The organism is Trichocoleus desertorum AS-A10 (assembly GCF_039962155.1).
In the GTDB taxonomy this organism is placed as follows: Bacteria; Cyanobacteriota; Cyanobacteriia; order FACHB-46; family FACHB-46; genus Trichocoleus.
On record NZ_JAMPKN010000007.1, the window covers coordinates 1 to 230,686 of the forward strand.

Here is a 230,686-nt window from a genome sequence, read left to right on the forward strand (position 1 = left end):
GCGCTGCACTTCTTCTTGGGTGCATGGCCAGTGATTGGCATCTGGTTCACGTCCTTGGGCATCAGCACGATGGCGTTCAACCTGAACGGGTTCAACTTCAACCAGTCGATCATCGACTCCCAGGGTCAAGTGATTGGCACTTGGGCCGACGTGCTGAACCGTGCAAACTTGGGAATGGAAGTGATGCACGAGCGCAACGCTCACAACTTCCCCCTTGACCTAGCTGCGGGCGAAGCTGCTCCTGTAGCGCTGAGCGCTCCTAGCATTCACTCCTAACAAAAACTCAAGTGGTAGAGTGAGACTCGCCACTTGAGCTAAAACATCACTTGATCGCTATAAAAAGCGCTCTCCACACAGAGGGCGCTTTTTTCATTAGTCTAGAAATAGAAGTATGTGACGTGCAAGAGGGGGCCTGGAAGGGGTGAGTGCCTTTTGCGCCCTAAGCTTCACTCACAAGCGATCGCCAGAATTTTTGTGAGTCGAGCAACTTCAACCGTTATGATTTGAGCTTGGATGAATTTAGGAGGCAGTCCCACGGTTTACGCACGTCCCTTAGCTCGCTTAATTGAGCAATTACAGCGCTTACCAGGTGTGGGGCCTAAAACCGCGCAACGGCTCGCTTTACATATTCTCAAACGCCCAGAAACCGAGGTTCAAGCGCTGGCTCAAGCTTTGATGGAAGCCAAGCAACAAATTGGCCTGTGTTCTGTCTGTTTTCACCTGTCGGCTGAACCTGTTTGTGAAATTTGTCGCACCGCGAATCGCGATCGCACCACACTTTGCGTTGTTGCCGATTCACGAGATGTAATTGCAATTGAAAAAACACGAGAATATCGCGGTAAATATCACGTGTTAGGAGGTTTAATTTCACCAATGGATGGAATTGGTCCTGACCAACTCTATATCCATCAACTGGTCCGGCGAGTCAGCCAAGAGAAAGTTCAAGAGGTTATTCTAGCCATTAGCCCTAGTATTGAGGGTGAAACTACCACCCTGTATGTCGGCCAGCTATTAAAGCCGTTTACAAAAGTGACTCGAATTGCCTTTGGCTTGCCGATGGGGGGCGATTTGGAGTATGCCGATGAGGTGACATTGGCAAGAGCACTAGAAGGCCGACGAGAGTTGGACTAGAACGTAAGTTTATGGCGCTAAAACGGTAGGCGAGGGGCGATCGCCTGCCATAAACTACTTCAACTTTTGCTTGATGAAGGTAACAATCTGCGTTAGTTGTTTCTTCAGGCCATCGATTTCTGCCTGCATCTTGGCAATCTTCTCATTGAGTGCCTGAATTTCTGCCGCCGATGCCCCTGACTCGGCAGGTGCTGCGGTTGCTGTAGTGGCTGCGGGCGTGGCTACGGTTGGAGCGGCTGCTTGTACCCGTGGCAGTTTTGCTTTGGCCATTGAGGCTTTAATCGCTTCAATGAGCTCCTTCTGCTCGAAAGGCTTTTCAATAAACTCGAAAAACTCAAAGGGCTCAGGGATTTTCTCGGTTACTTCTTCCCGACGCCCTGACATCACTACTAGGGGAATGCTCTGTAAGTCTGATTGGTTCTGAATCTGTTGAAAGACTTCCCAACCGCTCATTCGTGGTAGCAGGAAATCTAGCATGATCAGGTTTGGCCGTTCTTGCCGGATTAAGTTGAGACCTTCAACCCCATCTTTGGCTTCGAGAACTTCAAAGTTACCTTTGGGTAACATGTCTCGCACTCGCATCCGAATGACTCTGCTGTCATCAATAACTAGGATCTTGTGACTTGCCACAACTGACTCCTTAGGGGGTGATTCAAGGTTTAGTGAAGATTTAGATTATTATTTCTCGACCGTCCTGCTGTTTGATCCTGTTGGAGGATAACCTCGGGTGAAGAATTAATCAATGCACAGTGTAGTAGAGAAAATTGGTATACATCACTCAAGTGATGTTGAGTATAGGCATAGTGGTAATTCTATGACACCATAAACCAGCGTAGCTTCTGCAAGTGAAATTACTCTAATTTCAGTTGAGTGAGACTCCTGTTTGGTGGTGTTGGCATAGGATAGGCATTCTAATATGCCCAAAATTTCCTCAGAATTGATCTCAAAGCGATCGCACTACCGTTAGATTTGGGTAGATTGCGTTTTGGTTCGTGCCGCTATTATCAGTGACGGGAAAGGTCAAAATTGCAGTTTCGACAACAAGTTCTAGAATTTGTGATTAGACCTCTTTAATTACCCGACTGCTGGCTTGAGCCATCTAACGTTTTATGCCTTCCGAAATAGAGCCAACCCTACAGCCAAGTTTGACGAACGCATCTACTGCGGCTCGTCGTTCTGAGATTATCAGCATGCCGGAATGGCTCCGGCGACCTGTGGGTAAGGCGAGTGAGATTTCTACGGTTCAGAAGATTATTAAGCAGCGGCAAATTCATACGATTTGCGAAGAGGGGCGCTGCCCGAATCGAGGAGAGTGTTACGCCCAGAAGACAGCAACCTTCCTGCTGATGGGGCCTATCTGTACTCGTGCCTGTGGTTTTTGTCAGGTAGATAAAGGCCATGCTCCCATGCCGCTTGACCCTGATGAACCGGAAAAAATTGCTGAATCAGTTAATTTACTGGGGTTGGAATACGTAGTGCTGACTTCAGTCGCGCGCGATGACTTGGCCGATCAGGGAGCGGGTTGGTTTGCGGCTACGATGGCGGCAATTCGCGCAACGAACCCGAACACTCAGATTGAAGTGCTGACACCTGATTTTTGGGGTGGGCGAGCGACTGATCTGGAGGCAGCAGAGATGCAACGACAGCGGATTGCGACCGTGGTAGCAGCTCAGCCTGCTTGCTTCAATCACAACATTGAGACGGTGAAGCGTTTACAAGGTCCAGTGCGACGCGGTGCCAAGTATGAGCGATCGCTACAAGTGCTACAAGTGGTGAAACAGCTCAACCCCCAGATTCCTACCAAGTCTGGCTTAATGTTGGGGCATGGGGAGACCGAGTCAGAGGTAATAGAGGCTATGCAAGATTTACGCGCGGTAGCTTGCGATCGCCTCACTCTGGGGCAATACATGCGCCCATCATTGGAACACTTGCCTGTCCAGAAATATTGGACACCCGCAGAATTTGAGCACCTAGGCGCGGTTGCGCGTGCAATGGGCTTTTCTCATGTGCGTTCTGGTCCCTTAGTGCGTAGCTCCTACCACGCTGGGGAAGCGGTTTAGTCAGTTGGTGAGGTTGCAGCGGGCTCTTCCGTGGGATTGAGAAAATTTTCGCCAAAGCAAAATAAAATCTGCCTACTGGCGCGTGTGCTCGACCTAGCCTCTTTGGTATTTCTGTTTAGTAGAGTTACACAAGGAGCTTGTTTATGAGTGCTCAAGCAGTGAAATCATCGGTTAAAACCAAAGCAGTTGTGGATGAGTCTAAGCCCCCTTATCCCTACCGCACCATTGTTAGCTTGATTCTCTTAGCTGGCAATTTCCTGGTTGCAGCTATTTACTTCCATGCCATCAACCCATAATGACCTGAGACTTCTGCTTTGGTCTGCTTGGTTAAGCGCTAGTGTTACTCAAATCGTGCCTTTAAATAAGCCTTGTGGCCGCACGAGTAGCACTAGCACCATGATCAATAAAGCTACTCCCAGCTTGTATTCAGTGGGTAACCAGTAGGTGCTGACTTCCTGCGCCACTCCGATAATTAAAGCGCCCGCGATCGCGCCGTAGGGATTGCCAATTCCGCCCAAAATGACTGCCGCAAACATAGGCAAAATAAGAAACCAGCCCATGTTGGGACGTACTGCGGTAATCAGGCCATACATGCCACCACCTAGGGCCGTAAGACTACCAGCAATCACCCAAGTCCAGATTACGACTTGGTCTACGTTAATACCTGACACCCGCGCTAAATCGATGTCATCCGCTACAGCCCGCATCGCTTTACCAATTTTGGTGTTTTGTAAGAGATAATGCAGACCCAAAATCACCAAAATTGCTAACCCAACCACAATCAAGCGGTAGTAAGCAATTCGGATACCCAACAGGTTAACGGCAGAGGCGACTGGCAGATCGTAGTTTTGATTCCCACCGCCCCAGAACAAAATAATGCCGTTGCGAAGAAATAGAGCTAGACCGATGGAAATGATGATGAGGGTGGTAGAGGAAGCTCGGCGATCGCGCATGGGCGACCACAGCAGTTTTTCGGTAAGCAACACTGCCAAAATAGTCCCGACCACACCCAGGATTACAGCCAGCCAAATATTTATACCAAAACCGTTGGCTAAGAGCGTCAGGTAAGCTCCTAGCGTGAGGAAATCACCGTGGGCAAAGTTCGCTAAGCGCAAAATGCCATAGGTGAGTGTGAGACCGACAGCTGCCAGAGCAATAATGGAGCCGACTGCAATGCCATTCACAATGAGTTGAGCCAACTGCTGACTGAGGAGCTGACCCGACAGCTGAGCCAATAAATCCATAGTTTTGGTAACCGTCACATGTTCTATCGCTCTGATTGTCCCTAAACCAGAGCTGTTTGGAAAGCCAACTCAACCATCAATCTGAGTTGAGCCAACTCCTTTGTTTAATAGAATCCTTGGAGCACCTACCTAGCGCGGAATAATAGGGCGATCGCAGATATAGGCAGAGACAATCATGAGACTGCGAAATTCTCGATTACTCTTATTTACCAGTTTCCTAACGCTGTTTTGTGGCGGTGGGGCGTTACTTTTCTTTTTGTATTTCGGAACAGCCTTAAGCCAGGAAGACGACACACCAGACATTTTAAGATCTGCTTTGCAGATGGAGCTAACTCATGCTGATATTACGGCGGTAAAGTCCAACCCAAAACGCTTGTTGGTTCGCTCCTTCTCTGCTTTAAAGACCCATCTAGAGCAACGAGGTTGGACTTGGGTAGACCAAATGGGATCGCTTGTCGTCTACCGCCAAGCAGCTCAGCAGCTAAATGCGAATTGCGCTATGTACTCCCGAAGCTACATGATCTGTGATCTAAGCGAAGTTCCGTAGAGGTTTCAAGCTTCAGCCAAGTAGCATCTGTGAATCCCATCCTCACTCTTACCAACGGCTGTAAGGATGCTTCGCTAAACTGGCGTTGAAGTAACGGGGATCGTGGGAGACTTCTTCTCCAGCCCAATCGGGCAAGGTAATAGCTTGGTTCGTATCGCTCAGTTCGACTTCCGCCACCATTAACCCTTGATTTTCTCCCGCAAACTCATCCACTTCCCAAACCAAGTTGTCCCAAGCAACTCTATGGCGAGTTTTTTCAATTAGAGGCGGCTCACAAAGCTGATCCAGCATCGCTTCCGCGTCAGCTAGCGGAATGCTGTACTCAAACTCCGAGCGAGAATAGCCGACTGTGGGGCCTTTGATCGTGATGAACCCGCGATCGCCCGCAACTCGGATTCGCACAGTCTTACTGGCACTGGAAAAGATGTAACCCTGTCGATAGCGGGTGCTGCTGAGCAACGTGGGATCAGAGCGCTGCTGAAATTGCTGCCACTCCTCTGGTTTAACGAGAAATTTACGCTCGATTTCAGTAGCCATTAGCCAGATAGTTGTTGATTGAGGTAGAGAAAAGCCTCAACTTCCGCTGGTGTGGGTTGAGCCGCGATCGCCCCTGGTCGTGTAGTGGTTAAAGCGCCGACTGCACTGGCGTAGGTCACGACTTTTTTAGCTGTTTCGGGATCGCTGAGGCTTTGCAACCCATTCTGAGCGACTTGGTGCAGAAAACCAGCAACAAAGCTGTCACCTGCGCCTGTGGTGTCTTCTGATTCCACGTCAAAGGCCTTTAAGTGACCTTCATTGCCGCCCAAGTAGTAGGCGCAGCCTTTGGCTCCAGCCGTCACCAACACACTCTCGGTATTGCCTAGGCGATGGGCGATCGCGCCGGGATCAGCGGTACCAAACAACCACTCCGCCTCCTCATCCGCGAGCTTGAGAAAATCAACTCGCTTGAGTAAATCTTGAATGATGGCAGGTGCAATTTCTGGATCAGGCCAGAACATGGGTCGCCAGTTCACATCCACTAATGTCTTGACGTAATGCTGCTCGGCTAACTGTAAAGCTCGCTCTATGGCGGCTCGGCTCTCTGGGTAGGCTAACTCCAATGTACCTAATACCAAGAAGTCGGCTGACTCAAACAAGTCCACTGGCAGTTGGTCAGCTTGCAGGTGAGTATCGGCAAATTCTGCGGTGTCTAAATCTCCAAACCCAGAAAAAATGCGGTCGCCTGTCTCTGAGCGCAACACATAAACTTGGCGCGTAGGAGCCGTAGGATGACGCTGCACCCCTTTGGTATCTACACCCACAGTTTGCAACAGTTGGACTAAATTTGCTCCTGGCTCATCTTGACCCACACAGCCAACGAACCCAGCACTTGTGCCGAGCTTGACCAGTGCACAAGCAACGTTTGCTGGAGCCCCACCAGGATAGGGAGTCCAAGACTCTACCTGCTCTAGCGATCGCCCTGGTTGATTCGCCAAACAGTCAAACAAAACTTCGCCAAGACAGAGAACCCGCGGGTGAACCACACCAACACTCCTTCTCAACTTTTCCCAACCGATCAAATGCCGCCCTAAGGTGACGTCTCTTAGTTACATTGCCGTTTTTTAGCAATTAAAACCGCAATTTCGCTAAGTTAGGGTCTTATACAGACAGCAGACCCCAGATTCAGGACTTAACTCAGGAACTTGTAGGCTCAGAAGTTACCCTAGATGCCTACCATCATAGGGTTGAATGCCAACTTTCTGACTTCTAGGCATTACTCATTGGCTTCTTGAAGCTGAGCTGCTACTCGCTCCCCAAATTCTGAATCTGTATTAGCCAAACCCAATAATTGCAGATATTCAGTTTTAGTTAATCCCGCCGTCGCAATAATTGCTAGAGCTTCGGTTTCAATTTCTCGTTGGACTCGCAGCGACTCCGATTCGGTTTCGGCTCCCTGGAGTTCCCCTTCTCGCCGTTCAATGAGATCCAGCACTTGTAAAAAGGCATGAACGAATTGGTTTACCTTCTCAGACGGAATATCGTTAGAGTCTAGGTTGCTATGGCTGGAAGCAGGTTGTTCTGGAGAGAGTTCTACACTGATTGGAGCTGTGGGCAACGATTGCGCCCAAGCGATCGCCGGGCTACTCCAAACCGCCACAAACAAGCCAGCTACCACCAGTAGAGCTAGCAATTTAGCGCACCAAGAGTTTAGTGAAAATTCGACCGAGCGGGACAAGGGCATTTAACGAAAAACCGCAGTCTAAGCAACGGTTCCAACTAGGCTAGGCGTTAAGGACTCTGCTAAAGATGGCTCACTTTCGGCCCAAGGTGAACGCAAGCTAATCCAAAGGACGTAGCGCTGGTCTGTAGGGGCCGTATTGCGATCGCTAACGCAAGTAATGACCGTTTGGATACCTTGTTGAGCGAGGGCACAGCCTAAGCTGTAGGCATGGTTACGCCGCTGGAGACTGAAAGTTCGAAAGTGACGAAACAATTCGCTTTGGTAACGCATGCCATCATGCATGACGTTCTTGTACCAAAATTTGAAGTATGACGAACTCTGTTGCTCAATGACGACCAGTGGTTGCAGCATAGCGACGGTACTCCTCAATCGAGAATGTGGCGTTTGGCAGAGGATTTAAAGATTTTTTGAAATTTAGCGAAACTGCAAGCCTAGGGTCTACTTCCTAGGACTCTGACTGCGCTTCAGGTAAATCGACTCGAATAAATCTCGAATAATTACTGTCAAGACAGCTCAGAACACACATACGTTTTGAGCTGGTAGTCTCAGTTTCTCAATCGGTCAATTGAAAAATTGGAATAGCGACTACTGCTCTAGCCAATTCATCAGGATCAGGGAATGCACCTCGCGGAAGTGACGTTCCAGGGGGAGGAAGAAAGCAGAGTAGCGATTTAATCACTACGCAAGCAACCAAAACAGGAACTTGCTGAGTTCCTATTCCGAATTACCTCATCTAGAGTAAAAGAACGTCGGAAAACACCAATGTATCGATGGATACAACTATGTTTTCTTTACTAGAAATTCAAGCTTCTTCAGGCGATCGCGGTAAAACTTTGAGGAAGCTTTATGATTATTGACTATTTTCGGCTTTGCTCTCTGCTTACACCCGATTTATAGATTTCGGGCCATCCGCTCAAAATCTAGCGATGAAACCCGCTGAACCTGGGGTGTTTGCCAAAATTGCCTCTAGAATTAAAGTGAGGGATAAGTAAATATACACGGATAGGAATAGTTTATGTCTGGTGTCGAGTCTCAGAACCACGGAGTCCTCTCAGACCGAGAGTTGCAAGTAATTGAACTAGTGGCTGCTGGCTTGACTAATCAGGAGATTGCAGAAAAGTTGGCAATTAGCAAGCGCACAGTTGATAACCATATCAGTAATATTTTGACTAAGACTGCTACAGAGAACCGTGTGGCGTTGGTAATGTGGGCGTTGCAGTGGGGTAAGGTCTGCCTGAATGACGTGAACTGTTGCGTTTTGCCTTCTGCCAATGACGAAGTGATCTCTTAAGCGTAAGTTTAGATTGAGTTCAGATCATGATGCAAACTGCTAATAACCAACAGTTGCGCTACGAATTCTACAATCCCACCTTACCTTTGGCTGTGTATCGCGAAGTTGTGGCCCACTTACATCAAGTTAGTGGGGTGAAAGCGGGACTGCTACCACAACCAGCCAAAGATTTTGACTATACCTACAGTCAAGTGGGTGGCTTGTGGCTAGAGTATCCGTTAGAGGCTGACCAACCTGAGCTGAGCCAAGGAATGCGACGACGGATTGATCAGATTTTGGCCTACTATAGCGATCGCTATGGTGCTTGGAAAGCCCAGCAAGATTAACGATCTTTTTGTAATTGGAACCTGAGTGGGAATGGGCGCGATTCAAGCATTACGCGGAACCCGTGATATTCTGCCGGATGAAGTTAAGTACTGGCAACAAATAGAATCAGTAGCCCGGACGATTCTCAGTCGAGCTGCTTATCAGGAAATTCGCACCCCGATCTTCGAGCAAACGGAGTTGTTTGAGCGGGGCATTGGCGAAGCCACGGATGTGGTGGGCAAGGAAATGTACACCTTCAAGGATCGTGGCGATCGCTCAACGACGCTGCGACCGGAAGGCACGGCTGGGACAGTGCGCTCATTTATTGAACACAGTCTGCACGCGCAAGGCGGGGTGCAACGTCTCTGGTACACCGGACCCATGTTTCGCTACGAACGTCCTGGAGCAGGACGACAGCGGCAATTTTACCAGCTAGGTGTGGAAGTTCTAGGCAGCGCTGATCCACGAGCAGATGTAGAGGCAATCGCGATCGCGACCAACTTGCTACAAACCCTGGGTCTGCAAAATCTAAATTTAGATCTCAATTCTCTAGGCACTCCTGAAGATAGACAGCAGTACCGCGATGCCTTAGTTACCTACTTAACCCCTTACAAGAGTGATTTAGACCTCGATTCTCAAGATCGTCTAAGCCGTAATCCTTTACGAATTCTAGACAGTAAGGATCAGCGAACTCAGGCAATCGTCCAACAGGCTCCCAATATTCTGAATTTTCTTGGTGCAGATTCTAGAAGTCGCTTTGAGAAGGTACAGCAACTGCTAAGTGATCTAGGAATCGCTTATAAAGTCAATCCTCGATTAGTACGCGGTCTTGATTATTACTCTCATATTGCTTTTGAAATTCAATCTGACCAATTAGGTTCCCAAGCGACGGTGTGTGGTGGGGGTCGCTATGATGGGTTGGTTTCGCAGTTGGGTGGTCCTAATACACCAGCGGTTGGTTGGGCGATCGGGCTAGAGCGTTTAGTGTTGCTGCTACAGCAACTAAGCGCTGCCCCTCCATCAATACTAGATTTCTACTTAGTGTCACGGGGCGATCGCGCCGAAGCTCAAGCTTTAGTTTTGGCCCAGAAACTGCGTCAGACTGGCTTTGCGGTGGAACTAGACCTAAGTGGTAGTGCCTTTGGTAAGCAGCTGAAGCGGGCCGATCGCAGTGGTGCTTTGGCTTGTCTAATTTTGGGTGACGCAGAAGCAGAGAACCAAACTATTCAAATCAAGTGGTTGGTTTCCGGTGAACAACAAGCGATCGCACAGACGGAGTTAATTAGCAGCTATCAGCAGTTGCAGCAGCGCATCACGGAGTTTCGTGCCCAAGAACCAGCTAAGGCGGCTCAGTAGCTAACTCGCAAAAAGTTAATCACGTTTTAACGAAGTTTATAAGGGTGCTGATTTGGCGATCGGTACCCTTCGCTGTAGACATTAGTAATGTAATTTCTATGCGGCTTTCTATGCGGCCTGCCTAACTGCACAATTCAAGTTCGGTTTACGGGTGCCCAAGGCAGTAGCTTGAAAGAAGCTGGCTTGAGGAAGAGCCAACTGATAAATAAAAAGGTAGCCGTCAAGAGCTGCGTTAGGTCAACAGCAGAGAGGGAGCCATCTGCAAGAGAAGCAATGCTTCTGTCAGTAATGCCAAATAACCAACATGAAACTCCTAGGAGCCAAATGCCATTCCTGAGAGTGTTCAAGGAATCGTCTGAAGGACGTCCGCTATCCATGATTGAGGCCGTTTCCTAACTAACTGGGTGAAACATCGGCGCTACTGCTTGAGGATGACTAGACTACCTCGGAGCCGTTGTTACTTTCATGTTAAGAAATGTTTTGAATACTTGCCATAGATCCAAGGATATACATTCGATTTGCCAACTGGATAACTATGGTGCTATATGTCGCGATCCCAAATGGGGTGAAATTCCTTGAGACTCCAACCCTGGTGGAGTTTCAAGGTGAACAGAAATTAGGATAAAATTTGCGTCGGTTCAACTTCAGTAGATTTGTCAAATTCCCATGCCTGGGAAACAGAAACTGAATGGATATTGCAATTGATTTTGGGACTAGCAACACAGTTGTCGCTCGTTGGAATCGTGCTACGCAACAGCCGGAAACCCTTGCCTTACCTGGCTTATCACTGCGGCTAGGGCAAAACCCACCCCTCATTCCTAGCCTGCTCTATGTAGAAGATGCAGCGAAGCCAGAGGTAGTGTTAGGACAAGCTGTGCGCGATCGCGGCCTCGACCTCAGCAGCGACCCTCGATTTTTTCGCAATTTCAAGCGGGGGATTGGGGCAACCATTCAGGGGTTCGTTCCAGAACTGGATGGTCAGCAAGTCACCTTCGAGCGAGCAGGCACTTGGTTTCTGACTCAAATCATTGAAGAACTCAAAACCAGTTATCCAGAAGTGAAAGAATCGCTGGTGTTCACAGTGCCAGTCGATAGTTTTGAAATCTATCGCAACTGGTTAGGGCAAATCTGCCAGTCGCTACAAATTGAGCAAGTCCGCATGCTGGATGAACCAACAGCAGCAGCCCTCGGTTATGGTCTGGCGGATCAAGAAATTCTGTTAGTGGTTGACTTTGGTGGCGGCACTCTAGACCTCTCCCTAGTGCGTTTAGATTTAGGCCGACAAGCCAACAGCAAGCCTTTGGGCTTCATTTTGCAGTGGGGCCAGAAATCTTTGGCTGACAGTACCAGTCAACGACCCAAAACCGCTCGTGTTCTAGCTAAAGCAGGACAGAATCTGGGCGGAGCTGATATTGATCACTGGTTGGTCGATTATTTTGCGGCTACGCAAGGGTTAGCGGCGACACCTCTCACTACCCGTTTAGCAGAGCGCCTAAAAATTCAGCTATCACTTCAATCCCAAGCCAATGAGGTTTACTTTAACGACGAAACTTTTGAAAGCTACGAACTAGCGCTTGATCGCGATCGCTTTGAGTTGATTTTGCAGGAGCATGAGTTCTTCGATCGCCTAGATGACAGTATGACTCAGGTGTTGCGCCAAGCTAGACAGCAGGGCATCGAAATTGAAGATATCAGCGGTGTGTTGTTGGTAGGAGGAACCGCGCAAATTCCCGCAGTTCAAACTTGGGTCCAGCAATATTTTGATGTTGCCAAAATCCGCTCTTCTAAACCATTTGAGGCGATCGCTCAAGGCGCGTTGCAGTTGAATCAAGGCGTGGAGCTGAAGGATTTTCTCTACCACAGCTATGGAGTGCGCTACTGGGACCGCCGCCAAAATTGCCACAACTGGCATCCCATCGTGAAATCAGGCCAACCCTATCCCATGACCGACCCTATAGAACTGGTGCTGGGGGCTTCTGTGGAGGGCCAACCTAGCATCGAACTAATTTTGGGCGAAATGGGGGCTGAGTCAGGCGGTACAGAAGTGTACTTTGATGGCGATCGCCTCGTGACTCGCAGCTTAGCTAGTGGTCAAACTCAAGTGCAACCGCTGAATGACCGGGAGGGTGCCCGCACCATTGCACAACTCACACCGCCCGGATATCCAGGCAGCGATCGCATCAAGGTTCTGTTTCAAGTCGATGCCCAGCGTTTTCTGCGGATGACAGTCGAAGATTTATTGATGAATCAAACTTTGCTTGATGATCAACCCGTCGTTCAACTCAGCTAACTCAGTTAACTCGGTAGACTTCAAGAGTGCACTACGACCGGAGTACCTACCGTGGCCCAGTCAAAGAGCCAATTGGCATGATTTACGGCCACATTGACACAGCCATGACTTACGGGTGTGCCGAAGCGGTGGTGCCAATAAGCGCCATGAATAGCGTAGTTGCCAGAGTAATACATCGTGTAGGGCACATCAGAAATATCGTAATCGCTGCCTCGCATCCGGGCTTGGCGATGCTTCGTTTGGATGGCAAAGGCACCTGTACGGGTTGGCGTTGAGGACTTACCTGTAGAAACAATGATGGCATAAACCGGAGTTTGGCCCTCCCAAGCAATCAAGCGCTGGGATGAGAGGTCAATTTCAATCCACCGACGGTCCGACTGACGCAACGTTTGCATCTTTTGCCCCAGTGGACTGACTTCTTGAGCGGAGACCCTAGTAGTCCAGATGGATTCTGGCCCCAATACTGCTAATGCTAGTGCAGTACTCAACCAAATCTGGCTCCAACGTCGCTGCCGCTTTGAACGGGTCATGCTACCCATCGTTCTGACCTCCTAGCCAACGAGAGGAATGTTTGTGATGTTGCTGATGCACCTTGATTGGCTATTTTCTATATTCACCATAAATCATGATTCACCATAAATCATGAAATAGAGACATTTGCAACTTGCTGGCAAAGAATTCTTGCTTGTTGGGCGATCGCTAGCCAATTCTCTGCTTGAATTGCTGCTGCTGGAAATAAATTACCCGATAATCCCACGGCGATCGCTCCTGCGGCCAAAAAGTCTTTGGCATTCTCAACGGTGACACCGCCAGTCGGGATCAGGGGAATTTGCCCGAGTGGCCCTTGCAAATTACGGATATAAGTAGCGCCCCCCACTGCCTGCACCGGAAAAACTTTGACGCTACTAGCTCCTGCTTGCCAAGCTGTGACGATTTCCGTAGGCGACAAAGCTCCCGGCACAATGGGCACACCTTGCTGCAAAGCGAGCTGAATCAAGCCAAAATCCACATGCGGGGTAAACAAAAACTGTGCTCCTGCTGCGATCGCCGATTGTAACTGCGCCCGAGTTAGCAAAGTGCCTGTGCCAACTAAACAGTTAGGTAACTCTGAGCGTAGGGATGCAATCAATTCGGGGGCGCGATCGCTATTCCAAGTAATTTCGATTAATCGCATCCCTCCCATTGCGACTGCCCGCGCCATCTGTTGACCTACCTCAAAGGTAGGGGCACGAATGACCGCGATCGCTCGCTCTTGTTTTAGGGTGGACAACCAAAAAGACTCAGACATATTTACTGTTAATTCAACTGAAACAAATGCCACGGGCCGTAGATTTCTAAGATTGCCTAAGTTTTATTGAATTTAACGAATACTCACCCTTACGACGTACCAATTTGTGTCGAAAAGTTATCTTAATCACTATTTCTAAATAAAGCCCTTTTAGCGTGGCTAACCTTTTGTGCACCTGAATCTTGGCTTTTAGCTTTGTTTTTGCGATGAACAATTTTACTCAGTTCTTAGAAAAAACAGCTTATTTTAAGTCAGCCATCTGGGAGATGCAGCTTAGCTATTATCTTTCTAATCTGGTGGGTGAATGGAAGTCGTTTTAAACATTACTTAGGAGCACCCTATGGCTCTCACAAAACTTGAAAGCTATTACCCAGATTACAAAGATCATAACAACGGCGATGACATCAAATCTTTAGATGTTTATGCCCAAAATGACAAGGTTGGCTCAGTCAAAGACGTTTTAGTAGATGAGCGTGATGGTAAGTTCCGCTATCTCGTCGTTGATACCGGCTTTTGGGTACTAGGTAAGAAAGTATTGCTTCCCATTGGCTTGGCTCAAATCGACTACACGCAGCGTCGCGTTAACGTCAGCACCCTGACTAAGGAACAAGTCGAAAACTTGCCAGAGTTCACTGACGAACTCAAAATCGACCAAGACTACGAAGAAAACGTTCGGGGAGTCTATCGCCCGACGGCAACTGGTACAACTGGCACTGCCAGTACTGCTGCTAGCACCGCTACCACTGCTAGCACTGCGGGCAAGGTACCTTTTAACCGCGACACCTACGACTACAAGCAAGATGCTGCGCTATACGACCTGAACGAGCGTGACCATCAAACTCTACGGTTATACGAAGAGCGCTTGATCACTAACAAACAGCGCCAGAAGACTGGGGAAGTGACAGTTGGTAAGCACGTTGAAACCGAAACTGCTCGAGTTTCCGTACCTGTAGAGAAAGAGCGAATCGTGATTGAGCGCACCACTCCAACTGGGGCAGGCACTCCTGTTGCTCCTGGGGATGCAGCTTTCCAAGAAGGCACTGTAGCTCACGTCGATCTCTATGAAGAAAGAGCTGACGTACATAAGGAAGCCTTTGTACGCGAGCAGGTCAACATCCGTAAGGAAGTAGATCATGAGACGGTAACTGCTGAAGAGCAGATCCGCCGTGAAGAGTTAGACATTGACGATGCAGGCCGCGGCATCATCGACAAAGGCACCACCAATCGCGATCGCCGCTAAACCATCCTGAATCTTTAGGCCTCTCATAGGTCATTAATCAGATTCAGTCTGCTTCAGTCTACAAAGTGCAGGGAGGGTTAACCTGCCTGCACTTTTCAGTACTCTCGCGATCGCCTCCTTCCCAAAGAACTCATGAAGCGAAATGAGGCGATCGCTACTATTAACCCCTTTAGGAGCAACTCTATGGCTCTTTATAAACTTGACGATTATTACCCTAACTACCGTCAAGAACTTTTTGATGGTAATGATGTCAAAGGGCTAGATGTCTATACCGAGAGTGATGAGAAAGTTGGCAGTATTCACAACGTTTTAGTAGATGACGAAGGTCACTTCCGCTATCTCGTTGTAGACACAGGTTTTTGGGTTTTTGGCAAAAAGGTTTTGCTGCCAGTAGGCCGTTTCCGGAGCGATCCCCAAGCTCAACGCATCTACACAATTGGCTTAACCAAGCAACAAGCAGAAAACTTGCCAGAGTACCACGACAATCTAGTCGTAGATTATGACTACGAAGAGCGCGTACGAGGTGTTTATCGGCCTGCCAGTTTAGATGCCTCGACTCCCCTAGAAGCTTCGGCTCCGCTTGAGGCCTCCCTGCCTTTAGAGAACACTTACGCTCAAGGCACTACCTATCGGACCGCTAGTGCCGCTCCAATCGAGCGGTCTGCTCCTGTAGAAAGGCCTGCGGCGGCTAGTCCTCGTCCAGCTTATGACTATCGCCAAGAACCCGCTCTCTACAACATGAATGAGCGGGATCACCAAACCATTCAGCTCTATGAAGAGCGATTGGTTGCTAACAAGCATCGTCGCAAAGCTGGAGAAGTTGCTGTTGGTAAGCATGTCGAAACTGAAACGGCTAGAGTGGCAGTGCCCGTTGAGCGCGAACGAATCGTCATTGAGCGCACCAACCCGACTAATCTAGGGACCTCGGTAACGCCAGGCACCGCTGACTTCCGCGAAGGTGAGATTGCCCGCATGGAAGTTTACGAAGAAACTGCGGACGTGCATAAGGAAGCTTTTGTAAGAGAACAGGTCAACATTCGCAAGGAAGTTGAGCGCGATACTGTCACCGCAGAAGATCAAATTCGTCGCGAAGAACTAGATATCGATACCCAAGGTCGTCCCATCCGGGATAACCGCCCAGGCAGCTCTCCTCGCGATCGCCGCTAAACTAACCGCTTCTCATGACTTACTCATGACCTAGATGGATAACTCATCTCATGGAAGCGCTAATCAAACGGTGCAGGTAGAGCAACCTCAGCTCTGCCTGCATTTTTTCACCCGACTGTTTCTACTGCATCACATTAGATTTTGGGGTTGATTGGGTTGAACAAACCCGACCAACACAACCCTAACCAGTAACTATTTAAGCGGGTGTCTTATGAGTAACTCCCTATTTCCAGATCACTCCACCTCTGATAAAAAACAAGCCCGTCTGGATACTTTGGTGACCAAGGTACGTGACAAGCTGAAGAACTTTGCTGTTAAAGACCAGCATGGTGAGTTAGTTGGTGAAGTGCGAGATGTGCAGCTTACAGCCGACCGCCAGCTTCAGTTTTTGGTTTCTTTACCAGACGCGCATAAGGGCTTTCGTCTGGTTTTGCTGACTAGCAAGTCTATTCACAGTATTGATTCTCCAAACCGCTCAGTGTTGACTCACTTGAGCGCGGCGCAGATGGCTCAACTACCCGAATCTTCGCTACCTGCCACTGGAGAGGCCGCATCTTCAACGCTACCCTCCAAGCCTGTGACATTACCTTTCGAGTCCAGTAGCCAACTTAACTCTCAACAAAGTTCTAATTCAACTTCAAATCCTATGGAAAGTTTCACTGACTCCACCCCAACTTCAAACTCAACTCCTCTACCACTCCAGAACTCGTTGGAGTTCGATCGCGTGAATGATGCAGCGATTCCTCATGTAGTGGAAGAAGAAGCAATTCGCTTGTTGGAAGAGCGCCTGGTTGTAGACCGAAGCAAGCATAAAATTGGCGAGGTAATTGTTCGCAAAGCCATTGAAACTCAAATTGTGGAAGTCCCGGTACGCCGCGAAAAGCTGATCGTGGAGCAAATCAGCCCGGAACATCGGCAACTGGCAGAAATTGATTTGAGCCAGGGCGACCTCACAGCGGTGGAACTAGCCAATGCAATGGCTACCGATAGTCAGCAGGGTGTGGTGCGGGGCGAGTTTGCCTCTCCTGGTGCAGCGAGTCAGTTCCTCGATGCGATCGCTAAAACTCACCGTCATGGGTGCGAAAAAATTCAAGTTGAAATCGTCTTATCCGATCCGAATTTGCAAGAAACTTACGCGAATTGGTTGGCGCAATACGCCGCTCATTAATCTCAAACCATAAAAAATCAAACAATAAAAAGAGTCGAGGTTCAAACCTGAGAATTTCAGGACTGACCTCGACTCTATAATTTTAAGGAGGGTTAACCTTTTCGGATCGATGCTTGGATTTACGCGATCGCTGCGATCTTAACGTCGTTGTTGCCTAGCAATTCTTGCAGCTCTTCCGCGTCCACCGTCTCTTTCTCAACCAACATATCTGCTAGCAGATCCAAGACGTGACGGTTTTCGATCAAAACTGACTTAGAGCGACGATACGCTTGCTCAACTAAGTTACGCACTTCATCGTCAATCGTGGCAGCCGTTTCTTCCGAGAAGTCTCGCTCAGCAGCAATGTCGCGTCCCAGGAACATATTGCCTTGCTGACGACCCAATGCCACAGGACCGAGGCGATCGCTCATCCCGAAGCGAGTTACCATTTGTCGAGCTACACGCGCTACTTGTTGCAAGTCGCTGGCTGCACCAGTAGTGACTTCTTCTTCACCAAAGATGATTTCTTCGGCAATGCGGCCACCGAGGGCTACTGCCATCTGGTTTTGCAGATAGGAGCGGCTGTAGAGACCAGAGTCCATGCGATCTTCGCTGGGGGTGAACCAAGTTAAACCACCTGCACGACCACGAGGGATAATGCTAATTTTTTGTACGGGGTCATAGTCAGGCATCAGCGCACCAACGAGGGCGTGACCTGCTTCGTGGTAAGCCACCAATTGCTTGCGCTTCTCGCTCATAACGCGGTCCTTCTTCTCTGGACCTGCCAAGACGCGATCGATCGCATCGTTGACTTCATCCATCGAAATTTCGGTCAAGTTGCGACGAGCCGCTAGAATTGCCGCTTCATTTAGCAGGTTAGATAGGTCAGCACCCGTAAACCCAGGAGTACGACGCGCAATCCGGTCTAAGTCCACATCCTTCGCTAATGTTTTGCCACGAGCATGCACCCGCAAAATTTCTGAACGACCCGCAAAATCAGGGCGATCGACTACGACTTGACGGTCAAAACGACCCGGACGCAAGAGAGCGGCGTCTAATACGTCGGGACGGTTGGTAGCAGCAATCACGATGATGCCAGTGTTGCCTTCAAAACCATCCATTTCGGTCAGCAACTGGTTGAGGGTTTGTTCCCGCTCATCGTTGCCGCCACCTAGACCAGCACCCCGCTGCCGACCCACGGCATCAATTTCATCGATAAAGACGATACAGGGAGCATTAGCTTTAGCTTGCTCGAACAGGTCACGGACGCGAGACGCACCCACGCCTACGAACATCTCCACGAACTCAGAACCAGAGATGGAGAAGAAGGGCACGCCTGCTTCACCCGCTACCGCGCGAGCTAGCAAAGTTTTACCTGTTCCTGGAGGGCCGACTAGCAGCACACCTTTAGGAATCTTGGCTCCAACCGCAGTAAAGCGATCGGCGTTTTTGAGGAAATCTACAACTTCATTTAGTTCTAGTTTTGCCTGGTCAATCCCTGCCACGTCACCAAAGGTTACCTGGGTTTGAGGTTCCATTTGGACTCTAGCTTTGGATTTACCAAAATTCATCGCTTGGCTACCGGGGCCATTCTGAGCCCGACGCAGCAAGAAGAATAAACCAACCAGCAATAACACTGGGAAGAATAGGCTGCTCAATGCCTTGAGCCAGAAACCATCATCGGTTTGGGGCAGAACTGAAATATCTACATTATTTTTAGTTAGCGTATCGATCAGCTCAGGATCGCTGGGCAGATTGACCAGTACCTTGCTACCGTCTTGAGCCGTGACTAAGGCTCTAGAGCGATCGGAGCTGAGACTAACTTTTTCTACTCGATTACCTTCAACTTCTTGAATAAACTGACTGTATCGCCACGTCTCCCGACTCTGGGGCTGCTTGTCAAAAAGTGCAGTTGCTAAAGCAACGACCACAATTGCTAGAAGCGCGTACAGTCCCGCATTTCTCCACCGTTTGTTCACTGAGGTCAATCCTCCTAGTTGTAAGTTGCGGGGACTTTTTTCAAAATTGTTTGTGTTAACTAATATTAACCTAATTTCAGAAACAGGTTAACAGTCAGCTCTAGAAAAGCCCCCGCAATTGCTGAAAACCTTGATGAAAGGGGTCGTAGGCAAGTTGAGAGTCGCGTCTCAGAATCCCGTGGATTGGCACAACTTCGACCACACTGTTACAGTAGGCGATCGCCTCAAACTCCATGACCAAATCTAGACACCAGGGTTCTTCTCGTATTGTCCTATTCTGGCTCATCAACCAGGAAATGAGCTGCGATCGCATCAGTCCAGGCAAAATTCCTGCCTTTAGGGGGGGAGTCCACCACTCGCCATCCAGCCATCCCCAGAGATTGCCTGTACTGGTTTCTAGCCAATCCCCCTGCTGATTCACCAAAATTGATTCTTGCGCTCCTTTTTGCATGGCGCTTTGCCGAGCTAGCCAAGTTGGGAGATAGTTACCTGTTTTATGCACTGGCAGCGATCGCTGAAACCGAGAAGACTCCGCCAACCAAGCCACAATTCCTTGCCGTTGCCAGTCCCCTAAATTTGGTGGCAGCGATCGCCCCGTAATCCATTCCCGCCCATCGGAAAACAGTGTAATGCGGAGAACGGGAAAATAAGGAACTAAAGCTTCGGCTCCTTGGCGCACTCGTTTCCAATCTGGAGTCTGCCAGTCGAGCGCTCGCAAACTCCGCTTCAATCGCTGACAGTGCCCTGCCCAATTGGTTAACGGTGCTTCTAAAGACTGGGAGTAAACCCGCAACGTCGTAAACACAGTTGCACCATAGAGCAACCCCGGTTCATCTACAGGCAACGTCAGTGAGCCTGCACAAACTAGCTCCCCAGCGTACCAGAAAAATTGCGAATTCGAGTTAAGCACCGGAAAGCCTGACCCTAGTTGGAGAAAAGCCAGACAAATCTTACAGTTCCGAGTGAACTGGGAGCAACGGTTTTAGAGGTGCTTGACTAATCTTGACTAATCTCGTGCGGGAGGCCTGATCCTTGATCTTCCATCTGGCCCTGTGATGACGTCTCCGCCTAAAGCACGAATCCGTTTCACTGCAATTTGACGGGTGCGATCATCTGTAGCGTTACCCAAAACCTGCGACCACGCTGCTACCTGAGCAAATTTGCTTCTAGGGTTCCGAGCTAAAAATTGGGAAGTTCGCCGTGAGAAGGTAGCAATACTTTGGCTCTCTGGATCTGCATAAGTACTAGCCCACTCTGCTGCCATTGCAAAAGATTGCTGAGCTGCCTTAGCATCTCCTAGAAATAACAGTTCATCAATGCCTTTGTAGCGCCAAACATAGTATGACTTTGGTGGCGCTTTAGGAGAAAGTTGCTTGAGGCTTTGGTTCATCAAGGTAACAGAGCGTTCGGGCATTGCTGCATAGAGAGATGTACTGCCAGAGAGAAAAAAGTAACCATCCAAGAAGTAAGGGTCACGGCTTAAAACGACTTCGAAATATTCTGGACTTAATTCGTAACCAGTTTTCTCGCGGGCTTCATCATCGCCAAAATATTGCAGAAAATTTAGAAACACCCAATCTGCCAACAAATTACTGAATCCAAACGTTGGCAGCTTTTCGAGTAGATTGAGGCGTAACTTCTCCGCAGCAAGCTCCCGTTCTAGAACTGCTACAGGAGCAGTACTGGTTTTAGTACTAATCTTCCTCAGTTGCGGCAGTTGGGTCGCCCCAATCAAAGCGGCACAGGCTAATGCGACTAGAGAAGGACCAATTAGCTGGCCCCAGGCTTGCCGAGAAAACACCATCACTTGTCCTAAGTTACAACCTCAACTACCGGATTCAGTTCCTAGGCGACTGAAAAACTCGCCAGGGCGATCGCTTGAGCCAAATTCTAGGGCATTCTTAGAATCAAATTACTCTAATATTCATATCGAGCGATCGCCCCCACGCTTGTCTACCTAGTTTGCCCCCTTTGCGAGTACCTATGAGTACCCATCCACCAGAGCTCATTATTGAAGCAGGTCGTACAGAAAGTCAGTATTGGAAAGATCTCTGGCGATACCGAGAGTTATTTTACTTCCTGGCTTGGCGAGACATCCTTGTCCGTTATAAGCAAACCGTAATTGGGATCGCTTGGGCTTTGATCCGCCCCTTCCTCACGATGATTGTGTTTACCATCGTTTTTGGTAATTTGGCTAAGCTGCCGTCTGGCGGTGCCCCCTACCCAATTTTAGTCTTTGCCGCGATGTTGCCTTGGCAGTTCTTTGCAAGCGCTCTAGGGGAATGTAGCAATAGCCTCATTGTTAATTCCAATCTGATTTCTAAAGTCTACTTTCCTCGGCTGATTGTGCCTTCCAGTGCCGTGATTGTCAGCTTCGTAGACTTTCTGATTTCTGGCATGATTTTGCTGGCCTTAATGGTCTGGTTCAACTTTGTCCCAGACTGGCGAATCTTAACTTTGCCACTATTTATTCTGTTAGCCTTTGCTGCTGCAATGGGATCAGGCTTGTGGCTAGCAGCTTTGAATGTGAAGTACCGCGACTTCCGCTATATTGTGCCGTTCATCGTGCAATTCGGCCTATATATCTCCCCCGTAGGCTTTAGCAGCAGCATTGTGCCACCGCAATGGCGTTTGATCTACTCCATCAACCCAATGGTAGGTGTTATTGATGGCTTTCGTTGGGCAATCTTAGGAGGTGAGGCTCAGTTGTATTGGCCAGGATTTATCCTCTCAACAGGTTTAGTTGCGCTACTGCTACTAACTGGTATTTGGTACTTCCGCCAAACCGAACGTACATTTGCAGATGTAATTTAAGCAGGAATGACGGGTGTGTCTGATACGGTCATTCGAGTTGAAAATTTAGGCAAGAAATATATCATTGGCCACCAGCCGCAGGGGCGATCGCGCTACACAGCCCTCCGAGATGTGCTGGCAGATGCCGCCAAGTCAGTAGGGCGTCGAATACTCAATCCTTTTTCTCAACAACTTCCTTCACCCGCAAGAGAAGAGTTTTGGGCACTCAAGGACGTGTCCTTTGAAATTAAGCAGGGCGATCGTGTCGGTATTATTGGTCGCAATGGTGCTGGAAAATCAACACTACTAAAACTCCTCAGCCGTATTACGGAACCTACAACAGGTCGTATTTCCGTCAAAGGCCGTGTTGCCAGTTTGTTAGAAGTAGGAACAGGCTTCCATCCTGAACTAACAGGTCGTGAGAACATCTATCTCAACGGTGCCATTCTAGGCATGAACAAAGCTGAAATTCATCGCAAATTCGATGAAATTGTAAACTTTGCCGAAGTTGAAAAGTTTTTGGATACTCCTGTTAAATATTACTCTTCTGGGATGTATGTTCGTCTAGCCTTCGCCGTCGCAGCCCATTTAGATACTGAAATTTTGATAGTAGATGAAGTCTTAGCGGTTGGTGATGCTAAGTTTCAGAAAAAATGCTTGAGCAAGATAGGGGAAGTGACACAAGAGGGGAAAACAGTTTTATTTGTTAGCCATCAAATGTCGGCTATTGAGAACCTCTGCTCTCAAGCCTTTGTGCTTAATTCAGGAGGAATTGTTTTTTCTGGAAATACTAAATCTGCGGTCGCTTATTACTTAAAGGACTTAGAAGAATATACACAAGAAATTAAAATTACCAGTATTAAACGTTCTGGCACTGGAGAGCTTAGAATCACTGGATTTTCTTTGGAAAACACTTACGGAGAACGTTTGCTTGCAGCTGCTTCTGGCAATGATTTAGTTTTAGCTTTTCATTATGAATTAATAGATGAAAAACCGTTGAGGGATGTCAGCTTTGGGTTCTCTATACATAGTTCCTTTGGAGAGACTATAACTATTCTTTACAGTGACTATATTGGAACCACTTTCAGTGTCTTACCTTTGAAAGGGAAGATAAAGTGTGTTATCCAAGATTTTCCATTTTCAGCGGGTAGATATTTAGTAGGAGCACGAGTCGTTGCTAATAATATAGAACTGGATTGGCCCCAGGATTATATTGGTTACATCGATGTTGAATCTGGGGACTTTTATAAAACTGGTAGCTTTGGTCATAGTGGCACTGGGCCAGTTTTAATTCGAGGCAATTGGCTAGTGGAATCAACTAGGGAGGTAGTTCATCAATGAAAATCTCTAAGTTGAGGAACAATTGGGAGCTATACAGAAGAAACTTTTCTACTTTATATAAGTTCATAACCTCTCCCGAAATACATGCCTACTCAAGGCGATTCTATTCCCAAGAGGGAGAAGATATGATTCTAGCTCGGTTATTTAAAGATCAAATAACAGGCTTTTATGTAGATGTTGGAGCTCATCATCCTCAGCGATTTTCCAATACTTATTATTTTTACTTGCAGGGTTGGCGAGGAATTAATATTGATGCTATGCCTGGAAGTATGGATCTTTTCAAAATGTTACGGCCGCAGGATATTAATATTGAGGTAGCTATATCTGATATTTCACAATTTTCAACATACTATATATTTAATGAGCCTGCTCTTAATACTTTTTCAGAGACATTGGCCAATGAATACAGCACTATACAAGAATATGAAATTCTTGAAACAAGACAAATTAAAACAGAGAAACTCTCTAGCCTACTAGAAAAGTATTTGGAACCCAATCAAGAAATTGATTTTATGAGTATAGATGTCGAGGGTTTGGATTACAAAGTTTTATCATCGAATGACTGGGCAAGATTTAAACCAAAAGCAATTGTTGTAGAGGCTCTCTCAGAATCCCTCTCAAAACCTGATGAGCAAAGAATTTCAACTCTCTTGAGTCAAAATGGTTACACTTTGAAATCTACACTAATTAACAGCATGATTTTTACTAGAAAGGATTAATTCTTTTTACTTAAAGGTTAAAGTAATAACATATAAAGATCTCTCAAAAAAGCCCTTTTCTTCTCTAAGGCTTAACTAGATATAGACCTTTTTAAGGGTACTAATATTGATATTTGAAAATCTTATAGAGCTTTTTGCCTAAGTCTAAGCAACTTGTATAAATCATGTCAAGCGATCTGAATTATGTGTGGAGTAATAGGCAGCTTCAATCGATTTCAACTTCAGAGTCATTACTTGGATGAAGCGGTCCGATGTTTGAGTCATCGGGGCCCGGATGATCAAGGGGTTTGGCAAGATGAGTACGTCAAGCTAGGTCATACACGTCTCTCTATCCTGGATTTAAGTCCTTCAGGACATCAGCCCATGACATCTCAAGATGGGCGCTACTGTATCTCCTTTAATGGAGAAATCTATAACTATCTTGAGCTCAAGCAAGAACTCATTGCTTTAGGCCATGTCTTTAACGGTCATTCTGATACGGAAGTTCTCTTAGCTGCTTTTGCCCAGTGGAACACTACCTGCTTAGATCGATTAAGAGGTATGTTTGCGTTTGCTATATGGGATCAACAGGCCCAAAGCCTATTTTTAGGGCGCGATCGCTTTGGCGAAAAACCGCTTTATTACTGGTATAACGAAGAGAGTTTTTACTTCGCCTCTGAACTCAAAGCTCTGCTGCCGCTGCTGCCAACTGTGCCAGAGTTAGACCCAGTTTCAATCGATCTGTATTTTCACTACCAATATGTACCAGAACCCCGCACTCCCCTCAAGGGAGTTCACAAGCTACCTGCGGCTCACTATTTGAAAGTTTCTCGCCAAAACTGGGAATTTGCACCTCAGATTTACTGGTCTTTAGAGCAGATTTCTCCAGTAACAGGCAATCCCGCAACCCTGATTCGTCAGGAGCTAGAAAAATCTATTGAGCTAGTACTACGATCGGATTTGCCGATTGGAGTGGCGCTAAGTGGGGGCATTGATTCAAGTGCGATCGCAGCTCTAGCGGCTCCTAAATATCGAGACACGCTGCAGGCTTTTAGCGTTGGCTACCCTGGTCGCCCAGCCTATGACGAGCGGAACCAGGCTGAAGCACTAGCTACATCGCTCAAGCTGCCTTTTCACGACGTTGAGCTAACCACCGAAGCCCTAGTCGATTTTTTCCCCAGTCTGATTGCGGCTGTAGATGAGCCAATTGCCGACATTGCTGCCTATGGTCACTATTCTGTGATGCAGCTGGCTGCAAGTCGAGGTGTTAAAGTCATGCTCAGCGGCATCGGAGGTGACGAGCTATTTTGGGGCTACTCCTGGGTCGCTCGTGCCGCCCGCATTAGCAAACTGAAATATGATTACATACAAGCTCCCCAATGGCGAGCAAGGGGAATTGAGGTACTACAGAAAGTCTTTCAACATTCCTTCTATCAGAAGTTGGGACGAAGTCAAAAGGTGCCCGGCTATCTCCAGCAATGGCTGCAGCCAGGCATTGATCTGAGCCAGATGACGCTGTCTCCCCCAGAACGAGCCGTTTTTTATGAGCTTTCTCCTGATTTTGTAGAGGCGTTGGCCTATCGGCCTCACCTGTTTACCCAGTCTTTGTGGGAGCAAGTTCCCCTAGGCAATCCCTATGGGCTCTTTCCACTGGAACCGCCCACTGCTCTAGACATTCCTAACCAAATCTCTCAAACACTCTTTCAAACATGGCTGGTTTCAAACTGTTTGTCCCTTAGCGATCGGGTGAGCATGGCTTGCTCCGTTGAAGCTCGCTTACCGCTATTAGATAAAGAGCTAGCTGAGTTAGTCATTGGCCTGCGCAAGAACCAGCCCGATCACCGGCTGCCTGCAAAAGCTTGGCTCAAGGCAGCCCTTCGGGGGATAGTACCCGATGAGGTGTTAAATCGACCCAAGCGAGGGTTTCAGCCTCCCGTACAGGAGTGGATGCGTGCCGTCGTTCAAGAGAATTTGGAGAGCCTTAAGACAGGCTACCTAGTAAAGCTCAACATCCTCTCAAGCAGCTTCATTCAAAGCCTAACAGCCGAATTCTCCGCTCAAAGCAAACACACGTTTATGCTCTATAAAGCCGTTGTTTTAGAAACTTGGTACAGACAAATTGTTTTAAGCAGCCAACCAATTCCCTGCATTTAATTTAAACTCTGGCACCGGCAGCTAGAACCTCCTAAATTATGTCTAGCATCTCAGCTCGTAAGACTTATGCCCTGCTCCGCTCCTGTTGTCTTTCTTATTTTTCGCCGCCTGGAGTTAACTGCACGCGTCTTTGAGCAGATCAAAGCAGCCCAGCCCAGCAAGCTGCTGGTTGTCGCAGATGGTCCACGCAGTGAAGCAGAACGGACACTGTGTGACCAAACAAGAGCAGTTACTGAGCAGATAGATTGGGAATGCGAAGTTTTCCGCAATTATTCTGAGGAAAACTTGGGCTGCTGTAGACGGGTGGCATCAGGATTAACATGGGCCTTTGAGCAGGTAGAGGAAGCTATCATTCTAGAGGATGACTGCCTACCCCATCCTGACTTTTTCGGTTTTTGCCAGACGCTATTGAATTACTACCGCGATGACGACAGAGTTTGGGTTATCAGCGGCAACAATTTTCAGAATGGGCAATGGCGCGGTGACGGCAGTTACTACTTCTCCAAATACAACCACTGCTGGGGCTGGGCAACTTGGAGAAAGGCTTGGCAACATTGGGAGTTTAACCCTAAGAAGTGGCTTGAGTTTCGAGATTCAGGGTTGATGCAGTTTGTTTGTGAAAGTTCTCGCGAGTCCGCTTACTGGACCGAGATATTTAACACCCTTTTCTTGGAAAACAAACTTAATTCCTGGGCTTATCCCTGGATGTTTACCTGCTGGATGCAAAGCGGGTTGTCAATATTGCCTAACGTTAATTTGGTCTCAAACATTGGATTTGAGGCAAATGCTACTCATACACAGAGTGACAGCAGCTTGGCCAATCTATCAGCTGGAGAATTAGAGAGGATAAGTCACCCCACTTTTATACTGCAAGATAAGAGTGCAGATTTATACACCTTTAGCCAGTGTTACCAGCCGCATCAGGGAAAATTGAATCTTCTTTTAAAGAGGCTGAAATCCCAGGCGGCACTCTTGGGCAAACTAGCGCGGTAGATTAATGAAACCCCAACATAGAGTTTGGCATGACTAGAGCCTTGAGCATCATTAGCAAAGCTCTACGTAAGGTGGCAGATAGGCTAGATAGAGGAGCAGCAAAAGCTTCCCAAGGTGTTAGGGTGCATGCCTCTGCAAAACTGAACATAGGCAGTCTAAAGCTTAAACCGGGCTGCCAACTAACAGTTGGGGATCAAAGCCAGGTATTGGCTGCTGTCATCTTTGACAGAGAAAATGCCAGCATAACCATTGGACATCGATCATTCGTTAACGGCGTTCTTATCTCGGCGGAGTCTATAGACATTGGGAATGATGTCCTAGTTTCCTGGAACGTTACGGTTGTCGATCATGACTCCCATGCGATCGCATTTTCCCAGCGATCTCAAGATGCTGTGAACTGGCTAACCTTTCAGAAGGATTGGGCACCTGTTAAGATTGCGCCTGTCAAAATTTGTGACAAAGCCTGGATTGGCTTTAATTCAATTATTCTTAAGGGCATCACTATTGGAGAGGGAGCCATCATCGGGGCAGGCTCAGTGGTCACTAAAGACGTACGGGCTTGGACAATCGTTGCTGGCAATCCGGCGCGGGTGATTCGGGAGATTGCAGAACATGAGCGATAAATTACTCACCTGGGAAGAAGCAGTTCGGTGGCTCAGAAGGCAACCCGATCAGCAAGCTCTTGTGCAGCATTGCTATTATGATGACCCTCTGCAGTCAGCAGCAGAGCGCTTCAGCAATAGCCAAGAGTGGCAGGCGTTGGCCCAACTGCTTAAGGCTCATATTCCCGGCAGCGTTTTAGATTTGGGTGCAGGCAGAGGTATTTCTAGCTATGCATTCGCCAAGGCAGGCTGCTCCGTCATTGCTCTAGAGCCCGACTCCAGCAATCTAGTTGGGGTTGGAGCCATTCAATCCTTAATTCAAAGCAGCCGTTTACCCATTCAAATTGTTCAGAACTATGGAGAGACTCTGCCCTTTGATGACAATACGTTTGATATTGTCTATGGCCGTGCCGTTCTCCATCATGCCAAAGCGTTAAATCAGCTTTGTCAGGAAAGCGCTAGGGTGCTCAAGCCAGGAGGTGTATTCATTGCCACCCGTGAGCATGTGCTCTCAAAAAAGAGCGATTTGCAGCAGTTCTTAGCTGCGCATCCCCTGCATTTCCTCTATGGCGGGGAAGATGCCTATTTGCTGAGAGAGTACAAAGCCGCAGTCAAAGCCGCAGGGCTCAAGCTGCTCAGGACAATGGGTCCTTTAGAGAGCGTTATTAACTACAGCCCTATGACAACAGCCGAGTTTCAGGTGCAGATTGCTGCTACGCTTAGCCGTCTTGTGGGAAGTTCGTTAGGCCAACGGCTCGCCCAGCAGTACTCCGTACAAAAGGCTTATGGGCGGTACCAATCGCTGCGATCGCATACCCCCGGACGCCTTTACTCGTTTCTAGCCGTAAAGCCATGAGACCCAAGACCCAAAGCGTTCTAATCACTGGAGTAGCAGGCTTCATTGGCCGCTATGTTAGCCGCTACTTTGCTCAACAGGGCTGGACCGTCATTGGCACTGACAACGCACCACCTGAGAATGCGCCCTTGGCCAACCTCAAAACCTATCAACCTTTGCACCTTCCTAATGAATCGCTCAAAGAGCTGATTCAGAAATACCAACCTCAAGTCTTGATTCACTGTGCGGGCAGAGCCTCAGTTGGTCTTTCTGTTACCGATCCTGTTGCAGATTTTCATGGCAATACTGTTCTGACTTTTGAAGTGCTCAATACACTTCGCCTGTACGCCCTTGACTGCAAATTCATATTCCTCTCCAGTGCAGCAGTCTACGGCAATCCAGAATCTTTACCAGTTAGCGAAAGCCAACTGCTTGCCCCTCTGTCACCCTATGGCTTTCACAAGCTTCAAGGAGAGCAACTCTGTCTGGAATTCAATAAAATCTATGGCTTACCTACTACCAGCGTGCGTATCTTTTCTGCCTATGGTCCTGGCTTGAGACGTCAGGTTATGTGGGATATCTGCTACAAGGCAACCATTCGAAAGAGTGTATGCCTTCAAGGAACAGGACAGGAAAGTCGCGATTTTATTCACGCCCTAGATATTGCTAAAGCTTTGATGCTGATTGCATTATGGGCTCCTATGCAGGGTGAATCTTACAACTTAGCAACCGGGCGAGAAGTCACCATTCTAGAGCTATCTTCTCTACTGCTGGAGGCTCTAGAGTACAACGACTCATCACAGTTTGATGGCATTGTGCCGATTGGCAATCCACTCAACTGGCAGGCCGACATCTCAAAACTTCAGGCTCTAAGCTTTGTTCCTTCCGTCCAACTAGAGCAGGGCGTCAAAATCTTTGCTAACTGGTGCCGAGCGGAGCTAGTCGGTGTATGAATCAACCTTTCAGGATTGGCTTAATTTATCAGGGCGGACGGAACTGGATCGGCGGGTCAATGTACGTCAAAAATATTATCCTAGCGTTGGCTAGTTTACCCAATTCGGTAAAGTCAACCTTTGACATATGCCTACTCAATAACGATGCGCTCGATGCAGCAACTCGGCAAGAGATTGAACCATATGTCAGTCAATTCTATGACTTAGATCGGGAAGTCAAGCCAGTTACTCTGAAGAATCGCCTGATCTGGAAGGTGCAGAAGGAAATCTTGCGGCAGTCAAATCCTCCCTTTCATCCTGTGACGAAGAAAAGAAAAATTGACTTTCTATATCCGACCTCTTCTCCTACGAGAGAACCTTTTGCTTTCCGCAGCTGCCCCTGGATACCCGACTTTCAGCACAAATATTTACCTCATCTGTTTTCAGAGACTGAGATCAAAAGGCGCGATCGCGAATATAGTGAGATTGCTCGTCGTAGCACTAGAGTTGTTCTTAGCAGCAAGACGGCGGAGAGTGACTTCAGGAAGTTTTTTCCGACTTCAAAAACAATAACTGAGGTTCTTCACTTTAGAACGTCTCCTGCCTCAGACTGGTTTATCTCACATCCAGAAGAGATCCAGAAAAAATACTGGTTGCCGGAGAGATTCTTCCTACTTAGTGGACAATTTTGGCAGCACAAGAATCATTTGGTTGTTCTTGAGGCATTGAAAGTATTGCACTCTCAAGGGGTTTATCCAACCATCGTCTGCACAGGTCATATTTATGACGACCGCAAACCTGAATACTCAGATCTCATTCTTCAAACTATCCATACCTACGACTTAGCGCAGCAGTTTCTAGTATTGGGTCTAATTTCTCGCAGCGACCAGATACAGCTAATGCGGCGTTCTATTGCCGTCCTTCAGCCCTCCCTCTTTGAAGGTTGGAGCACAGTTGTGGAAGATGCCCGATGCTTAGGCAAGCCAATGATTCTCTCTAACTTTCCTGTTCACATTGAGCAAAATCCACCCGAGTCTATCTACTTTGAAAGAAACAGCCCTGAGGATTTGGCAGATGCTCTAGCCAAAAGTTGGCAAATACTCGCACCTGGGCCCGACTTGCAGCAAGAACAGGTAGCCAAGATTAAAAATCAAGAGGAAATACAGTCCTTTGGCTATCGTTTTCTTGAAATAGCCCAAGGTAAAGCTAAGCCATCTTCATAATACTTGCGTCGGCTTTAAGTCTTAAGTTCTGCCTATTTAACGGCACGGTCTAAACCTTATCGAGCCTTGTTCACTTATGCAAAGTACATATGGAAATTATTAAAAACTTACTAAAAAAAGCTAGATTGGCTAAATATCAAGATCCTCTCTCTCTTGAAGCTGCGCTACAGCGATCATTCTCTAGAGGAACGCAGGTTCAAACTATTATCGATGTTGGAGCCTCCAACGGCTCTTGGTCAAAGACTGCCAGACAATTTTTCCCCCATACATTTTGCCATCTGATCGAAGCGAACTCATTTCACCAGCCTGCCCTACAAGCACTTAAAGCCAGTTGGAAGCAAGTTGACTTTACCCTTGCTGCTGCTGGCGATCGCAATGGAGAGATTTTTTTTGACGGCAGTGATCCCTTTGGTGGTTTGGCCTCTCACCAAGCGACGAATGCAGACAACATAACGGTACCTGTTGTCACTGTTGATCATATCCGTCATCTCAATGGATTGGAGCCTCCCTTTTGCCTAAAGTTAGACACCCATGGATTTGAAGTTCCTATATTTGAAGGTGCTAAGGAAACGCTGAAGGAGACTAGCTTAATTGTTGTTGAGACTTATAACTTCAAAATCGCCCCGGATAGCCTGCGCTTTCATGAGATGTGCCAATATCTTGAGGAGAAAGGATTTAGATGTGTTGACATGTGTGAGCCTATGTTTAGACCCAAAGATCAAACACTATGGCAATTTGATTTATTCTTTGAGCCAGCCTCTGATTCTAAATTTCTAGACAACATATGGGCTTAGGCATCAGTTGAGGTTCTTTTGTTTTAGAAAAATTTATGAATTAACAATAGTTTAATGTTGATGAGCAGCTCGTCTGAAATACCTAAACTTTCGATTGTCACCCCTTCCTTTAACCAGTCTCAATATATAGAGGAAACAATTGACAGCGTGCTGTCTCAAAATCATTCAAATCTAGAATATATCATCATAGATGGGGGCTCTACTGACGGCAGTTGGGACATCATTAAAAAATATGAGGAAAGTCTACACTATTGTTTTAGCGGCTCTGACCACGGGCAGTATGACGCTATAAATAACGGCTTTCAGCACAGCACAGGCGACATTATGGCCTGGTTGAACTCAGACGATATGTACACTCCCTGGGCTTTTCAGGTTGTTAGTGAAATTTTTAGCACACTGCCTCAAGTTGAGTGGCTAACTACTCTTTGCCCTATTATCTGGAATGATTCTGGGACTGCCACCTACTGTGGACATCGCGGCGGTTACAACCGCATCGGCTTTATGGGAGGTGAATATATCCCTGATACTCAATGGTTTGCTCTAGGGTCCATTCAGCAAGAATCTGTATTTTGGAGGCGATCGCTTTGGGACAAAGCAGGTGGAAAGCTTAACTTAGAGTATCCACTCGCCTCTGACTTTGAGCTTTGGGCCAGGTTTTACCAGCATGCTGACCTATATACAGTTGATGTACCTCTCGGCGGCTTTCGTCTACATGGCGACCAGAGATCAATCAATCAGGCCCAACAGTATGCCCAAGAAGTTCGGAAAATTTTAGCAGCTTACGGAGGTCATCCAGCCAACGCTTTCCAAGGAGCTTTCAGAAAAGTTGTAAAAGACTATATCAGGCTACCTCATAGCGTGAGGAAACTGGCCGTAAAACTCAGTCTAAAGGCCCCTCACCATCTTTGTGTTTACTCCTACACCGAAAAAAGTTGGAGAGTTGAGCATCTATGATTACCGATCAGTCTAATCAGAAGTCTGGCCACTCCTGTTCCTATATCATCATCCCAGTCTATAACCGTAAGGCAACAACCCTCAAATGCTTGGAAACCCTTGACAGCAGTGGCGATTTGAAACGCTGTTCTGTGGTGGTCGTTGATGATGCCTCTACCGATGGCACCTCAGAAGCTATTAGAGCCCGTTTCCCGGAAGTGACTGTTCTATTAACAAAGGGCCACTTATGGTGGACAGGCGCGATTAAAAAAGGCATGGAATATGCTTATAGCGAGGGGGCTGCGCATTTTATTTGGCTCAACGACGATACTCTGCCATCTCAAGAGGCAATCAAGCTCCTTCTGACAGCTGCTTTACATCCCAACAGCAAAAAGCTTGTAAGCGCCCAGTGTTACCAAAACTCAGATTTTGCGACGCCAACCTATGGAGGCCGCAGAAGAAAGCGGTTTGCACTGCAGTTTCTACTAGCTCGTAGAGGAGAAACGATCGAGGCAGACGTTTTAAGCGGAAATTTGGTTTGCTTGCCTCGCTCAGTGGTTGATGATATAGGCTATCCACCTAGCGAACAAGCACCTCAAACCTGGGCAGATGTCGTTTATACCTGGAAGGCCAAGCAATCAGGATATCGTATAGAAGTGTTGGGAGAGGCTATTGCGGTGTGCCCTGAAAATGAACTGGAGGAGGGTTGGGCGTCAAGCTCAATACCGATGATGAAGCGTTGGGCAATGCTCAATACACCAAAATCTAGCATCTATCCTCCAGCCTACTGGCTTTACTGCAAAAGTCTCTACGGTCCGCTAGGGTTTGTGCCTTTTGTGCGAGTCTATGTGAATCTAATAGTTTTTACGATTCTGCGCTTTTTTCTTCCTCTTAAGCTGTTAAAGGCACTCAAGAAATTTAAAAATAGCTACATAAGCTAAATCCCACCAAACTTGATAGTGGCCATGATAAATATCAGTCATCAATAGGATTAAAATACAATTGACTTTCCATGTTTTACTTCATAACTGTTAACTATTGGTCCCAGGCACTTGTAAAAAACCTAATCCGATCCATCAGTGACAGCATTAAAAGTAGCTATCGCATAATAATTGTCAATAACTCTCCTGAAGAAACATCAGTAAAGAACTTAAGCAATGAGATTATAAAAATCATTGAGCCAGGCACCAATTTAGGCTTTGGGAAAGCCTGCAACCTTGGTATTAAGTATGTCTATAGCGTCGATAAAAATGCAATTATTTGGTTGATCAATCCTGACACAACTGTGGATTTTGGTGCAGACGACTACGTTAAAGCTTGCCTGAAGGGTGAGCCTTTCACTGCAATTTTAGGAACGCAAGTTCGAGATACAAGAAATCAAACTTGGTTTGGCACTGGCGAATTCAACAAATGGAACGGACGGCTCTATCATAGAACCGCTTCAACGAGTCAGTCAGTGCAATCCACTGGAACCAGTCCCTGTACTTGGGTATCAGGATGCAGCTTAATTATCAACCTGTCTCAGTTTGATAATTACCCTAGCTTTGATCCGCATTTCTTCCTGTATGCTGAAGATGCTGATTTCTGTGTCAGCTATGGTCAAAAGGGATATCGGATTGTGGTAACTGATAAAGCCCTAGTAACTCACCAAGTTTCTGCTATTATCGGTAGAAATAAAAGTTTTATGTATGAGCATTATACGTTTGGAAGACTCTTCTTTCTAAAGAAGCATGCGGCTCCTACGGGCTTTGCCTTGTATGTTGCTTATTTGTTGATAGTTATAGCAATTTCAGGCTCTCTAGGTTCTGAGAATGCCTTAGGCAGATGGTGTGGACTAAAGAGATTTTACCGCAACAGAAATTTTAACTTAGATTGGGCTGATAGTAACCAGAAGATTGCCTCGTACAATCATCTTAAGTAAGCAGGTTTTTTCTATCTAGCAGGTGAATCGCTTTCATAGAAGTTAGGGATTTCATGCAATGAAGCTGCTCTATACCTTAACCACTTATCCACCTGCTATTGGCGGAGCCCAGCTACACCAGCATCTATTGGCACAGCGGCTCCAGTCTCACCACGAGATTACGGTGGTTAGCTTTTGGAGTCAGAACCGCACTGATTGGCTGTTAGGAACTACTGTGAGAGCGCATTCGTGTCCCTATGATTACGTAATCGATCACATTCCTGTCTATCGGATGGGTTTCACATGGGCAGACAAGGTGCAAATGCTTCCCTGGCTGCCACTCTACTATCCCCTCATGGGTGTGGCCTTACCCCCCATTGCCCAGGTCGTTGCCAACCAACTCAATCCCTTTGCAAAAGACGCTGATCTAATTCACAACGTTCGGATTGGCCGAGAGGGACTGACCTACGCCTCTTGGAAAACTGCGCGACAGCGTGACATTCCCTTTGTGCTGACCCCGGTTCACCATCCTCGCTGGGTAGGCTGGCGCTACCGAGCTTACAACAAGCTTTACCGACAAGCCGATGCAGTCATTACCCTAACTCTCTCAGAAAAGCGAACCTTGATTTCCCTTGGTGTACAGGAGGATCGTATTTATGTGACTGGTCACGCGCCCATCTTGGCTCCTGAAGCTGATGGCCATCGATTTCGCCAGCAATATGGCATAGAGGAGCCGATTGTGCTGTTTTTGGGGCAGTTCTACAATTACAAAGGATATCGACAGGTCCTGGATGCAGCTCCTCTAGTTTGGCAGCACTATCCTGACACTCACTTTTTTTTCATTGGTCCCCCTGTTAAGCAATCTGAACAATTTTTTGCGGAAGATTCAGATCCTCGAATTCATAGATTGGGAGCGGTCACCCAGATGGAGAAAACAGATGCTCTCGCAGCTTGCAACTTGCTTTGTGTACCTTCCATGCAAGAAAGTTTTGGTGGTGTATACACCGAAGCCTGGAGCTTTAGCAAGCCTGTAGTCGGCGGACGCATTCCTGCTATTGCTGATGTAGTTACCGAAGGGCAAGATGGATTTCTGGTTAATCAACAACCGGAGGAGATCGCCGACCGCATTTGCTATCTGCTAACTTATCCAGATAAAGCAGCAGCAATGGGCCAAGCTGGAAAAGCTAAGGTCGAAGCTCAATTCACTTGGCCTAAGCTAGCGGAGAAGACCATCAAGATCTACCAAGCCGTATGCAGCCGTTAACCTGTTCTTCGGCCTGCTAGGATTGTCCTATAGAATCTGAAGAACCTGCTGTGGACTATCTGCCCTGCACCTCCAGAAGCATTATTGGTGTGCGCGTTGACAGTACTAGCTATCACGATGCTTGCAAGCGCATCCAAGCTTGGGCCGAAGCTCGAAACTCTTGCTACATCGTTGCCGCCAATGTTCATGTGGTGATGACGGCTTATTGGCAGGGACAGTACCAAAAAATCATTAATCAGGCGGTTCTGGTAACTCCAGATGGCATGCCGCTGGTCTGGGCTTTGCGATTGCTAGGAGTTAGAGGTCAAACCAGAGTTTACGGCCCAGATTTGATGTTGGCTTGGTGCGATCGTGCCGCTCGGTTGAAGATCCCTATCTATTTGTATGGTGGCACTGAGCCAATGCTGGATAAGTTGCAGTACAAACTGACTCAACAATTTCCGAGTTTGGCGATCGCAGGTAGCTATGCGCCTCCTTTTCGAGTTCTAACTCCAGAAGAGGAAAAGTCAGATGTTCAGCGAATTAATGACTCTGGAGCTGCTGTCGTTTTTGTGGGCTTGGGCTGTCCTAAACAGGAAGAATGGATGGCCCGTCAGCAAGGCAAAGTTGCTGCTGTAATGATTGGTGTAGGAGCGGCTTTTAGTTTCCATAGTGGCGAAGTGGCTCAGGCACCCCGCTGGATGATGAATGTAGGGTTGGAGTGGCTATACCGATTTTCTCAAGAGCCAAAACGTTTGTGGCAGCGCTACTGTATCAATAATCCTAGTTTCGTCATCTTATTCAGTTTACAGTTAGTACAGCGCTGCTTGCGATTGAAATAATTGATTTTTTGTTGCTGTTAAGGTTAAACAATTGTTCCGAAGTGACCAATCTAATCTATAGATTGAATCTTTTAGATATTTACCATATTCATCTTGTAATACTTACGCTAAATATAATTTGGAAAAGTTTTAAGACAGCTTGCTTGAAACTCTAAATTGCAATATAAGCTATACAATTAATTTTGGCGACATCATTTGATTCATTTATGAGTGTATTATGAACAACCAAACACTGGGTACTTACACTTTTTTGATGGAGCAATCACCGACTCCTATCTATCAACGTATCATTGATAACTTAGAAGGTGTTTTGACGCAACTAGGAAATAAAGTCATTATTTCTTGTTCAAGTAATTTTAGAGACCAGTCAGACTACTTACGGCATATTTCTTCCCAAAAAATAGATTACTGCATTATTACGAATAGCCCTTCTATGATTGCCTCATATTATGAGGCTCTTGAAGCTTTCATGTTTGAGTTAGTCGATACACCCGTTATATTTATTCATCATGACAGTATATTTAGTGATTTGCATAAGCCTGAAAAGATAAAGTTGAAGCTGGAAGCTTTTTATAGGATGAGAGCCAAAAGCTTTCACTTTTGTATTGAATATTATAATTTCTTAGATCTTAAGGCTTTAGAAATTGAGAACGTATACCTGATTAATCACGCTTCCGAATTTGAATACGTTAAACCTTCTGAAAACCATCTTTATGACGTTTCCTTCGTAGGCCATATATTGCCGGAACTAGGAAATGCCCTAGGAGAGACTCAGTACTCCTACCTGCTCAAGGCTGACTTTTGGAACCGTCTAGTTCAGCTAGATACAAAGCTTGAGCAATCAGCTATATCCTTTGCAAAACGTGTAGGTTTTACTCAGGATAAAATTATTGATTTTTTGGGCGCAAAGTATCTATACATTTCTATGCTTCATTCAAACTCTTCATTTTGTTTCCGTGGGGAAATAGTTAAGCGAATAGAAAATGCAAATGTCCATGTTTTTGGGGGAGATCCTGCTTATCTTAATGGCGTGGCATTGACCAGAAAAATTCAAAATCCAAATATTTTTTACCATCCTGCTACAAGAAATTATTCTGATACTAGGTATATATATGCAAATTCTAAAATCAACCTTAATATTACATCCTTACAGTTTGATGATGCAGTAATTAATCGAGTCGTAGATATCGCTTCTGTAGGTGGATTCATACTAACTGACTGGAAATCCAAATTGAAGTCTCTGACATCTGTTCATGAAGAAATTTCCTTTAAGACAATTGATGAACTTAATTATAAAGTTGGCTATTATCTGACACATGAAAAAGAACGTTTAGAAGTTGCAGAGAAGCTTCATCAGGATATAATCGGCAGTTGTAATTATTATCATATAATTACCTTTATACTTTCAAAAATTAGCTCTATGACAGAGGCTCAAGGAAAGGCACTCCGATTGGATTTAGGGTGTGGTATTTGGAAAACAAAGGGTTTTGTTGGAGTCGACCTTTATGATGGACCAGAAGTAGACATTATTGCTGACTTAAATAGACGCTTCCCATTCCCAGATAATAGTGTGGAGGAAATTAAAGCACACGATGTTATCGAGCATTTGAAAGACAATATTCATAGTATGAGTGAAATTTGGAGAATCTGCAAACCATCTGCAAAAGTAGACATTCGTGTGCCGTCAACGGATGGGCGAGGAGCTTTTCAAGACCCAACACACATAAGCTTCTGGAATCTTAACTCTTTTAAATACTACTGTGTAGAGTTTCCTGCCTATATTGAACTTTGCAGAAGTTATGGATTTCAAGGTGCATTTAAAGTTGTGAACCTTACAGAGGAAGAGTCCCCAGATCAAGTTCTTCATGTAAGAGCTGTGTTGGAAGCTGTCAAAGATACTGATGAGCAATCAATTTTAGAAAGAAATGTTGTTGACTGGAATTTAAAGGAAATAAATTTAGTAATTTTTCCGGATTGGGATAAATCTGAAGAGGTCTTGGCTCAAGAACTAGGTGCTGTGATTAGGTCTGTCGCAACTCATGCGGATAGAAGTTTGATTTCACTTTTGATACATACTGGAAACCTAGTTAGTGAAGATGCAGAACTAATGCTGGCAGCTATAATAATGGAACTCTTTTTGCAAGAAGAGATAGACATTGCTGAAGGGCCAGAAATCTCTTTTTTTGAAAAGTTGAATCAGCTAGAAAAAAAGACTCTAGAAGAAAAAACTTACTTTCGAATTCCTCTGAATAATGAAGCTCAGTATTCGATTTTGTCAAGTGGGTTAGACCTAATTAATCTTCCCACTGTTGACCTGAGCATTCTTCATCATAAACGAGTAATTTTTCTGGGAGCAGACACATGGAGTTTTCAATAAAAAGTTCTTTCCCTTATATTGACTGATTTAAATTAACTAATAATAAGAGGTTAAGCGTAGTTAGGTTAAGATTAAGCCTCACTGCGGAACAATACCGTATGTTATTAAAATTGGTGGCTACCCAGCATGTCCAAGCGAATGAAAAATCGTGCCGAAGCCTTGCTCTAGATCATTGGAGACAGACAACTAGGCAAATCGCTGAGGCTTTTGGTTGGCAGGTGACGATGATGTATAACTATCTACCACTTATGGAAGTAGAGTTAAGGTGAATTGTGGCATCTCCTTCGTGGTGGTTTCCATCATGGTTTTAGGTTGGCAGTTGTTACAACACTGGCTGCGAGTTAAATAATTGAGTTTTTATTCTTGTCAGGTTTGTGTGGATTTTGCGGAATACTGAATGAAGTTGCTGCTTCATCATTCCTTCAAAATAAGAATGAGATGGGGATCGCTGAAGCACTTCTTGCTGCATCTCCGCAATCTGTTTGTAATGCAATGATTGACTTTTCTGGCAGAGTTTCTAAGAATTCCAAGCTAGATATCCGTGCTCCTGGCAAGCTGAACTTGTCACATCTTCTGGGTTGGCAAGGGTATCGAATGCTGACACTCCTGCTCAGCGATGTCTTAGCCTTAGGGATGGCTTGGCGGATTGCGGCCCATCTTAACCAATTTTATTCACCCTTACCACCAGAGTTAGATTGGTGGAGTTGGTTAGGTTTACCAAGTTTATTCTGGTTATTTGCTGCGGCAACGTTGCTATTTTTTGGGTACGGAGGTCTGTACTCTTCGGCAACGCAATGGAAAAACTATCTTAGAGCGGGCAAGTTGGTGAGCATGGTTTATTTGCTCTCCCTAGTGATCGGCTATTTTTATGACCCCAAGCTAGATCCACCGCGATCGCTATTCTTTACAGCTTGGTTTGGTAGCGTCGGTTTAGTGATTGGGTTTCGGCTCTTATCAACTTTAATTTTGCGCCAGTTTGAGCAAAGCCAGTCCCCAACTCCTGTTTTTTTAATTGCTCCAGGCGATCGCCTCTCTGTTTTAGCCAAAGTGTTAGAACAACGTCTAAACTTGCAGGCACAGAAATCATCTCCCTATCGCGTTGTGGGAGCTGCACTAGCAACCACTGCTCATGCTCCGACGACCCTACAGACAATTTTGGCATCCAAGGCTAAGGAAGTTTTGGTCGAGAATTTACCGGACACTGCACTAGCCTCCACTCTCTACTGGCAGCTACGTCATCAGGGCATTACCCTGCGCTTACTGCCTTCCAGTGTGGATATGTTGCACCGTCGTGGTTTACCCGAGATTTTTGCAGGCTTACCCACTTTGCGAGTGGAACCACACTTCTTGAGCAGTTTAGAGTATGGCTTAAAGCGCTGGATGGATGTCATTGGGGCTTTGTCAGGAGTGATTCTGCTGTCGCCTCTTTTTCTAGCAGTGGCGATCGCGATCAAGCTGTCTTCCCCAGGCCCCATCTTTTTTCAGCAAGAGCGCATGGGGTTGCATGGCAAAGTCTTTCATATGTGGAAGTTCCGCACGATGGTGACTGATGCTGAAGCATTACAAGCTCAATTGGAAGCGTGCAATGAAATCAAAGGCGGAGTCATGTTCAAAATTAGGCATGACCCTCGGATTACTCGCATTGGTTGCTTCTTGAGATCCACGAGTATCGATGAATTGCCCCAACTCTTTAACGTTTTGCTGGGCCAGATGAGCTTGGTTGGTCCTCGTCCCTTACCCCTCCGAGACGTGCAGCGCTTTGACACTTGGCATCACATCCGACATCAAGTTTTGCCTGGGATTACGGGATTGTGGCAAGTTTCGGGACGCTCTGACATTGCTGATTTTGGCGATGCGGTGCGTCTAGATCTTTACTACATTGATAACTGGTCGCTCAACCTCGACCTCGACATTTTGGTTGAAACTTGCCGCATTGTTTTGTTTGGTAAAGGTGCCTACTAAACTCTCTATACAAGCCCATGACTGGCGATCGCTCCCTGATTAAAAAAGACCTGTCCGAAACCCCCCACCCCAATTCTAAAGGTTCACTTTTAGGATTCTTAGTCGCCTGTTTCTACGTACTCTTTACATTGCTTCCTGACAGCAATACCTTAGTGGTTTCGTGGCCTTGGGTGTTTCTTTGGCAAGTGGGTCTAGCTTGTCTGCCACTATGGTTCTTGTGGATGGTTTGGCATCGACAGGAATGGCTTGGGTTGGGTGACGGCCTAGATGCGATCGCGGGTCTCACTGTGGTTGGACTAGTCGCCTCAGCTACGGTCGCTGAATTTCCCGTCCAAGCTCGTTGGTACGCTTGGGCCGCTTTGTGCTTTTTGGCTGGCTTGTATGCGCTCAACTATAAAGTTCAGACTCCTCGCGATCGCTACCATCTATTAGTGGGGCAGGGATACTTAAATCTAACCTTCATCATTGTAAGTTTAGGCTTATGGCTGACTCAAACCATCCTACCAGAGCTAAATCGGCTACAAACACTCCGTCAGTCAGGGGCTGATCTTTCGCTGAACCTCTCAACATTAGAGTTGCGAAATTGGGCTCCTATCGGTCATCCCAACTATGTAGCAGGCTATCTCCTTCTTGCATTACCCCTTCTAGTAGCCCTGAGCATTCTGCAAACTGGAGGACAACGCTGGCTTTGGTTAGTAGGAGTAGGGCTGGGATTGATTACGCTTTACACCACAGGTTCGCGCGGTGGTTGGTTAGGACTCACAGCGCTTTGCGTAGTCGGCTTTGTTTTACTACTATTCCGTAGTTCTTTACCCCGTCTTTGGCTAGGGTTGGGAAGTCTTTTGATGCTGACTTTTTTGAGCCTCTCAGCGCTTACCAATGAACGTCTCAAAACTGCAATGACTGCAATCCTCAGCGGTCAACTCAGTGGCGATTTTGCCTACCGGATGATTACTGCTGTGACAGGTTGGCGGATGGGAATCGCTCACCCGGTCTTGGGATCTGGTCCTGGCAGCGTCCCAATTATTTATCAGCAATATCGCCCGGGCTGGGCAGGCAGAGAAGCAGAGCTAACCTATCAACTCCACAGTACTCCAGTTCAAATTTGGGCTGAGTTAGGTTTATGGGGTATGGGCACAAGTTTAATAGCGCTCGTCCTCCTTACTTACTTAAGCATTCGTTGGGTGGGTAAAATCTCATCTCACTCCACTGTTAGTCAACACACAGATCAAGTTTTTGTTTGGAGTATTCTCGCAAGTCTTTCTGGCTATGGGATCAGTAGCTTGACTGACTACCAGCTAGATAATGTTTGTATCAGTGGTACTCTAATTCTTTTTATCGCTATCCTTGCCGCTGTTTTTTGCGAGACTTTTGCTGAAAAACCAGTTATCAACCTGCCTAGATTTCGAGTTACGAGACGAATGGCTCAAGGAGGTAGTTATATAGGGTTAGGGCTACTTCTCGTGATCAGTATTTGGCTAATTCCGATTCATCGAGCTTGGCAGTTGTCAAGCCAAGGCTTTATCGCTCTTAGCCGAGAAAACATACCTGGTTTTGTTCAACGCCTCAGTCAAGCAGCTGCTTTGGCACCTTGGGAATCGTATTATTCTTATCAGTTGGGGTGGAACTTAGGGAATTTGAGTCTGCAAACCAATGATCTCCAGCAGCAAAGCCAACTTCAAAGAGATGGGATTGCTTGGTTTCAGAAAGGAATTCAGGCTTCTCCATACCAAGAATTTGGGCATACCAACCTAGCTTGGCTTTTGTTGAATCAAGACCCTCAAGCAGCAACCCAGGAGTTTGTTCGCTCTGCTCAGCTTGTGCCTGCTAAACGAGGAGTGTTTTATGGATTGGGGCTCAGTTTATTAGCACAAGGCAAAGTTGATTTGGCGACAGAAGCAGTAGCCTTGGAAGCACTGCGCGATCCGTTACTCATTACTAGCCCGGTTTGGCGCTCGCCTACCCTCCAACCTCTCTACGTACCCATGCTGGATCGTGTCACAGCAAAATGTACAGAGCTGTTACAAACTCCTACTCAGCCAGAAACAATTCGCGCCTACTGCCATCAACTGCGCGGCGGTCTGAATTGGTGGCGAGGTAACCTGAAAGCAGCGCATACAGATTGGGATACCCACGGCACTCTTCTCAGTCAAGTTATCCTGCAACTAGCGGAAGGCAAAACCGTAGACGCACAATTACAAGCCTTGCCTAATTCACCAGGTAAATTGGCGATCGCTGCTTGGCTTACTCCTGATAAACGTCACTCTCTCCTAAAACAAGCTTGGCTTAATGTAGAACAATCTGCTCCTCCCCTCGAAATCCTTCAAGCTCTGACTACCAACATGGCTCGCTCAGCCACCTTTGATCAGTGGCTCAAACAAATTTCTCCGAATCGTCAATACCGTCGGACTCGGACTGGGTTTGGAGTCTTAAGCCGACACATTGATGGCCCTGCACCTACTGATTTCATGAGCGTCGTAGAGAATGAACTTATGACTAGATTTTTCAATCAGTTATTACCATCTCTAGTTTATGAACCCACCTTCGATTTAGCAGTTACAGAGTGGCATGATACTCTCTTGAATAAAGCTACAAGTTAAGCATCAGCTTGAATCCTATTTGGTCGCAACAATATTTAAGCTGATCAGAGTGTCGAGAACTCGCAATTTACTACAGTCGTTAAACAGGTTGAATTCTGAAAGTTGCTCATATTCTTGAAATCCAGCTTCCTCTAGATACAAAGCTAAAGTCTCTGCATCAAAACCCACCTTGTGCACATCATAAGCATTGAGTTGTCCTCCAAACATAATTCTCATTATATGGTGGCGTTCTAAAGCAGTTAGATTTGGATGCAAGTATAGCCAGCATAAAGCCTTTAAATCAGGTACGCTAATTAAAAGTTTTCCGCTTGGTTTTAGCACCCGAAACCATTCCTTCAAAGTACTGCGGAGTTCGTTGTTGAGATTATAATGAAAGTGTTCCAAAACATGGCTAGCATAAATAGCTTCAATGGAATTGTCTTCGAACGCTCCTAAACTAGAAGCATCAGCAATATAGTCAACTTCAGGGCGAGGTTCGATATCTAAGATTTTCCAATCAGGATGAGACTCTGTGCCTCCTATATGCAATCTTAACGATGTCATAATTTTGCAATTCTCATAAGAACCAATACATATTCTTAGCAAGGATATTAGTCATGAATTCTTAAATCAAAGTAAAAAATTGCAAATCTCCTCTCTTTTATTGACCACTAGTGGATGCAAGACGCAATATTTTTATCCAAATCAAATAAGTAGTCTATTCTTTATTTAATACTTGTCTAGGGATCGAGGTTCTTAAATGCCAGTCTTTCTTTCTAGTTTAAAGAAAAAAGGTCATTTGGAGCAAATACATTTGACCTTAGGTGTTATTGGTTCCCGTAAAGTAAGGGGACAGGATGACTTTGGTAGCCAGAGCTGGAACATCTTTGCTCCCAGTTTAACCATTTATGGATTTGATGCAGATGAAGATGCCTGCATTACAGCTAATACTGATCTTGAGCAGCGCCAAATCAATTGGAAAGAAAAACATTTTCCTTTAGCCCTTTCAAACCTCAAAAGTGAATCTACTCTATACGTAACTAAAAGCCTTGAGTCGAGTTCTCTATATGAACCCAACACAACTTATTTGCAAAGATTTTTTCAGCTTTCCGAGCTGCTTGAAGTTGCCTTCACTATAGAGGTTGAGACAACTACCCTAGATAGTTTCTGTCAGTCAGAACAGGTGGAACAGATCGATTTTTTGCAAATTGATGCTCAAGGTGCAGAGCTACCCATCTTACAAGGTTCTCTTCAGATTCTGCAAAATAGTGTTCTGGCTATTCATACAGAGGTTAGTTTTTCCCCTATTTACCTCAATCAACCTTTGTTTGCTGATGTTGATTTCTATCTTAGAGATAAAGGTTTCACATTATTTGATCTTTCGGCTGCCTATTATAAGCGATCGCGATCGCCCATAGCCCCAAGAACGCGCCCTGGACAATTAATCTGGGGAGAGTGTATTTATTTCCGAGACTTCCTTGGAGGCCGTAGCCCTCATCTAAATCAACCGGAGAATCTCTTGAAACTAGCTTGCATTGCTGATATTCTTGACTTTCCTGACTACACTCTGGAAATTTTAGAATATTTGACATTGCAATATGGTAGAAACTCAGACTACAACTTTGCAGATAGTATTGTCGAAAGCTTAGCCCAGATTCCTGAGCTTCTACAACAAGGGTTGGAGATTCTTCCTGTCATTACTAATGTTAAAGAATACCTCAGCCAGGAAAGCCTTAACTTGATACGCACAAGGGAGATTTAGTACCCCGGTTTTAGTCTAGTCCTGTGGTAGCTAGCAGCCTTTAAAGAGAGTGACCTTCAAGGTATGCTACCCAAATTTGCTCATAGGCAGTCTCCATATCACGAGTAAATTGTTTGGCATTCCACAGGGGAGAGGTTTGCCTAGATTGTTTGAGCCGCCAAGCAATTTGTTGTCGTAATGCGGCATCACTCCCCAATCGGATTCCCCACTCTATGTATTCTTCATCGCTCCACGCCAGCCCTTCAGTTACACCCACGTTCATCATCATTGTGTAACTATTACGACTTACAAATTGTTGTCCAACTCGTGTAACTAAGGGGATTCCCATCCAAAGAGTTTCTAAAGTCGTTGTAGCACCGTTGTAGGGATAAGTATCTAGGACAACATCTGCAATTTCCAAGTTGGCTCGATGGACTGCTTCTGCTGATACTTCTGGTAAGAAGCGCAAGCGATCGCAATCTACCCCTTCTTCTTCAGCAATTTGATCGAAGAAATTTTTGATTGACTTTTCATCTGATAATCCTTTAACAAGGAAATAGCTGTTAGGCACCTGCTTTAAAATTTTCATTTGCAGTCGTACCGTATCCGGGTGACGCTTATGTCCCTTCTGAGCGCTCAAATACACAACTGCATCATTTGGTATATCTAGCTGATCGCGCCGCAATGTAGGGATGCCAACTTCGAACCCATCCACTGCAACATAAGTTTGGGGTAAGCGCAAGATTTTTTCAGAATAGTATTCCTGAGCAGCTTGAGGCAAGACGTATGGATCAGCGATGAAGTAGTCAACTGCTGGTATCCCCGATGCATCCCAGCCTAACCACGTCACCTGGACAGGGGCTGGTCTCAGAGCCATTACTGCGCTAGTGATATCAACTGTAATACTGTCTAAATCAATTAGAATGTCGATTTTATCTTGATGAATTTGCTCAGCAATTTCTTGCCAGTTAATCCCTAGATAGCGTGCTTGATGTGCTTTGTCAGAAAACCACTTTTGTGTAAATAAATCCTCTTTGGGCTGATTTATATAGTAAGTGTAGATTTGAAAACGATCAGAACTATGATGTTGAAAAAGCCACCGAGCTAGCCAACCAACAGAATGCCGCTTCATATATGCAGAAATATAGCCAATCCTTAACGGTCTGGGGAATTCTTGGGGAGAGGAGCCTAGTTTTGCATAGCGTTGATGAAAGTGTTCAACTAATTCATGAGTAGGTTGTTGTAGTTTGAGTTGACAGAGACTACCAATTTGATTGTGAAACCAGCGGTTCTTCTGAGGATCGTCTTGCAAATAAGGAAAAAAGAACGTGGATGTAAAAAGGTTAGTTCCTTCATTAGGACTAAGCTCATCCGGTTGTTGAATTAATTTAGAAAGAAGTTCTTGATGGTGATCAAATACCTTGTAAGCTTCCTGCCAAGCAGCTCCAGCACTTAAAAGACCTCTTAGGAGTAAGTAGCTTCCATTAATTTGTCCTAGTAAGGATTGAGCTAATTCACAAAAGCGCTTTGCTGTTTCTATCCCTTTTTCGTAATCACCTAATTTCTGATAAAAAGCAGATAGAGGCCCTAAAGGCTGAAGACTATTAGGATTTAGCCGTACGCATAGCTCTGCCAAGTAGATAGCTGTTTGTATTTGTCCCAGAGAGTACCCGATTTTAATAGCAGATGATATCAACACGTCGATTAAAGGTTGTGCGTCGTCTGATATAGGAGGCTTATGGGCCAGTATGAAGCAAGCTTCAGCGAACTGTAGAGTAGCAGGATGGATGGGCTCATAGTCCAGAGTAGCTGCAAGTGTATTTAGTAATAGAGATAAATCGAGAGTAATAGACTGTTCTGACTTCAACAAGCTAAGGAGTTGAAGAGACTCTAAATCATCTCCTACAGATTTATTCAGCTCAATTTCAAGTTGAACAATTTTGAGAAGATTATCGATATTAGTTGGGACAATTTCACGAATATGTTGGCGAAGTACCCAAGCTAATTCGTAATTCTCTAACGTCTCTTGCCTTTCTGCTTCTATTTGTAAAACTTGTAATAGCTCGGCAGTCCAAGCTTCTACTTGCTCTGGCTCTGCTTCTATCATTGGTACAAACCAACTAGCTTGAGCTTCTTCTTCTTTTCCTTGGAGAAGTAGCACCAGTCCTAAATACCAGTAGCTCGACCTTTCACTCGGTTCTGCTTCAATCGCTTGCTCATATAAGTTTAGAGCGTGACTATACTTAGCTCGGAGGAGATACTGGTAAGCTTGCTGCTGCAAAGATACTGTAGTCATAGAAGTATAGTCAGAGGACATAAGATTTTTGAAAGACCTTAAAAAGGTATTTTTGATGAAAAGGTTGTAATTCAAAATAAAAAAGAGTGGACAAATAATTCGTCCACTCTCAATAAAGGTATCACTTAAAGCTTTAGCAGCTAGAATAATGATTTAACTTAGCTTTTTAGCTTTGAGTGATTTTAGATAACCTACTTGGTATCAATAGGCTTAAAGTCTGTAGCACAAGTGTGAGTGGCAGTTGCTTGAGTGTTGGTAGGTTGGCTAGCTAGAGGCTTAGTGGACTCGCACAAAATAGCTAAGGTGGTAGCTTCGCTAGTAGATGTCACTGTACCTAACCACACTTGACCATTGTAGTGTCTGAGGGCTTTCTTGGTTGCAAGAGGTGTGCCAAACTGGTTGACAGCAGTGTTAGGGTTGTCAAGAGTTACGACGTAGCTGTAGTTGGTAGTTTGGGTTTGAATACCAAGACCCAACACGTCAACGCTAGAGCCAAATTCACTGTTTTCTAGGTAATAAGCTTGTTGAGCCCGGTTCATGGAACCAACATACTGCTTGGCTTCAGACTGCTTCGCTTTGTTAGCTTGGTTCAAGAAGGAAGGCAGAGCAATAGCAGACAGAATACCGATGATGATGATAACGACAAGAAGTTCAATAAGGGTGAAACCTTGATCTTCTTTCTTTTGAGCTAGGTGTTGTAGGAATTTAGCTTGAAATTCAGTCTTCATTGATTTGTCTCCTTGAGGTGCGGTGCGCAGTGGGTTCTAACTCCTGAATTTAATTTACCCAGGCAGATCAACTTTCATATCATCCATCTCTAAAAACTTTTGGCCACACGTTTTTCATTCCGTGACTAAGGCAGTTCCAAAAGGACATATAGGTAAATCTCTAAGCTGATGAGCAATTGCTTGACTTCCTCAAAGGCTGTTTTCGTGCTCACGGGTTCTAAGGTGATTGCGCTTACAGGCCGTACGGTCTGCCAACGCTCAACCAAAGACATAAAAGGTTTAGGTCCCTCCCAGAGGGGCAATAGGCAAGTAGCCATATGGTTGTCAATGGTAATGGGGGTGAGCGCAGGTAGAGAAATCAGTTGACTAATCTCAAAAGGTCGGCAGGAGTTTGCGCAGGCAACTAGTTTTTCTTTGGCTAGCGGTGTTTTGAGCTGCGGATGTAGGTGTACTTGAGCCTGCTGCCAATCTGTAGGGCTCCACTCGTTGACGGGCACATAATCCTGCTCTTGGTTGGGGTGAGCGCACCAGAAATCTAACAAGCGGTGAACAGGGTTTAATAGTTCAAATAGGTGCAGCTGTTCTTCCAAGGAAGCGTCGGGTAAACTCATAGCCAAAAATGCTGGTAGATTTTCCGGGTCTTGAAATAAATCCATCAATTCCCAGTGCCGCCAGTTCACCATACTGACAAATTCTAAATTGGCAGCTTCAAGAGCCGCAAAAAGCTCCTTAACGGTAGAGCCTTTGTCGCCTTGCATCAGAAAGTTAACTCGTACTCTCTCGGCATCGGTTTCGAAGTAGGGTTTCCATACGAGCATTTTTAGGTAAACATCACTCTTCAGCGATCGCATCATTTCTCGGAGCAGCTCCACCTCTAGCTCGCCTGGGGCTTCGTCCATCAACCCCATCATTTTGAAGACCTTCTGGGCTCGGAAGTAAAACTCTCGCTGTAAAGAGCTATGTAAGTTTGCACGAATGATTCCATCCGGTTTAAGCACCGACTGCATGGCTTTTAGCCCAGCTACTGGGTCGGGCAGTAGATACAAAACCTCATCGCAGTTGATGTAGTCAAACTGAAGGTTTAAGCTTGGCAACTCTTCAGCCGCTAGAGTATGGAACTCTAAGGTTTCAAATCCGTGGTAGCGCGATCGCTGGCGAGCCAAATCTAATGATTTCTCGGACATATCGATGCCGATAACTTTGGCTCCTGGATTCGCTTCAGCGAGTGTCAGCGACGTGTAGCCGCTACCACAGCCCACATCTAGAATTAATTTCTCTTTTGTATCAATAATTTGATGGTTTCTTAAGTAAAACGAAGTTACCAAGTTGTGGAGGTATAAACTGTTGGCATCTCCTTTAGGCGAGATTTCCAGGGGTAGCTCTGGATAGGGAGTTGTCTCCCATTGCTGGCGAATTTTCTCGCGTTCAGATTCATGGTTATCCATATAAAAATCCTTGCTTGTCTTCTCAGTGATAGACCAAGGCTGGGGGCTATCCATAGTTCAGTGCCATTGTTCTCACCTTACCTAAAAGAACGGGAGAATCAATCAGTTTGCGAAGATTCTCGCTTTAAGCACTCCTGCCTTTCGTACAAGGCGTACGAAAGGCAGCCCATTCTTTCTTTAAGGCCGAGTTCCTATTTGTGTATTCCATGAGCAGCCCATCAATTCCATCTGAGCCTCTGCTCTCGCTGTGCATGATCGTCAAAAATGAACAGCAAAATCTGCCTCGCTGCTTAAACAGTGTGCGATCGCATGTCGATGAAATGATTGTGGTCGATACAGGCTCTGAGGACGGTACGATTGCGATTGCCCAGCAGTATGGTGCTCAGATCCAGCATTTTCAATGGTGTGATGATTTTGCTGCGGCCCGGAATTTTGCGATCGCTCAAGCCTCAGGTCAATGGATTCTCATGTTAGATGCCGACGAAGAACTAGTTTTGGAGTCGGATCATTGGCGTGAAGAGTTGAGCCTAGAGCGCCTACAGACTTTAGCCTACTGGATTGCTCTCACAGACATCCATCAAGATATAACTGATTTACCTACTTTAAGGCTATTTCGTAATTCATCAGACTTAAAGTATGTGGGTCGCTACCATGAGCAATTGGTATACCGTGAGCAGCTTATTCCTACCCATCTCATCAAAAAATTACAGTCGCTCAAAATCCTCCACTACGGCTACGAAGAGGAATTACTTTTACAAAAAAATATCAACCGCGATATTCCTCTGCTAGAGCGGGTTCGGCAACAAGAAACGCTCAGCTTGTTATTGCTGATGACTCTAGCGGATACCTATGTCCGAACTGAGCAAGTGGAAAAAGCCAGGGAATGTTGGTCGGAAGCTTTTGAGCGAATTTCTCCTAACCTTTTATCAGGAATGTTGCCGGAGGAAACCGTTCGCCTGCCAGCCCTGTTGTTTACGTTGGGTTTAGACTTGCTGCATGAGCAAGAAGACTATGAAACAACGATGTTGGTTTGTCGGCGCGGTTTGGAATGGTTTCCCACCTATCCACCTTTGAATCACTTAACAGGTTCCTTGTTTAAGCAATTAGGGTTTTCTGTGGCCGCGATCGCCTACTTTGAGAAGTGTCTACAAATGGGCCGAGATGGTACTTATTTTCAACAAGAACCGTTTGATTTGCGCTTTTTAGGCGTGTGGCCTGCGCACGATTTAGGACTGACTTATATGGAGATGAATCAAATTTCAGAAGCGATCGCCGCTTTTGAACTGGCTCTTTCGTTTGAAGCCGATTATTCTCCAGTCCAGGCAGATCTAGAAGCAGCACTGCAGAAACTACACCAAAGCTGAACGAAGCCAGCAGCTTAGTAGCGTAGCACTCAGCCTAGGAATTGTTGAGTCGCAGACTCATGACTAGATCTTTATCCATAAATCGTTATACTGAGTTATGTGTAGTCGTTATGAGTTTGTCTAGACCCTATGACAAATCCAACTGTTGAAAATTTGGTCATTATTGGCTCTGGCCCTGCGGGATATACGGCTGCTATTTATGCTGCAAGAGCGAATCTGAAGCCGTTTGTGTTTGAAGGCTTCCAGGCCGGGGGGCTACCAGGTGGGCAGTTGATGACAACCACTGAGGTGGAAAACTTCCCTGGCTTTCCGGAAGGCATTACAGGACCGCAGTTGATGGACCGGATGAAGGCCCAAGCTGTGCGTTGGGGAGCGGAATTGGTGACTGAGGACGTAGTGTCTGTGGATTTCAGCCAGCGTCCGTTTGTGGTGCGATCAGAGGAGCGGGAAGTCAAGGCGCACAGTATTGTAATTGCGACAGGTGCGACAGCGAAGCGGTTGGGATTACCTTGCGAACATCAGTTTTGGAGCCGTGGAATTTCTGCTTGTGCCATCTGCGATGGAGCAACGCCAATTTTCCGGTCGGCAGAGTTGGCTGTTGTAGGTGGTGGTGATTCGGCAGCAGAAGAGGCTGTGTATTTGACCAAGTATGGGTCTCATGTGCATCTATTAGTACGCGGTGAAAAGATGCGTGCTAGTAAGGCTATGCAAGATCGCGTGCTGAAAAATTCCAAGATTACGGTTCACTGGAACACAGATATTCTGGATGTGTTTGGCGAAGAAAACCACATGAAAGGGGTGCACCTACGCAACAAAAAGACAGGTGAAGCCAGTGAGCTGCATGTGCGTGGTTTGTTCTACGCGATCGGTCATACCCCAAATACGTCTTTGTTTAAGGGACAACTAGAACTTGATGATGTTGGTTACGTTGTGACGAAGCCTGGTTCTGTAGAAACGAGCATTGAAGGTGTGTTTGCTGCTGGTGATGTCCAGGATCATGAATATCGACAAGCGATCACGGCAGCGGGCACGGGTTGTATGGCGGCTATGCTAGCGGAGCGTTGGCTATCGACTCAGGGCTTGGTGCAAGAATTTCACCAAACAGAAGCATCGGAAAAACCGGAAGCTGAGCAAGCTGCTAGAAAGTCGGAAGCTGAGCAAGAGTCTGAATTTAGCGTGGGTGCAACTCGTCATCAAGGTGGGTATGCACTCCGGAAGCTTTACCACGAGAGCGATCGCCTGATTGTCGTGAAATACGCTTCTCCCAATTGTGGACCTTGCCACACCTTGAAACCCATCTTGAACAAGCTGGTGGATGAGTTTGAGGAAAAAATTCACTTTGTCGAGATTGATGTGGAGCAAGACCCAGATATTGCTGAGGCAGCGGGCGTTATGGGTACGCCGACGATTCAGTTCTTTAAGGACAAAGACAAGGTTGCTGAGCTGAAGGGCGTGAAGCAGAAGAGCGAGTATCGCCAATTGATTAGTAGCAATCTGTAGTAGCAACTTCTAACTAATCCGGATCAGCAAGAGGGAACTGAGCTTGGTAGATTAGATCAGCCTATCGCGATCGCTGGCTTCACTAATTTTATGGCCTCTACTAAGCTCTGGTTACCTCGTTTCCGATTTGCCGAACGACCCAGCCTTTCTATGCGAATGATGGGGGTTGGGCTTGTAATTACGATTCTCTTTATTCTGGTGGCGCTGCTTTCGCCTATGTTTCAGGCTTGGGGCTGGCTCCAGAATCCCACAGACTCTTTAATTAACCCGATTCACGAACCGCCTGCGCTGAGTCATTGGTTTGGCACGACTCGCCAAGGCTATGATGTTTTTTCTCGAACCTTATTTGGCAGTCAAGCGGCATTGCAAGTGGTGATCTTAGCGACTGCTTTGAGCTTAGTCATAGGAGTGCCGCTAGGTCTAGTAAGCGGATATCTAGGCGGTAGGCTCGATCGCATCCTCCTATTTTTAATGGATACGATCTATACGCTGCCAGGGCTCTTGCTTTCGGTAACGTTGGCGTTTGCGGTGGGACGAGGGGTTCTCAATGCGGCGATCGCTCTGAGTATTTCTTATGTACCGCAATATTATCGGGTGGTGCGAAACCATACGGTTTCTGTGAAAACGGAGTTATTTATTGAAGCGGCTCAAGCAATGGGCGCTTCCACTTGGACAGTACTGTCGCGTTACTTGCTGCTCAATGTGATTCAAAGTGTGCCAGTGCTATTTACGCTGAATGCGGCGGACGCAATCTTGACGCTAGGCGGTTTGGGGTTTTTGGGGTTAGGACTGCCCGAAGAGGTGCCAGAGTGGGGGCATGACTTGCGCCAAGCTTTAGACGCGCTGCCTACCGGAATTTGGTGGACTGCTTTTTTCCCTGGTATGGCAATGACTTTAATGGTAGTGGGGTTGTCTTTGCTAGGAGAAGGGTTGAATGAGTTTGTCAACCCGTTACTACGGCGAGAAAACTGGAACCGGAAAGCGGCTGAGTAAGCGTGTATTGATTAACTAGTCAGCTCGCTGAATATGCCAGATGCCACTCAAGACTTCATTATTTATAACCGCTATTTGCTTCACGCTGGTTGCAGCGGTGAGTGGTAGTTTGCGAGCAAACTCTGGTCCACTCTGGCGTTCGTCTGGTGTTGCAGCGAGTGTTGTGACTGGCTCTGGTCCTGCTGCTCAGGCTGAGGTATCTAGCGATCGCTCCCTGAATCGCGCTGCTCATTCTGATGAATCTGTTCAGGAGACCCTCAATCAAAGATTCTCGGTCGAGAACTCACGAGTAAGAATGCAGCAAATCGACGCAGCTTTGACGAGTTTTCGGCAACTAACAGAAACTAGTCAAAAAAACTTGGGACAAGCAGGGGTTGCTGGGGTAGGCAATACAGATTGGGAAACTCAGAATTTAGGCTTTCACAATTGGGTGGGTGCGGTAGAAGGAACTATTCTGAAGCAGAATGCCCGAATTGCTCAATTAGAACTAGAGCTGGCGCAGCAGCAACATGCTGATAAGAAGATTACCAAAGCCGAACTGACGCAGAAAGCTGTGAATGCTCAAAAAGCGGCGCAAGAGTTTGATCAATTCTGGAAGTCCTTTAGCATTGCTGACTAGGGACGCTGTACGATCGTAGACCTTCACCTCGTCAGTTACCGCAGCATTAGTTAGAAGTATGGGGACAACACCCGATGTTTCAGCCCAGCCCCTAGCACCTCAGGTCTTAGGCATTGACTTAGGTGGTTCGGCGATTAAACTAGGTCGCTTTAGCCATGATGGTACTTGTTTGCAAGCCATGACTGTGCCGACTCCTCAACCTGCTCATCCAGAGGCTGTTTTAGCGGCAATGGTTGAGGCGATCGCTCAGCTTGATCCAGATGAGACTTGTTTGGCAATTGGCGTCGGAACCCCAGGACCTGCCGATCGCCGAGGCCGCATTGCCAGGATTGCAATTAATTTACCCGGTTGGCAAGATATTCCGGTAGCAGATTGGCTAGAAGCAAAAACCGGGCGACCAACGGTAATTGCCAATGATGCCAATTGCGCTGGGCTGGGGGAAGCTTGGTTAGGGGCAGGTCAGCAGTTTCAGAACTTAATTTTACTAACCCTGGGCACAGGCGTTGGGGGGGCGATTATTTTCAATGGTCAACTCTTTACAGGTCCAGATGGAGCTGCGGGTGAGTTGGGTCTGATTACTCTAAGGCCAGACGGTCCAGCTTGTAACAGTGGCAATCACGGTTCCTTAGAGCAATATGCCTCAGTGCAAGCGATTCGGCGACAGACTGGGCTAGAACCTATTGAGCTGGGATTGAAAGCGCAAGCAGGCGATCGCGATGCTTTGGCGTTTTGGCAAGAATATGGCCGAGATTTGGGAGCGGGCTTAACCAGCCTGATCTACGTTCTAGCGCCCGAAGCAGTAGTGATTGGTGGCGGAATTAGCGCCAGCGCTGAGTTTTTCTTGCCAGCAGTCCAAGCAGAAATTCAGCGACGAGTTTTGCCGAGTTCTCGGGGGAACTTGCAGTTATTAAAAGCTCAACTAGGCAATCGCGCTGGGATGGTAGGAGCGGCGAAACTGGCGTGGCAGTTAATTGGTGCTTTTAACAGTTAGCGATTCTGAATTAATTAAGCGACACCATTTTTGTGGGGGGTAGGTCTTGTACCTGCTCACCGTACGAAGGGCACCCACAAGAGATGCCCCTACCAGTGATACCCATTCATAAAAGCTAAGTGTCAACGACTACTTAAGGTAAGGTGTGCCCAGTGGATTTTTCCACGTAATCCATGACTTGCTGGAAAGCTTCGGGATGACCTTGCTGGTTCAAAATCATGTGGGTTCCCCCTTCTGGCAAGTAAAAGGACAACCTACCATTAGGGGTAAAAGCAAAAGCACTGACACGTTCGAGGTCAACTACATAAACGTTCCTCTCGTAATTAATTTTGACCCAATACCCCACAGCACTCCTCACTAAGATTGAAAGGGTTTTAGTCTGGAGCTTACGGTTGACTTAGGCTAGGCTCTAGCGATCGCGTAGCCTCACCTGCGTAGGTAGTTGCAGCTTGAATGAATCCCTTAAATAAAGGGTGAGGGGTACTAGGGCGCGACTGAAATTCGGGATGAAACTGAGTTGCCAAGAAGAACGGATGACCTGGCAGTTCCACAATTTCTACCAAGCGTCCGTCGGGTGAGGCACCACTGATGATATAGCCAGTTTCTAAGAACAAATTACGGTAGGCGTTATTGAATTCATAGCGATGGCGATGCCGCTCGTAAATCACTTCTTCGCCATAGAGGCCAAATGCGATCGTATTGGGCGCGATCCGGCAAGGATATAAACCTAGCCGCATTGTGCCGCCTAAATCGACCACATCTTGCTGTTCTGGCAACAAGTTAATCACGGGGTTTTTAGCGTTGGGAGCAAACTCAGCACTATTCGCATCCTCAAGGCCAGCTGTGTGTCGCGCCCACTCGATCACAGAACACTGCATCCCTAGGCACAAGCCAAAGAAGGGAATTTTCTTTTCGCGGGCGTACTGAATGGCACTGATTTTGCCGTCTACACCCCGTACTCCAAAGCCACCGGGGACAATGATGCCGTCAATATCTTGCAGATAGCTTTCGGCTCCGTAAGCTTCGATGTCCTCGGAGTTAATCCAGCGTAGATTCAGGTCTGCTCCTTGGGCGATCGCGCCATGCCGCAGCGCTTCAACGACAGAGAGATAGGCGTCGGTAAGCCGAACATATTTACCCACGATCGCAATGTTGACCGATTGACTTGGACGATACAAGCGATCGACTAGGGTTTGCCATTGAGTTAAATCAGGTTGCCGCTGTTCTAGATGCAAAAGATCTAGCGCCTGCTGAGCTAAGCCTTCTCGCTCCAAAATCAGTGGGACTTCGTAGATGCTTCTGGCATCTGGCGAGGTAATGACACATTCAACAGGAACGTCACAGAACTCAGATAACTTGTCCTTAAGACCAGGATGCAAGGGGCGATCGCAGCGACAAACCAAAATATCCGGTTGAATCCCAATCGAGCGGAGTTCTTTCACCGAATGTTGCGTCGGCTTGGTTTTCATCTCCCCTGCCGCCGGAATCCAAGGCATCAGCGTGACGTGCATGTACAGCACATTCTGCCGTCCCACGGCTTTCCGAAATTGCCGAATTGCTTCTAGAAAGGGCAGCGACTCAATATCTCCAACGGTGCCACCAATCTCAGTGATCACCACATCTGGATTGGTGTTTTTTGCAACTCGTAAGATGCGCTCTTTGATCTCGTTCGTAATGTGCGGAATGACTTGGACTGTACCGCCCATGTAGTCGCCCCGGCGCTCTTTATTCAGCACGGCTTGGTAAATAGAACCAGTGGTGACACTATTGAGGCGAGACATGGAAGTGTCTGTAAAGCGCTCGTAGTGTCCCAAGTCTAAGTCGGTTTCCGCACCATCTTCGGTCACAAACACCTCACCATGCTGGAAAGGGCTCATGGTGCCAGGGTCAACGTTAATATAAGGGTCTAACTTGAGGATGGAAACGGAGTAGTCGCGAGACTTCAGCAATCGACCCAGGCTCGCTGCCACGATGCCTTTGCCAATACTAGAGACTACACCACCCGTCACGAATACAAACTTAGTCATAAAATTCTAGGAGCACAGCCTTCTGGAGAGCCACCCGTCAATTGTGCCACAGGCATGGCAGACCGCGTGGGAAGGGGAGTATTTTTTTGTACATCAAGCGAACTTTCGCACTAAAGCTGAAAGGGGCGATCGCTGCACCCAAACCGCTCATCCTGTAATTCGACCTCGATAAAATCTCCACACCCCAATGAGTTGCCGTTAGGCTTGCTGTGGAGCAAACTAGTTAAACCGTATCCAGCAGTACTGACGTTAAGTAGTAAGCCATGAAATTCTATTTCTTGGGCATAGCTTTTTCAGAGCTTACTGTTACTACGAACATTTATGAGAACAGCACTTAAAGGGCATTGGAACCTAACTTCTGAGTGGCTGAAATTATTTCTCATAACTTTATTAATACTCGGCATCTTCTTCAGATTGGTTAATCTTGGCCAAAAAGTCTACTGGTATGATGAGACTTTTACTTCTTTACGAATTTCTGGATATACAGAGGCTGAAATAGTCCAGCAATTTGCCGATGGCCGTGAAGTTAGCGCTGAAGATTTACAAAAGTATCAGCGCCCCAACAGTGAAAAAGGCTTAGTCGATGCGATCAAATCTTTAGCAATAGAAGACCCTCAGCATGTGCCACTGTACTATGTGATGGCACGATTCTGGATGCAGTTATTTGGAAATTCATTGGCAGTAGCACGAAGTTTGCCAGCCCTGATTAGTCTACTGGCTTTTCCTACAATCTATTGGTTGTGTCTAGAACTATTTAAGTCACCCTTAACAGGCTGGATGGCGGTTGCATTAATTGCTGTCTCACCTTTTCACTTATTGTTTGCTCAAGAGTCGAGAGAGTATAGTCTATGGACAGTGGCCACATTACTCTCAAGTGCAGTTTTGTTATGGGCGAATCGAGTTGGCACTAGGGTAAGTTGGGGAGCTTATGCAGCGACAGTAGCGTTTGGGTTTTATTCACATTTATCTTTTGCGTTAGTGGCGATCGCGCATGGATTCTACATATTTATAGTTGAAAGATTTCGGTTCAGCAAAAATTTAATTGGTTATGTGCTGGCCTCTTTATTAGGATTTTCGGCTTTTTTGCCTTGGCTACCTGTCGTTATCAACAGTGCCGATCGCCTACCCCAGTTACTAGCGAAAAACGGAGCAAAACCTTTATCATTTTTCCTGGAACGCTGGACGATTAATATTAGCTCTGTTTTTGTGGACATCAACTTTCCTCATCGAGGAAAACGCTTGCTGATGGCAGCAATTTTGATTTTAATCTTATATTCAATCTACTTTCTGGGGCAAAAAGCTACAAGGAAAGCTTTTTTGTTTGTGCTTCTACTAATTGGTGTGACAGCGGTATTTCTAATAGCACCAGATTTTATCAATCAATCTTTTAGATCGATTACTAGTCGTTACATGATTCCTTGTTATTTGGGGATTCAAATAGCAGTTGCTCATCTATTTGCGACTCAAATTACTTCTGTCTCTAGTTCTATGACTGGTTCGATGCAGAGGCAGAAATTATGGCGATTAGGGCTGGCCGCGTTGCTGTCAGGTGGGGTTCTATCCTGTATCCTGATTGCTCAGTCGGAAACTTGGTGGAATAAGGGATCTAGCTATCATAATCCGCAGATTGCCAGAATTCTAAATCAAGCTAGTCAACCCCTGGTCATTAGCAACGCTAGAACTGGGGAAATTCTGTCGTTGAGCCATTTACTGGCTCCAGAAGTGCGACTCAGAATCCAACCTGCTTGCCACACTTGTAGCTCCAATTCTCTGGTATCCGACCCCAACCGTCTACTGAATATTCCTGAAGGCTTTGAAAGTGTGTTCCTGTTCAAACCTTCGAAAAAGTTACGGAATATTTTTGAGGAAAAGTACAAGCTGGAGTCTATTCATAAAAGTAACGATCTGTGGCGATTGGAAAAAATTTGAACTCAAGTGGAGCGATACTGCTCTGCCTTCGTACAGTTTGTCGTTATTCCAACAAAAAGAGCGGGAGTGGTAACTGTTTCTAGGACAGCCTTTCACTCCCGCTCTCCTCACCCTGGTAATAAGGGTGAACCGAATTACATCCCAATCGCTGTAGGGAATTTGTGATTCAGGCTCAGGTCTTTAACTTGAGTAAGCGTCCATTGGTAAGCAAGAGCAAACCAAGTTGCGATCGCCGTAGGCATTGTCAATCCGAGCGACTGCAGGCCAGAACTTGTTTTCGCGAGTCCAAGTGGTGGGGTAAGCGCCTCGTTCGCGAGGGTAAGGTTTGTCCCATTCTGCCGTCATTAGGGCAGCCGCCGTGTGAGGGGCATTCTTGAGCAGGTTGTTCTGTCGATCGACTTGACCCGCCTCAATTTCGGCAATTTCAGCTCGGATGGCAATCATGGCATCACAGAAGCGATCGAGTTCTTGCTTCGACTCACTCTCGGTTGGCTCGACCATAATCGTGCCTGGGACTGGCCAAGAGACGGTCGGTGGGTGGAAGCCGTAATCAATCAAGCGTTTGGCAATGTCATCGACTTCGATGTCAGCCGTTCTCTTGAACTGCCGCAAATCCAAAATGCACTCGTGAGCCACTAAGCCGTTTTTGCCTTTGTACAGCCCTGGGTAGTAAGGCTCTAAGCGTTTGGCAATGTAGTTGGCATTGAGAATGGCAACTTGAGTCGCTTTGGTAAGACCAGTGCCGCCCATCAAGGCAATGTACATCCAAGAAATTGGTAGAATACTGGGGCTTCCCCATGGCGCTGAGGCGATCGCCCCAATGCCTTGCTCACTACCAATGGGCACAACGGCATGTCCTGGCAAGAAAGGCACCAAATGTGGCATCACACCAATTGGTCCCATACCAGGTCCGCCGCCGCCGTGGGGAATACAGAAGGTTTTGTGCAAGTTTAGGTGACAAACATCGGCCCCATAGTCACCCGGACGACACAGGCCAACTTGAGCGTTCATGTTGGCTCCATCCAGATAAACCTGTCCGCCATTGGCATGGGCGATCGCACAGATTTCTCGAATCGATTCTTCAAATACTCCGTGAGTGGAGGGGTAAGTCACCATGAGCGCAGCTAAGTTTTCTTGATGCTGCTCTGCCTTGGCTTTGAGGTCAGCTACATCGATGTTGCCATCGCGATCGCAAGCCACCGGAACCACTTTCATTCCTGCCATCACCGCACTGGCGGGATTGGTGCCATGCGCCGACTGCGGAATCAAGCAAATATGACGGTGAAAATCGCCGCGTTGCTCGTGGTATTGGCGAATCACCAGTAACCCCGCATATTCTCCTTGCGAGCCCGCATTGGGTTGCAGCGAAATGCCTGCAAAGCCTGTAATTTCGGCTAGCCATTGCTCCAATTGTTGGAAAAGAGTTTGATAGCCCTGGGTTTGTTCTAGCGGCGCGAAGGGATGAATCTGACCAAACTCAGGCCAAGTCACGGGGATCATTTCTGCTGTGGCATTCAACTTCATCGTGCAGGAACCGAGAGGGATCATGGCTGTGGTCAGCGACAAATCCTTAGATTGCAGGCGATAAATGTAGCGCAGCAGCTCAGTTTCAGAATGGTATTGGCTGAAAACTGGGTGAGTGAGATAGGTGCTAGTACGAGCAAAGCGATCGCTGAATTCAACCTTGGCTTCTGTGGCTAACTCTTCCGGGGTGAAGTGAGGAGTTTGGTCGCCTGCAAAAACTTTGAATAGCGCCAGCAAATCATCGGCTGATGTCGTCTCATCTAGAGAAACACCGATGGTATGAATATCAATCAGACGTAGATTGATTCGATGGGCGCTGGCCCGTTCCACAATGTCTAAGGCTCGTTTTTCGGCTATATCCACACGTAAGGTATCGAAATAGGGTGCAGACCCCAGTTGATACCCTAACCGACTCAATCCTTCTGCCAGAGTCACGGTTAAATGATGAATGCGTTGAGCAATGCGCTGTAAGCCACTAGGACCATGATAAACAGCATACATACTAGCAATGACTGCCAGTAGCACCTGGGCCGTACAAATGTTGCTGGTAGCTTTATCCCGACGGATGTGTTGCTCTCGCGTTTGTAGCGCTAAGCGTAAAGCAGGCTGACCTTGAGCATCCTTAGACACACCCACCAATCGCCCAGGAATTTGCCGCTTATAAGTGTCTTTGGTAGCGAAGTAAGCAGCGTGAGGTCCCCCATAACCTAGCGGCACGCCAAAGCGTTGGGTGCTCCCCACCACGATGTCTGCCCCAAATTCTCCTGGTGGCTTGAGGAGCGTCAAGCTCAGAAGATCCGCCGCGACTGTCACGAGTGCTTTAGCTTGGTGGGCGCGCTGAACAAAGTCCTGGTAGTCGTAAATTGCGCCATCGGTGGCAGGGTATTGCAGGAGTGCCCCAAAAATCGGCTGGTCGAAGGCAAAGGTTTGATGGTTGCCTACCAAAATTTCAATGCCTAGCGCCCGCGCCCTTGTCTTCACGACTTCGATAGTTTGGGGATGGCAAGCCTCTGACACCCAAAATGCCTGCTCATCTCCCTTCGCTAGCCCGTAGCTCATCGTCATTGCTTCTGCGGCTGCCGTACCTTCATCCAGCAGTGAAGCGTTGGCAATCTCCATACCTGTCAAGTCAATCACCATTGTTTGGAAGTTGAGCAGAGCTTCCAGGCGACCTTGAGCAATTTCGGGTTGGTAAGGGGTGTATTGGGTATACCAGCCGGGATTTTCGAGAATGTTGCGCTGAATTACAGGTGGGGTAATGCAGCCGTAGTAGCCCATGCCAATAAACGAGCGAAATACTTGATTTTCTGAGGCGATCGCTTTTAGCTCTTGCAGCAATTCATATTCACTGCGTCCCTCCTCTAGTTGCAGTGGTTGCTGGAGCCGAATTCCTGGGGGTACAGCCTTGTCAATCAGGGCTTCTAAGCTAGAAAAACCCAATTCGGAAAGCATTTGATCCACTTTCGCCGCACTGGGACCAAGATGGCGGTCTACAAATTCGTCTGTTAGGGGTAGTCCCCCCTGAATTTGGGTAGGCTGAGCCGCGTGAGCACCACCATTGGTTCTTGGCATCTGAGATCCATTTACGGTTGCTTTAGAAACGGTCACGGGGTCGATCGCGGCTAGGGGGTCAGATTTAGAATGGCTCAATCCAGTTGCACCTTGCTCGTAGGTAGAAGGCTCGGACATGAAAGACTCTGGCATGAAACGTAGGGACACAAGAAGGTCATTTCTGACCATTTTGCAATAGTTTGCAATGGATAGTTGACCCTGATTTCACCAGAGTGAGCTTGTGTCTCTTCTATTCTTGCTCAGCAAACTTGACTATGCAGGGTCCAGAAGCGATCGCTTCTGCCAAGCCTTCAGAAGTCTTCCAGTAAATTATGCGCCTTCGACTTGTTGGCGGTATTCTTCAGCCGTCAGGACTTCATCTAGTTCTTCTGACTCATCAATCCGAATCTTCAGCAGCCAACCTTCACCATAGGGATCTTCTGCAACTTGTTCCGGCGCATCCACCATTGCTGTGTTGCGCTCAATTACAGTCCCTGTCACCGGAGCATTGAGGTCTTCGACAGCCTTGACTGACTCCACCGTACCAAAGGTTTCGCCTTTGACCAGCTTGTCACCAATCTCAGGTAGCTCTAGAAATACAATGTCACCCAGTTGATCGACGGCAAAGGCGCTAATCCCAATCGTAGCGATATCGCCATCTAGGCGCACGTACTCATGGCTGTCTAGGTACTTTAGATCATCAGGATATTCAAAGGCCATACCAATTCCTCACCGGATATGTCACTACACTTCCAATAAGCTTGCAAGATTTAGTCGGTTCTGACAATGTCTTGGAGCCTATTTGGGCATAGTAGGAAGTATTCTTGCGGGTCTTACCGCCTTGCATCTCTCCACGTTAGTCCTCAATGAAGTCAAAAACACTCAAACGGCTGGTATTGGGTGAGTTTTCAGTTAAGCGTTTCGTCCGCTCCACCCTGTTGATTTATGCGGTTCTATGCTTTTACGCCTTCTTTTTGACCGATCGCCAAATTTTTCAACCGCAACCCGCTAGCTACCAGGATACCCAAACGACTCTGAAGCTGAAAACCGCCGATAATGTCTTAATTTCAGCGATTTATCTGCCCAATCCTCAGGCCCAGTACACCATTCTCTACAGTCATGGCAACGCCGAAGATTTAGGGGATATTGAGGCAACGCTGACCATGATTCACGAAGCTGGTTTTGCCGTGTTTGCTTACGATTACCGAGGCTATGGCACCAGCCAAGGTCAGCCTTCCGAGCAACATGCTTACCAAGATGCCGATGCTGCCTATACCTATCTGACCCAAAAGCTCAAAGTCCCAGCGAATCGGGTTATTGCTTTAGGTCGCTCAGTTGGAGGTGGTGTTGCCGTTGATTTAGCGACTCGTAAACCTCTGGCTGGCTTGATTGTGGAAAGCTCTTTTGTCACTGCTTTTCGCGTGGTTACTCGCGTTCCAATTGTCCCGTTCGACAAACTTGCCAATATTGCCAAAATTCGCCGCATCCAATGCCCAATTTTGATTGTGCATGGCACTGCCGATGAAATCATCCCGTTTCAGCATGGAGAGCAGCTATTTCAGGCAGCGCGCGCTCCTAAGCAAAGTTTTTGGGTCGAGGATGCTAACCATGACGACCTAGTAGAGGTGGCTGGCCCGAGATATGCCCAGCAGTTACAAGCATTTGCTCAATTGGTAAAAAATTCGGAGGCAACATCCAAGTAGGAGAAAGTGATCGCTCCCCAATCCTGAGTTAAGAGAAGCGATCGCCGTGATTCTTAAATGTTTGGGGCCAGTTAGACCGTAATCGCTGAGTCAGTCTGAGCGGCTCCCACGGCACCGGAGTAAACCAAGCCCCGATGGGTATCAAGAGTCAAAATCGCGCCATCCCGAATAATTTCGGTCGCATTCTTGACCCCAACAATCACGGGTACCCCTAAGCGTAAACCAATCACTGCGGCGTGGCTGGTCAAACTATCGTCTTCAGTGATGATCCCAGCAGCTTTGCGAATCATCTCCACATAATCAACACTGGTGCAGGAGGTGACTAAAATGTCGCCCGGATTGAAGTTGCTGACTTCATTACTCGCGTGAGCTACTCGTGCCCGCCCACTAACTGAGCCTTGACCAATGCCAATTCCTTTGCCCAAGACAGCCGTTACCACTTCCACCTTAATTAGGTCGGTGGAACCAGATACCCCTTGCAGGGTACCAGCAGTCATAACTACCAAATTACCTTCAGAGAGCAGCTCTTTCTCTTGAGCGACGTTGAGCGCGGCCTGGAAGGTTTGCCCAGTAGAAGGTAAGTCCAGAACTAGCAGGGGTTTGACGCCCCAAACTAGTTGCAACTGTCGTGCCACATCGACATGAGGGGTAACGGCCAAAATGGGGGTATGAGGCCGAAATTTAGAAACGTTGCGAGCTGTGGCTCCCGTTTTGGTCAGCGTCATAATCGCAGAGGCATTTAGCTGTTCGGCAATGCGAGCGACTGCTTGGCTAATCGCATTGGGGATCGATCGCCCGTCACTGTCGAGGTTGCGACGAATCTGCTCTTGCTCGGTACGAATCGCAATCCGGGCCATCGTTGCCACCGCTTCAATAGCATACTTACCAACTGCGGTTTCGTTCGACAGCATAACGGCATCTGTACCATCCAGAATGGCGTTGGCTACGTCCGAAATCTCAGCGCGAGTGGGACGTGGATTGTTCACCATGCTGTCTAGCATCTGGGTAGCGGTGATTACTGGAATGCCCAACCGATTCGCTGTGGCAATCAGCCGCTTTTGCAAAATGGGGACATCTTCGGCAGGTAGCTCTACGCCTAAATCACCCCGCGCCACCATCACGCCATCACAGAGGCAAAGAACATCTTCCATCTGCTCAATGGCTTCGTGCTTCTCAATCTTGGCGATTACCGGGACTTGCTTGCCTGCGTTGGAAATTAATTCTTTGATTTCCAACACATCCTGAGGATTCCGGACAAAACTGAGGGCGATCCAATCAACTCCTTGATCAAGCCCAAACATCAAATCTTTACGGTCTTTATCGGTCAATGCCTTGATCGACAGATAAACTCCTGGAAAATTAACGCCTTTGTTGTTAGAAAGGACGCCACCGACTACAACTTCGCAATGCAATTCTTTGCGATCGCGGTCTACTTTCTCGACTCGCATTTCCACTTTGCCGTCGTCGAGCAGAATAGTGGCACCTTCAGGCACTTCCTCGGCTAGTGGCTCGTACGTCACAGAGCTGATTTCATGGGTGCCAGGAACAGCGTGACTAGTCAATGTGAAGCGATCGCCGCGCTTAAGAGTAATAGAACCGTCTTCAAAGCGGCCTAAACGAATTTTGGGTCCTTGGAGATCTTGCAAAATTCCGACAGGTTGATTCAGCTCAAAAGAAATCTGCCGAATCAGCCGAATGCTGCGTTGATGATCTTCATGCGTCCCATGAGAAAAGTTAAGACGCAGAGTGGTTGCACCCGCTTCAATCAGGGCGCGTAGAACTTCTGGGCTACTAGTGGCGGGGCCAATCGTTGCGACGATTTTTGTCCGACGCGGAGAGTTACGCAGTTGCATGGATTCCAAGAAGGTAAAAATAGACTGAAGGAGACCCTACCGCTGATGTCCTCAGGATACTGGCTTAGCGGTGACTTGCTGCACTTTCCAGCCTAGGCATGGAATGAAATCCCGAAGTGAGGTGCAACAAGAAAATAACTCTAAACTATCAATAGTCGCATGCGTTGATAGCAGAGAGTTAACGGTTGAGAAAAATGCTGTTGCCTCTTGGCAAGGCGGCAACAGGGATACTACCACGTTTGGCTAGTCCCTTTTGCAAAAACCTGCAAGGGCAAGCGACAGAATCTTTAGGTGCCTTCAGTCTCTAGGGTGGGTTCCATCAGGTTTAGTAGGTTAGTTGTTCGGTGCGCTAAAACTATTAATTTGCAAAACCTACCCTGTTTTAATTTTTACCTAACGAAAATTGGCTGGATTGAGGCGAAGATTGTTGCGAGTAGACATACCTTGACCTAGCTTGCTGCCTGTTCCACCATCAGCGGGATCAAGGAAGGGCCGCAAGTTGATGTTGCTAGAGCGCTCCTGCCGCCCGCCTAGAAGCGAGACACCTAAGTTAACCAATTCGTCCAGCTTTTCACCTCCTCGGCTACTGCCACCTATAGAACTATTGCCTACACGGCTGCTACCTACAAACGTGTTAGCTGCTTGAGTTTGTTGGCCGCTGTCAGCAATTGTCAAGTTTTGGAAGACGCGATCGCGAGTCGTCAGCGGGTCTTGATTCGGCGGGACTGTCAGAACGATGCGACAAGTTGAATTTTTCTCGGTGGTAACACAAACTGTGTTGTAGTTATTTTCCACCGCTGTTCGCATTTCCTGTAGGCCATCAGGACGGTAGAGTTCTAAACGGCGACTGATTTCTTGACAACGAGCTTGAGGAGTCCAACCACCGCCTAGTTGGCTGGGTGTAGCCCAGGGATAGGATTCGCTAGGACGGCTCTCTGGGTGATAAACCACCGTGTACTGGCCGTTGAGCATTTCACAAGTAAAGCGGGGTCTATTTGCCACTCTAGTTTGAGTAGAGCCGCTACTTGGGTTTGTCGTAGGTTTTGTCGTAGGTGTAGACTCCGAATTTTCAGGCTCTGTTTGTACTTGAATATCCTCTGATGCTGATCCGGAACTGATAGGTGTGGCAGCGATCGCGCTACTAGCCATACCTGCAAGCAAACCACCACCCAAGAGCACCGCAACTCCTGTAGCCACACTTGTAGCCTTAAAAGTGACAAACGTTAGCTTGAAACGACCTTGAGCATCACCTTGCGATTGTAATAACACCATAACCAAAGCCTCTTCAGAGTGAATGACAACTCATCACCGCAACACCACCCCTGATGTAACAAAGCCCTGATGCACCTGATACGATAGAGCACTCCTACAACCCTGATAACCTTCAGACCTAGCATTTACATCGGAAGATCCGCCAACCTAGGAGGGTGATTTCACCGAGTCTTCATTGAAGTTGGGTTTCTGCTGAAGTGTTTAAAGCTGAGGTTGTCAGGCAACGTCCGTGAACTTCTGAGGTTAAACTGCTCTTGTCACTCTAAAATTGGCTCAAATTATTTAATTTGACGCTACTGTTAGCGCAGCTCTGATTAGATGAGCTAGTTTCACAAAACTTTATTATTCAGCATTCGTATCGTATACTACGCGAGGATGACCAACAAGGAGTATTGATAACGATGTCGGAGGCAGTAAAGCCCCTGACAGTGCCGAAGGAGTTAATGGGTCCTCCGGGTCAATTTAACCCGACGCTGCTAATGTTCCTGGCAGCGGTAGCCATAGAAATCCTATCGATACTGGGTTACTGGTGTTGGGAATGGCTTGACTGGTGCTGCTTTAGCATGACTGTCATTGCTCTACATATGGTGGGGACGGTGATTCATGATGCATCCCACAATGTGGCACATCGCAATCGCATCATCAATGCCGTCATGGGACATGGTAGTGCCTTAATGCTGGGTTTTTCTTTCCCAGTCTTTACGCGCGTGCACATGCAGCACCATGCCAATGTGAATGATCCAGACAATGACCCCGATCACTTTGTTTCGACCGGGGGGCCGCTCTGGTTTATTGCGGCTCGTTTCATGTACCACGAAATTTTCTTTTTCCGCCGTCGGTTATGGCGGAAGTCCGAGTTATTGGAGTGGTTTCTCGCTCGCCTAGCCGTCGGTGCTCTAATTTACACAGCCTGCCAGCACGACTTTCTGGGCTACATTTTCAATTTTTGGTTTGTGCCTCTGGCAGTTGTAGGCTTAGCTCTGGGCCTATTCTTTGACTATTTGCCCCACCGACCTTTTCAGGAGCGCGATCGTTGGAAGAACGCTAGAGTCTATCCCAACCGGATTCTGAACCTGCTGATTATGGGTCAGAACTACCATCTGATCCATCATCTGTGGCCTTCTATTCCCTGGTACAACTATCAGCCGGCTTACTATGCCACTCAGCCTTTGTTAGACGCTAAGGGTTGCCACCAATCACTGGGTTTATCAGAGACTAAAGACTTTTGGCACTTTGTGTACGATGTCTTCCTAGGCATTCGTTTTCATCGCCCGCGATCGCTGGAGTCTTCAGAGGTAAACACTCCTATAAGCCAAGCTAGCCCAGCCAACAGTAGCTTAGAGGTAGCTCAGGGCTTGGAAGTTCACAGTTGACCAGTCCAGTTAAACCCGGCTTAAACCACTAAAAAAGGGAGCAAGACTTAACTCTGCTCCCTTTTTTAGTGATTAAACTTAGTTAACGATGAGACTTAACGACGGGCGATGCCAAGCCTGTTTGAGCCAAGATCCAATCGGGTCTTAAGCTTTTGGCTTGACGCAGATAGGGATGATAGATTTCGACGTGCGGATTCGGAGTGTTGAAATGAATCAGGAAGCGAATGCAACGCTCCAAACTGCCTTCAACGTGCATTTGTTGCACATCTAGCAAAGGGACATTCTGCCAACGGGGACGATCACGCGCTACTGAAGCCGGAAAGATGGCGTCCAAGTCGCGGGTAACTGAGAACGTCGCACTGATAATTTCTTCTGGATCGAGTTGATTATGAGCTTCTAGCTCATCTAACAGCTCAGCGACTGCTTCTCGAATTGCCTCAGCCGTATTTTCTGAGGCAGTTGTTGCACCACGAATTGCCCGAACTCTCCATTCCACGCCATCATCCTCCGTCATGTGATTAAACCAAGGTTCATCAAGTTGAATTTTTATGGCTCAGATTATCTAACCTGAGCGATCGCAACGATAACTGAAAATCTTGACAATGCGAGCCAATGTTAACAAAATCTAGGATTTTCAAGGCGTTAAATTGTCAATTTTGGGCGATTTGTCGGTTAGGGTCGGTAAAGCCACAGAGGTAGACCACTGGTAGACAATTCAAACTCCATCCAATCAAGACCAGCCCTGACTCCTGAGCGAGTTTGACTCGTACTAGGAACAACACGACTCCAGAAGGGCTTGCGTTCTTCCAAGTTGTAGCAACGAGTTTTTTCTGGATCAAGACCTGCAAGCTCCGCTGCCCAACGACGAGCATCTTCTTCGGTTCCTAGGCGATCTACAAGCCCTAGTTCTTGGGCTTGCTCACCTGTGAAAACTCTCCCATCCGCAAAGCTTTTAACTGTATCCACCGCCAGCTTACGGGCGTCAGCCACAGTCTGTACAAACTGTAGGTAGCTTGTGTCAATCAACGATTGCAAAATGTGAGCTTCTGGCTCTGTCAGCTCTCGGTCAAAAGCCAAAATATCTTTGTAGGGACCAGATTTAATTACTTTGAAGGAAACGCCTACTTTTTCTAGAAGACGTTCTAAGTTATTGCCCCGGAGAATTACCCCAATGCTGCCAGTGATGGTACCCGGATTGGCGACAATGTAATTTGCGCCCATGCCGATATAAACGCCACCTGATGCAGAAATATTGCCGAAGCTGGCAACAATTTTGATTTTTTCGCTCAGGCGTTTGAGCGCACTGTAGATTTCTTGGGAGTCTCCGACAGTGCCACCAGGGCTATCAATTCGTAGGAGCAGAGCGGGAAATTCTCTTTCTTCTACGGTTTTGAGAGCTTCTAAAACTCGCTTGCGTGTCGCTCCTGCGATCGCTCCTGAGACTTCAATGCGAGCAATTTGTTTTCGAGACCGAGGCTTGAAAGGCCAAATCATGAGTAATTGAGAACCAGTACGAAATGATGTCAGTCAATTTTGAGGCAGAGACCGACTCAGACTGGAATGACAGCCCAAGTTTTCAGCTTTCCTCAAGCAGCTGAAGCTGACCAGCAGGTTAAAAGTGTTGCACTGTTAGCTGGAGTGGTCTGACTCCTAGTGTGCCTTAATTCTTAGACGATTGGATTGAAAGTATTGGGGTTGCTACTGCTAGGGCACTAGGATTCTGCTGGATCCAGAAACCTGATCTGTTGCTCAGAATCAGCCGTTTGCTCAAACTTCGGTACCGCAGTAGTAAAACGAGTATGTTTAAATAAGTTACTTAACATAAATATATAACTCAGTACAATTGATTAAAGCTGTACTTCAAGCTGTAGCTCAGTTTTCTCAATCACTCAGCATCCTAGATGAGATTAGGATGCGGGCCTAAGGTTTAGTATTTGGCACCGCCCAGTCCTTCCCGGAGTTATTGCATGCACCTAAGACCCTCTGAATCAAAGTTACCCGTAGCACCACTCCTCTTGATTGCGCCCTTTTTTCTCTGGGGCACGGCGATGGTAGCGATGAAAGGAGTCATTCCGCAGACTGCCCCTATGTTTTTAGCAGGGGTGCGCTTGGTGCCTGCGGGGATGATGATTTTAGTGGTTGCAGCGATGATGCAACGACCGCAACCACGGGGTTGGGCGGCTTGGCTCGGAATTCTGAGTTTTGCCTTGGTGGATGGAGCTTTATTTCAAGGCTTTTTAGCAGAAGGATTGACTCGTACCACTGCCGGTTTAGGGTCAGTCATGATTGACTCTCAACCTTTAGCTGTGTCTCTGCTGGCCTGTTGGCTGTTTGGCGAACACATTGGCTTGTGGGGTTGGCTCGGTTTAGGCTTAGGCGTGCTGGGTATTAGCTTGCTAGGGCTACCCGATGAATGGATTTGGGGATTACTGCAAGGGCATTTTGCGATCGCTTCCTTCCCTTCAGCCCCAGAACTACTACAGCAACTGTTCCAGAATGGCGAATGGTTGATGCTTTTAGCGGCTCTGTCTATGGCCGTAGGCACCGTCATGGCTCGCTTAGTCTTTCGCTATGCTGATCCGGTCACAGCCACTGGGTGGCATATGATATTGGGAGGTCTGCCACTTTTTGCGTTTTCATCGCTGTGGGAGTCTGAGCAGTGGGTGCATCTCGACTTTTCTGGGTGGATGGCATTGAGCTACTCCACTGTCTTTGGTAGTGCGATCGCTTATGGCTTGTTCTTTTACTTTGCCTCTAGCGGTAGCCTAACCAGCTTGAGCGCTTTGACATTTCTGACACCTGTGTTTGCCCTACTGTTTGGTAATTTATTCCTAGCAGAAGTCCTCAGCCCTTTGCAGTGGTTTGGGGTTGGTCTGACCTTGGTTAGCATTTATCTGATCAATCAGCGTGAGGCGATCGCCCGGAAGCTTCAGGGTGCTACTGCATCAGAATCGATGTCCCTACTTGAGGAAACTGCCGCTCCAACTGTAGAACTATTACCGCAATCTGGCGGTATTATCAGCGATGTTACGAGGGTGCCTCTGCAAATTACCGACGCGGAATCTAAAATTTTGCAGCAATAGTGCGACTAACCCAGGTTATTTATAGATCATGTCCTGTTTTTAGAAGGCTTTTTGATTCCGTAAAACTAAGGAATCTTTTGAAGGCCCATGAGAGTCAAAGCCGCTATGTTAATTTGCCACAATCGCACTCTCGCCGCTTGCCCTGGTTGTAGTCTTTAAGCCTTGGGTTTATTTATGACGCTCTACCGCTCCACTTTACTCCTGCTTACCTGTGTCACTTTCTTCGGTGTCATCCCTGAGCCAGCAAGGAGTTACACGGGAGTCCGCTCTAGGGCATCTGCACCTGAGGCTCTTGGCCCTCTCTTACTCGCCAGCTCACTTAACTTAGCCCAATCCCCACCTATCGAGGGTGCTTCAGCCAGTGCATCCACAACTGCTAGCTCGTCGCCTAGCAGCATTACGCCTGGCACAACGCTGCAACCTGGTGCTCAAGGACCAGCGGTGAAACAGTTGCAAACCACCCTGAAGCTTTTAGGCTACTTTGATGGCGCTGCCGATGGAACTTACAGCCCGAGTACTGAGACTGCTGTTTTAAATTTTCAAAAAGCGATTGGTCTCAGTCCAGATGGGGTTGCAGGTCCAAGCACGCTCTCTCGCCTACAAGAGTTACAGAGCGCTAAAACTGAGGCTCCGAAAACAACTCCAACCCCCGCTCAAGAGGCTAAATCTGCTGGACCGCAACGGAGTTGGTTAGGTTGGTTGGTGGGTGTAATCGCGATCGCAGCCATTGGAACTGGAATTTTATATTCACTGCTAAGGGCGAGCGGCCAGTCGAAACAACCAAAGACTTTAGCAGGTCGTGATTCTTCCCCTCCTAACTTACCTGGAGCAGACACTAATCCTGTAGAGCCGTCAGTTTCTAGTCCTCATACTCCTGCCCTAGAGGTGAGCAGCAATGGCCACAGTGTTCCGGCGATCGCGGTTGATGGCAAGCAGTCCGAGGCATCTAGTGAAACCTCTAATTCTGAGTCGTTACCTGTCCGAGAAACCACACGACTAGCCAAAATCAATATTGTCGAGGAACTAGTTAAGGATCTACGCAGCCCAGATCCTGCTAAGCGGCGGAAGGCCATTTGGGAACTGGGGCAGCGGGGCGATACTCAGGCGGTACAGCCGTTAGTCGACTTAATGATTGACTCTGACTCTAAGCAACGCAGCTTAATTTTGGCTTCCTTGTCGGAGATTGGCGTACGGACCCTGAAGCCGATGAATCGAGCTTTAGCGATTTCCTTGCAAGATGAAAATCCAGAAGTACGGAAAAATGCGATCCGCGACATCACCCGGATTTATGATCTGGTCGGCCAGATTAGCCAACTACTGCGTCATGCGACAGAAGATCCGGATGCAGAAGTGCAAGAGACAGCACGTTGGGCACTCAATCAAGTGAACCGGATTAAGACGATTGCGAATGTGGAGAACGTCCCAGCGCTGAAAAATTCTGTGAGCCCACCGGAAAGCTTACCTGAGAGTCTCTCCGATCCATAAAAGCTCTCTTGATGATCTGGTTGGCCAGGATTAATTTGTTCTTCTCATCAATACTCAATGGGTGTAATTACTTCCCTAGATAGTCCACTCAAACTTTTGTTTGTTTCTACTTCCGTGGGGCCTTTAGGGTCTGGTTTAGGCGGTGGGGTTGAGCTAACGTTGCACAACATTGCTCAAGAACTGATGAGCCGGGGCCACTCGTTGCAGATTCTTGCCCCTACAGGTTCTTGCTTGCGGACGCTGCCGATCATTGAAATTGCCGGAGAGTTGCAGACCACTGCTCAAACTCAGTTGAGAACTGACCCCATCGTGATGCCAGGTGCAGCGGTGCTGGCCAATATGTGGGATTATGCTCGTCGAGTTGCGCCAGATTACGACTTGTTGGTGAATTTTGCCTACGATTGGCTGCCCTTTTACTTAACTCCGTTTTTTCCACGTCCGATCGCGCATTTGGTGAGTATGGGTTCGCTTACTGATGCGATGGACCAAATTATTGAACAAGTAGCAAGGCAATTTCCTCGCACGATCGGAGTACACAGCCAAGCTCAAGCGGCCACGTTTTCCTTTGCAAGCCACTGTCGTTGTTTGGGTAATGGATTTGATTTGTCTCTGTATCAATTCTGTGGAGAACCCCAGCCTTGGCTAGGGTGGGTTGGGCGAATTGCTCCCGAAAAAGGTTTGGAAGATGCGATCGCGGCGGCTCAAGAGACAGGCATGCTGCTGAAGATTTTGGGTGCGATGCAAGATTCTACTTATTGGCAACAACTTTGCCAAAGCTATCCCCATGCTCCAGTTGAGTACTTAGGATTTCTCCCAACCATTGAGTTGCAGCAGGTTTTACGGCAGTGCCGCGCTTTGCTAGTTACACCCCGCTGGGTAGAGGCATTTGGCAATGTGGCGATCGAGGCTTTAGCCTGTGGTGTTCCGGTGATTGCCTATCGACGGGGTGGGCCAGCGGAAATAGTCAAAGATGGCAAGACGGGTTGGCTAGTAGAACCAGATAGTGTGCCTGGTTTAGTGGCGGCGATCGCCAAAATTGACCAAATCGATCGGGCGACCTGTCGCCAACAAGCTGAGGCGGAGTTTTCACAAGCGGCAATGGGCGATCGCATGGAAGAATGGTTTGCAGACATTCTGGGAATAACACTGAGGCCAGCATGAACTGCCAACTTCCACCTTTCCTCAAACCGGGCGATCGCTTGCGGGTGATTGCCCCTAGCGGCACCTTGCGAGAATTGAATGCCTTTCAGCAAGGGCTAGAAATTTGGCGATCGCGTGGCTATGAGGTAGAACTTACCCCTGGTTTTGACGCTCGGTGGGGATATTTGGCAGGAGATGATCGTAACCGTCGTCAGCAGTTAGAAACCGCGCTGAAAGATCCGGATTGTAAAGGAATTCTCTGCGCCAGAGGGGGGTATGGGGGGGCGCGCCTATTAGAAGATTGGCATTGGCCACCAACGCCACCTAAATGGCTGATTGGCTTCTCCGACATCACTAGCTTGCTCTGGAGCCTAAGCCAACAAGAAGTTTCTGGAGTTCATGGCCCTTTACTGACGACGCTGGCTGCTGAACCAGATTGGTCTATTGAGCGTTTGTTTAGCTGGGTGGAAGGACGTAATTCTCTCGCTCCTCTACAAGGCCAAGGTTGGGGAGGAGGACAAGCTAGGGGCATTCTGCTGCCTGCCAATTTGACGGTTGCAACTCACTTGCTGCATACACCGCACCAACCGCAGTTGGCAGGTGTCATCTTAGCCTTCGAGGATGTTTCGGAAGCGCCCTACCGGATTGATCGGATGCTGACGCAATGGCGCTTAAGTGGGGCGTTTCAAGCAGTACGGGCGATCGCATTGGGGCGCTTTAGCCAGTGCCAACCCCCTGCTAATGTGCCTAGCTTTAGCGTCGAAGAGGTGTTGCACGATCGCCTCAGCGACCTTAACATTCCCATTGTTTCTGACCTGCCCTTTGGTCACGATGGCCCCAATGCTGCATTGCCAGTCGGTAGACTCGTCACCCTGGACGGTGATCAAGGACAGTTAAAGTTTGAGTAAAGTTAGGGTTTGAGTAAAGACCGAGGCTAGCTGGATCGTCTAGAAGCTGGACATTAAGTGATTAACCACTCCAGTTTGCTGAGTGTCGCTTTGTTGTTTAAGGGTGCTGCGGGCTTGACTTAGCACTACCTTGGCTTCCATAAACTTGCCCTGCTGAATCAACACTTGGCTCCAGCCTAGGTAAGGAGCGGCTAATTGCGGATCGGCTTCAATCGCTTGACCAAAGGCAGCGACCGCTTCGGAATTTTTGCCCTGTTTTGCTAGTAAAGCTCCTTTGGCTGTGTAGGCTTCAGCGTAGTTCGGCTTGGTCTCAATGGCTTGCTCAAAAGCTGCTAGAGCTTCTGGCAATTGACCTGCGGCTCGTAACGAAAAGCCCTGCTCTAGCAGATCAGCTGCTTGAAGTTTGCTGGCAGGCGCTTTGTTGGCAATCCCAAAGCCGTAGGCAGAGGCGGCGATCGCTGCGGTTAAACCAATGGCGATCGGAAACTTAAACCACCATGAATTAGAAACTGGCATTGCTTTTACTCAGTGTTTTTGCGCTTATTTATGTTAAAAAAATTACTTAAGATGCCCCTTGGCCGTAATTTGACTCTATCAAAGCCAGAAACACTGAAGAGACCCGAGAACCAATCTTTTTGGAGTCTTTATAGACAGAGGAGTAAAAGCATTAAAAGCATCAAGGAAGTGTAATCTAACCAAGATTCGGCCTCTGTACACTGAGCTGATAGGTTATCTATAACCCGGTTTTGGCACTGGGCAAATCCAAGACCCGCTTTCGCGAAATAGTTGGATTAACGAATCGAAAATTGTTGTAAACCTACAGGTAACAAAAAACCTGCCTGATACTAGAACCAGACAGGCCATTGAATAGTTAACGAATCGATTAACGAGTTCTATTCGGCGGTTTCGGTTTGCTCGGATAAACGTTGCAGCGAGATCCTAGCCGACTCGGAAACGTGAGGATGGCTGTCTTTCTCTAGAAACTTCAAAGCTGAGACACTTTTAGGACTTGGGAGATGACCTAACGCTTCAGCGAGGCGTTGGCGAACTAGCCAGTCTTCGGATTGAGCAAACCGCAGAATCTTGTCTACTGCCTCTACGGCTTTAATTTCACCTAGGGCCGCGATCGCCGCTTGTTGCACCACAATCTCATAGCTATCTAGCGCCTGAACCAACACATCATAAGCTCGGTGATCCTTCAAGTTGCCTAAAGAGACCGCTGCACTAAAGCGCACGAGCCAATCTGTATCTTCATAAAAAGCTCGAGACAACGGCTCCAACGCTCGAGGATCGGCTAAATAACCTAAGGCTCCAGCCGCATCAGCCCGAATGCCATAATCTGGGTCGTTCTCTAGCAGGCGGATCAAGATGGGGTAGCACTCTTCGGTAGGTTTGATGCCTAAGGCAAACACGGCCATTGAGCGGATTTGTAAGTTTTCATCGTCCAGGACTTTTTTAATCAGGGGTACTGCCTCAGCCGCTGAAACTCCCCGCAAAGAAGCCAAAGCCAACATGCGATCGCGTGAGTTTTCGCTTTCTAGCTGGCTGGCAATTTGTTCTAGATGAGAATGAGTCATATACTTTAATCTTGCTATATTACAAATTTTTACACTTTATCCCTTGCTTAAGGGAGTGTTGATTTCACTCCATCCAGTTAAACAAAAGTAGAAAATGCTGAAAAGCTTCTGAGGTAGTAGTTCGCAGAAACTTTAGAGGCCAACCATGACAATATTATCCGTATTAAGTTTTATAAAAAATATAAAAAATTGACTATAAAAACTTAAAAATTTCTTCAGTAATCAAAAAACTTGAGGCCACTAATAAAGATTGCCTCGCTTTTCCCAACTGCTGGAATTGGAAAGGCGAGGCAACGACATGAGCGGAGAGGGAACCAATATCGCTAGGGTCTTTGAGTCGCGATCGCTAAACGTGCTCCCGGAACGCGACGCAAGCGATCCATCACCTGCACAACTTGGCCATGCCTGACGTTTTCGTCTGCGTTCAAAACTACGATCGACTCTTGGCCAGAGGGAATCAGGTTGCGTACCCCTACCTCTAAAGCATCTAACGGAATCGCTTGGCGGTTGAGGGCAATTTGGCCTTGCGGGTCAATCGTGATTGTGATGCGAGTTGAGCTTTGGGACTGAGCAGTTGCCGCTTTGGGAAGATTGACAGGTAATCCTTGAGAACTGGTCAGATAAAGCGATGAGAGGATGAAAAAGGTCAAAATGGCGAAGATCACATCGATCATCGGCACGATGTTAATCTGTGGCGGCACATCCGGTTCAGAGGGTAGACGCATCAGTTCCTCTCGCTGGTAACGACGTTAGAGCCATTGTAGCGGTGCTACCGCGGTCTACGAGGCTTCGACTGCATCCGGGACTGCCTCTACAGTATGTCGGGGTTGGCCTGGTAAGGCGGCGATCATCGCATCTAACACTTTGGCCACTGGAATAATTTCTAGATCAATATCAGGAACGGTTTGCCCTTTAGGAATGATGGCGCGTTTGAATCCCAGTTTGGCGGCTTCCTTCAGGCGCAGCTCAATCTGCGAGACTGGGCGAATTTGCCCGCCTAAGCCTACTTCCCCAATTAAGACAGTTTTGGCATCGACGACGCGATCGCGGAAACTGGCAGCGACGGCAACAGCTACACCCAAATCAGCCGCAGGCTCGCCGACATTGAGGCCACCCGACGAAGCGACGTATGCATCTAGTTTAGAGAGGGGAATGCCAACTCGCTTCTCTAAAACTGCCAAAATTTGCAACAAGCGGTTGTACTCAATGCCTGTGGTGGAGCGGCGAGGAGAGCTATAGCTGGTGGGACTAACCAACGCTTGGAGTTCTACGACGATGGGGCGGGTGCCTTCGCAAGCCACAATCGTAGCGGTGCCAGGCGCAACCTCTTCTCGATTGCCTAAAAACAGCTCGGATGGATTGGAAACTTCTGCTAATCCCCGATCGGCCATTTCAAAGACACCTAGCTCATGAGTTGCCCCAAAGCGGTTTTTTACCGAGCGCAATAGGCGGTGGCTAGCAAAGCGATCGCCCTCAAAATACAGCACCGTATCAACTAAGTGCTCCAATACCTTAGGCCCCGCGATCGCCCCCTCTTTCGTGACGTGCCCCACAATAAACAGCGTAATGTGCTCGCGCTTAGCCACATGCATCAAAGCTGAGGTGCATTCGCGCACTTGCGATACGGACCCCGGAGCAGAGCCTAGAGCTGAATAGTAGAGCGCTTGAATGCTATCAATCACTGCCACTGTCGGTTTTAAGGATTCCAACTCTGCCAGAACGGTTTCTAGATCTGTTTCTGGCAAAACATATAAGTTTGGCCCCGGATCTCCCGTCGCTGCGGCAGCTTCTTCCGCTGAACGTTGCTGCAACTGCACAGGGGGCTGCTTGCCAATGCCTAATCGGTGCGATCGCAGCTTCACTTGCTGCCCAGACTCCTCTGCACAAACATAGAGCACTCGATGCTGAGAACCGAGCTGATTAGCGACCTGTAGTAACAAGGTGGATTTACCAATCCCTGGATCTCCGCCAATTAAGACCAAAGAACCAGGTACAATCCCGCCCCCTAACACGCGATCTAACTCTGTATAGCCAGAAGAAACACGCGCTTGCGGATGATCAGAAATTTGCTCAAAGGTGAGGGATGAGCGAGCCTGCACAGATGTAGTTGAAGAGGCACGTTTTTTACCATTGAGGCGAGCGGTAGCAGTCAAACCAATCGGAGTGGCAGCAGCAGGGTTAGATTTAACGACCTGCTCTTCTAAAGAGTTCCAAGCATGACACGATGGGCACTTCCCAAAATACTGCGGGGATTCGGCAGCACATTGGTTGCAAACATAGTGGGATCGAGTTTTGGGCATTACTTAACTATTCTTAAATACTCTCAAAGACGGATTAATTGTTAAGAAAAACCGAAAGGCAATAATGATGAGAGTTTCAGCGGCATTCAACCGTCTAAATAGGGTACTATCTTAATGATAAAGTACTAAAAATTAACTATCAGAAATCCTACTTACAGGAGCGTTGGATAAGTTGGAAAATCACAAAGAAAAGATACTAGTAGTTGATGACGAAGCCAGTATCCGCCGCATCTTAGAAACTCGGCTTTCGATGATTGGCTATGATGTCGTCACCGCTGCTGATGGTGAAGAAGCTTTAGACACATTTCGCAATGCTTCACCTGATCTGGTTGTTTTAGATGTAATGATGCCGAAGCTAGATGGCTACGGTGTATGTCAGGAGCTTCGTAAGGAGTCCGATGTGCCGATCATTATGCTAACAGCCTTAGGTGATGTCGCCGATCGCATTACTGGGCTAGAGCTGGGTGCGGATGATTATGTGGTGAAGCCCTTTTCACCCAAAGAGTTAGAAGCTCGAATCCGCTCGGTGCTGCGTCGGGTAGAGAAGACGGGCACTTCAGGGATTCCTAGCTCTGGCGTGATCCACGTCAATGCTCTGCGCATCGATACCAACAAGCGCCAAGTTTACAAAGGTGACGAGCGGATTCGGCTGACTGGGATGGAATTCAGTCTTTTAGAACTACTGGTGAGTCGTTCTGGAGAACCCTTCTCTCGTTCAGAAATTTTGCAGGAAGTTTGGGGCTACACACCTGAGCGCCACGTAGATACCAGGGTTGTAGATGTTCACATTTCTCGCCTGCGGGCCAAGTTGGAAGATGATCCCAGCAATCCTGAATTGATCCTGACTGCACGCGGCACTGGCTATCTATTCCAGCGGATTGTTGAGCCTGGTGCAGATGAGTAAGGCTCAGTTCATCGCTGTTGATCAGATCTAACTACGCCCGCTTACTTTTCTACTCTTTCCTGCTGCATCGGTTTGACTCACTGTGGCTGGTTGGATGCGTACCAACTACTTTTCGGCTAGGCTCCAAGCAAGGGCTTAGCCGCCTGGTAAAGCAGTAGACGCGATCGCTCAGCCTTGACAGCTACAGCTTGAGTGGCATAATTTTGGCGAATCTTTGCACTTCCGCAAAATTTGTTGAAGTGACTGAGTAGACTGTTAGTAATTGAAGATGGCGTAGAAGCCATCTGATAAAATTTGTAAGGTTTCTATAACTTTGATCAATGGGACCAACTCGGGCACGGATCGCAATCGATGCTATGGGCGGGGACCACGCCCCTGCTGAAATAGTCGCTGGAGCGCTGCGAGCGCAAGAAGAACTCGGTATTGAAGCTTTGCTAGTAGGTGACCCTGACCAAATTCAGGCTTACCTCAAGCAACATAATAGCTCTGCTCATCTGGAAATCATTCCATCCGAAGGCACAATCGAGATGAATGAGGAGCCATTGGGTGCCCTAAAGCGGAAGCCTAAGGCATCTATTAATGTGGCAATGGATTTGGTTAAGCAGAAGCGAGCTGACGCAGTGGTTTCTGCGGGGCACTCAGGGGCAGCAATGGCGGCAGCATTACTGCGCTTGGGGCGGTTGCGTGGCATTGATCGACCTGCGATCGGAGCTGTGTTGCCAACCCTAGTGGCTGGAAAACCAGTGCTGATTCTAGATGTTGGTGCCAATGTCGACTGTCGCCCGAAGTTTTTAGAGCAGTTTGCCCAGATGGGCACTATCTACAGCCAGTATGTTCTGGGTGTTTCAACTCCCAAAGTTGGCTTGCTCAATATTGGTGAAGAACCTTGCAAGGGCAATGACCAAGCTGTTCGCACCCATCAAATGTTGCAAGACAACCCCAAAATTCCCTTTGTCGGCAATGCTGAGGGCCGCGATGTTCTATCAGGTCAGTTTGATGTGATCGTCTGCGATGGCTTTGTCGGTAACATTCTGCTGAAATTTGCTGAGGCAGTGGGTGAAGTTGCTTTGCAAATTCTGCGAGAGGAATTGCCGCAAGGTCTGAATGGCAAGTTGGGTGTCACGCTATTAAAGCCGAATCTTAAGCGCATTAAGCAGCGGATGGACCACGCAGAGCATGGGGGCGGTCTGCTTCTGGGTGTAGATGGTGTTTGCATTATCAGTCATGGTAGCTCTCAAGCGCCTTCTATCTTTAATGCGGTGCGACTAGCGAAGGAAGCTGTTGATCATCAAGTTTTAGATCGGATTCAGTCGTGTTATGGAAGAAAGACTGCCCCTGCAAGTGAGGGAGAGTAGTCGTGTTGCCATCTGGAATTGCGATTACTGGGAGTGGGTCAGCTGCTCCCAAAACTGTTTTAGATAATGCAGGGTTGAGCCAGGTCGTAGAAACCTCAGATGAGTGGATTGCCACTCGGACGGGAATTCGGGAACGAAAACTGGCTAGCCCCCAAGTTTCTCTGGCTGCGATCGCGACTGAGGCGGCTCAAAACGCGATCGCCATGGCAGGAATTACAACGGCTGACCTCGACCTGATCATTCTGGCGACTTCGACTCCAGACGACTTATTTGGCACCGCTAGCAAAATTCAAGCGGAACTGGGCGCTACCAAAGCAGTCGCTTTTGATTTGACTGCGGCTTGCTCTGGTTTCGTGTTTGGCTTGGTGACTGCGGCCCAATTTATTCGTACTGGCGTTTACAAAAACGTCTTGTTGATTGGGGCAGATATGTTGTCCCGCTGGGTCGATTGGTCCGATCGCCGCACTTGTGTGCTGTTTGGGGATGGCGCAGGTGCGGTAGTCATCCAAGCCAATGAGAGCGATCGCCTGCTGGGATTTGAAATTTGCAGCGATGGCACCCAGAATAGTTCACTCAATTTGAGTTACCAACCTCGGCCTCAAGAACTCCTGCCTGGGGTGACAGTGGGTCTAGGCTCCTATCAACCCGTGACCATGAACGGGCAGGAAGTGTACCGCTTTGCGGTCAAGCGAGTTCCAGAAGTCATCGAAAAAGCCCTCTACCGAGCAGAACTCAGCGTTGATCGAATTGACTGGTTGCTATTGCATCAGGCGAATCAACGCATTCTCGATGCCGTGTCCCAACGGCTAAAGGTGCCTGCTGAGAAAGTGATTAGCAACTTGGCTCGGTACGGGAATACTTCTGCTGCTTCTATTCCCATTGCCCTAGATGAAGTAGTGCGGCAAGGTCAAATTAAACCTGGAGACGTAATTGCAGCTTCTGGCTTTGGGGCTGGGCTGACCTGGGGAGCGGCAATTTTCCAGTGGAGCCGATAAGTGATAAAGTTTGAATCTTGATCCGCTGATATCAACTAGACATGACAAAGACGGCATGGGTGTTTCCTGGACAGGGGTCTCAGGCAATTGGGATGGGGGTAGATCTGCTAGAGCTACCCGAAGCAAAAACCAAGTTTGAGCAAGCAGAACAGATCTTGGGTTGGTCGGTTTCGGCAGTCTGTCAAAGTGAAGAAGACAAGCTATCGCGCACCCTCTATACCCAGCCTTGTCTTTATGTTGTGGAAAGCATTTTAGTTGACTTGATGCAAGCGAGAGGTCAACAAGCTGATTTGGTGGCAGGGCATAGCTTAGGCGAGTATGTCGCACTTTACGCAGCTAAAGCTTTTGATTTTGAGTCTGGACTGCGCTTGGTGAAGCGTCGAGCCGAACTGATGGATAGTGCCTCTGATGGCATGATGGCGGCTGTGATCGGCTTCGATCGCGAGCAATTAGAACATCAAATTGCGCAAACTGCTGATGTGGTCTTAGCCAATGACAACAATGCAGGCCAAGTCGTGATTTCTGGCACTCCAGCTGGGGTTGAAGCCGTTCTATCTCAAATTAAAGCGAAACGCATGGTTCGCCTCAATGTGTCAGGCGCATTTCACTCGCCCTTGATGGCAGAGGCGGCGGCAGAATTCCAGCAAGTCTTAGAAACTGTGAGTTTTGCTGATGCTCAGATCCCAGTCTTGTCGAATGTAGAACCTACCCCAGCGATCGCGGCTACTGAACTCAAGCAGCGCTTAGTGCGACAAATGACCGGATCGGTACGTTGGCGAGAAATTTCTCTGCGTTTACCAGAAGAAGGAATTGGCCGAGTTGTAGAAATCGGACCCGGTAAAGTCCTAACTGGTTTAATTAAACGCACCGCTCCTGATTTAGCCCTAGAGAACGTCAGCACTGCTGCTGATCTCCCCAGCTAAGTGAGTAGCAAACCAACACTGATGGGCAAAAGCCGCGAACCTCGAATTAGCCTCTTCCTCTACCACCTATTCAAGTGGTCGGTGGTCAGCCCTATGCTGCATAGCTATTTCCGCGGACGAATTTATGGGGCAGAGCATGTACCCCACCAAGGGCCACTCGTGATCGTCAGCAATCATGCTAGCGACTTCGACCCGCCCATTGTGTCTTGCTGTGTCCGCCGACCCGTGGCTTACATGGCAAAAGAGGAACTATTTCAGGTGCCCGTGCTCAAGCAAGCGATTCGGCTCTACGGAGCTTACCCAGTCAAGCGAGGCTCAGCAGATCGGAGTGCCATTCGGGAGGCTATGGCTGCTTTAGATCAGGGCTGGGCCGCAGGTATTTTTCTGCAAGGCACGCGCACCGTGGACGGTCGTATCCCTAGTCCTAAACTGGGAGCAGCGTTGATTGCGGCTAAAACTCAAGCTCCATTACTGCCTGTAAGCTTATGGGGTACACAAGCCATTATCCGTAAAGGCTCAGCAACACCTCGACCTGTACCGTTGACAATTCGGATTGGACAGCCAATTCCACCGCCGCGATCGACAGAGCGAGAAGAACTAGAAGCTGTGACTCAGCAATGTGTTGAGGTGATTCATGCCATGCACGATTTAGGGCGATAAATCCCAATACCCTTTAGAGCAACGAACTACCACCAAAGAGAGTTTGCGAGTAGCTAAGGACACCATGAAAATAGGCATGGTTCTAAGCTTCCTCACCGAATAACACCTATCACAAACTCTTGGCTTGTTGCCTGTTGTAAATATGAATGAACGACCTGCCAGAGATTTCTGGGACCGACTGAATAATGTGGCACTCGTTCGCTTTTTATTACTATTTGCATCTGGCTGGGCTTTGGTACAGCTACTAGCGTATTTCGAGACTGTAATTGTCACATTTACCCTAGCAGCAGTTTTGGCATTGTTACTTAACTATCCAGTGCGGTGGTTACAACGGTTTTTGCCGCGCGGTTTAGCTATTGGTTTAGTGTTTATTTCTAGTTTGGTTCTGTTTAGTGGGCTGGCAGTAACGGTAGGTTTTACTTTAGCGTCTCAGGCTCAAGAGTTAGTTGACAGAATTTCGGAAGTCCTCAACTCTTTAATTCCCTTGACTGAACGCATTGAACGGTTTCTACGCGATCGCAATATTCCAATTCAGCTCAATGAGATTCAAAGACAGTTTCAAACCCAGTTCTTGTCGGAAGTTGGAACAAGTATTGGTTTGGGACTGGCGGCATTAGGCGTATTTTTTTCTAATTTTATTAATTTCATCCTAATTACAGTCGTTGCCTTTTTCATGTTGCTAGATGGCAGACGGCTTTGGCAATTGTTAATGAAACTGGTGCCTGTTCATCTGCGCTCTCGGTTCACGCTAGTTGTGCAACGTAAGTTCTTAGGTTTTTTTCGTGGGCAGTTTTTGCTCACTGTATTTCTGACCACCACTAGCTTTTTAGTGTTTTTAATTTTACAGGTTCCGTTTGCTTTGCTTTTAGCCATGATGGTCGGGATTCTGGATACGATTCCGGGGATCGGAGCGACCTTAGGCGTGGCGTTGGTTTCGCTAATTGTTTTGTCTCAGAGTGCCTGGTTGGCGCTACAAGTCTTAGTGGCTTCAGTTGTTTTGCAACAAGTTCAAGATAACTTTATTGCCCCACGAGTGATGCAAGAGTCACTCAATATCAATCCTGTGATCGTCTTTTTTGCATTGCTCGTAGGAGCAAGAGTGGCAGGTCTGTTAGGAATTTTTTTGGCGATTCCTATTGCTGCTGTCTTAGTGAGCTTATTTGAAATTGATGAAATGAAAGCGGAACCCGCTGAAAAAGTGTTACAGGAGCAAGTGCTCCAAGAAGACACGTTACAAGAAGACACGCTAAAATGAGCCGAGTTTAAGAGGTCGTGGTCAATGTCAGGTTTGGACAGTGTTAGAGCAGATTTAGCAGAGATGCTGGATGAGGCAGAGTGGAATTGGTTGATGCCTCATGCTCAGCGAGATGTGCTGCTGGTTGTGGCTCCAGGATTGAGCTTGTTAGATGTAGGAGTGGCGATCGCCAGTGATAATGTAGCCGAAGTGCAGAGCTGGATTCAGCAGAACTTATTGGCTAAACCAACTGCAACTCAATTATCTGACTGGAACAGCGACCAGGAGAAACGCTTTAGCGCCTTGATTGTGCGGCCCTATGTTTTAGTTCAAGAGCTATCTATCCCTTCTGATACTCCTGAGGTTAAGGGAAGTTATTAATCGCTGGCTCAGGGGCCTCAGATGTATTGAGGAGCTGGCTGAGACGCGAGCCTGTCCGACCTGTCGCAACCCAAAGTATGGCTCTAGCTCCATCCCGCACAGCTTTTTCCAACGATTCTGGCGATCGCCCAGAGGGGACAGATACCGGCTTAAAATCAATTCCCCGACTACCTAAAACAATTTCACCAATCACTTGGGCTCGGCGCATATGGTAGTCAGAGGTAATCAGGTAAACGCTGTCAATCCCTTCCGCCTTGAATTTATCGACCAAGGTTGTGAAGTTGGTGACAGTATCAACGGCTTCGCGATCGATAATTACGCGATTGGGTGCAATTCCTGCCTCAGCAAAGGCCCACTCTGTATATTCTGGATTGCTGCCACTTGAAATCCAGACTGATATTTGAGGATGTTCCCGCGCAAATTCAGCCGCAAATACTTCCCGCTCCGGAGCACCACCTAGGACTAGCACCGCTTGGGGCTGCCGGAAGTAACTTCTAATTTCTCGGTACCCTAACCACAAGACAGCAGGAAGTAACAGCATCAACCACGGAAATGACTTGCGGCGAGACTGAGACTTTTTTGAGCGTTTGCCTTGCTGTGCTCTAGGATAGATAGCTTCCCTCGACTGCATACTTAAAATCGTAAATAGTGTAACCTGGAGCCCCTAGGTCGTTCCTAGCACGACAGCGAGTGATTCCCCAGTAAAAGAGTACCCTCAAATTTAAGCAAACTTGTGGAGAATCGCTCTTTTATGGTGAAATTCTATGCTTTCTGCCAACTCTGACGCACCACTCCTTAGCATGGTTCACCCCAATTAGCGAATGCTCAGGAAAAGGAGTTCAATTTCATGGGCGATCGCTGACTGAGATTAGTACCCTGAAGAGACAGTACCCGACAGATTCAGTGGCAGGAATTTAGCCGCATTGGAGGTTCTATGGCCAGCTACTCATTCCCAGATGATTTTACTTGGGGCGTAGCCACTGCCTCTTACCAAATTGAGGGGGCAGTTGCAGAAGATGGCCGAAAACCCAGTGTTTGGGATACCTTCAGTGCGACTCCGGGACGTGTTCTAAACCGAGATACAGGCGAAAGTGCCTGTGAGCATTACCATCGTTACAAAGAAGATATTGCCTTAATGGCCCAATTGGGAATTAAGCATTACCGCTTCAGCATCGCTTGGCCTCGGATTGTGCCGACTGGTATAGGTCCCGTGAACGAAGCAGGCATCGATTTTTACAAGCGTTTAGTTGATTGTCTCCAGGAACATGGCATCACACCTCACGCCACCCTGTTTCATTGGGATAGCCCCCAAGCTTTAGAAGACCGCTTTGGATCTTGGCAAAGCCGAGAAATGGCCCACGCCTATGCTGACTATGTGAGCGTAGTAGTCAGTCGTTTAGGCGATCGCATTACCCACTGGATGACGATCAACGAGATTTCTTGCTTTACCCACATGGGCTACGCAGTTAACCAAATCCCAGTTCATGCCCCAGGAACGACCGTCAAAACGCTAAAAGAAGTTTGGCAAACCTCTCACCATGCCATATTGGCTCATGGGTTGGGTTGTCAAGCGATTCGGGCAGCTTCTCCTGGGCCTTGCTCCGTGGCTTTGGTGGACAACTTCACAACCACCGTTCCCTTAATCGAGTCGCCAGAGCACATTGCTGCTGCCCAAAAAGCATTTGGCTCTCTCCTGTCCAACGGTGGAATTATTTTTCCAGTTTTAACTGGAGCGTACAACCCAGATTTATTGGAAAAACTCGGTGCTGATGCTCCAGATATTCAAGATGGCGATCTGGAAAATATTCACCAACCTTTAGATGCGATCGGCCTCAATATCTACTTCGGTAGCTACGTCCAAGCGTCTGACAATCAACAAGGGTATGAAGTTCTCGAATTCCCTGCTGGTTATCCTCGGATGCACATGCCTTGGCTACATATCGTACCGGAAAGTATTTATTGGAGCATTCGCCACCTCAGCGAAACTCTAGGCAGACCTGACTTGCCCGTTTTTATTACCGAGAATGGGTGTGCAGCTCAAGACGAATTGCGACCCGATGGCACTGTGATCGATAGCGATCGCATTATGTATCTGCGGCAACACCTCAAGTCGGCTCAGAGAGCGATTAGTGAAGGCTACCCACTTGAAGGGTACTTTCTATGGACGTTCATGGATAACTTTGAGTGGGCTTGGGGCTACGATCGCCGCTTCGGGATTGTTTATACCGACTACCCCACCCAAGCCCGGATTCCTAAGGCTAGCTACCATTGGTATAGCGAGTGTATTCGGCAAAACCGCGTTGTGTAGTCTTCAACCAGGGAAGCAAAACTTCAATGCATGTGACTATTAACAGCAACAGACTTTGCATTGAACTTAACTTCTGGGAAAAACTCTGGGCTTTGCAGTTCAATTACACTTGGCAAATTCCTCTTGATCACATCGAGCGAGTTACCACAACCGCGCCTTCGAGTAATTGGAAAACACTCATCTGGAAAGAAGTAAAGCTACCTGGAACTTTTGTGCCAGGTGTAATTAAGGCTGGGACTTATTACACAGATCAGGGTCGGGAGTTTTGGTATGTCACAGATGACAAAAACTATTTAATTCTCGACCTAAAAAATGAGTTTTACCAAAAAGTGATTTTGACTGTAGAACAAAATCAACTTTTGGCAGAGCAATTGAATTCAGAGCGCTAACGGTTGAGCTTATTTCTCCTAAGTCTTTGATGAGTTCGTTGGCAGCAAGTAAGGCAGTAATAGTACAGAGATTGCCAATCATGCCTTGGTAACATTTAGCTCGCGAAAGCTTTAAAGCTTGTTCTAGCTTGAGTTCGGTTCTCAACCTCTGGCAGTTTTTGCTTTACACAAACTTCATCAAATATCGCTAAAAATACATCGTTAGTTTAAACAGAGATTAAATAAGTCAAGCCAAATTAAGTAGAGATTAAATTAAAATTAACCTTTGCTTAACCGTTTCTAAAGCTGGAATTTCTGATTAAAGGTTGCTCTTCTACCATGTTTTTTCCTGCATTAGCCTCTATCTGAAGTGGGAGAAATATCTCTGTTTTGTCCTTATCTCATTAGGGTGGATAACTTTTTCTGCTAACTTGCTGAGTCCACGCTTCGAAGGTACCGAGCAACCATGATTTCTATCTCCTCTAGAAAAGTTGTTAAATTTCTAGCTTTTGTTGTCCTAGGCTTGCTTTCCTTCAGTCTGTTAGGGCAACTTTCCAAGGTTCTATGGGGTGGCGATCGCCAGTGGATTACGTCGTTGGCTCATATCTTTGATCTAGATCGAGAAAAAAATCTGCCTAGTTTGTATTCGGCGGCAACGCTATTTATTTGCGCTTTTCTGCTAGCGTTCATTACTTGGGTTAAGCGTCAAAATCGCGATCGCTATGTTTGGCATTGGGGATTTCTGTCTTGTATTTTTCTCTTCCTCGGTGCTGACGAATGGACTAGTATTCATGAAAAAACCATTGAACCGCTTAGAGCTTTGCTCGGTAACAATGGTGGTGGAGTTCTACACTTTGCTTGGGTCGTTCCCGGTGCCGTTTTTGTGGGCGTTATCGCGATCGCCTATCTCAAGTTTTTGACCGATTTGCCTCCTCGCACCAAGCGACTGGTTTTGCTCGCAGGCACGCTCTACGTTGCTGGTACTTTAGGCATGGAAATGATAGACGGGGCCTATGCCAACCAGTATGGGACGCGCATTTGGGGGACGCAAGGCTTAAGACTTAGCCTGGAGGCAGGAGTCTATACGCTAATGATGACCTGCGAAGAAGCTCTAGAGATGGTGGGGGTACTAATTTTTATCTATACACTGCTCTCTTACCTGGGGGATTGCATTCAGGAAGTCCGCATCCGGATCGATGCTGACAGAAATCCAGTTTTGTCTGATCTGGTTGTTGATGCAGCAATGCCGAATAGAGGACGAGCTTAAAGAAGCTAGAGGCCTCGTAGGTATTGATATAGCAACCCAATCACAATTGCGGGTTGTTCCAACTGTGGCAACACGCCTGCGTCTGAAATCACTTGAAAAGCTTGCACTGCTTTGGGGTTCAGTTGCGCTAAACGCTGCCCTAGACTAACACTTGTAAATTGGGCTTGCTCCCCCCACACCATACAAGTTGGTACAGTGAGCTGGCCTAAATATTGACCTAAGTCGAAATAGAGATCACCGCGTAAAAAAGCCAGTGCTGCATATTCAGCATTGGGTTGCTGAGCTGAAGCTAAGTAAGCGGCCACCATTTCTGTAGAAACCCGCTCTAGCCGAGCGAAAAGAAATCGCTCTAGAAAGTTCCGTACTGCCACTTCATTTGTCGCTCCTACTGTGTAAATGAGGCTATCCAGTAGGGGCGTGCGGATTAATTGCAGAGGGAGGCGACGGCCTGCGCTCTGCCCAAAGTCATCAAATCCAGCGGGGCAGACCAGAAAGAGCGATCGCAAGAGATGGGGCTGTTGAATGGCTAAGCGAATCGCGATCGCCCCTGTAAGGGAAGCAGCCACCACACAGACAGGTTGCTCAGATACCTGTTGCAGAAACTCCCCTAAAGTTGTTAAATAATCAGCCACTTGGTAATCTCGCACCGGATGGGCGGATTGTCCCCAACCTATTAAGTCTGGCGCAATAATTCGGTGAGTAGTAGCAAAAGCGGCATAAACCTTAGACCACTCATAAGCGGAAGCTCCACCTCCAAAGCTGTGTAAAAAAACGAGTGGTGGTAACTCATCGCTATTGGCTGGAAACCAAGATTCTGGCCTGTGGGATTGAGTGTAGTAGGCGATCGAACCTAAAGAGGTTTGAACTACACTTTGCCGAAAACCCGGAGGTTGAAACTGGAGCATATCTTGTCATGCTTAGTACCTTCACTCCTAAGGATATGAAACAAACTCTCACTCTGATAACGGCGATCGCGCTTTCTCTAACCAGCACTGTTTCTGTTCGTGCTGCTTTGCCCGATCAAGAAACCTACGATTTTGTTACCGAGCGCTACAGCTTATTGCTAGAAGACACAAGAAGCGGCTGTAGCAACTATGCCAATCCTGCCACTCTGTCTCAAGCATCAGACAACTCACCCCTGCTGACTGTGAGAGTTCTTCAAATGCGCGGAGAAGTTGGCGGTTCCCTGTGTAACGGGGTCTTTGAGTTCAAGCAGTTGAATGTGAATTGCCAAACAGCAGAGGTCATGTACCGTGACCTAATCGGCTCACCTGCTAATTGGACCGAGCAACCCTACCAAAATGAAGATCTGGCGAATAAGGTTTGTTCGCTACTTTAATGAGTGGAGACAAAATTGCTCCATACACTTGAGAGAATTGTTGAAAAAGCAGTATGGCCCCTAGAAACTCCACGTCATGGGATGCAAGCCGATTTCTAAAAACGTTGGCCTACTTTGATGTCATTCCTCTTTTTAGTTGCTTACAACGACTGTTCAAAGGGCAAACTCAGCATCCGATCAATTCCCCAACTGGAGCAAAGCGCATGGGTGTGGTTTTAGTAGCAGGCGCAACCAGCGCTCTGGGGCAGCAAGTCGTTCAGCGGTTACTCGCGCAAGGGTATCAAGTGCGATCGCTCGTACCCAATTTATCGCAAGGGCAAGAAATTTTGGGTGGGGAGGCAGACTTGATCGTGGCAGACGTCACCCAACCCGACACGCTAACTTCGAAGACTTTGGGTAGTATTGACGCGATCCTTTATTGTCCTGATACTGCCCTACTATCTGCTGGCATCAATGCCCAGAGCCCAACCGCATTTTTCGATGTACAAAATTTGGCACAAGCTGCTGCCCGTGTCCTGAGCCAGCCTGGAGAAAATACCCTTTTTGATTTCACCTACCCCTCCGCGAATCTAAAAGAGCTTTGGGGCGCGGTTGATGATGTGGTGATGGGCGGAGTGAGCCAAAGCGAGGTGCGCCTCAGCGACAGCAGTGCCTTATTTATGGGCAATGTCTCAACTGCTAACTCTGGCGGATTTGCTTCCATCCGCACTCGTAACTTCTCATCCGCGATCGCTCTAGGCAATTACCAAGGCATCAAGCTACGAGTCAAGGGCGATGGCAACCGCTATAAGTTTCTGCTGCGAACTGAGGAAAAATGGGATGGTGTGGCTTATTCCCATTCCTTTGATACTGTTTCTAATCAATGGATGGACGTTGAAATTCCTTTCAGTGCTTTAGTTCCTGTCTTCCGGGCTAAAACTGTACCCAACGATGGTCCGATCGACCCCAACCGGATCTGTTCCTGCCAATTTATGTTGAGCAAGTTTGAGTACGACGGAGCGCTGAACCCTCAGTTCACTCCTGGCCCCTTTCAGCTCGAAATTGCCTCTGTCAAAGCTTACGGCGGACCCACCCTACCTCAGTTTGTTTTGTTTAGCGTCGCTACCTCTCCCCAGCCAGATCAATCAGAGAGTGATTCAACCTCGTTTTCAGAGGACGAAGAACGGGTGCGATCGAGTGGGATTCCACACACGATCATTCGTCTCCACCAATCAACAGAATTAACAGGCGATCGCTCTTTAGAGACAGTCAGCTCAAAAAATATTGCCGAGTTGTGCGTACAGGTTTTAGCACAACCCGAAGCCTGCAATCGTACTTTTGAAAAAGCGGTGAATTGAGGGTGATATTGAGAGGGCGATCGCACTAACAGGTAAGGTAAGGATCAGAATCCGTTGATTAAAGCATCCTGAACCCTAATGCAACCCCTGCCAGAGCTGACAGTTGAAGCAGCGCACAAAATCCTTCAAGCCTTTACTTGTATCGAGCAAGGCGCTACCGAGTCCCTACCCTCAAATGCTCTAGTTCGGCAAGCGCTCCTATTCGTGACGAATCTTTGCGACTATCAGATGGTCGGTATTTGTGCTGATAACCTGACTCAGGGTTTAGCTGCTCTCAAGAGTTATTTGCCAGCCTTGGGCTACAACGCAGACGAAGTAACAGTGGACTCGATCGAGGGGCCAACTTACATCAAATTCAACTCTAAAACAGGCTTATGCTATGCCAGCCCTTACCCAGGCTCTCATCGCGGAGTTTTGGTTTCCTGCCAGTCGGCTCTGAGTAATGGCATCAATGAAACCTATGGGCACTTACCCTTAGATTTATTCCTAGAAGCTTCGTGAGTTTCTAAAGTATCGCTTTACGCAAAGCCCGACGCTGCTCCATTGAAAGCGCTGCTACCACCTGCCCAGGGTCAGAAGATTCAAACAACTTCACTAGATCCCAGAGTTCTTCATCTTCACCTTGAGAACTAAGGGGAGCTAAGACTTCATCAGCTTCAGGATGCCGACACACCCCTCCATCACAGTTAAGCCCCAGTTGATGCCAGTAATGAGTCGGAACGCCCCAACCCCGCTGACCAAAATGCTCGTGATTCAACAATTGAGATTCTAAATATGCCTTGGGAGACGCATAATACTTCTGCTCCCGTGGGTAAGGCACAGTGAAGCAGCCAAAAGCTTTCCGATACTCTTCTGAATCAAGTATGGTGGTCACGAACTGACCCACTCCTTGCTTCATCAAAATATCGCAATAAAGTTGGATTTCTTCTTGATTCATGGGAGCGCGGCCCATGAACTTTTTGAAGCACCAATCTAAGAACTTGAGATTAGAAGCGTGGTGATAAAAAGCTTGCAGAAAAACTTCTGAATGACCTAATTCTTTGAGAAACCGTCTCACTCCGATCTTATCTTTCAAGAAATTTTTCTCAATTTGAGCCAGACTCTGACGCTCGTAGGCATAGGGCTGTCGCTCTAGCACTTGGCGATAAATTTGAGTCAAAGCAAAGCGACGCTCTTCTTGAGAAGAGTGGCGGCTGACAGTAATTGGCTGAACTTGGTTCATTGTGGGTCTCCCGTAAAGGTATTGAGGTGAAATACCTGAATCGGGCATATGGAGTTAGGAAAGCTTTGTGGTTAAGCGTGGGACTGAAGTGATTGCAGCACAATATCGAGGTAGGGGCGTACCAAACTACCACTAGCAGGAGACAAACCGCTAGTAATGGCTTCTTGTAAAGCGCGATAGGCGATCATGCATTGGCTAGTTTTGCGGTGGGCTAGCAAAATTGTGTCGAGCCAAGACATCATTTGTTCTTTAAAGAAAACTTCATCGTCTCGCAGAATTGAGACAGCAATATAGCGCAAAACCTCGGTCATGTCGTACTTACAGCGCTGACCATGTTGCTGAATAATTTCTGGGTAAGCTTGAGCTAACTTACGTAGGGATTGTAGAACCAGCTTGTCGCTTTGATCTCGCAACTGCTGATAGGTTTCTAAACGGACTTTGTAACTTTGAAGATATTGTTCTAGCGGGTCCAACTCGCGAGAGCTGAGATAGCGACCATCCGCTTCCAAAATATTTTTTTCAAGCGTGTGATTGAGAGTATGCATCATGGTTCGGCGCTGAACTAGGTCACTTTAGAAGCACTGCTTCTTCAGACTGCCCTGACACAATAACTAGCTCAACAGATTGCAGTGATTCTTAATACAATCTTTTTGCCGCTTGTACATAGTGTAAGAATCGCGGGTTGAGAGGTTGGCCTGCATCAAGAGACCATGCAGGTTTACTGAAGAACAAGTTAGCCTAGGGGTAGGTAAGTGCTTGGAATCAACCATCAACAGACAGGTCAGCCAAAGCAATGAATTGGATTTTAAGTTTAGTTGGAAAGGCCCTAGGGATCGCATTGCTCTTTAGCGGTGGCACCGTTTCTACTGCCATCTTGTTAGGTATTGCTGCGAGTCATGCTACAGGGGGGATTCTAGCGCTGCTCTCTATGTTGCTGGTTTTCTTTGGCTTAGCACCTGCCTTGATTGGCGCTGGCTTGCTGTTTCTAGGTGCGTCGGCGAAACGCCGGCTGATCCGAGAGCGATTTTTTCAAACTTTGCACATTAAGCAAGGCCGATTATCTTTGTTAGATTTTTCAGCGGCAGCTCGTTTGGAACCTGCGATCGCTCGTCGGCATTTAGACGGCTGGGCTAGAGAGTTTGATGCGACGTTTGAAGTGAGTGATGAAGGCGAAATCTACTATGTATTTGCTGGCGTTTCACCCTCGTTCTATAACCGTGACCCACTCCCTTCGCTCAATTACTGGGTTCGGCGGCTAGAAGAAATTTTCTAGACCTAAAATTGGCCTAACGCTGGCTCAGAAGTTTTAGTGCTTGGGTTCGTGGCCGCATCTCTGACAGGCCACTACGCATTGAAATATCCTGGGCTAGCAATTAGATAAACTTATCTAGTCACCACCTAAAAGAAAAGTATTTTTCTAGGCTGTAAGTTGCTTGGGATCATTTACTTGTAAGCCTTTCAGGTAAACCTACTTGTGGATTTTCAAGTCGGCGATCGCATCTTTGGGCCTTATGGGTTAATATCTTTAACTAAGCCCAAGGTTACAAATTGATTGCTGTGTTCTTCATATTTTGTTACAAAAGGTGAAGAGCTGTTTCAATTGAGAACCTGCATGTTTGGCGGTCTTTCTGGTTTGACAACTCCTCCCGGCTCAGGCACCGACTTTGGTGAGCGTATGCTCAACACGGTTGCCAGCCAAAGTATTCGTCATCTGTTTACCCAGAGCGAATCAGTGGAGGTTGCTGTCCGTTGCTTCCCTTCCAGCAAACTCCTCCAGGGCAGCATTGACAGCTTCAAGATGAGCGGTCGTGGCCTCATCATCCGCAAGGATTTTTGGGTCGAGGAAATGTCATTTGAGACGGATGCAGTTTCAATTGATTTTGGGTCAATTTTGGGTGGCAAAATTCGTTTAAAGCAGTCAACCCAAGCTGTGGCTCAAGTCACCTTGACCGAAGACGGCATCAACCAAGCGTTTCAGTCTGAGCTGGTACAAAAGCGTCTGCAAAATCTCACCATGCCGGAACTAACCAACCTGTCTGGGGGAGAGCCAGTTTCATTTCGCGAAGTGCAGCTACAATTGCTGCCCGATAATCAAGTCAAAATCTTGGCTAAAACTGATTTACCTAACTGTGATGCTGTTCCAGTTAGTATGACTGCAACCCTTGACGTGGAAAGACGGCGACGGATTTTGTTTCAAAATTCTCAGTTTGAGCCAGAGGCGGTGGATGAATCTTTACGCGCTATCTCTGAAATTTTGACTAAAGCTTTTGCTCAAGTTTTGAATGAAATGGTTGATCTCGATCGCTTCAACTTAGATGGGGTGATGATGCGGATCAATCGTTTGGAGACTCAAGGCAAAAAGCTGATTTTTAGTGGTTATGCTCAGATCGATCGCTTCCCAGGCAACGGTTAGTGGCTTTTGAGTTGGGAGTCTAAAGGCGAGCGATCGCGTCTCGAACTCAAGTCTGAACTGGTAAGCTGTTCAAGGTGAACTTGTTTCTCTTCTTGAAGCTGATTTGGCATGGCATTCGCGAACTTATTTATCTTAGGCGGCGTTGTAATGTGGCCATTGTTGGGATTTTCGATCCTGGCAGTGGCTTTGATTTTGGAGCGAGCTGCCTTTTGGTTCCGGATTACCCAACGGCAAGACCGTGTAGTGCGCGAAGCGCTGAGCTTATACAAGCGCAGCCCTCAAGCGGCATTTCAGAGACTAGAGCAGAATGCTGATCTGCCCATCACTCGCATTTTTTTGACTGCGATGGAACTAGAGCAGCCCTCACCAGAGGAATTTCGCTTGGCTTTAGAAAGTGCGGCCCAAGCAGAGCTACCCTTGCTCAAGCGCTTTAATACCATCTTTGAGACCATCATTAGCATTGCACCCCTCCTAGGCTTGCTGGGGACCATTTTGGGCTTGATTGGCTCTTTTGCCTCGTTGCGGGTCGGAGATTTGGGGGGTACTAATGCCACTGGGGTAACGGCTGGCATTAGTGAAGCCTTGATTTCTACTGCCTCTGGATTAATTGTGGCTATCTTTACGCTGCTATTTGCCAATACGTTCCGAGGGTTATATCAACGGCAAATTGCACTCATTCAAGAATACGGCGGGCAGTTGGAATTGTTGTATCGCCGCCGCTATGAGCGAGATGACTTGCCCTATGCTTCTTCTTGAGCTGCGATCGCTCCACTGTTGAAGCTTGAGAACAGGATTTAGCGGGAGTAGGGGGTATTCACCCTGGAGACGGCTAAACTTCCGTGGCCTTAGAGCCGGGTGGCCAACTGACCTCGCCTTTCGGTAACTGGGCTTGCAGATGCACGGTGAAAACGGTGCCTACTCCGACTTGAGATTTGAAGCTGATACTGCCGTCATGCATTTCAACGAGCTGGCGTGTCAAAGCTAGTCCTAACCCAGTTCCTTCGTGCTTACGGTTTAAGGCGCTGTCAATTTGCTGGAAAGCTTCAAACAGCAAGTGATGCTTGTCTGCCGCAATACCAATGCCTGTATCTTCTACCTCGATGGTGACTATATTGCCATCGCACCGCAGCCGCAACCAAACTTGGCCGCCTGAGGGGGTGAACTTGATAGCATTTGATAACAGATTCAAGAGAATTTGTTTAACTCTGCGCTGATCTCCTACAAAGCGATCGCATTTTTGTAGACCTACTAAATCAGTTGTCAAAACTAATTTTTGACCCTGTGCCTTTTCACTTAAAGAGGCAACACTTTGTTCGGCCACTTCTTGCAGGGAAAAGCGACTGATTTGTAGAGAAGCTTTGCCCGCTTCAATTTTGGATAAATCTAAAATATCGTTAATTAATTGCAGTAAGTGAGTACCGCTGTTGTGAATAATGCCTAGATACTCACTTTGCTTAGGAGTTAACGAACCAAAGAGCCGATTCAGTAGTGCAGAAGACATGCCAATCACTGAAGTGAGAGGCGTACGCAGCTCGTGGCTCATGGTCGCCAAAAACTCACTTTTAGCCTGACTGGCTTTACAAGCAGCAGCTAAAGCGTCTTGAAGTTGTTCGGTTCGCTCTGATAGCGCTTGGCGAGTTTCAATCAGCTCGGTGATGTCCCGTGAAGTGCCAAGTAGGCCATAAACTTCGCCATCTGGTTTTTTGAGGGGCACTTTGAAGGTGTCTAGATGACGCATTCCGCTCGGAAAGACAATGGTTTCTTGCGTGTGCAGCGTCCGACCAGATTGAAATACTTGCAAATTTTGTTCAGCAAAATGGTTGAGCAAGTTGCTAGGTAGACAACCAAAAATTGATTGGCCCTGAATATTTTGGCGGTCTTCGTAACCAATGGACTTGGCAAATGCATGATTGCAAAACGATAAAGTCATGCCCTCCCGGTGCATGACAAAAATGTGATCGGGTAGAGCATCAAAGAAGTATTCTAGCTCTGCGGTTCGTTGGGCAACCTGCGCTTCTAAAGTTTGGTTGTGTTGCTGAATCTGTTGGTAAAGGGTGGCTTGGTGAATGGCGATCGCTAGTTGATCCGCCACGGTCGTTAGCAGTTCCACTTCTGACTCATGCCAGTAGCGTGGGTAGTGGTCCTGGCGGAACGAAATGCAGCCCCAGAGCTTTTGGTGATAATGAATCGGCACCATTAACCAAGCTCCGGAAACCTGAGTCGGTGGCTTTTCTGGATGCCAGGGTCGGAGGGTACGGGCGTCGCTGACTTGTACCGTTTGCAGGTTACGTAGGCGAGCGGAGTGAGGATGAATGGGGGCAAAAACCGTGGCATCCACGGTGGAGGATGCTTCTGGCTGCAACCGATACTCCGTTTGCACTTGCCAGTCTTGAGGGTCTTCAAGATATTGAAAAATGCTACAGCAATCAACTACCACCAGTTGCCCCAACTCCATCACTACTGTTTCAAAAATATGAGACAGGTCTAGTGAGGCTCGAATTTGGGCTACGAGGCGATTGACTAGAGCCGCTCGTTGTACTCGTTCTTCGGCTTGTTGGTAAACCAAAGCTTGATAGAGCACTTGCTCAATTTGGTGAATCACCATGTGGAGCAAATACATTTCTTCGGGTTGCCAAATGCGATCGCGCTCCCATTGCTCAATGCAAAGAAACCCTCCTACCCATTTATCGGCGTGCTTCGGGTGAGATTGGGTCCAACTGGAGAGCGCTGCTCTAGCAACTCCAGACTCGCGAATTTCCGTATGCTCCGCTAGCAGAGGAAATTCATCAGATACCCAAGTGCTCAGGTGGTGATGCTTGTGGATGAGCTGCTCTACGGTTGCCCAATCGGGATAATGGGTGTGGCGGTCCCCAGTCAGCAGTTCGGGCGATCGCGCGATCGCACCCCAGATGACACGCTGATCTTTAGCGCTATAAAAAGCAATCAGGCAACGACTAACATTAAAAATTGTCCGAATTACTTCAGCAGAGCGGCGCAGAATCGTTTGCGGCTCTAAGGAACTGCTACTGACATGCAACAGTTCATGCAGAAGTTTTTCCTGCTGCAACCAATGAGGTTGTTGATAGATAGTTTTGGTATTGGGCCGAGCGACCACAGCTTGGGAGTTTGGACTCATGCTGTGATTGGTTGAGGTTAGTGCTTGAGGCGTTGCACCATTGGCTTCTAGGGCCATCAGCAGCCTTAATGTAATCTCACTTTGCAGCTCTGGGGCATTGCTCTGGGCTACCCAGCTAGCGATCGCCGCATCAAAAGCAGGTGCGATCGCCGCTACCGTCGAGGTCTGGAGTTGTAAATGGGTACAAAACTTGCTGATTTCGCTTGAGTCGTAAATCAGCTCAATTTCATACAAAGGCTCTAAGTCTGCACGGTTAGCTTCTAAAGGTAGAGAGCACCCTGCTTGAAACAAAATGCTGAAGCGATCGCTGATACCCAAGATGAAAACTAACGGGGTCTGAGAGGGCGACTGACGAGTTTCGAGGTGAGTTGGCAAGTGCGCTAGGTCTAAGTGGCAGGCAAGCCAACCATTGGAGCTTTCCTCTCCACCGACCCGGGTTGATTGAAGTTGACTTCTGCCCTCTGGCTTGAACTTAAAATAACTATTGGGGTGGGTTGCAGGAGGTTGTAGCGAGCTTAACTCAGCGCCAGTTCTTAGATCCAAACCTAGCTGGCAGGGTGTTACTTGAGGATTTTGAGAACTAAAAAGTACTAGGTGCAGATCCGGTAACGCTGTTAAAAACTCCAGCAATGCGGAGCCCAGGGCCACACAGGAAGACTGCTTCAACGCATACTTATTATTCATTGTAAAAACAACATAGCCTGTGTCTAAAATGGGCAACTTGACGGAGATGCTGACGATAAAGATGACTCATAAAATCTTGCGGTTAGAGTAGCAGGGAGATAAAACTCACTGGTTGGGCTACTCTAAACTTGGTAGATTCTTAAACTTAATCAATAGCGTTATAGGGTAGGCAGGCTCAGCTTTAATCTAAAGTTTTCCTGCCATAGGTGATGTATCAATTTATATCAAGCTCTAACCCAATGCTGTTTGTAACTTTTTTGACCCGCATTTCTCCTGTAGAAATTGTTCCCTATAACTAGAGAGATACAACGGCTACCAGTTGAAGGACTCAAGCTGAATTGAGTTTGGGGTAAAAGTTTGAGAGCGAAGACTCGATCTCTGAAGGATAGATAAGCCAGGCTCGTTTCACAGGTTGGATCAGAGTTTTTACTAGAGGCGACAATTCACTAATTTCTTGCAATCCAGCGGCGGTTTGTAACCTAATGCCCCGTTGGTAGATAGTGTAACCACGGCTACAGGCAACACGAATTCCAGCATAGTGAGTTGCGCTAAAACCGGCTTGAGCTAGCCAAATCGATACTTGCTGCATCAAATGTTCTTGCTCATTTACATTCAAGCTAGAAATATCTAGAGCTTTCAAGAGATCGCGATCGAGAAAACGGCGACACAAATCCGCTAACACCGGATCAACGCAGTGCTGCCAACGCTGCAGGTGGTAAGTCAGCACACCATCATCGGCTGCCAGGTAATGGGCCAGCGGTAACGGCTTCACTGGAGCCCCTAAGAGAGAACTACCTTCTCCAGGAAGCTTTGATTGAGTTAGCCAAGCCATGACCGTATCATCTGCTGGGATACCACCTAAAGCAAATTGCTCACAGGCGCGTCTAAAAGCTTGCTCCAATACCCAAGTTGCGGCAATATTTTTGGGATGGTTGTAAACCTGGGCGTACATGAAATAGCGCACGATCAAATAATGCTCGATCGCAGCCATACCTTTACGAGCGACCACCAACTGCTGACTTACCGGGTCGTAGCTCAGCGCCATTAAAATGCGATCGAGGTCGAGCTTGCCGTAGGAAGCGCCTGTGAAGTAACTATCTCGCATTAGGTAGTCGAGGCGATCGCAGTCAAGCTGACTGGAAACTAACTGCCAGACAAAAGGAACCGGATATTTCTTTAAGTAGACCTGCTCTAGGGTATCCACCAAGCTGGGGTCAAAGTGGTCTAAAAGTTGACGGACGGGTGTAGATTCTCGCAGAATCCGTCTTGTCCAAGCTTCATGGTGATTACCAAAAATTTCTTCGCTGGTGTGGCTAAATGGTCCATGCCCAATGTCATGTAGCAGAGCTGCACACAAAACAATGGGGCGGTGCGGCTGCACTTGGGGGTAGCGTTTGGCAATGCGATCGAACACCCGCCGCGCGATCGCCATCACGCCCAAAGAATGGGTAAAGCGAGAACCTTCTGCTCCGTGAAAGGTGAGGCTGGCAGGACCAAGCTGACGAATGCGCCGCAACCGCTGAAAGGCAGGCGTATCGATTAGGCGAATCAGTAAAGCTTCGGTTGGATCACTGTTATCCAACGCGATCGCCCCATGCAAGGGGTCATGATACGTGCGACTGGAATTAGGCAGCACCCGCTAGCACAGAAGGCTGGGTGAGTAATTCGACCGCTGCTTGATACTGTTGGTCCTGCTCCGTAGCAACTTGCTCGCGGGTAATGGCTTCTAAAGGTACCAGCCGATCAGGCGTAATGCCTAGCTTATTGATGTCATGGTGGTTGGGAGTTTCATACTTCGCCACCGTTACCGCTAAGCCAGAACCATCTGAGAGTTCAAAGAGTGACTGAATTAAACCTTTGCCAAACGTTTTTTCGCCGACTAACTCAGCGCGGCCATTGTCCTGCAACGCCCCTGCTAGAATCTCACTTGCGCTCGCGGTACCTTGATTCACCAACACGACCAGCGGATCTTGGGTCAGGGCGGGGCCGTTCGCTTCAAAACTGTCTTGAATGCCTTGGCGATTCACGGTGTAGACAATAGTGCCAGAGTCTAGCCACAAGCGGGCAATTTCCACCCCAGCTTGCAGCAGGCCCCCAGGATTATTGCGGAGGTCGAGAATGTAGCCCTCGGCTCCTTGATTCTCCAAACGATGCACAGCTTTGGCTAGCTCAACGGTAGCGTTGGCGTTGAACTGATTCAGGCGAATATAACCAATGGTGGGACGGTCACGAAACTCACGCAACTGGGCATAAACCGGATTAATCGCAATGCGATCGCGCACCACCTGAATATCTAACTCAGGCTCCCCCTCTCGGGCCACAGTCAAAACCACACGACTGCCAATGGGACCGCGCATTTTCTCGGCAGCTTCATCCAAAGTCAACTTAGCTGTAGGAACGCCATCAATGCGCGAGATGCGGTCGGCAGGGCGGATGCCAGCTTGCTCGGCTGGAGAACTTTCAAGCGGCGCAATGACTTTTAACTCACTCGTCTCTGGATCGAGCGCAATCTGCAAGCCAACTCCAGTTAACTCGCCAGAAGTATTGGTTTGTAAGCTGCGGTATTGATCGGGTCGCAACAGCCGAGTGAAGGGGTCGTTCAAGCTAGCCAGCATTTGCTGAATCGTTTCATAGGCAGCTTCCCGGTTGTTGAGTGGACGGCTGAGGACTTGCTGACGTAGCGATCGCCAGTTTTGATGATTGAAAGACTCATCGACATAAGAGCGATTGACGATCCGCCAAACTTCATTCACCAACCGCTGCTCCTCTGTGAAAGCCCAAGCTGGAGTAGACCAGCTCAAAGCCACCACAATCGGCAATATCAGCAATAACCCAACCCTAGCGATCCACTTTTTTTGCATGACACCGAATCTTAGTTCACTAGATCCCTAACTTCTTGAGTTGCCTCAGCATGAAATCCTCTTCTGGTCTATGTTACATTTTTTGTAGACTCCTGTGAGTTAGCCCATCCATTTAGGCCAAATTAGCTCAAAGAATTGCCGTCTGAGTCCCTGTTGGAGAAGCTTCACTCAAGCAACGAGCTAATAGAAGTTCAGTAGGTAATCTGCAAGCTTTTTGACAGCGTACTAGGATGGATAGAACATTTGAACTCAATAAGCTCAGACTAGATCAGACCAGAATCTGGCTCTCTAAACTTGTTGAGAGTCTCTTAGAGAACTCTTTGGATCAGTAGCTTACTCCAGCCGACCCCCCAAGATTCTCCTTCTTCTGAGAGACTAGAAAGGTCACAAACAGCAATACATTTTCAGGAATTCTTGCTTCATGTTTACCAAGCAGGTAACCGACTCAAAAGTCTACAACTGGTTTGAGGAACGTCTGGAAATCCAGGGACTCGCTGATGATGTCAGCAGCAAATATGTGCCTCCCCACGTCAACATCTTCTATTGTCTAGGTGGCATTACCCTGACTTGCTTCCTAATCCAGTTTGCAACTGGGTTTGCAATGACGTTTTACTACAAGCCAACCGTAACTGATGCTTTTACGTCAGTTCAGTACCTGATGACAGAGGTCAACTTTGGTTGGCTCATCCGTTCCATCCACCGCTGGTCTGCCAGCATGATGGTGCTGATGATGATTTTGCACGTCTTCCGGGTTTACCTCACCGGTGGTTTCAAAAAGCCTCGTGAGTTGACTTGGGTAACTGGTGTAATTTTGGCCGTAATCACCGTTTCCTTTGGTGTAACTGGCTACTCACTGCCTTGGGACCAAGTCGGTTATTGGGCTGTCAAGATCGTTTCTGGTGTTCCTGAAGCAATCCCAGTCGTAGGCCCCTTTATCGTTGAATTACTTCGCGGTAGTAGCAGTGTGGGTCAAGCAACTTTGACTCGCTATTATAGCTTGCACACCTTCGTTCTGCCTTGGTTGATTGCAGTCTTCATGCTGCTGCACTTCCTCATGATCCGTAAGCAAGGCATTTCCGGTCCTTTGTAAGCAATTCACTGGAAGCAGCCCATAGGCAGTCTTCAGAGTTTGCTCAGAGCACTTATACTAGGCTATTACATATAGCTCAAGTCTAATTGCTGTCTCGTTCTCTACCTGCTGACTTCAGAATAAAGGAGAGCACTTTTACATCATGGCAACGATTAAAAAACCGGATCTCAGCGATCCACAGCTTCGCGCCAAACTTGCCAAGGGGATGGGCCATAACTATTATGGTGAACCCGCTTGGCCTAATGACCTGCTTTACATCTTCCCAGTTGTAATTGCGGGCACGATCGCTCTTTGCGTCGGTTTGGCAGTTCTAGACCCAGCTTTGGTGGGTGAGCCTGCTAATCCCTTTGCCACTCCCTTGGAAATTTTGCCTGAGTGGTATCTCTACCCTGTCTTCCAAATCCTGCGCATTCTTCCTAACAAGTTGTTGGGGATTGTGTGCATGGGGGCAATTCCTCTAGGTCTAATGCTTGTTCCTTTCATTGAGAACGTGAACAAGTTCCAAAACCCCTTCCGTCGTCCAGTGGCTACCACCCTCTTTTTGTTTGGGACTCTGGTAACTCTGTGGTTGGGAATTGGTGCAACTTTCCCTATCGACAAGTCCCTAACTTTGGGTCTGTTCTAAGAGAGCTGAAGAGTTCAACTCAACGCCTGCTTGTGCTTCCGTAGTGCCAATTGTCGTACTACTGAAGCACTTAAGCAGGCGTTAGTTTTTATGTGAAGCTCTGGGCTGAATCCTGCCCCCGATTCGCAAAGATTAGATTAATCTACTGGCTGTCGTTCCCATTCCAACCTGTTATTTGTTAGGATTTGGCAGCAATCTTAAGTTATTACAAAATACTAAGCGAACTGATTATTAATCACTATCAATTGTTCTAGGCTCCTAGCCCTAAAAATTTGGGTGCGAAAACTGCAAATATTTCTGGGGAGCGGAGTAATTTGCTCCGGTAATAATCGATGACTGGAACTTACCATTCACCTGATGTACTGGCAGTCAAGCGTGAAGTTAGAGCTACAAAATTGGACCCTATTACGACTAAAAGTGCTCGTTACGTATTTGTATTCTTAGAGATTTTTGCCTGCGAAGGTGGCATCCAATCCTACGTCAAAGATGTATTGAAGTCTTACGTAACTTTGGTGGAGCCATCAGACCGAAAAATCGCTGTCCCTTACAAGGCAGATGTATTTTTACTGCGGGATGGGCCAGAATGCCACAATCCTTTAGAATCTAGTCCGATCAATTTTCACTATTTCAAAACTCGTCCCCCTGCTCTAGGACGCCTTAAATTAGCTGCTCAGTTGTTGGCTTCTCTACTGCGCGATCGCCCTGAGCGAGTTTTTTGCGGCCATATCAACCTCGCCCCCATGCTCCAGGCGCTATGTCAACCGCTAGGGATTCCTTACACTGTCTTGACCTATGGCAAAGAATTTTGGGTCAAGTTGCCACAGCATGAGCAAAAGGCTCTACAGCAGGCAGCTAGTATTTGGACAATTAGCCGCTATAGCCGCGATCGTGCCTGTGAGGTCAATGGGCTAGACCCACAGCTAGTCAAGTTGCTTCCCTGTATTGTTGATGGCGATGCCTTTACCCCTGGCCCTAAAAACCCAGCTTTAGTCGAAAAGTATGATTTGGCTGGAGCCAAAGTGCTGATGACTGTGGCTCGACTTTGGGCAGGCGATCGATATAAAGGGGTGGATGTAACGATTCAAGCTCTGCCTGCGATCGCTCAAGCCTTTCCGCAGGTGAAGTACCTAGTGATTGGTCGGGGTGATGACCAGCCCCGATTGGCCCAATTAGCTCAAGATTTAGGGGTGGCAGATCGAGTCGTGTTTGCGGGCTTTGTCCCGACTGAAGAGCTAGTTGAGCATTACCGCTTAGCTGATGCCTACGTCATGCCGTCCCAGGAAGGCTTTGGCATAGTCTACCTAGAGGCGATGGCTTGTGGAGTACCTGTGGTGGCAGGAGATGCAGACGGTTCCGCCGATCCGCTACAAGATGGCAAACTCGGCTGGCAAGTGCCTCGGCGCGACTCAGGGGCAGTAGCAGCGGCCTGTATTGAAATTTTACGCAACACTGAGGATGCTGAGGGTAAACCAAGCGATCGCCGCTGTGACGGAGCTTGGTTGCGCCAAGAAGCTTTATCTTTGTTTGGCGCTGAGGCGCTGACCCAGCAATTAAAACAATTACTGAGTTCGACAATAGGGGAGTCAACAAAGCTATCCTAAAAAAAGCAAGAATTTGTTGCCTCTAGGAGCTTGCTGTGAATCAAGACAGCCTCAGAAGTTTTCAGTTAACCCTCGCCGGTGCAAGTCGCTGGCTCATGTTCCTAGCTTTGCTCTGGCTGCTAGGATTAGCGGGTTTGGGCTGGCTGGTTAAGTCATTTCTGCTTGTGGTTGGTTTTATTTGCTTAGCGCCAATCATTGCGTTTTTAGGCTTTCGCTGGTGGCTGAAGCGCAACTTAGTCCAAGCTCAATGCCCCGTTTGTGGCTCTGAGGTGGCGGGCATCAACCAGACCCAGATTGAGTGTGCTAGTTGTGGGGAAGCACTTAAGGTAGAGAAAGGCCATTTAAGCCGTCTGACGCCACCGGGAACCATTGATGTGCAAGCTATTGAAGTGCCAGCCCAACCCATTGACCGTTAGCTGAAGGACATTTTTTCAACGCGATCGCCTAACTACCCATCTCAATCAAAAAAGTGGACAGTTCTGAAAGAAGAACCATCCACTTTTTTGTTTAAGTCACTAGCGGTTTAGGCTTTTGTTAGTTGGGAGCCTGAGAAATGGAAAGTCGGTAAGCATGCTGTCCTTGGCCGCGATCGCCAACGTAAACAGAGTAGGTGCCAGGAGACCAAAAACCTGAGATTTGTGCTGGCTTCTGGGAATAAGTATCTGCTAAAGAACAGAATCGTCCCCCCGGACCATCAATCAACAAGGTGGGTTGCCCTTCACTTTGCACTGCAAAACGCAGGTAAGGAACAGCCTGGGTCACTTGAATTACCTGACTGGGGGTATTACTGACATAGCCACAATCGCTACTTTTAGCTCCGCCCGATGTGCCTGTTAGCACTTGAGGGTCAGGCTGAAACCCTGGAGCAACAGGTAAAGGTTTACTCTGAGCTGAACCAGCAACTGTCAAAGCCACCACCAGGGCTGTAGGAACAGCAAGCCAATATTTGTACGTCTTCATCTTGCTCACCCCTCAAAAAGTGCGGAGTGCTCCTAATTCCAGTATCCGCAATTTCCGGCGAATTGCGGAACTGTATGTTCATGTTTCTAGATTGTCACAGAACTTTTTATTGCTGAGGCAGCTAAAGCCCTACACAACCAATTACCGATCGACTATGTGGAGTGGCGATACTGTTCTAGGAGTTGTGGGATGTGGTCATAGCCATCGACCCCGATCACGGAAGCAATTTGACGGCGGTATTGTTCTAAAGCTGCTTGAAACCCTGCTTCCCCCATTTGTCCCTGCAAAATCATTAGCAGTCCGGCGGGTTGCCGCCACTCACTAGAGGCAATTTGCTCTAGAAGATACATGCCCAAACAGCCACTATAAACAGATTTTTCTAAGTTTTGCAGACGGTAGTAGGCTTCAGCTAAGTGAGCTAAGTTGCGAGCTTGTAAATAGACATCCCCAGAAAACTGCGCCGCTTGAATCCCACCTTCTAGGTAAGCGATCGCTATTTGTGATTGATCTAAGACAATATGAGCGATCCCCAAGCTGCTGAGACAGAGGGCTTGGCTTTGGCGATCGCCTAACCGTTCAGATAATTTCAAGCCTTGCTGTAAATAATCAATCGCACTTTCGTAGGTTTCAGGTTCAACTTGTTCTAACTGCTGCGCTTGTAGCACTTCGCTGTAACCCAAGTTAGCTAAAGCATTCGCCTCACCCAAGCGATCCCCAGCCTGACGACTCAGAATCAAGGCCCGCTGACTGTAGTTGATCGCTTCGGCATAATTTTTCTCCGATACGCAAGCCCGACTGAGGTGGTTGAAGTTGGCAATTTCACAGGGGCGATCGCCTGCTGTCCGCGCCAGCTCCAAAGCTTGCTGATGAAAATTTTGCGCCCGGTCATATTGACCTTGCGCCCGGAAAGAATAGCCGAGTAAGGTCAGGATTCTGGCTTTTTCCTGAGTGCCTTCCGCTCGCCGTAATGGTTCATCTAGGTAGTTCAGGGCATCTCGTAAATAGTTGCCAGCAAAGGAAGCAAAAATGCCACCGTAAAGTGGGAAGTACTCACGTTGCGCAAAGGTTCGCAGGATTTGCAGTGTGCTCTGAAAGGCTGCATTGGCAAAGCGATCGCCTAAACCTACGCCCATTTGGGACCACAGGACGGCGAATGCCAGAAACGTCGAGATGGAGAGCTTGGACCCGACTTTGGAATCGTAGACCAACTTGTCAAACCACGTCACCAAACCTTGCTGTAAACCGCGCAGAATCACCGTGAGTTCAACCCAATCTTCGAGGTCCACGGTTTGATGTCTACCCCACTCAGCCGCCGATTGCTCATGAGCAAGGGCTTGGAATAAAGATTGAGGCATGGGACTGCCAACTTGTTTAGCCCACAGTGCCCAAGGACCACGCTGACCTGGCACACCTTCAAACCCTAACTGCCCTTGGTTTTGGTCGTAAATCCAGCCCACCAAATGGTCTTCTAAACGACGCCAGGCGGCGATTCCGCGCCCAATGCCTGTCGCTAGTTGCTCAATCTGCTGCTGAGAGTCAGTCTCGGTGATGGTAGCGGCTTGCTGCTGTAACGCTTTAGCAAGCTGTTGCCACTGCTGTAGCGTCACGATTTGCCCCCGATTGGGATCGGTGACTTGAATCAAGGTTGTTAAGCGCTGCTCAGGCTCAGCCGCTACGACTTGACGCACTGCGGTCGTGAGCATTTCTGTCGCTTGGTTTTGCTCTTGCCAACGTTCCCACTCGCCTTGGATCGTTTGTAAGGCTCTCAGGACACGGTTGGCCTTAGCGAGTTTTAGCTCATCGGTTTGGATTTCGACTTGGCGTTGAGCGGCAGTGAGGCGATCGCCCAAACAACGCTCAAAGATCTCCCCCGTCCCGGCACTCACCTCTTGCAATAGCATTTGGTAAACCTGCTCTTTAGAGCGGATTTTGCCCTTGAGTGTGGTTTCGACAATGCGATCGATGAGTTCTAGATAGCGACTAGCTAGTGGAGTAGCACCACTCACAGGATCAGCCATAGAATTTAAACGCTTTTAGAGAATTTTCAGTTACCTTACCGAGAGTCTAGCTAAGCACAATCTTTTTTATTTTTTCTTATAAACTGAGCGTGCTTGGGCGACTTCTCTTCGCTACAATCGCAGACACAACAGTAGATTTACTGAGTCCGCTGCTGTTCCTCACCATTTTCGCGATCGCTGCTGAAATTCAGCCTGGGAATTTAGCTGAACTTCTACGGCATGAGTTGGTTTTAGGACAAGGATTTGTCCTACTTTACCAGGGTAGCTTTTTTGGTAGGGCTGCTTGCGCAAGTCTAGTCACTAGTTGGTGGATCGCACTGATGAGCTATGACTTAACACCGCGATCGCCTTCATACACCTAATCTCAGCTTGACGCAGTCTCTACGCGGGTAGAGACCTCCTACCCAAGAATTACAAGAACCAATAGACTGCATAACTAGTGACGGGGAGTTTTTGAAGATGGCGAGCCCAACTGTGAGGAGAAGCACCAATCGCTCTCAATCAATGCTACCTAGTTGGCGCTTCAAACGGTTGCCCTTACTACCTCGACGCTGTGGAGCTTGGCTCATTGAGGTTTCTCTAGTTGTGGCTAGTGCTTGGGTGCCGTTCAGCTTAGGGGAATATGCCAGGCTCCATTCTGCCAGTGAGCCAGTGCCACTCAATCCCTTCGTCGCTCAAGCTGAAGCGACGATCGCCCAAACCCTAGCAATTCCAGTGGGTGATCGCGATCGCACAGTTCCTCCCCTGACAAATTTGCTGTGGTCTGGTGCTGTGGTGGCTCCATTTGTGGTGGCGGGGCTAAACCTGTACTCACTCACTAAGACGGGTAAAACTCAACCCAAGCGATGGTTTGCCGTCAAGGTAGTGACGGCTACGGGAGCGCCTCCCGGTTTGGTGCGAGCGATAGTACGAGAAGGCATTGGGCGCTGGGGCTTGCCGCTGGGGCTTGCTTACACGATCTGGCGCTACAGTGGGGCGTTTCCAGATCTCAGCATTTTGTTGGGGTTAGCTAGTTTTCTAGTATTAAGTGAAAACTTTAGTGCCCGCTTCAACTCGCGGCGGCGGGCTTGGCACGATCGCTTAAGCGGTACCACTGTAATCGACGCAGCCCAACCCACTTCGATCTATAGCGACCATGTACAGGTATTGCGACGTGACCGCCAAGCTTGGGCAGAATCTCAGTGGAGTGAGGAAGATGCGGCGATCGCGGCCATTGTGTTGACACCAGAAAAAGGCTGGCGGGGGCAAGGGTTGTGGTACTGGATGCGTCAACATCCTGGCATGACCCTGCTGATCGTGTCGCTCTCTAGCATAGCGTTGGTACTCGGCACCTTCGTGGGCACCCAAGTTTATGTGCAAAGCCAAGCCAATCGCCGGGAGTTTAAGCAGCAGGATAATCAAGTCTTTCTAGCGTTGGTGAGTAAGCTGACCCCCACCTCTCCTGGTGCACCAGACGAGCGGCAAGGAGCAATTTTAGCGCTAGGTACGGTGAATGACTCACGGGCAGTGCCGCTCTTGGTGGATTTGTTGGGACAAGAAGACAAACCCACCCTGATTGATGCGATTCAGCAAGCTTTAGTCAGTAGTGGTCCCGATGCTCTGCCTTACCTGCAACGACTGAATCAATCTTTGAAGACTGATTTGGAGTCACTGCGCTACGGCAATAACGAAAAAGAATATAAGTTGTTGGCCTTGAGACGGCGGGCGACTCAACGAGCGATCGCTAAATTGCTAACAATCTACAGCGGTCAAGTGCATGCTGCCGATTTGAATCGGGTAGACCTAGGTCGCGTCGCTGAAGGGGCAGCTCAATTTACACTCGTGTTGGATCAAATCGATTTATCAGGGGTCCAACTGAAAAGTGCCATTTTGGCAGGCGCGAGTTTGCAAGGCAGTCGATTCTATGGAGCGGGCGAAGATGAGCGCTGGGGAACCTTTGATGATTGGGTTACCGATTTAAGTGGGGCTGAACTCAAAGATGCCAACTTAACCGGAGCCTTCTTAGGCAATGCTTTGATGGAGCGTACAAATTTAATTCGGGCTATTCTTAACAAAGCGGATCTCTCAAAGGCTCGTCTGTCGAAATCGAACCTCAGTAGTGCCAAACTGGTTGCTGCTAATTTTCGCCAAGCTATCTTGAATCATGCCAGCCTTACAGGTGCGGATCTAGGAAATGCTGACTTCTCCGAAGCAAATTTGCAAGCTGCTCGATTGGGTCAAGCTAGTGCGACTGCCACAAAATTTCAGTTGGCTAACTTAGTGCGATCGGAGTGGCAAGGAGCCGATTTGACTGGGTCAGACTTTAGCCAAGCTAACCTCCAGTATGCGGATCTAAGCTCGACCCAACTGGCAGAGGCTAATTTCAAAAATGCGCAATTACAGCATGTCAGTTTCCGCAACGCAGATCTCAATCAGGTAGATTTACGCGGGGCCAATGTTATGGGAGCAGACTTCCAAGGGGCGATTTTTACACCTTCCTCCTCTAAACCTTCTAGCCAGTTCATTCAATTAGCACCTATTGCTTCGCAGTCTGGTCTGTTTAAAGGTGTTAATTTTGTCGATGCTAAAAATTTGAATCCTACTCAGATTGCCTATATTTGCGCTCAAGGCGGTCGTCATCCTCAGTGCCAATAGGGTGTCTCTCTGTTTTGTAAGTGGCGCGGGTGAAACCCGTGTCCTACAAAACAAAATGCAAAACCTGGGCTAATCAGTCAATCAGCTAGATTATTGCGCTGCTTGGGTGAAAATAAGTAACAAGATGCCTGGTTTAAAACTAGGAATTTGCTTGAATAGACCTGAGGGTGAATCAGCCTAGATGAAGGGCTGACGGCTGAAGTTGAATTGAGCGAGACAAATCAATCAATGCTACTGGTAGTGAGGAGTTGGCAATGAAGAGTCTTAAGCGCCTGTCGCAAAGTAAAAGTTGGGCTGGGTTGGCTACGGCGATCGCTCTAGGGGGCGCTGTTGTAGCGACAGGAGTTGAAGGTCTCGCCCCATCCGCAGCATCGGCACAGGCTGCCTATGGGAGTTATGTTGGCGTTGGTCCCTCGATTGGTCTCACCGATGGCTCTATAAACGAAGACAGCGAAAATGCTTTGGTCATTGCCGCGCGTTACAAGCTGCTGAAGTTGCCAATTTCTCTCAGAGCCCAAGCCTTGATTCTGAATGACAACACGGCGATCGTGCCTACCGTGTCCTACGACATCCCGCTGAGCTGGCAAGCGGATGCCTATATTGGGGCGGGATATTCCTTCTCAGAGGGCGACTCTACTTCGCCTCTAGGCAATCAAGATGCCTTTGCTATTCAACCAGGCATTGACTACGCTCTGCCCAACAGCAAACTCGTGGTGTTTGGCAACGCCATTATTGCCTTTGATGCTTACCGGGAGAGTGGTGGAACAGCGGTCTCTGTGCAAGGTGGAGTCGGATATCGATTTTAATTCCAGCGACTAGAAGCTAGGAGTCGGAAGCCAGGAGCCAGAATTTAGGTGGTTCTTGGCTTCTTCATCAAGGTAGTCATGGTAGCCAAAGAGATCTAGAAATAAAGCTATTCTTCGGCGATCGCCTTTTCTGGGGTAGTTTGATCAGGGTTTAGCATGCCACTCTGAATCACAAGTTGGGGCCAGACCAAGATAAAGAAACCCATCCAAGCCAGAATTGGCACTGCGACGAGGCAGGTGAACCAAATGGTGTGGGCGAGGAACCAACTGCCCGCAATAATGGTAATGCCCGTGAGCAAAATGGACCAAGGTTGGCACCACCAGGGTTTATAGGACCAAGGACTGATTTGAGAAGATTCGGACAAAATCTGACGCGATCGCTCCAGAACTCAACAGGGGTTATATAAAGAAACTGTGTTTTAGAAAGCACATTACTTTGAGTACAATGCTAAAACAAACATGACTAGAGTGTGGCTACTGCTCTAGTGATGGAAGGGGTACTGGACCATTCTGCAACTGTGTCTTCTGGCGATCGCCATGCCTCACCGCAACTTTGATTCTTTCCGAACTCAGCATTTGTCTGACCTGGAGTGGCCTGCTAATCCTGAACTGCAAGGCCAAATTACAGAATTGCAGAACTCCTATAGCTCCCACTATAAGTTGCTGAATGTAAATGCTTGGGCGATCGCGAAAACAATGGACAAGTTCTATCCAGGTTTTTGGAATCGCTTCATGGCAAATCGGCAAGTAGCGTTGCAGCAATTTCTGGAGCAGAAGCGCCAGCAAGCAGCTCAGGATGCAGCTTCTACACCGCCCTCTGCCAGCTTGGAAATTCCAGAAACTTCTAAATAGGTAAGGTGAGCATTGCCCACCCTACAAAACGATTTGAATAGCTTCTAAAAGCTGGCTCTAAGAGCGAGAAGCTGCCAAATTTAAGGGTTGATCCAGCTTGATTAAGATGAACTCGCTATCATCCGGTTTGCCTGGAGTCCGACCCGCACTAAAGGGATAGTTGTTGTCGTTGATCACCAAGAGCGTATTGGCGTCAATCGGTAACACGTCTTCGATCGTCACGAACGGGAAAGTAAACCGACCGTTCACAGTGCCATTACCACCCAGACCTTGAGGGTCAGAAATGTTGAGCAAATCTACGAGTAAATCCTTTTTGACAAAGCCAGCCTCGTCTTGCTGCCGCAAATCTACTTTGTAGAGACGCTTGAACTGGGCAGGATCACTAAAGTTGGGATTGTTAGGATCACCTTGGCGATTGTCCCGTTCAATCACAATAAACTCGGAGTCGTTAATGGCGGTAAAGTCGCCGATCGCATGATTGGGGTTTTCTAGCCGATAACCAAAAACTTTTCCGCTATAGCGCTTGCTGGCTAGGTCAAACTCATGAATCAGGAGGCGATCGCGCTGGGGGTCGCTGACCACAGGTTTTTCTAGCAAAGCGTAGAGCTTGGTGCCACTGGTATTCAGGGCCATGCCCTCAAAACCACCAGAGCGGGGCAAATTTGCCGCCGTAACCCGTTCTTGATCGGTAGGTAGGTTGGCGAAGGCAGGATTGTCAGGCGATTGAATGAAGGGGCGATCGCCGAGTTTGAGGAAGTTGGGTAGGGGAATGGGTGGTTCTAAAAGTTGACCATTGGCGCTGGTATGCAACAAATAAGGCCCAAATTCATCTCCAAACCAATAAGTTCCGTCACTCACCCGACGAAATGCCTCCAGATCAAAATCAGCTCCCGTTAATAGGCGACGCGATTTGATTGTTGCTGCAACTGGAATTCCTTGCGGTTGGCTGGGGGCGATGCTGCCCGGATAAATGTTTTGCTCCGCCACAATAGGGAAGCCAGTTTGGTTGCGGCGATCGCTAAGCGAGATAAAGCTTTGACGACTAAACTGGCTTAACCGCCCACCAGTTTTTAGGTTGACCGGAAAGACATGCCCAGAAGCAAAGTCGGGTTCAACAGCATAAAAGCGCAGGGGGTAATCTGGAGAATTAGCCTTGGCCCCATAACCGTTGTCTGACAGAACCAAAAAGGTGCCTGGTTTCGGTCCGGGCAGCACCGCAGAAAAACCTTGGACAGGTAGTTTCTCCACAAACGGCACCGAAACTTCATTCGTCGCGCTAATTAGCTGCCCAGAAGTGGGGCCAGGCGCAAAGGTATTGGCTGGCAGAACGGCACGTCCTACCAACTCTACGGCGATCGCAGGCACATATAGGCCTAAAGCGTAGAGGGTACTGACGACCGAAAAAATTGCCGTCAGTCCTGCAATGGAGACTCGTAACTTGGAATGGTGGGTTGAGCTTACAGCCTTGTTTGCGTTCATCGTCAGCAGTTGAGGTGTGGATAGTGCAACCATTAGCACTCAAAACTTACTGATGATGGGTTAAGGGAACCCTTGCCCAGCCGTTAAGATGTCCTTAAAAAAGGCTGATTTCATGAAAGATTGCTGGGAAAACTGCTACTCGCTGTCTTTAGCAACTACTTGAGGTAAACCCATACTGTAGTTAAGCACACGGCTCTCTAGGTTGTAGCTGATTTCTCCCTTCTTCACGAGCGATCGCACAAAGTGCTCCAAGTCTGAACCAATGCGACGCAGGTTATAGTCGGTTAAGTCCTCCCCTTCATTCGCAGCAACCAGCTCATCAAACTTGCGATATACCTGTTGCAAGGCAGCGTCATTCCATACAAACTCGTTGTCTGGGTCAACATCCAGAGTCAAAACGCCATCAGCAGGATTCAGTTCAGTGCCTTTCACTTCCGCAGTAAAGATGTGGATGTGGCGGGTTGTAGACTTGAGTAGCATAGGAAATGTTACGGTCTATTGAGTGTATTGACTCATTCTAAACTACGACCATGAAACTCCTGTTTATTCGTCATGCTCAGTCTGTGGGAAACATAGAACGGCGGATGCAGGGGCATGGTGAGTTTGAGCTTTCGGCCAACGGCAAAATCCAAGCGGGGAAGCTGGCTCAGCGTTTACTCGAAGAGTCTTGGTGGCCTTCCGCAGTCTATAGCAGTCCCCTAAAGCGGGCGGTACAAACCACCGAAATTTTGGTAAATCACTTTGTTACGGCTCCTTTGCCTGCTGCCGTCAGTGACCTAATCGATAGTGAAGATACTTCCCAAGTGAGCGTAGCCACAGGCTCTCAAAAACCCTGTACCTTCCAAGTCTCTTACGCTGATGAGCTGACAGAGTTTCAGAATGGCATTTTTCAAGGCTTAACTTGGATGGAGGCAAAGACGCGATACCCAGAGTTTTGCCGCACCTTAGAAACCTCGCCCGATTGGATTCAAATTCCCGAAGCCGAATCGCTACAAGAAGCTCGCGATCGCGCCCATGAATTCATTCAAAAGTTACTGGCCCAACATCAGGACTCCGACCAGATTTGGATTGTGACTCACAGTTGGATTTTGCAGCATTTGATCGCGGAGTTGATGGGTTGCGATCGCTCTTGGCGCTTACATGCCCGCAACACTGCCTTGTTTGAATTTTGGCTCGACCGATCGCGTTGGCACCTGCAAGACCAAAACCGTTTTAATACCGATCTCTGGCAAGTACGCCGCTTTAATGATTGCCGCCATCTCGCCTCTTGAAGCCTCAACAGTGACGCGATAAAGTCTCTGTCAAGACAGGTTTTTAACTAAGGTTTTTGAGTAGTTTCAATCCGCCTCAAGGTACAGTATTGTGAGCAGGGAACCTGGATGACTGCGGCTAAAGTTCAGGATTTTTATTTCGACCGCTGAGCGCACAATGGTAGATTCAATTGAAAATATTACCAAGCAAGCCCGCCAAGGCAGCGTGGCAGCGATTATTCAAGTTTTGAATGATAAGCTGGCAGATTCTGGTGTCAGAACCAGAGCCATTTTTGAGGATGGCGTGCTACAGCTTTTGTGCGAAGCTGCAGATGTCGATCAGCTAGAGCAATCTACCTTAGTTGAACGGGTGCGTCAGATTCTGGAGTCGATTTCACCGCGTAATATTCGCCGCGTCAAAATTAACAGCCGCATTGTGCGTGAGCAACAACTGTTATGGCTCGAAGAAATTAATCGCGACCCCGAAAATCAATTGCTTTGGTCGCAGGAAATTACTCTAACTCGACCTAACCTGTTCAAGCAGTTCATGGAGGATTTGCAGAGCCAGCAAGCGGAACAAGCGGCTGGTATGCCAAAAACTCCTTCTCCTCGCCAAGTCCGGGAGCAACGCCAATTCAAGCGAGGCGTGGTGGGCGGCACCTTAGCGAGTTTACTCTTGTTGCTGCTGGGTTGGGGTGCCTACAGTTGGTTTGGGCCGAAGTTGCAGGACAATAGCCAAGCAACTACAACTTCATCCCCAGAACCCGCCGAATCTCCTGAATCTAGCTCCGCTTCACCGACTCCAGCTAGTTCACCCGCACCTGCTACTAACTCTGCTGCTGCGATCGCGCCTAGTCCTTCTCCAGTTGCCCCGGCTAGCCCTAGCCCCAGTCCTCAAGCTGCGATCGCTCCCACTACTGCACCAACTTCTGCTGACCCTTTCGCCGATGCAGTGAGGCTCGCCGAACAAACTGCTAGCGATGGTAAAGCCGCTCAATCCTCAGCCGACTGGCTAGCTCTAGCCGCAAAATGGCAGCAAGCCTCTGACCTAATGGGCCAAGTAACTACCCAAGACAAGCGCTACAGCATCGCCCAAGATCGTACCGCCGTCTATCAACGCTTTAGCGAAGCTGCCTTGCAAGAAGCCAAAAAGAAACAAGGTCAAGCTGCTAGCAATTCCTCAGCTCCATAGCTGTAGGACCTATACAACTCGGTTAAGTAAGCTGGTTTATTGTCCCTTCTGTGTAAGAATTTGCGCCAATAGGTCTGGTGCAATCCGGAATCCAGCTTTATTGGTTAGGTCATCAATTACAGGCTGCAAAGACTGGAGTTCACCTATTTGCTTGGCTCGTAGCAGAACTCCCAGAATACCTGTTACTTTCAAACCTAATGATTTAGCAACTTTCCTACCTTCACGTTCATCCAATAGTAGCCAGTCTGCCTGAAGTTCAATAGCAAGAGCGATCGCTTCGGATTCTCCTTGGTCCAAAGTTTGATTGAGTAGTTGAATAAGGGTTTGGTTACCTACACTTTGAGTTCGAATCCATCCAGCTGAAATCGCTTCTCGAATGTTCTGAGAACCAGGCCGCTCCTCATTAATCTTTAACTCGTCAAGTACAACCTCTGGAATTAGAATTTCATCAAACTGGTGATGCAGAAGGATGAGCTGATTGACAATAGCTAAATTCAAAATTGGTGAAGTGTTACTCACTACGGGCATAGGTCAAATCGTCGTCTAATTCCTCAGAGCTATAGTGACGAAAGACTCTACGTTGTGCAAGCAATTGCCCAAATTCGTATTTATCTAGCTGGGCTAATTCCCGTGCTTTGCCAAAGGATAAAACATTCTGGGTGTAAAGAGCGATCGCTAATTCTTGTAGCAATTCCTGTTCAATCCGCTGCTCCGGTAGACGAATGGCTTGCAGAATGGAATCAGAAATTGAGATTTGTAGTCCCATCTACTTAAAGGTTGGTTGAGCTTCACCGACTACTACTATAGTAGATGGTACTCTCAGCAACCTCAGGCTAAGCCAAGATGCACTGGTGCTGGAGTGCTTGGTTTAGCAGGACGCGATACTCTTTTTGCTTGATGATGTAAGCTCCGAACCGCTCTAGGTGGGGGTTCATCATTTGGGCATCGAAGAAGACGAATTGGCGCGATCGCAAGCGTTCTACCAGCTTCACCAGTGCCACCTTCGAGCCATCGGGGATGTGGAAAAACATCGACTCGCCAATGAAAGCGCCACCGATGACGATGCCTAAAATTCCACCTGCTAAGCGATCGCCCTGCCAAGTCTCAAAGCTGTGTGCCCAACCTGCGGTGTGTAGCGCTTGGTAGATTTCTTTGAGTTGCGGGGAAATCCAAGTGGTTTCACGATCGGCACAGCCTTCTACCACTGCGGTAAAGTCTCGGTTCACCGCTACGGTAAAGCGCTCTTGATTCAAGACTCGTTGCAGCGATCGCGGATACCGAAACCGTTCATCTAGAGGAATCAGCGTGCGTTGACGGCTAGAATACCAATCCAACGCGCCCGACTCATCGGCCATCAAGAAATAGCCCTGAGCGTATCCCTGAACAATAGTGGGAACATCAAAGGGTAAGGATTTCGACGCCATCCTCAGTTACAGCTATGGTGTGCTCAAATTGGGCGGATAGCTTGCGGTCTTTGGTCACTGCCGTCCAATTGTCATCCAATACTTCGACTTCCCAAGTGCCTTCATTGATCATGGGTTCAATCGTGAACACCATGCCTGCTCGCAGCTTCTTGCCTGTGCCTCGCTTGCCGTAGTGAGGGATGAAAGGCTCAGTATGAAAGACGCGGTGGACTCCATGCCCTGTGAAGTCTTGAACCACCGAAAAACCTTCTGCTTCGGCATACTCCTGAATCGCGGCCCCAATGTCTCCGACTCGCGCATCTGGCTTAACTTCAGCAATGCCTCTTCTTAAAGATTCCTCGGTCACTTCCACCAACTTTTTCGCTAGAGGTGACGGTTGACCCACAAAGTAGGTTCTAGAAGTATCTCCATAAAAACCATCCACGATCGGCGTGACATCAATGTTGATGATGTCGCCTTCCTTCAAAATTTGCTTGGCGTTGGGGATACCGTGACAAACCACATGGTTAACGCTGGTACAGATTGACTTAGGAAAGCCATGATAACCCAGGGGAGCACTCTTAGCTCCGTGTGCTTGGGTCCAACGTTCTGCTTCGTCATTAATTTCTAAAGTACTAATGCCTGGTCTTACCAGCGGTTCTAAATGGCTCAGCAACTCAGATGCAAAGCGTCCAGCCTGACGCATTTTGTCTATTTCGCGATGCGAAAGCAGTACCAGCGGTTCTTTTCCCATTATCTTGAATCCCCCTTGTGTCTTGGCCGTACTATTTCACCAGATTAATTTTGCTAGTTGGGTTAAACATAACCCTGCAAATCTAGTTTGATGAAGCCGATCTGAATGGTTGTTGCAGTTTGTTCAGAGGCTCTAATCCGGCGTTGGGGTAGCGGTATAGTGGTTAGAGAAACCCTCTGTTTCCAAGAAGCATCCTAGTTAAGCTGAGCTAGCTTTCCTCTAGACTGCCTTCAAACAGTTGTCAATTTGCTAGGTCAATGGCCGAACCAATTCCCCCCATCACCCTGCCTCCTGCCGAAAACCCCCAGCAGGAAGGAGAATGGCTAAAAAGCGTTTTATGTCAGTGGCTAGACCACGAATTTATTCCTGAAGCAATTAACCAGCAGATCGCTGAGAGAGCCACTCAAGTTTTTGTTCGCCAACGGATGGAAGGCGAAAATGACTTAGGGTCACTCGTGATTGCCATCGTCACCGAAATGCAAGCCTTTGATTTTTCTAAAAGCTTTTTCAGCGAGTTTGCTGTAGCCAATGCAGTCAGCGACCTGCTCTTAGATAGCTTGGGAATCGATCGCTGCTGTGGTCAGTGATCGGAGTAGTCACTGAGTGAATTTTGGATTTCGGATTTTGGATCGCAAATGATTGACTAATCCAAAACCTAAAATCCAAAATCTGTTTACCAGCTAGACTTAACCACTCCGGGCAGCAGACCTTGGTGGGCCATTTCCCGGAATACGTGGCGAGACAAGCCAAAGTCACTGTAGTAGCCTCTAGGACGACCGGTCACCCAGCAGCGATTCCGCAAGCGAGTGGGGGCGCTGTTACGAGGCAACTGTTGGATTTGACGGTGAATTTCAAGTTTTGCTTGTTGGGAAGTTGCTTGGGCAAATTGTTCTTGTAGCTCTTCCCGTTTTTGAGCGTACTTGTCAACCAACTTCTGGCGACGCTTTTCCCGCTCAATCATGCTTTTCTTAGCCATGAATTGCCTGGTTTCTCTCAAATAAAGACAGCATTTTCTATTCTATCTGATTCAACAGACCCTGATCTACCCCCATGTCGATTAATCAGATTTGTGGGGCTGTGAGTAAGGGCGGTTGCAAAGCTGCTATATCCACCTTGTTTGGATCAGCGGAGGGGCAGAGGTCGGCTAGAAGGCAGCGATCGCAAGCAGGGTTACGAGCATTGCAAACCGCCCGCCCGTGATAAATGATCCGAATCGACCAATTTTCCCAATCTGGTTGTGGCAGCAGCTTAATCAAGTCCCGCTCAATATGAATGGGGTCCGTGTGCTTGGTGAGGCCTAAGCGTTGAGTCAGCCGCTTGACATGAGTATCGACCGTCACCCCCACATGAATCCCGTAGGCATGGGCTAATACCACATTCGCTGTTTTACGAGCCACACCTGGGAGTTTCAGCAAATCTTCCATCAACTTAGGCACTTGACCATTAAATTCAGTCTGAATCAAATAGCAAGCTGCCCGAATATTTTTGGCTTTGTTGCGGTAGAACCCGGTCGATCGCACTAAAGTTTCCAAGTCTAGTGGGTCAGCAGCAGCAAGTGCCGCAGCATCTGGAAAGCGGCGAAACAATTCTGGAGTAACCTGATTGACTCGTTCATCGGTGCATTGGGCCGAAAGAATTGTCGCCACCAGGAGTTGGACAGGAGTTTCGTAGTTAAGGGTGCAAGGGGCTTCTGGATAGAGTCGCTTCAAACGAATCAGGATTTCCAAAGCCCGTTGCTTTTTGGCAGACAGTTTTCGCGTAATGCTCATGGCATAGCAGAAGGAGCAGTAGATTCAGCCTGCTGATCTAAGGTTGAAACAACTTTTGTACAGGTTCTAGATTGACCGTATCGCGAATAATCAAGAAAATGCCCAAGCCCAACAAGAGCATCAAACCCGTTTGCATGACCCCATCTTGAATTTTGGTCGGTAGAGGTTTGCCCCGTAGCCCCTCGATTGCGAGAAAGGCCAACTGACCACCATCTAAAGCAGGTAAGGGCAAAATGTTGATAATGGCCAGGTTAACGCTGATCAGCGCCGCAAACTGGAATAAACTAGCGGCATCAGAACGAGCAATATTAGCTCCTAGAGCTACGATCGCCACTGGACCAGAAACCTGCTCAGCCGTTTCACCAAAGTTACTAATTAACTGACCAAAGCCTTGGACTGTCAGAACCACGATGCGCTGAAATTCATTGGCACCTGTGCTGAAGGCTTCCAAAATGTTGCTAGCTCGACGGCGCTTTACCTCGGCGTTTTGAGCCAGTTGCACCCCAATACGGCCTTTGCCTTCTGGGCCTAAGTCAGGCTTGACGCTGAGAGACAACGTTTCATCACCGCGTTGCACGGTAAGAGGCAGGGCTTCATTCGGGTGAGTTTGAATCTCTTCCATCAAGATCTGGATCGCTTGCTTGGAAGCACCTAATTCCCGATTGTTAACACTCAGGACGATGTCTCCAGATTTGATGCCTGCCTTTGTTGCGGCTGAACTAACCTCGGCGGCAACCTTGGGCACGATGACACCAGGTTGGTAGTTAAACTCTGGAGTGCCAACTGCGGCGACCTGACCAACAAGCAGGAAGTAGGCAAAAATTAAATTAGCAATTACGCCAGCGCTAATCACGATCGCCCGATCGAGCACGGGGCGATTTCGCAGTAGATTCGGATCTTCAGGGGGAATTTCGCTTTCTGGATCATCATCAGGAAAGCCAACGAACCCCCCTAATGGGAAAGCGCGAATGGCATATTCAGTTTCTGGCCCTTGATATTTCCACAGAACGGGGCCAAACCCTAAGGAAAAGCGATTCACGTGGATGCCTTGAGCCCGCGCTGCGGTGAAGTGACCCAACTCATGGACCACAATCAAGAGTGCTAAGACTGCGATCGCCGCCAAAACTGACATAGATTTAAGATCCGAAAAACGTCTGTTAGATATCTTTACTATTCTAAGATGCCTGAATCGTTGACGCCGACTCCATCTTAGAGAACCTCTCGCCGGAGGTAGGGTTGTAACACTTCAGGTAGACGGACTGTACCGTCTGGTTGCTGGTAATTTTCCAGAACCGCAGCCATCGTCCGACCGACTGCTAATCCAGAACCATTCAAGGTGTGAACCAGTTGGGTGCCCTTTTGCCCAGCTTCTTTAAAGCGAATATTGCCGCGTCGGGCTTGGAAATCTAGGAAGTTAGAACAGCTAGAAATTTCACGATATTTACCCGAAGCTGGCAACCAAACTTCCAGGTCGTAGCACTTGGCTGCGCCAAACCCTAAGTCCCCAGTGCAAAGCTCAATGACTCGATAAGGTAGCTTCAGCGCTTGCAAAATCGCTTCGGCATTTTGCACCAAAGCTTGATGTTCTTGCTCTGAGGTGCTGGGATGCACCAGCTTGACCAACTCCACTTTGTTAAATTGGTGCAGACGGATTAAGCCACGTGTGTCCCGACCATAGCTGCCTGCTTCTCGGCGAAAACAAGGCGTATAAGCACAGTGATGAATGGGTAACTGTTCTGCTGCCAGAATTTCATCGCGGTACAGATTGGTCACAGGAACTTCGGCTGTGGGAGCTAGCCAAAGATCATCTGACTCGCACTTGAAACTCTCTTCAGCAAATTTGGGCAATTGTCCTGTAGCAGTCAGCGATTCGCTATTAATCAAGAATGGCGGAATCACCTCTAGATAACCTGCCTCAGTTTGGCGATCGAGCATGAACTGAATCAAAGCTCGCTCCAATGCTGCTCCTGCACCGATAAGAGTCACAAATCGACTTTGCGCTACTTTAGTCGATCGCTCGGTGTTGAGAATGCCGAGTTTTTCACCAATTTCCCAGTGAGGCAAAATATTGGGGTTTTGCGGCTTGTATTCATCGCCCCAACGCCGCACCTCAACGTTTTCTTCCTCGCTCTGACCTACAGGGGTAGAGTCGCTGGGCAAGTTGGGTAGAGTCAGGAGCAACGCCTCAATCTGAGCTTTCAGTTCTTTTTCCTGTGGCTCTAAATTGCTGAGTTTGACCTTGATTTGGTTGCCTTCTTCCCGCAATTCTTGAATTTCTGGGCCTTTAGGGTCACTGCCCGATTTAATCTTTTGGCCGACGAGTTTCCCAATCTCGTTACCACGAGCTTGAAGTTGCGATCGCTCCTTCTCAATTTCCCGCTGTTGTTGATCCAATTGCAGAATCGGCTGAATGTCAAAATTGCCCGATCGGCGGTTCAGGCGTTCTTGGACTGCTTGTGGATTTTCCCGGATCTGCTTCAGATCAAGCACAAATCTTCCTCAAAATCTTGATTAATACTTCGGCAATAGATCAAGATATACCGTTTATTGAGCTTCTCTTTAAGTTTTGTGGGGCTTGACGGTTCCCTTGTCTCGCAGCAAACCTCTCCCCAAACCCTCTCCTTGAGGAGAGGGGCTCTGAACCTTGCTCCCCTTCTCTAGCAGGGAAGGGCTGGGGGTTAGGTCTCAAGATTAAGGCACGTCAAACGGAATCAACGCTTCTTCTGGGACATAGCTGTGGTAGCGGCCCCCATCTGAGAGCACTAATACCACCCTTAGCGACCAGTCTGGTTTGGCGGGTAAGTCTGCCCAAGGTACTGCCAGCTCTAAGCACTTGTCAATTCTGACTTGGGCGCGGCTGGGACGGGGATGCCATTGGTAATGCTCTCCCGCTTGCTGAAACCAAATGGATTCGGTTGCTAAGTTGATGCTGAGATGGTCGTGAAATAGATAATTCAAGGGCGCTTCGTCGGGCAGGTCCGCGATCGGCACTGGGCTGTTGTGCATGGTTTGGTTGGTGTAGAACCACAATAAATTCAGTTCTGGCGATCGCCCAATTCCCGCCTGCATCCCTGCCTGAAAGTCTAGACGTAGGTAAAAGTTTAAGTGATCAACTCCATACCAAAGCCGCTGCATCGGGCTGCTACGGTGCATGGTGCCTCTGGCTCCCCCTACCTCAATGCGACCTGCTTTATCCCAATCCTGCTCATCTCCACGTCCATCAATCACTGGATGGATAAACCCTTGAGGACGGTGGTCTCCCTTCGCTTCATGAACCTCAATGGGACGGTACAAGTGGGACGGTACTGGCTCGTTCAGGGCTTGATAGATAGCGCACAAGTGTTCGCGGAAGAGTTGGTCAAAAATGGCATCTTGGTTGGAAGAGTGCCCTTCACCAAACCACCAAAACCAATCGGAGCCTTCAGCGGCGTAAAGCGCTTCCCAAGCGGCAGGATTGCTTTCTTCAGTGGCTTCGGGGTGGTTAGCTAGTGCTTGGCGGGCTTCGGTGAGCAGATCCCAGGCCCGATTTTTCGCCGGATCGCCAATCCAAGTTGTGAAGCTACCGTCTACCCAAGAACCGCTGTGGAGTTGAGCCGCTGGTATGGTTTCCGTCGGTGGGAATTTCTCGACAAACTCAGAAACCGTGACCAACTTAATATCTTGATCGTTACTGAGGGTTTGATAGAAAGCTTCTAAGAACGGTTTGCCATCTTGTTGATAAAACTCCCAGCAGTTTTCGCCGTCTAACGCAATCGTGACAAGCCAAGGCTGTTCCAGAGCGGTGCTGCCACTGGATTGGCGTTTCTTCAGCGATCGCGCGATCGCCTCCAAGTGCCCCACCAAATCAGCGGCGGCCCGCTTCGGCTCCATGGCGCTGTAAGTAAACCCAATCAAGTCAGACAAACGGTGATCTCTGAATACGATCGCCAAGTCACCATTTGGAGTTTCTAGGCGATACGGTCGGTACAAGAGTTCTGGCTCATGGACGTTACCCAGACCGTCGCGATGGAAGAAATGCTTCAGCGTCCAGCCCAACACCGCTTCATCGGAGCACAACCAGTTAAATCCTTGTTTCGCCACATGTGGCAAGATTTCTGGGCTCACTGACTGCTCCGAGGGCCATAGACCCCGGGGTGCCTGCCCAAAGCGATCGAGATACATATCCCAAGATTTCTGCAAATGGCGCGGAATGTCCTCTGCCCACTGAAACCGCTGTTCTGGCAATTTCATATTAGGAATCGCCACTCGCCCAGCGTTGGTATCAGCCAGCAGCGGCAGAATCGGGTGGGTGTAGGGCGAAGTCGTCACTTCTAGCTGCCCTGTCTCCTGCATGGCCCGGTGCTGCGGAATAATGCGGCTGAGAATCTCGCGCTGCTTGGAGTAAATGCGCTGGCGATCGCCAATCGTAAAGTTGCGGCCCTGCTTTAGCCACTGCTCAATCTCGGGGTCATCCCAGAACAGGGGATCTATCCAGGCTAAGTTGTGCCAAGCTAGCAGGTCGCTATAGTCTTGCAAGTTCCAGTTTTCTAAGCACCATGCCTCCCCTCGGTCCTGCCGCTGACCGTATAGCTCAGCATAGCGAGGATGTGGATCGATCAAGGTATGGTGGTTGGCATCAAAGAAATGCCCCACAATAAATTCTTTTTGCTCTCGCGTCAGTTGCTCTGTGGGCAACAAAGCAACTGAAAGATAAGGGTCGAATGCTTGTCCCGCTACGTAGTCTTCAATTTGCAGGATCAAAGACGGCACCAAATTGACCGTTTGATGCAGCTTGGGGTAACGCTCTAGTAACAACACCAGATCCAAATAATCTTTTGTACCGTGCAATCGCACCCAAGGCAGACGGTACTGACCCGCCACGCGCGATTTGTACAACGGCTGGTGCTGATGCCAGATAAAAGCGACGTAGAGAGGATAAGTCATAGGAATTGTGAAGGAGCTCTTACCATAAAAAATAAACAGGAAAGATGGACTTACCTTCCCTGTTTAATCACTTTATGCACAGTGTAAAAAAACGGTTGATGTCAGTAACGTTTCCTTACATGACCTGTTCAACGTCAGCAATTTCTGGAATAAATTCCCGCAAGCGCCGCTCAATGCCCATGCGAAGCGTCATTGTAGAACTGGGGCAAGAGCCACAAGCGCCTTGGAGCCGTAGTTTGACTACTGGTCCATCAATATCTACAAGTTCGACGTTGCCGCCATCCGAGATCAAGTAGGGACGCAGTTCATCCAGTACTTTTTCTACGTTTTCTGAGGTTAACGCTAGAGTTTCAGCCATAGTTTCCCTTTCGCAGTCTGTCAATTGCAGCGATATTGATCCTAGGTTTATCCTAACGCTACAAAGGTAAAGACCGCACGGGAGCTTCTGGCTCCAGCAGAGAATGTTTAGCTTATTGCGGTAATCGCTCTACCAAGAGGTCTACCGACTCATTTAATGAAGTAGTAGTGCTCATAATCGGCTCTTGAAATAGAGGCACGTCAAAAGTAACCGTTGAGCCTAATCCTTCACCCAAACTGTAGAAGTTGACCACGCCACCCATTGCCTCGACCAAGCGTTGCGAGATGGCGAGCCCTAAACCTGTACCGCCATATTGACGAGTTCGGGAACCATCTACCTGGCTAAAGGATTGGAACAATTTATCTTGTTTGTCGAGAGAAACGCCAATGCCTGTGTCGGCCACTCGGATTTTCACCATTCCAGGCCGCTCATTGTTCTGTACAGTAACTTTCTTCTTCACCACTTCAGCGCTGATCGTGATGCCGCCTTCATGGGTGAATTTAATGGCATTTCCCACTAAATTCAGCATCACTTGCAGCAAGCGCTGATAGTTACCCTCCAAAATAATTTGGTCGTAAGTAGGGGGCAAATTGATTTCAAAATTTAAGTTTTTCTGTTGGGCTTGAATTTGTCTTTGGGAAAAGTTTTCCACTGCGGACAAGAGTTCGTTGAGGTTGACAGGGCTTAACTCTAGCTGCATCTTGCCAGCCTCGATTCTGGCAATGTCAAGGATGTCATTGATCAGCTGCATGAGATGAATAGCACAGTCGTAAGCTTCTTCGATAAACTCGTGCTGCTCTTCTGGGCTGTCGACCATGTCATCCATCACCAGCTTGAGGAAGCCGATCATGCCATTCAGCGGAGTGCGGAGTTCGTGGGATGTATTGGCCAAGAACTCACTTTTAAGACGCGATGCTTCTTCAGCTTGCTGGCTAGCTTCTTCTAACTCGCGATGTTTCTGGACTAAATCTTCGTTGACTTTTTGGAGTTGGTTGGCTAAGGTCTGACTCGCGGTAAATAGAGTGGCGTGGGCGATCGCGGTTCCCACTTGGTCGGCCAGCTCTCTCACTAGGTCAATTTCAGCTTCGCTCCACATCCGAGGGCGATCGCACTGGTACAAGCAAATCAAGCCGTTGGGTTGATCTTGGTAGCAGGTAGCAACCATCAAAATTGATTGCTTCGGCCCCTCCAGAACTTGCGCCGTGGAACCGTTACTTGAGTGATTTCCTTCCTGACCGCTGTAAGCGCCATTGAAAATATGCATCGTATTGGCGCTTTGCTCGAGCAAAATCGGCTCCAGTAGAGTCAGCGCCTGTCTGACATGGACTTCCTCAGCAATTTTTAGGGTCTGCCCTTGCATGGAGGGAGCCTGATCCTGACAAAATTCTGCCACCACCTTGACAGCAGAATTGCCACTTTCGTAGGGACAGATAATGCAGCGGCTGACGCCTAAAGCTTTACCCAAACCATTAACGGTTTGCTGCCAAATCGTCTCTAAGTCAAGGGTGCGCCGGATGTTCCAAGCAATTTGGGTGAGTAGTTTTTGATAGCGATCTGAATTAGGAGCTTCATGGCGGGGGAAATCTGCTTCAACGGCAACTCCTTGATCCCGACCAGAGGTGGATAGTCGTCTACCCATGACCAAGGCTGTTGTAGCGATGCCGCTGGGAGTAAGGATAGGACTAACAATCAAGTCGAAGAGTAGGTATTGATCGCCGAAGCGAAAGGGATAGGTAAAGCGATCGGGAGTTAAATAGTCTAAGACTCGTCGCACCCGTCCTAGATAAGGATTGAGCGCTGCTGGGCCAAACCCTTCTCCGAGGCCATGACCTACCAGTTGATCTGGTGTAAGTCCAAAGTGTTCAGCTTCCTGCCAATAAAACGAAAGGTATTCCCCTGTAACCGTTTGGGTAAATACCAACTCAGACCCTAATCCCTGCAAGTATTCAGGGTTATCAGTAGCAGGTACTAATTCTGTCAGTTCCGTTAATGAAAATTTAGAGTCGGCGGAAGAGGTCATTAGTATAGGATGCGAAACTGCGAAGGGTGCGAATAGAGAAGCACTACGTTAGGCTTAATTTCTTTCAGCTTAGTGAGGCTTCGCGATCGCCTAGAAGGACAGAGTAGATGCAACCAAGCAAATGTCTAGAACCCAAGAAACCGTTCGCTATATTCAGGAAAACTGCTATGAGTAGTAGAACTTGGCTGGCCCTGACTGGCCTAGGCACTGATATACAAGCAGTTATCCCAGTTCGGCAGTTTAATTAACCTTCAAGGTTTGAGGTGAGCCGCTAGATCAATCATTCCACTCGCCTCTGGGGGGCACCGGAGGATTTCTAGGCAGGGTTCGAGATAGTTCGTAGTCCGAGGAAGATTCTCCCCTCAACCACTGCCGTACTGCTGTCTCAATCACCTTACTAGGATCGCTGGTGAGATGTTGAATTTGATCAAGCAATTCTGGGTCTAAATGAATTGCAATCTCAACCTTATCCGATGGTCGTGGGGAAGGGCTAGCCTGCTCACTCATAAGTAATGACAGAGATCTTCAGTGGATCAAATGCGAAGAGACTGGGAAGGCGGCAACGGTTTTTAAGTAGTTTCGCCCTCAAGCAACACCCAAAACGTTTTTTGAAGGATCAAAAATACATCTGAGTCATAAAAAAATCTAGACACAGGAATTGAGTTCCTACGTGCATTGTACATGCTGCCCTCTAATCCCGCGGCATATCTGCATTCAACCTCGGCGATCTAGCTCTGTTTGAGGCTGGGTCGAGCTAAGCTAGCTTTGTAAGAGCTGTGCCTGTCGTGGCTGTTTGAGCCTAGAGTCCTTGCGCTTGCAGACCGAGGATTGTGTCAAAATGCATTACAGAGCCTTCTAAATCCGCCCCTAATTTGCCCTGGCTTTGGGCTAATTCACAAAGCTGAAATTGTTTCTTAGTCATCTTCATCCTGCCTGTTAATTGAGCCAGCTATATGACCGACGTGCCCGTTTCTCGCATTCGTAATTTTTCGATCATTGCCCATATTGACCACGGAAAATCTACCCTCGCGGATCGCCTGCTACAAACAACTGGCACTGTTAGTGATCGGGATATGAAGGCCCAGTTTCTAGACAATATGGATCTAGAGCGCGAGCGGGGGATCACTATCAAGCTCCAAGCAGCGCGGATGAACTACAAGGCTCGTGATGGCGAGCAGTATGTCCTTAATTTGATTGATACACCAGGGCACGTAGATTTCTCTTATGAGGTGTCGCGATCGCTCGCAGCTTGTGAAGGCGCGTTGTTGGTAGTCGACGCCTCGCAGGGTGTAGAGGCGCAAACGCTAGCCAACGTCTATTTAGCTTTAGAACATAATCTAGAAATTATTCCAGTCCTGAACAAAATTGATTTGCCTGGTGCCGACCCGGAGCGGGTCAAGCAAGAAATTGAAGAGGTCGTGGGTCTCGACTGTAGTGGGGCTATTTTGGCCTCGGCTAAAGAAGGACTGGGCATTAATGAAATTTTGGAGTCGATCGTCCACTTGGTGCCCCCGCCGAAGGACACCATTAACGATCGCTTGCGAGCCTTGATTTTTGACAGTTACTACGATAGCTACCGGGGTGTGGTCGTTTATTTCCGAGTCATGGATGGCACGGTGAAAAAAGGCGATCGCATTCGGCTGATGGCCTCGAAAAAAGAGTACCAAATTGACGAACTAGGCGTACTTTCGCCCACCCAAGTCCAAGTGGATGAGCTGCATGCTGGCGAGGTAGGCTACCTAGCAGCGGCAATCAAAGCGGTTGAAGATGCGCGGGTCGGTGACACAATTACCCAAGCCAATGCCTTGGCAGCCGAGCCGCTCCCAGGCTATACAGAAGCCAAGCCGATGGTGTTCTGCGGCATGTTCCCCGTAGACGCCGATCAGTACGAGGATTTGCGGGAAGCCCTGGAAAAACTCAAGCTCAATGATGCAGCGCTTTACTACGAACCGGAAACCTCTAGCGCGATGGGCTTTGGGTTTCGTTGTGGTTTCCTCGGCCTGTTGCACATGGAAATTGTGCAAGAACGGTTGGAGCGAGAATACAACCTGAATTTGATTATTACGGCTCCCTCGGTGATCTATCGAGTCACGACTATGAAAGGCGAAGTGACTCTCGTAGACAATCCGAGTCGTTTACCGGGCCCTCAAGAGCGCGAGAAAATTGAAGAGCCTTACGTCCAAGTAGACATGATTACGCCGGAGGAGTACGTCGGTACCCTGATGGAGTTGAGTCAGACCCGACGGGGGGTATTCAAAGATATGAAATACCTCACTAAAGGCCGTACAACGCTGATTTATGAGTTGCCTTTGGCTGAGGTAGTGACCGACTTCTTTGATCAGATGAAGTCGCGATCGCGCGGTTACGCCAGCATGGAATACCACTTAATTGACTATCAGGAAAATCCGCTGGTGCGCCTAGACATCATGATTAACGGCGATCCAGTAGACTCATTGGCTACGATTGTTCACCGCGACAAAGCTTATGGAGTGGGTCGCGTGTTGGTCGAAAAGCTTAAAGAACTAATTCCTCGCCACCAGTTCAAGATTCCTCTACAGGCAGCCATTGGCTCCAAAGTCATTGCCAGCGAAAGTATCCCAGCGTTACGCAAGGACGTACTGGCTAAATGCTATGGCGGTGACATTAGCCGGAAGAAGAAGCTGCTGCAAAAGCAAGCCAAGGGTAAAAAGCGCATGAAGGCCATCGGTACCGTAGATGTGCCCCAAGAGGCGTTTATGGCTGTCTTGCGCCTGGATCAGTCCTAATTTGGGCTTTGGGCGGCATTACTGAGGTTAGTTCGCCTCGCAAATAAATTTACTTGCATTTGTACTTGCCGTTGGCAGCACTCCCACTCGAAAGCACCTTGCGGGGAAACTACTGAGTGGGAGTATTTTTTGCAAGCCACACGTAACTCGTGATTGATGTAACGCTTACTGGCGGAATTTTCATCAGCGTCAGCAGGCTCAGGAATTCAAGTTAAAGTCTGATTACATCTGAGCTGTGCTCAAGACTCCTATTTTGGTCAATTCAGCATCTTCCGATTGACATATTTGATATTAAATTTATTCTGATTCTTAGATTATTTACTGGCTAATGCTGAGGCTCTTCAAGCCTAGAGGGCACTAGAGCGATCGCTCCTGAACAGACATTCTCAGCATTTTGGCATTGACTTACTTGGTCTCCGGTAAGGCTAAACTAGGCTAATTTTCATCATTTCAGGGTTGCTATTAAGTTTTGGTGAATTCTACGGTTTTAGATCTGACTCCACCCAAAATTTCTGTTAGTTTTCTAAACAAATCAGTACAAATACGGCAACGCTAGACAGTCCAAAAATCAGAGGTTAACTTAGAGGACAGCTTTCCTCCAAAGAGCTAATCCAACAGCTTAGAAACCTTGAATCGGCCCTAACGTCCGTTTTCCAGTTGACTCAGGATTGGGTTGTAAAATAATTCAACCCTCTTCAAATATCTGTAGCTTCAAACTATGAGAATTTTAGTCACAGGTGGTGCTGGATTTATTGGTTCACATCTCATAGATCGATTGATGACAGAGGGACACGAAGTCCTTTGCATCGATAACTTCTATACGGGACATAAACGGAATTTGCTGAAATGGCTAAATCATCCCTATTTTGAGTTGATTCGCCATGACATCACCGAACCTATTTCCCTGGAAGTGGACCAGATTTATCACCTAGCCTGTCCAGCCTCGCCAGTGCACTATCAGTACAATCCAGTCAAAACCATCAAAACTAATGTGATGGGCACTTTGAATATGCTGGGCTTGGCTAAACGAGTCAAAGCGAGATTTTTCCTCGCTTCTACTTCTGAGGTTTATGGTGATCCAGAGCAGCATCCTCAAACTGAGGAATACCGAGGGAATGTCAACCCTATTGGTATTCGTAGCTGCTACGACGAGGGTAAACGGGTTGCAGAAACCCTAGCTTTTGATTACCACCGCCAAAATGATGTTGAAGTTCGCGTGGCTCGAATCTTCAATACCTACGGCCCCAGAATGCTAGAAAACGACGGTCGGGTTGTCAGTAACTTTGTTGTTCAAGCTCTGCGAGGAGTTCCCCTGACTGTTTATGGGGATGGCTCTCAAACTCGAAGCTTTTGCTACGTCTCAGATTTAGTAGACGGTTTCATCCGTTTAATGAACGGTGAGCATACTGGTCCTGTAAATTTGGGGAATCCTGATGAGTACACCATCTTGCAACTGGCTCAAGCCGTGCAACAAATGGTAGCTCCAGACGTGGCAATTCGATTTGAACCGTTACCCCAGGACGATCCCCGTCGCCGTAAGCCCGACATCACCAAAGCTAAAACTTGGCTGGGATGGCAGCCGACTGTTCCCTTACAGGATGGCTTGCGGTTAACTGTAGAAGATTTTCGGACTCGGATTACAAGCCCAAATCCAGATAGTAATCCGTCCGTCAACGATTTAACTGGCTCTCCTGCCATGTTGAAAACGTTCTAAAGCGTTCCCTGCCTCGTTCTGATTTCCTGACCTTTCACCTTCATTTGCCCCTTTTCGAGGACTCACCCTATGCGCGTTTGTGTCATTGGTACTGGATACGTTGGCCTAGTAACTGGAGTCTGCTTGGCTCACATTGGACATGATGTGATCTGCGTTGATAACAACGAAGAGAAAGTCAAACTGATGCAGGCTGGTCAATCTCCCATCTTTGAACCGGGGCTGTCAGAGTTGATGCAGTCTTCAATTCAGCGTGGAAAGATTCAATTCACAACTGACTTGGGTGCAGGTGTTAACCACGGCGAAGTACTCTTCATTGCAGTGGGTACACCTCCACTACCAACCGGCGAAAGTGATACTCGCTATGTAGAAGCAGTAGCTCGCGGCATCGGTAGCCATCTCAACGGCGGCTACAAGGTGATTGTGAACAAGTCCACCGTACCGATCGGCTCAGGTGACTGGGTCAGAATGATTGTGCTCGATGGGATTGCTGAGCGTCAGCAAACTTTGGTCGGCGCTGGCGGTGCAATAGCTGAAGAAAGCCTCGGTGCTCAGTTCGATGTAGTCAGCAACCCTGAATTCTTGCGGGAAGGTTCGGCTGTATACGACACCTTCAACCCTGACCGGATTGTTTTGGGCAGCAACAGCTCTAAAGCGATCGCGATGATGCAAGAACTCTACACACCAATTACAGAGCGGCAGTTTGCGGAAGACAAGTCTTTGCCCCCAGTGCCAGTGGTTAGCACCGACATCAGCTCGGCAGAAATGGTGAAGTATGCTTCCAATGCCTTCCTAGCTACCAAAATCAGCTTTATTAACGAAGTTGCCAACATTTGCGATCGCGTTGGCGCTGATGTCGTACAAGTGGCGAAAGGGATTGGTCTAGACTCTCGGATTGGTAGCAAATTCTTACAAGCTGGGATTGGCTGGGGTGGTTCCTGCTTCCCCAAAGACGTTTCAGCACTGATTCATACTGCTGATGACTACGGCTACGAAGCTCACTTGCTCAAGGCTGCGGTCAGCGTCAACCAGCGCCAACGCTTGATTGCGCTTGAAAAACTCCAGCAAGTCCTCAAAATTTTGAAAGGCAAAACGGTTGGTTTGTTGGGTCTGACCTTCAAGCCCGACACAGACGATATGCGGGATGCGCCTGCTCTAGACTTGATTGAGCATCTAACTCGTTTGGGCACCAAGGTGAAGGCTTACGACCCCATCGTTTCCCAAACTGGTTTGCGTCATGGCTTGTCCAACGTACTAGTAGAAACTGACCCTGAGCGCTTGGCTGATGGTTGCGATGCCTTGGTGTTAGTGACCGACTGGCAGCAATTCCGCACCCTCGACTACGCGAAGATGGCGAAGTTAATGAACAACCCCGTCATGATCGATGGCCGTAACTTCCTCGAAGAAGAAATCCTAGAGCGGGCTGGCTTCCGTTATCTAGGTGTGGGTCGGTAGACTCTTAACTGAAGCTTGGTCTGAACTAGACTCACTGACTTTCAGTATCTAAGCACGCTCTAGAAAATGCACCCTTTCCATAAAGAGGGGTGCATTTTTTTCGGTTTTTTTGATTGCGATTACAGCAAAGGTTTCGCTTCAGCGTAGGCAGCCAAATCTAGCTGAGCTAGGCGATCGTACGCTTGCGCAATGGCGCGATCGCCCCGTAAAAATCCCGTATTAGCCCCCGGACAGATAAAGCTGAGGGTTTGAGGCGTAAATCGCTCCAGTAGTTTTTGAATGCTCCGCAACTGGCGGGGCCAGTGGAAAGTTTTGGCAATCCGCAACGGCACAGGCTCCCCTTGAGCGCTGGGGATTAAGTGACGCCCAGAGAACAGTACCCCACCATAGGCTTGGTGATAAAGACAAGCGGAGCCCGGAGAATGTCCTGGGGTCCATAGAGCTTGAGCACCTGGGTAAAACGAGAAGGTTTCATGAAATTGAATCGGATTTAACCCTGGCAGCAAATAGGCTTCCTGCTCTTGGACCACGATTTGGCAGCCGAGGGTTTGTTGGATTTCACTGACATATTTGCTAATGCCGCCGCGATGAGTGATAAACAGCCAGCGGACACCACCCTGAGCTTGTAAAAACTGTAGGTTGGCTTCGTTCCAAGCAGGACAATCGACCAGGATATTGGCATCGTTTCCTACAATGAAATAAGCAGTACCACCCAAAATATCTCGGTTGGGTGGGAAAGCGTACAGGGTGTAAGGAGGTTGTCCATCCAAGACAACACGAGGCTGCTTTGATAGTGAGCTTTGTGGCTCCGGCATAGTCTTAGTTTGGCTTTGGAGTTCTTGTAAATTGAGAATACGCTGGCAACAGCTCGTGAGACATGTCTACCAGGCTAGTGGGCTTCTTGCATAGTAGTTTGGCTAGGGCTTGGCCCCACTCAAACTAATCACGAAATCTAATTTGCAGCAGGCTAGTGATAATGTTGCTTACTGGTCATGAAAGTGTTTAAGACATCCTCTGAAGGCCACTTGAGATTAATAGCATGACTTTTTGGTTGCTCTCACTCGTATTCTTGCTTGGCTTCATTACCTACCTGGTTGTGCAGCGCAATGTTGCTAGCATTACCCGCACTCCAGTCTGGATTCTATGGCTGGTAATGATGACGCCTGCGCTAATTTGGAGTACCTGGACCCTAGTTTACGGTGAGAATAATCCGCCACCGCCTATTTTAGTGATCGGGCCTTTTGTCACCTGTACCCTCCTGTATTGGTTGTTAATTCGGGTAGGGCGCATCCCTAATTCTGCTAGCAAGACTGCTGAGGCGACTAGCCCACCTACATCGCCGGAAACGAAGCATTCTTTATTAGCTGACCCAACGGCGACGGAAGCAAAAACTGTAGTTAAGCCTCTCAATAAAGAGGAAGAGGCTAGCTTGCAAAGCTGCTTTCCTTGGTCAGTCTACTATGTTCAGAACTTTGAGTACCGACCTCAAGCGGTGATTTGTCGGGGACAGCTGCGCACTACACCCGACGCAGCTTATCAGACGATTCGGGACAATATTGAAGCTCAATTTGGCGATCGCTTCTTGGTGATGCTGCAAGAAGGAGCGAATGGCAAACCTTTTTTCGCCTTAGTGCCCAATCCCCAAAGTCAGCAAGCCGATCAATCGAAGCAAGAGCCTTTAACTCGACCCGGATTGGCACTGGGATTATTAATTGCCACGCTTTTCACTACTACCCTAGCGGGGATTGAAATTGCGGGCGTAACGGTGACTTCGCTTTCGCAGTTGTTTGCAGAACCGCAGCTATTTTCGGCTGGGTTGCCCTATGCCTTGGCTTTAATGACAATTTTGGGAATTCATGAGTCGGGGCACTATTGGACGGCTCGCTTTTATAAAGTGCGGGCGACGTTGCCCTATTTCATTCCCATTCCTTTCTTCCTGGGAACATTTGGCGCGTTCATTCAAATCCGCTCCCCCATCCCTAATCGTAAAGCGCTGTTCGATCTAGGTATTTCAGGGCCCATGACTGGGCTGATCATTACATTGCCCATCTTGCTGTGGGGGTTAATGCACTCTACGACTGTGGCTGCGACTGATAAGCTTGGCCTCAATTTCAATGCCTTGAATCCTAGTACCTCGCTTTTACTGGCGCTATTAAGTAAATTGGCCTTGGGTGCTGCCTTGACGGCTGAAACTTCGATTAAATTGCATCCAGTGGCGATCGCAGGTTGCTTAGGCCTCATTGTGACAGCGCTTAATCTAATGCCGGTGGGACAACTCGATGGCGGCCATGTGGTGCATGCGATGTATGGGCAGCGAGCTGGAGCCTTAATTGGTCAAGTGACACGGCTGCTGGTACTGGGGCTATCGCTGGTGCAACCGGATTTCTTTCTCTGGGCAGTGCTGCTATTTTTTATGCCAGTGGTAGATGCACCCGCACTCAACGACGTGAGCGAACTCGACAATCGGCGAGATTTACTGGGATTGTTTACTTTGGGCTTGCTCTTGATGATTATTTTGCCTGCCCCCAAGGTTGTGACTCAAATCCTAGGTTTTTAAGACATACTGCTGAAAGCCTGACTTGATGGAAGCAGGAAGGAACGTTGCCGATGACTCAAGACGTTAGACAGTGGCTATCTGAAATCAAAGCTTTGCAACAGCAATTGGCTGAAGCGGAGCGAGAACGAGACGCAGCTTATACGAGTGCGACTAACTGGCGGCGGCTCTACGAAACCGAGGCCCAACAGCGCCGCACGGAGACGAACCTAACGCAACAGGCGATCGCGGATTTGCAAACGGAGATTCAGCAGTTGCAAGGCGGCATCATCTTTGGTGACAATGCCAGCCACCCTGCCGCAGAAATGAGTCAAGCTTTAGACCAGCTCCAAACGCCCGCTGAGCTACGCGAGAAGTTGGGGCAAATCTTGCAAGAGCAAAGTCGCCTCCAAGGTGAAGTGGAGCGATTGGTACAGGCGTTGCAGCTAGAGCAGACCAACCATGCCCAAACTCGTAAAAGCTTAACTACTGCCTTAGGCGATACGATTGACTTACTGACGAAAGAGCGAGCCATCAAACAAGTAGAAAAAAGCACCAGTAGTATGACTAATACTGGTGCTGATTCAGCTTCTGAGAATCTAGATTTAGAGGCAACTAAAAGCCCATTGCTTGAGCTACCGCCGTTAAATCAGGCGCAATTCCCTGTTTAAACTGGTTGGCGCTGTGTTTGATGGCTGAGTCTGGATCTTTCAAGCCATTGCCTGTGAGGACACAAACCACCGTAGCTCCCGTAGGAATTTGATCTTTCACCTTTAGCATGCCTGCTACTGATGCGGCACTGGCAGGTTCACAGAATACACCTTCTTGGGAAGCCAAGAGGCGATAAGCTTCTAGAATTTCCTCATCGGTGACCGGGTTGAAAGCGCCTTGACTGGCATCTTTAACGGCGATCGCTTTTTCCCAATTCGCCGGATTGCCGATGCGAATAGCAGTTGCCAATGTTTCAGGATGCTCAACCGGAACGCCGGAAATTAGAGGGGCAGCACCTGCGGCCTGGAAGCCCATCATTCGGGGTAGGCGATCGCAACGACCCTCCTGGTGATACTGGCAAAAACCCATCCAGTAAGCAGAAATATTACCCGCATTGCCTACAGGAATGCAGAGCCAATCGGGGGCGTTACCTAGCACATCCACAATTTCAAAGGCGGCGGTTTTCTGTCCTTCCAAACGGTAGGGATTCACCGAGTTCACCAAAGTAACGGGGTGAGTTTCGGCCATTTCCCGCACAATTTCTAAGGCTCGGTCAAAGTTGCCTTGAATTGCTAGGACTTCAGCGCCATACAGTAAAGCCTGAGCGAGTTTGCCTAAGGCGACATAGCCTTCGGGAATTAAGACAAAGGCACGCATGCCACCCCGACGGGCATAAGCGGCGGCTGCGGCAGAAGTGTTGCCCGTACTGGCACAAATGACAGCTTGCGCTCCCGCTTCTTTGGCTTTGGAAATTGCCAAAGTCATGCCTCGATCTTTGAAACTTCCAGTAGGGTTAAGGCCGTCATATTTTACGAACACCCGCACCTGCCTACCAATCTGCTCTGCGATCGCAGGGACCGGAATCAGGGGGGTATTGCCCTCATGCAGCGTTACTACAGGAGTCTGGTCGGTAACGGGTAGATAGGGTCGGTAAGCTTCAATCAGACCTGGCCAACTTACGGCTTTTGGTGCAGATCCAACAGAGGAATTAGCGGAGGACAGGCTTAGAGTCACAATGTCAGCTAGGTGGGTTCCAAAAAAATTGAAGTAAACCTTAGTGTATCGCGATCGGCAAACTTCTCTAAACTTTCAGTGTGCCCACCCTGAGCTTGCGCCTGAACTTATCAGTGTCACGCTCAAATATCGATACATTCCTTCACCTTAGTTCATTAATCCAGTAAAATAAGCAAATGGTGTGAGTAAGCAAAAATGACTAGTCAACTACTGATCTCGACAAGTGCATCCAGCTCATCTAGTGCTCCCAGCGGTCTAGAACCCGGTGAACCTGCCAGTAGTAGCACAGCCGTCTCGGAAGCCAGAAATCGTTTAATAGAATCCATGAAAAAATCTGCTTATCAAGTTGATCACCAAGTTAGAGTCCTAACCTTGCAAGCAGAGGCAGAGGCTTTACTTCAGCAACTGCAAGCTTTAAAACAGCAACGTTCGATCTCAGAACTAGCTTTAACTCATCGCCCCTAAGCGGCAGTCAGCCCCTCACCCGCTAATCCCTGCTTTCAAGGTCGGGAGCAGGGACACGGAACTTTTCTTTTCTCAGCGAGTGCTATGGGGTGAGATAATTTTGCTCTGCGATCGCCAGCTACGAACTCGCTACGAACCGGAGTGATGCTCAATGGTGTGGGCCGCTGCGGCTTGCGGATAGCCAATATGAGAAATTTCTAGCCCTATCTCTAAAAAACTTAATACTTAAATTCAATCTTGTGGTAAAAAGGACTGGTTACTGAGCTTGCAGCTAGAGTGGCACTTTGGTTTGCAGCACTCATTTTTGCTGCCAAGTTTTTCTACATATCAATTGACGCAACTACTTGAAAAGCAGAACCTGCTACCTTGCATTAGCAGGTTTTTAATTGTGCACCCAGATATCACTGCTCATTGGAGAAAGTTCATTTCTTTATGACCGTATCGACAGTAAAGCCTGAAAACCTAGAGTTTGATGCACCTGCTTCAGCTCTACGTCTCAAAGATATTTTGAAGACCTTACCAAAAGAATGTTTTCAAAAAAATAGCCGCAAGGCGTGGTCTGCTGCATTATTCAGCGTCGCTGTCGTGGCTCTAGGTTATTGGGGTTTAGCGGTTGCCCCTTGGTTTCTTCTACCTGTGCTCTGGATTTTTACAGGGACCGCGCTAACTGGTTTTTTTGTGATTGGTCATGACTGCGGCCATCGCTCTTTTGCCAAACGCCGTTGGGTGAATGATTTGGTGGGTCACTTGTTCATGATGCCCCTGATTTATCCCTTCCACAGTTGGCGCATTCTCCATAACTTCCACCACACCCATACCAACAAGCTGGATATTGATAACGCTTGGCAACCGTTCCAGACAGAGTATTACGATAGTTTGCCACGCTCACTTCAGAACGGCTATGAGGGGCTGCGGGGACGGTTCTGGTGGGTCGGCTCGATCGTGCATTGGGCGGGGATCCACTTTACTCTGGCGGAGTTTCAACCCAAGGACCACTCCAAGGTTAAGTTGTCTGTGGCGGTTGTGCTGATTTTTGCCGCGATCGCTTTCCCCACTTTAATTGTGACAACAGGCATTTGGGGCTTTGTGAAGTTCTGGCTGATGCCTTGGCTGGTCTACCATTTCTGGATGAGCACGTTCACTTTAGTGCATCACACCGCACCAGATATTGCGTTTTATCCTGAAGACCAATGGAATGCGGCTGATTCTCAGCTTTCTGGTACGGTGCATTGCAATTACCCTGGTTGGGTGGAGTCTTTGTGCCATGACATTAACGTGCATGTGCCGCACCACATTTCCACGGCAATTCCTTCGTACAACTTACGGCTGGCTTACCAAAGCTTGCAGCAAAACTGGGGCGATCGCTTATACAAAGAGTGCAACTTCTCTTGGGCATTGATGAAAGAAATTACAGACCAATGCCACTTGTATCATCCTGAGGCTTGCTACCGCTCGTTTACGGACTATCGTCAAGGCCAATAGGCATCACTTGCGGCTGAAATTTACGTTTTTTTATCTAACGGGAGTTTCAGCCGCTAGAATTAAGGCTATTCTGTGTAATCAGATTGCACGAATTTCAGCAATGTTGGTAAGGGAGTGGGCATGAGCAGATTGCAGCAACTGGTAAGTTTCACGGCCACGGCTCTGGTCCTGGTTGGTTGTGCTGGGGGCGATCGCACGGCCCAGCAAAATCCCACTCCCGCTTCTCCGGCTGTGACTAGCTCTACTCAAACTGTTAAAACTCAGCCGATCGCCCAACAAAATTTTTCTAAGCCCGTCGTCCCACCCGTACCCGTGGTCAAAACGGTTCCCGTACCAGGTTTAGTGCAGCCTACTAATGCCACTGCTCGATTGCCGCAAATCGCTTCAGGTCGTCGTGACCCCTTTGCGGCTGTCGTGACCTCTCCAGTTGTCGTGCCTGGACCTGTGACTAGTACTAGTACTGCTACAAGATCAATTCCTCAGGTTGCTCCGGTGCCGAGAGTGGTGAGAACGGCTCCAGTTAGACCCGCTCCTAGTCAGCCTGCTCCCGCCCCAGTCTTTGCAGCGGCTCCTTTACCACAGTTGCAGCCTAGCTCTCCTAATTTCACTACAGTTCCCTTACCTCCGCCTGCTCCGTTCCCTGGTGTGATGCCTCTGCCGCCTACCAGCGTTGCGAATGTGATCGAGGTGACTGGTGTGGTGCAAGTGGGCCAAAAGGTAAGCGCCATTATCAAAGTGCCAGCAGAGTCCACGAGCCGCTATGTCAGTGAAGGCGAGTATTTAGCGGGTGGCATTTTAGTCAAGCGGATTGAGTTGGGCACCCGCGAAGAGCCTTTGGTTGTGCTAGAGCAAAACGGCGTTGAAATTGTTAAATCTGTAGGTAGTGCAGGCAATACAGTGGCTCGCGCCTTCTAAGCGCTGAGACGGAGGCTAGAACGAATTCTGATGTCTAGAATGGGAAGGAGCTTTGCTTGACCCCAGTCTCTAGGTAGGTGTGCGTAGCTATGAAGCGATCGCCTCAGTCAACGATTTCCCGGAATTTGAGTTATCAAGAGGTTTATACCTGCCCCATCTGCCGTCATGGTGAGATTGCCGGCATGACCTTGATGGATGCGTTTGCTTGTAATTTTTGCCGCCATATTTTCACGGCTAACTTGCGCGAGCAATCGGTTCAAGTGGTAGATAACTCTCATCCCTTAGCTTGGCGCTGGAATGGGCAAGCTTGGCGAGGTCTGCACCAAGTAGATGGTGACCAAACTGTTTTAATTTGGTTGATCGGGCTGATTTTGGTCGTCTTGCCATCGGCTTTAGTGGGGCTGGCTTCTTATATGTTTCCGCCCCTTGATGACAGTCCTTCTAACTCTGTCCCTTTGCTGTGGACGAGCTTAACTTTCTGCTTGCACTTTATTTTGGTGGCGTGGTTGGTGGCAGAGCATCACCAGTTCCCGCTGTATGTAGCTTGTAAGGTGCGATTGCAAGGACTTACCAATCGCTCTTAAGCGGTTGGCCTACTCGAATTGCTGTTTCTTGCTAGACCAACGTTGCAGACGGTAGCCCGCAGATCCATCCACGACGAGGACAGGGATGCCACCATCGCCTAATTCTGCAATCGCTAACAGTGACTGTTGGGCCGTTCCATCAAATTCGTTATAGAGCACAGCGCCCGTATCTGACACAATCAAGGTCCGCGATCGCCCAGCAGGACGTTTCTGGGAGTCCGGCTGGTCAAGTTGCAAGGTAGCAAGCGTCTCTGGAGCGAGGGTAAACACGGCTTCGAGTTGCTGGTTGCCAGTTAAGTCAATTTGTTGCACTTGCCAACTACCGATTTCGCTTTGTTGGAGTAGGCCCGCAGGGGTTGCTGTCACTCCAGCGGGTAATTGATTGCTTTGTTGTAGTTCTGTCGCTAGTGCTTGCAGGATCGGATTGGCCAGCTTTGGTTGCTGTTGATTCAAATCTGCCAAGGTAGTCACTGCGGGGGTCGTCCATTGCAAGGCCGTAGTCGTCAGGGCCAAAGGACGGGGTAGGGGTTGTGCAGCCGTAGGAGCGGGAAGGGGGTCGCCAGCCGCCAAAATCCGTATGGTGCCGCCTTGTAGTTGTACGGCTTTGGCTGTGGCGAAGACAGTGTCTTGTTGGCCCGCATCGGTCCAGACCAAAATCTGTAGTTGTGGATCGGTGGTGAGGCCCAGCAAATTCCACAACGGTTCGGCTCCATCAGCCTTGGAAAACTTGAGGTCAGAAAAGTTAGAGCGTTGCCAACGCTTGCCATCGTAAAAAGCCGTCACTTGCACTTCGTACCAAGTTTGCCCAGCCTCCAACTTCAAACTTGAGTTCTTTAGTTGCCACCAATTCGCAGGGTTGATTTGCTTAAGTGTTTCTGCCGTACCGACAACTTGGCTCAGGTGGGTGCTGGGGGGAATGACATCGGAAAAGTTGGGGTCAAGGCGATCGAGGAGTTTGCTAATCCGAGCGATCGCGGCTGGGTTGGTTTGGGGTTGTTTCTTTAACCAAGCGATCGCCGCAGGTTTGTCTTTTTTAGCGCCAACAATTAAAGCGCCCCACGCTTTGGCATCTGTTTGCATTGGGTCAACTTTGAGGGCTGCCTCGACCCGATTCCACAAGCGATCGGCATCTCCCTTCAACAGAGAGGCGACCTCCTGGCTGTTATCCACGGACGCTTGAAACACGGATAAGGCTCTGGCCCAACGACCATCAATTAAATTCGTGAGCACTTGTTGGCTAGGGCTCGCCCAAGACTTTTCTGCTTGAGCTTGGGTTGCTTCTGCATGCAGTCGCACAAAATCCATCTCGGCTTGGGCTGCGTTGGACCACAGGTCCGGATTGGCTTCACTGGCTTGGCGGAGCGATTTGAACCAGGCTAAAGCTGGAGACCATAAGCCACTCCGGGCTAAGGTCATAATTTTGCCGTAGGTTTCTGTATCAAGGGCTGGATCACTGAGCGAAATAGCTTCTAGCTGAATCGGGTCCGGTAAAAACTGCCGTGGCTGGACCTGATAAACTTCAAATTGCGGCTCTAAGCCAACGGTTTGGTCTACTACTAGTTCTGGGGTGGCTCCGCTAGTAATTGCTTTCCAGGCAGGAGCTTGTCCTGTAGAACTTGTCCACTCCAGCATCCAACCTAGGTAGTCTCGGTCAGGATTGTAGTGAGCCACGCGGCCATAAGCAATAGTGTCGTCGCCTCGTACCAACTCGCCGCTCAGCAGTAACCATACGCCTGAGGTGGGGGCTTTGCCCTCAAAGCGCTGAATGGAGGTGAGCGGGAGCGATCGCGCGGACCCTTGGTTCTCTGAGTTGGCATCGACCAGCGGAGCGATCGCAAAAGATTCTTCTGGCCCCGCTACGGCAATTTGGCTAGCTAGCCAGTAAGACTGCTCTTGCTTAATCTGCCGCCGCGCATCCTCAACGGGTCGATAAACCTGGAGTTCAACAATTTGCTCACAGTTATTCTTGGCTGAATCTAGAGTGCTAGTGGCTTGACAGAGGGGGCGTCGAGCCAAAACCGGAATTAAAAGATCGGTGGCAGTTGCGCTTTTGTTGGCTCCCTTGACTTCATTACCAAGAGAAATGGGTTCACCTGGAATCCGACCTGATTGGCGAATGCTGGCACGAATTTCTGAGAGGGTTTGGAAAGTTTCCTGGTTGGCAACCGGGATGCGAGTCCAAGTGGGTAAATATTGATTTAACCCCACGATCGCATCGGGATCAACAATCAGTAGAATGGCTATCCAAGCTCCACCAACTGTCAGCCCCGCCGCACCGCATAACAGTGCCAGTGCCCCCAGCAGCGAGAGCCAAGAGTTAGCCTGAGCCTTAGCGGGTGCCTGGGGAGGGCTCGGAACTCTGGGTGGGTTGGCAGCACTCGCAGGCAGCTTTGGAGTTGCTGGCTTGCGCGGCGGCAAAAGCTTCGGTTTCTTCTGGGGTTGGAGCGCAGTCTTATCCGGTTTAGTTCCCATTCCAGCTTTCAGTTAGCAATCAAAAATCTTTGGCGATCGCAGGTTTGCAGCTGAGCTGACTGCGTACTGATCCATACAAGGTGTAGTGACCTCTTCCGGTCAACCCATGAATTCTTGAAAGCGAGTTGGAGTCTCAAACTCCCCTTCCCTTTGAAAGAAGGGGCTGGGGGTTAGGTCTCATAATGCCTAGCGATCGCGCCATCAACTCAGCAAAGTTGGAACTAACTGTACCCCTAATTCTCAATAGTTCAGCAGGAATTTCAGACTTTTGCCAAAATTTACAGAATTTAAGCTTCTAACAAGGCTTGTTCGTAAAGTTGGCCCGCCCGCTCCCAAGTGTAATTGGTTTCGATCATCGATCGCGCGTTGTGGGATAGCTCTGCCCGCAAGTCAGGGTTTTCAAACAACTGACTAATCGTGTTGACGTACTCAGCCACAGAATTCGCTCGCAATGCCCGCAGAGGCGCATCGGCTCCATCTATAGTTAAGCCTTCCAAGCCGCGATCGCTAGCCACAATGGGTGCGCCTGCTGCCATCGACTCCAAGGTTTTAGTTTTAATTCCCAAACCAACGCGGAGGGGCACGACGCATACTGTCGCTTGGTGCATGTAGTCCACCATTGAGGGGACTTTGCCCGTGACCACCACACCAGGCTCATCTTTGAGGGCTAAAACTTCCGCGACGGGACGCGCCCCCACCAAGCTAAAGGTGGCTTCTGGATAACGCTGCCTGATTTGGGGAAACACCTCTAAGGCAAAGAAGCGAGCGGCATCAATGTTGTGGGAAGAATCCATCGCGCCGACAAACACCAATCGTTGGCCGCCTGGGTCACTGGGGCGATAAGGAAACATCTCCAAGTCCACGCCGTTAGAAACGACGGTAATGGGAGAGCCTGGGGAAATGGCCGCTAGTTTTTGGCGATCGTCTTCCGTAGTGGCAATGAGACTCGAAAACTTGGCGCAATAGCGTTTCTCGTAGCGATAGAGCAAGGGCAGGTAAAGGCGATCGCGCAGTGGATTTTCCGAAGCCCCATGCTCTAGATGGTTTAACACCCAACCGTACACCGAGCTATGCACATCAACGACGGTGTGGACAGATTGACGAAACTCTGGGCGAATATAAACTTCATTGACGCTGTGCTCACAGGCGATCGCGTCACATTTCCCAGCGGCGACGAACGTGTCTACCCAAGCTTGCACTTCTGGGGAATACCGTTTTAGAACGTTGGGAGGTGTGGTTTTGGCGACAGACTCGACAAAGCGACCGACTTTACTCAGCAAGCCAGGTTTGGCTTGAGACTGCTCCCCAGGAAACACCATTAGGTAGCTGACCCATTGCCGTAGCGCTTCCACATCTTCATCGGAGGTCCAGCGTTGCCGCTCAGTCACTAGCGTCACTTCATGGCGCTGATGCAGATATTTCAATAAATTAAAAGTCCTGCCCTCCGCTGCTCCTCGACTAGGGGGATAGGGGAACGTATTACAGGAGAGCACGAGAATTTTCATAAGAGTTGTTGAAAAAACTATAACCATTCAATCTCTGTGGCTTGCTCAGATAGCTTGGCAGCTTGCTGACCCGCTGTTCTGGCTCTGGCGCAATAGACGCTAATGGGCGTACTGATCAGCTCGATCGCGGGAGTTTTGCCAAGCAGCGTTTTGCCTGTTTGGATCGGTAGTTCCTTTAAGAACCAGCGGCTAAGCAGATAGGCCGATTCCTGCCAGGTGTGTTTGCGGGTTAAGCCTACGCCATAGAGTTCGTGTAAGTAACGATTGGAGCGACCATAGCGTTGCCACTGGCTTTTGAGGTCTTTGAGGGTAGCGCGATGACGATGTTGCACGATCGCCTCTTCGGCAAAATGTAGCTGCCATTCCGTTTGTTTCTGGATGCGCCAACAAATGTCAGCGTCTCCCCCAGTGGTCATGTAGGGTCGAAATAATCCTACTTGCTCCAAGGCTTGGCGTCTAATGGCTAAGTTGGCAGTTTGGCCGTAGGGACAGAATGAGTGAGCGAGAGTATCTTTTTGGCTCAAGAGGTTGCGGCTGTCAGCGTAGCGCTCTAGCAAGGTTGTGCCAGGAAGAGCAACGATTTCACCTACAACCAACCCAATACTGGGGTCAGCCAAGGGTGGCACAAGCAGTTCTAACCAGTTGGGTTGGGGGCGGCAGTCGGCGTCGGTAAAGACAAAAATTTCTCCCACCGCAGCTCGAATGGCCGTATTGCGGGCGGCATAAGCGCTTTGAATCTTGGCTTCAGTGAGATGGTGCAGGTTCCACCCTTCTGCTTGGGCGGACTCAGCGGCTTGCTGCAAAATTTCAGCCGTGCGGTCTTGGCTAGCATTATCGACTAAGAGATACTCCACCCGTCCTCTAGGGTAGGTCTGAGCCCGAAGGCAAGCCAAAAGTTCAGGTAAATCGGTTTCGCCGTTGTAGATTGGAATGACAACGGAAACCTGAGGCAAGAAGGTATCTGGCTGAGGGCTATCCATCGCTTGATTTCTCTAAAATCTTTATACAGCCGTCCCTAATCTTTATGAAATTCATATAGCGGGCTCGATCCAGATTCTAAACGGAGCGATACCATCAATATCGAAGTGCCGGTTTGGAACTGCATCTTCACTCAAGTTTTAATGCTCTAGGGATGCGAATTTAAGACATTTTGAGGGGCGCTTTCCCAGTCACAGCATTTTCTAGTAATCAACTCATGCCTAAAGTTAGTATTTGCATTCCTACTTATAACCGAGCCAATCTGCTCCCCTACGCGGTTAATAGCGTTCTTCATCAAACTTACACAGATTTTGAGTTGCTAATTTGTGATGATGGCTCGACCGATGCGACCCTCGAGGTGGTGAGCCAGTGGAAGGATTCGCGGATTCGCTACATTCGTCATCCCGTCAATATTAAGCGCAGCAAGAACATGCGCTCTGGTTTTGAGGCGGCTTGCGGCGACTATTTCATCAAGTTTGACGACGATGATGCGCTAACGCCAGAGTTTTTAGAGAAAACGGTTGCTGTGTTGGACGCTAACCCGGATGTGGATTTTGTCTGCACGAATCACTGGATTATTAATCCAGCGGGAGAGCGAGAGGAAGCGGCGACATTGGCCAATGCTGCGAAGTGGGGCAAGGACAAGTTGCCAGCGGGGGTGATTCCTAATTTGGTTCACGAAACGTTTGTGCGCCAGAGTTTACAAGTAGGTTCAACGCTGTTTCGCAAAGCTTGCTTGGATGAAGTAGATTTCATGCGCTTTGAAGCGGATGGCTGTGAGGATTTTGATTTGTTGGTGCGGTTGGCGATCGCGGGGAAGCAGGGCTACTTTTTGCCAGAGTATTTGATGGAATACCGCATGCACGGGGGCCAGAATAGCCTGCGACAGAGTATCCACTTTTTGAGGGCCAAGCTGTTCTGCCTCAACAGCTACCACTTTGATGAGAGTGATGTGGAGCGGCAGCGGATCAAAAAAGCGGCAGGCTTGAAGCAAGATCTGGCTTTGAGGTTAATTGAGAAAGGCGACACAGCGGAAGGCCGTCAACTTTTGCAAGAAGCGAATCAAGTTTTGGGCACTTCTAACCGCGCTAAGGCAGGCTTGGTGCTCTCGTACCTACCAGAAAGTTTGCGCCAAGTCGCGTTTAATTTATTCCGCCAAGTGCGAGCGAAGGACTACGCAGAGCAGGTGCGCCAAGTACAAGCTTCCAGCTAAATTTGGGTGCTGGCAAAAGTGGGTGATTAGTAGCGATCGCTTCAATTTCCATCTGGCAAAGTAAATCACTACCTATAAGCTAAGCTTGTTCCCAGATATCGACGATATTTAGCATTGTTGATTCACCTAGCATTTTTTGCGCTTTTTTCCCTCTGAATTCTTTAACTCTTACGCTTATATCTATTAAGGTTTTGAAAGGGCCGTTTTTACGCTCCTGTAGAACTGCTTCAGCGATCACTGAAGCTCTTTTTTGGGATATTCCTGTGCTAGTTAGTCTACGCGATAATTCGACTACTTCCAGGTTGTTGAAAGCATCGAGTGGTCGAATTTTTTTCTGGGAAACCTCCTCAATTTTCTTTAACCTCTCATTGATTAATTTTGTAGTCTCACTATGTTTCTCATCTAATTCCTGTAAGCGATCTGTTATTCGTTGCTCTAATCTATTTATGCGAGCCTCAAGCTCTGTTGAGTCAGGGGCAACAGTTTCACTCTTTGAGCCATTGGTTACTTTTAACGCTTGAGCCTGCTCTACTATTAGCTTTTCACTTTTGGGTGAAATAACAAATGCATTAACCATTTCGCCTTTACGTGCATCCTTCTCTTGAGCCCTTACAGCAGCGTAGTACTCCAGATGACCATCAAGAACAACATATTTTTCTGGAGAAGTCATCTTTATGATTAGAGGTTTTACCAAGCCTCCAGAGTCTAGGATGATTTGAGCTAGGCCATCAAGTTTGGCTTCAGAGAAGCTAGAGCGCGGAACATCCGAATTAATACTTTTAACATCTATCAAGGAAAAATTGAACATTAACCAATACTCACTTTTTCTAAAACTTCTTGGGCTAGTGCTTCAAACTCTTGAGCAGATGGAGAGTCAATTTCAAACTCAAATATAGATTTGGGATCGGGAATTTCCAGATCTCCAATCAAGATAGTTTGATTAACACAATGTGAAAGAGCTGTTCTTTCAAAAATGATACTGTCCATAAGCGAGAGGCCATATCGTTCCTGAACAGCACTTCTTTGCTTTGGGAAAGTATGCTTGATGAATTGAGCATGTGTAGAGATTTTAGAAGGAAGAACACCAAGTATTGAAATAGGATTTTTCCCAATAACTTCTCGATACTCGTTAACTTGTTTTATGAATTCTTGTACGCTTGGTAAGCCTTGATTGGCAAAAGGCTTTAAATCAGAAGGAATGATCAGGTAATCGGCTGCAATTAAAGCAACTTCAGCATATAAATCTCTAGACGGAGGAGTGTCAATGATTACAACATCATATTCTTTCTCCACACGTTTTAATTTGGTAATAAGCCTGGTTTTACTGGCTCCTATCTGATTTAACTTGTATTGTCCATCTATTAAGCGGATATGAGAAGGAATGATATCAATCTCTGGGTTATTAAAATAGGATGTCTTTTTGACAACATCTGAAATAAAGTTGAAATCTCCTGATTCAAGTAAATGATAGACGTTGTTATCCTTTAAATTATCATCCTCTTCAAATTGAAACTTAACTAACCCTGCGGCGAAAGTTGTATTAGCTTGAGAGTCTATATCAATTAATAAAACTTTTTTGCCTTGTTTTCTCAAAGCTGCTGCTAGGTTTACTGAAACAGTAGTTTTGCCAACACCACCTTTGTTGTGATAAACCGCAATTGTTTTCATGGGGTACTTCCTTGGGGGATCTTGTTCTGTCGAAGCGGGGTTTGCCTTGAGAGTATCTTTACCAATAAGGCTTCTAATGTTATCAATTTTGGTGGCAACTTCTCGACCAAGACAGTTGAATCTTAGCTGGATGTCACTTCCAACTCGCTCAAAAATCCTGATTTCTTTACCATTGGTTAGCAGTCCATACTGAACGTTCAAACTAACCAAATATCGCTTGAGTTTTCGAACATGCGTGTCCAGATTTTGGTTGGGGCTTTTGGCTTCCATCACCACACTTAATGGTGAGTTATCATCCAACATAAAAGGAATGACTTGGGCAGCAAAAGCTAAAAAATCTAGACGAATACTACCGACCGCAACTTCTTGATACCAGCTATCCGGTGTGTAGCCCAGTTGAGGCAGCAAATATTGAACGATGAGCTTGCTTTCAACCTCACTTTCGTTACGGCAAAGCTCAGGATTGAAATCCAAGTTAAATTTTCCCCTGAGATACAGCTAGATCAGAAACAGCCTTATAGTTCCCGATTTTGGCTCAAGGTCAATCGTCTTTAGTAGAGTGGCGTTGCAAATATTCAATAAATTTAAATAGCATTTAGGGCAAGTAAACAAGCTTTTTACTATGACTAAAGCTAGTTAGTAAAAAGGTGCTACTTGCCCTAGAGCAAAATTTTGATCCTTAAATTAGAACAAACAGTTAATTCTAGAAGACTATTTAACTGCGCTTGAAGAGAGAGGTGAAGCGGTCTTTGACGTTGGCGATCGCCGATTGGAACGCATTAGCAACAGCTTGCTCAGGCTTCACGGCAATTTGGATCGGTTCGTCGCTAAATTCCTTCAATCGATAGCCGTATTCTAAATTGGCTTGATTCTTGCGGAGGATCGGAAACAGGCGGAATGCACCTTCGCGCAGATCTTTTTCGCTATCGTAGATCGCCATATTAATTTGGCTGCTGCGCTTCACGGCAATTGAGCCGACTGGGTACCACTGCTTTTTGTTCTGAATTCGCATATAGATATTGAACTCAGGCACCCCATCAGTCTTCATTTTGTCGTACTGCTTCGAGGCTTCAGTCCGCTTGACTGCCTTCTTAGAAACAGATTTTTTTGGGGTTTTCGCCTTACCAAATCCACCACTCGTCACAGCGATCGCTCCTTGCTCTCTTAAGGAAAGTTTACAGTATTTTCAGAAATGAGAGAACTAGCGAGAGTGCGGATATCTACCCGATCCCCATTACGCTAAGATGCTGTTTCTAGGGACTTCATAATCAGGTGAAAATCGGCAGCGATCGAGTATTCTTAAGGGTCAGAGTAGCGATCGCAACTAGCAAAGATTCCCCTGAGTAAAGTTTAAAGTTTGGTACCACTGCGCTTATGATCTGGACTGCATGTTATGTCGTAGGTGCCTAACCCCCTAGCCCACCCTGGCTCGGCCATGCATGACCCTTGAGAGGACGCAACGAATGGGATTTATCATCGCAACTGCAAACATGAAAGGTGGCGTTGGCAAAACGACCCTCACCATCAACTTAGCCACTGCCCTGGCCAAAAATCATGGCAAGCGAGTTTTAATTGTCGATCTTGACACCCAAATCAGCGCCACCCTCAGCCTCATGGCTCCCGGCGATTTTGCCAAGCTTCGCAACAATAAGCGCACCCTGCGACACCTAGTACATCGCGCCATTTATAGCGACAAACAACTGCCTAATCTCGTCCCCGAAGCTGTCCAAGCCTACATGTGTAATGTCAAAGGGTTGGATTTGTTGCCTGGGGACATCGATTTATATGATGAATTCTTAGTTTCTGAAATGCTGTTTGAAAAAGCCACAAAAGACAGCAACAAAAACTTTGAACAAGTTTGGAATAACTTTGAAAAAGGGCTTATTTCAAGTATTCTGCAACCTGTTCTGAAAGACTACGATTTCATCATTCTCGACTGCGCCCCTGGCTACAACCTTTTGACTCGCAGCGCTCTCTTAGCCAGTGATTTCTACGTTCTGCCTGCCAAACCCGAACCCCTCTCTCTAATCGGGATTCAACTTCTGGAACGACGCCTCGCCAAACTGCGAGAAACCCATAAGGAAGGTGCGCCAGTCCAAATTCAGCTACTGGGCATCACTTTTATGCTCTCTGGCAATATACTCACGAGTCGCTATTACAGCCAAGTCATGAAGCGGGTGAACGAAGACTACAGCGAAGCCAAAATCTTTAAGACTCGGATTCCTGTAGATGTGAATGTCTCTAAGGCCGTCGATTCATTTACCCCTGTGGTGCTCAGCAATCCTAGTTCATCGGGTGCTAAAGCTTTTGCGGGACTGGCCCAAGAATTTCTACAAAAACTCACGGTTGCGGCCCGCTTGGACCAGAAGCCCAGCAAGTTTGCCCTGGCCGACATGGAGTAAATCCTGGAGAGAAGATTTTAGGGGCTTAGCATTTGAGCCAAGATGAATCTATCAGCATCAGAAATTGCCACTCCAAATGCTAAGCCCTGAAATACCAAGCGCAGCAATCAGCTACACCGAACTCTCGGCGGGTTGCTTTTCTTTGGCGGTTTCTTGCACGCGCAGGGCGACTTCTTGCCCATAGGTAAGTTCTAGAATATGGCCATCTGGATCGGTGACAAAGGCCCAGTAGCCAATTGGGGGGCCTGCATCAGCGGGGCCGTTGTTGAGGCAACCTTCTTCTCTGGCTTGGTCACAGAGGCGATCGACGACTTCGCGACTTTCGCAGGCGACTCCTAGGTGAGCAGGCGGTAAAAGTTTGTGCTCAACGTTGGGTTCTTGTAGCAACACAATCACAAAGGGCCGCGTGTGGTCGGTGAGCCAAGCTACGTTCTCCCCGGTTTTGGGGTCAGTGCGCCGATGCACCGCTTCCATGTTGGCGTATTTGCCATAAAAGGCAATGCTGGCGTCCAAGTTGGTGACGGGCAAGGCCACATGGGTGAATCCAATATCAGTCATTTTTAGTTCAGATCTTGAGGCTTTACTTCACCACTATGGCGTGCAAGCCTGCCAGACGTTATCTTCTGGGAGATAGAACTATGGGCGATCGCAAATAAAGAACCTCTCCCCCAGCCCCTCGCCTCATAGGAGAGGGGAGTAAGAAGGAAGCATCTACAGTTTTTATCGTGGCTCAGTTCCCCCTTCCCTGCAAGGGAAGGGGGCTAGGGGGTTAGGTCAATCTAAAATTGACCTTCTAGGGCGGGTTCGCAGCGTTCGCAGAGTAGGGAATGGGCTGCTGATTCGCCAACGTGGGTGGAGTAGTTCCAGCAGCGATCGCATTTTTCGCCGTCGGCTTTCACCACACCAATGCCGAGCGCATCAGACTGAGAGCTGTACTGCAAGCCTTCGAGAGCGGCAGGGGAGTCGAGCAGTTCTACCTGGGAGACGATGAACAGGTAGCGCAGTTCGTCTACACCGTTGCCGTTGAGGCTGGTGGCTGGGTTCATGGTTTGGAGCTGTTGGCGTAGCTCTAAGTCAGGTACGTAGAGCAGCAGCTTGGCTTCTAAGGAGGAGCCGACCATTTTTTCGGCGCGGGCTTTTTCTAGTACTCGGTTAACTTCAGCGCGAATTTGCCGCAGGGCAGGCCAGGATTTAGCCAAGGCTTCCACTTCCCAACGACCTTCGAGGTGAACCCAACCCGCCTCGAACACCGACTTGTATGGGGTGGGATAGGGCAGGAATTGCCAGATGTCTTCGGCCATGTGGGAGAGTACGGGCGCGATCGCTCTAGCGAGATTTTCCAAGATGATCCGCAATACGGTTTGGCAACTGCGACGACGGAGGGCATCCGGAGCGCTGATGTAGAGGCGGTCTTTGGCGATGTCCAGGTAGAAGTTGGACAAATCGATGACGCAGAAGTTTTGCACCGTCTGGAAGAAGCGGAAAAACTGGAAGCTCTTGAAGGCTTCAGTGATTTCGTTGAAAACTTCGCTGGAGCGGTGCAGCATGTAGCGATCGAGTTCGGGCAAGTCTTCGTAAGCCACCGAGTCTTTGGTGGGGTCGAAGTCGTGCAAGTTGCCGATCAAGAAGCGGGCAGTGTTGCGGATCTTGCGATACACATCCGACATTTGCTTCAGGATGTTTTTGCCAATCAGCACGTCGGAGGAGTAATCCACGGACGATACCCACAGGCGCAGCACATCGGAACCGTAGGGAGGTTCCTCTTTTTGGTTCTTGCCGCCGTTGATCACGATCATCGGGTCTACGACGTTGCCCATTGACTTACTCATCTTGCGACCTTGCTCGTCTAAGACAAATCCGTGGGTCAAGACGGTGTTGTAGGGAGCAACGCCATTGGCGGCGACGCTGGTGAGCAAGCTGGACTGGAACCAACCCCGGTGCTGGTCAGAGCCTTCTAGATACATGTTGGCGGGGTAGCACAGTTCCTGGCGTTGTTTTGCGACTGCGGCCCAAGAAGAACCAGAGTCGAACCAGACGTCCATTGTGTCGGTGCCTTTGCGATAGCTGCGGCCATTGTTGCGGTAGGTTTCTGGCAACAATTCCTCGACCGGGAGTTCCCACCAAGCATCAGAGCCTTTCTCGGCAAAGATGGCTTGGACGTGGGCGATCGTTTCTTCGGTGAGCAAAGGTTCTCTGGTGGCTTCGTCGTAGAACACGGGGATCGGCACGCCCCAATTCCGTTGACGGGAGATGCACCAGTCCGATCGCTCAGCCACCATGGAGGTGATACGGTTTTCGCCTTGGGCGGGAATCCACTGGACAGAGGCGATCGCTTCTAGGGCTGCTTCCCGGAACCCAGACACCGAGGCAAACCACTGCTCGGTGGCCCGGAAGATGGTTGGCTTTTTAGTGCGCCAGTCGTAGGGGTACTTGTGAACGTAGGGTTCTTCTTTCAGGAGAGAGTTTGCCGCTTGCAAAGCATCAATCACGGCTTGGTTGCCAGGGCCGAGGACGTTTAAGCCTGCAAATGGGCCTGCTTCCTCGGTGAAGTCGCCGTTGTCGTCTACTGGCGCGAAGACGGGTAGGCCATAGCGCAAGCCCACTTGATAGTCATCTTGACCGTGACCGGGGGCGGTGTGAACCAGACCTGTACCAGATTCAGTTGTGACGTAGTCGCCACCCACGACAATCGGGCTTTCGCGATCGAACAAGGGATGGCGATAGGTAGAATGCTCTAGAGCTTGGCCTTTGAGCGTGGCTTTAATAGTGAGGGTGGTGCCTAGAACTTCTGAAAGTCGCTCTACCAATTCGGCGGCGACGATCAGGTATTTCGTGTCAGGGAGGCGATCGCTAGCTCCGACTTCTACCACCGCGTAGTTTAGCTTTGGGTTGACGCTGACAGCCATGTTGGCGGGGATCGTCCAAGGAGTTGTGGTCCAGATTGCCACTTTCAAATCTGGCAAATAGGGGCCAAAAGCTTCCTGAGCGGTGTCAGACAACCCAGTCATGGGGAAGGCGGCGTATAAGCTGCGAGAGGTGTGGCCTTCGGGATACTCCAGTTCTGCTTCTGCTAACGCTGTTTTAGAGCTGGGACTCCAGTAGACAGGCTTGCGACCACGATAAATATGACCTTTCAACACCATTTGCCCAAACACACCAATCTGAGCCGCTTCATAAGCAGGGGTGAGGGTCAAATACGGATGCTCCCAATCGCCCCAGATGCCATAGCGCTTGAAGGATTGGCGCTGGTCGTCCACGGTGGCGATCGCAAAGTCTCTGGCTTTGTGGCGCAGATCTAAGGGAGTCAGCTTTTGCCGCTCGTCAGGTTTCATGTTTTGCAGAACTTTCAGCTCAATCGGCAAACCATGACAATCCCAACCGGGAACGTAGCGAACTCTGCGCCCCTGAAGCAGGTGAAACTTATTGATAATATCCTTCAGAATCTTGTTGAGGGCGTGGCCAATGTGCAGCGAACCATTGGCGTAGGGAGGCCCATCATGCAGAATAAACAGCTCACCTGGATTGTTCTGCGACAGGTGCTCATAAATCTGGTGCTCTGCCCAAAACTGTTGCAGCTCTGGTTCGCGTTTGACAGCATTGGCGCGCATGTCAAAGTTGGTTTTGGGCAGATTGACGGTGTTTTTATAAGTTCCTGATTCTGTCACAGTCGGAAGCCAACGAAGGATAAAGGTCAAGTCTTGCTTCGACCATTATCCTTGACAAGCTCCCTATGCTTCAAGTTTAGTTTTCAGGATTTTCAGATGACTCTGAATTTTCAGGGTCGTGAGGCTGGGCCTGTTCTACCAAAAATGGGTTGGGTGGGTTGGGCCGCTTTAGCTCTGGGGTGTCCTCCGATGTCGCTTCGGACGCCGCGATCGCTTCCTCTACCGCTTCCGGCTCAACCAGCGTAAATGTTGCAGGTTCAATCGGCGGAGTATTGAGATCGATGTCTTCTTGCTGACGCTCAATTGGATCGCCGGGGCCAATCGGTTCAGCAGGTGGAGCTAAGTCAACTTCGGCTGCATCTACTGGGATGGCTTCGGCAGGCACAAAGGGATCACCAAGCGGGTTCTCTACCACTTCAAGGCCTGTAGCTGCCTGCTCCACTGCTTCTGGAGTGGCTTCATCTTCGGGGATCGATGCGGATACATCACCAGAAGGGGTAAAGCCAGTGGGTACCACTACGTCATCTAGCGCTTCTGGAGCTACTTCGGCGGCGTTGTTGAGCAGTGCCTCTTCTTCGTCAACGCTTAGCAGTTCGGCATTGGTCGTCGCAGTTGGTGTTTCGGCAACGGCTTGGCTGGGTGACTCTAGCAGTAAAGTCGGCTCGTCGTCACTCAATGAGGTAGGTGAGGTAGGTGAGCTAACTGGCGTTGGCGTTGCAGCTGCGGCAGTGGGGTCAGCCATGTCGTCCTCAAGCTCATCGCTCACCTCTGTGTCTGCTCCAGGACCCGACTTAGGCGGATGATTTAGCTCGATCATGGGGCGGCTGGGTTTCTTCTGACCAATCTTGGCGATCGCACCCTTCACCGTGTCAACCAGTCCTGACACAGAAGCTAAAGGGTTAGAGGTTGCTTTAGCGGTAGAAGTTGGTTGACTGCCACTGGTGCCGGAACCTACTACTTCAGTGGGTACCGTAGTCCCCGAACTAGCAGATGCACTGGTTGAACTGGGTGACTGGCCTGCGCCCGCACCTCCCTGCGATCGCTCTTTCACGCTATTGAAGAGACGGCTGGCTTGGTCCTTGAGTTGGGTCACGTTTTCGGAGGAAGAGAAGCCAATCAGCTTGTCTCGAACTTGCTGAGTGGTGCCTCGCAGGGCGGCTGGTGTTGCCTGGGCAGGCAGTTGAGTTTTTTGTTCAGCTGGGGCGAGATCCCAGCGCATTTTCAGGGTTTGCCAACCAAACCAACCGAGGAGGGCGACGCTTGCCGTCTGACCCAGTAGGACACCCCCGGTGATCCGTCCCGCACAGACCCATAGCACTAGGGCATAAAACAGAGCAATACCGCTCCAAATAAAATCGCTTTTGCGATGAACTTCTGGAAAGAAGAAAGCGGCCATATATAGAGCAAAGCTGCCAAGCGCGACAGCCAATGCCAGGATGTATGCAAGCATCGTGCACTCCCTACTGCATCTGACGACTACTCATTCAATCTACTGCCTTAATGTCTATTGTCTCTGACATGTTGAATTGTTAGGAACGCTGAATTGCCTTGGAGTTATGGCTGTAAAGGTGGCGAAGCGATCGCGTTGGCGTAACAATTTGTAGCGATCGCCTCAGCTTCATGAATGCTTTTTAGGGATAATCTCTCTGAATTTCTTTCCCTAGACAGACTTAAATCCTCATTTTTCCAGCCTTTTGCGGAGGCTCTTAATTTCTTCTTCCAGTACAACCTAAGGGGATCGGGCTACCCTGAAGGGGAATCACAGGCCCTGATACATGCAGAGTTGGTAAAAAGTGTTATGACCCAGCAGAGCTTTGGTCTCATTGGTTTAGCGGTTATGGGTGAGAACCTAGCCCTGAACGTTGAACGTAATGGTTTTCCGATTGCCGTTTATAACCGAACCCCAGACAAAACCGATGTCTTCATGGCACAGCGGGCGCAAGGTAAGCAAGTTAAAGCTGCCTACTCCATTGAAGACTTTGTAGCTTCCCTAGAACGGCCCCGAAAAATTTTAATTATGGTGAAAGCGGGGGCTCCGGTTGACGCTGTGATTAATCAGCTGAGACCCCTGTTAGAGCCTGGTGACATCATTATTGATGGTGGCAACTCTCTCTATGAAGATACGGAGCGGCGCACTAAGGAGTTAGAACCTTCCGGACTCCATTTTGTCGGCATGGGAGTCAGTGGCGGCGAAGAAGGAGCCCTGAATGGCCCCAGCTTGATGCCAGGTAGCTCTAAAGCTGCCTATGATGAACTCGCTCCCATCTGGACCAAGATCGCGGCCCAAGTGGATGATGGTCCTTGCGTGACCTACATTGGGCCTGGTGGGGCAGGGCACTACGTCAAAATGGTGCACAACGGCATTGAGTACGGCGATATGCAGTTGATTGCCGAAGCCTATGACTTGCTGAAAAACACTTTAGGCTTAAACCACACCCAGCTGCATGAAGTGTTTGCTGAGTGGAATACCACCGAAGAACTTGATTCTTATCTAATTGAAATCACAGCCGACATCTTCAAGAAAATTGATCCCGATACAGGCAATGCCCTAGTCGATGTGGTTCTAGATGCTGCTGCCCAGAAGGGGACGGGGCGTTGGACGGTTGCCAGTGCGTTAGAGCTAGGTGTTTCCATCCCCACCATGATTGCTGCCGTGAATGCCCGGATTACCTCTTCTCAAAAAGCAGAGCGGGTCGCTGCTTCTAAGGTACTGACAGGGCCAACGGGTAAGTATGAAGGTGATACCAAAACCTTCATCGGCAAAATCCGGGATGCTTTGTACTGCTCCAAAATCTGCTCCTACGCTCAGGGCATGGAGTTGTTGAGCGTTGCCTCTAGAGATTTCAACTACGGTCTGAACTTAGGCGAAATTGCTCGGATTTGGAAAGGCGGTTGCATCATTCGAGCTCGCTTCTTGAATAAGATTAAGCAAGCCTTTGATGAAAACCCCACCTTACCCAATTTGCTGCTAGCTCCAGAGTTTAAGCAAACGATTCTGGATCGACAAGACGCTTGGCGGGAAGTGGTGATTCAAGCCGCTAAATTGGGGATTCCTGTGCCCGCTTTTAGTGCTTCGCTTGACTATTTCGACAGCTACCGTCGCGATCGCTTGCCTCAGAACCTAACTCAGGCCCAGCGCGATTACTTCGGTGCCCATACCTACCTGCGAGTAGACAAGCCAGGAGTCTTCCACACGGATTGGACCCCAGCGGCTCAGGAATCTACCCAGACTTCCACGCCTGAAGTTCCTCTAGATGGTAAAGAGCCAGGAACTGTGGCACCGGAAGAGGTGAAAACTCAGGAAGCTCAAACGCAGCGCTAACCAGCCTCAAAGTTTGGCTCCTCCTCTCAATCCTATGCCTCCACTAGGGGGCATTTTTTGTGCTCTTGGTGCTCTGTTTTACTAGGGGCTAAGGATCTTTACCATTTTGAAGCGCTCCAGCTCTACGCCTTTACGGGTCACGACTTCAGTTTCTGTGATGTGATATCCCATTTTTGAGAAGAAAAACTTAGAGATGCGGCTAGCTTCAGTGTGCAGATGCTCTACTCCTCGTTGGATTGCATAGGTTTCTAGTTTTAGGTAAATCTTGGTGGCATATCCTTGCCGCGCCGCTTGGCTGGCTGTGTAGAGAAAAGCAATATGATTGAGCGGATTTAATTGCCCAAAAGCGAGTAATTGCCCCTCTGATACAGCAACCAATGTCAGGCCCTGCTGGAGCGATCGCCGGAATTCCTCGATGTCGTCAGGATAAGCAGACCAGACGGCTATTTGCTCAGCGTTATACGCCGTAGCCCCAATGCCAAGGACAGAGTCTTGGTAAATCGCCGCGATCGCTTCAGCATCGGTTGGTTGATAAGGACGAATAAACATAGTTTCTGAACTCGGATTAAGCTCTGCCCAGAGAGAGATTTACTTGGAAGTTTTAACGAATTAAAAGAGAAGGGCCACTAGTTGGCACAAGCAGTTTGGCGCAAGCAGTTCAGTATAAGTATCCAGCACAAGTCATTCGGCACAGTTGGAATGGTGATCGAAAACCCCGTCGGCAACGTTTCTGAAGAAGTTTTTGTCTTTCCAACATCCTTCGCCCAGCAGCGGCTGTGGTTTCTGGAGCAGCTTGTTCCCAACACCTGTTTATATAATGTGCCGACTGTATTTCGCCTGACTGGTGCCCTCAATGTAGTTGTTTTAGAGCAAAGCTTTAATGAGTTGGTGCGTCGTCATGAAACTCTGCGAACAACTTTTGTGGTGATTGACGGAGAACCCGCGCAGGCGATCGCACCTCGTCTTAATATCCCTCTCTCGATCATCGACTTGCAACATTGTTCTGTCCTAGAGCGGGAAGCAGAAGCGCAACGACTGATTCGAACAGAAATGCAGCAGCCTTTTTGTTTGTCTCAAGGACCGCTGATTCGGTTGATGCTGTTTCGGCTAGCTCCATCAGAACATATCCTTTTGATCAATTTGCATCACATTGTTTTTGATGAATGGTCCAGTGGCATCTTGATCCGAGAGTTAGGTGCTTTGTATACCGCTTTGAGTACAGATGCAGGTTCTCCTTTACCCAAATTACCGATTCAATACGCAGATTTTGCGCATTGGCAACGGGAATGGTTGCAGGGAGACATTTTAGCGTCACAACTGGCTTACTGGCGACAGCAGCTGCGAGAGGTGCCTGTGCTATCTCTTCCGACCGATCGCCCGCGTCCCAAGCTGCCTACTTATCGAGGGGCACTGCATCAAGTGGAACTACCCCAAAGCTTAGCTGAAGCGCTTAATGCCCTGAGCCAGAACGCAGGCACTACCCTGTTTATGACCTTGTTGGCAGCGTTCCAGACATTGCTCTATCGCTACACAGGGCAGACAGATATTGCCATCGGTTCGCCAATTGCCAATCGCAACCGCAGTGAACTGGAGAGCTTAATTGGTTTTTTTGCCAATAGTCTAGTGCTGCGGGGAGATCTGTCTGGTAATCCTACTTTTGTGGAACTGCTAGAGCGATCGCGACAGATGACTTTGGCGGCATATGCCCATCAAGATGTGCCGTTTGAGAAGCTGGTTGAGGAGTTGCACCCTGTCCGTAACCCTAGCTATAACCCCTTGTTTCAAGTAGTATTTGCGCTGCAAAATGCGCCGATGACACAGCTAGAGTTGCCAGGATTGACGCTGGACGCTATTGAGTTTGATACCCGCAGCAGCCGCTTCGATTTGGAGCTGTATTTGTGGGAATGCGGGGAAAATTTTCGGGGATTGTGGGGGCAGGGCTGGCAAAACTCTACAGGTCTGCGAGGAGTAGTGGTCTACAACACAGATCTATTTCAGCTGGAGACAATTGCTCGCTTCATGCGATCGCTGCAAACTCTTTTGGAGGCGGTTGTCGCTAACCCTCATCAGCGGTTGGCAGATCTACCTGTACTGACTGCGGCTGAACAAAAACAGATCTTGCTGGATTGGAATCAGACGAATACAGCCTATCCCAAATCTCAGTGCATCCATCAACTGTTTGAAGCACAAGTAGAAAAGTCGCCGGATGCGATTGCAGTTCAATTTGACGACAAACAATTTACTTATCAAGCCTTAAACCAAGGCAGTAATCAATTAGCCCGCTATTTACAGAAACTAGGGGTTGGGGCGAAAGCACTGGTAGGTGTTTGCCTCGATCGCTCCACCGAATTGGTGGCAGCTCTTCTTAGCATTCTCAAAGTGGGGGGAGCTTATGTGCCGCTAGATCCGACATATCCCTCAGAACGGCTCCGCTTCATGATCGAGGATGCTCAAGTTCCTGTATTGCTAACTCAGACGCAATATCGAGAGCAGTTCCAAGATTGTTCCGTTCAGGTGATTTGCATAGATCAGGAGTGGGCCGCGATCGCTCAAGAGAGTGAAAACAATCTCCCTAGCCAAGTTACAGCCGAAGATTTGGCTTATGTGGTTTATACCTCTGGTTCCACGGGGCAACCCAAAGGAGTGACTGTACCCCATCGGGCTGTGAATCGGCTGGTCTGCAATACCAACTATATCCAGATTCATCCCGGCGATCGCGTGGCTCAAGTCTCTAATGTCTCTTTCGATGCCGCTACGTTTGAGATTTGGGGTGCCCTGCTGAATGGCGCTCAACTGATTGGTATTGATCGGGAAATATCCTTATCTCCACTGAAATTCGCAACAGCTCTAGCCCAACAGCAGATTGATATCCTATTTCTGACCACAGCTCTGTTTAACCAAGTCGCCAGTGAAGTCCCGACTGCATTTCACAGATTACGATATCTTTTATTTGGTGGAGAAGTGGCCGATCTACAACGGGTTCGAGCTGTAATCCAAGCAGGTGTACCAAAACACTTGCTGCATGTTTACGGTCCGACGGAAAGTACCACGTTTGCCTCTTGGTACGAGATCCAGGAACTGCCACAAACTACCACCTCTCTCCCGATTGGTCGGCCAGTTGCTAATACCCAACTCTATATCCTTGATGCTCAGTTGCGACCTGTATCAATTGGTGCAAAAGGCGAGCTATACATCGGCGGCGACGGGCTCGCAACAGGCTATCTTAACCAATCAAAGTTAACCGCTGAGCAATTCATTTCTTATAAGAATGAAGCAAGTTACCTCTACAAAACTGGAGATCTCGCTCGTTACCAATCAGATGGCAATATTGAATTTCTCGGTCGTACTGACAATCAAGTGAAGTTGCGGGGTTTCCGGATTGAGTTGGGGGAAGTTGAGGCGGCTTTGCAGCAACATCCACAGGTACAAGCAGCGATCGCCATGCTTCAATCATCCGATACTAACGGTCAATCTTTGGTGGCTTATATTGTGCCTAGCCAGAAACCCGCTTCTACTACTTTAGAACTGCGGAGTTTTTTGAAGGCGAAGTTGCCAGAGTATATGATTCCAAGCGCGATCGCAGTTTTGGAGACTTTGCCGCTCACTCCGAATGGCAAGGTAGATCGGCGGGCTTTACCTCCTGTGAGTTTAGCGTCGGTGGCTGGGATAACTGCTGCTCAAGCGCCACAAACTGAGATTGAACAAAAGCTGGCTGCGATTTGGATGCGGCTTTTAGGACTCCCACAGGTTGGAGTTCATGACAACTTTTTTGAGTTAGGAGGACACTCGCTGCTAGCAACCCAACTCATGTCTCGCATCCGCGATGTCTTGCAGGTGGAAGTGCCGTTGCGTAGCTTGTTTGAGGCTCCCACGATCGCGGGTTTGGCTAAACAGATGGAAACGCTCAGTTGGGTCGGGCGGAGGCAGGAAGTTTCTGGCGCTGTAGCAGTGGGCCGTGAGGAGGTGGAGTTTTGACAACGGCTGAGTTTTTAGCTTATCTGCGGCAATTAGATATTCAAGTTTGGTTAGAGGGAGCCAATCTACGCTGTAGTGCCCCGGAAGGAGCCTTGACCCCAGAATTACGGGCCGCGATCGCTCAACGCAAATCAGAGTTGCTGAACTGGTTACATCAAGCTCATGCCTCTGCCTATCAAACCGCACCTGAACTCAAGCCAATTGCTCGTAATCAACCACTACCGCTCTCTTTTGCCCAACAGCGATTATGGTTTCTGGACCAACTGGTGCCAGGGAATCCCTTCTACAACATGCCCGCCGCCGTGCGACTGAGTGGGCATTTGCATCTAAGGGCGCTGGAACAAGCGTTTGCCGAAATGATACAACGTCATGAAACTCTCCGAACTCGCTTTGCCAAGGTAGACGGACAACCTACACAGATCATCTCGCCTACTTTGCCACTATCTATTCCAGTGATCGATCTGCAAGCGCTTGATCCCTCGGCACAGAAGGTCGCCGTTCGCCAAATTGCTACAGAGGAAGCCCATTCTCCCTTTGATCTCACGCTCAGTCCGTTGCTGCGCGTGAAGTTGTTGCACCTAGAGGCGACAGAATATCTACTACTGCTCAATCTGCATCACATTATTTCGGATGGCTGGTCACTGGGGGTGCTAATGCGGGAGCTAGGAGCGCTCTATACAGCCTTTGCAGAGGAGAAGCCTTCTCCTTTACCAGAATTATTACCAATTCAGTATGCAGACTTTGCTCACTGGCAGCGGCAATGGCTACAGGGAGAAATTCTGGAGTCGCAACTGTCTTACTGGCGGCAGCAGCTACAAGATCTGCCAGTACTAAACCTCCCGATTGACCATCCCCGCCCAGCCACGCAAAGTTATAAAGGCGCGATCGCTCCCTTAGCGTTATCTCCTCAACTCACGCAAGCCTTAGAAGAACTGAGCCAAGAAGCGGAAACGACGCTGTTCATGACCCTTTTGGCTGCGTTTCAAACTCTACTTTTTCGCTATACAGGGCAGACCGATGTGGCTGTAGGTTCTCCGATTGCCAACCGTAATCGTAGTGAGATCGAGGGATTGATCGGTTTTTTCGTCAATAGCTTAGTGTTACGAACCGATCTCTCTGGTAATCCGACGTTTCGGGAGTTGTTGGAGCGATCGCGGGAAGTCGCATTAGCCGCCTACGCTCATCAAGATGTGCCGTTTGAAAAGTTGGTTGAAGAGCTACATCCAGAGCGAGACTTGAGCCGCAATCCATTGTTTCAAGTCGCATTTGCCCTCCAGAATGCACCGATGGCACCGCTAGACCTTCCTGGTCTGACACTATCTCCTTGGAAACTGGATGTTGGCACCGCTCGGTTTGATCTGGAGTTTCATGTGTGGGAGCAGGCAGAAGGGCTGAGCGGATTATGGGATACTACGAAGGAGGGGTTGAGTGGCTTTGTGGCATACAGTACGGAGCTATTTGAGCCAACTGCGATTACGCGAATGATTGGGCATTTTCAAACACTGCTAGAGGGAATTGTTGCCAATCCAGATCAGCGACTTGCCGATCTGCCCATCCTCAATGCTGCTGAACGGCATCAACTACTAGTTGAGTGGAATCAAACTCAGGTGGAGTACAACAAGGATGTTTGTATTCATCACCTATTTGCTGCCCAGGCTGAAAAAACACCTGATGCGATTGCAGTTTCTGCACCCTCTGGAAACGCGGTTTCCGTATCCCCCGCGAATGTGGCTGTGTTTGCTGATCAGCAATTGACCTATCAAGAATTAGATCAACAAGCCAATCAACTCGCACACTATTTACAGCAAGCAGGAGTGGGGCCAGAAACCCTTGTTGGCATCTGTGTCGATCGCTCCCTTGATATCCTCATTGCCATCTTGGGTGTGTGGAAAGCGGGGGGTGCTTATGTGCCGCTCGATCCAGAGTATCCTCGCGATCGCCTCCAGTTTATGCTGCAAGATTCGCAAGTTTCGGTGTTGCTGACGCAGCGATCGCATGTGGAATTGTTTGGTAACTCCCCATTTTCTTTGCAGAAGGGGAGTGATAAACCCATTTCGGGAGAAGATCAGACGCTTCGAGTTATCTGTCTAGATCAAGATCGGGAGTTGATTGCACAGCAGAAACAGTCAGCCCCCGCTAGTGTTGCGACAGCCGATCATTTGGCCTATGTGATCTACACCTCTGGCTCGACCGGGATGCCCAAAGGGGTGATGGTAGAGCATCGGGGGCTTTGCAATGTGGTGACAGCGCAACAGCAAAGCTTCAATTTGCCGCTCGGGAGTCGAGTGTTGCAATTTAGCGCTTGGAGCTTTGATGCTTCCATCTTTGAGATGCTGATGGCGCTAGGCTCTGGGGGGACGCTCTACATTGTGCCCCAGTCAGCGCGATCGCCTGGAATGGAACTGGTTCGATTCATCCAAACTCAGAATATTGCTGCCGCTATTTTGCCGCCTACGGTCTTGGCCCTACTTCCAGAAAGCGAACTGCCGATGCTGCAAACAGTGGTTGCGGGTGGAGAAGCTTGTAGCGGTGAAATCGTGAAAAAGTGGGCGCGAGGTCGAACGTTCTTTAATGCCTATGGCCCTACAGAAACCACGATTTGGGCGACAGTCGCCGAACTCACTCACAGAGCTGAGAGTCTCGAAAAACCATCGATTGGCCGTCCTGTCGCTAACACCCAAATTTATATTTTAGATGCTCATCAACAGCCTGTGCCCATTGGCGTGGTCGGTGAGTTGTATATTGGCAGTGACGGAGTGGCTAGGGGATACCTCAACCGACCAGAGTTAACTGCTGAACGCTTTATCCCTTGCCTATTTAGCGCTAGCCCAGCAGCAAAATTGTATAGAACAGGAGACTTGGCTCGATATAGATCTGATGGCCTCCTAGAATTCATTGGGAGAGCAGATGAACAGGTTAAGATCCGGGGCTTCCGGATGGAGTTGGGCGAGATTGAAGCGGTTTTGCAGCAGCATCCTTTAGTGAAAGGAGCGATCGCCACAGTTCAGGAATCAGCCTCTGGAGATCAACAGTTAACCGCTTATGTCTCTTTCCATCCAGAGCGTGAAGGAGCTGGGATGGCGATCGCCCAGCAGCTACAGCAGGAGCAAGTAGAACATTGGCAAACTCTATACGATCAGACCTATGCTCAGCCTGTCAATTCCAGTGATCCAACGTTCAACGTTGTGGGCTGGAATAGCAGTTATACGGGGCAACCCATTCCAATAGAACAGATGCGAGAATGGGTCGATCGCCGAGTGGAACAAATTCTCGCCCTACAACCTCAGCGAGTACTAGAAATTGGTTGTGGAACGGGATTGCTGCTATTTCAACTAGCGCCTCACTGTCTCGAATATTGGGCTACAGATTTTTCCCAAATCTCATTAAGTACGATTCACCAGCAGCTAAACCAGCAACAGTTGCCGCCCGTAAAACTATTGCATCGTTCGGCTAACGACTTTGCAGGTATAGAGCCAGCTAGATTTGATCTGATTGTGCTCAATTCGGTGATGCAATACTTTCCGAGTGTGGATTACTTAGTGCAAGTTTTGGAGGGAGCACTGCAAGTCCTAGCTCCGGGCGGTTATCTCTTTATTGGGGATGTGCGGAATCTAGCGTTGTTGTCTGCTTTTCATGCTTCTGTGCAGATGTATCAAGCTAGCCCTGCATTAGAGCGAGCGCAGCTCCAGCAACGAGTCCAACGAGCCATGTTTGAGGAACCAGAACTGCTGATCGATCCAGCCTTCTTTCAGGCGTTGCGATCGCGTTTTCCGCAAATCCAGGACATACAAATTCAGCTCACTCGTGGTCAGGTTCATAATGAGATGACCCAGTTTCGCTACAACGTTGTCCTGCACAAAAGCAAGGAAACTGAGGAGGTGCAGGATCAACAGCCGTTTATCCCTATGAGTTCGCCTGTCTTGGAGTGGAATTGGACAAACGAACTAACCGTCGAGATGATTCGGCAGCATCTGATTGCAGCACAACCAGACAGATTAGCAATCAGAGGTGTGCCAAATGCCCGTGTGGTTGCGGCAGTGACAACGGCAGCTTGGCTGGCAGAGGCAGAATCACCTAAAACTGTGGGACACATGCGAACAGCCCTAGAGCGACTAACAGAATCTGGAATCGATCCAGAAGTTTGGTGGGGCTTGGAGCAAGATTTGCCTTATCACGTAAATGTGAGTTGGTCCGCCGTTGGGAGCGATCGCTATGATGTGACCTTGCAACATCGAGAAGTTAAGGCAGAGCGGAGACTGGAGCCTGAGGCGATCGCCCCTGCTCGTCCTTGGTCTACTTATGCCAATCAGCCTCTACAAAGACAGTTGGCGCGACAGCTAGTGCCCCAGCTCCGAAATTACCTAGAGCAAAAGCTGCCAAACTATATGGTGCCTGCTGCTTTTGTCGTGTTAGAATCTCTCCCGCTCACCCCCAGCGGCAAGATTGATCGTCGGGCTCTCCCTGCGCCCGTTCCGATAGAGTTAACGCAAGGATATGTAGCACCGCGATCGCCGATAGAAGCAAAATTAGTCTCTATTTGGTCAGAATTGCTAGGAGTCAAGCGAGTGGGCCTGCACGACAACTTCTTTGAACTAGGAGGGCATTCTCTCCTTGCGACTCAACTGACTTCGCGCATCCGAGATGCTTTTGCGGTAGAACTGCCTCTGCGTCATTTATTTGAGTCTCCGACTATTGCTCAATTGGCTCAGCAAATTGACAGTTTGCAGGTGAGCCAACCCCAGCCATCTATTCCTGCCATTGTTCCGCTCTCCAGAGAGGCATATCGGCGATCGCGATCGTCTTTGAATCAGAATTAAGGGAGATAAGAGGTGGTAGCTAGTAACAGCCAGGAAGAATTGTTTGTCTTTCCGGCGTCATTTGCTCAGCAGCGATTGTGGTTTTTGCATCAGCTCGTACCGGAGAACCCTTTTTATAATGTCTCGGCGGCAATTCGCTTGCAAGGAAACTTGCACATAGAAGCATTAGAGCAAGCGCTTCAGGAGATTGGGCACCGCCATGAAGTTCTCCGGACTACCTTTGCAGTAGTAGAGGGCGAACTGGCTCAAATCATCAGCCCTAGTTTCCAGTTATCTCTACCTGTAGTAGATTTACGCGCGATTCCCGCGATCGCCCGCACCGAAGCAGCCCAGCGAATTGCCCGAGAGACAGCCCGATATTCCTTCGATCTCACAAAAGGGCCTTTGTTTCGGGTGCAATTATTAAAACTAGATTCAGCAGACTATATCTTGTTGCTGAATTTTCACCATATCGTGGCGGATGGTTGGTCGATCGCAGTATTGATTCGAGAGTTGACTGCGCTCTATCCTGCTTTTCTCAAGCGCCAACCATCTCCTTTGCCAGAGTTACCCATTCAGTATGCCGACTTTGCCCATTGGCAGCGGGAGTATCTGCAAGGCGAGGTATTGGAATCTCAGCTATCCTACTGGCGGCAACAGCTTCAAGATCTCCCGGAATTGCAGTTACCTACCGATCGCCCGCGTCCAGTCACGCCTAGCTACCAAGGATCTGCCCAACAGCTAGAGCTATCACCCGAACTAACCTCAGCTTTAGAGAGCTTGAGCGATCGCGCGGGCGTGTCTCTCTTTATGACGCTGCTCGCTGCATTTCAGACGCTGTTGTACCGTTATACAGAGCAAACAGATATCGTGGTGGGTTCAGCGATCGCCAACCGCAACCGCACTGAACTAGAGGATTTAATTGGGTTCTTCGTCAACAGTTTAGTATTACGGATTGATCTCTCTGGCAATCCTACGTTTGACAAGCTATTAGAACGAGTTCGTCAGATGACCTTAGCTGCCTATGCTCATCAAGAGGTGCCTTTTGAGAAGTTGGTCGAGGAGTTGCAACCAGAACGCGATTTGAGCCGAAATCCGCTGTTTCAGGTGGTCTTTACGCTTCAAAATACTCCAGTAGCCAAGCTAAAACTACCCGGATTAGTGCTCAGCAGCTTGCCTATAGAAACCGAAACGGCTCGCGTTGATCTGGAATTTCACGTTTATAAATCTCTCGATCGACTCACCTGTACGGCAATCTACAGCACTGACTTGTTTGAGCCAGCGACCATGACTCACCTACTAGCGCACTTCCAAACCTTGCTAACAGGGATTGTAGCTGATCCAAAACAACAGATTGTTCATCTACCTATTCTGTCTCCGAGAGAACATCAGCTTTTGCACGAGTGGAGTCAGACAGTGACTCATGAGGTTGCTCCTCGCTGCGCTCACCAATTGTTTGAAGCACAGGTTAGACAAACTCCTGAGGCTGTTGCCCTGACCTATCAAAATCAGCGCCTCACCTATCGAGCCCTCAATCAACGGGCGAATCAATTGGCTCATTACTTGCAGGAGTTAGGTGTAGGGGCAGAAGTTTTGGTGGGTCTCTGTGTCGATCGCTCTCCAGAAATGGTAATTAGCCTTTTAGCCATCTGGAAGGCAGGGGGCGCTTATTTGCCTCTCGACCCTGGCTATCCCCGCGATCGCTTACAGTTCATGCTGGCGGATGCTGAAGTCAAAATTTTAGTCACGCAATCTTCTCGTTTGCATCTGTTTGATACTGAGTTCCTCCAAGTGGTTTGTCTGGATCAAGAGCAGAGAGCGATCGCGCAACAAAACCAAACCAACCTAACTAACCAGATTACGGCTAACAATTTGGCTTATGTCATCTACACTTCGGGTTCTACAGGCCAGCCTAAAGGGGTCTTAGTCGAACATCGCGGGCTGAGCAATTTGGTACAGGCACAGAGACAGATCTTCCATCCCAAACTTGGTAGCCGCATTTTGCAATTTGCCTCCCTGAGTTTCGATGCTGCCGCCTTTGAGATCCTCATGGCTTTAACTAATGGAGCCACGCTCTACCTAGCGCCCCAGACATCTTTGCTACCTGGAGCAGATTTACTCCAATTTCTCCGTCATCATGCGATTACCCATGCCACTCTACCTCCCAGCGTCTTATCTGTTTTGCCCGCAGAACCTCTGCCCGCTCTGCAAGTTCTGATCTCGGCAGGAGAAGCTTGTTCTAGTAGCATCGTTAAACGCTGGGCGCAAGGACGACAGTTTTTTAATGCTTATGGCCCCACCGAAGCGACTATTTGGGCCACCATTGCTGAGTTAACTGTAGATAGCGCTAAACCTACCATCGGTCGCCCGATCGCCAACACTCAAATTTACATCCTAGATACTAATCTCCAACCTGTCCCCATCGGGGTTGTAGGAGAGTTGTATATTGCGGGTATAGGCATTGCCCGTGGCTATCTCAATCGACCTGACCTAACTACTGAGCGTTTTATTTCTCCCTCTCTCCCCTCTGCGGAAACGCTTTCAGCGCACACACCCCTCTACAAAACTGGCGATCGCGCTCGTTATCTCCCTGATGGCAATATTGAGTTTTTGGGTCGCGCAGATACTCAGGTGAAGTTACGAGGTTTCCGGGTCGAGTTAGGTGAAATTGAAGCTGTGCTCCAGCAGCATGAAGCAGTTCAGGTGGCAGTTGCGATCGCTTCTCAAAACAAATTAGGTGAGCAGCGTCTAGTCGCCTACGTGATACCCCATGAGCAACGGTCTGCAACTGAGTCTGAGTTGCGAGAATTCCTGCGATTGCGTCTCCCTCATTACTTAATTCCCTCAACATTTGTCCTGCTGCCAACTCTGCCGCTCACGCCGAATGGGAAAGCCGATCGTGCTGCTTTGCCAATGCCCGAACTCAGTAATTCTAGGCAGAAGGTGGCGATTGCTGCTCCTCGTACCCTTACAGAAGAGCGACTGGTACAAATTTGGTCAGCGGTGCTGAACTTGGAGCAGGTTGGGATTGATGAAAATTTCTTTGCGCTGGGGGGAGACTCGTTTTTGGCGCTACGCCTGATGGAGCAAGTTCAACAACAGTTTGGACAATCTCTACCTTTATCGATGTTGTTTTTGGCTCCGACGGTGGAGCAACTGGCAAAACAACTATCAAGCCCAAAATCTCCAGCTTGGTCTCCCCTAGTGCCATTGCAACCTGCGGGTACTAAGCCTCCTTTCTTCTGTATCCATCCTGTAATGGGGATGGTACTGCCTTATGCCGAGCTAGCCCGCCGGATGGGAACTGAGCAACCTTTTTATGGACTGCAACCTTTTGGGTTAGATGGTCAACAGCCGCCGCTCAGGAGTATTGAGCAGATGGCGAGCCATTACATCCAGGCAATTCGAGCCGTACAGCCGCGAGGCCCTTATCATTTAGGAGGGTGGTCATTTGGAGGGTTGGTAGCGTTTGAAATGGCCCAACAACTGCGGCAAGCAGGTCATGAAGTTGCGCTGCTTGCGTTACTGGATACCCTCGCTCCCCTGCCCAGCAATCAACCTTCTCTTTGGGAGAGTTGGCGATTTCTGATCACAACTGTTCTGAAATCCCTCCCTTCTTTTGGGCTAGACTATTTCCGTCTCCTGATCGCTTCTCTGCTGAAAACGTTTGGGGCAAGGCGATCGCGCCTCAACCAGATTCGATCAAAGACTCTGAGGTCTGCTCCCTCTAGGCTTCCTCCTGACTCGCAACTGCGACTTCTCAAGGAATTGGCGCTAAGCCCCATGCTCCGCATCTTTTATGCCAACAGTCAGGCAGTACAACGCTATATTCCTCGAATTTATTCGGGTCCAATTACGTTGTTCAAAAGCTCACAGTTTAAAGGCTCAAAACCATTGAGCCAAGCCAAAGACGATTTTCTCGGCTGGCACAGTTTAACTACAACCGAGATAAAAACTCATGTCATTCCTGGCGACCACTTCTCAATCTTGAAGCAACCTCACGTACAGGTTTTGGCTGAACAATTGCGCACCTATTTTAAGTAGGTGTAATTCAAAAGCTCATTGATTTAGTAGTTCAGATTAGAATAGTTGTTAGATTTAGCGATCAGACTGATAAATTTATTAAGCTAAAAGTGTCTGAGGATACATGAATTTAGAGGAATTCATCAAGAAAATTAAGACACTTAGGCAGTCAAGTAGCCATTTCACTGAAGATAAGAACTCAAAGTACTTAGACCCTTTACTGATCTACGAACAACTATTAACAGCTCTAGAAGAACTGCAAGTTGCGGAAGCGGAACTGGTACAGCAAAATGAAGAGTTGCAAATTACTCGTGACTTAATTGACCAGGAGCGTCAACGGTATCAAGAATTATTTGAATTTGCTCCAGACAGCTATATTGTCACAGATGTCAGCGGCCAAATTCAGGAAGTGAACGAAGCGGCGATCGCGTTACTCAATTTGCCTAGGGTATCTCTGATTCGTAAGCCATTATCTGTCTTTATTGCTGAATCAGAGCGAGCTATTTTTCGTCTCAGGTTACAAAGATTGCAGCAAGAGTCTACCCAGCAAGAGTGGGAGATACGGCTACAACCTCGCCGAGGGCAGTCCTTAGATGTAGCAGCGACGGTTGCAGTCGTGCGAGACAACTGGGCAAGGCCAATCATGCTACGTTGGTTGCTGCGCGATATTACTGCTCGCAAGCAGGTAGAGAGACAAGTCAAAAAGCTGAATGCAGAACTGATGCAGCGATCGCTCTTTGAAGCCAGTTTGAAGCGAATTCGGGACAAAGTGCGAGAAAGCTTAGATGAAAGCCAGATTTTGCAAACTGCGGTGCAGGAATTAGCCATTGGGCTGCACTTGCGCGCTTGCGATACTGCTATGTATGACCTGCAAACAGGCACTTCTACCGTTTGCTATCAATATAGTGCTCCTGGTGTCTTGACGCCTTCTGTAGTAGGGCAAGTAATCCAGATGGCAGCCTTTCCGGATGGTTACAGTCAGCTTCAGCAAGCTCAAACTTTTCAGTTTTGTGAAATAATGACTGACTCCGCTCGAAGTCAAGTAGCGATTCTAGCTTGTCCCATTGCTGACCATGAGGGTGTCATTGGTGATCTGTGGTGCTTTAGCGACGGAGAGCGAGCCTTGCAGGAAGCTGAGGTGAACCTGGTGCAGCAGATTGCTGACCAATGCGCTATTGCGATTCGGCAAGCTCGGCTCTACCAAACAGCCCAAGCTCAGGTTGAGGAACTAGCAAAACTCAATTTGCTCAAGGATGATTTCTTAAGTACGGTTTCTCACGAACTCCGCACTCCTTTAGCAAACATCAAAATGGCGTCTCAACTGCTCCAAATTGCTAGCACTTCTGAACAACGGGACAAATATCTTAAAGTCTTGCAAGGAGAATGCGATCGCGAAGCGGCTCTAATTAATGACCTTCTAGACTTACAACGTCTAGAGAGTAACCTCCAGAGCAACTTTGTGCCGGAAGCCATCAATCTCTCTACCTGGCTGCCTAACCTCATCGCGGCCCTGCAACTGAAAGCTAAAGCGCACCGACAAAGCCTTCAGTTAGATCTCCCCATCTCATTGCCAGTTTTTATCATTGACCAAGGTAGCTTAGAGCGGTTGCTAGTAGAACTGTTGCATAACGCCTATAAGTACACAGCGGCAGATGGAGAGATTATTCTGCAAGTTCGAGCGACTAGTGCTGTGACTACCTTTACGGTACGGAATCAAGCAGAAATTCCCGCTGAGCAATTACCTCGTATCTTCGACAAGTTCTACCGGATTCCTCATGCTGATCGCTGGAAGCAAGGAGGGACAGGTTTAGGCTTATCCCTGGTAAAGCGTTTAGTAGAACAACTCCAAGGCACGGTGGAGGTAGAGAGTAGGGGTGGTTGGACAACCTTTACGGTGCAACTGCCCAATCACCCAAGCAGGAATGAATGATTAACTGCTGCTGGCGCTTCTCTCAGAGAGTTTCTTCTCGGTAAGTTCTGCTAAATTGGGTGTGGCGATGAAGCCAAAGTAAGTTGCGATCGCAGCGGTAGAGGCATGCAGCCAAATCTCATTACCAAAGATAGGGATAAAGCCCAAAGTGGATTGAGTAGCGGGAATCAGACCCAGAATGGTGAGCAAGCCATAGAATAGGGCCAACGCGCCGCTGTAGAGGCGAGAGCTGCCTAAGGAGATAGAAGCTAGAATTCCTAGAAATCCTACAGTCAGATGAACGATATTGTGCAAGAAGTTAATCGGGAATAAACCTAATAGATCGCCATATCCGCCACTAAAGCCAAGATTCGCCGCATCAGCTGACACTGTAGGTTCTTTCACCAAGGCTGGGATAAATCCCATGATACCGATTAACAGAAAAAGGATACCTATCACCAAGGCGAAATACTGTCCTGGTTTCCGAGATTTCATTGTTGAGATTCCTATTGTCTAAAACTGTGGTCTAAAAAGATGCAAAATCGGCAAAGCCTTAACGGTTAAGCATAATCATCAAACACTTATGAATCTTCTTCTTAGGGCTTGTTTGGATGTATCAAGACGCTGTGTTGAGCAATACGCTCCAAATATTTTGATACTGCGATTTTCAAGCGAATCGCCCACACCCTGAAGTTCAGTAGTTACTTTGACTGCTGCAATGCTTGTACTAAAACCGCGATCGCCTTCTGCTTTTGTGGGTCTGCGCCTTGAGCATAAGCTAACTGGAACGGCACTTCAATATCTGGCTTCACACCTCTCCCTTCTAGCCGTTCTCCGTTGACAAACACATCTACCACAGCTAGATATAGTAGGCTACCATCCTGCATCAGAAATGGGCGACCTCCCACCACAGCCCCTGGAGTTTGGCTACCAATCACGGCTCCAATGTTGTATTTCTGAAAGCCATAAGCCAAAATCTCTTTACCACTTCGAGAGCGTTGGTTGACCAACATAACAACGGGCTTGCTCCAACGGTAATTAAGGTCAGTTTTGGTGCCATCGCGCTCAACTTGAGTCATGGTTGGAGACTTGGCAGTAAAGAAGTTGAGATATTCTGGGATCGCTCCACCCCAGCCCTCTCGCAAGTCTAAAATTAATCCGTCTGCTGTCCTCAAATCGCCATAGATTAGCGATCGCTTTAATTCCTCTTGGTAGCGATCGCCCGCATAAGACCAAATATGCACATAGCCAATTCGCTGATTCCCTTGCTCAATTATCTCCGTGCTCGCCTGCATCGCTTCTAAAAAGAGCTTGGTGGGATCTAGAGATTTGGGAGTAACGGTAATTGTTTGAGTGCTAGCCGCATCCGAAGTGCGCTGAATGGAGACTTTGACTGCTTGCCCTACCTTGCCTACAAAAGATTGGATTGGTTGGTAAGGACGGCCCTCGACACTGAGTAAGCGATCGCCCACCTTTAAGCCTGCCTTCTCCGCGGGGCTGCCATTGAGGATAGCGCTGATAAAAGTTTGACCGTTCAGCTCTTGGGTGAAAATGCCAATGCCAGGATATTCCACCTTGCCATCTGGGAAGAACTTTCTCAGTTGTCTCCACAAACTATCAGATTGAAAGATGCCTAAAAGTTGGTAGTAAGCAGGTTCGGAGCGAGTGTAAAACTGCGTATGAGAAGTCTGCAACTCAGACAACATCTGATTGATCACGACAGCGGCTGCTTCCATAGAGCTGGCTTGCGCTACCAACGGCCTGTAGCGATCGCGAATTGCCTGCCAGTCCACGCCATTAAACCTGCGATCGTAAAAGTTTTGATTGACTGTCTGCCAAGCTTGTTCAAACACTGCACTTTTAGGGTCTGCTAGTCTGGAAACTGCTGGTAAGACGAGTAGGGCAACTAAAAGTAAACCTGTAACACTTGTAATCGCTAAAGCAAACCAGCGGCGTAAATTCTTAAGCGACTTTTGGTGCAGGCTAGACATTGGAAAAACTTCCGCAAATCAATTGTTCTTTAATTGAGACTGGTCTTATCACTAGCCTAATTAAGCTCTGCTTTTCTACATTAGTTTTTAATAGCAAAAGCTCGCAGAGATGAGTGATGTCAATGCTTAGCTTTGGCAATGCTGAAGTGGTTTGGCATTACTGTCCACTAGGTTCTGGCTCTGACAAAAGCTGATAATTCTGGCTTCTAATGAAGCACTTTTGTTGGTAGCTAAATATTCTCGGCTAGGGCAAAAATTGATTTGACTGGCTCAGGTTTGCTACCTTAAGAAGAAATTTAGGGACTAGACTGTCAGCTATGCAATTTTAGAATTTGGGCTAGAGCGCCGATGAGGTGAATAGAAAAGGCCAAGAAATAATAGAGAATACGGTCAACCCCCCTATCTAGGATCTAGTTTATGAGTAAACGGATTCTTCTTGTAGAAGATAACGAAATCCATCGTCTGTTCACCCAAGATTTTTTAGAGTCGCAAGGGTATCAAGTCCTAAGTCTCTGTGACGGCATTGATTTCTTGGAAACGGTGACTGAGTTTCAACCAGACTTACTCATCTTAGATCTAAGGCTACCTCAAGTGGATGGATTCACGCTGCTTCAAGAACTACAACAGTCGCAGTGGCATGCGTTGCCTGTGGTGGTCGTAACGGCCTATGCTTTTTATCGGGAGAAACAAAGAGCGTTGAGTATGGGGGTGCGTTCTTACCTAACTAAGCCCATCAAGCTAGAAGCGATCATCCAAGCGATTGAGATGGAGCTGAGCCTTAACTAGTTTGACTGTGACTGCTCTTGAGTGTCGATAAATGAGAGGGCCACCGTTGGTCGTCTACTCCACGAAACTTGTCAAATATAAGCTGTCTTAAGAGTTAAACCCAGATCTATCTAAAGAGGTGGATTGCGACAGCTACTATTCGTAACTCTAGATACAAGACAGGCAAAATTAGAAGGGCTAAAGTTTATTCATGTTTATATTCCTCAACGAGAGTCTTTGACTATGTGTTAAAGACTCTTTTATTGCTTTTCTAGAGAAATTTCAGAAGCACGCCTAGTTGAAAAGCCCAATGCTGTGATCAATACCTGCGCGAGCGTCCTCACTCATGCTTCCAGCAATCGCCGTTCCTCAGCCCTCTAGTTCCCCTTCTGTGCGTAAGGCTGTAATCCCAGCCGCAGGCTTTGGTACACGTCTCTTTCCCGCTACCAAGGCAGTTAAGAAGGAGCTATTTCCGATTATTGACGCTGAAGGACGAGCAAAACCTGTGATTTTGGCGATCGTAGAAGAAGCGCTTAGTGCTGGGATTGAATCGGTCGGGATTGTGGTGCAGCCCAGCGATCGCGAGCTGTTTGAAACTTTCTTTAACGCGCCACCAGAGGGAGATTATTTCCAGAAACTGGTGGCGAAACAGGGCGCTTACTTGGAGTATCTCCAGGAGGTAGGAGAGCGGATTACGATTTTGACACAGGAGCAGCAAGAGGGCTTCGGTCATGCAGTCTTCTGTGCCAAAGACTGGGTACAGGATGAGCCGTTTCTGCTGCTCTTAGGTGATCACGTCTACAAGTCTGATTCGGAGGTCTCCTGCGCGGCTCAGATGTTGGCTATGTTCGAGCGCTGCGGCAAAAGTGTCATTAGTCTAGAAGTGACCCCAGCTGTTGAGATTAGCCATAGAGGATGTGTGACGGGTACGTGGCAGGAACCACAGGTATTACTAGACGTGACTCAGTTGGTGGAAAAGCCAGAGGTAGAGTATGCGCGGCAACATCTACATATACCTGGCATGGACTCGGATCAGTTGCTATCTATTTTTGGTATGTATGTGCTGCCACCACAAATTTTTGACTACCTGGAAGAGCAGATCCGAGGCAATTTACGCGATCGCAATGAATTTCAGCTCACCTCTGGCCTAGAGCGGCTGCGGCAAGAGTTAGGGATGATGGGCTATATGGTGCAAGGGCGATCGTTTGATACAGGATTACCAGACGCATACCGCCAAGCCCTAATTGAGTTTCGGCAGCCTTAGGAAGTGGGCAAGGGAAACTCAATACTAAATCGCGTCTGTGCGGCTTCACTAGCGACGTGGATGGTCGCGCCTAACCGTTCGACCCGTTTCTTGACTAACGCTAAGCCTAAGCCAGTGCCGCTATACTTCCAAGGATCGTTGTTGGGGATGCGGTAGAACTTATCAAAAATGCGATCGCATTCCTCCACGGGGATCTCCACCCCAGAATTGCTGATATGTAGCTGTAATCGTTCGGGGGTAGCCTCGGCGGAGATTTTAATCTGCTCACCTGGGGGGGTGTATTTACAGGCGTTACCGAGCAACTCCGATAAGACGCGCTCTAAATCAATCAGGTCTGTAGTGAGAGCAGGGAGATCATCAGGGAGATCAACCTGGATTTGCTGCTGTTGAGTATGAGCCCGTTCCATAAAAGTTTCTGCTACATGCGGCACCCAAGTACTAAGTTTGATGCTGGTTAATAGTAAGGGTTCTGCATCAGCATCTAGGCGGGATAAGTCTAGCAGGTCATTAATTAAGCTAATTTCTTGTTCACATTCGTTCTGCAAAATCTGGAAATAACGCTCCAAATCTGCTGATGGTGGTATCTCTATCGGCTCTAAAGTCATCTTCAACATCTGAGTTGCCATTTTGATGTTGGAGATGGGAGTGCGTAACTCGTGGGATATGGTGCTTAAAAAGTCATCCTTGAGACCATTGAGTCTCTCTAGGGCTGCCACTTGGGCCTGAGCCGCCTGATAGAGCCGCGCTTGGCGAATGGCGATCGCGCATTGGTTGGCTACTTGCTGCACTAAATGTAATTCTAAATCTCTAAAAGGATAATCTTTGTCATTGACCAAGCGTAGATCACCTAACACTCCTTGGTCATCCACGATTGCGCAAGCCAACATGGCTACTCGCCCTTGAATCGGATGGGGTACTAAGTTGCACAACTGTAGGGATTGCCCTTCTTGGAGTTGCTCATATTCAGGGAAATAGGCCATCTCGATCACAGAGCCTTGCTCCGAAAACATAGAAGCAGTGTATTCATAAGCGATGGTCGCAGTTTGTTGGGTCAGATCGTACAGAGCCGCTTGGCAACGATTTACGCCTAGTACTAGAGCTAATTCCTGCACGACAGTAGCTAAAATTTGCCCTTCATCCAAGCTATCCCGCAACTTATCGGTGATGCGCTTGAGCATGTCATTAAAGTCGAGGACTTGATGTAACTGAGCAGTATACTGGCGCAGCGATCGCTCGGCCTGCTTGCGTTGCGTAATATCGTGAAAGATACAGTGAATTGCCTTGAGCTGATCTGCTTCAAATCGGCTGCTCAAGGTGCCTTCAACTATAACTTCTCGTCCCTCTTTACTCAAAAATGTGATTTCCAAGCTGCGGGTAGCGGGTTTTGCCTGCACCCAATAGATTGCTTCTAGCCATCGTCCTCGGCTTTGCGGATGCACAATGTCTATGGCTAAGTTGTTGAGGTCCGCTTCGTCATAGCCCAATGTGTGTTTCCAGGCGGGGTTGACGTAGAGTAATTCCCCAGACGGAGACATGATATGGATTAAATCATTGGCATGGTCTAAGAAGTTTTGCAACCGTGCTTGGCTCGTCCGCAGTTCAGCGTTTACAGCTTCTAATTGGTCTGCTTGCCGTTGGATCTGAGCAGTCTTCTGAAACAGCTCCACAAAAGCAGCTACCTTAGAGAGGAGAATTTCTGGCTCAATCGGTTTGAATAAATAATCTACTGCCCCGACCGAATAGCCTTTGTAAACCAACTGGTCGCTGTTATGGAGCGCCGTCATAAAAATAATGGGGATATGACGCGATCGCGCGCGGCTACGAATTAGAGTCGCCGTCTCAAATCCATCCATTTCCGGCATTTGGACATCGAGCAAAATCAGAGCAAAATCTTCTTCCAGCAAGCACTTCAAGGCTTCTTTGCCCGAACAAGCTCGCACCAAATTTTGACTTAAACTAGCGAGAACTCCTTCTAGCGCTAGTAAATTTTCTACATGGTCATCGACCAGAAGAATATTAACTGGAGGCTCAGTTTGCATCATTCCATTGCAACCCAGGGTAGTACCTGACAGCGGCATAGCGGCATAAAGCTAGCCTGCAAGGACTTTATAGTAGTGAACAGCAATTAACGCTAGTGTGGTTAAGTCACCAGTTTCTTAGTTTAGTGTACGGTGCTTCTAAGTAGTAGCCTCAAGGGATAGATAACCGCCGTTATCTATGTAACTTTTAATAGATTTAATTTTAATTTGATTTTATCAGCAAAAAATAATAAAAATGTGTCTAAAACAATTATGAGAAAAGCCCTTGGGCGTCTGGCCGTGTTTCGACCCCAAGGGCTTTTGCTTTAGAGTCACTCCGCACATGAGTAAATGTACAGTCTTTCTACCCATGTTTTAGTTCCATTAAGTGACACTTTTCTGACTGTCCTCACTGATGTGGCTTATGTAGGAAACATAGCAATCCACCAATTTCATAAATTCTTCAGGACTGGTATATAGATTCAGAAAATCTAGATTCAAGGGGCAAGAGTTATTTGTCAAAGGAGAATTGGAATGGGCCTAGCGAAAGTGAGGTAGCCATTGCGGCTTCTTGCACTGCTTCCTTGACGGTTGGTAGGTCTACAAAGCGGATAGCGTGAGGTGAGCTTAAACCAATCTTGCCAGAGAGTTCTACGTCTTCACTAGCAGCCAGTAACAAGCGCAAGCTGTAGGAATCCTGACGGTTAAAGGGAATGAGAACGACATCCAAGGTGGGTTGTGGTTCCGCAAAAGACAGGGGGGTGAGTTGCTTTACCTGGTGGTCACGATCGCCTGAGCGGACCTCGACATGCACGGCTCCATCCTCGGCATCATCCAGATTCAAGGAGATGCCTAACTTAAACTCGTCAAAATCTTGGGTGCCTTGATTGAGTAGATGAATCTGGACCACGCGCAAGTTGTCATACTGATATTCCCTTTGCCCATCCGAAATCCGAATCTCAGTGCGGGGGCAAGATGAACCGAGAACATCTTGGAATTGGGGAGGCGTTTCTACTCTTTGAGCGATCGCAGGTTTACGATTGCGGTAGGCGGCGATCGCGGCATAAAGGGCTGCTCCTACTCCACCCCCAACCAGTAAAGCGATTGCAATGATGAGAATAGTCAGCCAATGGAGATTGAGTAGAAAATCTAACATCCTTTGCCATTCCGTAACTTCTAACTGATCTCCAACACCTGATCTTTGCCCCAGTGAAATGTCTCTTTTACGGTTCGTCAGAACCTTACAGCTTTCGCTCCTGCCCAATCCCCACCAAAGTTTGCCAGATGGCTATGAAGAAGGTGCAGACAATCAGTGCAAAAGCTTCTGGCCGCTTGAGTAAATCTTTCGCTTCGAGGTTAGGGGCGATCACCTGATTATCCTCCTTGGCACCATTCACATTGCCATCATTCTCAGGATTAGCTGTAGTTTGGAGGCTGGGGGCAGAAGATGTGGGTTGCTGTGGTGCAGGTTCTCCGGTGGGGGCTGCGGTATCTGGGGCTGCAACCTGCTCCTCAAAGTTCGCCGCGATCGCCCCAGGCTCCTCTGGTTTAGGTGTTTCTGGCTCTGGTGCTTCTGACTTAGGTTCAGCTAGCTTGGGCTTTTCCGCCACAGGCTGTTCTGGCTTAGATTCCTCTGGTTTAGGCTCTGCGATCGCCAGTTCCTCAGAAGGCAATGCTTCTGGATCTGCTTGGGGTGCTTCTACCTCAATTGCAGCAGTAATCTCAGTTAGGTGGAGGGTCTCGGCGGTCTCAACCGTGTCTGTGTCTAAGCTCAACTGCGCTTCTAGACGCTCTTCTAGAGTGGACGGGGTCAGGAGCGGAGCAATCAATTCGTTACTAGCGGTGTCTGGTGCCTGGTGCCCTGGCTCAAACTCCTCAGCAGCCTGATGAAGCTGGGGTTCCACCGTTCCCTCTTTTGCTTCTGATGCTTGCTGGGTCAAGGTAAGCTGCTTGTCGCCTAAAGCCCGAATGGTGGATAGGAGGTTTTTATGTTTGTGAGGCATGATTGCGGTTCCCAGAGTTAGTTTCAGGAGTAACGAGTTTGAACTGGTGAAACCCAGTTCAGGTCTTGAGCAATCAGTTCGAACTGCTCAACCAAGAAAAGAGTTAATAGCATCATTTTCCTCCGAAAGCGCTGCACTATTACCTGGCCTAACGGATGGACCTGGCACTGATCCCTAGGCTGATTTCCGCAAATTTAACCCAGTTCAACCAGCAACTGGGGTTGCCTTACTGATCGGAGGGCCAGTTTTAGCGGCACCTTTACCAACAAGTACTAAGAATTTAGGAGATTGAGCTTGTGGGGCAATGATCCGGCTTACATTAGGGTTATGGCGCAACTTACATCACATCTTGCTACGGTTAGGGAGAGCAGATCTATATGTATCGAAGAATCCTTGTTGCGATCGATCACTCCAGCATTAGCCGCCAAGCCTTTGAACAAGCTTTAGCCTTAGCGAAGCTGACAGAAGCAAATCTAATGTTGCTCCACGTCCTTTCCTATGAAGAAGAAGGAAGTCCTAGATTGCCAGTGCTTACAGGTTTTGACGCTTATCCTGGCATGATCCGGACTCAAGCTTTAGAGCTATACCAACAGCAATGGCAAAACTATGAAGGTCAAGGGCTAGCAATGCTGCGATCGCGGGCTCAGGAAGCGGCGGATGCAGGTGTGCGAGTGGAGTTTACCCAAAGCCCTGGTAGTCCCGGCCGAGCCATCTGTGCCTTAGCTCGAACTTGGGGCGCAGATTTGATTCTGGTGGGGCGTCGAGGTCGATCGGGTCTGAGCGAACTCTTTTTAGGTAGCGTTAGTAACTATGTGCTGCACCACGCTCCCTGTGCGGTTTTAGTTACCCAAGGAGCGATCGCTCCCAGTCCGCAAGAGCGATCGCCAGACCAAGTAGAAGTTTTGTCTTGAAAGTTTTTTTGCAACTTTTGTCTTGCCAAAAGAGCAGAGATTTCTCTACTCAGGCAGCCTCAGCAGGTAGGAGGTAGAGTTAAGCGATCGTAGTCTGAATGCAGTCGTGCGGTCATCTCGCTTAAATTCAGATGCTCAATTCAGAAGTAAGTAACTGGTCAATCACCTCAGCGACTCCATCACCTCGGCTGCCTTGCGTCACCCAATCCGCTTGTTCTTTCACCATCGGCAGCGCGTTGGCTACGGCTACAGAGAGGGCGCAAATATTCAGAAAAGCGAGATCATTCTCTGCATCACCAAACCCGACTACGTTCTGTGGAGATAACTCCATACGTTCTAGAGCTGCTTTCAACCCGGTCGCTTTGTTTAAGCTGGAGGGCAGCACCATCACAGCCTCTTTATTGAAAATTATCTGTAGCTCTAACCCCAAATCTTTGATTATTTCTAATACCGTGGTTTCATAGGGTTTCCAAGTTGCTACAATCACGCGACCAACAGCTAAGGAATCAACTTGGCGTTCTTGAAGAGCTTGGATAAAGGCTTCGGGAGGGCGATCGCCCAACAACTCTTCTTCACGGGTGTTAGGCCAGTACAGCAAAGCCCCATTCTCAGCAACCACACAATCAAACCAATCTACCTGCGGCAGCACGTGGAATAGCTCGTCTAAACGTCTACCTGTGACTAAAATGAGTTTGCGGCCAGATTCGCGGAGGCGTTGCAAGGCTGCAAGCGTGGTTTTGCTGACTTGACCTTTCGTAGCGAGTGTTCCGTCGTAATCTGAAGCAATTGCTAAATAACGCATTGCCTTAATTAGATAGGTCCATTTATCCTAAGGTGCGGGATTGCCTGGCTCATCTAATAGAAGCACTAAATCTTAAAGGCAATTTACTAAGTTAGACTTGCGAGAGTTGGCCTACTGCATCGTGATGCAATCTGTAACTTAACTATGCAACTCGTGACAAAAATCCTGACGAAAGATAATTAGCTAACTATTGCTTAACTCAATCCTGTGCTAGCCTGTGGAAAAGGATTATTTTCGGCTGTGTAATTCGTTTTGTTGCAAGCGTTTCTCCGAATCTAACTCTCTGCACCTTTGATTCTGGAGATGCCCCAACCGAATGGCCCAAATAATTCTAAATGAAAATGAGGGAATTGAGGCAGCAATCCATCGATTCAAGCGGAAAGTTTCTAAGGCAGGAATTTTTCCAGATATGAAGAAGCATCGCCACTTCGAAACGCCTGGGGAAAAACGTAAACGTAAATTAGTTGCTAAGCATAGACAGCGGAAAAAATATTCTCGTCACTGATCCTTAAAACTTATCTGGCTGACGCAGCCTAATCAACCTAAAACTCTCGGACCTGAGTTCCGGAAGTTAAGCTTGATCGCTGAAATGAGACACTCCTTCTCTTCGTAAATCTTCTAACAACTCCTAAAGGCTCCTATGAATACCAAAGAACTTCTAAGCCGCTACTCAGCTGGACAAAGGGACTTTAGAAACCTTAATCTAATGGCCGCTAATTTGAGAAATCTTAACTTCAGTGGGGCTAATTTCAGTGGAGCCAACTTCAGAGGGGCAAACCTGACTAGCACCAATTTGAGCCAAGCGAACCTGAGCGATGTCAATTTGACGGGCGCAAACTTAACCAGAGCCAACTTGACACGGGCTAATTTGAAGAATGCCGACTTGACTCATGTCAATCTGAGTGACACAAATCTGAGTCATGCGTATCTGTCAGACGCTATCCTGCCAGATGGAGCAGGAGCCAAACTCGCCTCTAATAGTCCTGCGGTAGCGCTGTCTCAAGATGTAGTAGGCTAACTTGTTCTGAACTACCCTGAACTCGCTAACCTACTAGTGCCTAGTCTTTACTCTAAGCAAGGCTCCTCTTTGAGGGGAGCGAGTAAGGGAAATTCTTCGCCGCGCAGGTAGGCATCAAATTCTTCTTCAAATCGGCTCCAGCTTGTTGCAATCGAACGTTGCAAACGACAGGCTGGAGCTTCTCGGTATAAGGGGAGGCGTTGCTCGATCTGCGTTTTCAGCGCTGGATGCAATTCTTCAAAGACATCCGTTTTTGTGCCTGTGTAGTTCAACACTAAAAAGCCTGGTTTGCCTTTCATCTTCATCCAAGGCTCCCAAGGTCCCATGCGGTAATAGGACAAAGTGACAGCGCGATCGCAACTGGCATCTACGATTTCGTCTTCAAGCATGCGAGTTGGAAAAATAAATTTGTAGGAATCAGAAGATTGCACGAATGGCTCAGGAGAATATTCGGCAAACTTAGGATTACTAGCCAAATTATTAGGTAGCTTCAGGTTGAGGTCTAGTGAGACAAAAGACACCTCAGGCCCAATAAAAGCCCCAACCTGTGGCGGAATCTGAAACTCCTGATAGTCGTAGGAGCGGTGGATGACGTGTAGCGTTTCACCTGTCCACGGATTTTCCCATTGCCGCAATATTTCTTGCGATCGCGGCTCCAGATAGAGCGTAAATTTGCGGCTAAGTAAAGTCCAGCGTGAAGTTGTAGGGTCTTGAATACAGCGCGAAATATCGACCCCCAAAAAGTCGAACAAATGAATGGGTTGATCTGAGTCGAGCGGCTGCGCGTACATCGAGCCTGTGGCTTCAAAGTAGTGAGTTCCGCCATCGGTACTACAGCGCATTTTGACAAACTGCTGATCGGTAATTGTGGACTTGCGTAAAGTCATATTTCACCTCTAGCGAGATCGATTAATCGTAGCTTGAAGATCAGGTGAAGGGAAAATCTCTGTAATGTTACGGGTAATCAAACGCTGCATCTAGGCACTCTGAATCGATAAGTCCTAAAACCAATGAAAATTACTGCAATCTTCATGAATAAAGTAGCAATTTGATTAATTTATTTTAGTGAAAACTCGTAACTATGAAATTGCACTTAAAGCTTTGTAGGAAGACAAAAACTACAAAGTGGGTTTAGATTGGGTTAGCTTAATCAAGATTTTAACTACAATACCAAGCGCTGAATTCCAGCTAGCAAAAGGCTTTTAGGGTTGCGATCGCAGTTTTTTCCCTTTGATGGCTTCAGTAGTACTGAACTAATTAATAATTTTCTACACGGGCACTTTGGCGCTGATTAGAACGTCTTTATAAAAGCTTTGTTAAATCAGCTCCATCCTTGTCAGGCAGTGGTGAAGGTTGCAAATGAGTGAAATTCGTGTGGCCCTAATTGAATCTCAAGACCTCAGTCGGTATGGGATGCAAGCGGCTTTAGGACAAAGTGATCTAATCACTATTGTCGGTGAGGCAGCCAAAGGGCGAGAAGGTCTAGACCTGTTGCAACAAACTCAGCCCGATTTAGTCATTATCGAGCTGGATTTGCCTGATATCAGTGGCATTGAGGTTATTCAGCAGATTAAGAACCCAGAGTCGGAAGCAGAATCTGCCGACCTGAAAGTTCTGATTTTTAGCACTGAAGCTAATGAAGAATTGGTCATGCAAGCCTTTGCCGCAGGTGCAGATTCTTACTGCTTAAAAGACAAAACTAATCACCAAGATTTGTTAGAAGCGATTGAGGCAACTTACCAGGGAAATTCCTGGCTCGATCCCGCGATCGCTCGGATTGTGCTGTCCCACTATCAACAAACAATTGAGCAAGACACCAACGATTCTAGCCCCGGCTCTGTAAGCATTGAACCGATTGACCCAGCGGTAGGCCCCATTTTAGGCGCTGACCCTTTAACTAAACGGGAGCTAGAGATTCTGGAGTTAATTGTGGGGGGGCACAAGAACGAGGAAATTAGTCAAAAGCTCTATATCACGCTGGACACGGTGAAAACCCATGTCCGTAATATCCTGAACAAAATGGGAGCCAGCGATCGCACTCATGCAGCGGTTTTAGGCTTGCGTTCAGGCTTAGTGAATTAGAGCGATCGCTAGGTAATTCTCTCCGAGTTTACTTGTCACATCACCTGATGTGCTGATTTCAGGTTATGCCGAATGATGGGGTTGCTCCTTCGCGAGAAATAAATATACTTTTGTGAAGATAACAAAACCCTTTTGATCAGCGAGGAGTAAAGATGTACATCGTACAAATTGCCTCTGAGTGCGCTCCAGTCATCAAAGCCGGAGGCTTGGGCGATGTGGTTTACGGACTCAGCCGCGAATTAGAAACGCGAGGACACTGCGTTGAGCTGATTCTGCCCAAATATGATTGCATGCGCTACGACCATATTTGGGGCTTGCATGATGCCTACCGTGACCTGTGGGTGCCTTGGTATGGCGGCACAATTCACTGCTCAGTTTACTGCGGCTGGGTACATGGGCAACTCTGCTTCTTTATTGAGCCTCACTCTCGCGATGATTTCTTCAATCGCGGTTGTTACTACGGTTGCCACGACGACACCATGCGCTTTGCCTTCTTTAGCAAGGCCGCTCTAGAATTTTTGCAACAAAGCAACAAGCGTCCCGATGTCATCCACTGCCACGACTGGCAGACTGGCTTAGTTCCCGTCATGCTGTTTGAGAATTACAAGTATGAAATGGGGCTCCAGCGGGTTTGTTACACGATTCATAACTTCAAGCATCAAGGCTTTGCGGGCAACGAGATTCTTTGGGCCACTGGACTCAACAACGAAGATTACTATTTCCAACCCGATCGCCTGCAAGACAACTTCAACCCCTTTGCTTTGAACTTGATGAAAGGGGGCATTGTTTACGCCAATGCAGTAACCACAGTTTCACCGCACCACGCTTGGGAAGCGCGTCATACAGAGGTGGGGTCTGGTCTGGGCCACACGCTGCATATGCATCAAGACAAATTTACCGGAATTCTCAACGGCATTGATCTAGACTTCTGGAGCCCCGAAGTCGATCGCTATATTCCACACCACTACACCAAGGACAACTTAGAAGGCAAAGCCCAGAACAAGAAAGCGCTGCGCGATCGCCTGTTGTTGCAAGATGTAGACAAACCGCTCATTGCTTATATTGGCCGTCTGGATGCCCAGAAAGGCGTTCATCTGGTACATCACGCCATTTATCACGCCATCGATAACGGTGCCCAGTTTGTCTTGTTAGGTTCCGCCACCGAAGCGGGAATTAATGCTCACTTCCAGCACGAAAAGCGCTTCTTAAACGATCATCCAGATGTGCATCTAGAGCTGGGTTTTAACGAAGAACTGTCGCACCTGATCTACGCTGGGGCCGATATGATTTTGGTGCCGAGCAACTACGAACCCTGCGGCCTGACTCAGATGATTGGCTTAAAGTACGGCACAGTCCCGATCGTCCGGAGTGTGGGGGGTCTGGTGAATACGGTGTTCGATCGCGACCACGACTCCAATCATTTGCCCGAAACCCGCAATGGCTATGTCTTCTATGATTCTGACTATCAAGCGTTAGAATCAACCATGAATCGAGCTTTGAGCCTGTGGCGAGATTACCCCAAAGAGTTCCAACAATTAGTGAAGCAAGGCATGGAGTACGACTACTCTTGGAACCATCCGGGTAAGGATTACATCGAGATTTACGATCGCATCCGCTACAAACCAGCTGCTGTAGCGCTGTAATAGTCTGAGTAATAGTCTGATTGGGAGGAATGGGGTTTGTCCCACCCAAAACTAACTACTAGGGCGCACTCCGGTGTGCCCTAAAATGTGTTTAGACGCTTGATTCGCACGGGAAGCATGACCGAAATTGTTGTTGCCGCACTCTACAAATTTGTCAGCTTGCCAGACTTCGCTGAGAAAAAAGATATGCTCTTGGCCTATTGTTTAGACCAAGACATTAAGGGCACCCTTCTTTTCGCTTCAGAAGGGATCAATGGCACGATCGCCGGATCTCGCTCAGCGATCGATGCGGTTCTCTCTGTTTTGCGGGCTGATCCGCGCCTCGCTGATTTAGAGCACAAAGAGTCTTATACAGATATTCCCCCGTTCGATCGCCTGAAAGTTCGCTTAAAAAAAGAGATCGTGCCTTTAGGCGTGCCTGAGGTTGACCCCAACCAGAAAGTAGGAACCTACGTCAGTCCAGAAGAGTGGAATGATCTGATTGCCGATCCAGACGTAGTGGTGATTGATACGCGCAATGATTACGAGGTGCAAATTGGTACTTTTCAAGGCGCTTGCAATCCCCAGATGGCTTCCTTTCGGGAATTTCCTGACTATGTTCGCCAGCATTTAGACCCCCAAAAACATAAGAAAGTTGCAATGTTTTGTACGGGTGGAATTCGCTGCGAAAAAGCTTCCTCTTTTATGTTGGAGCAAGGGTTTGAGGAAGTGTATCACCTGAAAGGCGGCATCTTGAAGTACCTCGAAGCAGTCCCAGCCGAAGCAAGTCTTTGGGAAGGCGAGTGCTTCGTATTTGACCAACGGGTAGCGGTGCGTCACGGGCTAGCACCTGGTTCTTATGATGCTTGTATGGCTTGTGGTAGACCTATTTCAGACGAGGACAAAGCTTCAGAACATTACCAGGAAGGGATTTTTTGTCCTCATTGCTTTGATAGTCTTACAGAAGAAAAAAGAGCCCGCCAAGTAGCCCGCCAAAGGCAAGTTGAACTAGCGAAGCAACGTCATCAGGCTAGCGTCGAGCCTTAAGCGGTTTTGCCAGTTTCCGCATTGCTGCCTTCAATCATAAATTAGAGATCAAAAGGATACGCTGATGAAAGCGAAACATATTATTAACTTGCAAAAGGGGCTGACTGGATTTGTAGTCCTAGGACTGATGTGGGCTTATCACAACTTCACTATTGGCCCGTGGATTTATCTGGCGCTTCACGGCACCTACGGCCTGCTTTGGTTGCTCAAAGATCAGCTCTTTCCCGACAAGCAATGGGAGCAGAAGATTTCACTAGGGCAAGGAATTTTTGTTGGCATTATCTTAGTTTTGTATTGGGTTGCTCCCTTCTTGCTGATTAGTCGTGGTGTTGTGCCGTCGGCTCCTCTGATTGCGGCGGCTGTGGCCTTGAACATCCTTGGTGTATTCCTCCACTACAGCAGCGATGCTCAGAAATACTTCACGCTGAAATATCACCCTGGTTTAATTACAGAAGGCTTTTTTGCCCGATGCCGCAACACCAACTACTTAGGGGAAGTGCTGATCTACAGCTCATTTGCGCTTTTAGCTCAGCACTGGTTGCCGTTTGTGATTCTGGCTCTGTTTGCAGCAGGTTTGTTTATCCCGAATATGCGGAAGAAGGACGAATCTCTGGCGCGTTACCCAGAGTTTGCTGAGTACAAGGCGCGTTCTGGTTTGTTGTTGCCTCAATTCCTGCCATCAAGAAACTCTGTTTTAGACAGTCAAGCTTCTGATTCACCTCAAAACGGCTAAACTGGCGATCGCCTGAGTGAACCATTTCCTGTTTGGGAGTAGCTATAACGGCACTTATCTTCCAAGATTTGGGTCTTTATCAGATGTATCCCTAAACTGATGCCCAATTTGGTGAGTGCTCATGGGACAAAAACAAAATCACATCGCGATCGCTTTGATCTCTGCTCTAGCCCTGGTTGGGGTAGGCAGTTACAGCTTATTGCTTGCTGGTAAAGCAGTTTCATCTGCGTCGGACCTCGCTCAAGGAGCGCCACCTAGCCCGAAACCTACTCCCCAAATCATCGTGGAGCCGCAACCGGTGCGAGCTTTGCCAGGGCAGCTAGATCAGGTGCCGATGTTTAACAGCAATAGCCCGGAGTGGGTTAAGACTGAGGGTATTCTGCTTTCGACTCTGCCGCCTACGGGCAAGAAAACACCAACTGCCCATCTGAACTTTCCGTTTCAGGGCCGCTTCGATTTATTCATTCACCACCAAACCCACACCCCGAAGGATCTACAAACTTTCTACTTGGGTGTGATGCTGCATAACTCCAGTTCGCAACCCGTGACTGTTGATGTGTTGCAAGGCGCGACTTATCTGACCCAAAGCGCTCCCTACATCAAGCTGCCAACCTATGTAGACAATCCCAACAATACAGTCTATGCAGGGCCAGGCGATCGCGTGGTGACAGATATTCTTCAGGGCAAGAGCCAAGCTGATTTTCCGGCTCAACTGGTGATTCCGCCAGGGCAGAGCCGGATGCTCCTAAACCACCCGATGCCAGTGCGGGGTTTAGAGAAACCAATCAATGGGCGATCGGGTTATCTGCGGCTGCGTAGTAGTGGCAAGGTCTACGCAGCCAGCTTGATGATGTTTGCCAAGAAAAATGCCAATGGTAGCGATCGCGCCCCCACCTTGGCTGAATGGCAAGCCCTACTAGACACCGGGACTCTCTCTGGACCTCGCGACAAAGTACCAACGCCACCCGAACAGGCAGGCGGACAGTTGATTTACGGTCGAGTTGCAGGCGTTGCTCAAGGATCGCGCTGGCAAGCTCAACTCAGCGATCGCCCTGGCGCTAAAAACTTAACCATTCCTGCTCCAGGGCAAGCGGTATCTTATGCCATCAGCACAGTGCGAGCAGGTCGCTTGGGCACGGAGCAAAATCAAGCGGCTAAAATGCTGGTGCGCTACCCCGATACCGCTTATGAATCCCATGCTAATTATGGCGTGGAATATAACTTAACCTTGCCGCTTTTCAACCCGACTCAACAGCCTCAGAAAGTGGCTTTAACCTTAGCGACTCCTTTAAAGGAGGATCGCCTCAGCCAAGGTGGATTGCGTTTCCGCCAACCCCCCTTTGATGTTCCCTTCTTTCGAGGCACTGTACGTCTGCGCTATCCAGATGATCGAGGCCAGCTTAAGACTCGGTATGTCCATTTGTGGCACCGCAAGGGACAAGTACTGGAGCCGTTAGAGATGCTCACTCTGCCTCCCAACAGTGGCCGTTCTGTGCAGCTAGATTTGATTTATCCGCCTGATTCCACCCCACCTCAAGTCCTCACCCTCAAAACTCAAGGTTAATTTCTATGTAAGTAAGCTGGACTGCCAGAATTGACGCTAATAAGGTATATATTGATCCAAAGCGTTGCGAGATTCTGCGGATTGGCAAGGACGCCTGCATGAAACACCCTGCCACTCTTATCACCAAGCGATTGCAGAAAGTGCCACTGCAAACGGTTCTGGTCGCTCCTTTTGTCTTGCAAATTGCGATCGCAGTTGGGCTGACGGGTTGGCTGTCGCTACGTAATGGTCAGAACGCGGTCAACGATGTGGCTAGCCAGCTACGGACTGAGGTAACCGCTCGAATTCAGCAGCATGTCACGACTTATCTAGAAACTCCTCATCTCGTCAACCGCATTAACGCTGATGCCATTCGCTTGGGATTACTGAACGTTGAAAACATCCCTGGTTTAGAACGCTATTTCTGGCAACAGATGCAGCAATTTAAGACGGTGAGCTACATCTCGTTGGGGACAGAGCAGGCAGAATACATCGGAGTAGAGCGCTTAGATAATGGTGCCTTACAGATTGAAGTCTCCGATCGCGCCACAGGTCGAAATTTCCAAACCTACGCCACGGATAGCCGAGGAAACCGCACGCGACTGGTGCAAAGTAAACCCAATTATGACCCGCGCCAGCGGGATTGGTACAAAACCAGTGTGAAAGCGGGTAAACCGATTTGGACCGAGATCTACACTTACTTCTCCACGCAAAAACTCACGATCACGGCTGACCAGCCACTGTACGATGCCCAAGGCAAATTGATTGGGGTGACGGCGGCTGATTTGGTGTTGTCTCAAATCGGCGACTTTCTCCGCAGCCTCAAGATTGGCAAAACGGGGCAAACCTTTATCATGGAGCGATCGGGGCTTCTAGTTGCAACTTCGCTGCCCGAGAAACCTTTCATCCTCAGCGCTGATGGCAAAACGCAGGAACGACTGGCCGCGACTGCTAGCCGCAATCAGTTGATTCGAGCCACGGCGCAGCACTTACAGCAACGCTTCGGTGATTTGCGACAAATCCGAGGTAGCCAACAGCTCGACTTTCAGTTGGAGAATAAGCGTCAATTTCTGCAAGTGCTACCGCTACCAGATCAGCGAGGTTTGGATTGGCTGATCGTGGTGGTAGTACCAGAAACAGACTTCATGGAGCAAATCGAGGCCAACACGCGATCGACAATTTTGCTATGTTTGGCCGCCTTGATTGCTGCGATTGTGCTGGGACTTCTCACCTCGCGCTGGATTGCGCAGCCGATTTTGCATTTGAGCCGAGCGGCTAAAGCTTTGTCCCAAGGTGAGTGGGAGCAAACGGTGCCTGTGGAGCGAGAAGATGAAGTGGGGGTCTTGGCTCGGGCGTTTCAGAATATGGCGGAGCAGTTACGCGCTTCCTTTGGCGTTTTAGAACAACGCAATGAAGAGTTAGAAGTCCGAGTTCAGGAGCGAACTGCGGATATTCGAGCGGCCAATGAGCAACTGCTGGTGGAAATTGCTGAACGCCAGCGGGTGGAAGATGCATTGCGGGTTTTCTTGCACGCCGTTTCTCATGACCTCCGCAACCCAGTGACCGGGATGTTGATGGTGTTGGGGAATTTGCTCAAAAGTGAATCGCTGCCTGTTGATGACTCCAACGGTTCTGGCAAGGCGGTGATCCCGGTGGCTCGTAGCATTTTGGAGCGCATGGCTCAAAGTAGCGATCGCCAATTGTATTTAATTAACTCGCTTCTAGAAGTCCATGCCAGCGAAGTGGGGGGGATTGTCCTTCAGACTGAACCGCTGGAACTTGGGCAACTGATCATAGATGTGCTGACGGATTTTGAGCCTCTGCTCTCTAAAAACCAAGTTAGCGCCACAGCTCTGATTCCGAACCATCTACCTGCCGTTCCAGCAGATCCCTTGCAACTGCGCCGAGTGCTAGAAAACTTACTAGCAAACGCCCTGAAGCACAACCCGCCAGGAGTGAGCTTGAGTGTCAGCGTGGAACAAGGAGACAACTCGTTGCTTTGCCGAGTGCAAGACAACGGAGCAGGCATCAACCCAGAGGTGCGCGAGCATTTGTTTGAGCTGTATTCTCGCGGGCCTCAAACCCGTCGCTCTACCGGACTAGGACTAGGTTTATATCTTTGCCGTCAAATTATTGTGGCTCATAGGGGAGAGATGGGCGTGACTAGCAGTCCTGAGGCTGGCTCGACCTTCTGGTTTACCTTACCTTTGGCACCTGTAGCAGCAACCACAAAATCACCTTGATGGGTGAATCATGTGAGCGAGGTGCGATCGCCTTACCCCCACCTAAGATAAAACTAAGGTGGTTAAACAAACTGAGTTTGAAATCAGCTACACCTGCTCTCAAGCTGATTCCGCAAAGAAGTCAGTCTTCTTAACTAGCGCGAACTGGTTATTTTCACAGCAATTTAACGGTGTGTATAACCAAATCTAATAAAGTTTGAGCCACTACCAAGCTGACTATATTGGCACAGCCTGGTTGAGATTACGCATATCAGGTGGTTGCCGATTAGGGCGGCAAAATCGCTGTCTAAAGATTCGCTTGTCTTCGCTTTATCCCCAAAATTAAATCCTATAAGAACTAAATTATGATTGCTGATGTGAACTACCTCCAGGCTTTACGAAATTGCTGTCGCGATGAAGCAGCTTTTACCCAACTACAACAACTCCTCGCAGACCCTCGCGCCAGTCAGCATTTATCAAAGTTATCAGGGTTTGTAGGCAGTCAACCTCAGGCAGAAGCTAGCACCGTTAATCTAAGCGCAATAAGCGCAACCAACACCGTACTAGAGCCGCTAGCTCGGGTAGAAGCGTTGTTGCAAGAGGCCTCTAATGAACTTCAGGAAGTACGTCAGCGGCAAGCTGTACTGTTTCATGTCATGGAGCATGATCTGCGCCCTTTCCTCATGGGTACCTTGATGGTTTTGCGGAATTTACTCAAGCAAGGAGATGAGACGGTTACAATCACTCGCTCTAGAGTAGAACGGATGGTTCAAGCCAGCGATCGCCAACTGAATGCTATGAGCGCCCTGCTCGAAACCTACGCTACAACAGAGCAAACCGTACCGTCGCAACTGGAACCTGTAGAGTTTCCAGCGCTCAGCCAAACTATCTTGCAAGATTTAGCACCCCTTTTAAGGGCCAACCAAGCGAGAATTACGCCGCAGCTTCCTGCCAATATGCCACCCATTTTGGCAGATTCGGACCAAATTCGCCGGGTGGTTTCCCACCTAGTGACCGCAACCTTGCAACACAATCCACCGGGCCTGCATTTAACTCTTGCTGCCGAAGTGGAAGCTGGGATGCTGCGCTGTACTCTACTCGATGACGGACTCGGCTGGGACTCTCGAGAATGCGATCGCTTTTTTGAATTGCAAGTGCGATCGCCCCATGCTTGCTGTTCTACGAGTTTGGGGGTGCAACTGCACCTGTGTCAGCAAATCATTCAAGCGCATGGAGGTGAAATTGGCGTTATCAACACCGAACCCGGTTCGATCATCTGGTTTACGCTGCCCCTAGCGACGGCGGTTGCTTCTAGCAGTTACGCACCAACTCGGCTCGCGATCGCGCCAGGCTTAAACTAAACCAGAGCGCAAGGCGACCACTGCGGCTTGCACGCGATCGTCTACCGATAACTTATTCATGATGCCCCGGACGTGAGTTTTGACGGTATTGGGGCTTAGGTAGAGTTTGGCAGCGATTTCGGGGTTACTTAGTCCTTCAACCATCAGCTTCAGCACTTCCAGTTCACGTTCCGACAGTTGACCAATGCCACTGTTGGGCGTAGGAGGCTTGAGGTGATCAATCACACGCCGGGCAATTTGAGGATCGAGGTAGGTAGCGCCTTCCTGAGCTGCGGCGATCGCTGCTTGGAGTCGATCTAAACTGGCACCCTTAATACAGTAAGCATCGGCTCCACTAGAGAGGGCTGCAATAATTTCTGTTTCTGCCGTGTGTGAGGTCAGCATCACGACCCGCACCTCAGGGAGCGCAGCCTTAATTTTTTGAGTGGCCGCGATTCCGTCTAGTCGGGGCAGACCGATGTCCATGATAATCAGGTCTGGCTTGAGTCTTAGGGCTGCCTCTACACCTAAATACCCATCTTCTGCCTGTCCCACAACGATGCACGCCGAATCAGCTTGTAATGACTGTTCCAGACCCAACTGCATCATTGGGTCATCTTCAATAATCAAGACCCGTAAAGTTGGCGATGAGATAGTGGCATTCATAAATAGATCTTGTGGCAATACAGCCTTAGTGTAGGCATCTACTTCAACTTTGCACTTCACCCAGGTGATTCACCTGAACGAGTGATGCTGGACAAAGCCAGAGTAGTCCTATAGCGCCTCTATTATTCTCAGCTTGATTCAGGTAGAACTTCCTAGGGTGTATTGACAGGCATACTCATAATGAGTACGCTTTAAGCAGTCATAGGATGCAAAACTTTACATCCAAACCCAGCGAGGAGCGAAACTTATGTTGCCTAACCACGAAGGACAAAAAGTTCCTGACGTCACCTTCCGAGTTCGACAGAACAATCAGTGGATTAACATCACAACTGATGATCTGTTTGCCGGAAAGACTGTAATCGTTTTCTCCTTACCTGGTGCTTTCACCCCGACTTGTTCCTCTACTCATTTACCTGGCTACAACGAGTTGGCTCCAGCCTTTAAGGAAAACGGTGTAGACAGTATTCTTTGTCTTTCGGTCAATGATACGTTCGTGATGAACGAATGGGCTAAGGACCAAGACGTTGGTAATATTACACTCATTCCAGATGGTAATGGTGAGTTCACCGAAGGCATGGGGATGTTGGTTGATAAGACTGACCTGGGCTTTGGTAAGCGGTCTTGGCGCTATTCCATGCTAGTCAAGGATGGTGTGATTGAGAAGATGTTTATTGAGCCAGAAGAACCAGGAGATCCTTTCAAAGTGTCGGATGCCGATACAATGCTCAAGTACATCAATCCTCAGGCTGTGAAGCCTGAATGCGTCTCCTTGTTTACAAAGGAAGGTTGCCCGTTCTGTGTTCGGGCTAAAGAGATGTTGAAGGAGCGTGGCCTCGCCTACGAAGAAATTGTGATTGGTAAAAATGCGACGACACGCTCGTTGCGAGCTATGGCAGGAGGAACAACAGTCCCTCAAGTATTTATTGACGGCAAATTGATTGGTGGGTCTGAGGCCCTGGCAGATTATTTGGGTGTTGCCTAGTCGCTCTAAGTAGCTTGATTAGGGTAATTTAAGCGTAACGCGATCGCTGACTTTCGTCTCTAGAATGAGATTTGAAAGCTGTGATCGCGTTTTATGTTTAAGGACACTTGCTAAAACTCACCCAACTACGATCGCAGCTCTGTTTTCCGGTAAAGATATCTTTGGAAATCAATTTTTATGGCTAATTTACCCAGAATTTTGGCTTTTGCTGGCAGTACCCGAACAAATTCCTACAACAAAACCCTGGTTAAAATTGCCGCTACAGGAGCTCGGGCTGCGGGCGCTGAAGTTACTTTTTTAGATCTACGCGATTTGCCAATGCCGCTTTATGACGAAGATCTAGAGGCGGCTGAAGGAATTCCTGCCAATGCCTTGAAATTTAAGGAGATTATGGTAGCTCATCAGGGACTCCTGATTGCTTCTCCTGAGTACAACAGTTCTATCTCTGGGGTGCTCAAAAATGCGATCGATTGGGCTTCTCGTTCTACCCCTGGCGAACCCTTCTTAGCTGCTTTTACAGATAAAGTAGCCGCAATTATGAGTGCGTCTCCGGGCGGTTTAGGAGGGTTAAGAGGCTTGGTTCATGTTCGCAGTATTCTGTCTAATATTCAAGTTTTAGTCATTCCCGACCAAATTGCGATCGCAAAAGCTCATGAAGCATTTAATCCAGATGGCAGCTTGAAAGATAGCGCTCAACAAACTACCGTTGAGAATCTCGGCGCTAAAGTCGCTCAAATACTGACAAAGTTACAGAGTTAAAGGCATAACAGCTAAAAAATAATTGAGAGAGAGATACGACAAAACCATATCCCTCTCTCAATTTTATAAATCACTTGTCATAGTAGATTAAAAGCTATCGCAACAAATTTTCTAGCTTGCGCGAGCAGTTAAATCTATCAACGAATTTGTAGAGTTGCTATTTTTATTTGAGCCAGCTGGAACTAAGCAAAATTCCCAAAACTCCCAAGATATGACCAAAACTCATTGCGCCTAAGAAGGTGGCAACACTCATGTTGTTCAGTAGGCCAGAGAATGGTCCGAGAGGCATCTTAGGGCCAACTTTGGGAAAGCGGACGGTGCGGCTGGCAATGAACAAAGCCAGTAGGCAGGAACCAATCATAATGGGGGTGCCTTGCCAGTTCCACAAAGCGGTGGGGTCTTGGGACGTAGCAGCAGGGACTGCTGCCAGCAACATAGAGTGAATCAAGATGCTTTCTCCTACTTGTTGAGACACTATATTGATCAACATTAACCGGACGCAATAACCATCTGCCTAATGTAGTTGAAGTAGGAAGTTGGCTAATTCTGCGGCCAGAACATCGCTAGGATTCATCGTCCCGTTGTATTGGCGATCGCACCTCAGCCTGACGAAGGATTTATTAGTGTTAGTAACAAAACTTATCTTCCGTCTTTATATAGGCGTTACCTGGGCCACAGGTGTTTAGCATGCGGGTGTGAGATTACTGTTTTGGACATCTGTTATGACATCTGCAAATACCAATACCGCTCAAACTCTGCGATCTTTTCAGCACCTAGATGTGGATCAGCAAATTGCTGCTTTGGCTTATCTTTATACCGAGTTAGGTCAATCGATCTCTTTTCCCAGTTCTGGAGTGACTTCCTCTAACGAAATTAGTCAACTCGTCAAGCACGTAAAGGAACTGCGTTCAGAAGACCAGCTACAATTTATCCGCGACGTATTTTCTAGCCAACAGGGTGGTCGCGAGGAAGTAGCGCTTGACCCCCACCCCAGTAAAGCGTTACTAGAATTGATTCCTGGTGGCACCAAAGATCCTCTCAGCCATTACCAATCTCTAGATCCTAATGCTCGCTTAGCGTTCTGGTATCGCTTAGCTCAAGAGTTGGATAGAGATGCTATCTCGACAGCAGCGACGACTCAACTGTCTTCTGGCGCTCAAGAAATCATCAATCATCTGAAGTCTTTAGAAGTCAGTCAACAAGTTGACTTTTTACGTCAGATTGTTTAGTAAGTTTGATTCGCCCGAACTGATTAGCCTAAATTGAACATGAGCGATCGCCTTGCCTTTGAGCTGTCTTGAGGGGAGGGCGATCGCTTCGTCATACTTCTCTTGCTAAATAGGTTGATACTTGCAGGCGCAGATCACAAAAATACTCCTCTCAACTTTTAGTTGAGAGGAGAAAAGCGAAATTAGAGCGAAGCAAAACTATAAACAGTAGAAATTCTTAGGCAACCGATTGCTGCACCATTAAATTGACTTTGGCATTTTGTAAACCGGGCTGCTTGACTTCTGCCAATGTTTTGTTAATCGCGTATTTCTGATTAATGCTATTCATTAGGTTAGCTAAGTTATGGCTCTTGGCAACACCCCAAAGATCAGCTATTAAGTCAAATGATCCTTGTGGATTGCGAACCCAACCTAAGTCGTAATCGCCTTTAAGCGCTACTACAATGTCAGCCCGAACTTTTTGACCACAAGCGCCGCGCACATCGGTGTTTGTACTAGCAACTAAGCCCAGATCTGCGAGAGAAGCTTTAAGCAGTTCAGCGTCTGTCAGCTTACTGCGAAGAGTACTAAAGTGAGACATAAGTAGTCCTTAAATGGGTGAAATGGGTAAATTTGTGAGTTGATCGAAACATGCAATGTTAATCAGCGATACCCGGTGTGCAGTAGAGCTAGCTTCATGCGCCCTACACCGAAGGCATTAATAACTTCAGAGCTCTCTATTGCTATTGGTACTAGCAATAGATCACATAACTAATCTATGTAATAGTCTGTTAAGTTTCATTGTTCTAAAGGTTTACTTCTGCCAATTTTGCAAACTCCTAAAGGTAGAGCTGTATCCCTCAACCAGTAGTAGCTTCAGTTACATCAGGCAAAATGGCATGGATCCACTTTTTTGATTTTAAGAAAAAAGAAACCTAGGAGTTTTCCAAAACTGGTGGCGCAGCTGGTCTAAACTCCTAGGTTTGATAATGACACTGAATCGCTTCGCGTAGAGTACTGTGACTAAATCAGCCACACTTCTGACTCAAAGAAATTTCCGTAACGTTGATGGGCGAACAATCTACAAACGGTTTTGCTGAGAGCTTTTTATCCTCCAACGACTTCGCCACCATTGGGATGTAGAATTTGCCCGGACATATAGGAAGAATCATCAGAAGCTAGGAAGACATAGCTCGGTGCAACTTCTTCTGGCTGCCCAGCTCGCTGCATCGGCACCTGTGACCCAAAGCTCTTGACCTTGTCCTCAGGGAAGGTCGCAGGAATCAAAGGAGTCCAGATAGGACCAGGGGCAACACCATTCACCCGAATACCCTTTTCAACCAGCGATTGCGACAGAGAACGGGTAAAGGCAACGATCGCGCCCTTGGTAGAAGAGTAGTCTAGCAGTTGCTGATTGCCCTTATAAGCTGTGACCGAAGTGGTATTGATGATGGCACTGCCTTCCTTGAGGTGGGGCAGAGCAGCTTTCGTCAGAAAGAACATGCTGAAGATATTAGTGCGGAAAGTACGCTCCAGTTGTTCTGCTGTAATATCCTCAATGCTTTGCTGCGGATGTTGCTCAGCCGCATTGTTCACCAAAATGTCGAGGTAGCCTAGTTGCTGTACCGTTTGCTGTACAGCTTCTTTGCAGAATTGCTCGTCCCCAATATCACCTGCAATGGTAATACAGCGTCTGCCTTCCGCTTCAACTCGGCGCTTGGTATCTTCGGCATCCTGATGCTCATTCAGGTAAAGAAGTGCGACATCGGCTCCTTCTTTGGCGTAGAAAACTGCTACAGCGCGTCCAATGCCACTATCTCCTCCAGTAATCAGAGCAACTTTTCCTTGTAGCTTGCCGCTTCCCCGATATTTAGAATCATCAAACTGAGGTCTGGGAGTCATTTCAGACTCAATGCCAGGCTGTTGATTCTGATGTTGGGGTGGTTGTAATTCTTTGGATTGACTCATCGTTGCTTCTCCCGGAGTTTTGCTGTATTTCTATCTGTTAAAAGACTTTTAGAAGTCAGCCATAAGCTAAGTTGAAAATCTGCTCTTTATTTGCCGAATCCAACTATTTAAATTCTTTTGGCTGTTCCCTAATCTGCCGCCTTATTAGCTTCAGCGAGCATGTTCACTTTAGAACGCACTTTTAGTTCATTTCTGCTTCATTAGAGATAAATTTGGGTCTTTCTATAGGCGAGTTTCTCGTAAGTTAAGCTGTGATGCCTGATACTTTAAGTAACTTAGCGATCGCCAGGATTAATTAGTTGTAGCAATAAGCCGCTATTCAGCACGGACAGTATTTATAGGTACAGTTACACTTCATTCAGGTACAGCGTTTTTACAACTTTGGATAGAGTAGCCTCTCTGTCCTCAGTGGAAGAAGCTGTGAGCGATCGCCACTAAGCTGCTTAATAGCAAATACTTTGAAAATGCCAGCACCTTGAATTCATCAATAGAAGTCGATTGGGAAAAGCCGATTGGCTGATTAATTCGAGATATTTTACATAATTTGAGCAGGTGAAATAATGAGCTTTAATCCGCTAGCTGAAAAAGGAATTCCGCTTGATCAACAGCTACGAAATTGGTCAGAGCTAAACGTTCAGCCGTATATCAAAGATCAAGTTGATCCCTATACTCGTACCCGTGTCATTACGATGAACGGAATTGAAACAGAAGGGATATTTTTCTCTCATCAATTTGCGCGCCACACCGCCGACCCAGACTTGCGGAGACAACTCGCCATGCTGCGTCGAGTGGAGCAGCAACAGCAGAAAGTGGTTAACTGGCTCACGCCCGGTAATGAATCGACCTTGGAAGTCACGATTGGTTATGAGCAGGTTGCAGTTGACCTCACGGCCTTTTTAGCTCGTCATGAACCTGATCCTTATATCAAGCAAGCGTTTGAATTTGGTCTTTTAGAGGACTTCGACCATCTCTATCGCTATGCCAACTTGCTAGAAATGACCGAAGGCAAGAAAGCGGAAGAAGTCACAGGTCGGTTGACTGAGATTATGCCAGGACGGCCAACAGTCGCAGAACACCGCCATCCCTATGATGATGTGCGTAGACCTAGCGATCGCACCAAAGCTGACCCTGTCTCCCTGCTGCACGTGCTGACCTTGGTTGCTTCGGAGCAACAGACCATGAACTTCTACATGAACGTGGGCAATCGTCCCATGAACCCGTTGGCACGGGGACTCTACCTAGAAATTGCTCAGATTGAGGAACAGCACGTCACTCACTATGAATCTCTGCTTGACCCCAATGCTTCTTGGTTAGAGCAGGAAGTTCTGCACCAGTACAACGAGTGCTATCTGTACTATTCCTTCATGCAGCAAGAGTCCGATCGCCGGATCAAGCAAATATGGGAACTCCACTTGAACATGGAGATTGAGCATCTGCGAATTGCTTGCGATCTGCTCCGTCAGTATGAAAATCGCGATCCGGAAGAATTCTTGCCCCCAAGCTTACCGGAAACGATGCGCTTTGAAGAAAACAAAGACTATATCCGTCAAGTTTTAGCAGATCAGGTGAATTTGACTACTCAAGATACGGAATTCGTGCCAGTTGAGCAACTACCTGAGGATGCTCGCTACTTCCAATACCAAAAGACGGTCAACGCGGGCGGCGTACCCAGCGAGCAGGTGATTGAAGAACACCGCAGTCAAATGGGTGGCGACTATCGCATGACCACAGAGGGAGCGCATCCATTGGCGGGTGCTAATCGCTAAAGACCGAACCCCCAGTCCTTCCATGATAAAGAAGCGGCTGGGGGTTATACAGATGAAAGAAGATGAGGAAGAGAGAGGCGAATTAGAGGTTATCCAAATCCACTTCAAAAGTTTGGTCATCCACGGTGACGCGATCGCCGGACACTAGTTTGCGACCCCGACGAGTTTCCAAAACACCGTTGACACTCACCACCTCATCTTGAATGATCATCTTGGCTTGACCACCGGTGTCTACAAGCCCAATCACCTTCAAAAATTGATCTAGTTTAATCGTATCGCTCGTCTTAGTCATACTAGGTCAGAGAGAGGAGTCTCGATAGAAGTCGTTCTTGCTATTCTCCATTGTCTCTGAATGTTCCTGCTTTGGAGATGGGCGATCGCGAAATTAGCTCTAACTTGTCTTATTCCTCAGTCACCACCAACTGCCAGCTAGCTGCTTGAGGAACTTGCGGCAGCGTTACTTCTAAGCGATCGCCTACCCAGCGCAAATCACTGATTTCTGCCCCTTGAACTGTGACTCGGCTGTGAGGAGTTAAACCAATCCAATGGACTTGGAAATTTCGGGCAACAGGCATATCTGCATAGGTGCCTCGGATTGCTTCACAAGTTAGAATATGCTGGCTAGATGCTTGCTGTTGGGTAAATCGCCGCCGACTGCCTGCTTCAGTCAAATATGCCTGACTCATGCCATCATCCTCATAAAAATCCAGGTCACCAGCATCTCCCGCATAAACTTCGAGCAGTAGCGTAGCGGCTGGTTGGTTCCCTGCCCGTAAAGCCATAGGCTGTAGCGGCAAAATAGCCCCTGCTTTTACAAACACGGGTACTTGGTGCAGCGGCACATACAGATCTAACTGTTGCGCTCCTCGATAGAATTTACAGGTTTCTCGATGCCACCAACCTCCCACAGGCAAATAGATGGAGCGATATCCGCCTGCTTCTACTACAGGCGCTACTAAGACGCGATCGCCCAAGACATACTGAGTTGGTTGTTCATAGGCAGCAGGATCTTCGGAATAATGCAGATACAGAGGCCGACAGAGGGGCAATCCTGTTTCATAAGCAATCCGACTGAGGTGATAGAAATAAGGAAGAAACTGAATCCGCGTTTGGAAGGCTTGGCGAACTGCGTCTAACACCCACTGGCCATAGGCCCAAGGCTCTCGTTTGCCGTGGTCTGAGTGCAAGCGCACCACCGGACTCCAACAACCAAACTGCACCCAACGCACATACAATTCAGGGTCAATATAGGGGACACCAGGCACATGGTTGTAGAAACCTCCTAAATCGTGTGACCAGTAGGCGACCCCAAGGTTGCCAGCCCGTGCCGTAAAATCTACGAGTAACTGCAACACCTCCCACTGCGAGTAGGTATCCGCTGAGAACTGAGCGGGATAGCGATGGGAACCAATGCCCCCGGTACGAGACAAAATCATCGGTCGCTGGGAACGATTGGCTAGATGCGTGAAATACACATGATTTGTCCAAAGCTGAGAGTTAACGCCGGGATGAATTGCGCTAGAGCCATCAATCCACCAAAAATCAATGCCATCTGCTTCTCGCGGGCCGTGCAGCACCTGCATAAATAACCGAGCTTCTTCTGGCTCGGCCAAGTTAAACAACAGCCAACCCGTTTCTAGCTCTGCTTGGGTGGGCTTATATTCTGCCATTCCGCTCGGATGCCAAGATTCAAAAATCCAACTGGACATCGGGTTTCTGATTGCAAACACCTTTCCCGCTTTGACATCATCTGGGTCTAGCCCTCGCGCTTCGCACAAAGCTTGGAACTGGCTATCGCCCGGAGCCAAGCCCTCTGGGTGAACATTCGCTCCAACATGCAGTCCTTGCTCATGAATCTGCTTTAGAAAGGTCGGCGCATCTGGGAAAAATTCTGGGTTCCAATCCCAACCACACCAACCCGACAAATGCCAATCCACATCCAAAATCAAAACATCGAGTGGTAGGTCAAGTGCCTCAAATTGCTTCACTAAGTTGTGGTAGTCAGTGTCGTAGAGTTGCCCAAACAACGAAAACCAAACCCCAAAAGCCCAGCGCGGCAACATTGGAACTGGGCCACAAAGTTGGACAAAGTTTTGTAGGGCTTGAGCATAGTCAGAGCCGTAAGCAAAGAAATACCAATCTTGGCTTTCTGGATCAAAGCGTTGAGCTAGCCAGTTGTTTTCTAGGGGGGCACTAGCCGAGTCATTCAAGACACTATAACCACTCCGGCTGAGAATTCCCGGTGGGAAGCGCTGCCACTCTTGCAAGACTTGCCGCACTTCCTCTGGTAACTCTTCCTGACGGTGGCGATCGAGATACCAGAGGGGTGGCTCCTCAAAGCGGGTAGTCTCTCCGCGATCGCGCAAGCTCAGGTGAGCCTTTTTCATCGGGTTGTAGAGCCATTCTTGGGTGTAAGGGTAGGCGCGTTCTACTGCCGCCGGATGCACCTCAGTGGGTCGGAGATTGCGGTGGATTAGGTCAAGGCTACAGAATGTACCGCCCAAGTTGGCAGAGTCAACAGTTGTAGGAGTCCAACTTCCTTTTTGTGTCCCACAGCGCCACTCTATTTGCAGGTTGTTGTCGTTGAATGGCTGAGTATCCGGTCGATAGTGAATTTGAATCAGTTCAGTTTGTAGTTGGAGTACACCAGCCTCGGTCCAGGCGATCGCCTGAAAGGGTAATGCTTGAGGTCGCGTCATTGCTTGGACGGTGGGTCGATCCTCAAATTGCCCTGTTGCTGACCATTCCAAACGAATTAAGCCTTGGCCCAAGGCGCTAAAGCGAGCAGAGCCACAAACAACGCGATCGCCTACAACCTGATATTGCACAGCATTTCTCCCTAGAAACCCTCAGTTTCCCAAGGTAGCAAGGACTTTTCTGGCTAGTTGACTTTGCAGCAGCTAGGTTAGAAAAAACTGCCTAAGGAAAGTTATTCCCGATTCACGAGAGGGATTGCGCTTTTCTAGAAGGGTGTGATACATTTATAAATCGCTAGGACGCATAGCTCAGTTGGTTAGAGCACTACGTTGACATCGTAGGGGTCACTGGTTCGAGTCCAGTTGTGTCCATCATTTACACTCACAGGCGATCGCCCTTTCCTAGTAATGTGACGATCGCCTTGACTAGCTCATCGGGTTCTACAGGTTTTGCCACATGCTGCTGAAACCCAGCGGCAAGAGCTTGTTTTTGGTCTATCTCTCCAGCATAGGCAGTGAGGGCGATCGCTTTGGGTATGGCTTTTCTGAATGCTGAATGCTGATTGAGTTCTAGTGAGTTGGCTGAAGCAGAGGCGTCTGCAAAACGGGCTTTGATCTGGCGCATTAGCATATAACCATCCATGATGGGCATACCAATATCACTAATCAGGAGGTCTGGTTGGAACTGCTCTAAAAGAGCTAAAGCCTCTGAGGCAGATGCTACTGAACTGACCTCGGCTCCATATTGCGTCAGAATAAACTCGACTAAATCCCGCATATCGGCTTCGTCGTCTACCACCAACACACGTACTCCGCTCAGGTCAATGGTAGTGGTATCTGAGTTCTGAGGTTGTAAGGGTTCTGAAGCTAGCCTCTGGAGTGGGATTCTAACCGTAAAGGTAGATCCTAACCCTTCCCCAGAACTCTCTACATCGACAGTACCACCGTGCAACTCGCTCAGGTGGCGAACGATCGCCAACCCTAATCCTAAGCCGCCAAATTTACGGGTAGTTGTTCCATCTTCCTGCCGAAAATACTCAAACACATGCGGCAGAAATGCTGAGTTGATGCCTTTTCCAGTATCTTTGACTTGAATCTGGGCCTGAGTGCCTGCTGGCTCTAATCGAACTTCTACCTGTCCACCTGCGGGAGTAAACTTGATGGCATTGGAGAGCAAGTTCCAAACAATTTGCTGAATTCGGGCCGCATCTCCGGAGATCTGGGCGACATCAGCCGCAAACAGAGCTTGAATTTCAATCTCCTTGGCCTCCGCTGCCAAACGCACCGTTTCGATCGCCGCTTGGATGACTGTGACTAAGTTAACTGGACTCACATTCAAAGTCATCTTGCCTTGTAGGATGCGGGAGACATCTAGCAGATCTTCGATCAATTGGGTTTGTAGTTTGGCATTGCGTTCAATCGTTTCTAGCGCCCGCTGGGTTGTTTGCTCATCTAACTTGCCTTGTTGTAGTAGCTTTGACCAACCCAAAATAGGGTTGAGAGGCGATCGCAACTCATGGGATAAGACTGCTAGAAACTCATCTTTAATCCGGTTAGCACGTTCGGCCTCCGCTCTGGCCGCTTGCTCAAGTTGCAGGAGATGGTAGCTTTGCGCCGCATATCGTTCCCGCTCCGCTTCTACTTGTTTGCGATCCGAAATGTCTATAACTGAACCGATATACCCTTTGAATTCACCTTCCGCCCCATGCCAAGGAGCTGCCGCATCCAGCATCCAGTAATACTCACCATCGTGACGCCGCAAACGATACTCTACGCGCAACGGTTCACCACGCTGACTAGATTTTATGAAATTATCCTTAGCTTCGCTGCGGTCATCTGGATGGACAGCATCCAACCAGCCCAAACCCAAACCACTTATCTCACTCTGACCGGAGAATTCGTACCAGCTTTGGCTCAGGTAAGTACATTGGCCTGCTGAATTAGTTACCCAGATCATGACGGGGGCGTTGTCTGCCATGTGGCGGAATCGCTCCTCGCTTTCCAATAGCGCTGTTTCTACTTGCTTGCGATCGCTAATGTCGGTTACAAAAATAGTGACACCTTCGGCAAAAGGATAAATCCGGTTCTCGAACCAACGCTGATAGGGTGGATAAAAAACCTCAAATCGAACCACTGTTTGTTCAGCAACTGCCCGACACACCTCAGTTCCGAATAGACTGTTGACCATGTCGGGAAACACATCCCAAACACGCTGACCTAGCAACTCTTCCTTATGCTTACCCGTCACTCGCAGGACTTGTTCATTGATGAAGCTGTAGCGCCACTCCCGGTCCAGCACAATAAACTGATCGTTAATACCTGCCAAAACACTCTCTAAACGAACTCTAACTGCCTCCGCTTCAGCCCTTAGACCTTGCTCTCGCTGGGTGGCTTCTTGCCGCAATCGTGCCAGCTTTAAGGTTGCTTCCACTCGTGCCAGTAGTTCCCGAGCCGAAAATGGCTTAATCAAGTAGTCATCAGCTCCAGCTTCTAATCCCTCAACACGAGACTCTTCGCCCGCACGGGCTGATAGTAAGATGATGGGGATATCCTGAGTCTGAGGATCGGAACGAAGCGCTCGCAATAAGGCAAAGCCATCGAGCCCTGGCATCATGACATCTGTTAACACTAAGTCAGGAGAGTGGTGATGAATCGCAGCGAGGGCAGCAAGACCATCTGTAACGGTTTCTACTGCATATCGCTGACTTAAGAGCCGTTTCACATAATCGCGCATGTCGGCGTTGTCATCAGCCAAGAGGATACGAGCCGCAGGTTGAGGGAGCAAAGATGAAGAGTTTAAAGAAATATCTGCTCCCACGGTGATCCTTTCGCCGATCTCCTGAGGCGTTGTTTCACTAACATAAACATCCTTTTCAGGTAGCCAGCGCAAGGCTTCTGCCACAAAGGAGGCCGAGCCTGCCGCTGTTATAGGTGATGTGCGAGTATCACTAATACGCTCTAGCGGGAGATGAGCAGTTCCGGTGGGAATCGAGACGGTGAAGCAGGTGCCTTGCCCCTCTACACTGTCTACAGCGATCGCGCCTCCATGCAGCTTGACTAATTCTTGAACCAAGGAGAGACCAATCCCTGATCCCTCAAAACTACGTCCTTGGGCTCCCTTGACTCGATGAAACCGCTCGAACAAATGGGGAATTTCAGCGGCAGGGATACCAATACCAGTATCTCGAATTGCTAGCTCAACGTGATCTTGCATCCACTGCAAGCGAGCTGAAATTTCACCGTTAAAGGTGAATTTAAAGGCATTGGAGAGTAGGTTAAGTACTATCTTTTCCCACATCTCTCGGTCTACATAAATAGCCTCAGGTAAGCGTTGGCAATCCACAACCAGGTGTAAATCGGCCCGCTCGATCGCAGAGCGAAAAACACTGGCTAGTTCTGTCGTCAAGGCTGCCAAATCAGTAGGTTCATATAAGGCTTGAACTCGCCCTGCCTCAATTCGGGAAAAGTCTAACAGTGTATTGACCAACTTCAGCAGTCGCAGTCCATTGCGCTGTACCGTCTCAATCCGCTCTCTCTGATTAGGCGGTAGAGGTTCGGTCTGGTCAGCTAGGGCATCGTCGGTAGGACCCAGCATTAAAGTTAGAGGGGTACGGAATTCGTGGCTGACATTGCTGAAAAAGACAGTTTTAGCGCGATCGAGTTCTGCCAAAGCTTCTGCTCGTTTCCGCTCTTCCTCGTAAGCTTGGGCATTAGCAATACTAGCAGCGATCTGCGCTGCCACCAGATCCAGAAATCCCTTATAGTTATCGTCCAACAGCCGGAACGGATTGAGACCCGCTACTAAGATACCCGCCTTACCAGTCTGTCCAGATGGGGAGATCGGCAGTGCGACTGCCTGATGGGGTAAGCGATCCCAAGACCCTGTGGGCAGGTCGTCAAAACGTTTCTCTAGGTCAGTGACTAAACAAACTTGACGGGTTTCGAGTACTTCTGCAAAGCACCAAGCGCCATCATCTAGGGAGACTATTTCAGGAGCGATCGCGTGACCCCGTTCAATGCCACTAGTTCCCGCCAGAAACAGGTGCCGCTGATCTGGGTCAACCAGATAAATCATGGCGAAAGGGAGATCGTAAAGATAGGTTTCTAGACAGGCAGCACTTAGGGTGCAAGCTTCATCAAACGTCCGGGCATCGGCGGTTCTAGCGGCTAGTTCCCGTAGCAGAGACAACTGCCGTTCACCAATGATGCGCTGCGTATCGTCTGTGTTGGCACAAAGGATGCCGCCTGTCCCACCCTCGTCATCCGGTACGGGGCTATAGGAGAATGTGTAGTAGGTTTCCTCCGGGTAGCCGTTGCGTTCCATGATCAGCAGCAGCGCTTCGTCATAGGTGCCTTCATTTTTACGCATTACCGAAGCCGCACGGGGACCGACTTGGTCCCAAATCTCTCGCCAGACTACTGAAGCGGGCTGGCCTAGAACTCCTGGATGTTTACCGCCAAGAATAGCTTTGTAGGCGTCGTTATAAAGGTTAATTAGCTCCTCGCCCCACCAGACAAACATCGGCTGTTGCGAGGTTAGCATGATGCGTACAGCAGTTTTGAGGCTCTGCGACCACTGCTCTACGGGGCCTAGCGATGTTTGCGACCAGTCTCGCGATCGCATCAGCGCCCCCATTTCACCCCCACCCGCGAGAATGGCTTCTCGGATAGCTGCCTCTCGTTCTGCATTCACAGTTGTCACTCTACCTCTGAAACATATCCGGACGAAGGTGGCGCACTAGGGTGCCGATAGTTAGTTGTTCTATCCCAACCATTGCTGACCGATGGACAGAGTCATCACTATTGATAAGTCCTTATCTCTGACTCTTAGGGATCAGACAGAAAACCTTCATCCCCCAAGAGGTAGACTTAGATTGACCTGAGTTCACATTTCTATAAAGAGTTGGTAATTTGACTCGGTATAAACTGCAATCCCGATTCTGAAAAGCATAAACTTAGCAAATCAAATTAGCGTGAAAGCTACTTTTTGTCGGCAATTTGTTACTTCAAGGTCAGCGATCGCACCGAGAATGTTTCAGAAATTTAAGTGTAGCTTGTTGAAGTCTAACTGAATGGCTAATTGGGGCGCTGAGAGCTTGGAGTTGAGCAAAGACATGGCGAGACAAACGTTCACTGGGCTGGAGAGCCAAGATTTCAGGGATTGGGAAACTAGTTCGCCGACCTTAGCCAATTCCGACTGGAGCGTCGTTGTATTCATCCTCGGTCTCAGCCTAGGTTGGCACCTGGCTGGCTACCGTCGTCGTGCTGCGGCTGCCAATCCAGCCACAACTGGGGACACAGCCAACCCAGAGGCTGAACCGGATTTGGGACCACAAGATTTAACCCAGCTGCCTTTTACTCAAGCGATCCAGTGGTTAGCTTATGGCAAAGACTTAGAACAAGCAGATCAATATGAGACAGCGATCGCTGTCTATGCGGAAGGATTGAAGCGTTTTCCTCGCAACTTCCGCCTCTGGCACGAACAAGGATTAGCGTTAGCCAAGCTACAACGATTTGAGGAAGCGATCGCCAGCTACGACCGAGCTTATGAGCTGCGACCCCGTGATCCAAGTTTGGCTCATGAACGTGGAGACACATTATTGCAGCTAGAGCGCTACGAGGAAGCGATTACTGCCTTTGATATCTATTTGAAATACACACCGGATAGTAAGCACATTCGCTCGGATCGGGGTTATGCACTCTATCAACTTGGATGCTACGAAGAAGCGCTGCAATGGCTTAACCCGATTGTGCAGAGCCAGTCAAGCGATCGCTATTCGGTGCGGCACGCTCATTTCTATCAAATTAACTGTTTATGGCAGTTGGGTGAACTAGAAACGGCTCTAAAGTCGTGCCGAGAAGCCATGAGACAATATCCTGATTCATGTTTTAAAGAACAGCAAGAAGCTCTGAGACAACGGATTGCTGACCTGACCAGTGACGCTGAGCCATCTGAGCCGACCCCAGAACCAACATTAGAATCAGCGGCAGTGGTATCAACTCGTTCTGAAAACACCTGAAGTTGCATCTAGTCGGCCTCTGCGCTGAGCAAGTTGGGATTGCTATAGGATCGACTATTGGGCAGATTCCAACCTGCTTGAGACCGGTTTAGCCTTTGAAGGGTTTGCCCCGTTCGCAAAGCAATTCCAAGGAAAATAAGCAGATGGATCGATTGAACTTCAAAGTGTTTCAGCAGTTTTGGGCGATCGCCAAATCCTACTGGTTCGGGGATGAGAAATGGCAAGCTAGAGGCTTATTGCTGGGAGTGGTGCTGTTTTTGCTGGCCTATACAGGGCTGAGCGTAGTACTCAACAACAAGCGAGGCGTGCTGATCTCCGCGCTTTCGGCTCGGGATGAACCTCGGTTTTGGCAAACAGTCACTATCTTTATTGCGGTGTTGGTCCTATATGCCCCTCTGCTGGCAGGTTACCGATATTTGCGCGATCGCCTGAGTTTGCAATGGCGGCGTTGGCTGACCAATCGCTTTCTCGAAAATTACTTTAGCGATCGGGCCTACTACCATCTCAATACATCCAACACAGAGATCGACAACCCAGACCAGCGGATCGCTGAAGATGTTCGCAGCTTTACCCAAGAATCTCTCACCTTTTTGTTGGTGTTAGTGGAGTCGGTGTTGTCGGTGATTGCCTTTAGTGGCGTGCTTTGGGGAATTTCTCAACCTTTGGTTTTTTTCCTGGTGCTTTACGCTCTAGTTGGCACGATCGTCACAACGGTTGTGTTTGGCAAACCATTGGTACGACTCAACTTTGAGCAACTCAAGAAAGAAGCCGACTTTCGCTTTAGTTTGGTGCGAATTCGGGAGAATGCTGAAGCGATCGCCTTTTATCGAGGTGAGGAGCGCGAGTCGCAGCAGATTCAACACCGATTTCTAGAAGTATTTGACAACGTCAAGCGGTTGCTGCTTTGGGAATTGAATCTGAACGTGTTGACCAATGCCTATGAATTTATCCCTTTCGTCCTGCCAGCCCTAGTCGTAGCGCCAGCGATCTTTGCGGGAGAGATGGAGGTAGGCAAAGTCACTGAAGCTCAGGGAGCCTTTGTGCGGGTCTTTTTCTCGCTGAATGTGGTAGTGGCTCGATTCCAAGCTCTGGCGACATTTGGAGCTGGCATCAATCGCTTGTATACCTTTGCTGAGTTTCTAGAAAAGCCGGAAAACAACCAAACTACTGATGCTCCTGACTCGCTGACTGAAGCAACCATTCAAACCGTTGCTGCCGATCGCGTCGCAGTAGAACATCTCACTTTAGAAACGCCCAACCACCAACGCACGCTGATCGAAAACTTATCCGTCGAATTACAGACTGGGCAAGGGCTGTTGGTAATGGGGCCGAGTGGTTGTGGTAAGAGTTCCCTACTACGGGCGATCGCTGGGTTATGGAATACGGGTCGTGGTACCATCTTGCGCCCCGAGCCAGATCAGATTCTGTTTTTACCTCAACGTCCCTATATGGTAATGGGGACTCTGCGGGACCAACTGCTCTATCCCAACACGCATATTCAGGTGGATGACCAACAGTTAAAGCAAGTGCTGCAAAAGGTAAATTTAGCAGATCTAGATGAACGCTTTGGTGGTTTTGAGGCTGAACGAGACTGGGCGGAAGTCTTATCGTTAGGAGAACAACAGCGTCTCACTTTTGCCCGCTTACTGGTCAACCAACCTAAGTACGCCATCTTGGATGAGGCGACGAGTGCTTTGGATCTCGACAATGAAGAAAAACTCTATCAACATCTACAGGCGATCGGTACTACCTTCTTGAGCGTGGGTCATCGCCCGAACCTAGCGAATCATCACCAGCAAGTGTTGCAGCTCTCCCAAGACAAAACCTGGCAGATCCGGCAACCTTTGGTCTTCCGTCAAGAACAACTGGAGTTGATCGAGCTACCTTGAGCCGCGCTAGAATGACCTCTTTGGGAAAGTAAGTATGTCGTGGATCGAATTGAGCCTGGATACCACACCAGAGGCGGTGGACTGGGTTCAGACGCTGCTAGCAGGAACTGACTATCAAGGAGAAGTTCGAGTCACGGCTTACAGTGAATTAGATTCTCGCTGCCCCAGGGAGCCAGAAACTCCCCCTCATGACTGGGCATTCACGATTTGCTTATATCTCCCTTACGATATCCGGGTGCGCACACGGATCGCTGAAATTGAGTCTGTGCTTTCTCCCCTACATCGCACCGGGCTAACTACTGAGCTACAAGCTGCGATCCTAGAAGAGAAACCTGCTCTACCAGAGACGGTGAGTTCCCTAGTTCACCGCATCGGGCAGCGCTTTGTGGTCTTGCCTGGAGATATACCCTACCAACCTGAAACAACCCATGAACTTACCTTAAGGATACAGACAAGTCTGGCCTTCGGCAGCGGTTTTCATTCAGCCACTCGGCTGAGCCTTCGGTTATTAGAGCGTCATGTTAGGCCTGAAATGCGGGCGCTCGATTTAGGATCAGGCTCAGGAATTTTGAGTGTAGCGATCGCGAAGCTGGGGGCACAAGTCTTGGCTTTAGATAACGACAGGGTGGCTGTAGAGTCTACGCAAGATGCTGTGGAGCGTAATGGTGTGGCGCAACAAGTCAGAGTGATGGAAGGCAGCTTGGGGGGTGGCAGCGAGCTAGGGCACTGGATGGGCGGAGATATTAGTGATCAAGTGCCTACCGTGAAGGCGATCGCAGAGTTTGACCTAATCATGGCGAATATTTTGGCGCGGGTGCATGTTGCCCTCGCAGATGACTACCGCCAAGCCCTGCGGCAAACTCAGGCTCAAGGCGCACGGTTGATTACGGCTGGCTTCACTACAGATCACGAAGCGGAAGTGACAGCGGCTCTCGCAGCAGCAGGCTTTACCATCATTGACTCAGAACGCTGTAACGAATGGGTGGCCTTGGCTTATCAACTGCAAGCCTGAGCGATCGCCCCGACTCGATCAGCTAAGCGTAGGAGATAATAAACGCTGTTGGGTTAGAAGATAGAGGAAATGGTGATGGAGCACGATTTTAAGCAACTAGCCGAACTGTATAAAAATGCGCTCCTTAACGATGTCATTCCTTTTTGGGAACAGCACTCGATCGATTGGGAGCAAGGCGGCTATTTCACTTGTCTCGATCGCAGCGGCAAAGTTTATGAAACCGACAAGTTTATTTGGCTGCAAAATCGTCAAGTCTGGATCTTCTCGATGCTGTATAACCAACTGGAGCAGCGAGAGAACTGGCTGAAGATTGCCGCGCACGGAGCCAATTTTCTCGCACAACACGGTCGTGATGGTGAGGGAAATTGGTATTTCGCGATCGATCGCGCTGGCAACCCTTTAGTGCAGCCCTACAACATTTTTTCTGACTGCTTTGCAGCGATGGCCTTTAGCAAATATGCGTTGGCTTCCGGGGAAGAGAGTGCTAAGGAGATCGCACTACAGGCTTACAACAACGTGTTGCGCCGGAAGGAGAACCCCAAGGGCAAGTACAACAAAACCTATCCGGGTACTCGCCCGCTGAAGTCATTGGCAGTACCGATGATTTTAGCTAACCTCTCCTTGGAGATGGAATGGTTGTTGCCTCAGGAAAAACTGGAGCAAGTTCTGGAAGCTACAGTGCAGGAAGTAATGAGTGACTTCCTAGACCGCGATCGCGGCTTAATGTATGAGAATGTGGCTCCTGATGGCTCCCATGTGGATTCTTTTGAGGGGCGGCTGATTAACCCAGGTCATGGAATTGAGGCGATGTGGTTCATCATGGATATTGCCAATCGTCACCAAGATACCGCTACGATTCACCAAGCAGTGGATGTGGTGCTGAATATCCTCAACTTTGCTTGGGATACAGAATATGGCGGGTTGTATTACTTCATGGATGCCCAAGGCCATCCCCCGCAACAGCTAGAGTGGGACCAAAAACTTTGGTGGGTGCATGTGGAATCCTTGGTGGCGTTGGCAATGGGCTACCGCTTAACCGGGCGCGAGGATTGTTGGCAATGGTATCAAAAGCTGCATGATTACACCTGGTCTCATTTTGCTGACCCGGAATATGGCGAGTGGTTCGGCTATCTGAATCGTCGTGGAGAAGTGCTGCTGAACTTGAAAGGCGGCAAATGGAAAGGTTGCTTCCATGTTCCCAGAGCCCTCTACCTCTGCTGGCAACAGTTTGAGGCGCTCAGTTGAGTTGACTCGGAATGTGGATCACAAACTGGGTTCCTTCACCGGAATGAGAGAGGCACTCTAGTTTGCCTCTATGTCTTTCTGTGATGATTTGGTAGCTGATTGACATCCCCATCCCGGTTCCTTTACCCACAGGTTTGGTGGTAAAAAAGGGATTAAAGATGCGGGCTTGAACATCTTTAGGGATGCCAGGGCCATTATCTGCGATCGCGATCTGTATCCACTTTTCATCCACCACCACAGTTGAAATTTCGATTTGACTAGGATGATTGTGCTCAGGCAGTTCTTCTAAGGCATCGATCGCATTCACCAAGATATTCATAAATACTTGGTTGAGTTGTCCAGCGTAACACTCGACTAGCGGCAAATCTCCATAGTTTATGATGACTTCAATCTCGGGACGATGTGAGTGAGCCTTGAGGCGGTGCTGCAAAATGAGCAAGGTACTGTCAATTCCCTCATGGATGTTCACTCGTTTAATCTCCGCTTCGTCCATGCGCGAGAAGTTGCGGAGAGAGAGCACAATTTGACGAATGCGATCGGTACCGACCTGCATCGACGACAATATTTTGGGCAGGTCTGCTTGCAAAAATTCTAAATCAATTGCTTCAGCAGCAGTTTTGACTTCGGGGACAGGATGAGGATCATGCTGTTGATAAAGCTGCAAGAATCCTAATAAATCTCGGATATATTTCTGGGCATAACCCAAGTTGCCATAAATGAAGTTAACTGGGTTATTAATTTCGTGGGCAATGCCAGCGACTAGTTGGCCTAAACTAGACATTTTTTCACTCTGAAGCATCTGAGCTTGGGTCCGCTGCAACTCAATTAGAGCATTTTTGAGTTCTGTCGTGCGATCTTCCACGCGGTCTTCAAGTTCTTCATTGCTACTTGCTAGCGCCGTAAAGGATTCGCGTAGCTGTCCACTCATGTAATTGAAAGAATTCGCTAATGCGTTGATCTCCTGAATCCCACTTTCTTCTACAGTTTGATCTAAGTTGCCAGATGCCATTGCTTGGCTGGCTCGGTTGAGTCTGGAGATCGGACGCGTAATCCATTGGGAGGTAAAGATGCCCAGAATCGAAGCAACTCCCAGAGCTGCTAAACACAACCAGACTGTGGTGCGAGTGTTGGCATCAATTTGAGCCATAAATTCGCGTTCTGGTAGGCTCACCACAACCAGCCAATCTAGCCCGTAGGGATCGCGCCAAGGCGTAACTCGCACATAGTAGCGCTCTCCTTGTAAGTCAAGTTGTAGTTCTTGAGCTGTGGTAATGCTGGCAAAATTATTCAGGCGCTGTTGAAGCTGGATGGAAACGCCTTGAACAATAGAATTCGGACTGTTGATCGCTTTTAATCGCTGTGGCTTCTGGTTAACCAGCCTGGAGAGTGGCTCTGTCCCGGAGCTAGCGACTAGTAGACCATTGCGTTCTAGGATAAAGACTTGTCCAGAATCACTGATGTCTAAATTGCGGAGAAAGCTGCTGATTTGGCCTAGACGCTGCTCAACGGCGATCGCTCCAATGATCTTTTTATTCTTGTCATAAACTGGACTACTAATCGAAATCGCGAGAGGATTGGCGGCTTCACTTTGCCAGGTATAGACTGAAGACCACAAGGGTTTCCCTGTCTGCATTACCTCAGTGTACCAACTCTCCTTTTGAAACGGATAGCCTGAATCTTTGTCGAGCAGTCTACCTCGATTTCCCTGTGCATCTGGCTCATAGATATGGAGATTTTGATTGCCAAATTCGCTGGGGTCGATCCGCTCGGTAATTAGCTCGACTGGATAAGTCAGCGGGCGGCCCACGTCCACATATTTGCCATTGGTGGAGCCAAAAAGGATATAACCCACGTTGTAGAGCTTGGCTTGCTTCCAGAAAAAACGTCCTAACCCGTCTAGATCGTTGGGGTTGATTAAGCCAGAGCTGATGGCGGTTGCGTTCAGTTCATTGAGCTTACGGGTGCTAGATAGATAGTTTTCTAGGTGTTGATCAATCTGTTTGCCAACTTGACTCTCCAAGTTCAGCACCAATTCGTTGACTGCTCGTTGTCCATTCTTAAACGATAGATAGCCAACGATGGCGACTGCTCCAAAAACTTGTAAAACAAACGGCACAACCAGAACAAGTTGCAGTTTTTGTGCTGGAAATTTCCAAGTCTTACAGGAGCCTCGCTTTTTCATATAGTAGGCAATTAGGATTGATGGTCGTGCCTTTCACCCTAAGGTTTAAGCGATCGCAATGGATTGTGCAGAGGGGGAGCGAGTAGTGGTTTAGGAAATCGCAGGAATAGTAGCAAGGATAATAGCCCTAATTCCTGGAAAACGCACACCCATTCTCCACCACAATAGTATTCCCGTAAGGCCAGTGTAATTTATCTAACACATCCTGCCTAGAGTGAAAGAGCGATCGCGGTTAATCAGACGTGGTCAAAGTATAAGTAGTGCTGTGTGGTTATGATAATGGCTATAGTCATTATCTATTTAGATTTGAATGGAATTTTATGGATTGATACAGCTTCTGAGAACTCAAAAGTACTACCTCCTTGAACAATCAGTTTTTGGAGAGCAGCAACAACTAGAAGCATAGCTAGATCAACATGTTCCATCAGTTCATTAATGAAATCATCTAATGAGCTATCTGATAGTCTCAGTGACATAGGGTTAGGAATTGGGATTTCACCATGAACATATCTTGATCTGTAATCATAGAACGCATTGATTGCCTTCTTGATTTTTTTGCTGTTCTCCGGTGGCTCTCCTAAAACAAGGAAAATTCTCTCTCGTAAAACCTTTGAAATTCCAGCTTGGGGTGTATCAAAAAGTGCTTCTAGTGCTTGTGCCAGCCAAACTACTTCACTAGGAGAAATATCTGGTTGGTTGCATACGTGTAGCAGACCACAAATGGCTCTCTCCGTTGTAGAGTGGGCAAAATGAGATTCAGGTAGACCAATTTGCTGTATCCAGTCTAGGACTTTCTGAATTGGAAGATCTTGAAGTATCGGCCAGTTCCATTTCTCTCCAAGCTCGGCAGCACCCTCAAAAACACTTCCAGCCAACAAAAGTAGTTCTTCTTTTCGAGGACCATTACCATCCGAAGAAATGGGAGATACAGCAGCGGAATAGAAATCACAGCTACCAGGCACTGCTAAGTTCATAGCCAAAAATATTTGGTACAAAACATTAACGACATAACCCAAGTCTGTAAATCTGTTATCTGAGTTGCAAACTGACAACTCTATTTCTAAACTCTCTCTAGTTAGACCTGCCTCCTTTCGACGTACATACTCATTCATCTTTTCTATCATTCCATCGAAATCCGCTTTGGTTTTTATTTCTGCTGAGTCGAAGTAATGGGATTTTCGTTCAGCTATAAACTCTTTAGCATCTTTCCAGTCAATCAAAACGTTGATTAAAGCATGGGACGATTGAAAAGAGAAAGATTGCACATTATCAATCAACGTGTTCCAAGCTTCAATGTCTCCGTGAAATGTGGTAAAAGTGCGAAGTAAACTGTTAAATCTAACCCGGAAGGCAGTCGGTGAATTATTCATACCCTCTTTTAAGAATGGAGTAATTGCTTATTTTCAAGAGAGACTTTGCATTAAGGGTAGAATAAGTTATAACGTTTTTACTCTCTAGACAATGGATGCACTGCTAGCAGAGCGTCAGAAGCTAATTGAATCAGTTAGCACTCTTCCAGATGAAGCCTTGGTTGAACTGGCAAGCTTTGTTGAATATCTTCGTTATAAATCAGCTCAATCTCAAGAAAAAAAGCACGGCTCGCCTTTCTTACTCTCTATTGCAGGGCTAGGGGCTTCTGAAGAACCGAATCTTTGAGTTACTACCTTAGTTTTTCTGACCTAGTTGACTTGAGCCGGTATGTTACAAGGAAACAATTGTAGCTGGTTCTGGTTTTCTGGATTAGGAGTCAGCAACGCCGTACACTATGTCATGGCGAGTAGTGAGCGAAGTTTTCCATGTCAACCAGGGCAGATATGACCAGCGATCGCACCCCCAGTAGTACTCTAGATCCCCTTGTGACTATTGCTGACCAATTTGCCCACCAAGGTAGCATTACCAGCGTCCAAGCCTTTGGTAATGGCAATATTAACGACACCTTCCTCGTTGCCCTGGATGACCCTGACCAAACCCGCTTTGTCCTGCAACGCATCAACACTCAAGTTTTTCGCCATCCCGAACTCGTGATGCAGAACATGCGAATCCTCACCGAGCATGTTTGCGATCGCCTGCAACGCACCCCTCTCGACCGTCGTTGGGAAACTCCGCGTGTTCTCCTCACCCAAGATGGGCAAGACCATTGCAGTGATGATCAGGGTTCCTTCTGGCGAGCCATCAGCTTCATCGAAGGCTCCGAATCCTTCGACACCATGAAGGATGTGGACCATGCCCAAGAAGTTGGATATGCCCTAGGGATGTTCCATAGCCTGATTAGCGATCTCCCTGCCACCAAACTAGCTGATACCCTAGAAGGCTTCCACATCACCCCCCGCTACTGGCAGCACTACGAGCAAGTTCTGGCTCAAACCAATGTTAACCCTACGCCAGAAGTCTCTTACTGTTTACAGTTCGTCCGCGATCGCCAAGCTTTAGTTCACGTCCTAGAAGATGCCAAAGCACAAGGCAAACTGCCCCTCCGCTTGATGCACGGAGATCCCAAAATCAATAATGTGATGTTTGACATCACGACCGGAAAAGCAGTCAGCGTGGTTGACCTAGATACCGTTAAGCCTGGTTTAGTGCATTACGACATTGGGGATTGCTTGCGATCGGGTTGCAATCCGGCGGGGGAAGAAACCCAGCAGTGGGAAACAATCCAGTTTGATACGGATCTGTGTCGAGGCATCCTCAAAGGATATTTAGCGATCGCCAAAGACTTTTTGACTGAACCAGACTATACCTACCTGTACGACTCCATCCGTCTGATTGCTTTTGAGTTGGGGTTGCGATTCTTGACAGATCACCTGGCAGGCAATGTCTACTTCAAGGTCAAATACCCAGAACATAATCTAGCCAGAGCCTTGGTGCAGTTTAAGCTAACTGAAAGTATCGAATCTCAAGCCACGACTCTCCACAACTTGATCCGAGAGCTGCGATGAATAGCCATGCCTTCTCTTTACAGCCCTTTTCGGCTGCCAATGCACCTGCAAATCTTGAACTCACAGGCACGATTGCTCGCCAAGCTCATACACTCAGTATCCGTTATCTCCTCTCCGGAGATCTGTCTAAAATTGCGATCGCCCCTCCAGCAAAGATTCCAACTCGTCAACACGAGCTGTGGCAGGAAACCTGTTTCGAGTTCTTTGTAGGGTCGCAAGACAGCGATCGCTACTGGGAATTCAACCTGTCCCCATCTGGTGATTGGAACGTCTATCGCTTTGATAGCTACCGACAAGGGATGCAAGAGGAAACAGCTTTTACGGTGCTGCCCTTTGCAGTAGAGGCGCAACCGGAAGCACACACTCTCTCACTTGAGCTAAATTTGGCAGCGATCGCACCCGACGAACAACCTCTAGATGTAGCGATTACCGCAGTGGTCAAAAGCCAAGATAGTGAGGTGACCTACTGGGCTTTAGCTCACACTGGATCAGAAGCAGACTTTCACCGCCGGGATAGCTTTGTCCTAAACATTTAATTTTTCTACCTGCTTAGGTTTAACGGTCTCACTGGAAAGAGTAATTTTGGCACTTAATAGATCCACACAAACCTTTATATTCAGCAACGGCTTGAATACTAAGCTTTTTGCTTTTTGATTTTTGTCTAAAAAGCTCATTAGAACTTAATTTCAGCGATCGCTATTGGCCAATTTTTTGCCGATCAGCTCCCCAGTTACCCAATTAAAAAATAGGCATCGCGGGTTCCTGGTATGAGATCCTAGAAAAGGTCAACAACGGTCAACTGAAGTCTGAACAGCATGGAACGAGATCAAAAACCAACCGTCGTGGTCACTGGTGCCTCCTCCGGAGTTGGTTTGTACGCTGCGAAAGCGCTTGCCAAAAAAGGGTGGCATGTGGTGATGGCCTGCCGCGATCTAACCAAGGCAGAAAACGCTGCTCAAGAGGTACAAATTCCCAAAGACAGCTATACCCTCTTGCCGATCGATCTGAGTTCTTTAGACAGCGTTCGGCAGTTTGTCGATAAATTCAGAGCCAGCGGCAGATCTTTAGATGCGCTGGTATGTAACGCCGCAGTTTATCTCCCTTTATTAAAAGAACCCTTACGCAGCGCTGAAGGCTATGAGCTGAGCGTTGCAACCAATCACCTCGGCCATTTTCTGCTGTGCAACCTCATGCTGGAAGATTTGAAAAAGTCTTCCTACCCCGATCGCCGATTGGTGATTTTGGGCACTGTGACTGCCAATCCCAAAGAGTTGGGTGGCAAGATTCCCATCCCCGCTCCTCCGGACTTAGGAGATCTCCAGGGCTTTGAAGCAGGCTTTAAAGCGCCGATCACCATGATTAATGGCAAAAAGTTTAAGTCTGGCAAAGCTTACAAAGACAGCAAACTCTGTAACGTTTTGACCATGCGGGAACTGCATCGTCGCTATCACGAATCGACGGGGATCACGTTTAACTCCCTCTATCCCGGATGTGTGGCAGATACGCCTTTGTTCCGCAACCACTATCCGCTGTTCCGCAAAATCTTTCCCCTCTTCCAGAAAAACATCACTGGAGGATATGTCTCCCAGGAGCTAGCAGGTGAGCGAGTGGCCGCGATCGTCGCTGATCCTGAGTACAAAGAATCGGGGATGTATTGGAGCTGGGGAAATCGTCAGAAACCAGGTCGTCAATCTTTTGTGCAAGAAGTTTCCGACGAAGCCAGTGACGACAACAAAGCCCAACGGCTGTGGGATTTGAGCACGAAACTGGTGGCACTGGCGTAACGGCACAGCAACGTGAGGCATTGCCTACCCGAACAGCCTGCCTGAACCTAAAACGTAGGGGCACCTATAAAAGATGCCCCTACGATCAAAAATTATTCCTAAATATCTAGAATATTTAGGCAGGAACGACCTGAACAATCAGCGACCGTTTATCAAGCGACTGTACTTTACCAACTTGACTTAGGTCTGCTGCAATGCGGTCTAGCAAGTCCCCAGCGCGATCGCGAAATTGATTTTCTCGACCCCGTAAACGAATCATAAACTTGACTGAATCGCCTTTACCTAACCACTCGATCGCATTATCGATTCGGAGCTTGTAATCAGACAAGCCAACATTTGGGCGCAGCCTAACTTCTTTGACAGTTGGCCGTGAACCCTGACTCTGCCGCTTCTTCTGCTGATATTGCAGCTTGCCGTAATTTAGAATCTTTGCGACTGGAGCGTCCTTACCCTGCGAGACCACTACAAGGTCAAGCTCTACACTCTCAGCTATTCTTAAGGCTTCATTGGTATCGATCAAGCCACGATTATTGTTTTCATGGTCAATTAGAAAGACCTGAGGGGACGTGATTTGACGGTTAATGAGCTGTTTCTGGGCTACGATAATAAGCTCCTTTAAATTTTAAAGTAGGTCAATACTTGCTTAAACAAGTATCTTAAAGTTAACACAACACTCCCTCAGGCTGCATGCGATCGCTGATTCTTTTAAGCTTGATGCGGTTTTATCTAGAAACTTCGCTGAGTGGCTTGGCAGGCAACGCATACTTCATCGCACCGTAGAGGGAAACTAAGGCCAAAAGCCCAGTAGCAATTCCTAATGGCGCAATCTTTAGCATCCACAAACTGACCAAAACTAAACCGATCGCGTCAGCGCCTAAAACCGGGAGCCGTTGAGGAATGCCCCAAGCTTGAATCGCTATTTTTTCAGCCGAGTGGAGTTGAATTCCTGCCCATAGGTTGAACCAAACTTGGCTTAATAAAATCACAAGCGAACCCCAACCGAGCCAAAGGGTGGCAGCATAAAAGCCCAACAATTCCAGGGCAATGGTACTGACCGTAGCTTGGTAAAAGCGCTTGAGGCGAGCATCTTGAATTTGTTGCTGCGCCTGAGCTACCTGTTCTAGATCCACCACTGCCATGCGAGCTTGATCTACACAAAGCAACAAAATACCAAGCGCTAGTAGTTGAGTAGATAATTCATCTCCCCCTATCACCTGCCACAATAGTCCTAGACAAGCAGGAAAGAAAAGCAAAAACATTAGCCAAGCGATCGATAGCATGCAGCAATTCCTTGAGGCTGACGACGACACAAACAGTTAGCACAAGCAGTCAGTCAGCCTGACCTAATCAGTAGTCTATTCAGACCAAACTCACATTTTAAGCCCCGAATGAACCGAGAAGAACACGTGGCCCGCTTACAGTCTGAAGCTTTTGATTTGCTAGTTATTGGGGGCGGCGCGACCGGAACCGGACTTGCCCTAGATGCTGCCACTCGAAACCTGAAAGTGGCCCTAGTAGAGCGAGACGATTTTGCAGCTGGAACCAGTAGCCGTAGCACCAAGTTAATTCATGGCGGCGTGCGCTATCTAGAGCAGGCAGTGTTGCGGCGCGATCGCAGTCAGTTTGATTTAGTCCGCGATGCGTTGAAGGAACGGGCAGTCTTATTAAAGATTGCGCCCCACCTCAGCCAGCCTTTACCGATTGTCATGCCCCTGTACAACCCGCTGCAAATCCCCTACTTTTTCACAGGGCTGAAGTTGTATGACGCTCTCGCCGGAAAAGCAAATCTGGCTTCGAGTCAGTTTCTTGGTGCTAAGGAGATCCGCGATCGCTTACCCATGTTGAGATCAGCAGGATTGTGGGGCGGCGTTCTCTATTATGATGGGCAATTCAACGACGCTCGGATGAATGTGGCTTTAGCACTGACCGCTGCTGAAGCAGGAGCAGTAGTTGTGAATCACGTGGAAGTAGTGGCACTGAATAAAGCCAACGGTAAACTGTGCGGGGCCACTGTGCGCGATCGCCTCAGCGGAGACAGTTGGGAGATCGTTGCCAAAGTGGTGATCAACGCTACTGGCCCGTTTAGTGATACGATTCGCCAGTTGGATGAGCCGAGTGCTACGCCCATGCTGCGGTTGAGTTCTGGAGCACATCTCGTTCTCGCTCAGCAGTTCTCGCTACCTACAACCGGGATACTGATTCCCAAGACAGAGGATGGTCGAGTCCTATTCATTTTGCCTTGGCTAGGACATACATTAGTGGGCACCACTGACAACTCCACTACCCTGTCAGCTGATCCCCAAGCTTCTCAGGAAGACATAGAGTATATTCTGCGTCACTTGCAGAAGTACTTCTCTATCCCTGTTACACAGGAGGATGTCCGAGCTGCTTGGGCAGGACTACGCCCCCTAGTCTCTGATCCCAAAGCTGCCGATACCGCCAAACTCTCCCGAGACCATGTGATCAATGTCAGCGATTCAGGGTTGCTCACGATCGCAGGCGGTAAGTGGACCACCTATCGCAAGATGGCTTTGGACACCGTTAATGCCGCTTTGGCATTAGGCAACCTGAACTGCGATCGCCCCTCCCAAACCGAGAACCTCAAACTAGCGGGGGCAGAGAACTACTCCGCTCAAGGAGACATACAGTTACAAACTACCTATGGTTTAACACCTGATGTCGCGACCCACCTCAATCAAGCTTATGGCGATCGCGCGATTCAGGTAGCAGAGTTGGCCCGAGAAGGATACGGTCAGCGTTTAGCAAAAAATTATCCTTACTTAGAAGCGGAGGTTGTTTACGGAGCCGAGCAAGAAGCAGCTCGGAGGGGCAACGACATTCTGGCCCGTCGGACCCGCCTCAGCTTTTTGGATCACCAAGCCACTCAAAGCGCTTTACCTCGCGTGGTCGAGCTACTAGGAAACACATTAGGTTGGAGTCAAGCCCAACAACAAGCTGATTTACAACGATCAGCTAACGCTCTGGAAGTTTCTGCCACCGCAACTTCAAACTCATCTACGGCAGTCTTAAATGATTTCTGAAATTGGCTCTAGATGTAAACATCTTGTGTACTAAAAGCAAGGTACCTACACTACGAATAGAGGCAATTTTATGAGTGATTGAAAGTTAGTATATCGTCCGTCAAAATTGATACAATTTGCTCGTTTGGTCGTACAACTGCTCAAAAGTTATCATTCTGCTTTTGCTAAAGTTGGCGATCGCCTAGCTCCAATTGAAACAGAACTTAATTAACTTCTAATTATTTCCAGAAGATTTACAACTCAACCTTCTACATGACTGTGTTATAGTCACAGCGTAAGGATTATTTTCGGCTTTGAAACCCCATTTCGTTTTACCGACAAGTGTTTCTCCGGATCTAACTTCTCTACACTCTTTGATTTTGGAGATAATTCATGTCGATTTACGTTGGTAATCTGTCCTACCAGGTTACCCAAGAAGACCTCAAGCACGCGTTTGCAGAATACGGAACCGTCAATCGGGTTCAGCTACCCACTGACCGAGAAACAGGTCGGGTGCGGGGATTTGCTTTTGTGGAAATGGGAACAGAAGCAGAAGAAGCAGCTGCAATTGAAGCGCTTGACGGTGCAGAATGGATGGGGCGTGACCTCAAAGTGAATAAAGCCAAACCCCGTGAAGACCGAGGTTCGTCCGGTGGCGGCGGCGGTGGCGGTGGTTGGAGTAATAATCGCCGTAGCGATCGCCGCTATTAAGCCTTTGTTTCAAGTTTAAAATTTAGAGTCTCTGGCAGACAAAGGCAAGTGCTCTATTCTGCTAGAGACTTTTTTGCTTACTTTCCAGGCATACGGTTCATATGGGAGAAAACAAGATGACTCAAGTGGTTTTAGGTGAGAACGAGGGCATTGAATCTGCTTTGCGTCGGTTTAAGCGACAGGTTTCTAAAGCTGGCATCTTTCAAGATATGAAGAAGAAGCGGCACTTTGAGACCCCCTTGGAAAAGGAAAAGCGGAAAGCTTTAGCCAAACACAAACAGCGTAAACAACGTTCTCACCAAAGATAACCAGTTGACGATGTCGTAAATAGCCAAAAGCAACTAGTCAATAGAGGTAAATCAACTGTGACGCCAGAAACAATACGAATCATTTCTAACTTAAGGCAGGAATTCTACTCTCTATTTGTTGCTGAAATGGCTGTCCCTGTCAAAATCAGCGGCAGTTCTTACAACAGTAGTTCTTTAGTGGCCTCTTGGACGGATGCAAGCCAATACTTGAACTACGTCAACATTTACGCCTATTCAGCCCCAGATGCTTTTCAGTCTGAACGGCCTTTTATTCTGCGGCTGGCTATTAATAAAGGCGCAGGGGACATCGCAGTGGCTCGCAAAGGCCCTTTATGTAGGGGGTTGAACCGGAAGTGGTGCTTTGAGTTAACTATCTTGCCAGAAGAAATTTTAGAGTTTCTACCTTGGGTAGTCAGCTTAGTAGAAGCAAAAGCTAAAGGTTCGCTTTCCTCAGTTGAGGAACCCCCTTATCCTGTAACTTTCAGCGATACCAATAGCTCATTTACCACTGAAGCTTGGACTCAAAGAGCGAGACAAAGAATAGATCAAGAATTGTGTGTCAATCATTAAAGCTAGATTTAGACATTTTCTAGCAGGGAATCAGCCGCTCTATTCTGCTTCAACACTATCAGGCTTGAAGTAGAGCGATGACTGATACAACACGGATTCCTGATGAGTCTGCAAGGTGCAATCAGCCATAGGGTAAGTAACACAAGTAACTACGTACCCTGATTGCACCTCTTCAGGCCGTAAAAATTTCTGCTCACTTTGATCCACTTCACCACTTACCAGCTTAGCGACACAAGCAGAGCATTCTCCTTGCTTGCACCCAGATGGTAAGTGAATTCCAGACTCTTCCGCGATATCTAAAATGTACTGATCATCAGGCACGGCGATCGCACAATCGAGGTTAAGCTTCGGATTAATAAGTCGTACTTGATACACAGCCATAGTTTTTAATCTGGCTCCAAAAGTTTTTATATCTCGCTACTCCTTAAGTTAACCCTTAAAGAACCTAGGATTTCAGGGGTTTCCCCTACTCATTACATAAGGTTAAGCCCTACAATAGGGCAGCTATGGGCAGATGCTGAATGCGACTCAAGTCAAATCATTCATGCAGCTGCCCTATGTTTTGCTATCTCATTCAAAACTACGAAAACGTGACCTCCAACTTAACTACTCGTCCTCCTACGCGTGAGTTTCTACCCTTCACGCTTCAAGATGTCCGATCGGCTATCCCAGGCCACTGTTTTCAATCAAACCTTTGGCGATCGCTCTCTTACTTTTTCCTAGACCTTGGCATTGTCGCAGGCCTCTATTGGCTCGCCGCTCGCATTGATAGCGCCTGGTTTTTCCCGCTTTTCTGGTTGATGCAAGGCACCATGTTTTGGGCCTTGTTTGTGATTGGACACGACTGCGGCCACGGTTCGTTCTCGCGCTACCGCTGGTTAAACAATTTGGTGGGCCACCTCAGCCACACCCCCATTTTGGTGCCCTATCACGGCTGGCGCATCAGCCACCGCACCCACCATGCCAACACTGGCAACATCGAGACCGATGAGAGCTGGTATCCCGTCACTGAGGGCTACTACGACAACATGCCTTGGTACGAGAGGTTGGCTCGATTTCACTTGATTTTGTTTGTCTACCCGTTGTATCTGTTTCGGCGATCGCCCGGAAAGCAAGGGTCGCACTTTCTGCCGGACAGCCCCTTGTTTCGGCCTCATGAGAGACGTGCAGTCCTCACCAGCACCGTGTGTTTGTCACTGATGCTCACCTTTTTGGTGGGTTTGGGTGTGCATTATGGCTTTGGGTTTCTGTTTAAGTACTACCTCATGCCCTACGTGGTCTTTGTGGTCTGGTTAGATTTAGTCACCTTTCTCCACCACACCGATGCTGATATTCCCTGGTATCGCGGCAAAGATTGGTACTTCCTCAAAGGCGCTCTCTCCACCATCGATCGCGACTACGGCATTTTCAATCCCATTCATCACAACATTGGCACTCACGTTGCCCATCATATCTTTATCACAATTCCCCACTACCATCTAAAGGAGGCTACAGAAGCGATTAAACCTGTTCTAGGAGAACATTATCGATCTTCCCAAGAACCCATTTGGAAATCGTTATGGCGCTCCTACCAAACCTGTTACTTTGTTCCAGATCAAGGCAGTAAGGTCTACTACCAAACCCCTTCTAAGAAGATCTAAAATCGAATCACCGAAAAATTTTTGTCACCAGTCAAGCGGTTGTTTTTCGCAACGCTAGCTGGTGATTTTTATTGTTTGTCAAAACGTATTCCAGGCAACTTATTTTTGCTGATTTAAACCAGTACCTTAACAACAAACTCCATCAGTAGGAGATTTGGTTTTATGCAGTACACAACTTTGGGCAAAACAGGTCTGGTTGTCTCGCGGCTGGCTTTTGGAGCGATGACCTTTGGCACCGGGCAACTGGTTCCGGGGGTGACTAATAGCATTGACCAAGCGCTTGCCGACCAGATGGTGGGTCGAGTCTTAGATGCGGGCATTAATTTATTTGATACTGCTGATGCCTACACCAACGGCGAATCCGAAATTATGTTGGGCAAGGCGCTGGGCGATCGCCGCGACCAAGTAGTGATTGCGACTAAAGTGGGGTTTCGCTTGGGCGATGCCATTACAGATACAGGATTATCCTATCGCCACATTATCCAATCAGCAGAAGGTAGCCTGAAGCGACTAAACACCGACTATATTGATCTCTACCAACTTCATATCCCTGACCCGCTCACGCCCTTGGAAGAAACCCTACAAGCGCTGAATGATTTAGTCCGCCGGGGATTAGTGCGTTATGTGGGTTTGTCTAATTTTCCTGCCTGGAAAGCCGCTCGGATGGTAGGAATCCAGGAGCGGTATGACTATGCGCGCTTCATTGCAGCTCAGATGTATTACTCCTTGGTGGGGCGAGATTTGGAGCATGAGTTCGTCCCCTTTGCCGAAGATGCTGGGATGGGGATTCTAGTCTGGAGTCCACTAGCAGGCGGCTTTCTCAGCGGTAAATACACTCGCGATAATCCTGCGCCTGAAGATGCTCGTCGCACTAAATTTCAGCTACCACCTGTAGATGTTGAGCTAGGCTATAACGTGGTCGATCGCCTGAAGCAAATCGCTCAGAATCACAGCGCCTCTCCTGCCCAAGTTGCGATCGCCTGGATTCTAGCTAAACCCTTTATCTCTTCGGTGATTATTGGTGCCAACAAACTATCTCAACTAGAAGACAACTTGGTATCTGTTGATCTAAAGCTTTCTTCTGAAGAAATTGCTCAACTCGATACCCTGACTGTCCCAGCGTCTCTTTATCCGGGATGGATGCAGCCTCTCGAATGGGATGCTAAAGTCAAAGCGGCTTTAGGGAAGGCTTGAGACACTGAAGGTTGCGGCTCTGAGTTATGCGGCTCAACCAATAACCTTCAAGCACTAGACCCCACAGAGATTGTATCCAGTATTTTGGTCAATCCGCTGTACTAGAGTTGTTATACTGCCGATAAGAATCAGGAGACAACACAGATACGGCTCATTTTAGTGGTAAACAAACACCGATACTTTTATTCCAGCTTCTCATTCTAGTAGTTCTTTGATAAGAAACATCATGGAGTATGAACAAATCAAGCATGAGTTAAAAACTTCTGCTGCTCTGAAGCTTTTACGAGGCTCAAATGCAGCTTTAATTCTAAGCTTTTTATATCAACAGTTTAAGGTGATTCAACGAGCTTCTGTTGGTCAGATTGAGATGGAAGCAAAACTAGATGACTATCTCGATTTTTTGCGAGAGATTTATCCAGAAGTATACCCTCGATCGCCCAAGGAATACCTTGGTGAATGGTGTGACGATCAGCTTTTAAGAAAAACATTTAACAGTAGTGACGATCCTGAATTTACTCTGACTGCAGCGGCTGAAAAAGCGATCGCCTGGTTAGAGGATCTGCAAAAACGAGATGAGTTTGTAGGAACGGAATCTCGCTTTCTGCAAATCTTCGATTTGTTAAAAGAGATTCAAGATCGCAGCACTACTAATGTGGAAACGCGAATTGCTCAGTTAGAGCGAGATCGCGATCGCATTCAACAGGAAATTGATCAGATTCGCCAAACTGGAGTCGTTGATCGTTACAGCTCAACACAGTTGCAAGAACGATTTCTATTTGCCAATCAAGTGACTCGCCAGTTGATCGCTGATTTTAGAGATATTGAACAAAACTTTCGCAATCTCACTCGCAAAGTTCAAGAAGCACAGCTTGAGAGAGGTGGCCGGAAAGGCATGGTGATTAGCCGTGTGTTAGATGCTGATCAGGAGTTGAAAGAGTCTGATCAGGGGCGCAGCTTCTATGCGTTTTGGAACTTTCTCATGTCAGCCAGTAAGCGGCAAGAGCTAAAATCCATGATTCAAACCGTTTATCAGCTAGAGGAGTTGCAGCCCTTGACCCAAGAGTATCCTTCACTGCGTCGGATTGAACGGAGTTTATTGGATGCTGGGGAATATATCGTGCAATCCAATCATCGACTGACCGAAAAACTGCGCCAGATGTTAGACGAACGCAATCTTCAGGAAAACCGTCGCGTTGCAGAATTAATTACCGAGGT

General features: G+C 48.3%; 200 protein-coding genes, 1 tRNA gene and 1 pseudogene (1 of these 202 cut by a window edge). 118 read left to right on the plus strand and 84 right to left on the minus strand.

Annotated features, from left to right (window positions below):
* Together NDA01_RS11845 and recR are read left to right on the plus strand one after the other, a co-directional pair.
* Positions 1–276, plus strand: a pseudogene (locus NDA01_RS11845) (photosystem II q(b) protein); the annotation flags it as partial.
* Positions 277–513: 237 nt separating this feature from the next.
* A complete protein-coding gene (gene recR / locus NDA01_RS11850; protein ID WP_190553110.1) occupies positions 514–1,131 on the plus strand; it encodes a recombination mediator RecR in 618 nt (205 codons plus the stop codon).
* A gap of 54 nt (positions 1,132–1,185) precedes the next feature.
* Here the strand turns inward: recR and NDA01_RS11855 are convergent, their stop codons facing one another.
* Entirely contained in the window at positions 1,186–1,761 is a 576-nt protein-coding gene (locus NDA01_RS11855) for a response regulator (protein WP_190564157.1), read from the minus strand.
* Positions 1,762–2,240: 479 nt separating this feature from the next.
* Between NDA01_RS11855 and lipA the strand changes: the two genes are divergently transcribed.
* Both lipA and psaX read left to right on the plus strand, forming a co-directional pair.
* On the plus strand, positions 2,241–3,191 hold the full coding sequence (gene lipA, locus NDA01_RS11860) for a lipoyl synthase (protein WP_348228099.1): 951 nt from the start codon (positions 2,241–2,243) through the stop codon (positions 3,189–3,191).
* 143 nt (positions 3,192–3,334) lie between these two features.
* Positions 3,335–3,487, plus strand: coding sequence for a photosystem I protein PsaX (gene psaX / locus NDA01_RS11865; protein ID WP_190441544.1), 153 nt, complete (start codon positions 3,335–3,337; stop codon positions 3,485–3,487).
* A 48-nt stretch (positions 3,488–3,535) separates the two neighbouring features.
* Here the strand turns inward: psaX and NDA01_RS11870 are convergent, their stop codons facing one another.
* On the minus strand, positions 3,536–4,435 hold the full coding sequence (locus NDA01_RS11870) for a branched-chain amino acid ABC transporter permease (RefSeq protein ID WP_348228100.1): 900 nt from the start codon (positions 4,433–4,435) through the stop codon (positions 3,536–3,538).
* 175 nt (positions 4,436–4,610) lie between these two features.
* Between NDA01_RS11870 and NDA01_RS11875 the strand changes: the two genes are divergently transcribed.
* Positions 4,611–4,982 (plus strand): hypothetical protein, encoded by a 372-nt coding sequence (locus tag NDA01_RS11875; protein WP_348228101.1) that lies wholly within the window; start codon positions 4,611–4,613, stop codon positions 4,980–4,982.
* Positions 4,983–5,030: 48 nt separating this feature from the next.
* Here the strand turns inward: NDA01_RS11875 and NDA01_RS11880 are convergent, their stop codons facing one another.
* The 4 genes from NDA01_RS11880 to NDA01_RS11895 all read right to left on the minus strand — a co-directional run bounded on the left by NDA01_RS11880 (position 5,031) and on the right by NDA01_RS11895 (position 7,554).
* Positions 5,031–5,519: a CYTH domain-containing protein gene (locus NDA01_RS11880; RefSeq protein ID WP_348228102.1), complete on the minus strand. Its 489-nt coding sequence runs from the start codon at positions 5,517–5,519 to the stop codon at positions 5,031–5,033.
* A complete protein-coding gene (locus NDA01_RS11885) occupies positions 5,519–6,505 on the minus strand; it encodes a carbohydrate kinase family protein (protein ID WP_348228103.1) in 987 nt (328 codons plus the stop codon). The genes NDA01_RS11880 and NDA01_RS11885 overlap by 1 nt, the downstream gene beginning before the upstream one ends.
* Before the next feature lie 230 nt (positions 6,506–6,735).
* Positions 6,736–7,203, minus strand: a complete 468-nt coding sequence (locus NDA01_RS11890; protein ID WP_348228104.1) for a DUF4168 domain-containing protein — start codon at positions 7,201–7,203, stop codon at positions 6,736–6,738.
* An 18-nt stretch (positions 7,204–7,221) separates the two neighbouring features.
* Positions 7,222–7,554 carry a hypothetical protein gene (locus NDA01_RS11895; RefSeq protein WP_348228105.1) on the minus strand — a complete coding sequence of 111 codons (333 nt, stop codon included), beginning with the start codon at positions 7,552–7,554 and terminating at the stop codon, positions 7,222–7,224.
* 664 nt (positions 7,555–8,218) lie between these two features.
* Here NDA01_RS11895 and pedR point away from each other — a divergent pair.
* From pedR to hisS, 3 genes are read left to right on the plus strand one after another with little or no spacing between them, the layout of a single operon-like run.
* Positions 8,219–8,494, plus strand: coding sequence for a photosynthetic electron transport-dependent transcriptional regulator PedR (gene pedR, locus NDA01_RS11900; RefSeq protein WP_190441532.1), 276 nt, complete (start codon positions 8,219–8,221; stop codon positions 8,492–8,494).
* A 26-nt stretch (positions 8,495–8,520) separates the two neighbouring features.
* Positions 8,521–8,820, plus strand: a complete 300-nt coding sequence (locus NDA01_RS11905) for a hypothetical protein (protein ID WP_242017094.1) — start codon at positions 8,521–8,523, stop codon at positions 8,818–8,820.
* Between the two features lie 31 nt (positions 8,821–8,851).
* The gene (gene hisS, locus NDA01_RS11910) at positions 8,852–10,156 is read left to right on the plus strand and encodes a histidine--tRNA ligase (protein ID WP_348228106.1); all 1,305 of its coding nucleotides are present in this window, start codon (positions 8,852–8,854) and stop codon (positions 10,154–10,156) included.
* Between the two features lie 134 nt (positions 10,157–10,290).
* Here the strand turns inward: hisS and NDA01_RS11915 are convergent, their stop codons facing one another.
* Positions 10,291–10,533 carry a hypothetical protein gene (locus NDA01_RS11915; RefSeq protein ID WP_190441529.1) on the minus strand — a complete coding sequence of 81 codons (243 nt, stop codon included), beginning with the start codon at positions 10,531–10,533 and terminating at the stop codon, positions 10,291–10,293.
* Between the two features lie 311 nt (positions 10,534–10,844).
* Here NDA01_RS11915 and NDA01_RS11920 point away from each other — a divergent pair, with 311 nt between their 5' ends.
* Positions 10,845–12,446 carry an Hsp70 family protein gene (locus tag NDA01_RS11920; protein ID WP_348228107.1) on the plus strand — a complete coding sequence of 534 codons (1,602 nt, stop codon included), beginning with the start codon at positions 10,845–10,847 and terminating at the stop codon, positions 12,444–12,446.
* A gap of 20 nt (positions 12,447–12,466) precedes the next feature.
* On the opposite strand, the gene NDA01_RS11925 is transcribed toward NDA01_RS11920, so the two are convergent.
* Together NDA01_RS11925 and NDA01_RS11930 are read right to left on the minus strand one after the other, a co-directional pair.
* Complete coding sequence (locus tag NDA01_RS11925; RefSeq protein WP_348228108.1) at positions 12,467–12,985, minus strand: L,D-transpeptidase; 519 nt, start codon at positions 12,983–12,985, stop codon at positions 12,467–12,469.
* Positions 12,986–13,086: 101 nt separating this feature from the next.
* Positions 13,087–13,734: a bifunctional 4-hydroxy-2-oxoglutarate aldolase/2-dehydro-3-deoxy-phosphogluconate aldolase gene (locus NDA01_RS11930; protein ID WP_190553099.1), complete on the minus strand. Its 648-nt coding sequence runs from the start codon at positions 13,732–13,734 to the stop codon at positions 13,087–13,089.
* A gap of 340 nt (positions 13,735–14,074) precedes the next feature.
* Here NDA01_RS11930 and NDA01_RS11935 point away from each other — a divergent pair, with 340 nt between their 5' ends.
* The 3 genes from NDA01_RS11935 (at position 14,075) to NDA01_RS11945 (ending at position 17,309) form a co-directional block, all read left to right on the plus strand.
* Entirely contained in the window at positions 14,075–14,974 is a 900-nt protein-coding gene (locus NDA01_RS11935) for a DUF2382 domain-containing protein (protein WP_190564135.1), read from the plus strand.
* 183 nt (positions 14,975–15,157) lie between these two features.
* Complete coding sequence (locus tag NDA01_RS11940; protein ID WP_348228109.1) at positions 15,158–16,141, plus strand: DUF2382 domain-containing protein; 984 nt, start codon at positions 15,158–15,160, stop codon at positions 16,139–16,141.
* Between the two features lie 211 nt (positions 16,142–16,352).
* Positions 16,353–17,309: a YsnF/AvaK domain-containing protein gene (locus tag NDA01_RS11945; RefSeq protein WP_348228110.1), complete on the plus strand. Its 957-nt coding sequence runs from the start codon at positions 16,353–16,355 to the stop codon at positions 17,307–17,309.
* A gap of 119 nt (positions 17,310–17,428) precedes the next feature.
* Here the strand turns inward: NDA01_RS11945 and ftsH3 are convergent, their stop codons facing one another.
* The 3 genes from ftsH3 to NDA01_RS11960 form a co-directional block, all read right to left on the minus strand.
* Complete coding sequence (gene ftsH3 / locus NDA01_RS11950) at positions 17,429–19,267, minus strand: ATP-dependent zinc metalloprotease FtsH3 (protein ID WP_313930268.1); 1,839 nt, start codon at positions 19,265–19,267, stop codon at positions 17,429–17,431.
* A gap of 100 nt (positions 19,268–19,367) precedes the next feature.
* Positions 19,368–20,177, minus strand: coding sequence for an aminotransferase class IV (locus NDA01_RS11955; RefSeq protein ID WP_348228111.1), 810 nt, complete (start codon positions 20,175–20,177; stop codon positions 19,368–19,370).
* 96 nt (positions 20,178–20,273) lie between these two features.
* On the minus strand, positions 20,274–21,071 hold the full coding sequence (locus NDA01_RS11960; protein WP_348228112.1) for a hypothetical protein: 798 nt from the start codon (positions 21,069–21,071) through the stop codon (positions 20,274–20,276).
* Between the two features lie 179 nt (positions 21,072–21,250).
* Between NDA01_RS11960 and NDA01_RS11965 the strand changes: the two genes are divergently transcribed.
* The 18 genes from NDA01_RS11965 (at position 21,251) to NDA01_RS12050 (ending at position 43,489) form a co-directional block, all read left to right on the plus strand.
* Entirely contained in the window at positions 21,251–22,081 is an 831-nt protein-coding gene (locus NDA01_RS11965) for an ABC transporter permease (RefSeq protein ID WP_348228113.1), read from the plus strand.
* 15 nt (positions 22,082–22,096) lie between these two features.
* A complete protein-coding gene (locus NDA01_RS11970) occupies positions 22,097–23,401 on the plus strand; it encodes an ABC transporter ATP-binding protein (RefSeq protein ID WP_348228114.1) in 1,305 nt (434 codons plus the stop codon).
* 125 nt (positions 23,402–23,526) lie between these two features.
* On the plus strand, positions 23,527–24,120 hold the full coding sequence (locus NDA01_RS11975) for an FkbM family methyltransferase (protein WP_348228115.1): 594 nt from the start codon (positions 23,527–23,529) through the stop codon (positions 24,118–24,120).
* Positions 24,121–24,303: 183 nt separating this feature from the next.
* Positions 24,304–26,253, plus strand: coding sequence for an asparagine synthase (glutamine-hydrolyzing) (asnB, locus tag NDA01_RS11980; RefSeq protein ID WP_348228116.1), 1,950 nt, complete (start codon positions 24,304–24,306; stop codon positions 26,251–26,253).
* Positions 26,254–26,291: 38 nt separating this feature from the next.
* On the plus strand, positions 26,292–26,387 hold the full coding sequence (locus NDA01_RS31900; protein ID WP_431193385.1) for a (2Fe-2S)-binding protein: 96 nt from the start codon (positions 26,292–26,294) through the stop codon (positions 26,385–26,387).
* An 888-nt stretch (positions 26,388–27,275) separates the two neighbouring features.
* Positions 27,276–27,869 (plus strand): acyltransferase, encoded by a 594-nt coding sequence (locus NDA01_RS11990; protein ID WP_348228118.1) that lies wholly within the window; start codon positions 27,276–27,278, stop codon positions 27,867–27,869.
* Complete coding sequence (locus NDA01_RS11995) at positions 27,859–28,704, plus strand: class I SAM-dependent methyltransferase (protein WP_348228119.1); 846 nt, start codon at positions 27,859–27,861, stop codon at positions 28,702–28,704. The genes NDA01_RS11990 and NDA01_RS11995 overlap by 11 nt, the downstream gene beginning before the upstream one ends.
* Positions 28,701–29,636 carry an NAD-dependent epimerase/dehydratase family protein gene (locus NDA01_RS12000; protein WP_348228120.1) on the plus strand — a complete coding sequence of 312 codons (936 nt, stop codon included), beginning with the start codon at positions 28,701–28,703 and terminating at the stop codon, positions 29,634–29,636. Before NDA01_RS11995 ends, NDA01_RS12000 begins: the two co-directional genes overlap by 4 nt.
* Entirely contained in the window at positions 29,633–30,838 is a 1,206-nt protein-coding gene (locus NDA01_RS12005) for a glycosyltransferase family 4 protein (protein WP_348228121.1), read from the plus strand. Before NDA01_RS12000 ends, NDA01_RS12005 begins: the two co-directional genes overlap by 4 nt.
* A gap of 89 nt (positions 30,839–30,927) precedes the next feature.
* On the plus strand, positions 30,928–31,632 hold the full coding sequence (locus NDA01_RS12010; protein WP_348228122.1) for an FkbM family methyltransferase: 705 nt from the start codon (positions 30,928–30,930) through the stop codon (positions 31,630–31,632).
* 60 nt (positions 31,633–31,692) lie between these two features.
* Complete coding sequence (locus tag NDA01_RS12015; RefSeq protein ID WP_348228123.1) at positions 31,693–32,586, plus strand: glycosyltransferase family 2 protein; 894 nt, start codon at positions 31,693–31,695, stop codon at positions 32,584–32,586.
* Positions 32,583–33,506, plus strand: a complete 924-nt coding sequence (locus NDA01_RS12020) for a glycosyltransferase family 2 protein (RefSeq protein ID WP_348228124.1) — start codon at positions 32,583–32,585, stop codon at positions 33,504–33,506. Before NDA01_RS12015 ends, NDA01_RS12020 begins: the two co-directional genes overlap by 4 nt.
* 71 nt (positions 33,507–33,577) lie before the next feature.
* The gene (locus tag NDA01_RS12025) at positions 33,578–34,486 is read left to right on the plus strand and encodes a glycosyltransferase family 2 protein (protein ID WP_348228125.1); all 909 of its coding nucleotides are present in this window, start codon (positions 33,578–33,580) and stop codon (positions 34,484–34,486) included.
* Between the two features lie 58 nt (positions 34,487–34,544).
* Positions 34,545–35,729: a glycosyltransferase family 4 protein gene (locus NDA01_RS12030; protein ID WP_348228126.1), complete on the plus strand. Its 1,185-nt coding sequence runs from the start codon at positions 34,545–34,547 to the stop codon at positions 35,727–35,729.
* Between the two features lie 50 nt (positions 35,730–35,779).
* A complete protein-coding gene (locus tag NDA01_RS12035) occupies positions 35,780–36,550 on the plus strand; it encodes a WecB/TagA/CpsF family glycosyltransferase (protein WP_431193386.1) in 771 nt (256 codons plus the stop codon).
* 217 nt (positions 36,551–36,767) lie between these two features.
* Positions 36,768–38,927: a glycosyltransferase family protein gene (locus NDA01_RS12040; protein ID WP_348228127.1), complete on the plus strand. Its 2,160-nt coding sequence runs from the start codon at positions 36,768–36,770 to the stop codon at positions 38,925–38,927.
* A gap of 492 nt (positions 38,928–39,419) precedes the next feature.
* A complete protein-coding gene (locus NDA01_RS12045) occupies positions 39,420–40,889 on the plus strand; it encodes a sugar transferase (RefSeq protein WP_348228128.1) in 1,470 nt (489 codons plus the stop codon).
* A gap of 17 nt (positions 40,890–40,906) precedes the next feature.
* Complete coding sequence (locus tag NDA01_RS12050; RefSeq protein ID WP_348228129.1) at positions 40,907–43,489, plus strand: O-antigen ligase family protein; 2,583 nt, start codon at positions 40,907–40,909, stop codon at positions 43,487–43,489.
* A 15-nt stretch (positions 43,490–43,504) separates the two neighbouring features.
* Here the strand turns inward: NDA01_RS12050 and NDA01_RS12055 are convergent, their stop codons facing one another.
* The gene (locus tag NDA01_RS12055) at positions 43,505–44,032 is read right to left on the minus strand and encodes a class I SAM-dependent methyltransferase (protein WP_348228130.1); all 528 of its coding nucleotides are present in this window, start codon (positions 44,030–44,032) and stop codon (positions 43,505–43,507) included.
* Positions 44,033–44,228: 196 nt separating this feature from the next.
* Here NDA01_RS12055 and NDA01_RS12060 point away from each other — a divergent pair, with 196 nt between their 5' ends.
* A complete protein-coding gene (locus NDA01_RS12060; RefSeq protein WP_348228131.1) occupies positions 44,229–45,230 on the plus strand; it encodes an FkbM family methyltransferase in 1,002 nt (333 codons plus the stop codon).
* A gap of 40 nt (positions 45,231–45,270) precedes the next feature.
* Here NDA01_RS12060 and NDA01_RS12065 read toward each other — a convergent pair whose 3' ends face one another.
* The 3 genes from NDA01_RS12065 to NDA01_RS12075 form a co-directional block, all read right to left on the minus strand.
* Positions 45,271–47,580 (minus strand): O-linked N-acetylglucosamine transferase, SPINDLY family protein, encoded by a 2,310-nt coding sequence (locus NDA01_RS12065; protein WP_348228132.1) that lies wholly within the window; start codon positions 47,578–47,580, stop codon positions 45,271–45,273.
* A 116-nt stretch (positions 47,581–47,696) separates the two neighbouring features.
* Positions 47,697–48,233, minus strand: coding sequence for a type IV pilin-like G/H family protein (locus NDA01_RS12070; protein ID WP_348228133.1), 537 nt, complete (start codon positions 48,231–48,233; stop codon positions 47,697–47,699).
* Positions 48,234–48,358: 125 nt separating this feature from the next.
* Positions 48,359–49,732 (minus strand): methyltransferase domain-containing protein, encoded by a 1,374-nt coding sequence (locus NDA01_RS12075; protein WP_431193387.1) that lies wholly within the window; start codon positions 49,730–49,732, stop codon positions 48,359–48,361.
* 152 nt (positions 49,733–49,884) lie between these two features.
* On the opposite strand from NDA01_RS12075, the gene NDA01_RS12080 reads away from it, so the two are divergent.
* From NDA01_RS12080 to NDA01_RS12100, 5 genes are all read left to right on the plus strand, one after another.
* Positions 49,885–51,042, plus strand: coding sequence for a glycosyltransferase family 2 protein (locus tag NDA01_RS12080; protein WP_348228134.1), 1,158 nt, complete (start codon positions 49,885–49,887; stop codon positions 51,040–51,042).
* A gap of 129 nt (positions 51,043–51,171) precedes the next feature.
* On the plus strand, positions 51,172–52,542 hold the full coding sequence (gene trxB / locus NDA01_RS12085) for a thioredoxin-disulfide reductase (RefSeq protein ID WP_348228135.1): 1,371 nt from the start codon (positions 51,172–51,174) through the stop codon (positions 52,540–52,542).
* Positions 52,543–52,632: 90 nt separating this feature from the next.
* Entirely contained in the window at positions 52,633–53,535 is a 903-nt protein-coding gene (locus NDA01_RS12090; protein WP_348228136.1) for an ABC transporter permease, read from the plus strand.
* A gap of 40 nt (positions 53,536–53,575) precedes the next feature.
* Positions 53,576–54,154, plus strand: a complete 579-nt coding sequence (locus tag NDA01_RS12095) for a hypothetical protein (RefSeq protein ID WP_348228137.1) — start codon at positions 53,576–53,578, stop codon at positions 54,152–54,154.
* A gap of 58 nt (positions 54,155–54,212) precedes the next feature.
* Entirely contained in the window at positions 54,213–55,145 is a 933-nt protein-coding gene (locus NDA01_RS12100; RefSeq protein ID WP_348228138.1) for an ROK family protein, read from the plus strand.
* Positions 55,146–55,278: 133 nt separating this feature from the next.
* Here the strand turns inward: NDA01_RS12100 and NDA01_RS12105 are convergent, their stop codons facing one another.
* On the minus strand, positions 55,279–55,491 hold the full coding sequence (locus NDA01_RS12105; protein WP_190553070.1) for an RNA-binding protein: 213 nt from the start codon (positions 55,489–55,491) through the stop codon (positions 55,279–55,281).
* A 40-nt stretch (positions 55,492–55,531) separates the two neighbouring features.
* The gene (gene pyrG, locus NDA01_RS12110) at positions 55,532–57,172 is read right to left on the minus strand and encodes a CTP synthase (protein ID WP_348228139.1); all 1,641 of its coding nucleotides are present in this window, start codon (positions 57,170–57,172) and stop codon (positions 55,532–55,534) included.
* Between the two features lie 321 nt (positions 57,173–57,493).
* Here pyrG and NDA01_RS12115 point away from each other — a divergent pair, with 321 nt between their 5' ends.
* The gene (locus NDA01_RS12115; protein WP_348228140.1) at positions 57,494–59,101 is read left to right on the plus strand and encodes a glycosyltransferase family 39 protein; all 1,608 of its coding nucleotides are present in this window, start codon (positions 57,494–57,496) and stop codon (positions 59,099–59,101) included.
* 180 nt (positions 59,102–59,281) lie between these two features.
* Here NDA01_RS12115 and gcvP read toward each other — a convergent pair whose 3' ends face one another.
* The gene (gcvP, locus tag NDA01_RS12120; protein WP_348228141.1) at positions 59,282–62,329 is read right to left on the minus strand and encodes an aminomethyl-transferring glycine dehydrogenase; all 3,048 of its coding nucleotides are present in this window, start codon (positions 62,327–62,329) and stop codon (positions 59,282–59,284) included.
* Positions 62,330–62,506: 177 nt separating this feature from the next.
* Positions 62,507–62,896 (minus strand): glycine cleavage system protein GcvH, encoded by a 390-nt coding sequence (gene gcvH / locus NDA01_RS12125; protein ID WP_190558878.1) that lies wholly within the window; start codon positions 62,894–62,896, stop codon positions 62,507–62,509.
* Between the two features lie 146 nt (positions 62,897–63,042).
* On the opposite strand from gcvH, the gene NDA01_RS12130 reads away from it, so the two are divergent.
* Positions 63,043–63,879, plus strand: coding sequence for an alpha/beta hydrolase (locus NDA01_RS12130; protein WP_348228142.1), 837 nt, complete (start codon positions 63,043–63,045; stop codon positions 63,877–63,879).
* A 71-nt stretch (positions 63,880–63,950) separates the two neighbouring features.
* On the opposite strand, the gene pyk is transcribed toward NDA01_RS12130, so the two are convergent.
* Positions 63,951–65,732 (minus strand): pyruvate kinase, encoded by a 1,782-nt coding sequence (pyk, locus tag NDA01_RS12135; protein ID WP_190432821.1) that lies wholly within the window; start codon positions 65,730–65,732, stop codon positions 63,951–63,953.
* Between the two features lie 393 nt (positions 65,733–66,125).
* Positions 66,126–67,004 carry a COP23 domain-containing protein gene (locus NDA01_RS12140; protein ID WP_348228143.1) on the minus strand — a complete coding sequence of 293 codons (879 nt, stop codon included), beginning with the start codon at positions 67,002–67,004 and terminating at the stop codon, positions 66,126–66,128.
* A 401-nt stretch (positions 67,005–67,405) separates the two neighbouring features.
* Between NDA01_RS12140 and crtR the strand changes: the two genes are divergently transcribed.
* On the plus strand, positions 67,406–68,377 hold the full coding sequence (crtR, locus tag NDA01_RS12145; protein ID WP_190553066.1) for a beta-carotene hydroxylase: 972 nt from the start codon (positions 67,406–67,408) through the stop codon (positions 68,375–68,377).
* Between the two features lie 82 nt (positions 68,378–68,459).
* Here the strand turns inward: crtR and aroH are convergent, their stop codons facing one another.
* Together aroH and sppA are read right to left on the minus strand one after the other, a co-directional pair.
* Positions 68,460–68,891 (minus strand): chorismate mutase, encoded by a 432-nt coding sequence (gene aroH, locus NDA01_RS12150; protein WP_190558882.1) that lies wholly within the window; start codon positions 68,889–68,891, stop codon positions 68,460–68,462.
* Between the two features lie 158 nt (positions 68,892–69,049).
* A complete protein-coding gene (gene sppA / locus NDA01_RS12155) occupies positions 69,050–69,871 on the minus strand; it encodes a signal peptide peptidase SppA (RefSeq protein WP_348228144.1) in 822 nt (273 codons plus the stop codon).
* Positions 69,872–70,344: 473 nt separating this feature from the next.
* Between sppA and NDA01_RS12160 the strand changes: the two genes are divergently transcribed.
* The 4 genes from NDA01_RS12160 to NDA01_RS12175 all read left to right on the plus strand — a co-directional run bounded on the left by NDA01_RS12160 (position 70,345) and on the right by NDA01_RS12175 (position 74,993).
* Positions 70,345–71,460 carry a DMT family transporter gene (locus NDA01_RS12160; protein ID WP_348228145.1) on the plus strand — a complete coding sequence of 372 codons (1,116 nt, stop codon included), beginning with the start codon at positions 70,345–70,347 and terminating at the stop codon, positions 71,458–71,460.
* Between the two features lie 174 nt (positions 71,461–71,634).
* Positions 71,635–72,945: a peptidoglycan-binding protein gene (locus NDA01_RS12165; RefSeq protein WP_348228146.1), complete on the plus strand. Its 1,311-nt coding sequence runs from the start codon at positions 71,635–71,637 to the stop codon at positions 72,943–72,945.
* A gap of 57 nt (positions 72,946–73,002) precedes the next feature.
* Positions 73,003–74,106: a glycosyltransferase family 4 protein gene (locus tag NDA01_RS12170; RefSeq protein WP_348228147.1), complete on the plus strand. Its 1,104-nt coding sequence runs from the start codon at positions 73,003–73,005 to the stop codon at positions 74,104–74,106.
* On the plus strand, positions 74,103–74,993 hold the full coding sequence (locus tag NDA01_RS12175) for a S66 peptidase family protein (RefSeq protein WP_348228148.1): 891 nt from the start codon (positions 74,103–74,105) through the stop codon (positions 74,991–74,993). The genes NDA01_RS12170 and NDA01_RS12175 overlap by 4 nt, the downstream gene beginning before the upstream one ends.
* Positions 74,994–75,032: 39 nt before the next feature.
* On the opposite strand, the gene NDA01_RS12180 is transcribed toward NDA01_RS12175, so the two are convergent.
* From NDA01_RS12180 to radA, 4 genes are all read right to left on the minus strand, one after another.
* A complete protein-coding gene (locus tag NDA01_RS12180) occupies positions 75,033–75,509 on the minus strand; it encodes a tetratricopeptide repeat protein (protein ID WP_348228149.1) in 477 nt (158 codons plus the stop codon).
* Positions 75,510–75,886: 377 nt separating this feature from the next.
* Positions 75,887–76,570 carry a HEAT repeat domain-containing protein gene (locus NDA01_RS12185; RefSeq protein WP_348228150.1) on the minus strand — a complete coding sequence of 228 codons (684 nt, stop codon included), beginning with the start codon at positions 76,568–76,570 and terminating at the stop codon, positions 75,887–75,889.
* A 323-nt stretch (positions 76,571–76,893) separates the two neighbouring features.
* A complete protein-coding gene (locus NDA01_RS12190) occupies positions 76,894–77,295 on the minus strand; it encodes an ExbD/TolR family protein (RefSeq protein WP_190558898.1) in 402 nt (133 codons plus the stop codon).
* 54 nt (positions 77,296–77,349) lie between these two features.
* Positions 77,350–78,870 carry a DNA repair protein RadA gene (gene radA, locus NDA01_RS12195; RefSeq protein WP_348228151.1) on the minus strand — a complete coding sequence of 507 codons (1,521 nt, stop codon included), beginning with the start codon at positions 78,868–78,870 and terminating at the stop codon, positions 77,350–77,352.
* 172 nt (positions 78,871–79,042) lie between these two features.
* Here radA and rpaB point away from each other — a divergent pair, with 172 nt between their 5' ends.
* The 7 genes from rpaB (at position 79,043) to NDA01_RS12230 (ending at position 85,322) form a co-directional block, all read left to right on the plus strand.
* A complete protein-coding gene (gene rpaB, locus NDA01_RS12200) occupies positions 79,043–79,774 on the plus strand; it encodes a response regulator transcription factor RpaB (RefSeq protein WP_190432840.1) in 732 nt (243 codons plus the stop codon).
* A 320-nt stretch (positions 79,775–80,094) separates the two neighbouring features.
* Complete coding sequence (gene plsX, locus NDA01_RS12205) at positions 80,095–81,129, plus strand: phosphate acyltransferase PlsX (RefSeq protein WP_190432843.1); 1,035 nt, start codon at positions 80,095–80,097, stop codon at positions 81,127–81,129.
* A gap of 2 nt (positions 81,130–81,131) precedes the next feature.
* The gene (locus tag NDA01_RS12210) at positions 81,132–82,124 is read left to right on the plus strand and encodes a beta-ketoacyl-ACP synthase III (protein ID WP_348228152.1); all 993 of its coding nucleotides are present in this window, start codon (positions 81,132–81,134) and stop codon (positions 82,122–82,124) included.
* A 41-nt stretch (positions 82,125–82,165) separates the two neighbouring features.
* Positions 82,166–83,047, plus strand: coding sequence for an ACP S-malonyltransferase (gene fabD / locus NDA01_RS12215; protein ID WP_348228153.1), 882 nt, complete (start codon positions 82,166–82,168; stop codon positions 83,045–83,047).
* Positions 83,048–83,707, plus strand: a complete 660-nt coding sequence (locus tag NDA01_RS12220) for a lysophospholipid acyltransferase family protein (RefSeq protein ID WP_431193388.1) — start codon at positions 83,048–83,050, stop codon at positions 83,705–83,707.
* Between the two features lie 142 nt (positions 83,708–83,849).
* Entirely contained in the window at positions 83,850–84,962 is a 1,113-nt protein-coding gene (locus tag NDA01_RS12225) for an AI-2E family transporter (RefSeq protein WP_190432849.1), read from the plus strand.
* A 24-nt stretch (positions 84,963–84,986) separates the two neighbouring features.
* Positions 84,987–85,322: a DUF2288 domain-containing protein gene (locus tag NDA01_RS12230; RefSeq protein ID WP_348228154.1), complete on the plus strand. Its 336-nt coding sequence runs from the start codon at positions 84,987–84,989 to the stop codon at positions 85,320–85,322.
* Here NDA01_RS12230 and NDA01_RS12235 read toward each other — a convergent pair.
* Positions 85,306–85,953 (minus strand): YdcF family protein, encoded by a 648-nt coding sequence (locus tag NDA01_RS12235; RefSeq protein WP_431193389.1) that lies wholly within the window; start codon positions 85,951–85,953, stop codon positions 85,306–85,308. The genes NDA01_RS12230 and NDA01_RS12235 overlap by 17 nt on opposite strands.
* 303 nt (positions 85,954–86,256) lie before the next feature.
* On the opposite strand from NDA01_RS12235, the gene NDA01_RS12240 reads away from it, so the two are divergent.
* The 3 genes from NDA01_RS12240 (at position 86,257) to NDA01_RS12250 (ending at position 89,265) form a co-directional block, all read left to right on the plus strand.
* The gene (locus NDA01_RS12240) at positions 86,257–87,630 is read left to right on the plus strand and encodes a GH1 family beta-glucosidase (protein ID WP_348228155.1); all 1,374 of its coding nucleotides are present in this window, start codon (positions 86,257–86,259) and stop codon (positions 87,628–87,630) included.
* 26 nt (positions 87,631–87,656) lie between these two features.
* Positions 87,657–88,019: a lipocalin/fatty-acid binding family protein gene (locus NDA01_RS12245; protein ID WP_348228156.1), complete on the plus strand. Its 363-nt coding sequence runs from the start codon at positions 87,657–87,659 to the stop codon at positions 88,017–88,019.
* 445 nt (positions 88,020–88,464) lie between these two features.
* Positions 88,465–89,265 (plus strand): DUF8692 domain-containing protein, encoded by an 801-nt coding sequence (locus NDA01_RS12250; RefSeq protein ID WP_348228157.1) that lies wholly within the window; start codon positions 88,465–88,467, stop codon positions 89,263–89,265.
* Between the two features lie 5 nt (positions 89,266–89,270).
* Here NDA01_RS12250 and NDA01_RS12255 read toward each other — a convergent pair whose 3' ends face one another.
* Complete coding sequence (locus tag NDA01_RS12255; protein ID WP_348228158.1) at positions 89,271–90,170, minus strand: alpha/beta fold hydrolase; 900 nt, start codon at positions 90,168–90,170, stop codon at positions 89,271–89,273.
* Positions 90,171–90,178: 8 nt separating this feature from the next.
* Between NDA01_RS12255 and NDA01_RS12260 the strand changes: the two genes are divergently transcribed.
* From NDA01_RS12260 to NDA01_RS12270, 3 genes are all read left to right on the plus strand, one after another.
* Positions 90,179–90,604: a hypothetical protein gene (locus NDA01_RS12260; RefSeq protein WP_348228159.1), complete on the plus strand. Its 426-nt coding sequence runs from the start codon at positions 90,179–90,181 to the stop codon at positions 90,602–90,604.
* 203 nt (positions 90,605–90,807) lie between these two features.
* Positions 90,808–91,941, plus strand: coding sequence for a CIA30 family protein (locus NDA01_RS12265; RefSeq protein ID WP_348228160.1), 1,134 nt, complete (start codon positions 90,808–90,810; stop codon positions 91,939–91,941).
* Positions 91,942–92,019: 78 nt separating this feature from the next.
* Positions 92,020–92,442 (plus strand): DUF1824 family protein, encoded by a 423-nt coding sequence (locus NDA01_RS12270; RefSeq protein WP_348228161.1) that lies wholly within the window; start codon positions 92,020–92,022, stop codon positions 92,440–92,442.
* A 4-nt stretch (positions 92,443–92,446) separates the two neighbouring features.
* On the opposite strand, the gene NDA01_RS12275 is transcribed toward NDA01_RS12270, so the two are convergent.
* Together NDA01_RS12275 and NDA01_RS12280 are read right to left on the minus strand one after the other, a co-directional pair.
* Positions 92,447–93,163 (minus strand): phycobilisome rod-core linker polypeptide, encoded by a 717-nt coding sequence (locus NDA01_RS12275; protein ID WP_348228162.1) that lies wholly within the window; start codon positions 93,161–93,163, stop codon positions 92,447–92,449.
* A 71-nt stretch (positions 93,164–93,234) separates the two neighbouring features.
* Positions 93,235–93,711: a globin family protein gene (locus tag NDA01_RS12280; protein ID WP_242016817.1), complete on the minus strand. Its 477-nt coding sequence runs from the start codon at positions 93,709–93,711 to the stop codon at positions 93,235–93,237.
* Positions 93,712–93,956: 245 nt separating this feature from the next.
* Here NDA01_RS12280 and NDA01_RS12285 point away from each other — a divergent pair, with 245 nt between their 5' ends.
* The 3 genes from NDA01_RS12285 (at position 93,957) to NDA01_RS12295 (ending at position 96,332) form a co-directional block, all read left to right on the plus strand.
* Positions 93,957–94,436 (plus strand): hypothetical protein, encoded by a 480-nt coding sequence (locus NDA01_RS12285; protein WP_190558924.1) that lies wholly within the window; start codon positions 93,957–93,959, stop codon positions 94,434–94,436.
* Between the two features lie 339 nt (positions 94,437–94,775).
* Positions 94,776–95,576: an LmeA family phospholipid-binding protein gene (locus tag NDA01_RS12290; RefSeq protein WP_190432875.1), complete on the plus strand. Its 801-nt coding sequence runs from the start codon at positions 94,776–94,778 to the stop codon at positions 95,574–95,576.
* Positions 95,577–95,684: 108 nt separating this feature from the next.
* On the plus strand, positions 95,685–96,332 hold the full coding sequence (locus tag NDA01_RS12295; protein WP_190432878.1) for a MotA/TolQ/ExbB proton channel family protein: 648 nt from the start codon (positions 95,685–95,687) through the stop codon (positions 96,330–96,332).
* 73 nt (positions 96,333–96,405) lie between these two features.
* Here the strand turns inward: NDA01_RS12295 and NDA01_RS12300 are convergent, their stop codons facing one another.
* The 3 genes from NDA01_RS12300 to ctpA all read right to left on the minus strand — a co-directional run bounded on the left by NDA01_RS12300 (position 96,406) and on the right by ctpA (position 102,257).
* Positions 96,406–99,396, minus strand: a complete 2,991-nt coding sequence (locus NDA01_RS12300) for a sensor histidine kinase (protein ID WP_348228163.1) — start codon at positions 99,394–99,396, stop codon at positions 96,406–96,408.
* A gap of 328 nt (positions 99,397–99,724) precedes the next feature.
* Entirely contained in the window at positions 99,725–101,032 is a 1,308-nt protein-coding gene (locus NDA01_RS12305; protein WP_348228164.1) for an HD domain-containing protein, read from the minus strand.
* A complete protein-coding gene (ctpA, locus tag NDA01_RS12310; protein WP_190553039.1) occupies positions 101,022–102,257 on the minus strand; it encodes a carboxyl-terminal processing protease CtpA in 1,236 nt (411 codons plus the stop codon). Before ctpA ends, NDA01_RS12305 begins: the two co-directional genes overlap by 11 nt.
* Positions 102,258–102,678: 421 nt before the next feature.
* On the opposite strand from ctpA, the gene petB reads away from it, so the two are divergent.
* The 4 genes from petB (at position 102,679) to NDA01_RS12330 (ending at position 105,989) form a co-directional block, all read left to right on the plus strand.
* Positions 102,679–103,347: a cytochrome b6 gene (gene petB, locus NDA01_RS12315; RefSeq protein WP_348228165.1), complete on the plus strand. Its 669-nt coding sequence runs from the start codon at positions 102,679–102,681 to the stop codon at positions 103,345–103,347.
* Positions 103,348–103,489: 142 nt separating this feature from the next.
* A complete protein-coding gene (gene petD / locus NDA01_RS12320; protein ID WP_190432889.1) occupies positions 103,490–103,972 on the plus strand; it encodes a cytochrome b6-f complex subunit IV in 483 nt (160 codons plus the stop codon).
* 332 nt (positions 103,973–104,304) lie between these two features.
* Entirely contained in the window at positions 104,305–105,573 is a 1,269-nt protein-coding gene (locus NDA01_RS12325; protein ID WP_348228166.1) for a glycosyltransferase, read from the plus strand.
* 35 nt (positions 105,574–105,608) lie between these two features.
* Complete coding sequence (locus NDA01_RS12330; protein ID WP_348228167.1) at positions 105,609–105,989, plus strand: hypothetical protein; 381 nt, start codon at positions 105,609–105,611, stop codon at positions 105,987–105,989.
* 118 nt (positions 105,990–106,107) lie between these two features.
* Here the strand turns inward: NDA01_RS12330 and NDA01_RS12335 are convergent, their stop codons facing one another.
* Together NDA01_RS12335 and NDA01_RS12340 are read right to left on the minus strand one after the other, a co-directional pair.
* Positions 106,108–106,533 (minus strand): hypothetical protein, encoded by a 426-nt coding sequence (locus NDA01_RS12335; protein WP_190432891.1) that lies wholly within the window; start codon positions 106,531–106,533, stop codon positions 106,108–106,110.
* Between the two features lie 152 nt (positions 106,534–106,685).
* Positions 106,686–108,551: a tetratricopeptide repeat protein gene (locus tag NDA01_RS12340; protein WP_190432892.1), complete on the minus strand. Its 1,866-nt coding sequence runs from the start codon at positions 108,549–108,551 to the stop codon at positions 106,686–106,688.
* Between the two features lie 89 nt (positions 108,552–108,640).
* Between NDA01_RS12340 and NDA01_RS12345 the strand changes: the two genes are divergently transcribed.
* The 3 genes from NDA01_RS12345 to NDA01_RS12355 all read left to right on the plus strand — a co-directional run bounded on the left by NDA01_RS12345 (position 108,641) and on the right by NDA01_RS12355 (position 111,991).
* Positions 108,641–108,913, plus strand: coding sequence for a hypothetical protein (locus tag NDA01_RS12345; protein WP_348228168.1), 273 nt, complete (start codon positions 108,641–108,643; stop codon positions 108,911–108,913).
* Positions 108,914–109,010: 97 nt separating this feature from the next.
* Entirely contained in the window at positions 109,011–111,185 is a 2,175-nt protein-coding gene (locus NDA01_RS12350; RefSeq protein ID WP_348228169.1) for a pentapeptide repeat-containing protein, read from the plus strand.
* Between the two features lie 254 nt (positions 111,186–111,439).
* Entirely contained in the window at positions 111,440–111,991 is a 552-nt protein-coding gene (locus tag NDA01_RS12355) for a hypothetical protein (protein ID WP_348228170.1), read from the plus strand.
* 107 nt (positions 111,992–112,098) lie between these two features.
* On the opposite strand, the gene NDA01_RS12360 is transcribed toward NDA01_RS12355, so the two are convergent.
* A complete protein-coding gene (locus NDA01_RS12360; protein WP_348228171.1) occupies positions 112,099–112,356 on the minus strand; it encodes a DUF6737 family protein in 258 nt (85 codons plus the stop codon).
* Between the two features lie 172 nt (positions 112,357–112,528).
* Between NDA01_RS12360 and NDA01_RS12365 the strand changes: the two genes are divergently transcribed.
* On the plus strand, positions 112,529–112,843 hold the full coding sequence (locus tag NDA01_RS12365; RefSeq protein WP_190432895.1) for a hypothetical protein: 315 nt from the start codon (positions 112,529–112,531) through the stop codon (positions 112,841–112,843).
* 57 nt (positions 112,844–112,900) lie between these two features.
* Here NDA01_RS12365 and NDA01_RS12370 read toward each other — a convergent pair whose 3' ends face one another.
* Together NDA01_RS12370 and ndhM are read right to left on the minus strand one after the other, a co-directional pair.
* A complete protein-coding gene (locus tag NDA01_RS12370) occupies positions 112,901–114,355 on the minus strand; it encodes an esterase-like activity of phytase family protein (RefSeq protein ID WP_348228172.1) in 1,455 nt (484 codons plus the stop codon).
* 102 nt (positions 114,356–114,457) lie between these two features.
* Positions 114,458–114,802, minus strand: a complete 345-nt coding sequence (ndhM, locus tag NDA01_RS12375) for an NAD(P)H-quinone oxidoreductase subunit M (RefSeq protein WP_190553031.1) — start codon at positions 114,800–114,802, stop codon at positions 114,458–114,460.
* Between the two features lie 50 nt (positions 114,803–114,852).
* Here ndhM and NDA01_RS12380 point away from each other — a divergent pair, with 50 nt between their 5' ends.
* Together NDA01_RS12380 and NDA01_RS12385 are read left to right on the plus strand one after the other, a co-directional pair.
* On the plus strand, positions 114,853–115,593 hold the full coding sequence (locus NDA01_RS12380) for a histidine phosphatase family protein (protein ID WP_348228173.1): 741 nt from the start codon (positions 114,853–114,855) through the stop codon (positions 115,591–115,593).
* A 157-nt stretch (positions 115,594–115,750) separates the two neighbouring features.
* The gene (locus tag NDA01_RS12385; RefSeq protein WP_348228174.1) at positions 115,751–116,764 is read left to right on the plus strand and encodes a hypothetical protein; all 1,014 of its coding nucleotides are present in this window, start codon (positions 115,751–115,753) and stop codon (positions 116,762–116,764) included.
* A 36-nt stretch (positions 116,765–116,800) separates the two neighbouring features.
* Here the strand turns inward: NDA01_RS12385 and NDA01_RS12390 are convergent, their stop codons facing one another.
* The 4 genes from NDA01_RS12390 to map all read right to left on the minus strand — a co-directional run bounded on the left by NDA01_RS12390 (position 116,801) and on the right by map (position 118,921).
* Entirely contained in the window at positions 116,801–117,292 is a 492-nt protein-coding gene (locus NDA01_RS12390; protein WP_348228175.1) for a PIN domain-containing protein, read from the minus strand.
* The gene (locus NDA01_RS12395) at positions 117,276–117,530 is read right to left on the minus strand and encodes a UPF0175 family protein (RefSeq protein ID WP_348228176.1); all 255 of its coding nucleotides are present in this window, start codon (positions 117,528–117,530) and stop codon (positions 117,276–117,278) included. Before NDA01_RS12395 ends, NDA01_RS12390 begins: the two co-directional genes overlap by 17 nt.
* 67 nt (positions 117,531–117,597) lie before the next feature.
* Positions 117,598–118,188 carry a leucyl/phenylalanyl-tRNA--protein transferase gene (gene aat / locus NDA01_RS12400; RefSeq protein WP_348228177.1) on the minus strand — a complete coding sequence of 197 codons (591 nt, stop codon included), beginning with the start codon at positions 118,186–118,188 and terminating at the stop codon, positions 117,598–117,600.
* Positions 118,163–118,921 carry a type I methionyl aminopeptidase gene (map, locus tag NDA01_RS12405; RefSeq protein ID WP_190432906.1) on the minus strand — a complete coding sequence of 253 codons (759 nt, stop codon included), beginning with the start codon at positions 118,919–118,921 and terminating at the stop codon, positions 118,163–118,165. Before map ends, aat begins: the two co-directional genes overlap by 26 nt.
* Positions 118,922–119,178: 257 nt before the next feature.
* On the opposite strand from map, the gene NDA01_RS12410 reads away from it, so the two are divergent.
* Positions 119,179–119,508 (plus strand): DUF8822 family protein, encoded by a 330-nt coding sequence (locus NDA01_RS12410; RefSeq protein WP_190558960.1) that lies wholly within the window; start codon positions 119,179–119,181, stop codon positions 119,506–119,508.
* Positions 119,509–119,594: 86 nt separating this feature from the next.
* Here NDA01_RS12410 and rpsN read toward each other — a convergent pair whose 3' ends face one another.
* The 9 genes from rpsN to NDA01_RS12455 form a co-directional block, all read right to left on the minus strand.
* Complete coding sequence (gene rpsN / locus NDA01_RS12415; protein ID WP_190432916.1) at positions 119,595–119,897, minus strand: 30S ribosomal protein S14; 303 nt, start codon at positions 119,895–119,897, stop codon at positions 119,595–119,597.
* A gap of 85 nt (positions 119,898–119,982) precedes the next feature.
* Entirely contained in the window at positions 119,983–120,690 is a 708-nt protein-coding gene (gene nth, locus NDA01_RS12420) for an endonuclease III (RefSeq protein WP_348228178.1), read from the minus strand.
* 37 nt (positions 120,691–120,727) lie between these two features.
* A complete protein-coding gene (gene rseP / locus NDA01_RS12425) occupies positions 120,728–121,822 on the minus strand; it encodes an RIP metalloprotease RseP (protein ID WP_190432919.1) in 1,095 nt (364 codons plus the stop codon).
* A 77-nt stretch (positions 121,823–121,899) separates the two neighbouring features.
* Positions 121,900–123,180 (minus strand): serine--tRNA ligase, encoded by a 1,281-nt coding sequence (gene serS, locus NDA01_RS12430; protein ID WP_348228179.1) that lies wholly within the window; start codon positions 123,178–123,180, stop codon positions 121,900–121,902.
* Positions 123,181–123,381: 201 nt separating this feature from the next.
* Positions 123,382–125,613, minus strand: a complete 2,232-nt coding sequence (locus NDA01_RS12435; RefSeq protein ID WP_348228180.1) for a glycoside hydrolase family 57 protein — start codon at positions 125,611–125,613, stop codon at positions 123,382–123,384.
* A 115-nt stretch (positions 125,614–125,728) separates the two neighbouring features.
* The gene (locus NDA01_RS12440) at positions 125,729–125,971 is read right to left on the minus strand and encodes a NifU family protein (protein ID WP_190432922.1); all 243 of its coding nucleotides are present in this window, start codon (positions 125,969–125,971) and stop codon (positions 125,729–125,731) included.
* Positions 125,972–126,083: 112 nt separating this feature from the next.
* Entirely contained in the window at positions 126,084–127,991 is a 1,908-nt protein-coding gene (locus NDA01_RS12445; RefSeq protein WP_348228181.1) for an ATP-binding protein, read from the minus strand.
* A 276-nt stretch (positions 127,992–128,267) separates the two neighbouring features.
* Positions 128,268–128,498 carry a hypothetical protein gene (locus NDA01_RS12450; RefSeq protein WP_190432924.1) on the minus strand — a complete coding sequence of 77 codons (231 nt, stop codon included), beginning with the start codon at positions 128,496–128,498 and terminating at the stop codon, positions 128,268–128,270.
* Between the two features lie 292 nt (positions 128,499–128,790).
* Entirely contained in the window at positions 128,791–128,913 is a 123-nt protein-coding gene (locus tag NDA01_RS12455; protein WP_277876054.1) for a hypothetical protein, read from the minus strand.
* 31 nt (positions 128,914–128,944) lie between these two features.
* Between NDA01_RS12455 and lepA the strand changes: the two genes are divergently transcribed.
* The 3 genes from lepA (at position 128,945) to NDA01_RS12470 (ending at position 133,922) form a co-directional block, all read left to right on the plus strand.
* A complete protein-coding gene (lepA, locus tag NDA01_RS12460) occupies positions 128,945–130,756 on the plus strand; it encodes a translation elongation factor 4 (protein ID WP_190432926.1) in 1,812 nt (603 codons plus the stop codon).
* A gap of 718 nt (positions 130,757–131,474) precedes the next feature.
* Entirely contained in the window at positions 131,475–132,470 is a 996-nt protein-coding gene (locus tag NDA01_RS12465; protein ID WP_190432928.1) for a UDP-glucuronic acid decarboxylase family protein, read from the plus strand.
* Positions 132,471–132,539: 69 nt separating this feature from the next.
* Positions 132,540–133,922, plus strand: coding sequence for a UDP-glucose dehydrogenase family protein (locus NDA01_RS12470; RefSeq protein WP_190432932.1), 1,383 nt, complete (start codon positions 132,540–132,542; stop codon positions 133,920–133,922).
* A 119-nt stretch (positions 133,923–134,041) separates the two neighbouring features.
* Here NDA01_RS12470 and NDA01_RS12475 read toward each other — a convergent pair whose 3' ends face one another.
* Positions 134,042–134,737 carry an MBL fold metallo-hydrolase gene (locus NDA01_RS12475; protein WP_348228182.1) on the minus strand — a complete coding sequence of 232 codons (696 nt, stop codon included), beginning with the start codon at positions 134,735–134,737 and terminating at the stop codon, positions 134,042–134,044.
* A 224-nt stretch (positions 134,738–134,961) separates the two neighbouring features.
* Here NDA01_RS12475 and NDA01_RS12480 point away from each other — a divergent pair, with 224 nt between their 5' ends.
* Positions 134,962–136,479: a site-2 protease family protein gene (locus NDA01_RS12480; RefSeq protein ID WP_348228183.1), complete on the plus strand. Its 1,518-nt coding sequence runs from the start codon at positions 134,962–134,964 to the stop codon at positions 136,477–136,479.
* A gap of 50 nt (positions 136,480–136,529) precedes the next feature.
* Positions 136,530–137,126, plus strand: coding sequence for a hypothetical protein (locus NDA01_RS12485; protein WP_348228184.1), 597 nt, complete (start codon positions 136,530–136,532; stop codon positions 137,124–137,126).
* Here the strand turns inward: NDA01_RS12485 and thrC are convergent.
* Entirely contained in the window at positions 137,071–138,180 is a 1,110-nt protein-coding gene (gene thrC, locus NDA01_RS12490; protein WP_348228185.1) for a threonine synthase, read from the minus strand. The two genes, NDA01_RS12485 and thrC, sit on opposite strands and share 56 nt — an antisense overlap.
* A 195-nt stretch (positions 138,181–138,375) precedes the next feature.
* Between thrC and NDA01_RS12495 the strand changes: the two genes are divergently transcribed.
* The 4 genes from NDA01_RS12495 (at position 138,376) to NDA01_RS12510 (ending at position 141,626) form a co-directional block, all read left to right on the plus strand.
* A complete protein-coding gene (locus NDA01_RS12495; protein ID WP_348228186.1) occupies positions 138,376–138,645 on the plus strand; it encodes a hypothetical protein in 270 nt (89 codons plus the stop codon).
* 432 nt (positions 138,646–139,077) lie between these two features.
* Positions 139,078–140,127: a fatty acid desaturase gene (locus tag NDA01_RS12500; RefSeq protein WP_348228187.1), complete on the plus strand. Its 1,050-nt coding sequence runs from the start codon at positions 139,078–139,080 to the stop codon at positions 140,125–140,127.
* 120 nt (positions 140,128–140,247) lie between these two features.
* The gene (locus NDA01_RS12505; RefSeq protein ID WP_348228188.1) at positions 140,248–141,042 is read left to right on the plus strand and encodes a hypothetical protein; all 795 of its coding nucleotides are present in this window, start codon (positions 140,248–140,250) and stop codon (positions 141,040–141,042) included.
* An 89-nt stretch (positions 141,043–141,131) separates the two neighbouring features.
* Positions 141,132–141,626 carry a hypothetical protein gene (locus NDA01_RS12510; RefSeq protein ID WP_348228189.1) on the plus strand — a complete coding sequence of 165 codons (495 nt, stop codon included), beginning with the start codon at positions 141,132–141,134 and terminating at the stop codon, positions 141,624–141,626.
* A gap of 9 nt (positions 141,627–141,635) precedes the next feature.
* Here the strand turns inward: NDA01_RS12510 and NDA01_RS12515 are convergent, their stop codons facing one another.
* The 3 genes from NDA01_RS12515 to NDA01_RS12525 form a co-directional block, all read right to left on the minus strand.
* Positions 141,636–144,098: a tetratricopeptide repeat protein gene (locus NDA01_RS12515; RefSeq protein ID WP_348228190.1), complete on the minus strand. Its 2,463-nt coding sequence runs from the start codon at positions 144,096–144,098 to the stop codon at positions 141,636–141,638.
* A 287-nt stretch (positions 144,099–144,385) separates the two neighbouring features.
* On the minus strand, positions 144,386–145,603 hold the full coding sequence (locus tag NDA01_RS12520) for a glycosyltransferase family 4 protein (RefSeq protein ID WP_348228191.1): 1,218 nt from the start codon (positions 145,601–145,603) through the stop codon (positions 144,386–144,388).
* Between the two features lie 17 nt (positions 145,604–145,620).
* Complete coding sequence (locus tag NDA01_RS12525) at positions 145,621–146,583, minus strand: glycosyltransferase family 2 protein (RefSeq protein ID WP_348228192.1); 963 nt, start codon at positions 146,581–146,583, stop codon at positions 145,621–145,623.
* Between the two features lie 215 nt (positions 146,584–146,798).
* Between NDA01_RS12525 and NDA01_RS12530 the strand changes: the two genes are divergently transcribed.
* Entirely contained in the window at positions 146,799–147,794 is a 996-nt protein-coding gene (locus tag NDA01_RS12530; RefSeq protein WP_348228193.1) for a glycosyltransferase family 2 protein, read from the plus strand.
* 79 nt (positions 147,795–147,873) lie between these two features.
* Here NDA01_RS12530 and NDA01_RS12535 read toward each other — a convergent pair whose 3' ends face one another.
* The 3 genes from NDA01_RS12535 to NDA01_RS12545 all read right to left on the minus strand — a co-directional run bounded on the left by NDA01_RS12535 (position 147,874) and on the right by NDA01_RS12545 (position 150,606).
* Positions 147,874–148,602, minus strand: a complete 729-nt coding sequence (locus tag NDA01_RS12535; RefSeq protein WP_348228194.1) for a ParB/Srx family N-terminal domain-containing protein — start codon at positions 148,600–148,602, stop codon at positions 147,874–147,876.
* Positions 148,602–149,936, minus strand: a complete 1,335-nt coding sequence (locus tag NDA01_RS12540) for an AAA family ATPase (protein ID WP_348228195.1) — start codon at positions 149,934–149,936, stop codon at positions 148,602–148,604. The genes NDA01_RS12535 and NDA01_RS12540 overlap by 1 nt, the downstream gene beginning before the upstream one ends.
* Before the next feature lie 241 nt (positions 149,937–150,177).
* Complete coding sequence (locus tag NDA01_RS12545; protein ID WP_348228196.1) at positions 150,178–150,606, minus strand: HHL1-like protein; 429 nt, start codon at positions 150,604–150,606, stop codon at positions 150,178–150,180.
* 319 nt (positions 150,607–150,925) lie between these two features.
* On the opposite strand from NDA01_RS12545, the gene NDA01_RS12550 reads away from it, so the two are divergent.
* A complete protein-coding gene (locus tag NDA01_RS12550) occupies positions 150,926–151,864 on the plus strand; it encodes a ParA family protein (protein WP_348228197.1) in 939 nt (312 codons plus the stop codon).
* A 111-nt stretch (positions 151,865–151,975) separates the two neighbouring features.
* On the opposite strand, the gene NDA01_RS12555 is transcribed toward NDA01_RS12550, so the two are convergent.
* The 3 genes from NDA01_RS12555 to NDA01_RS12565 form a co-directional block, all read right to left on the minus strand.
* Complete coding sequence (locus NDA01_RS12555; RefSeq protein ID WP_190432965.1) at positions 151,976–152,422, minus strand: VOC family protein; 447 nt, start codon at positions 152,420–152,422, stop codon at positions 151,976–151,978.
* A 221-nt stretch (positions 152,423–152,643) separates the two neighbouring features.
* A complete protein-coding gene (gene ileS / locus NDA01_RS12560; protein ID WP_348228198.1) occupies positions 152,644–155,529 on the minus strand; it encodes an isoleucine--tRNA ligase in 2,886 nt (961 codons plus the stop codon).
* 76 nt (positions 155,530–155,605) lie between these two features.
* The gene (locus NDA01_RS12565) at positions 155,606–156,979 is read right to left on the minus strand and encodes a Ycf66 family protein (protein ID WP_348228199.1); all 1,374 of its coding nucleotides are present in this window, start codon (positions 156,977–156,979) and stop codon (positions 155,606–155,608) included.
* 348 nt (positions 156,980–157,327) lie between these two features.
* Here NDA01_RS12565 and gndA point away from each other — a divergent pair, with 348 nt between their 5' ends.
* Positions 157,328–158,851, plus strand: coding sequence for an NADP-dependent phosphogluconate dehydrogenase (gene gndA, locus NDA01_RS12570; RefSeq protein WP_348228200.1), 1,524 nt, complete (start codon positions 157,328–157,330; stop codon positions 158,849–158,851).
* Positions 158,852–158,932: 81 nt separating this feature from the next.
* Here gndA and NDA01_RS12575 read toward each other — a convergent pair whose 3' ends face one another.
* Positions 158,933–159,400 carry a GNAT family N-acetyltransferase gene (locus tag NDA01_RS12575; protein ID WP_348228201.1) on the minus strand — a complete coding sequence of 156 codons (468 nt, stop codon included), beginning with the start codon at positions 159,398–159,400 and terminating at the stop codon, positions 158,933–158,935.
* Positions 159,401–159,550: 150 nt separating this feature from the next.
* On the opposite strand from NDA01_RS12575, the gene NDA01_RS12580 reads away from it, so the two are divergent.
* The 4 genes from NDA01_RS12580 (at position 159,551) to NDA01_RS12595 (ending at position 173,575) form a co-directional block, all read left to right on the plus strand.
* On the plus strand, positions 159,551–162,826 hold the full coding sequence (locus NDA01_RS12580; RefSeq protein ID WP_348228202.1) for a non-ribosomal peptide synthetase: 3,276 nt from the start codon (positions 159,551–159,553) through the stop codon (positions 162,824–162,826).
* Positions 162,823–167,643 (plus strand): non-ribosomal peptide synthetase, encoded by a 4,821-nt coding sequence (locus NDA01_RS12585; protein WP_348228203.1) that lies wholly within the window; start codon positions 162,823–162,825, stop codon positions 167,641–167,643. The genes NDA01_RS12580 and NDA01_RS12585 overlap by 4 nt, the downstream gene beginning before the upstream one ends.
* A gap of 12 nt (positions 167,644–167,655) precedes the next feature.
* Positions 167,656–171,666, plus strand: a complete 4,011-nt coding sequence (locus NDA01_RS12590; RefSeq protein ID WP_348228204.1) for a non-ribosomal peptide synthetase — start codon at positions 167,656–167,658, stop codon at positions 171,664–171,666.
* A 103-nt stretch (positions 171,667–171,769) separates the two neighbouring features.
* The gene (locus NDA01_RS12595) at positions 171,770–173,575 is read left to right on the plus strand and encodes a sensor histidine kinase (protein WP_348228205.1); all 1,806 of its coding nucleotides are present in this window, start codon (positions 171,770–171,772) and stop codon (positions 173,573–173,575) included.
* Here NDA01_RS12595 and NDA01_RS12600 read toward each other — a convergent pair whose 3' ends face one another.
* Together NDA01_RS12600 and NDA01_RS12605 are read right to left on the minus strand one after the other, a co-directional pair.
* Positions 173,576–174,049: a DUF4383 domain-containing protein gene (locus tag NDA01_RS12600; RefSeq protein ID WP_348228206.1), complete on the minus strand. Its 474-nt coding sequence runs from the start codon at positions 174,047–174,049 to the stop codon at positions 173,576–173,578.
* A gap of 206 nt (positions 174,050–174,255) precedes the next feature.
* Positions 174,256–175,545: a S41 family peptidase gene (locus NDA01_RS12605; RefSeq protein WP_348228207.1), complete on the minus strand. Its 1,290-nt coding sequence runs from the start codon at positions 175,543–175,545 to the stop codon at positions 174,256–174,258.
* A 417-nt stretch (positions 175,546–175,962) separates the two neighbouring features.
* Between NDA01_RS12605 and NDA01_RS12610 the strand changes: the two genes are divergently transcribed.
* Positions 175,963–176,331, plus strand: coding sequence for a response regulator (locus tag NDA01_RS12610; protein WP_348228208.1), 369 nt, complete (start codon positions 175,963–175,965; stop codon positions 176,329–176,331).
* A 325-nt stretch (positions 176,332–176,656) separates the two neighbouring features.
* The gene (locus tag NDA01_RS12615) at positions 176,657–177,574 is read left to right on the plus strand and encodes a UTP--glucose-1-phosphate uridylyltransferase (protein ID WP_348228209.1); all 918 of its coding nucleotides are present in this window, start codon (positions 176,657–176,659) and stop codon (positions 177,572–177,574) included.
* Here NDA01_RS12615 and NDA01_RS12620 read toward each other — a convergent pair.
* From NDA01_RS12620 to NDA01_RS12630, 3 genes are all read right to left on the minus strand, one after another.
* A complete protein-coding gene (locus NDA01_RS12620) occupies positions 177,571–179,616 on the minus strand; it encodes a hybrid sensor histidine kinase/response regulator (RefSeq protein ID WP_348228210.1) in 2,046 nt (681 codons plus the stop codon). The two genes, NDA01_RS12615 and NDA01_RS12620, sit on opposite strands and share 4 nt — an antisense overlap.
* 487 nt (positions 179,617–180,103) lie before the next feature.
* Positions 180,104–180,748: a hypothetical protein gene (locus tag NDA01_RS12625; protein WP_348228211.1), complete on the minus strand. Its 645-nt coding sequence runs from the start codon at positions 180,746–180,748 to the stop codon at positions 180,104–180,106.
* An 85-nt stretch (positions 180,749–180,833) separates the two neighbouring features.
* Positions 180,834–181,595 (minus strand): hypothetical protein, encoded by a 762-nt coding sequence (locus NDA01_RS12630; protein ID WP_348228212.1) that lies wholly within the window; start codon positions 181,593–181,595, stop codon positions 180,834–180,836.
* Positions 181,596–181,972: 377 nt separating this feature from the next.
* Between NDA01_RS12630 and NDA01_RS12635 the strand changes: the two genes are divergently transcribed.
* Positions 181,973–182,506: a universal stress protein gene (locus NDA01_RS12635; RefSeq protein ID WP_348228213.1), complete on the plus strand. Its 534-nt coding sequence runs from the start codon at positions 181,973–181,975 to the stop codon at positions 182,504–182,506.
* Positions 182,507–182,633: 127 nt separating this feature from the next.
* Here the strand turns inward: NDA01_RS12635 and NDA01_RS12640 are convergent, their stop codons facing one another.
* Positions 182,634–183,308 carry an HAD family hydrolase gene (locus NDA01_RS12640; protein WP_348228214.1) on the minus strand — a complete coding sequence of 225 codons (675 nt, stop codon included), beginning with the start codon at positions 183,306–183,308 and terminating at the stop codon, positions 182,634–182,636.
* A gap of 316 nt (positions 183,309–183,624) precedes the next feature.
* Between NDA01_RS12640 and rpsU (NDA01_RS12645) the strand changes: the two genes are divergently transcribed.
* A complete protein-coding gene (gene rpsU / locus NDA01_RS12645) occupies positions 183,625–183,813 on the plus strand; it encodes a 30S ribosomal protein S21 (protein ID WP_190437304.1) in 189 nt (62 codons plus the stop codon).
* 135 nt (positions 183,814–183,948) lie between these two features.
* Positions 183,949–184,326 carry a pentapeptide repeat-containing protein gene (locus NDA01_RS12650; protein ID WP_190437308.1) on the plus strand — a complete coding sequence of 126 codons (378 nt, stop codon included), beginning with the start codon at positions 183,949–183,951 and terminating at the stop codon, positions 184,324–184,326.
* A 47-nt stretch (positions 184,327–184,373) separates the two neighbouring features.
* Here the strand turns inward: NDA01_RS12650 and NDA01_RS12655 are convergent, their stop codons facing one another.
* Positions 184,374–185,213 carry a DUF1838 family protein gene (locus NDA01_RS12655; protein ID WP_348228215.1) on the minus strand — a complete coding sequence of 280 codons (840 nt, stop codon included), beginning with the start codon at positions 185,211–185,213 and terminating at the stop codon, positions 184,374–184,376.
* A 472-nt stretch (positions 185,214–185,685) separates the two neighbouring features.
* On the opposite strand from NDA01_RS12655, the gene NDA01_RS12660 reads away from it, so the two are divergent.
* From NDA01_RS12660 to NDA01_RS12690, 7 genes are all read left to right on the plus strand, one after another.
* Entirely contained in the window at positions 185,686–186,408 is a 723-nt protein-coding gene (locus NDA01_RS12660) for a response regulator (RefSeq protein WP_348228216.1), read from the plus strand.
* A 152-nt stretch (positions 186,409–186,560) separates the two neighbouring features.
* Positions 186,561–188,051 (plus strand): glycogen synthase GlgA, encoded by a 1,491-nt coding sequence (gene glgA / locus NDA01_RS12665; protein WP_348228217.1) that lies wholly within the window; start codon positions 186,561–186,563, stop codon positions 188,049–188,051.
* A 117-nt stretch (positions 188,052–188,168) separates the two neighbouring features.
* Positions 188,169–189,077, plus strand: a complete 909-nt coding sequence (gene trhO / locus NDA01_RS12670) for an oxygen-dependent tRNA uridine(34) hydroxylase TrhO (RefSeq protein ID WP_348228218.1) — start codon at positions 188,169–188,171, stop codon at positions 189,075–189,077.
* A gap of 64 nt (positions 189,078–189,141) precedes the next feature.
* On the plus strand, positions 189,142–189,810 hold the full coding sequence (locus NDA01_RS12675; RefSeq protein WP_348228219.1) for a methyltransferase family protein: 669 nt from the start codon (positions 189,142–189,144) through the stop codon (positions 189,808–189,810).
* 121 nt (positions 189,811–189,931) lie between these two features.
* Complete coding sequence (locus NDA01_RS12680) at positions 189,932–191,374, plus strand: DUF3370 domain-containing protein (protein ID WP_348228220.1); 1,443 nt, start codon at positions 189,932–189,934, stop codon at positions 191,372–191,374.
* A gap of 98 nt (positions 191,375–191,472) precedes the next feature.
* The gene (locus NDA01_RS12685) at positions 191,473–193,596 is read left to right on the plus strand and encodes an ATP-binding protein (protein ID WP_348228221.1); all 2,124 of its coding nucleotides are present in this window, start codon (positions 191,473–191,475) and stop codon (positions 193,594–193,596) included.
* A 344-nt stretch (positions 193,597–193,940) separates the two neighbouring features.
* A complete protein-coding gene (locus tag NDA01_RS12690) occupies positions 193,941–194,936 on the plus strand; it encodes a sensor histidine kinase (RefSeq protein ID WP_348228222.1) in 996 nt (331 codons plus the stop codon).
* Here the strand turns inward: NDA01_RS12690 and NDA01_RS12695 are convergent.
* A complete protein-coding gene (locus tag NDA01_RS12695) occupies positions 194,928–195,641 on the minus strand; it encodes a response regulator (RefSeq protein ID WP_313930055.1) in 714 nt (237 codons plus the stop codon). The genes NDA01_RS12690 and NDA01_RS12695 overlap by 9 nt on opposite strands.
* Before the next feature lie 187 nt (positions 195,642–195,828).
* On the opposite strand from NDA01_RS12695, the gene NDA01_RS12700 reads away from it, so the two are divergent.
* Together NDA01_RS12700 and NDA01_RS12705 are read left to right on the plus strand one after the other, a co-directional pair.
* Complete coding sequence (locus NDA01_RS12700) at positions 195,829–196,563, plus strand: glutathione peroxidase (protein ID WP_348228223.1); 735 nt, start codon at positions 195,829–195,831, stop codon at positions 196,561–196,563.
* 177 nt (positions 196,564–196,740) lie between these two features.
* A complete protein-coding gene (locus NDA01_RS12705; RefSeq protein WP_348228224.1) occupies positions 196,741–197,322 on the plus strand; it encodes an NADPH-dependent FMN reductase in 582 nt (193 codons plus the stop codon).
* A gap of 163 nt (positions 197,323–197,485) precedes the next feature.
* Here the strand turns inward: NDA01_RS12705 and NDA01_RS12710 are convergent, their stop codons facing one another.
* Positions 197,486–197,770 carry a photosystem I reaction center subunit PsaK gene (locus tag NDA01_RS12710; RefSeq protein WP_242016965.1) on the minus strand — a complete coding sequence of 95 codons (285 nt, stop codon included), beginning with the start codon at positions 197,768–197,770 and terminating at the stop codon, positions 197,486–197,488.
* A gap of 274 nt (positions 197,771–198,044) precedes the next feature.
* On the opposite strand from NDA01_RS12710, the gene NDA01_RS12715 reads away from it, so the two are divergent.
* Entirely contained in the window at positions 198,045–198,551 is a 507-nt protein-coding gene (locus tag NDA01_RS12715; protein WP_348228225.1) for an orange carotenoid protein N-terminal domain-containing protein, read from the plus strand.
* A gap of 217 nt (positions 198,552–198,768) precedes the next feature.
* Here NDA01_RS12715 and NDA01_RS12720 read toward each other — a convergent pair whose 3' ends face one another.
* Positions 198,769–199,131 carry a DUF1257 domain-containing protein gene (locus tag NDA01_RS12720; RefSeq protein WP_190557884.1) on the minus strand — a complete coding sequence of 121 codons (363 nt, stop codon included), beginning with the start codon at positions 199,129–199,131 and terminating at the stop codon, positions 198,769–198,771.
* Between the two features lie 506 nt (positions 199,132–199,637).
* Positions 199,638–200,498, minus strand: a complete 861-nt coding sequence (locus NDA01_RS12725) for an SDR family oxidoreductase (RefSeq protein ID WP_190437346.1) — start codon at positions 200,496–200,498, stop codon at positions 199,638–199,640.
* A gap of 560 nt (positions 200,499–201,058) precedes the next feature.
* Between NDA01_RS12725 and NDA01_RS12730 the strand changes: the two genes are divergently transcribed.
* Positions 201,059–202,264, plus strand: a complete 1,206-nt coding sequence (locus tag NDA01_RS12730) for a hypothetical protein (protein WP_190552974.1) — start codon at positions 201,059–201,061, stop codon at positions 202,262–202,264.
* Positions 202,265–202,346: 82 nt separating this feature from the next.
* Here NDA01_RS12730 and NDA01_RS12735 read toward each other — a convergent pair whose 3' ends face one another.
* Positions 202,347–202,556 (minus strand): RNA-binding S4 domain-containing protein, encoded by a 210-nt coding sequence (locus NDA01_RS12735; protein WP_190552973.1) that lies wholly within the window; start codon positions 202,554–202,556, stop codon positions 202,347–202,349.
* 109 nt (positions 202,557–202,665) lie between these two features.
* On the minus strand, positions 202,666–205,092 hold the full coding sequence (locus tag NDA01_RS12740) for a glycoside hydrolase family 31 protein (protein WP_348228226.1): 2,427 nt from the start codon (positions 205,090–205,092) through the stop codon (positions 202,666–202,668).
* A gap of 166 nt (positions 205,093–205,258) precedes the next feature.
* On the opposite strand from NDA01_RS12740, the gene NDA01_RS12745 reads away from it, so the two are divergent.
* Positions 205,259–205,332, plus strand: a tRNA-Val gene (locus tag NDA01_RS12745).
* A 10-nt stretch (positions 205,333–205,342) separates the two neighbouring features.
* On the opposite strand, the gene NDA01_RS12750 is transcribed toward NDA01_RS12745, so the two are convergent.
* Complete coding sequence (locus tag NDA01_RS12750; protein WP_431193390.1) at positions 205,343–209,653, minus strand: ATP-binding protein; 4,311 nt, start codon at positions 209,651–209,653, stop codon at positions 205,343–205,345.
* A 379-nt stretch (positions 209,654–210,032) separates the two neighbouring features.
* Between NDA01_RS12750 and NDA01_RS12755 the strand changes: the two genes are divergently transcribed.
* The 4 genes from NDA01_RS12755 to NDA01_RS12770 all read left to right on the plus strand — a co-directional run bounded on the left by NDA01_RS12755 (position 210,033) and on the right by NDA01_RS12770 (position 215,126).
* Positions 210,033–210,980: a tetratricopeptide repeat protein gene (locus NDA01_RS12755; protein ID WP_348228227.1), complete on the plus strand. Its 948-nt coding sequence runs from the start codon at positions 210,033–210,035 to the stop codon at positions 210,978–210,980.
* A 143-nt stretch (positions 210,981–211,123) separates the two neighbouring features.
* Positions 211,124–212,869, plus strand: coding sequence for an ABC transporter ATP-binding protein/permease (locus tag NDA01_RS12760; RefSeq protein WP_348228228.1), 1,746 nt, complete (start codon positions 211,124–211,126; stop codon positions 212,867–212,869).
* A 34-nt stretch (positions 212,870–212,903) separates the two neighbouring features.
* Entirely contained in the window at positions 212,904–213,881 is a 978-nt protein-coding gene (locus NDA01_RS12765; RefSeq protein WP_348228229.1) for a 50S ribosomal protein L11 methyltransferase, read from the plus strand.
* A 75-nt stretch (positions 213,882–213,956) separates the two neighbouring features.
* A complete protein-coding gene (locus NDA01_RS12770) occupies positions 213,957–215,126 on the plus strand; it encodes a n-acyl-d-glucosamine 2-epimerase (protein ID WP_348228230.1) in 1,170 nt (389 codons plus the stop codon).
* Here the strand turns inward: NDA01_RS12770 and NDA01_RS12775 are convergent.
* Entirely contained in the window at positions 215,119–217,242 is a 2,124-nt protein-coding gene (locus NDA01_RS12775) for a sensor histidine kinase (protein ID WP_431193391.1), read from the minus strand. The genes NDA01_RS12770 and NDA01_RS12775 overlap by 8 nt on opposite strands.
* Positions 217,243–217,604: 362 nt before the next feature.
* Entirely contained in the window at positions 217,605–218,585 is a 981-nt protein-coding gene (locus tag NDA01_RS12780) for a HEPN domain-containing protein (RefSeq protein ID WP_190554322.1), read from the minus strand.
* Between the two features lie 184 nt (positions 218,586–218,769).
* On the opposite strand from NDA01_RS12780, the gene NDA01_RS12785 reads away from it, so the two are divergent.
* The 4 genes from NDA01_RS12785 (at position 218,770) to NDA01_RS12800 (ending at position 222,028) form a co-directional block, all read left to right on the plus strand.
* Entirely contained in the window at positions 218,770–218,964 is a 195-nt protein-coding gene (locus NDA01_RS12785; protein ID WP_190554323.1) for a DUF2281 domain-containing protein, read from the plus strand.
* A gap of 140 nt (positions 218,965–219,104) precedes the next feature.
* Positions 219,105–220,244, plus strand: coding sequence for a phosphotransferase enzyme family protein (locus tag NDA01_RS12790; RefSeq protein WP_431193392.1), 1,140 nt, complete (start codon positions 219,105–219,107; stop codon positions 220,242–220,244).
* Positions 220,241–220,780, plus strand: a complete 540-nt coding sequence (locus NDA01_RS12795) for a DOMON-like domain-containing protein (protein ID WP_348228232.1) — start codon at positions 220,241–220,243, stop codon at positions 220,778–220,780. Before NDA01_RS12790 ends, NDA01_RS12795 begins: the two co-directional genes overlap by 4 nt.
* 279 nt (positions 220,781–221,059) lie before the next feature.
* A complete protein-coding gene (locus tag NDA01_RS12800) occupies positions 221,060–222,028 on the plus strand; it encodes a protochlorophyllide reductase (protein ID WP_348228233.1) in 969 nt (322 codons plus the stop codon).
* A gap of 115 nt (positions 222,029–222,143) precedes the next feature.
* On the opposite strand, the gene infC is transcribed toward NDA01_RS12800, so the two are convergent.
* Both infC and NDA01_RS12810 read right to left on the minus strand, forming a co-directional pair.
* The gene (gene infC / locus NDA01_RS12805) at positions 222,144–222,635 is read right to left on the minus strand and encodes a translation initiation factor IF-3 (protein WP_190437772.1); all 492 of its coding nucleotides are present in this window, start codon (positions 222,633–222,635) and stop codon (positions 222,144–222,146) included.
* A 115-nt stretch (positions 222,636–222,750) separates the two neighbouring features.
* On the minus strand, positions 222,751–223,308 hold the full coding sequence (locus tag NDA01_RS12810) for a hypothetical protein (RefSeq protein WP_348228234.1): 558 nt from the start codon (positions 223,306–223,308) through the stop codon (positions 222,751–222,753).
* 108 nt (positions 223,309–223,416) lie between these two features.
* Here NDA01_RS12810 and NDA01_RS12815 point away from each other — a divergent pair, with 108 nt between their 5' ends.
* The 4 genes from NDA01_RS12815 to NDA01_RS12830 all read left to right on the plus strand — a co-directional run bounded on the left by NDA01_RS12815 (position 223,417) and on the right by NDA01_RS12830 (position 226,637).
* Positions 223,417–225,069, plus strand: coding sequence for a glycerol-3-phosphate dehydrogenase/oxidase (locus tag NDA01_RS12815; RefSeq protein WP_348228235.1), 1,653 nt, complete (start codon positions 223,417–223,419; stop codon positions 225,067–225,069).
* A 372-nt stretch (positions 225,070–225,441) separates the two neighbouring features.
* Positions 225,442–225,759 (plus strand): RNA-binding regulator, encoded by a 318-nt coding sequence (rbp, locus tag NDA01_RS12820; protein WP_190437392.1) that lies wholly within the window; start codon positions 225,442–225,444, stop codon positions 225,757–225,759.
* A gap of 116 nt (positions 225,760–225,875) precedes the next feature.
* Positions 225,876–226,067, plus strand: coding sequence for a 30S ribosomal protein S21 (gene rpsU / locus NDA01_RS12825; protein ID WP_190437776.1), 192 nt, complete (start codon positions 225,876–225,878; stop codon positions 226,065–226,067).
* 57 nt (positions 226,068–226,124) lie between these two features.
* Positions 226,125–226,637, plus strand: coding sequence for a hypothetical protein (locus NDA01_RS12830; RefSeq protein WP_348228236.1), 513 nt, complete (start codon positions 226,125–226,127; stop codon positions 226,635–226,637).
* 39 nt (positions 226,638–226,676) lie between these two features.
* On the opposite strand, the gene NDA01_RS12835 is transcribed toward NDA01_RS12830, so the two are convergent.
* The gene (locus tag NDA01_RS12835) at positions 226,677–227,018 is read right to left on the minus strand and encodes a 2Fe-2S iron-sulfur cluster-binding protein (RefSeq protein WP_348228237.1); all 342 of its coding nucleotides are present in this window, start codon (positions 227,016–227,018) and stop codon (positions 226,677–226,679) included.
* Positions 227,019–227,194: 176 nt separating this feature from the next.
* On the opposite strand from NDA01_RS12835, the gene NDA01_RS12840 reads away from it, so the two are divergent.
* The 3 genes from NDA01_RS12840 to NDA01_RS12850 form a co-directional block, all read left to right on the plus strand.
* Positions 227,195–228,277: a DUF3474 domain-containing protein gene (locus NDA01_RS12840; RefSeq protein WP_190437402.1), complete on the plus strand. Its 1,083-nt coding sequence runs from the start codon at positions 227,195–227,197 to the stop codon at positions 228,275–228,277.
* Positions 228,278–228,439: 162 nt separating this feature from the next.
* Positions 228,440–229,471, plus strand: a complete 1,032-nt coding sequence (locus NDA01_RS12845; RefSeq protein WP_348228238.1) for an aldo/keto reductase — start codon at positions 228,440–228,442, stop codon at positions 229,469–229,471.
* Positions 229,472–229,697: 226 nt separating this feature from the next.
* Positions 229,698–230,686, plus strand: partial view of a DUF3375 domain-containing protein gene (locus NDA01_RS12850; protein WP_348228239.1) — the 5' portion only. 460 nt of this gene lie beyond the right edge of the window; the window shows 989 of its 1,449 coding nt (coding positions 1–989); it begins with the start codon at positions 229,698–229,700; its stop codon lies beyond the right edge, outside the window.

Bases quoted from the DNA above. Each gene is read 5' to 3' on its own strand.
- recR (WP_190553110.1), top strand. From the start codon at position 514: ATGAATTTAGGAGGCAGTCCCACGGTTTACGCACGTCCCTTAGCTCGC.
- lipA (WP_348228099.1), top strand. From the start codon at position 2,241: ATGCCTTCCGAAATAGAGCCAACCCTACAGCCAAGTTTGACGAACGCA.
- psaX (WP_190441544.1), top strand. From the start codon at position 3,335: ATGAGTGCTCAAGCAGTGAAATCATCGGTTAAAACCAAAGCAGTTGTG.
- NDA01_RS11870 (WP_348228100.1), bottom strand. From the start codon at position 4,435: ATGGATTTATTGGCTCAGCTGTCGGGTCAGCTCCTCAGTCAGCAGTTG.
- NDA01_RS11875 (WP_348228101.1), top strand. From the start codon at position 4,611: ATGAGACTGCGAAATTCTCGATTACTCTTATTTACCAGTTTCCTAACG.
- NDA01_RS11880 (WP_348228102.1), bottom strand. From the start codon at position 5,519: ATGGCTACTGAAATCGAGCGTAAATTTCTCGTTAAACCAGAGGAGTGG.
- NDA01_RS11890 (WP_348228104.1), bottom strand. From the start codon at position 7,203: ATGCCCTTGTCCCGCTCGGTCGAATTTTCACTAAACTCTTGGTGCGCT.
- NDA01_RS11895 (WP_348228105.1), bottom strand. From the start codon at position 7,554: ATGCTGCAACCACTGGTCGTCATTGAGCAACAGAGTTCGTCATACTTC.
- pedR (WP_190441532.1), top strand. From the start codon at position 8,219: ATGTCTGGTGTCGAGTCTCAGAACCACGGAGTCCTCTCAGACCGAGAG.
- NDA01_RS11905 (WP_242017094.1), top strand. From the start codon at position 8,521: ATGATGCAAACTGCTAATAACCAACAGTTGCGCTACGAATTCTACAAT.
- hisS (WP_348228106.1), top strand. From the start codon at position 8,852: ATGGGCGCGATTCAAGCATTACGCGGAACCCGTGATATTCTGCCGGAT.
- NDA01_RS11915 (WP_190441529.1), bottom strand. From the start codon at position 10,533: ATGGATAGCGGACGTCCTTCAGACGATTCCTTGAACACTCTCAGGAAT.
- NDA01_RS11920 (WP_348228107.1), top strand. From the start codon at position 10,845: ATGGATATTGCAATTGATTTTGGGACTAGCAACACAGTTGTCGCTCGT.
- NDA01_RS11925 (WP_348228108.1), bottom strand. From the start codon at position 12,985: ATGGGTAGCATGACCCGTTCAAAGCGGCAGCGACGTTGGAGCCAGATT.
- NDA01_RS11930 (WP_190553099.1), bottom strand. From the start codon at position 13,734: ATGTCTGAGTCTTTTTGGTTGTCCACCCTAAAACAAGAGCGAGCGATC.
- NDA01_RS11935 (WP_190564135.1), top strand. From the start codon at position 14,075: ATGGCTCTCACAAAACTTGAAAGCTATTACCCAGATTACAAAGATCAT.
- NDA01_RS11940 (WP_348228109.1), top strand. From the start codon at position 15,158: ATGGCTCTTTATAAACTTGACGATTATTACCCTAACTACCGTCAAGAA.
- NDA01_RS11945 (WP_348228110.1), top strand. From the start codon at position 16,353: ATGAGTAACTCCCTATTTCCAGATCACTCCACCTCTGATAAAAAACAA.
- NDA01_RS11960 (WP_348228112.1), bottom strand. From the start codon at position 21,071: ATGGTGTTTTCTCGGCAAGCCTGGGGCCAGCTAATTGGTCCTTCTCTA.
- NDA01_RS11965 (WP_348228113.1), top strand. From the start codon at position 21,251: ATGAGTACCCATCCACCAGAGCTCATTATTGAAGCAGGTCGTACAGAA.
- NDA01_RS11975 (WP_348228115.1), top strand. From the start codon at position 23,527: ATGATTCTAGCTCGGTTATTTAAAGATCAAATAACAGGCTTTTATGTA.
- asnB (WP_348228116.1), top strand. From the start codon at position 24,304: ATGTGTGGAGTAATAGGCAGCTTCAATCGATTTCAACTTCAGAGTCAT.
- NDA01_RS31900 (WP_431193385.1), top strand. From the start codon at position 26,292: ATGTCTAGCATCTCAGCTCGTAAGACTTATGCCCTGCTCCGCTCCTGT.
- NDA01_RS11990 (WP_348228118.1), top strand. From the start codon at position 27,276: ATGACTAGAGCCTTGAGCATCATTAGCAAAGCTCTACGTAAGGTGGCA.
- NDA01_RS11995 (WP_348228119.1), top strand. From the start codon at position 27,859: ATGAGCGATAAATTACTCACCTGGGAAGAAGCAGTTCGGTGGCTCAGA.
- NDA01_RS12000 (WP_348228120.1), top strand. From the start codon at position 28,701: ATGAGACCCAAGACCCAAAGCGTTCTAATCACTGGAGTAGCAGGCTTC.
- NDA01_RS12005 (WP_348228121.1), top strand. From the start codon at position 29,633: ATGAATCAACCTTTCAGGATTGGCTTAATTTATCAGGGCGGACGGAAC.
- NDA01_RS12010 (WP_348228122.1), top strand. From the start codon at position 30,928: ATGGAAATTATTAAAAACTTACTAAAAAAAGCTAGATTGGCTAAATAT.
- NDA01_RS12015 (WP_348228123.1), top strand. From the start codon at position 31,693: ATGAGCAGCTCGTCTGAAATACCTAAACTTTCGATTGTCACCCCTTCC.
- NDA01_RS12020 (WP_348228124.1), top strand. From the start codon at position 32,583: ATGATTACCGATCAGTCTAATCAGAAGTCTGGCCACTCCTGTTCCTAT.
- NDA01_RS12025 (WP_348228125.1), top strand. From the start codon at position 33,578: ATGTTTTACTTCATAACTGTTAACTATTGGTCCCAGGCACTTGTAAAA.
- NDA01_RS12030 (WP_348228126.1), top strand. From the start codon at position 34,545: ATGAAGCTGCTCTATACCTTAACCACTTATCCACCTGCTATTGGCGGA.
- NDA01_RS12040 (WP_348228127.1), top strand. From the start codon at position 36,768: ATGAACAACCAAACACTGGGTACTTACACTTTTTTGATGGAGCAATCA.
- NDA01_RS12045 (WP_348228128.1), top strand. From the start codon at position 39,420: ATGATTGACTTTTCTGGCAGAGTTTCTAAGAATTCCAAGCTAGATATC.
- NDA01_RS12050 (WP_348228129.1), top strand. From the start codon at position 40,907: ATGACTGGCGATCGCTCCCTGATTAAAAAAGACCTGTCCGAAACCCCC.
- NDA01_RS12055 (WP_348228130.1), bottom strand. From the start codon at position 44,032: ATGACATCGTTAAGATTGCATATAGGAGGCACAGAGTCTCATCCTGAT.
- NDA01_RS12060 (WP_348228131.1), top strand. From the start codon at position 44,229: ATGCCAGTCTTTCTTTCTAGTTTAAAGAAAAAAGGTCATTTGGAGCAA.
- NDA01_RS12070 (WP_348228133.1), bottom strand. From the start codon at position 48,233: ATGAAGACTGAATTTCAAGCTAAATTCCTACAACACCTAGCTCAAAAG.
- NDA01_RS12075 (WP_431193387.1), bottom strand. From the start codon at position 49,732: ATGGATAGCCCCCAGCCTTGGTCTATCACTGAGAAGACAAGCAAGGAT.
- NDA01_RS12080 (WP_348228134.1), top strand. From the start codon at position 49,885: ATGAGCAGCCCATCAATTCCATCTGAGCCTCTGCTCTCGCTGTGCATG.
- trxB (WP_348228135.1), top strand. From the start codon at position 51,172: ATGACAAATCCAACTGTTGAAAATTTGGTCATTATTGGCTCTGGCCCT.
- NDA01_RS12090 (WP_348228136.1), top strand. From the start codon at position 52,633: ATGGCCTCTACTAAGCTCTGGTTACCTCGTTTCCGATTTGCCGAACGA.
- NDA01_RS12095 (WP_348228137.1), top strand. From the start codon at position 53,576: ATGCCACTCAAGACTTCATTATTTATAACCGCTATTTGCTTCACGCTG.
- NDA01_RS12100 (WP_348228138.1), top strand. From the start codon at position 54,213: ATGGGGACAACACCCGATGTTTCAGCCCAGCCCCTAGCACCTCAGGTC.
- pyrG (WP_348228139.1), bottom strand. From the start codon at position 57,172: ATGACTAAGTTTGTATTCGTGACGGGTGGTGTAGTCTCTAGTATTGGC.
- NDA01_RS12115 (WP_348228140.1), top strand. From the start codon at position 57,494: ATGAGAACAGCACTTAAAGGGCATTGGAACCTAACTTCTGAGTGGCTG.
- gcvP (WP_348228141.1), bottom strand. From the start codon at position 62,329: ATGCCAGAGTCTTTCATGTCCGAGCCTTCTACCTACGAGCAAGGTGCA.
- gcvH (WP_190558878.1), bottom strand. From the start codon at position 62,896: ATGGCCTTTGAATATCCTGATGATCTAAAGTACCTAGACAGCCATGAG.
- NDA01_RS12130 (WP_348228142.1), top strand. From the start codon at position 63,043: ATGAAGTCAAAAACACTCAAACGGCTGGTATTGGGTGAGTTTTCAGTT.
- pyk (WP_190432821.1), bottom strand. From the start codon at position 65,732: ATGCAACTGCGTAACTCTCCGCGTCGGACAAAAATCGTCGCAACGATT.
- NDA01_RS12140 (WP_348228143.1), bottom strand. From the start codon at position 67,004: ATGGTGTTATTACAATCGCAAGGTGATGCTCAAGGTCGTTTCAAGCTA.
- crtR (WP_190553066.1), top strand. From the start codon at position 67,406: ATGTCGGAGGCAGTAAAGCCCCTGACAGTGCCGAAGGAGTTAATGGGT.
- aroH (WP_190558882.1), bottom strand. From the start codon at position 68,891: ATGACGGAGGATGATGGCGTGGAATGGAGAGTTCGGGCAATTCGTGGT.
- sppA (WP_348228144.1), bottom strand. From the start codon at position 69,871: ATGATTTGGCCTTTCAAGCCTCGGTCTCGAAAACAAATTGCTCGCATT.
- NDA01_RS12160 (WP_348228145.1), top strand. From the start codon at position 70,345: ATGCACCTAAGACCCTCTGAATCAAAGTTACCCGTAGCACCACTCCTC.
- NDA01_RS12165 (WP_348228146.1), top strand. From the start codon at position 71,635: ATGACGCTCTACCGCTCCACTTTACTCCTGCTTACCTGTGTCACTTTC.
- NDA01_RS12170 (WP_348228147.1), top strand. From the start codon at position 73,003: ATGGGTGTAATTACTTCCCTAGATAGTCCACTCAAACTTTTGTTTGTT.
- NDA01_RS12175 (WP_348228148.1), top strand. From the start codon at position 74,103: ATGAACTGCCAACTTCCACCTTTCCTCAAACCGGGCGATCGCTTGCGG.
- NDA01_RS12180 (WP_348228149.1), bottom strand. From the start codon at position 75,509: ATGCCAGTTTCTAATTCATGGTGGTTTAAGTTTCCGATCGCCATTGGT.
- NDA01_RS12185 (WP_348228150.1), bottom strand. From the start codon at position 76,570: ATGACTCATTCTCATCTAGAACAAATTGCCAGCCAGCTAGAAAGCGAA.
- NDA01_RS12190 (WP_190558898.1), bottom strand. From the start codon at position 77,295: ATGCGTCTACCCTCTGAACCGGATGTGCCGCCACAGATTAACATCGTG.
- radA (WP_348228151.1), bottom strand. From the start codon at position 78,870: ATGCCCAAAACTCGATCCCACTATGTTTGCAACCAATGTGCTGCCGAA.
- plsX (WP_190432843.1), top strand. From the start codon at position 80,095: ATGGGACCAACTCGGGCACGGATCGCAATCGATGCTATGGGCGGGGAC.
- fabD (WP_348228153.1), top strand. From the start codon at position 82,166: ATGACAAAGACGGCATGGGTGTTTCCTGGACAGGGGTCTCAGGCAATT.
- NDA01_RS12225 (WP_190432849.1), top strand. From the start codon at position 83,850: ATGAATGAACGACCTGCCAGAGATTTCTGGGACCGACTGAATAATGTG.
- NDA01_RS12230 (WP_348228154.1), top strand. From the start codon at position 84,987: ATGTCAGGTTTGGACAGTGTTAGAGCAGATTTAGCAGAGATGCTGGAT.
- NDA01_RS12235 (WP_431193389.1), bottom strand. From the start codon at position 85,953: ATGCAGTCGAGGGAAGCTATCTATCCTAGAGCACAGCAAGGCAAACGC.
- NDA01_RS12240 (WP_348228155.1), top strand. From the start codon at position 86,257: ATGGCCAGCTACTCATTCCCAGATGATTTTACTTGGGGCGTAGCCACT.
- NDA01_RS12245 (WP_348228156.1), top strand. From the start codon at position 87,657: ATGCATGTGACTATTAACAGCAACAGACTTTGCATTGAACTTAACTTC.
- NDA01_RS12250 (WP_348228157.1), top strand. From the start codon at position 88,465: ATGATTTCTATCTCCTCTAGAAAAGTTGTTAAATTTCTAGCTTTTGTT.
- NDA01_RS12255 (WP_348228158.1), bottom strand. From the start codon at position 90,170: ATGCTCCAGTTTCAACCTCCGGGTTTTCGGCAAAGTGTAGTTCAAACC.
- NDA01_RS12260 (WP_348228159.1), top strand. From the start codon at position 90,179: ATGCTTAGTACCTTCACTCCTAAGGATATGAAACAAACTCTCACTCTG.
- NDA01_RS12265 (WP_348228160.1), top strand. From the start codon at position 90,808: ATGGGTGTGGTTTTAGTAGCAGGCGCAACCAGCGCTCTGGGGCAGCAA.
- NDA01_RS12270 (WP_348228161.1), top strand. From the start codon at position 92,020: ATGCAACCCCTGCCAGAGCTGACAGTTGAAGCAGCGCACAAAATCCTT.
- NDA01_RS12275 (WP_348228162.1), bottom strand. From the start codon at position 93,163: ATGAACCAAGTTCAGCCAATTACTGTCAGCCGCCACTCTTCTCAAGAA.
- NDA01_RS12280 (WP_242016817.1), bottom strand. From the start codon at position 93,711: ATGATGCATACTCTCAATCACACGCTTGAAAAAAATATTTTGGAAGCG.
- NDA01_RS12285 (WP_190558924.1), top strand. From the start codon at position 93,957: ATGAATTGGATTTTAAGTTTAGTTGGAAAGGCCCTAGGGATCGCATTG.
- NDA01_RS12290 (WP_190432875.1), top strand. From the start codon at position 94,776: ATGTTTGGCGGTCTTTCTGGTTTGACAACTCCTCCCGGCTCAGGCACC.
- NDA01_RS12295 (WP_190432878.1), top strand. From the start codon at position 95,685: ATGGCATTCGCGAACTTATTTATCTTAGGCGGCGTTGTAATGTGGCCA.
- NDA01_RS12300 (WP_348228163.1), bottom strand. From the start codon at position 99,396: ATGAATAATAAGTATGCGTTGAAGCAGTCTTCCTGTGTGGCCCTGGGC.
- ctpA (WP_190553039.1), bottom strand. From the start codon at position 102,257: ATGCAAAAAAAGTGGATCGCTAGGGTTGGGTTATTGCTGATATTGCCG.
- petB (WP_348228165.1), top strand. From the start codon at position 102,679: ATGTTTACCAAGCAGGTAACCGACTCAAAAGTCTACAACTGGTTTGAG.
- petD (WP_190432889.1), top strand. From the start codon at position 103,490: ATGGCAACGATTAAAAAACCGGATCTCAGCGATCCACAGCTTCGCGCC.
- NDA01_RS12325 (WP_348228166.1), top strand. From the start codon at position 104,305: ATGACTGGAACTTACCATTCACCTGATGTACTGGCAGTCAAGCGTGAA.
- NDA01_RS12335 (WP_190432891.1), bottom strand. From the start codon at position 106,533: ATGAAGACGTACAAATATTGGCTTGCTGTTCCTACAGCCCTGGTGGTG.
- NDA01_RS12340 (WP_190432892.1), bottom strand. From the start codon at position 108,551: ATGGCTGATCCTGTGAGTGGTGCTACTCCACTAGCTAGTCGCTATCTA.
- NDA01_RS12350 (WP_348228169.1), top strand. From the start codon at position 109,011: ATGGCGAGCCCAACTGTGAGGAGAAGCACCAATCGCTCTCAATCAATG.
- NDA01_RS12355 (WP_348228170.1), top strand. From the start codon at position 111,440: ATGAAGAGTCTTAAGCGCCTGTCGCAAAGTAAAAGTTGGGCTGGGTTG.
- NDA01_RS12365 (WP_190432895.1), top strand. From the start codon at position 112,529: ATGCCTCACCGCAACTTTGATTCTTTCCGAACTCAGCATTTGTCTGAC.
- NDA01_RS12370 (WP_348228172.1), bottom strand. From the start codon at position 114,355: ATGGTTGCACTATCCACACCTCAACTGCTGACGATGAACGCAAACAAG.
- ndhM (WP_190553031.1), bottom strand. From the start codon at position 114,802: ATGCTACTCAAGTCTACAACCCGCCACATCCACATCTTTACTGCGGAA.
- NDA01_RS12380 (WP_348228173.1), top strand. From the start codon at position 114,853: ATGAAACTCCTGTTTATTCGTCATGCTCAGTCTGTGGGAAACATAGAA.
- NDA01_RS12385 (WP_348228174.1), top strand. From the start codon at position 115,751: ATGGTAGATTCAATTGAAAATATTACCAAGCAAGCCCGCCAAGGCAGC.
- NDA01_RS12390 (WP_348228175.1), bottom strand. From the start codon at position 117,292: ATGCCCGTAGTGAGTAACACTTCACCAATTTTGAATTTAGCTATTGTC.
- NDA01_RS12395 (WP_348228176.1), bottom strand. From the start codon at position 117,530: ATGGGACTACAAATCTCAATTTCTGATTCCATTCTGCAAGCCATTCGT.
- aat (WP_348228177.1), bottom strand. From the start codon at position 118,188: ATGGCGTCGAAATCCTTACCCTTTGATGTTCCCACTATTGTTCAGGGA.
- map (WP_190432906.1), bottom strand. From the start codon at position 118,921: ATGGGAAAAGAACCGCTGGTACTGCTTTCGCATCGCGAAATAGACAAA.
- NDA01_RS12410 (WP_190558960.1), top strand. From the start codon at position 119,179: ATGGCCGAACCAATTCCCCCCATCACCCTGCCTCCTGCCGAAAACCCC.
- rpsN (WP_190432916.1), bottom strand. From the start codon at position 119,897: ATGGCTAAGAAAAGCATGATTGAGCGGGAAAAGCGTCGCCAGAAGTTG.
- nth (WP_348228178.1), bottom strand. From the start codon at position 120,690: ATGAGCATTACGCGAAAACTGTCTGCCAAAAAGCAACGGGCTTTGGAA.
- rseP (WP_190432919.1), bottom strand. From the start codon at position 121,822: ATGTCAGTTTTGGCGGCGATCGCAGTCTTAGCACTCTTGATTGTGGTC.
- NDA01_RS12435 (WP_348228180.1), bottom strand. From the start codon at position 125,613: ATGACTTATCCTCTCTACGTCGCTTTTATCTGGCATCAGCACCAGCCG.
- NDA01_RS12440 (WP_190432922.1), bottom strand. From the start codon at position 125,971: ATGGCTGAAACTCTAGCGTTAACCTCAGAAAACGTAGAAAAAGTACTG.
- NDA01_RS12445 (WP_348228181.1), bottom strand. From the start codon at position 127,991: ATGACCTCTTCCGCCGACTCTAAATTTTCATTAACGGAACTGACAGAA.
- NDA01_RS12450 (WP_190432924.1), bottom strand. From the start codon at position 128,498: ATGAGTGAGCAGGCTAGCCCTTCCCCACGACCATCGGATAAGGTTGAG.
- NDA01_RS12455 (WP_277876054.1), bottom strand. From the start codon at position 128,913: ATGACTAAGAAACAATTTCAGCTTTGTGAATTAGCCCAAAGCCAGGGC.
- lepA (WP_190432926.1), top strand. From the start codon at position 128,945: ATGACCGACGTGCCCGTTTCTCGCATTCGTAATTTTTCGATCATTGCC.
- NDA01_RS12465 (WP_190432928.1), top strand. From the start codon at position 131,475: ATGAGAATTTTAGTCACAGGTGGTGCTGGATTTATTGGTTCACATCTC.
- NDA01_RS12470 (WP_190432932.1), top strand. From the start codon at position 132,540: ATGCGCGTTTGTGTCATTGGTACTGGATACGTTGGCCTAGTAACTGGA.
- NDA01_RS12475 (WP_348228182.1), bottom strand. From the start codon at position 134,737: ATGCCGGAGCCACAAAGCTCACTATCAAAGCAGCCTCGTGTTGTCTTG.
- NDA01_RS12480 (WP_348228183.1), top strand. From the start codon at position 134,962: ATGACTTTTTGGTTGCTCTCACTCGTATTCTTGCTTGGCTTCATTACC.
- NDA01_RS12485 (WP_348228184.1), top strand. From the start codon at position 136,530: ATGACTCAAGACGTTAGACAGTGGCTATCTGAAATCAAAGCTTTGCAA.
- NDA01_RS12495 (WP_348228186.1), top strand. From the start codon at position 138,376: ATGACTAGTCAACTACTGATCTCGACAAGTGCATCCAGCTCATCTAGT.
- NDA01_RS12500 (WP_348228187.1), top strand. From the start codon at position 139,078: ATGACCGTATCGACAGTAAAGCCTGAAAACCTAGAGTTTGATGCACCT.
- NDA01_RS12505 (WP_348228188.1), top strand. From the start codon at position 140,248: ATGAGCAGATTGCAGCAACTGGTAAGTTTCACGGCCACGGCTCTGGTC.
- NDA01_RS12510 (WP_348228189.1), top strand. From the start codon at position 141,132: ATGAAGCGATCGCCTCAGTCAACGATTTCCCGGAATTTGAGTTATCAA.
- NDA01_RS12515 (WP_348228190.1), bottom strand. From the start codon at position 144,098: ATGGGAACTAAACCGGATAAGACTGCGCTCCAACCCCAGAAGAAACCG.
- NDA01_RS12520 (WP_348228191.1), bottom strand. From the start codon at position 145,603: ATGAAAATTCTCGTGCTCTCCTGTAATACGTTCCCCTATCCCCCTAGT.
- NDA01_RS12525 (WP_348228192.1), bottom strand. From the start codon at position 146,583: ATGGATAGCCCTCAGCCAGATACCTTCTTGCCTCAGGTTTCCGTTGTC.
- NDA01_RS12530 (WP_348228193.1), top strand. From the start codon at position 146,799: ATGCCTAAAGTTAGTATTTGCATTCCTACTTATAACCGAGCCAATCTG.
- NDA01_RS12535 (WP_348228194.1), bottom strand. From the start codon at position 148,602: ATGTTCAATTTTTCCTTGATAGATGTTAAAAGTATTAATTCGGATGTT.
- NDA01_RS12550 (WP_348228197.1), top strand. From the start codon at position 150,926: ATGGGATTTATCATCGCAACTGCAAACATGAAAGGTGGCGTTGGCAAA.
- NDA01_RS12555 (WP_190432965.1), bottom strand. From the start codon at position 152,422: ATGACTGATATTGGATTCACCCATGTGGCCTTGCCCGTCACCAACTTG.
- NDA01_RS12565 (WP_348228199.1), bottom strand. From the start codon at position 156,979: ATGCTTGCATACATCCTGGCATTGGCTGTCGCGCTTGGCAGCTTTGCT.
- gndA (WP_348228200.1), top strand. From the start codon at position 157,328: ATGACCCAGCAGAGCTTTGGTCTCATTGGTTTAGCGGTTATGGGTGAG.
- NDA01_RS12575 (WP_348228201.1), bottom strand. From the start codon at position 159,400: ATGTTTATTCGTCCTTATCAACCAACCGATGCTGAAGCGATCGCGGCG.
- NDA01_RS12580 (WP_348228202.1), top strand. From the start codon at position 159,551: ATGGTGATCGAAAACCCCGTCGGCAACGTTTCTGAAGAAGTTTTTGTC.
- NDA01_RS12595 (WP_348228205.1), top strand. From the start codon at position 171,770: ATGAATTTAGAGGAATTCATCAAGAAAATTAAGACACTTAGGCAGTCA.
- NDA01_RS12600 (WP_348228206.1), bottom strand. From the start codon at position 174,049: ATGAAATCTCGGAAACCAGGACAGTATTTCGCCTTGGTGATAGGTATC.
- NDA01_RS12605 (WP_348228207.1), bottom strand. From the start codon at position 175,545: ATGTCTAGCCTGCACCAAAAGTCGCTTAAGAATTTACGCCGCTGGTTT.
- NDA01_RS12610 (WP_348228208.1), top strand. From the start codon at position 175,963: ATGAGTAAACGGATTCTTCTTGTAGAAGATAACGAAATCCATCGTCTG.
- NDA01_RS12615 (WP_348228209.1), top strand. From the start codon at position 176,657: ATGCTTCCAGCAATCGCCGTTCCTCAGCCCTCTAGTTCCCCTTCTGTG.
- NDA01_RS12620 (WP_348228210.1), bottom strand. From the start codon at position 179,616: ATGATGCAAACTGAGCCTCCAGTTAATATTCTTCTGGTCGATGACCAT.
- NDA01_RS12625 (WP_348228211.1), bottom strand. From the start codon at position 180,748: ATGTTAGATTTTCTACTCAATCTCCATTGGCTGACTATTCTCATCATT.
- NDA01_RS12630 (WP_348228212.1), bottom strand. From the start codon at position 181,595: ATGCCTCACAAACATAAAAACCTCCTATCCACCATTCGGGCTTTAGGC.
- NDA01_RS12635 (WP_348228213.1), top strand. From the start codon at position 181,973: ATGTATCGAAGAATCCTTGTTGCGATCGATCACTCCAGCATTAGCCGC.
- NDA01_RS12640 (WP_348228214.1), bottom strand. From the start codon at position 183,308: ATGCGTTATTTAGCAATTGCTTCAGATTACGACGGAACACTCGCTACG.
- rpsU (WP_190437304.1), top strand. From the start codon at position 183,625: ATGGCCCAAATAATTCTAAATGAAAATGAGGGAATTGAGGCAGCAATC.
- NDA01_RS12650 (WP_190437308.1), top strand. From the start codon at position 183,949: ATGAATACCAAAGAACTTCTAAGCCGCTACTCAGCTGGACAAAGGGAC.
- NDA01_RS12655 (WP_348228215.1), bottom strand. From the start codon at position 185,213: ATGACTTTACGCAAGTCCACAATTACCGATCAGCAGTTTGTCAAAATG.
- NDA01_RS12660 (WP_348228216.1), top strand. From the start codon at position 185,686: ATGAGTGAAATTCGTGTGGCCCTAATTGAATCTCAAGACCTCAGTCGG.
- glgA (WP_348228217.1), top strand. From the start codon at position 186,561: ATGTACATCGTACAAATTGCCTCTGAGTGCGCTCCAGTCATCAAAGCC.
- trhO (WP_348228218.1), top strand. From the start codon at position 188,169: ATGACCGAAATTGTTGTTGCCGCACTCTACAAATTTGTCAGCTTGCCA.
- NDA01_RS12675 (WP_348228219.1), top strand. From the start codon at position 189,142: ATGAAAGCGAAACATATTATTAACTTGCAAAAGGGGCTGACTGGATTT.
- NDA01_RS12680 (WP_348228220.1), top strand. From the start codon at position 189,932: ATGGGACAAAAACAAAATCACATCGCGATCGCTTTGATCTCTGCTCTA.
- NDA01_RS12685 (WP_348228221.1), top strand. From the start codon at position 191,473: ATGAAACACCCTGCCACTCTTATCACCAAGCGATTGCAGAAAGTGCCA.
- NDA01_RS12690 (WP_348228222.1), top strand. From the start codon at position 193,941: ATGATTGCTGATGTGAACTACCTCCAGGCTTTACGAAATTGCTGTCGC.
- NDA01_RS12700 (WP_348228223.1), top strand. From the start codon at position 195,829: ATGTTGCCTAACCACGAAGGACAAAAAGTTCCTGACGTCACCTTCCGA.
- NDA01_RS12705 (WP_348228224.1), top strand. From the start codon at position 196,741: ATGGCTAATTTACCCAGAATTTTGGCTTTTGCTGGCAGTACCCGAACA.
- NDA01_RS12715 (WP_348228225.1), top strand. From the start codon at position 198,045: ATGACATCTGCAAATACCAATACCGCTCAAACTCTGCGATCTTTTCAG.
- NDA01_RS12720 (WP_190557884.1), bottom strand. From the start codon at position 199,131: ATGTCTCACTTTAGTACTCTTCGCAGTAAGCTGACAGACGCTGAACTG.
- NDA01_RS12725 (WP_190437346.1), bottom strand. From the start codon at position 200,498: ATGAGTCAATCCAAAGAATTACAACCACCCCAACATCAGAATCAACAG.
- NDA01_RS12730 (WP_190552974.1), top strand. From the start codon at position 201,059: ATGAGCTTTAATCCGCTAGCTGAAAAAGGAATTCCGCTTGATCAACAG.
- NDA01_RS12735 (WP_190552973.1), bottom strand. From the start codon at position 202,556: ATGACTAAGACGAGCGATACGATTAAACTAGATCAATTTTTGAAGGTG.
- NDA01_RS12755 (WP_348228227.1), top strand. From the start codon at position 210,033: ATGGCTAATTGGGGCGCTGAGAGCTTGGAGTTGAGCAAAGACATGGCG.
- NDA01_RS12760 (WP_348228228.1), top strand. From the start codon at position 211,124: ATGGATCGATTGAACTTCAAAGTGTTTCAGCAGTTTTGGGCGATCGCC.
- NDA01_RS12765 (WP_348228229.1), top strand. From the start codon at position 212,904: ATGTCGTGGATCGAATTGAGCCTGGATACCACACCAGAGGCGGTGGAC.
- NDA01_RS12770 (WP_348228230.1), top strand. From the start codon at position 213,957: ATGGAGCACGATTTTAAGCAACTAGCCGAACTGTATAAAAATGCGCTC.
- NDA01_RS12785 (WP_190554323.1), top strand. From the start codon at position 218,770: ATGGATGCACTGCTAGCAGAGCGTCAGAAGCTAATTGAATCAGTTAGC.
- NDA01_RS12790 (WP_431193392.1), top strand. From the start codon at position 219,105: ATGTCAACCAGGGCAGATATGACCAGCGATCGCACCCCCAGTAGTACT.
- NDA01_RS12795 (WP_348228232.1), top strand. From the start codon at position 220,241: ATGAATAGCCATGCCTTCTCTTTACAGCCCTTTTCGGCTGCCAATGCA.
- NDA01_RS12800 (WP_348228233.1), top strand. From the start codon at position 221,060: ATGGAACGAGATCAAAAACCAACCGTCGTGGTCACTGGTGCCTCCTCC.
- NDA01_RS12810 (WP_348228234.1), bottom strand. From the start codon at position 223,308: ATGCTATCGATCGCTTGGCTAATGTTTTTGCTTTTCTTTCCTGCTTGT.
- NDA01_RS12815 (WP_348228235.1), top strand. From the start codon at position 223,417: ATGAACCGAGAAGAACACGTGGCCCGCTTACAGTCTGAAGCTTTTGAT.
- rbp (WP_190437392.1), top strand. From the start codon at position 225,442: ATGTCGATTTACGTTGGTAATCTGTCCTACCAGGTTACCCAAGAAGAC.
- rpsU (WP_190437776.1), top strand. From the start codon at position 225,876: ATGACTCAAGTGGTTTTAGGTGAGAACGAGGGCATTGAATCTGCTTTG.
- NDA01_RS12835 (WP_348228237.1), bottom strand. From the start codon at position 227,018: ATGGCTGTGTATCAAGTACGACTTATTAATCCGAAGCTTAACCTCGAT.
- NDA01_RS12840 (WP_190437402.1), top strand. From the start codon at position 227,195: ATGTTTTGCTATCTCATTCAAAACTACGAAAACGTGACCTCCAACTTA.
- NDA01_RS12845 (WP_348228238.1), top strand. From the start codon at position 228,440: ATGCAGTACACAACTTTGGGCAAAACAGGTCTGGTTGTCTCGCGGCTG.